Origin of the sequence: Streptomyces sp. DG2A-72 (genome assembly GCF_030499575.1) — a bacterium.
Classification (GTDB): domain Bacteria; phylum Actinomycetota; class Actinomycetes; order Streptomycetales; family Streptomycetaceae; genus Streptomyces.
On sequence record NZ_JASTLC010000001.1, the window covers coordinates 2,298,810 to 2,524,663 of the forward strand.

Below are 225,854 nucleotides of genomic sequence, written 5' to 3' on the forward strand. Positions count from 1 at the left end.
GAGGAACTCCTTGGCGCCGGGCTGGTTGAAGACGTACGCGGCGACCTCCTCGTGGGTGCCGGTGTACGGGCGCAGCTCCGGGACCCAGTGCGGGTTGGGCAGGAAGCGCATGTCCGCGACCAGGTCGGCGTCGACGGGGAGGCCGTACTTGAAGCCGAAGGACATGACGGTGGCCCGCAGCTCCGGCTCCTCCTCGCCGGCGAACTGGGCGTCCATCTTGGCCCGCAGCTCGTGCACGTTGAGGCCGGAGGTGTCGATCACCAGGTCGGCGTCACCGCGCAGCTCGCGCAGCAGTTCACGCTCGGCGGCGATGCCGTCGACGATGCGGCCGTCGCCCTGGAGGGGGTGCGGGCGGCGCACCGACTCGAAGCGGCGGACCAGCGCGTCGTCGGAGGACTCCAGGAAGACGATCCGGCGTGTGACGTGCTTGGCCGCGAGGTCGGCGAGGGACTCGCGGAGGTTGTCGAAGAAGCGCCGGCCGCGGACGTCGACGACGACCGCGATCCGGGCGACATTGCCCTGGGAGCGAGCGCCGAGCTCCACCATGGTGGGGATCAGCGCGGGTGGGAGGTTGTCGACGACGAACCAGCCGAGGTCCTCCAGACACTTGGCGGCTGTCGAGCGGCCGGCCCCGGACATGCCGGAGATGATCACCAGCTCGGGGATGGCCGTCTCGGGGGCCCCGGCGGTGTCGATGCCCGTAGTCACCTGTTCTCCGTCGCTCTGGTCTTCCTGGCCTGTGGCCTGCTGTGCGGGATCCTCGCGTGTTTCCTTGTGCGTCTGATCCCGGTCGGCTGTGGGCTGCTTGTCCTGCTCGCTCATCTCTCCATCCCCCGTCGCTCGTCCGGGGTGCCCGCGGACACGGGCTCCCCCGGGGTGCCCGCCGTCTCGGGCGCCCCGTCTTCCATGTCGTCCATGATCTCTCCGGTCGCCGTGTTCACGGCGGGTGCCGCCGGGGCCGCCTGGGCGAAGGCCACGGCAATGGTCTCGGCCGTCTTGCGACCTATGCCCGGAACCTCACAGATCTGGTCGATTGTCGCGGATCGCAACTTCTTCACCGACCCGAAGTGTTTGATCAGTGCCTGCTTGCGGGTCTCGCCGAGTCCCGGCACATCGTCCAGAGGGCTCGACCGGAAGCGCTTGGCACGCTTGGTGCGCTGATAGGTGATCGCGAAGCGGTGGGCCTCGTCGCGGACCCGCTGGAGCAGATAGAGGCCCTCGCTGGTGCGGGGCAGCACGACGGGGTCGTCCTCGTCCGGCACCCAGACCTCCTCCAGGCGCTTGGCCAGCCCGCACACGGCGATGTCGTCGATGCCCAGCTCCTCCAGGGCCCGCTTGGCGGCAGCGACCTGCGGCCGGCCACCGTCGACGACGACGAGCTGCGGCGGGTAGGCGAAGCGCTTGGGCCGTCCGTTCTCCTCGACGAGGCCGTCCTCCTCGCTCCACTCCCCCGTCTTCTCCTTCTCGGCGAGGTACCGCCTGAAGCGGCGGTTGATCACCTCGTGCATGGAGCGGACGTCGTCCTGGCCCTCGAAGCCCTTGATCTGGAAGCGCCGGTACTCGCTCTTGCGCTGGAGGCCGTCCTCGAAGACGACCATGGAGGCCACGACGTCGTCGCCCTGGAGGTGCGAGATGTCGTAGCACTCGATCCGCAGGGGGGCGCTGTCCAGGTCGAGGGCCTCGGCGATCTCCTCCAGGGCGCGCGAGCGGGTGGTCAGGTCGGAGGCGCGCTTGGTCTTGTGCAGGACGAGTGCCTGCTGGGCGTTGCGCTGCACGGTCTCCATGAGGGCCTTCTTGTCGCCGCGCTGCGGGATGCGCAGGGAGACGATCGAGCCGCGGCGGTCGGTGAGCCACTGCTGGACCGGTTCGACCGGGTCGGGCAGCGCCGGGACAAGGACCTCCTTGGGGACCGCGTCTCCCGTCTCTTCCCCGTAGAGCTGCTGGAGGGCGTGTTCCACCAGGGCGCCGGTGGTGATCTCCTCGACCTTGTCGGTCACCCAGCCGCGCTGGCCGCGCACGCGTCCGCCGCGGACGTGGAAGATCTGCACAGCCGCTTCCAGCTCGTCCTCGGCGACCGCGATGAGGTCGGCGTCGGTCGCGTCGGCGAGCACGACCGCGCTCTTCTCCATGGCCTTCTTCAGAGCCTCGATGTCGTCGCGCAGGCGGGCGGCCCGCTCGTACTCCATCTCCTCGGCCGCCGCCGTCATCTGCTTCTCCAGGCGACGCAGATACGTGCCCGTGCGGCCGGCCATGAAGTCGCTGAACTCCTCGGCGAGTTCGCGGTGCTCCTCGGCGGAGACCCGGCCGACGCAGGGCGCGGAGCACTTGCCGATGTAGCCGAGCAGGCAGGGGCGGCCGGTGCGGGCGGCGTTCTTGAAGACGCCGGCCGAGCAGGTGCGCACGGGGAAGACGCGCAGGAGGAGGTCGACGGTGTCGCGGATCGCCCACGCGTGCCCGTACGGCCCGAAGTAGCGCACGCCCTTCTTCTTGTGGCCGCGCATCACCTGCACGCGCGGGAACTCCTCGTTCATCGTCACGGCGAGGTACGGGTAGCTCTTGTCGTCGCGGTACTTGACGTTGAACCGGGGGTCGTACTCCTTGATCCAGGAGTACTCCAACTGCAGTGCCTCGACCTCCGTGGACACCACGGTCCACTCCACGGACGCGGCCGTGGTGACCATGGTGCGGGTGCGCGGGTGCAGGCCCGCCAGGTCCTGGAAGTAGTTCGCCAGGCGCTGGCGCAGGCTCTTCGCCTTACCGACGTAGATCACCCGGCGGTGCTCGTCACGGAACCTGTACACCCCGGGCGAGTCGGGGATCTGCCCCGGCTTGGGGCGGTAGCTGGAGGGGTCGGCCATGTTTCACACCCTACTGGCGAGGGGTGACAGAGCGACGAGCCTGTGGACAACGCCTACCGGGTCTCGAGAAAGGTCAGGACCGCGAAGACACGGCGGTGGGCGTCGGTGTCCTCCTGGAGGTTCAGCTTGCCCAGGATGCTGCGCACATGCTTCTCGACGGTGCCCTCGGTGACCCACAGATGGCGGCCCGATACCCGCGTTGGAGCGGCCCTCGGCCATGAGGGCGAGCACCTCGCGCTCGTGGGCGCTGAGGTGGGACAGCGGGTCGTCGCGGCGCTGGGCGGAGAACAGCTCGTGCACCAGCAACGGGGCGACGACCGAGCCGCCCCGGTGGATCCGTTCCAGGGCCTCGATGATCAGGCGGCACCGGACGTCGCGCTGGTCGATCTCGATCTCGACGGCGAGAACGGCTTCGACGTGGCCCGGCTGCTGACCGGCAAGGTACCCGCGGTGATCCTGGTCTCGACCCACTTCCGGGAGGACTTCCAGGAGCTCATCGCGGCCAGCCCCGCGCGCGGGTTCCTGCACAAGTCCGCGCTGTCCGCCCACGCGATTCAGGAGGTTCTCGGCAACGACGGCTCCGGCGCGCCGACTTGACGTCGGGGACGGCGGCACGGCCGGGACCGCACCGTCCGTTCCGCGTGAGGTGTTGTCGGGACTTGGTCAACACGCTTCAATGCGGGGGAACTCGGGGCCGTGAACGCAGGCGTACAGATGTGAAGACTTTCCCGGCGCCGACGGGGGTGGCCCCCTGACAGCCTGCGCGAACGGTCTGACCAGCCGTTGGACATTCGACAGAAGGGCCCCTGCATGCCGCACGCCACCCAAGCCGCGGACGTCGCCGCCGCCGAACTGGACACGGCCCTGCGAGGCGGCCCGTTCCACGTCGCGCTGCGCGCCGCGATCGCCGCCCGTGGACTGCCGCTGCAGCGCGTGCAGCACCATCTGTCCCGCTCCGGCGTCAAGGTCGGTGTGACGAGCCTGAGTTACTGGCAGCAGGGGGCACGGCGCCCGCAGCGCCCCGAGTCGCTGCGGGCCGTGCGGGCGCTGGAGGAGATCCTCGGGCTGCCGGAGGAGTCTTTGATCCGGCTGCTCGCCGACCCCGACGAACCCCCCGCCGCGCAGCGGCCCGCCGGCCGCTCCTACCGCTCGTTCGTCGAGGCCTCGGGCGTCCTGGAGCGACTGCTGGCCGACCTCGATTCGCGACCCGAGGGCGGGCTGCATGCCCTCGGGCACCACGAGCGGGTACGGATCGGGGCGCAGCGCGAACTCCAGGGCCGCGAGTCGCACCACATCGTGCGCGCCCACCGGGACGGCGTCGACCGCTTCTTCGCCGTCCACCACGGCGACGAAGGGTGCGCTCCGGAGCGTATGACCGTGCACGCCCTGGAGAACTGCCGCACGGGGCGCGTCCGTTGGGATCACGCTACAGGTGTGCTGGTGGCCGAGCTGCTCTTCGACACCCGGCTGCGGGCCGGCGACACCTTCCTCTTCCGGTACGGCGTCGAGGACGGCACCGCCGGTGTGTCCCGCGAGTACGTCCGCGGGTCCGGGCCGGCGGGCGGCCAGTATGCCCTTCAGGTGCGGTTCGACGAACACGCCCTGCCGGTGCGCTGCCACCGGTTCCATCAGCACTCTCCGGCCGCGCCCCGCAGCGGCCACCAGGAACTGGCGCTCAGCGGACGGCACCACTCGGTGCACATCGTCGAGCCGCGGGTGCGGACGGGGATGGTGGGGATCGGGTGGGGCTGGGAGTGAGGGGGCGGGGCTGACGGTGGGCAGGGCTGAGGGCGGGCAGGGCTGAGGGCGGGCTGTGCTGGGGCCGAGTTTCGGCCGGGTGCTGTTGGTCAGAGTCGCGCGTAAGCGTTTGCGCAAGCGTTTACGTCTGTCGTCGGATGGGATACCTTCCCGGTCGGAGGGCCCGCGCGGGCTCGGGAAGGGGAACGGGAAGTGCCGACCATGGCCGATGTCGCACGGAGCGCCGGCGTGTCCGTGGCGACCGTCTCGCACGTGCTGAACGACACCCGGCCGGTGCTGCCCCACACCCGTCAGGCAGTCATGGACGCCATAGAGGAGCTCGGCTACACGCCGAACACCCTCGCCCGCTCGCTGGTCACGTCCCGCACGCGCTCGATCGGGCTCGCGGTGTCGGCGATCAGCAACCCGTACTTCACGGAGATCCTCCAGGGCGTCGAGGCCGGCGCCCTGGAGCACGGCTACAGCCTGCTCATCGCCGACCCCCACGACGACCCCGGCCACGAGCGCAAGGTCGTCCAACTCCTGCACGAGCGACGCGTGGACGGCATGATCGTCGCCCCCTCCGCGGCCCCGCGTGAACTCCTCGCGTACCTCGACCGGCAGGCCGTACCCACCGTGCTCCTCGACCGGGTGGTCGACGCGGACGGGGCGCCGCGCTTCGACCAGGTCTGCGCCGAGAGTGCGGCACCGACGACGCAGTTGGTCAGTCATCTCGCCGAGCTGGGCCACCGGCGTATCGGTCTGGTCGCGGGCCTGCCCGGGCTCAGCACCACCGCCGAGCGGATCACCGGCTACCGGCACGGCCTCGCTGCCGCCGGGCTCCCGTACGACGAACGCCTCGTCGTGCACGGCGACTCCGAGTCGGCGGGCGCCGAGCGGGCCACCGCTGCCCTGCTGTCCCTCGGCGCACCGCCCAGCGCGCTGGTCACCGCCAACAACACGATGACGCTCGGCGCCCTGCGCGCGCTCCGCGCCCACGGCCGGTCCGTGCCCGACGACATCGCGCTGTGCTGCTTCGACGATTTCGCCTGGGCGGATCTGTTCTCGCCCCGGCTCACCGCGATCGCCCAGCCCAGCAGAGAGATCGGCGCCCAGGCGGTCCGGGTGCTGCTGGACCGCCTCGCCTCGCCGGACCGGCCCGCCCGGACCGTACGGCTCGACTGCACCTTCGTCCACCGCACCTCGTGCGGCTGCGCCGAGCAGCCCGGACAGCCCCGCACGCCCGAGAAAGGAACCGTCTCGTGATCGTCGTCGCCGGTGAGGCCCTGATCGACCTGGTACCGCAGGGCCGGGGCGCCCTCGCGGGCCTGAAGCCGGCGCTCGGCGGCGGCCCCTACAACACGGCGGTCGCCCTCGGCCGCCTCGGCTCCCCCACCGCCTTCTGCTCCCGGACGTCGTACGACGCCTTCGGCGAGGCGCTGCTCGACGGGCTGCGGCAGGCGGGCGTGGACGTGTCGGCCGTGCAGCGCGGCGCCGAGCCGACGACCCTCGCGGTCGCCACGATCGACGGGAACGGGTCGGCCGCCTACTCCTTCTACGTCGAGGGCACCGCCGACCGGCTCTTCGCCGTGCCCGACCGGCTCCCCGAGTCGGCCCGCGCGGTGTCCTTCGGAACCTGCTCGCTCGTCCTGGAGCCGGGCGCGACCGCGTACGAGGAGCTGATGCGCACCGCCTCCGCACAGGGCGTGTTCACCGCGCTCGACCCGAACATCCGCGCCGGACTGATCCCTGATGCGGATGCCTATCGCGCCCGCTTCAAGAGCTGGCTGCCTTCGGTGTCGCTGCTCAAGCTCTCCGAGGAGGACGCCTTGTGGCTGGGCGGCACCCCGCGCGAGTGGCTGGCCGCGGGGCCCTCGGCGGTCGTGATCACGCAGGGCGGCGACGGGCTGACCGCCTTCACCCGGGACGGCGCGGTGCACTCCGTGCCGGGCGAGGTGGTCGACGTCGTCGACACGATCGGCGCCGGCGACACCGTGAACGCGGCCCTGTTGCACGGCCTGTCCGCGTGGGACGCCCTGTCTCCGGAGGCGCTCACGAAGCTGGGCGCCGAGGGCTGGACCCGACTGCTGCGGTTCGCGGCGCGCGCGGCGGCGATCACCTGCTCACAGGCGGGGGCGGAGCCGCCGTACGCCTGTGAGCTGGGTGATCTGTAAGGGCTTCCGGTGCGGTGCCGCCCGGCAGGGAGCCGGGCGGCACCGGTGAGTCCGCTCAGGCCTTGCGGGCCCGGGTCGTCTTCTTCGCGGGCGCGGCCTTCTTGGTGGCGCCGGCCGCCTTCTTGGTCGCCGTGTTGTTGGCGGTCCTGGCCGTGGCCGTCTTCTTGGCGGTCGACTTGGCCGCGACTGTCTTCTGGGCCACCACTCTTCGTGGAGCCGTGACGTCGGCAGCGTCGCTGATGCGGTCGGCGCCGAGGATCTCCTGCAGGAACTTGCCGGTGTGGCTGGTGGGAACTCCGGCGATCTCCTCGGGAGTGCCCTCGGCGACGACGAGACCGCCGCCCGCGCCGCCCTCGGGGCCCATGTCGACAACCCAGTCGGCCGTCTTGATCACGTCGAGGTTGTGCTCGATGACGATGACGGTGTTGCCCTTGTCGACCAGGCCGCCCAGCACTGTCAGCAACTTGCTGATGTCCTCGAAGTGCAGACCCGTCGTCGGCTCGTCCAGGACGTAGACCGTGCGTCCGGTGGAACGCTTCTGGAGCTCGCTGGCAAGCTTCACGCGCTGGGCCTCACCGCCGGACAGGGTGGTCGCGGACTGGCCGAGACGGACGTACCCGAGGCCGACGTCGTGCAGCGTCCTGAGGTGGCGGGCGATCGCGGGGACGGCCTCGAAGAAGTGCAGGGCCTCCTCGATCGGCATGTTGAGGACCTCGGCGATGGACTTGCCCTTGTAGTGGACCTCCAGGGTCTCCCGGTTGTAGCGGGCGCCGTGGCAGACCTCGCACGGGACGTACACGTCCGGGAGGAAGTTCATCTCGATCTTGATCGTGCCGTCGCCCGCGCAGTTCTCGCAGCGACCGCCCTTCACGTTGAACGAGAAGCGGCCGGGCATGTAGCCGCGGACCTTCGCCTCGGTCGTCTCGGCGAACAGCTTGCGGACGTGGTCGAAGACGCCGGTGTACGTCGCCGGGTTCGACCGCGGGGTGCGGCCGATGGGCGACTGGTCGACGTGTACGACCTTGTCGACGAGGTCGTCACCGTCCACGCGCGTGTGCCGCCCCGGAACGCTGCGGGCGCCGTTGAGCTCGCGGGCCAGGTGCGTGTACAGGATGTCGTTGACCAGCGTCGACTTGCCGGAGCCGGACACGCCCGTGACGGCGGTGAACACGCCGAGCGGGAACGAGACGTCGATGTCCTGGAGGTTGTTCTCACGGGCGCCGTGCACCGTGAGCCGGCGCGCCGGGTCGTGCGGACGCCGGATGTCGGGCAGCGGGATGGACTTCTTGCCGGACAGGTACTGCCCGGTCTGCGACTCGGCGTTGTCGAGCAGCTCCTTCAGGGAACCGCTGTGCACGACCTTGCCGCCGTGCTCACCGGCGCCGGGGCCGATGTCGACGATCCAGTCGGCGACCTTGATGGTGTCCTCGTCGTGCTCCACGACGATGAGCGTGTTGCCCATGTCGCGCAGCCGGACGAGGGTCTCGATGAGCCGGTGGTTGTCGCGCTGGTGCAGGCCGATGGACGGCTCGTCGAGGACGTACAGGACACCGACGAGACCGGAGCCGATCTGGGTGGCCAGGCGGATGCGCTGGGCCTCGCCGCCGGAGAGCGTGCCGGCCGCGCGGTTCAGCGAGAGGTAGTCCAGGCCGACGTCGACCAGGAACCGCAGCCGCTCGTTGACCTCCTTCAGCACGCGCTCGGCGATCTTCTTGTCGCGGGCGCTGAGCTTCAGCTCGCCCAGGAAGTCGGCACAGTCACTGATGGACATCGCGGAGACCTCCGCGATCGACTTCTCCATGATCGTGACCGCGAGGACGATCGGCTTCAGGCGCGTGCCCTCACAGGTGGGGCAGGGCACCTCGCGCATATAGCCCTCGAAGCGCTCACGGCTGGCGTCGCTCTCGGCCTCGCTGTGCCTGCGCTTGACGAAGGGGACAGCGCCTTCGAAGGGCGTCGTGTACACGCGCTCGCGGCCGTACCTGTTTCGGTACCGGACCTCGATCTGCGTCTTGTGGCCGTACAGAAGTGCCTTCTTGGCGCGCTGCGGGAGCCCTGCGAAGGGGATGTCCGTCCGGAATCCCAACGCATCCGCGAGAGCGCCGATCAGGCGGCCGAAGTAGTCCTTGGTGTGGCCGTGCGACCAGGGGTGGATGGCGCCCTCGTCGAGGGACTTGTCCTCGTCCGGGACGATCAGCTCGGGGTCGACCTCCATGCGCGTGCCGATGCCGGTGCACTCGGGGCAGGCGCCGAAGGGCGAGTTGAAGGAGAAGGAGCGGGGCTCCAGCTCCTCGAAGGACAGGTCGTCGTACGCGCAGTACAGGTGCTCCGAGTACATGCGCTCGCGCTCGGGGTCGTCCTCGGGGAGGTCGACGAAGTCGAGCACGACCATGCCGCCGGAGAGGGCGAGCGCGGTCTCGACGGAGTCGGTGAGGCGGCGCTTGGCGGAGTCCTTCACCGTGAGGCGGTCGACGACCACCTCGATGGTGTGCTTCTCCTGCTTCTTCAGCGTGGGCGGGTTGGAGAGCTGGATGGTCTCGCCGTCCACCCGCGCGCGGGAGTAGCCCTTGGTCTGGAGATCGGCGAAGAGGTCGACGAACTCGCCCTTGCGCTCGCGCACCAGCGGCGACAGCACCTGGAAGCGGCTCCCCTCCGGCAGCTCCAGGACCTTGTCGACGATGGCCTGCGGCGACTGCCGCGTGATCGGGCGGCCGCACTCGGGGCAGTGCGGCTTGCCGATGCGGGCGAAGAGCAGGCGCAGGTAGTCGTAGACCTCGGTGATGGTGCCGACCGTGGAGCGCGGGTTGCGCGAGGTCGACTTCTGGTCGATCGAGACGGCCGGGGACAGGCCCTCGATGAAGTCGACGTCCGGCTTGTCCATCTGCCCGAGGAACTGGCGGGCGTACGAGGACAGCGACTCCACATACCGCCGCTGGCCCTCCGCGAAGATGGTGTCGAAGGCCAGCGAGGACTTGCCCGACCCCGACAGGCCCGTGAAGACGATGAGCGAGTCGCGTGGCAGGTCGAGCGAGACATTCTTGAGATTGTGCTCGCGCGCGCCACGGACGATGAGACGGTCGGCCACGCCGGTCCGCACCTTTCTTGAGAGAAGTGACAGGGGCGAGGCCCCCGTGCTTTCTCAGACTAGGGGGAGCCACTGACAACGCCGGGTCGGATTCTCGAAGGCATAACAATCCCGGGCCATCCAGCATGCCCGACGCCGCCCCCGACGATATAGCACGGGCTTTCGATTTACGGCACACGTTCACCACCTTCACCCAAAGGTGTGGCGGGGCTAGGGTCAGCACCATGATTGATCACGCTCGTGACCTGGTGTCTGTACGTGACGCGACGGAGCGGCTGCTCAGCGCAGCCGTCAAGCTGGACGACGCGGCGGTGACCGAGCCGTCACGGCTCACCGGTTGGACCCGTGGCCATGTCCTCGCCCACCTCGCCCGCAATGCGGACGCCCTCGTGAACGTACTCCAAGGCCTGCCCATGTACGTCTCCGGCGAGGCCCGGGACGCCGACATCGAGCGGGACGCCCCGCGCCCCCTCGACCTCCAGCTCGCCGACGTGCGGGACAGCGCCGCTCGCTTCCAGGAGGCGGGGGCCGCGCCCGCGGACTGGTCGCGCACGGTGGAGCTGCGGGGCGGAGTGACCGACTCGGCGTCCCGGGTGCCGTTCCGGCGGTGGGTCGAGGTGGAGCTGCACCATGTGGACCTCGGGATCGGGTACGAGCTGGAGGATCTGCCGGAGGAGTTCGTCGAGCGGGAGATCGACTTCCTCGCGGCGCGGTTCACGAGCCACGCCGACGTGCCGCGCACCCGCCTGACGAACGGCACGCGCGCGTGGAGCACGGGCCGGGAGGCCGATGCACCGGCCGTCACCGTCACGGGCAGCAGGCCCGACCTGCTCGGCTGGCTCGCCGGGCGCCGGGACGGCTCCGGGCTGACCGCGGACGGTGGTCCACTGCCTGCGCTGCCCCCGCTGTAGGCCGCGGTCGGTTCTCGGGCACCTCCCCGCTATAGGCTGCCGCCATGACGTACAGCGGAGAGGTGACGGTCGGCGGCCCGGCGGACGTGCACGAGCTGACGGACCTGATGATCACCAAGATCGCGGTCGGTCCGATGAACAACAACTGCTATCTGCTGCGCTGCCGGGCCACGGACGAGCAGCTGCTGATCGACGCCGCCAACGACGCGGAGACGCTGATCGGCATGATCGGTGACGACGGCATCGCGTCCGTCGTCACCACGCATCAGCACGGGGACCACTGGCAGGCGCTCGCCGAGGTCGTCGCGGCCACCGGCGCCCGCACCTACGCCGGCCGGGACGACGCCGACGGCATCCCCGTGCCGACCGACGTCCTGGTCGACGACGGCGACACCATCCGGGTGGGACGCGTGGAACTCACCGCGCGCCACCTGGTCGGGCACACGCCGGGCTCCATCGCCCTGGTCTACGACGACCCGCACGGACATCCCCACGTCTTCACCGGCGACTGCCTCTTCCCTGGAGGTCCTGGGCGGACAACACGTCCCGAGGACTTCAAGTCGTTGATGTCGGGCCTGGAGGCGAAGGTCTTCGCGCTCCCGGACGAGACCTGGATCTACCCGGGCCACGGCAACGACACCACGCTCGGCGCCGAGCGGCCTCACCTAGGCGAGTGGCGCGAGCGGGGCTGGTAGGTCGGCGGCATCGCCACCCCGGTGGCCCCTGGGGAATAGCCGCGTCTCTGGCAGTCGGTCGGGGTCAGCGGCCACCGCACGAAAACGGTCAGCCGAAGAGCCCCGTACCCGCCGCGATGGCCGCCTGGACAGCTGCATCGGCACCCGCCGCCGCAGCTGCGGGCAGGGCGGGCGTGACGATGCGTGCGATTCGACGCATGATCCTGCGGCCCCGAGTCGGCTCGGCTCCTTCGCTCTCAAGGGTGTCGATCTCCTCGGCGAGCCCACGCCTTGGTTGACGGTCTGGGTGTTGCCGCCGCCCGTGGCGAGGTTGTTGCCGGTCTTACGGGCCTCCGGTATGTCGCCCTGTTGCTGTGTACCTGTCGATGGAGCAGCCGCCGGCTCCCATGGCGACTCGGCCGGTTTCTCCACTGGTGTCACGGCGCCGGTCTGATCCGGGTGGCCGGGATCGCCTACCAGTTCCGACACCGAGAATTACAGGACTACCTCGCTCACCACGCCAGGTGACAACGACCGGTTACCACGTACACCAGGGTCGTCCGCGGGGGCGGCAGGGCCGAGCGAAGGCGTGTTCGTCGGGGAAGCCGGAGTCGTAGTCGGCGTACCCCTGGAGCATTTGAGTGTGGGCATGGCCGTACTGGAGGGAGGCGGCGATCAGTCCGCGGGGGCGGCGCCGGATGAACCAGGCGAGGGTGCGGCGGAAGCGGCTGGCCGTGAGCCGTGTTGGGTGCCAAAAGTCCCGCACATGCGTTGAGCTGGGCGTTCGCCAGACTGTCGTGATCTTCGTCAGGCTGTGTCGCGGTACTCGTGGATGAGTCCGTTGAGGACGTCGTGGCGCTGGATGTGTTGGGCGGGGAAGGGGATGACGTCCGGATCGTCGGCTGGTGCGCAAGGTGCAGGGCCCGGTGCGGCCTTCCGGAGTTGTAGTGCGCGGCGTATTCGGCGAGGACACGCCGTGCGTGTTGCTCGTTGTAGATCAGCATCCGGTCGGTGCACTCGGCCCGCACGCTGCGGATGAACCTCTCCACGTGGGCGTTCATCTGCGGTGTCTGTGGCGCGCTCTTCAGGATCTCGATGCCGTCGGCGGTGAAGACGGCGTCGAACGCCTGGGTGTAGCGGCTGTCGCGGTCGCGTAGCAGGTAGCGGAAGCCGGCGGCGCGGTCTGCGAGGTTGGCGAGGAGGTTCCTCGAGAGCTGGGTGGCCCAGGCTGCGGTCGGGTGGGCGGTGACGCCGAGGATGTGCACGGTGCGGGTGCCGACCTCCATGACCACGAAGGCGTACAGCCTGGTCAGCCGGCGGTGTCCACGTGGAAGAAGTCGGCGGCGAGCAGACCGGAGGCCTGGGCGCGTACGAACTCGCGCCAGGTCGGGGCGCCGCGGCTTCGTCTGGGTGCGGGGCCGAGGCCGGCGCTGCGCAGGATGCGTCGGATGGTGGAGGCGCCGACGCGGTGGCCCAGGCGCCGCAGCTCGCCCTGGATACGGGTTGAGCCCCAGGTCGGGTTCTCGCGGGCCAGGCGCAGGATCAGGGCGGTGAGTTCCTCGGAGATCGGCGGGCGGCCGGTCCGTGCGGGTTTCTGCTTCCACTTCCAGCGCAGTAGTCGCCGGTGCCAGGTGAGCAGGGTGCCGGGTGTGAACAGGCGGTGTCGGCGCAGCCGGGAGGGTAGGTGCCGGGCGAGGGCGGCGAGCACTGCGCGGTCCGGCCAGGTGAGGTGTGGCCGGACGCCGAGCTGGCGGCGCAGCACCGCGTTCTCGTGGCGCAGCGCGAGCAGCTCGGCGTCCTTGGTCTGCTGCGAGCGGGAGAGCAGCAGGAGCAGTCCGAGGAGTCGGAGGAAGACCAGGTAGAGCATGCGCAATGCCATGGGGTGCGAGCTTGTCGTGATCGCCCGGAGTCGCAAAGTGCCTGGTCAGATGCTGTACGTCACTTCTGGAACCCTACACGCAGGACGTACGTCCTGCGGCCCGGACAGGAAGCACGTCGACGCTCTTCGGGACAGCCCTCGTGGACCGAACACTGGGCCACGCGGAGCGGCGTGACCGGGCCGGCGCCCGAGCCGACCACCGGCTCCTCACCGCGATGGACGGATTCCAGCAGATCGACGCTGACGAAGTCGGCGAGTCCGGGGACAGCCACCTCTGTCATCTCCCGCGCCGTGCGAGCCACGTCGAGCGTGGTGCCGATGTGTGTGCTCGCCGCGTTCAGCGTGGTCAGCCGCTCCCGGGCCCGGTGCTGCCCGGTGACGTCGAACGTCGCGGTGAGAGCACCCTGCATCTGCCCCGCCGAGTCCTTGAGAGGCGAGATCATGAGGCACTCTCTCAGGCGTCCCGCCGCTTCAGCTGCCACGCTGCCGCACCCAGCAGCACGGCCAGGAAACCGGCGAACACGGCCAGGCCCGCCGCCGGAGAGAGCAGGTCCGAGCCGGGGGACACGGTCATGAAGGCGGAGCCGGCGTTGGAGGGGAAGTACGGGCCGATCGCGTCGTTCCAGCTGTCCGGGAGCGCGACCTGCATCAGGCCGGGCAGCAGCCAGATCGAGGCGAACAGGGTGGTCACCGCGCCCGCGGTGTTGCGCAGCAGGGCGCCAAGCGCCATGCCCAGAAGTCCGATACCGGTCAGGTAGACGACGGTGCCGATGACCGCGCGCAGGACGCCGGGGTCGGTGAGGGACGCGCCGTCGGAGCCGAGGATGGCCTGCCCGCCGAAGAAGGCGCCGAAGACCGCGACCGCGCCGACCGCGAGGACGACCCCGGCGAACACCGCCGCCTTGGCCCAGAGCACCGGCAGCCGGCGGGGCACCGCGGCGAGGGTGGAGCGGATCAGGCCGGTGCTGTACTCGCCGGCGGTGAGCAGGACCCCGAGGGTGCCGATGACGAGCTGGGCCAGCTGCGTACCGGCCAGGCTGATGTCGGTCGGGTCGGTGGCCCCTTCGCCAGGGCCTTCGAAGGTGCCGCCGCCCGAGGTGACCGAGGCGGCGATCAGCCCGAAGGCGACCAGTGCGACCACGGCCCCGAGCAGGGTGTAGGCCGTGGACCGCAGCGACCAGAACTTGATCCACTCGGATCTGAACACCCGTCGCGTGGTGACGCGCAGATCGCGGCGCTCGGGGCGTGCTGTCAGGTCCGGTGCGATGGCGGTGGTCATCAGGCGGCCCTCCCGGCCTCGGCGAGCTCGTCGCCAGGGGTGCCCGGCGAAGCGCTGGCCCTGTTCGTGGGACTGGTCGTGGTGGCGTGGTACTCGACGGCGTCCCGGGTCATCTCCATGAACGCCTCCTCCAGTGACGCCTGCTGCGGGAACAACTCGTGCAGGGTGAAGCCCGATTCCGCGGCGTGGTCACCGATCTGATCGGTCGTCAGCCCGGTGATCTCCAGGGCTCCGGGCTCGAGGCTAGTGATCGTGACATCCGGCCCGGCCAGCTGGTCCCGGAGCTGCGCGGCCTGCGGCGAGCGCACGCGTACGGTGTTGCGGGCCGCCCGCGCGGTGAACTCGGCCACCGACACGTCGGCGATCAGGCGTCCGCGGCCGACCACGATGAGATGTTCGGCGGTGAGTGCCATCTCGCTCATCAGGTGCGAGGAGACGAAGACGGTCCGGCCCTTCTCGGCCAGCCCCTTCAGCAGGTTGCGGATCCAGAGGATGCCCTCCGGGTCGAGGCCGTTGACGGGCTCGTCCAGCATGACCACCCGGGGGTCGGCGAGCAGCGCCGAGGCGATGCCGAGGCGCTGGCCCATGCCGAGGGAGAAACCGCCCGCCCGCTTGCGGGCGACCTCGCTCAGGCCGACGAGGTCGATCACTTCCTCGACCCGTCGGCGCGGGACGCCGGTGGTGGCGGCCATCGCCCACAGGTGGCTGAACGCGGACCGGCCCTGGTGGATGGACTTGGCTTCCAGCAACGCGCCGATCTCGTGCAGCGGCGCCCGGTGTTCGGCGTAGGGGCGTCCGTTCACGGTCGCGGTGCCGGCGGTCGGCCGGTCGAGGCCGAGGATCATGCGCATGGTGGTGGACTTGCCGGCGCCGTTGGGTCCGAGGAAGCCGGTGACGATGCCCGGCCGGACCGAGAAGGTGAGCGAGTCGACGGCGGTCTTGTCGCCGTAGCGCTTCGTCAGGTTCGTTACTTCAATCATGGGGTCCAGACTGCCGACCGTGGATCTCCAGGTCGTCAGCCCGGCGCGGACACTTGGCCCTCCCATGCCCGTGGTACGGAGCTACTCCGGGCGCTGTATGACCACGGGTCGCGGACAGGCCCCCAGGAGGAGCGGCCCCCGCCGCACGTCCGCCCAGGGTCTGGCGCGGTCACTGCGGAGCGCGAGCCAGGCCCGTCTGGTAGGCGATGACGACGAGTTGGGCCCGGTCCCGTGCGCCGAGCTTCGTCATCGCCCGGTTGACGTGGGTCTTGGCGGTGGACGTCGAGACGTACAGCCGCTCGGCGATGTCGTCGTTGGACAGGCCCGTGGCGACCAGGCCCAGCACCTCGCGCTCCCGCCCGGTCAGCGCGTCGAGCTGAGCCGTGGTGGCGGCGGGCCGGTCCTCGGGGGACGCCATGAACCGGGCGATCAGGCCCTGGGTAGCCTTCGGCGACAACAGCGCCTCACCGCCCGCCACGGTCCGGATCGCGGCCAGCAGTTCCACCGGCTCGACGCCCTTGCCCAGGAAACCGCTGGCCCCGGCGCGCAGCGCCTTGAAGACGTACTCGTCGATCTCGAAGGTCGTGAGGATCAGCACCCGAACCCCGGCGAGGTCCTCGTCGGCGGTGATCTCCCGGGTGGCGGCGAGGCCGTCGAGCTCCGGCATCCGGATGTCCATCAGCACGACGTCCGCGCGGGTTCTGCGGGCGAGTTCGACGGCCTCCCGGCCGGTCGCGGCCTCGCCCACCACCTCCAGGTCGGGCGCCGCGTCGATGAGCACCCGGAAACCGGCGCGGATCAGGTTCTGGTCATCGGCCAGCAGGACCCGGATGGTCATCCGTCGTCTCCTTCTCCGGATGTTTCTCCGGGTTGCTTCCCCGGACGCCGTCCGGGAGGTGCTCCATCGCCGGCGGTGGCGGCGGGAGGCAGGGGCATCACAGCCCGTACGGTGAAACCGGTGTCGGGCCCGGGGCCAGCCTCGAAGCTGCCGCCGACGGCGATCGCGCGCTCGCGCATGCCCAGGATGCCGCGCCCGCCGCCGTACGCGTCCGTCCGGGTCGCCGTGCCGCCGCCTCCTTCGTCGCGGATCCGGACGACCAGCCGGTCGGGCGCGTACTCGACACCGACCCGCGCGGAGGAACTCCCGCTGTGCTTGTGCACGTTGGTGAGCGACTCCTGCACGATCCGGTACGCCGCCAGGTCGACCGCTGAGGGCAGCGGGCGCGGACGCCCGGAGAGCGTCCAGGCCACCTGCAGGCCCGCCGCGGCGAACGAGGCGACGAGCTCGTCCAGCCCGTCGAGGCCCCGGGTGGGCTCGACGGGGGCCTCTGGGTCATCGTCCCGGCGCAGTACGCCGAGCAGCGCGCTGAGTTCCTCCAGCACGCTCCGGCTGGCCTGGCGTACCAGGGCGAGCGACTCCTCCGCCACGTCCGGGTCGGTGCGGAGCGTGTGCCCGGCCACCCCGGTCTGGACGCTGATCACGGCGATGTGGTGGGCGGCCACGTCGTGCAGCTCCCGGGCGATCCGAAGCCGCTCCTCGGTGACCCGGCGGGCCGCCTCCTCCTCGCGGCTCTGCTCGGCGCGACGGGCCCGCTCCTCCAGCAGGACGACGTACGCCCGTCTGCTTCGGACCGCGTCTCCGGCGGCCACCGCCATGCCGATCCACACCACCAGGTTCTGGGTCCCGGGGCCGGACCAGGCCCACCCCGAGGTGGCCAGGGAAGTGAAGCCGAAGACGAACGCGGCGGCGGCCCCGGCCGTCCAGGCGGTCCGGCGGTCGGTGCGCACGGCGACGGTGAACGCGGCGATCACCGGAGCGCCGAGGGACGCGCTCTGGGCATCCGAGACGATCATGGAGATGCAGGAGATCCCGGTGGTGACGGCCAGCACCGCCAACGGCCACCGTCGCCGGACGACCAGCGCGCCGCAGGCCAGCGTGGCCAGCACCGCGACGGTGACGGTCAGCGGGACCCGCTGCGGCGGGTCGCCGGGGACGATCGGCGCCAACAGGCTGGCTGTGTACAGCGCCGCGGCGAGCATCCCGTCCACGACGAGCGGATGCGCCCGCGCGGTCTGGCGCCAGGCTGCGGGACCGGTCATGCGGCAACCGTACGTGCAGCCGCCTGACCCGGCGTCCACCGACGGTGGTACGCCTGCCTACCGCATCCGTGGCAGGCGGCCCCCACAAGGGCCCGCCGCCCGGCTTCGCGGCACCCGCACGCCCGCCCCACGCTGACCGGCGGTTCGGTCCCGGCCTGAACCAGCAGCGTGCTCGGCCTTCTCCCCACCCACGATGGCGCGGTGCATGGCGGGCCGGCTCGTGTCACCCTCATCGCGACGTGCCCGCCCTCGCGGCGGTGCACGACGCCGGGCTGCACGGCCAAGTACGGCATTGACGCCATGCTCAGCGCCACCTCCCTCTCGGCACCTGGGCCAGTCACAACCCTGGCTTCCGATCCGGAGAACCTCACGGCGCTGTGCTGTGGGCAGGTGGCCGTGATCAAAGTCTGATCCCACCCATAGAAGAGCTGTCTCGTTCCACCTTCCCATTGTGCACATTTTTTGTGTACATTTACGAGATGGAGACCATCCCGCTTGGAGAGCTGAACCACCATCCGTCGAAAGTCACAGCGAGGGTTCGCGCAGGTGAAACGCTCGTCGTCACTGAGCACGGCAAGCCTGTCATCCGCATGTCCCCCGCCGAACAGCCCACGTCGGCCCTGGACCAGCTGATGGCGACCGGCCAGGTGCGTCGTGCGGTGAATCCGGGCGCGCTGCCCGAGCTGATCAGTGATCTGGACGTGCTGCCTTCGCTGTCGGATGCGCTGATCGCCGAGCGCGAGCGGGAGCGCAGGCGTTGAGTCTCTACTACCTGGACACCTGCGTTCTGCTGAAGTTTGTACAGCAGGAGGCAGAGACGCAGGCCCTTCGCAGCTGGCGGGCAGGGCTGGGCGTCGACGGTCGTCTCGTGACCTCCCAGCTGGCTGGGGTTGAGATCGCACGCACGTTCCGGCGAGCTGGTGTCGATCGGCAGCGAGTGCCGTTCCTGGTCGGCAATACGCTCACCGGGACAGACCAGATCATCCTCAGTGACGACGTCCTGGCCCGCGCCGCCGGCTTCGAGGTGCAAAGACTCGGCACTCCAGACGCCATTCACCTGGCAACAGCCGCCCCACTGCACCGAGAGCTGGACGGTTTCGTCACCTACGACAAAGAGCTGACGGACGCTGTCACAGCACTCGGACTGCCGCCTCTCGCACCCGCATGACGGAGCCGGAGCAACTCGCCCGCCCAACGGACCTGTCAAGCCCACCACGGCAGTAGTCAGCCGAAGGATGACTACTGCCCGTCGAGGCGCGCCGTGGCCCCGCGGACAGGATCCGTCTGTTCGGCGGTACTCCGACATCCGGCACCGTGCGTCCGGAAGAGCTACTCCTCGTCCTGCTGGTCAGACTCGGGCGGCTGGTCGTACGCGCTGAGGAGCCCTTCGATGGGCGCTGTCACGTTGGCTGGCCGGTGGGATGATCTTCTGGTTGAGCAGCCTGGGAAGGGTCGTCCGTGTGGAGCGCGTCGCCGTCGTACAAGGGGCACCGGTACCCGGTCGAGGTGATCTCCCACTGTGTGTGGCTGTACTTCCGCTTCCCGCTGTCGTTCCGCGAGGTCGAGGAGCTGATGCTCGAGCGCGGCGTGACCGTCTCCTACGAGACGATCCGCCGCTGGTGCGGCACGTTCGGGCAGGCCTACGCCAACGCGCTGCGCCGCCGACAGCCCCGGTCCGGTGACAAGTGGCATCTGGACGAGGTCTTCATCAAGATCAACGGCGAGCAGAAGTATTTGTGGCGGGCCGTCGACCAGGACGGCAACGTGCTGGACATCCTGGTGCAGAAGCGCCGGGACAAGGCCGCGGCCAGGCGCTTCTTCCGCCGTCTGATGAAGGAGACCCGCACGGTGCCGAGGGTGGTCGTCACGGACAAGCTCCGCTCCTACGGCGCCGCCCACCGCGAGGTCATGCCCTCGGTGGAACATCGCTCGCACAAGGGCCTGGACAACCGGGCGGAGAACAGCCACCAGCCCACCAGACAGCGCGAACGCGCGATGAAAGGCTTCCGCTCCGCGGGCGGAGCGCAGCGGTTTCTGTCCGCGTTCAGCGGTAGCTCGCCCCACTTCCGCCCCCGCCGCCATCTGATGCTCGCCCACGACTACCGCGCCGAGATGACCGTCCGCTTCGCCATCTGGGAGCAGATCACCGGCGTCGCCAGCCTCGCCACCGCGGCCTGAGCACAGCCCGGAACCAGGCTCCACCACACCACGACGCGCCGTCAGGCAGTCACACAGCCAACAACGTGACAACGCCCTGCTGGCAGCGGAGGGTGCCGCCGGTCATCGCGAAGGCCACTCCCGGTCCGGAGCAGCTCCCGGTGCCGGTGTCGGCGTCGCGGGTCGCGGTGGCGCTGGTCCCGGCGCCGGAGGCGGAGGCGTACGCGGTGAAGCCCTGGCCGGTCACGGTGGCGCCAAGGCTCGCGAATGCCCGGACCACGGCGGCGAGCCGGGCGATGGCGTTGGCCGTGCTGTCGGCGTCCTCGGCCCGCGCGAGGCGAAGCTGTGGCCGCCGGTGGCTGTGAGGAGGCGAAGGCGCGCTTGCTTCATCGCGGCGGTCAGCGGAGTGGCCCTGCACCCGCTGGTGGAGAGCCTCGACGACGACATCCTGCGGGCTGCCGATCGCGCAGCGCTTTCTCAAGGAGAACTGAGGAGGGCCGAGGAGGACCGAGGCCCCGTCAGCTCCCTGGTACGCGATCCAGGTCCATGTCGGTGGCGGTGAGCCAGTCGGGTTCGGCCACGAGCAGGCTCAGCTGCTGGTCCTGGAGATCGACGTCGACGGCGTACCGGAAGCCGACGGCCTCCGCGGCCTGGACGGACGTCCGGTCGCCCTCCGGCACGGCGTGGACCACACGGCGGCAGTCGGGGTCCGCCGCGCGGACAGCGTGCAGGAGGGACCGGAGAACCTCCGGCGTGCCGGAGTCGACGAGAAGTTCCACGTCGCGGGCACCGACCGGGTAGGCCTCACGGAGCCTGCCGACCGCGCAGCGTTCCAGGCCGACGACGGCCTCGGTGCCGTCCGATCCGCGCAGACGCAGACGGCCCGCGAAACGTGTCCACGACTCCACCGTGGTCCGCCAGGGGCCTGGGACATCGAGCGGGGGCAGGGCCGGCACCGTGAGCATCGTCAGTTCCCCTCGTCGGCCAGGCGTCGGATGCTGACCTTGTCCAGCTTTCCGGAGGCGTTCCTCGGGACGGTGGGCACGAGCTTCAGGCTCCGGGGCAGCTTGTAGCGGGCCAGCTTCCCCGCCGCGTACGCGTGTACGGCCTCCAGTGTGATCTCCGTCGTGCCGTCGAGGCTGATGACGGCCGCCACGGTCTCGCCCCACTGCTCGTCGGGCACACCGACGACCGCGACGTCGACCACACCGGGCATGGAGGCCAGCGCGCGCTCGACCTCCGCCGGATACACGTTCTCCCCGCCGCTGATGATCATGTCCTTGAGTCGGTCGACGATGTACAGGCAGCCGTCCTCGTCGAGGTAGCCGATGTCGCCCGAGTGGAACCAGCCCTCCTCGTCGAACGCGGCGCTGTTCGCCTCCGGGTTGTTCCAGTACCCGGCGGTGACGTTGGGGCCTCGGACGACGATCTCTCCCGGTTCACCGGGCTTCAGAGGGGCGTTGCTGGCCGCGTCGACAACCCGGACCTCGGTGAACGGCATGGGGATGCCTGCGGAGCCGATCTTGTCCAGGGTGCGCTCGACGGGCAGGTGCGTGGCAAACGGCGCCGTCTCGGTCAGGCCCCACGCCTGCTGGAGCAGTACGCCGTGCTCGGCGTAGAGCTCGATGAGCGAGGGCGGCACCGGTGCGCCGGCGACCACGATCGACCGCAGGTGGCTCAAGTCCTGTTCGAACAGGCCTGGTTGGCGTGCGAGGGCGGCGAACATCTGGGCCACGCCGAACATGGAGTTGACCTTGTGGGTGACCAGGTCGTCGAGACACGCCTTCGGGTCGAACCCACGTCTGATCACCACCGTGCCGCCGCGCACCAGTGTGCGGAGCACGAAGCTGTTCAGGGCGCCGATGTGGAAGAGGGGTGCGGCGGCATACGTGACGTCGCCGGGGCGGGTGTCGAGGCGGAGTTCGACGTTCACCGCGTTCCAGAAGACGTTGCCGTGGGTCAGGACGACGCCCTTGGGCGTGCCCGTGGTGCCGGAGGTGAACATCAGGATCGCCGGGTCGTCGGCGGACTTGGCGGCGATGGAGGACGAGGGGGCGGCGGCTGTGAGGAGGGCTGCCCAGGGTTCCCAGCCCGCGGTGCCCGTGTCGGCCGGCGCCTCGGGGTCGTCGTCCACCAGGAGGAAGCGGGCGAGCGCGGTCCTTGCGCGCACCTTGTCGACGGCTTCGCGGTGCCCTTCCTCGCAGACGAGAGCGGTGGCGCCGCTGCGGACGAGGACGGCCTCCAACTCGGCTTCGGCCAACCGGAAGTTGACCGGGACGAAGACGACTCCCAGCCGGTGGGCGGCCAGCAGCGTGACGAGGAAGGAGCTGCTGTTGAGGCCGAGGTAGGCGACTCGGTCGCCGTCACCGATGCCGCCGTCGGCCAGGACCGTGGCCAGACGGGCGGCCCTGTCGTCGAGTTCGGCGTAGGTGAGGTCTCCGCCCGGGTAGCTGATGACGACACTGTCGCCCTGGTAGCGGGCGTTGCGCGCGACGGCGGCGGCCAGGTTGAGGTCGACCCGCAGGCCTGAGTTGCGTGGGTGTGGGGTCGTGGCTCTGGCGGCGGAAGGCGGGGTCACGAGCGGCTCCTCGTTGAGCGTCGAATGGTGGGAGTCGGAAGGTGAAAGGGGCGTCAGAGGTGGTCGCCGCCGGCGGCAGTGGCGAACCCGCGTACGCCTATGCCTCCGTCGACATTGATCGCGTGTCCGGTGATCGGACCGCTCTGGGCACGGGAGGCGAGCAGCACGTAGGAGCCGGTGAAGTCGCGTGGATCCGTGCTGGAGTCGTGCAGCGGGATGGGGGGCGGCGGGGTGTCCGGACCCTTCTTCGCGAAGGACGCCGAGATCGACCGGTCGGCCAGGCCCAGTCCCTCGGGCCCGCGCAGGTCGGTGTTCATGCCGCCGCAGGCCACGCCGTTGACGCGGACCTTCGGGGCGAGTTCGTAGGCGAGTTCGCGCATCAGGCCCAGGCAGGCGTGTTTGCTCGCGGTGTAGAGGGGGCCGCCGCCGTTGACGTAGAAGGAGGCGTTGGAGAGCGTCATGACGATGCTTCCGCGCGTCTTGACCAGCTCGCGCCAGGCCGCCTCCGCCGCGAGGACGTAGCCCTTGACGTTGATCGAGAAGATCTCGTCGAAGGCCGTGCCCAGTTCCGCGCCGCTGAGCCGGGTGAGCTGGCGCTGGTAGTCCCACACGCCGGCGTTCGCGACGAGGGTGTCGAGCTTGCCGAAGCGGTCGACGGTCTCGGCGACGGCGGCGTGCAGGCTCTCGGAGTCGCGCACGTCCCCGGCGACGGTGTGGACGCGGGACGGGTGGGAGGCGACGGCCGCGACCTCGTCCAGCTGCTCCTTGCGGCGCCCCATGATGGTGACCGAGGCGCCCTCGGCGAGGAAGCGTTCGGCGACCGCCCGGCCGATGCCGGTACCGCCGCCGGTGATCAGGGCGGCGTTTCCGTCCAGCCAGCCGTCGCTCATGCCCGCTCCCCGAGGAAACCGGTGACCAGCGTGTCGAACTCCCGCTGGCGCTCCAGCTGGACCCAGTGGCCGCACTTGCCGAACACGTGCAGCTGCACGTCGCGGATCTGCTTGAGCATCAGCTGGGCGCCTTCGAGAGTGATCGTCCGGTCATCGCGGCCCCAGAGCAGCAGGGTCGGCGCCTTGATCTTGTGCAGGTCGCGCCAGAGGGGGTCCATGCCGCCGCGCTTGGCGAAGGCCGCGTTGTAGAGGTGGTAGAAGGCGATGTGGCTCTCGTCGAGGGAGGACTTGTAGCGTGCGCGGACGACGTCCTCGCCGAACTGCTTGTGGTCGTAGACCATGGTGCGGATGAAGGCGGCCATCTTCTTCTCGCTGGGTCCGCCGCCGTTGTAGTAGCGGAACATCTCCTTCTGGCCCTCGGTGGGCGTGGGGCCGAAGGGCAGCCAGCCGCCGCCGGGGGCCATCAGCACGAGCCGGGTGACGCGCTCCGGGCGCTGCTGGGCCATGGCGATGGCGGCGGCGCCGCCGAGGCTGTTGCCCAGCAGGTGGAAGGTGTCGATGCCGAGCGCGTCGAGGGCTTGGTAGAGGGCGTCCACGGTGATCTCGGTGATGGAGCGCTCGCCCAGATCCTCGGCCGTGGGTCGGTAACTACCCCCGAAACCCGGCTGGTCGGGCAGGATCACACGGAAGTGCTCGGCCAGCGCGGGGAGGTTCTGGCGGTAGTTGCTGACGCCGGAGGCGCCGGGGCCGCCGCCGTGCAGCATCACCAGCACGGGGCCTTCTCCGACCTCGGCCACGGCGATCTCGCCGAGTGACGTGTTCACTTGATGGTTTTTCAGGTCAACGGTCACAGCGCGTTCCCCTCAGAAAAAGGTCGAGATGTTCTTCGCCAGGAGGATGTTCTGGTCCAGGAGGATCGTCCGGCGGGCCACCCGAAGCTCGCCGTCCTCAAGGCGCCGCAGGACGTCCGTGCGGCCGCCGGCGAAGACGTTCTCCTCCCGCTCCAACCGGTTGCGGTAGACGAGAAACGCCGACCGCACCCACAGGTCGTCCGCGGTGAACCCCTCGTGCTCGGCGGGGTCGACGTGGCTGACCATCACGTTGCTGATCAGATGCCGGGTCCGCGAGGGCGGGTCCTCGGCCCAGGCCATCCCGGAGTCGAACCGGCGGATGCGCCAGGCCAGGCTCTCCTTGCTCTCGTCGTAGAAGGCGGCCTCGCCGCGCACGGCCACGGACAGCGCCTGCTGCCGGCGCAGCCGGTTGGTGCGGGTGGGCATCCAGTAGTCGAGGTCGTCGGCGAGCAGGTCGAGCCAGTCGGCGTAGCGGCCGTCGTCGAGGAGGGCGGCCTCCTCGTAGTAGAACTGCTCGACCTCGAAGTGGATGTCACGGTCGGCGCGGACCCCCGCGCGTGACCGGATCTGCTCGGTCGCTGTGCTCACGGTGTCATTCGATCCCTTCTCGGACCCGGGTGAAACGGACTGTGCCGCCAGGCGGAACAGCGGCCGCACGCCAGGGGTGCACTTCAGTCGCACGCCCGGCCGGTTCAGCCGCGCAGCAGGCCGCGCAGGTTCACCGCCGGGTCTGCCAGGCGGTCCGCCACGACGGGGATGCGGCGGTCGATCAGCCGACGGGCGGCCCTGACGGCGGACGGGTCGTCGACCGAGGCGGCCGCGACGACCAGGCCGTCCTGCAGACCGAAGACGGAGAACGTCGGGTCGTCGAAGGAGCCCCTGATGACGGTGTGCGCGGCCGCTTCCATGTGCCCGACGGCCTCGATGTGGCGACCATGTCGGTCGGTCCAGAACCAGGGCGCGGTGGGAACCGGTGCCGGGGTGCCGAGGATGGTGGCCGCCGCTCTCGCGCCGTCCTGCTGGGCCGCCTCCCAGTGCTCGGTGCGCGGCACTCCGCGCAGACGGGCGGGGTCGCCGACGGCGAGCACGGCCGGGTTCGAGGTGACCTGCCGTTCGTCGACGAGGATCCCGCGGTCCACCTCGAGGCCTGCGGCCTCGGCCAGTTCGGTGGAGGGCACCATGCCGACGCCGAGCACCACCGCGTCGTGGACCCCCGCGACGCCGTCGACGACGGCCTCGATGCCCTCGGGCCGGTTGGTGAAGGACTCCACGGTGGCCCGCACGGTGGTGACCCGGTGCCGGTCGTGCAACGCGTGGAGCCAGGCGGCCAGTTCGAGGCCGAGCGCGGCGGCCAGCGGCACGCCGACCGGGTCGACGAGAACGACCTCGCAGCCCAGGCGTACGGCGGTCGAGGCGACCTCGGCCCCGATGAGACCGGCGCCAACGACCAGCACGCGGGCGCCAGGTGTCAAGGACAGCCGCAGCCGGTCCGCGTCGTCCGCCGTGCGCAGCACATGTACGCGCGGGTCTGCGAGGCCCGGGATCGGCGGGCGGGCGGCGCCACCCCCCGTCGCGAGCACGACACGGTCGGCGGGGAGGAGTTGTCCGCCCGTGAGCTCGACGGCGCCGTCCCGGGGCCTCAGTGCGGTCACTGTGGTCCGGTTGATCAGGCGTACGTGTTGGTCGTCGTACCACTGGGCCGGCTGGAGAGCGATCTGCTTGATGTCCTTGCTGCCGGTCAGGAAGTCCTTCGACAGGGGCGGCCTGTCGTACGGGAACTCCCCGGCGTCGACGAGGATGACTTCGCCGCCGAAGCCCTGGGCACGCAGCGAGGCAGCCGTGCTGACTCCGGCGATGCCGCCGCCCACGATCACCACACGCTCGGTCACGGGCTCTCCCCGGGGAACAGGTAGACCTCGCCGTCGCGCACCTCGACCCGGTGCGGGCAGGCGTTCTTCGTGGCGGGCAGGCCCTGGACCTCGCCGCTCTTCAGGCAGAACCTGCTGGAGTGCAGCGGGCATTCGACGTACCCGTCCTCGACCCAGCCCTCGGCCAGCGAGGCGGTCTCGTGGGTGCAGGTGTCGTCGAGCGCGTAGACAGTGTCGTCGGTGTCGCGCAGCAGGGCGATGTCGTCGGCGGTGCCGGTGACCGCCTTGTCGACGGCGATGCCCTCGCCCTGGGGGATGTCGTCCAGGGCGGCGACACGGATCCCGTTGCTCATGGGTGCTTCTCCTCGTGCCGAGCCTCGTGCCAGGCGGGGGTGTTCATCAGTTCGCGCCAGCGTGCGTAGAAGGCCCGGCCGGCGGCGTCGCTGTAGAGCTCGCTGGTCCTGCCGGGGTAGCGGCCGTCCTCGCGTTCGCTGCCCATGCCCATCTGGTAGTTGAGAGCGACGCCGCCTGTGATGAAGCCGTGCGAGATGGCCTGCACCTCGCTCCAGTTCTCGCCGTCGTCCTGCTCGAAGATGCCGCTGGGCCCGAACGTCCGCAGGTTGTACAGGCGTTGGGCCTCACGGACCTCTTCGGGCATGGACTTGTCGACGATGGTCCAGGCCCACACCTCCATGCGGTCGGGGCCCTTGGGGTGCCAGATCCGGATGGATCCGTTGACCGGCAGGTAGGAGAAGTTGGGGAAGACGGTGGCGTGTCCGTTGGTCAGCGGTCCCTCGACGCGGGCCTCGCCGAGCCGCTCCCGCAGCGCGTCGTAGTCCGTCCACTCGTGCACGGTCTGGGCGTCGAAGCGGTTCTTGGGATGGACCGGGAAGCCGGCGCCGTGCCCGTTCGGGTCCACGTACTGGCGGCCGGTGCGGTGCACGACCTCGTCCTTGGGCTTCCTGCCGGACGGCGAGAGGACCATGAGCGCCGAGGCGTGGCTCATGTTGACGTGGTACCAGTCGGTGGCGAACTGCTCGGCGGCCAGCTTCCAGTTGCCTTCCAGGACCCACTTGTGGACTCCGCCGACGACGACCGTCCCCTGGTCGTCGTGGTCGAGCATCGCGTCCATGTACCAGGCCATGTCGCCGAGCGACTCCCGCAACGGGACGGGGTGCGGATCCCAGGTGCCGAAGACCAGCCCGTGGTATGTCTGCACGTGCGGCACCTCGACGAGACCCCACTGTCCCGTCTCGAAGGACTCCGGGTAGCCGTCCTTGTTGGGCACGCTGACCAGCGAGCCGTCCAGGTTGTACGACCAGCCGTGGTAGGTGCAGGTGAAGTTGCGGGTGGTGCCGAAGTCGGCGCGGCAGACGCGGGCACCCCGGTGCCGGCAGGAGTTGAGGTAGGCGCGGATACGCCGGTCACGGTCCAGCGTCACGATGACCGGGTCCTCGCCCATGTACGTCGTGAAGAAGTCGCCGGGCTTGTGGAACTGGTCGGTGTGCGCGAGGAACAGCCAGCTCGGCGCGAAGACGCGACGCAGCTCCTGGCGGTACAGCTCCTCGTCGGTGAAGATCACCCGGTCCAGCAGTCCGCCCTCGGTGTCCACGAGCCCGGAGACGTCGATGTTCCGCGCCAGGTCCGCCGGGCGCCGCAGCGCCCCGCGCGGGGCCGGGGTGGCCGCTGGCGCGGCCGGGCCCTGGGGTTCGATCGTCGAGGTCATGGGCTCAGGCAACAGCAGCGGCGCGACCGGGTGCCATCCGTCGTTCCGTACGGCGGCACGCGCGCTGTCGGCAGGCGGCGGGCGCGGGGGAGCGTGACCGCATGCTTGCTGCCATCGCCATCTCCCAGAGCGCGACCGAGCCGCTGTCGGGGCTCGTCCTCAGGGACATCCTCGAACCCGAGCCGCGCCCGGGCTGGTCGACCGTCCGTGTGGTCTCGTCGTCGCTCAACATGCACGACCTGTGGACCCTGCGCGGTGTCGGTCATCCGCCCGAGCGGCTGCCCATCGTCCTTGGCTGCGACGCGGCCGGCTACGACGAGCACGGCAACGAGGTGCTCGTCCACCCGGTCATCGCCGACCCGGACGCCGGTCTCGGCGACGAGACGCTGGACCCGGGGCGTGCGCTGCTGTCGGAGCAGCACCACGGGGCGTTCGCCGAGTACCTGTCCGTGCCCACGCGCAACCTGATCCCCAAGCCGTCCTGGCTCAGCTTCGACGAGGCCGCCTGTCTGCCCGTCGCCTGGGGCACGGCGTACCGCATGCTCTTCACCCAGGCGGGAATCCGCGCGGGCAACCGGGTCCTGGTCCAGGGCGCGGGAGGCGGCGTCGCCTCGGCCGCGATCAAGCTGGCCGTGGCCGCGGGCGCCGTCGTGTACGCCACCAGCCGCAGCGAGGACAAGCGGCGGCAGGCCGAGTCGTGGGGAGCGCGCAAGGCCGTACCGACCGGCGAGCGGCTGCCCGAGCGCGTGGACGTGGTGGTGGAGACGGTCGGCGAGGCCACCTGGTCGCACTCCATGAAGGCACTGCGTCCGGGCGGCACGATCGTCATTGCCGGAGCCACCAGCGGCACCAACCCGCCCGCCGACCTCGGCCGGATCTTCTACCTCCAGCAGCGCGTCCTCGGCTCGACCGGCTGCACCCGCTCCGAACTGGTCTCGCTGCTGAAGCTCATGGACGCCACCGGCCTGCGCCCGGTGATCGACCGCACGCTGCCGCTGGACGAGATCCACAAGGGCTTCCAGCTCATGATCGACGGGCGGCTCACCGGCAAGCTCGTCATCCACCCACCGTCTCAGGGAGATCCGTCGTGAACACCGCCGCCGTAGGGCTGTCCCACTCGCCCTTGATCGGCAAGAACGATCCTGCGCCCGAGGTCCTCGCCGCCGCAGAGGAAGCCGTCGAGGGCGCGCGTTCCTTCGTCCGTGCCTTCGACCCGGAACTGGTCGTCCTGTACGCGCCCGACCACTACAACGGCTTCTTCTACAAGGAGATGCCGCCCTTCTGCCTGGCCACCGAGGCGAACGCCGTCGGCGATTTCGGTTCCACGGCGGGCCCGCTGTCCGTCGACACCGACGCCGCCCGCGCTCTCGCGCGCGGGGTCCTGGACCGCGGCGTGGACCTGACCGTCTCGGCCCGGATGACCGTCGACCACGGCTTCGTCCAACCGCTGGAGGTCCTCTTCGGCGGCATCGACAAGGTGCCGGTCGTGCCGGTGTTCGTGAACGGCGTGGCCACCCCACTCGGCCCGGTCGGCCGAATCCGGGCACTCGGGACCGCGATCGGCGAGGCGGCCTCCGCGCTGGACCGCCGGGTGCTTTTCCTCGGCTCCGGCGGGCTCTCCCACGACCCGCCCGTCCCGGTCCTCGACGGCGCCCCGCCCCGGGTCGCCGACGCCCTCATCGAGGGCCACCCGCCCACACCCGAACAGCGCGCCCGGGGTGAGGAGCGCGTGGTCCAGGCGGGCCGCGACTACGCCGCCGGCTCGACCCGCATGATCCCCATCAACCCCGACTGGGACAACCTCGTCCTGGACACCCTGGAGAGCGGCCGCCTCGCGGACGTCGACAGCTGGAGCGTGGAGTGGATGGGTTCCGAAGGCGGCGGCTCGGCCCACGAGGTCCGCACCTGGATCGCGGCCTTCGCATCCCTCGCGGCCACCGGCCCGTACCGCATGACCTCCCGCTTCTACGAGCCGATCCCCGAATGGATCGCCGGCTTCGCCGTGGCGACCGCGGAACAGGAGACGAACCGATGACCACCGAGCGCGAACAGGCGATCGCCGAAGCGGCGGACAGACTGACGACGGCCGCCGTCAAGCGCGAACCGTGCTCCCCGGTCCGTGACCTGCTGGGCACCACCGACATCCGCAGCGCGTACGAGGTCCAGCGCCGCCTCAACGCCCGGCGGACGGACGTCGTCACGGGCCGCAAGATCGGTCTCACCTCACCCGCCGTGCAGAAGCAACTCGGCGTGGACCAGCCCGACTTCGGCGTCCTGTTCTCCGACATGGACGTCTCCGCCCTCGACGAAGTGCCCACTACACGGCTGCTGCAGCCGAAGGTCGAAGCGGAGATCGCCTTCCTCCTCGCCACCGACCTGGACGGCGACGATCTCGACCTGGCCGCCGTCCGCGCCGCGGTCGCCTACGCGGTGCCCGCCCTGGAGATCGTGGACAGCCGCGTCGCCGACTGGGACATCACCATCACCGACACCGTCGCCGACAACGCCTCCAGCGGACTGTACGTCCTCGGCGAGTCCCGTCTTCCCCTCAAGGCGTTCGAGCCGCGCGAGGCGACCATGCGGATGTACGTCGACGATGTCCCCGTCTCCGAGGGCACCGGCGCCGCGTGCCTCGGCGACCCCCTCAACGCCCTGCTGTGGCTGGCCCGTACGGCACGCGAGTACGGCGATCCGCTGCGCGCCGGCCAGGTCGTCCTCTCCGGCGCGCTCGGCCCCATGGTCAGCGTCGCCCCAGGCGTCACCGTCCTCGCGGAGATCTCCACGCTGGGTACGGTCACCGCCACGTTCACCGACAAGGAGCCGTCATGACCCCCGTGCAGAAGACGAAAGTGGCCGTGATCGGCTCCGGCAACATCGGCACCGACCTGATGATCAAGGTGCTCCGTCTCTCCGAGACCCTGGAGATGGCAGCGATGGCCGGCATCGACCCGGACTCCGACGGGCTCGCCCGGGCCCGCCGCCTGAAGGTGCCCACGACCCATGAGGGCGTCGACGGCCTGATCCGCATGGACGGTTTCGACGAGATCGACATCGTCTTCGACGCCACCTCTGCCAAGGCCCACGTCGCCAACGCCGAGAAGCTCGCCCCTTTCGGCAAGCGGCTCGTCGACCTCACCCCCGCGGCGATCGGTCCGTTCGTCGTGCCGCCGGTCAACCTCGACGACAACCTGCACGCCGCCGACGTCAACATGGTCACCTGCGGCGGCCAGGCCACCATCCCGATCGTCCACGCCGTCGCCCGTGCGACGCCCGTCCCGTACGCGGAGATCGTCGCGTCCATCGCGTCGAAGTCGGCCGGGCCCGGTACCCGCGCCAACATCGACGAGTTCACCGAGACCACCGCCGCGGCGATCCGGACCGTCGGCGGCGCGACGCGCGGCAAGGCGATCATCGTCCTCAACCCCGCCGAGCCCCCGCTGATCATGCGGGACACGGTGTTCTGCCTGATCGGTGACGCCGACCACGAAGCGATCCGTGCCTCCGTCGCGGACATGGTGGCCGAGGTCGCCCAGTACGTCCCCGGCTACCGGCTCAAGCAGGACGTCCAGTTCACCTCCGTACCGGCCGACGAACCGGTCCACACCCTGCTGCCCGCCGACGCACCGAAGGTGACGACGCACGTGTCGGTGTTCCTGGAGGTGGAGGGCGCCGCCCACTACCTCCCCGCCTACGCGGGCAACCTCGACATCATGACCTCGGCCGCGCTGCGCACCGCGGAGCGCATCGCCCGGCACGCACGACAGGGGGCATCCGCATGACCACCAGCCTCTACATCCAGGACGTCACCCTGCGGGACGGCATGCACGCCGTACGGCACCGCATCGCCCCCGCCGACGTCCAGCGCATCGTCGCCGCCCTGGACGCGGCCGGCGTGGACGCCATCGAGGTCGCCCACGGCGACGGCCTGGCCGGCGGCTCCCTCAACTACGGCGCCGGCAGCCACACGGACTGGGAATGGATCGAAGCAGCCGCCTCGGTCCTCGAACGGGCCACGCTCACCACGCTCCTGCTCCCCGGCATCGGCACCATCGCCGAACTGAAGCAGGCCTACGCGCTCGGTGTCCGCTCGGTCCGCATCGCCACCCACTGCACCGAGGCCGACGTGGCCGCCCAGCACATCGCCACGGCCCGCGATCTCGGCATGGACGTCTCCGGTTTCCTCATGCTCAGCCACATGGCCCCGGCCTCGGAACTGGCCGAGCAGGCACGGCTGATGGAGTCCTACGGCGCCCACTGCGTCTACGTCACCGACTCGGGCGGCCGCCTGACGATGGACAGTGTGCGGGAGCGGGTCCGTGCCTACCGCGACGTCCTGCTGCCGGAGACCCAGATCGGCATCCACGCCCACCAGAACCTCTCCCTGGCAGTGGCCAACTCGGTCGTCGCCGTCGAGGAGGGGGTCACCAGGGTGGACGCGTCCCTCGCCGGGCACGGCGCGGGGGCGGGCAACTGCCCGATCGAACCGTTCGTCGCCGTCGCCACCCTCAACGAGTGGAAGCACGGCTGCGACCTGTTCGCCCTGCAGGACGCGGCGGACGATCTCGTACGACCGCTGCAGGACCGTCCGGTCCAGGTCGACCGCGAGACGCTCACCCTCGGCTACGCCGGCGTCTACTCCAGCTTCCTCCGGCACGCCGAGGCAGCCTCCCGGCAGTACGGCATCGACGTACGCAGCATCCTGCTGGAGGTGGGCAGGCGGGGGCTGGTCGGCGGGCAGGAGGACATGATCGTCGACATCGCGCTGGATCTGTTGGGTCCGGCCCGGGGCTGACGCGGTACGGGTCCGGCCCCGGCATGAAGTCCTACAGGGCTGGGCCCGGGGCAGAGTTGGTACGGGTTACGGGCGCGGCAGTCGGCCGGCCTGCTGCTGCGCCGCCCGTGCGGCCCATGCCTGCGAGGCCGCGGCGGCGACTCGCCGTGCCTGCGCACTCAGCCGGCGCGTGTCGATCTGGCCGAGCCGGCCGGCGATCGACAGGGCCGCGACCGCCCGGCCTGCGCGGTTCAGCACCGGTGCCGCTACACAGGCCAGCCCCGGCTGGTATTCCTCGTTGTCGAGGGAGACACCGGTGCGGCGGATGCCGTCCAGTTCGGCGGACAGGGCGTCGGGGTCGGTGAGTGTGCTCGGAGTGAAGGGCCGCAGCGGCTCTGACAGCGCCCGTTCCGCGGCCTGGGAGTCGTAGGCGAGCAGGACCTTGCCGACCGCCGTCGCGTAGGCCGGGAGCCGACCGCCGATCCTGGACGGCACGGGCGCGGGCCGGTGGCCGTAGAGCTTGGCCAGGTAGACGACGTGCGGGCCGTCGAGGACCGCCAGGTGCACCGTCTCCCGGGTCGCCTCGTACAGGTCGGCCAGGTAGGGCAGCAGGACGTCACGGACGCTCTCGGAGCCTGGCGCATAGACGGCCTTCCCCAGATGGTGCAGGCGCTCGCCGAGCCGGTAGTCCGTTCCGACGCGCTCCACCACGCCGTTGCGCTCCAGCATGCCGAGCACGCGGTACGCGGTCGACTTGCTCATCTGCGCCCGCCGCGCGAGTTCGCTGACGCCGGTTTCCCCACCGAACCTGTCGCCCAGGGCGACGAGGAGGCTGATGGCCTTGTCGACGGCGGCTCGGTCATCCCTCGCGGGGCCGGCAAGAGTTGCGGTCATGGTTGTTCACCTCGACTCCGAGAGATGGTGTCACTTTCAATAGACCACCCGTTAAGCTTTATGTGACAAGAATGCGAGCCCATCGGGTGTTCGTCAATAATGACGGGATGCACATTAAAAGTGACACCCTGGCCCGGGAGAACGAGCTCGTCGCCCGCAACGTGCGCCGCTTCCGGCTGGAGCGGGCGATGTCTCTCGGCGAGCTGGCCCGCCGGTCCGGCCTCTCGAAGCAGACGCTCTCCAAGATCGAGCAGGGCGTGGGCAACCCCACCGTGGAGACCCTGTCCCTGCTGGGGACCGCGCTCGACGTGCCTGCACGCCGCCTGCTGACGGAGTGGGGCACTCCGGTCTACGTCCAGCGGCAGGGCGAGGGCGAGTGGTCCGAGGCGGCGAACTGGACCGAGCGCCTCCTGGACGAGACGTACGGCTCCGGCTACGTCCGCACCCTCGTCCTGCGCCTGGAACGGGGTCACCGGGACCCCGAGCCGATCCCCGCGCACAGCGCCGGCACCCTGCATCACATCTACGTGATCACCGGAAAGCTCCGTACCGGCCCGCTCACCGAACCGGTGGACCTTGCGGCCGGTGACTTCGTCCGTTTCCCGGGAGACGTACCCCATCGCCACATCTGCCTCAGTGAACGCGTCGTGGCCCATGCGGTCACCACGCTGCCGCAGGTCCGCCAGTTCGGCCCGACCATCACGAAAGGCGGGGTGGGCCGTGGCGCTGACGCGCGGTGACACCACATCGGCCCGGGCCGTGGTCGGCTCTACGGGACTGCCTCCTCAAGGCCGCTGTGGCGCGAGGGCGAGCTGCAGGGTGTCCCAGTAACTGGGGAGCCCCTTGACGTGGACTTCGCCGTCGACGCAGATCGTCTCGCCAGTGATCCAGGCGGCGTCTTCGCCGGCGAGGAACCGGACGACCTTGGCGACGTCGCCGGGCTCTCCGATGCGGCCGAGCGGGGTGCGTTCGAGGACGGCGTCGCCGAACAGGCCGGTGGTCATGTGGTGGGACTCGGTCAGTGTCGTGCGCGTGAGGCCGGGGGCGACGGCGTTGACCCGGATGCCGTGTCTGCCCGGCGCGGCCAACGGAATCGGCGCTCCCGAAGCGGGGATGTGTTCGGCGCCCCTGACGGCGGAGGCCGGCGAACGCCCCACACTGTGCGCCGCCGCCTGCCAGAACGCCGCGCCATTCGCCTTTGGGCCGCCCCAGCGGCCGTGCCCCCGCGTCTCAGCGGAGCAGCGACTTGCCGATGATCTCCTTCATGATCTCGGTCGTGCCGGCGAACAGTGTGCTGGCCCGGGTGTCGACGAAGTCCCTGGCGATCGGATACTCCGTCATGTAGCCGTATCCGCCGTGCAGTTGCAGACAGCGGGAGACGAGGTGCTGCTGGCGTTCGGTCACCCACCACTTGGCCATCGCCGCCTCGGTGTCCGTCAGACGGCCGGAGGCCAGTTCGGCGACGCAGCGGTCCGTGAAGGTCTGCGCGATCTCCGTCTCGGTCGCCAGTTCGGCCAGGGTGAACCGGGTCGCCTGTAGCTCGGACAGCGGGCGCCCAAACACGATCCGGTCCCGGGTGTAGGCGATGGTCTCCTCCAGGACCCGCCGCATGGTGGCGGCGGCGGTCACGGTGACGCTGAGACGCTCCTGCGACAGGTTCCGCTTCAGGTACTCCATGCCCCGCCCTTCCTCGCCGAGCAGATTCGCGGCCGGTACGAGCACGTCGGTGAAGGACAGTTCGGCGGTGTCCTGGGCGGACAGGCCGAGCTTGTCGAGCTTGCGGCCCCGTTCAAACCCGGGCATGCCCCGCTCCACCACCAGCAGGTTGAGCCCCTCCTGCCCGTCGTCGGCCGTCGTGCGGGCCACGACGATCACGAGGTCGGCGAGGATGCCGTTGCTGATGAAGATCTTGGTGCCGTTCAGCAGGTAACCGTCCCGGCGCCGTTCGGCACGCGTCCGTATCCCCCGCAGATCACTGCCGGCGCCGGGCTCGGTCATGGCGATGGCGGCGACCAGGCTTCCGTCGGCAAGCCCAGGCAGCCAGCGCGCCTTCTGTTCCGGGGTGGCAAGTGCGCGGAAGTAGGGGGCGACCAGGTCGGTGAAACCGTTGAGGTTCATGACGACCGAGGTGGCGCCCGCACGGCACAGCTCCTCGTTGAGAACCGCGTTGTAACGGAAGTCGTCCACGCCGCTGCCGCCGTACTCCTCCTCCACACCCAGCCCGAGCAGTCCCACGGCGCCCGCGGCCCGATACAGCACACGGTCGACCTGGCCGGCCGCCTCCCAGGAGGCAAGGTGGGGGGTGACCTCCTTGGCGACGAACGCCCGGACCATGGCCCGGAAGTCCTGTTGGTCGGTGTCGTAGATCTCTCTCTTCACAGGGGTCGCGCCTCCTCTGTCGTCCTGCATCCGGTGCTGTGCGAGGTCAGCACCCCATTGCCGTACAGCCGGCGCGCGAGCCGCGGACCGCTGCAGCCGTTGCTCCTGATGGGCGGCCGGGCCCGGCCGCCCATCAGGAGTGGGTTGAGGGCCTCAGGGAAGAGGGATGGCCACCACCTTGAATTCGGCGGCCGGGTTGCCGACGTTGGAGAAGTTTTCGCCGAAGTTGGCGTCGACTACGTAGAGGCGGCAGCCGAACGTCTTGGCCGCGGTCGGCCATGCGGCGCCCGGCACCTCGGTCGTGCCGAGGACCCACCCGTCGGTCAGCGACCGCGAAAGCTCGATCTTGGCCATGCCCTTGGGGTTGACCGCATACAGGATCCGCCCGATCAGCACAACACCGTCAGCCCCGTCCCGGGTGCCGGTGATCCGCCGGGCGTCGGCCGTCCCGGCGGTGTCGGTCGGCACGAGGTAAAGGGCCCAACCCCCCTCGGCGGTCTGGGACTGGGCCACGATCAGGTGCCTGCCGTCGGGCGTGACCTCGATGCCGTTGGCGTTGATACCGGCACTGGTCTGAGCCCAGTCGCCGCCCAGCGCGGCCTTCTCGGGCGCGCCGATACTGCCGTCGGGCCCGATCGGCACCCGGATGAGGGCCGGGACGCGGCTGACGGTGAACCAGGCCGCGTCGCGGGTCACGGTCACGTCGTTGAGGAACGCGGCATCCGGGACGGTGACGTCGGCCGGCAACGCGCCGGACTCCGTGTCATACACCCGGAAACCGGTGAGGACGCTGTCACCGCCGGCAACCCAGAGCCGGCCGAAGCGGTCGATGTCCATGCCGGCCGCCTTTCCGATATTGACGCTCCACCGACTGGCGGTCCGGCACCGGCGAACCCGGCGCCCTGGACTGTTCAGAGACTGTTGGCCACTGGAGGGCTGTGTCAGCGGGTGCGCTGGAGCTTGTCGAGGATTTGGGTGGTGGTGGCGGTCTCGCCGAGGCGGGGGAAGATGTTGTGGATGCTGTTGTGGTGGGCGTCGGGGTTCATGTCGGTCATTGCGTCGGTGGCGAGGACGACGTGGTAGCCGTGTTCGTGTGCGGCCCGTGCGGAGGATTCCACGCCGATGCTGGTGGCGACGCCCGCCAGTACGACCTGGGTGACGCCGGCCTTTTGCAGGTCGTCGTGGACGGTGGTGCCGCCGAAGGCGCTCCACCGCTGCCTGATGACGCGGATGTCACCGAGCTGTGGGGCGAGTTCGTCGACGGGGTCGGCAAAGTCCGGCTGTGGGATGAAGTCCGCAGGCCCGTTCACCTCGGTGCGTCCGGGGGTATCGCCCAGGATGCTGACCAGCGCGACCGGCAGACCGCGGGAGCGGAAGGCGGCGGCCAGATCGGCGGCGTGCTGGATGACCTGCTTCAGGCCGTCAGTGTCCCCGCCCGGCATGGCGAGGATGCCCTTCTGCAGGTCGACCACGATCAGGGCGGGCTTCGCGTCAACCGTGGAGAGTGTCACTTCGGATTCCGTTCTCGTGCGTGACGGGGCGCGCCCGCCTCTGGTACGCGAAGCCTCAAAGGCTGCACGGGAGTTTCGATACAGCGTATCGATACCTTGTAACGTAACATTGTTGCGTTATGCTGTCAAACATGGGACGCCCACGAGAGCACGACGAACACACCGCCCGAGCCCTCCTTAAGGCGGCGGAGCACGCCATCCAGCGGGATGGGCCGGAGGCCATCTCCATCCGCGGGGTGGCATCGGATGTCGGCACGACCACCCGCGCCGTCTACAGCCTGTTCGGCTCCAAGCAGGGCCTCGTCGCCGCGCTGGCCGCCCACGCCTTCGACCTGCTGCGCACGGGGATGGAGCAACTGCCCGAAACGTCGGCGCCCGACGACGACCTCATCGAGGCCGGCCTGGTGATCCGCCGGTTCGCCCTCGAACACCCCTCCCTCTTCCGCATCGTCTTCCGGAACACGGCGGACCCCTTCATGCGGAGCCAGCTCATGGTCCGCTCCGCATCCGCCCGGGCCCTGGACGTTCTCAAGGCGAAGATGGCGCGGCTCGCAGCCGCGGGACTGCTGGGCACCACCGGCGCCGACGAGGCGACCGTGCACTTCCGCGCGCTCTGCGACGGCCTTGCCGGACTCGAACTCGGTGGCACGTCGGCCATCCCCGCCGACGACGGCGAACGACTGTGGCGCGCAGGACTCCGCGCCCTCGTACGCGGCCTCACCACGCCCTGAACTGCCGACCGGGCGCGCTCTTGCCCACGCCCGGCACCATCCCGCTCAACGCCGGCGGCTGCCGCCCCAGCCTCGCCGAACTGCTCGGCTCCCTGCACCGACCAGGGTGGAGCCTGGCCGATCGTCTTGGCCCCAGCCTGCTCACCGCCCATCTCCACCGTTGACGACGCCAGGCGCGTCGCCTGCACACAACGCTGCGACAGGCCGTCACCACCGTCCGGAAGTGAAGATCACGACCACGACAGGCCCCTACCGACCCACCCGAAGAAGGCAGAGAGAGGACATCCCCCATGCCGCTGCGGGCGGTCCGTATGGTGCCCACGCCGATCCAGGCCCCGATGCCGCCAGGTGGGGCGGCATCGGGACAGCGCACGAAGTCGGCGGATCGGTGCGGCGGCGACTACTTACTGGCGACGTCCAGGGGCAGGATCTTGTGGAAGGTGAAGACCGCGGCAGCTGCCACCACGACGTGCATGACGAGCAGCGCTATCACGCCGACCGCGTCGGCGTGCGGTGTGTAGTCGCTGACGAGCATGGCGAGGTCGGGGATGAAGGAGACAACGACCACGGCGGGGACGAGCTTGCGCAGCAGCGACTCAGGGTCCTTCGAACTTCGCCGGACGATGCTCCAGCCGATGGCGCCGATGACCAGGCCCATCACGGTGAAGAAGATGAACGCGGATGCCTGGAGCGGCTGGAAGTCATCGGAGGCACCGGCGGCGCGAGCGAGGGCGGCGATGGCCGCTTCGACGATCGAGGATGCTGCTGCGGCGGCGAGCAGGCCGCCGATGACGACAGGAGTGCCGGGCCGGCGCAAGGCGGGTGAGGATGGGGCGGAGGTCAGGTTGGACATCAGTGCTCCAGATGGCAGAGTTCTGCGGTGAAGGAGGTAAATCATCAGTCGGGGCGGTGCGTCGGCGGCACGGCATCACGACGTGTGTGGCCGCGCGGTCTCTACCACTGCCATCGCGGACACATTCGACTCCGGTGTCTCCTCCGGCCAGGCCGCAGCGGCGCCGGATCGCGATGCAGGTGAGCACGGATCGAGGCTCAGACGCTGGGGCGCAGGTCCAGGACGTCGTTCACCTGGTCGGCGCGGAGACTCGGTCCAGATACGGGCAAGGTCCGCTGTCCGGGTCACCGGCGCGCATGTCGGCGCCGTCTCCCGCACGATGGCGGTAGACCTGCACACCGCCCGGGGGGGAGATCTGCACGAGAGGGCCGCCTGGGGCCGCCTCGCCGACGGACTCGGTGACGCCATCAGGCGATCCGTGCGGTGATGGCGCCCAGGCGTTCCACGGTGACAGTGACGGTGTCGCCGGAGGCCAGCGGGGGGTGGGCATCACGGCCGTAGCGGCCCCAGAGTTCGGCGAGGCAGCCGCCGCCGCAGGTGCCGGAACCGAGGACGTCGCCGGGTTTGACCCAGGTGCCGCGGGAGGCGTACGCGGCCATCTCGGCGAAGGAGAAGGCCATGGAGGCGAGGCTGTCCTGCCCGATCAGGGTGCCGTTGACGGAGGCGGTCATGGCCAGGTCGAAGGACTTGCCACGGCGGACGGAGGCGAGTTCGTCCGGGGTGACCAGGGCGGGGCCGAGCGTCGTGGCGGTGTCCTTGCCCTTGACGGGGCCGAGGGGCACCTGCATCTCGGCGAACTGGATGTCGCGTGCGGACCAGTCGATCAGGATCGTGTATCCGGCGATGTGGGATTCGGCCTGCTCGGGCGTGAGGTCGGTGCCGGGGCGGCCGATGACGGCGGCCACTTCCAGTTCGAGGTCGAAGGCCCTGCTGCCCGGGGCGATGGGGACCGGCTCGTCGGGGCCGATGATCGCGTAGGGGTTGGTGAAGTAGAAGGCGGGCGCCTCGTACCAGCGCGGAGGGATGGTGGCCTGCGGATCGGCGAGCTTGGCGACGCCCTCGACGTGCTGCTCGAAGACCATGAAGTCGCGGACGGTGGGCGGCTGCGGTAGGGGGGCCAGCAGGGTGGCCTCCTCTTTCTTGCGGACCTGGCGGGGGTCGGTCAGGGCGCGCCGGCCGGCGGCGTCGAGGCGTTCGCCGTCGTCGCCGAGCAGGTCGAGCAGGCGCAGGCCAGGTTCGAGGGCATGGATGACATCCCCGTCGAGGACGCCGACGCGTTCCCCGTCGTCGGGGTGGGTGTAGGTGACGAAACGCATGAGGGGCTCCCGTAGTGGTGGGGGCGCGGAGGTCAGAGTGCGCAGTGCAGGGGGCCGCCGTGGAACGTGACGGCGTCGGTGAACGCGGCAATGACATCGACCGTGTTGGCGTCCGCGTCGGCGTAGGCGCTGTGCAGGTTGAGCACGATGCGTTCCTGATCGGGCCAGTCGGCGAACTCGCCGAGGTCACAGTCGCGGGCGGCCTGAAGGGGTGTCAGGCCGCGGGCGCGGCCGTCGCGGGCGATGCGCTGGACGGCGCGGTAGTAGCGGGCGTGGGCGTCCAGGACGGTGCCGGTCTCCTCCCGGGTGATGAGGGGCCCGTGGCCGGGGACGATGGTCTCGGCCCCGAATGCCGCGAGCCAGTCCAGCGAGCGCAGGGCGCCCTCCAGCGACCCGGTGAGCACCATCGGGGTGACGTGGTGGAAGAGCAGATCGCCGGCGAACAGCACACGCTCGTCGGGGAGCCAGGCGATCAGGTCGCCGGGAGTGTGGGCGGTGTGTCCGGGGTGGTGGACCTCGATCCACCGGCTACCGGTGTGCAGGGTCGTTTCACGGTCGACGGTCACGTTGGGCGGTCGGTGGCGGGCGATGCCCCAGTCCGGTGCGGGCGCCCAGATCGGCGGCAGGGAGGTCAGCACGGTGTCCGCGAGGATCGACTCGCGGGTCTCCGAGTGGGCCAGGATGGGCACGTGCGGGGGCAGCAGGGCGTTGCCGTGACTGTGGTCGCCGTGCGCGTGGGTGGTGACGGCGGCCATGAGCGGCGCGTCGGCCGAGGCCTCGGCGACGGCCGCGAGAAAGGCTCGGGTGCGCTGCGCGGTCGCGCAGGTGTCGATGAGCACGGCGCCGTCCTCGCCCAGGACGGCACCGGCGTTGTTCAGCCACCAGGTGCCGTCGGGCTGGAGCCAGGCGTGCACGCCGGGCACGACCTCCACCAGGCGCGCGTCCTGCTCGCCTGACCGGCTGCGGGGCTTTGGCACGGAGGCGGACACCGCGAAGGGGTAGTGCTGTTCGGGCATGGCTGGTCCTCGTGTCAGGGGGATTCCTGGTGGCGGCCGGGATCAGGCCAGTTGGTCGCGGAGCCACTGCAGGCTCCAGGGGAGGATCTCCCGCGCCTTCTGCAGGGCGCAGTGCGTGGCGTTCGGCACCAGACGCACAATGGTGTTCGGACGGGTTTCCAGCGCCTCGGAGTCTTCGGCCGGGACGTGCTGGTCCTCGGCTCCGTTGACGTACAGCAGCGGCACCGGATCGCTGCCCCAGTCGTCCAGCAGCCCCTGGGCGCGCAGCGAGAACTCGCTCATGGCGGCCTGGAGTTCGGCGGGGCTCGGCTCGGCGTCCAGCCGCAGGGAGTTGCCGAAGATGCCGGGCATGCCGAACCGGAGCCGGGCGACGGCCTCGGGGCTGAAGGCGGTGTCGATGAGCCCGCCGACGCTCACCGCGGCGTCGACCATCCCGAGCAGGGCCAGCTTGATCGTCCAGTGCCCGCCGAAGCTGAAGCCGGTGGCGCCAACCCGGCGTGCCTCGGGGAAGCGGCGCCGCATCCAGTCGATGATCCCGGCGATGTACCGCTCACCGTCGGGCCCATTGGGCACCGGCGACTCGCCGGTGCCGGCCATGTCGAAGGTGACCACCCGCGCGCCGATCATCCGAGCCGTCGCGACAGCGGTGGGATGCACCTCGGTCTTCCAGGTGTCGACGCCGCTGAAGACCAGGACGACGGGGGCGTCCGACGGCAGGTTCCCGGGGAGGTAGAGATGGATGGGGACCTCGACCACCTGTCCGCGGAAGTGCACGCCGATCACGTGTCGCTCAAAGGGCACCTCGAAGCCGGGCGAGGCCTGCAGGAAGGTGCGCAGTTGGTGGTCGTAGGCGCGGGCGTGGGCGGCGTTGCCGAGGACGGGGAACTTGGCGATCCCGTACAGACGGCTGGCCAGCAGGGGATCCCCGTCCTTCTCGGCCCGCTCCGCGAGGAGGGACCACTCGTGCGCCCAGCCCCCGGGACCGTCGGCCCACAGATCGCGGATGCGGCGGGACATCTCGTCAAGAACTGCGGGATCGGTGCCGAACAGGGTCCATTGCGGCGTGCGCTCCTCGATGAGCTCGGCGGGATCGACAGGGAAGGTGTACGGCATGCGGCCCTCCGGGTGCGTGAGAAGGCGGGACCACCGAGTACGGCCTCACCCCGGTAGTATCATGCACCTTTATGCACGCATACATCAAGGTGCATGAATAGAATGGACTCAACCGCACCCGAGCACCCCCCGGCAGCCGCATCGAAGCGAGGAGACATCCGTGACCCGATCACCCGCGACCTCCGCGGCCGGCGCCAGCCCGGCCGGGCAACCGCTCGGCCGCAGGGAGCGGCAACGCCAGAGGATCCGCGCGGCGATCCTGGACGCGGCCCTCGAGCTCTTCGCCGAGCAGGGGTACGCCGCGACGACCATCGACGAGATCGCCGAACGGGCTGACCTGGCCCGGCGCACGGTCTTCAACCACTTCCCCCGCAAGCGGTACATGCTCGACGGCTGGTCGGCCGAGCGCCGCGAACTCGTGGTCGCCCGGCTGGCACAGGAGGACGTGCGCCAGGCCCCCGCCCGCCGTCAGCTCGAACTCCAGATGGACGCCCTGACCGAGGCCAACGAGCAGGACCCCAGGATGGCCCGCGTCATCTCGCTGGGATGGCTGAGCGAACTGGGGACCTTCGAGAGCCCATTCCCGGTCTTCGACACCTTCCGCGACAGCGTCCGTCTCGGCCAGGAGACCGGCGACTTCCGCCCCTCCCCCTCCCCCGAGACCGTCGCGGAAGCCCTCAGCGCCTGCTACACCGACACCCTCCACCGCTGGCTCCAGGCAGGCCAGCACACCGACAAGCCTTTCCCTCTCGCCCCGGCCCTGCGGGCGAAGCTGGACCTGATCCTGGACGGCCTGACGGCATCTCGGGCATGAGCACGAGGGGTGGCATCCGTCGCCATCTGCGCCTCCCGAGGTCCATGCGAGCACTCCCAGGACACACTCAGTCCCGGCCGTGTGTGTCCGGGGCGATTCGGCGCTGCGGCCTGAGAGCGAGCCAACCGGCGCCAGATTGCGTACGTACCATGAAGTGGCGGGACAGCCTCTGTCGGCCGACAGGCATGCAAGGCCCCGCATGTCACCGGCAGGTCTTCTGCCCTGCCACATGCGCCTGCTCCCTCCGTCCAACGACGACGACTGCCCCAGCCCTGACCCGCTGACCGCCCCGAGCCCACTACGAGGTTCGCCACCTGAACTCGCACCCACCATGACCGTGGCCGCGACATACGGCTCTGATCCACTTCTTGTGGGGCGGTGACGCTGCGTCATAAGACGCTGGAAGGATGGCCGTCCGTGTGATTGCGGCGTGTTTTTGACGGTCTTCTCCCCTCTGGACCCGTGGTGGTCGAGCAGGTCACGGTGGACGACGATGTCGTGGCCCTCGCGGCTCGGACGGTGAGCCGGGAGGCGGCCGGCCCCGACTGCGGCGCGGTGTCCGGCCGCGTCCACGGCGGCTACCGGCGGCGCCTGGCCGACTTCGCGGTTGCCGGGCGGAAGGTCGTGATCGACCTGGCGGTGCGGCGGTTCCTATGCCCGGTAGCAGAGTGCAGCCGTCGCACGTTCGTCGAGCAGGTGGACGGCGATCGCGGTGAGGGCGAGTCCGTTGTTGTAACCGTCAGCGAGAGCTCGTTCGGTGAGTGGGGCAAGTTTGGCGCTGAGCGGCCCGAGTTCGGCGGTGTGCAGGGCCATGGGCCCGCCCGCGTCGAGGACGGCTGCGGCGGTGCCGTGTTCGGCGGGCGTGAGTCCCGCGCCGGCCAGGCCGTCCGTCAGTCGGCTGGTTGCCATGCCGAGGGCGACGGCACCGACCACGGCCGGGCCGAGAGTCTGGCCGACGGCGCCGGCCAACCGGCTCCGTGCCACCGAGCTACTCGATCGCCGGGGACAGCGGTTGGGTGATAGTGCTGCGGACTCCTCGCCCGGCAAGCACCGCGCCCTCCTCCGGCTGTACCGGAGCGCGGGCCTCCCGCAAGCGGCTGCGGGGGACCGCTCCGGGTTCGAGGTGGCTCGGCGGAAGCACCCCGGTCAACTCCCGGACACCTCATGCGTGGTGGTGTTCCTTGCCGCAGGCGTGGACGACCTGCGCTGATGCATCAGGACTCCTATGAAGCCCGCGAGGAATCCGCTGATCAGTCCCGTGACCGCGTGGTTGGTCGCGTTGGCGCCGACACCGCTGGGCATGCCGACCACAGCGTAGTTGGCGAGGGCGCTCATCACGGCGCCGAAAACTCCGCCGATGAGGCCGCTGACGGCCGCAGCACGGACGGCGGAGGGTTGGGCGATGGCAGGCCGTGACGCCTTGCCACCACCTGCCGGCCTGGGGTCGGCCGGGGCGCCGCCGCGCTCCAGGCCGATGACACGGTCGACCGCGAGCGGCCCCGGACCGGCGAGCACGACCACCAGCAGGGCCGCGATGACCATGAGAGCAAAATCCACTCCGGAGCCGTAGTCGGAGGCCGGAGCTGACACCGGGCTGAAGAAACCGACGTCCCCGCTCACCAGGGCGATGGCGACGGTGAGATGTAGGGTGAGCAGGGCTGCCATGAGCCGCGAGACCAGGCCGATCAGGAGGAAGGCTCCTCCCACGGTCTCCAGCAGCGCCACGACCCAGGCCATCAGCGCGGGAGCGGGTACACCGAGTTGGTGCTGCAGGAACGCGGCGAAGCCGGAGGATCCGTCGATGATCTTCTGCAGGCCGTGGAGGAGCAGAACGAGCCCGCTCAGCGTTCGGGCCACCAGTGGGGCGATGCCCTGGTGGCGGTGGATTCGGGCGAGCCCGAAAACCGCGCGGAGCGGCCGGTCGACGTGGGATGCGGCGACTTGTGGGTGCGATGCGGTCATGAGCAGGTGCCTTCCGAGGCGGGATGGGGTCGATGAGAGCGCGCGAAGAGCGCGGATGCGGTGCCCATTGCACAGTGGTCGTCTCTGGTCAGGACGCGATGCGTCCGTAATGCGGCGCGCCTGGCTGTTGCGAGTCCAAACGCTGTTCGGAGAGGGCGTTCTGCGCCCCCCGTACGGGCCGGGCCTTGGGATGGTCCGGGGGAACGACCGGCGCGAAGAGGCTGATCAGACCGAGCGAGGCTCGGCGATCAGAAATCGAGGTGGGGGCAGGCGAGTTCGGCCATGCGGCCGAACAGGCCGGGGCCGTCGAGCGGGGGCATGGAGGGGTCGAGTTCCCGGTAGACGGTGTGCACATTGACGGCGAGCCGTTCGCTCTCGTCCAGCTCGGCGAAGCGGCCGAGGCGGATGTCGCGTGCGGCGTCCAGGGCGGGCATTCCGGCGGTGAACCGGGTGGTTGCCTGCGTGTGGACGAATTCGAGGTAGTCGCGGATGTCCCGGACGGTCTTCTTGGTGGTGACCGGTCCGTGCCCGGGCACGATGGTGTCGGCGTCGAGACCGAGGAGCAGGTCGCAGGCGGCGAGCCAGTTGGTGAACGGGCCGTGCCACACGATGGGCGTGGCGCCGGCGAACACGATGTCGCCGGTGTAGACGACTCCGGCCCGTGGTACGTGGACGATCGTGTCGCCAGCGCTGTGCGCCGGTCCCACGTCGATCAGGCGGACCTCCGTACCGCCGACGTCCAGCACCAGCTCGCCCTCGAAGACGCGGCCCGGGAGGACGGGTTCGATGCCGGTGTAGTCGAAGGCGCCGAAGATCCGGCGGGCGAACCGCCCGGTGAGGTCCGGAGCGGCGGTCAGCTGTCGCATCTCGGCCGGACCCACCTGGCGCATGTCGGCCAGTGAGCCTCGGGCCGCGATGATCTCGGTATGGGCTACGAGCTGGTTGCCGAACCAGTGGTCGCCGTTGCCGTGGGTGTTGACCACGGTCGAGATGGGTGCGGTGGCGGTGACCGGAGTCAGGGCCTCGAGCATGGCCCGGGTAAGTCGCAGGTCGTAGAGGGTGTCGACGAGTAGGGACGCGTCCCGCCCGACGACCAGCCCGGCATTACTCATGCCCCAGCCGCCCCGGCCCGGCAGCCAGGCATGACAGCCGCCGCCGACGTCGACACGGCCCACGATGGGGATTGCGGAAGCCACGTTGCCTCCTGTTCGCGTCCTGCGGGGTCGCGAGATAAAAATCCATTGTTGGACTAACGCCCATTAATGGAGGAGAATCTAGAGTCAGCCTGTAAGGGGGTCAAGAGGCGTGCAGTGCCGTGCTGTGCTGTGCTGTACTGGAGGCCATGAAGATCCCGGACGCAGGAGCCGCTCCCCAGCGCGACGCACCCGTCCTCGGGCGCCGCGAGCGGAAGCGGCAGCAGGCGCGCGACCAGCTGTATGAGGCTGCGGTGGGGCTGTTCGTCGCCCAGGGGTACGAGGCGACGACCATGGAGCAGATCGCCGAGTCCGCCGACGTCGCCCGGGCCACCGTCTTCAACCACTTCTCGCAGAAGGTCGGCTTTCTGAAGGAGTGGGGCGCCCGCCGCCGGGCCCGGGTCGCAGCGATCCTCGGCCAGGAGCACGCCGAGAACCTGCCGGTCGGCGACCAGCTGCGCCGCTACCTGCGGGAGATGGCAGACCTCAACGTCGCCACCCGCGCGGAGACCACTGTCCTGATGGACGCCTCCGCACGCTTCGGCCGACTGATGCAGGACCCGTCGCTCGAAACCGAACTTGCGAAGATCGTCGAAGAAGGGCAACGACGCGGCGAGATCCGCCCCGAGGTCGACCCCGGCCAGGCCGGCGCCCTGCTCGCGGCCTGCTACTTCTCCTCCGTGCTGCGCTGGATCCGGGAGGAGCCGCCGCCCTTCGACCTGCCCGGCCGCCTCGTTGGGGCCCTCGACATCATCCTGCTGGGCGCCCTCACCGCTCCGTGATCGGCGCGGAGGGACGGGCGGGCGCAGGCGAAGCGTCGCGCCGCCGAACTCCGCGAGCGCCACGGAAACAGAGGATCTCAGGTCAACTGGGCCTCCGGAACGGCTCCGGACGGTGTGCGGACACCCGGGATCGTGCCCCCCCCGCGCGCCGGGCGCCGGGCATATGGTGCCGGTGTAGACACCACTGACGAAAGGGCCGAATGGCCATCGCGCCCACGCGTGGGGCGCACCGGCTTCCTGAACTGCGTCCCCTTGTCGGCGGCGGCTGAACCGTGGTTCTGGATCACCTTCAGTGCCGGAGCTACGAAGGGTCACCAAAACCGCGATCATGAACCGCCGTGGGTGACGTCTTCCCCGGCGACGGCCCCGCTGTCCCGCAGTCCTCCGTCGGTCACGACCCCGGCCGCGCAGCGCTGGTGGGCGCGCAGGGCGAGGATGTCGCCGAGGGTGCCGGCGGAGGTGTCCCGGCGGGCGTCCATCACCGTGACGTGTCCGGGCCTGAGTTCCGCGATCGCCCGTTTCTGGGCGTTCATGCCGGTGCTGTACCGCTTGAACAGGTCCTCGCGCAGCGGCAGATAGCGCAGAGGCAGACCTGACCGCACCACTGGCCCAGCGCGTCAGCCACTGGACCGTGCACTACACCGCACGCCACCGCAGGACGAACCTCCTGCGCTCCCTGGCCGAGCAATGGTGAACCGCCCCGGTTCGAATGGAGACTCGATTCCGCGTAAGGGCCAGAGTCATGGCACGTCCCTCCTCCTACCCGCCTGAGCTGCGCAAGCGTGCGGTGCGCATGGTTGCCGAGGTCCGCGGTGACTACCCGACCGAGTCCGCCGCGATCAACGCGATCATGGTGAAGCTGGGCATCGGCTCGCGCGAGACGCTGCGCAAGTGGGTCTGCCAGGAGCAGATCGACTCCGGGCAGCGTCCGGGGACGACGACGGAGGAGTCCGAGCAGATCAAGGCGATGAAGAAGGAGATCGCCGAACTGAGGCGGGCCAACGAGATCCTGGCCCGGGCCGACGGGGCGGCACATCGCTGGAGCGTGCCGCGCGAGCCCCATTGAGGCGTGCCCCCGCGGTGGAGGTGTCGATCAGCTCTCCACCGGGCTGCGGAGGTACCCCTGCACGTTGCATGGGCCCAGTGCAGCACAGACGTACACAGGTATTGACCCTCACCGAGTGCATCTTTAGATTGCACCTCATTAGCGGACTCTAGTCTATCAATAGATTCCCATCTCGACTTTGGTGACCTGCGCCTGACCTGGGCCATGCTCGACGGGCCAGCGCCGGTGACCGGCGCCGCGCACGTCTCGACCGTGGCCAATACCCACGGCACCGGCGACCACCAGGAGGCCCCGCGACCATGTCCTTGCGTCAATTGAGCCACCTCACCCCCCGCGACCAGCGTCTCTTCTGGGAGTACGGCCGCGGCCCCACCGTCCCCGTCCCCGACCCGCTCGTCCACCGAGCCGTCGAACGGCAGGCCGCGACCGCCCCGCACACCGTGGCCGCCGAGCACCTGGGCGACCGGACCGACCGGATCACCTACGGCGAGCTCGACCGGCACGCCGACGCCCTCGCCGCCCGGCTGGCCCGCGAGGGCGTACGCCCCGGTGACCACGTCGGCCTCTTCGTGCGCCGCTCGATCCCGATGCTCGTCGGCCTGCTCGGCATCCTCAAGGCGGGCGCCGCCTACGTCCCGCAGGACATCGGCCTGGCGCCCCCGGCCCACCTCGCCCACGTCGTCCGCACCGCCCGCACCCGCGTCGTCCTCACGGTTGCCGAGCACGCCCACCGCGTGCCGCTGCCCGACGGCCACCGGATGATCACGCTGGACGCGCCACAGCCGTACGCCCCGAAACCGCGCACGCCGGTCCGCCCCGACGACGGCTGCTACGTCCTGTTCACCTCCGGCACCACCGGCCGGCCCAACGGTGTGAAGGTCACCCACCGCAACGTCGCCAATATCCTGCTCACCGAACCCGGCGGCCTCGGCATCCGCCCCGGCGACCGGGTCGCCCAGCTCCTCAACGTCGCCTTCGACATGGCCGCCTGGGAGATCCTGGGCTGTCTCACCCACGGCGGCACCCTCGTCATCCGCGGCAAGGACATCGCGGCGGCCGCCCGCACCGCCGACGTCCTCATCGCGACCCCGACCGTGCTGTCCGGCATCGATCCGACGGCCTGCCCGAACGTCCGTACGGTCGCCGTGGCCGGGGAGCCCTGCCCGCGTCCGCTCGCCGACCGGTGGGCCCGCACCGCCGCCTTCCACAACTGCTGCGGCCCGACCGAGACGACCATCGTCAACACCATGCACCGCCATCGCCCGTCCGACCCGCTGCTCAGCATCGGCCGCCCCACCCCCAACAACACGGTCTACGTCCTCGACGCCGACCGCCGCCCGCTGCCCATCGGCGAGGTGGGGGAGATGTGGGCGGGCGGCGACTGCGTGTCGGCCGGCTATCTGGGCAACGACGCCCTCAACGCCGAGCGCTACGCCCCGGACCCGTTCCTGGGCGCCGGCCACCGGATGTTCCGCACCCGCGACCTCGGCCGCTGGACCGCCGACGGCGCACTCGAACACCTCGGCCGCACCGACGACCAGGTCAAGGTGCGCGGCTTCCGGGTCGAGCTCGACTGCGTCTCCTCTGTGCTGGAGCGGGTCGAGGGCTGCCTGCGCGCGGTGACCCTGAAGCGGGACGCCCGCACCCTCGTCTCCTTCGTCTGCCCGGCGGACGTCGACCCCGACACGGCCCGGCGCGCGGTGGCGGACGCGCTGCCGTACTACTGCGTCCCCGAATATGTCATGCCGCTGCCATTCTTACCCGAGACCGACCGCGGCAAGATCGACAAACAGGCACTGCTGCGGATGGTCGAGGAGCGCATGGCGGTGGCCCGATGACCACGTCGCTCCGCCGCGAGGCCGTCGAACTGCCCCCGCTCACCTCGCTCCCGCGCCGCCTGCTCAAGCACCCACGCCTGATGCACCACAACCGCCTGGCGGCGCTCGTCCTGACGGCCAACCTGGCCTTCCTGTGGGCGAGTTGGTCCCCCACCCCGCGGACCATGGGCCACGCGGCCCTCGCCAACCTGGCCCTCGCCGTCCTCGTCCGTCAGCAGTACGTCATCAACCTCTTCTTCCGGCTGGCCACCTGGGCGCCGCCCACCTGGCCGCTGAAGATCCGCTGGACGCTGGGCAAGGTGTACCACTTCGGCGGGCTGCACATCGGCGGGGCGCTCGCGGGCGCCGCCTGGTTCCTGGCGCTGCCCCTCACCGGGGCCGACGGAGCACTGGCGGTGGTGAGCTGGACCCTGGTCGCCCTGCTCGCCGTGATCGTCGCCACCGCCCTCCCGCCGTTCCGCTCCCGCCACCACGACCACTTCGAGAAGATCCACCGCTTCGGCGGCTGGAGCGCCCTCGCCCTCTTCTGGATCCACACGCTGCTGTCCACGCCGGGCCCGGTGGAGGTGGGTGTCCTGGCGGTCGTCACCTTCAGCGTCGCGCTGCCCTGGCTACGGCTGCGCAAGGTCGACGTCCGCCTCGAACGGCCCTCCCCGCACGTCGTCCTGGCCCGCATCGACCACGGCGAGACCCCCTTCGCGGGCTCCTCGACGGCGATCAGCCGCAGCCCGCTGAAGGAGTGGCACTCCTTCGCCAACGTCCCGGCCCCCGGCGAGTCCGGCTTCCGGCTCACCATCTCGCGCGCCGGGGACTGGACGGGCGCCTTCATCGACGACCTGCCCTCCCGGGTATGGGTCAAGGGCATCACCACGGCGGGCGTCGCCAACATCGAGACCCTGTTCAAGAAGGTGGTCTACGTCGCCACCGGCAGCGGCATCGGCCCCTGTCTGCCCCATCTGCTGGCCGCCGAGGTCCCCTCCCGCCTGGTCTGGGCGACCCGGGACCCCCGCACGACCTACGGCGACGCCCTCGTCGACGAGATCCTCGCCGTCCAGCCCGACGCCCTCATCTGGGACACCTCCCGGCACGGCAAGCCCGACATGGTGCGCCTCGCGTACGCCGCGTACCGCGACTTCGGTGCCGAGGCGGTGATCTGCATCTCCAACAAGAAGCTCACCTGGCAGGTCGTACACGGACTGGAGCGGCGCGGGATACCGGCGTACGGCGCGATCTGGGACTCGTAACTCTGCACTCCGCGCATAGGAGCGGAAGATGAACAACCTCAAGATCGAACGCGACGGCGCCGTGGTGACCGTACGCCTGCACCGCCCGCAGGTGCTCAACGCCCTCAGCGGTGGCCTGCTGGCCGAACTCCTGGACACCCTGCGCCCGTTGGACGCCGACCCCGAGGTGGGCTGCTTCGTCGTCACCGGCTCGGAGAAGGCGTTCGCGGCGGGCGCCGACATCAAGGAGATGGCGGGAAAGACGGCCGCGGAGATGGCGGCCGAGGACTGACTTCGGGAACTGGGAGGACTTCACGGCCCTCCGCACCCCGAAGATCGCCGCCGTCAACGGCTATGCCCTCGGCGGCGGTTGCGAGCTGGCGATGATGTGCGATCTGGCCATCGCGGGCGAGTCGGCGGTCTTCGGCCAGCCGGAGATCAAGCTCGGCGTGATCCCCGGCATCGGCGGCACCCAGCGCCTGACCCGTCTCGTCGGCCGGGCGAAGGCGATGGACCTGATCCTCACCGGCCGCACGATGGACGCGCGGGAGGCTGCAAGCTGCGGTCTCGTCTCCCGAGTCGTCCCGGACGACCAGGTCCTGCCCGCGGCCCGGCAAGCAGCCGCAACGATCGCCTCGTACGGCCGCGCAGCCGTCACGGCGGCCCGCGAGTGCGTCGACCGAGCCCTCGAAACCGGCCTGCGCGACGGCCTTCTCTTCGAACGCCGCGTCTTTCACGCCCTGTTCGCGACCGATGACCAGAAGGAGGGCATGACCGCGTTCCTGGAGAAACGGCCGCCCGTCTTCAAGGGGCGCTGAGGGTCCCGCCGTGCGGTGTGGCCGGCGATGCGCCCGATCCGCCGACCACACCTGCGGCCGTCGCCCACGTTCGTTCCGTTCACAATTGTTGACGTCCAAGCGACGCATGACCAGCAGTCCCCCCAGCTTCGCCGACACCGACACCGACACCTGGCACCGCGCCCTGGCCGAGGTACCTGGCCCGGACCGCGCCGAGGCGGTGGCCGAAGAGCTCGCCGGGCTGCTGGACTTCCTCACCGAGCGGGGGCTGGCCGACTGTCGTCAACTGCTCCCTGGTACCGGGCGACGGCACCACCGCCCACTACGCCCGGCTGCGCGGCCCTCGGCCGAGAAGACCGCACACCACCGCGCGCGGGATCAGCACCGGCGCACATGACCGGTTGAACCAGCGACCGGCTCATCGCCGACCGCGCGGGTCACGGGATTCCGCACCATGCCGCAGCCCGAGTCCAAGATCTGCGTCCGCCCTCGGACGGCACGACCCGCGGCACGCCCAGGCGGCGCCCTCCCACAAATGGCACCGACAACGGCTGAACGACAACGTCGACCCGAACTGATGCCCGATTAGGTGGGGTGAAATGCCAAGAACTCGACTTGCTCGCATCGCTCGCAGTCTGTTCCTCATAGCCGCCGGCGCGATGCCGGTCCTGTCCATCCCGCTGGCCGTCAGCGGTTTCCTGCCCATGCACGCCGAGGCGCTGTTCCTGGTGGCCCCCATGTCGTTGCTGGCCGGGGCCCTCATGATGCGGCACTCACCAGAAGCGGCATGGGCTCTGAAGGGCTTGATCGCCGGGCTGGTCGCGGTGACCGCCTATGACGCGATCCGGATCCCCATGCTGCTCGCCGGAGTCTGGCCGGACTTCATCCCCCGCCTTGGTGGATGGGTCCTCGGCAACGACGGAACGCACCTGCTCACCGGATACCTGTGGCGTTACCTGGGTGACGGCGGAGGAATCGGCCTGGCCTTCTTCGTCTTCTGCGGAATGGTGGCATCAGTCCGCCCCGCCCTGATCTCCGCTCACCCGATCCTGCTGTCCATCGGCTACGGAATCTTCATATGGAGCGGGCTCCTTGTCACGGTCGCCGTCATTCCCCATGGCGCAGCCATGCTTTTCCCCCTGAACCCGGTGAGCTTTTCCCTGAGTCTTCTGGGGCATCTCATCTACGGTGGCGTGCTTGGCCTGTTCCTGTCGCGGACGGTGGATCGAACCGCCATGGGAGCGGCTTCGCAACCTCGGTGACACGGCCTCCGCAAGCCGCGGTGACCGTGCGTCGGCCCGTGATGATCCGGTGGACACACGCCTCGCCCGTGAGCGGGAGGGCGCACTCCATGAGGATCTTCGGACTGCAGTCCTTGGCGGTGTGTTCCATGAGGACGATGACACGGCGGGCGCCGTGGACCAGATCCATCGCCCCACCCATGCCCTTGACCATCTTGCCGGGGATCATCCAGTTGGCCAGGTCACCGTGCTGCGACACCTGCATGGCGCCGAGTACGGCGGTGTCGATGTGCCCGCCGCGGATCATGCCGAAGGACAGGGCCGAGTCAAAGAAGGAGGCCCCCGGCAGGACGGTGACGGTCTCCTTGCCGGCGTTGATCAGGTCCGGGTCGACCTGGTCGGCGGTCGGGTAGGGGCCGGTGCCGAGGATGCCGTTCTCGGAGTGCAGGACGACGTGCACGCTGGACGGGAGGTGGCCGGGGATCAGGGTGGGCAGGCCGATGCCGAGGTTGGCGTAGGAGCCGTCGGTGAGTTCGGCGGCGGCGCGGGCGGCCATCTGGTCGCGGGTCCAGCTCATGCGCGTATGGTCCCTCGTGTCGAAGACGCGGAAATGGAAAGGTGTTCGATCTCTTTGTCACCGGCCTGAGCGGCCGTCAGCTTCACCACTCGCTGCACGAAGACGCCCGGAAGGTGCACCTCGTCGGCGCTCAACTCGCCCGGTTCCACGAGTTCTTCGACCTCGGCGACGGTGATGCGGCCGGCCATCGCCGCGAGGGGTTGAAGTTGGCCGACGCCTTGCGGAAGACCAGGTTGCCGTGCCGGTCGCCGCGCCAGGCCCGTACGAGGGCGAAGTCCGTGGTGATGCCGTGCTCCAGGACGTACGGGCGGCCGTGGAGGTCGCGGGTCTCCTTGGGCGGGCAGGCGACGGCGACCGTGCCGTCGGAGGCATACCGCCAGGGCAGACCGCCGCGCGCCACCTGCGTGCCCACGCCCGCCGGTGTGTAGAAGGCGGGGATGCCCGCGCCGCCCGCCCGCAGCCGCTCGGCGAGCGTGCCCTGCGGGACGAGCTCGACCTCCAACTCGCCGGACAGGTACTGGCGGGCGAACTCCTTGTTCTCCCCGTCACACGCGCGATGCGGCCGGAGGCGAGCAGCACGCCCAGGCCGCGCCCGTCGACACCGCAGTTGTTCGAGACGACGGACAGACCCGTGGCGCCCCGCTCGTGCAGGGCTCGGATCAGGGCCTCGGGTACACCGCTGAGGCCGAAGCCACCGACGGCCAGCGACGCGCCGTCGGAAATGACGGCGACCGCTTCGGCGGCGCCGGAACTCACTTTGTCCATAGGGAATCGTCTTTCAGTGCGCGGCGCCCGGGAGCACCGTGGACCAGCCGCCGTCGACGACGAGGTTGGCGCCGGTGATGTACGAGGCCTCGTAGGAGACGAGGAAGAGGTCTTCCAGTCCGGCGTCAACTACCGGCAGCACGTGATCGACCTGGAGGTGGCCCACCGTGCGCCCGACGATCCGCGCACGCTCGAGGATGCGCGGGCGGAGATCGCCGCGGTCATGGACCGGCGGGCGGCCGAGGACCTGCCGTACGTGTTCATCGGCCTGCCGAGCGCGATCACCGGTCCCTACGACGACGTCGTCCTGCTGGCGTGGGCCGAACAGCCGGGCTGGGAGCTGGAGTTGGCGGCTGTGACCGCCAAGTCGGCCTATCGGGTATCCGTGGCGGAGGTACTGGAGTATGTCGCCAGGTACACGATCGCCAACGACCTCACCGACCGCGCCACCGTCTTCCGCCGGGACATGAAGGCCATCGGTACCGACTGGCTGCGCTGCAAGAACGCGCCCGGTTTCACCCCGCTGGGCCCGTGGATCGTGCCGGCCGGGTCGATCGCCGATCCCGGTGATCTGCGGGTCACACTGAAGCTCAACGGCGAGACCATGCAGGACGAGTCGACCAAGGACATGCTCTTCGGCATGGGCACGGCACCGCAGCGGCGCCCGAGACGGCCGCCTGGCCCACCCCCGAACTGGCCGCCATGCTGCGCTCCGACGCGCCCGCCTTAGCCGACTACCAGCCGGGCGGACCCTGGCTGCCGGCCGCCACCGGGATCCCGCGCGAACTGTTCTACGCGCACGACTGGGTGGACCCCGGCCGCTGGGACCTGTGGCTCTGCGAGAACTATCCGGCACACCGGCAGACCATGCGGGAGACGCTGGCCGAGTGGGTCGACTCCGTGGCCGAGTTCGCCTGCCGGCGCGGTGCTCCCGCCGTCTTCGGTGAGGGCGTCGTAGGGTACACCCCGCTCCTGACACGCTTCGAGGAGGACGCCGTCGGCAAGGACATCGCGGAGTTCGTCGTCGACCGCTGCCTCGCCGCCGGGTTCCACGGCGTCGTCCTGACCTCCAACGCGGCCCACCACCACCCCATGTGGCACACCGACCAGGACTGGATGCGGCGGGTCAACTCCCGGATCACCACAGGCTGAACGCGACCCGAAGGCAGCCCGCAGCCGAGGCGACAACGCGGTCGGTCAGAGCGTACACGCGGTCGGGGCGGGCACCGGGGCGTACGGGCACCAGCTCCCGAGAGCGGCCCGAGTGATGCCTCGCCCCGGCTTCTCCCGGAGCTCGCGGCACACCAAGGCCCCCCCTCGCGGCAGCAGTTGCTGCTCGCGTCGCTGCTGCATCGCCCCGCAACGCCCCCGTACGTCGGCGGGTCAGCCGAGGCCGTCGGCTCCCACGGTCACGGCGGATTCGTCGAGCAGGGCGTCGGAGACGGGCTGTGGGCTCCCTTCGAGGTCGAGGACGGGGGTGGCTTCCTTGTACCAGGACTCGATGACCGCGTTGCCCCAGAAGTCGCGGCGGCGGTCGTCGTGGACGTTCCAGCGGTAGGTCTCGTGGTCGGGGTCGCCGGTGTAGTAGTCGGAGGTGTAGATCTCCAGGCGGTGGCCGTCGGGGTCGCGCAGGTAGAGGTAGAAGGCGTTGGAGACGCCGTGCCGTCCCGGGCCGCGTTCGATGTGGTGCTCCTTGTGCAGCGCGCCGAAGATGTCGGCGGTGCGCAGCACCTGGTGGGACTCGTGGGTGGCGACGCCGAGGTGGTGCAGGCGGGGTCCGGCGCCGCCGGTGAAGGCGACGTCGTGGACGGTCTGCTTGCGGTACATCCAGGCGGCGTACAGCTCGTGCTCGTCGCCCTCGATGGTCTCCGAGCAGCCGAAGCCGAGCGACTCGTAGTGGGCGTAGGCGGCGGGGATGTCGGGGGTGCAGATGTTGAAGTGGTCGAGGCGGGCGGCCTCGGCGCCGTGGCGCGGGTCGTAGCGCTGGATGAGGCGCTCGGCGTGCTCGATGTCGTAGAAGAACTCGACGGGGAAGCCGAGCGGGTCGATGACGCGGACGGCGTCGCCGACACCGGGTGTGCCTTCGCCCTTCCGGATACGCCGCACCGGTCGGCCGAGGCCGGTGAAGAACTTCTCCGCCTTGTCGACGTCCTCGGGGGTGCGGACACGGTAGGCGATGTGGTCGAGGGCGGCCACGCCTCCTCGGCGCAGCACGAGGGAGTGATGGGTGAGTTCGTCCGTGCCGCGCAGGCAGAGGGTCCCCGAGTCCTCGTACTGGACGTGGAAACCGAGCATGTCGACCCAGAACCAGCGGGATGCGGCGAGGTCGGTGACGGCGAGCTGGGCGTAGGCGGAACGGATGACGTCGGGGGCGTCCGGGTGTGCGTTGGTCATCGGGCGGCTCCGAAGCGGGGGGTGTGGACGTCGCCGAGGGCGACGTGGACGATCTTCGACTCGGTGTAGAAGTCGATGCTGTGCGCGCCGCCTTCACGGCCGACGCCGGAGGCCTTGACGCCGCCGAAGGGGGTGCGCAGGTCGCGGACGTTGTGGGAGTTGATCCAGACCATGCCGGAATCGACGGCGTGGGCGATGCGGTGGCCGCGCTTGAGGTTCGAGGTCCAGATGTAGGCGGCCAGGCCGAACTGCGTGGCGTTGGCCAGCTCGACCGCCTCGGATTCGTCGTCGAAGGGACCGACGGCGACGACGGGGCCGAAGATTTCCTCCTGAAAGATACGGGCGTCGCGTTCGACATCGGCGAAGACGGTCGGTTGGAGGTAGTTGCCGTCGGGGAGGTGGTCGGGGCGGGTGCCGCCGGCGACGAGGCGGGCCTCCTTCTTGCCGATCTCGACGTAGTCCAGGACGCGTTCGTAGTGTTCGGGGTGCACCAGCGCGCCGACCTCGGTGGCCGGGTCGGAGGGGAGTCCGACGCGTACGTGCGCCGCCCGCTCGGCCAGGCGGCGGGTGAACTCCTCGTACACCGGGCGTTCCACCAGGAACCGTGAACCGGCCGTCCAGCGTTCGCCGTTGAGGGAGAACACGCCGAAGACGACGGAGTCCAGGGCGGCTTCGAGGTCGGCGTCGGCGAAGACGATGGCCGGGGACTTGCCGCCCAGCTCCATCGAGGTGGTCTTCAGGTGCTGGGCACTGGAGCGGATGATGTGGCGGCCCGTGTCGGTGGAGCCGGTGAAGGAGATCAGCGGTACGTCCGGGTGGTCGACCAGCGCCTGACCGGCCTCCTCCCCCAAGCCGTGGACGATGTTGGCCACCCCGGCGGGCACTCCTGCCTCGGCGAAGATCTCCGGCCACAGCGAGGCCGACAGCGGGGTCCACTCGGCGGGCTTGAGGACCAGCGTGCAGCCGGAGGCCAGAGCCGGGGCCAGCTTCCAGCTCTCCAGCATGAAGGGGGTGTTCCAGGGCGTGATCAGCCCGGCCACCCCGACGGGCTTCCGTACGACGTAGCTGAACTGGTCGCCACCTTGCCGGAACGCCTCCTCGCCGAGGGCGACGATGACGTTGGCGAAGTAGCGGAAGTTCTCCGCCGCCCGGCGGGCCTGGCCCCTCGCCTGGGTGATGGGGAGTCCCGTGTCGTACGACTCGAAGGACGCCAGCCGCTCGTGGCGGGCCTCGACGGCGTCCGCGATGCGGTTCAGAACGTTCGCGCGCTCCCGGTTGCCCAGGTACCACCAAGCGGGAAAGGCGGAGTCGGCGGCTGCCACCGCCCGTTCGACGTCGGCCGGGCCGCCGGCCGCGGCCTTGGCGTAGGGCGTGTTGGACACCGGATCCGCCACGGGGAACGTCCGTCCGTCGGCGCTGTCGACCAGTTCGCCGCCGATCCAGTGCTGGATGACGGGCGGCAAGTTCTCGATGCTCATGGTCATGCTCCGATCTGTGCGGTGAGGTCGCCGCCCACGGAGAGCAGTGCGCGGATCTTGGCGAGGCCCGTGTCGGTCGGGCCGGTCAACGGCGGCCGAACGAAGTCCGAGGCGATGCGGCCCTGCTGGGCGAGGACCCACTTGGCGGGCGCCGGGTTGGTCTCGACGAACAGCAGGTCGACCAACGGGTGCAGGCGGTAGTGCAGGTCACGGGCCGCGTCGAACTCGTCGGCCTCCCACAGCTCGTACATCCGTGCCACCGCGCCGGGAGCGAGGTTGGCGACCGCGCTCACGAAGCCCGCCCCGCCGAGTGCCAGCAGTGGCAGGCAGAGCAACTCGATGCCCGACCACACCAGCAGCGACCGCCCACAGGCGTGCAGCACGCGGGAGAAGTGCTCGAAGTCCTTCGTGGTCTCCTTCACCCCGACGAAGTTCTCGAAGTCGGTGAACAGCCGCTTCACCGTCTCCGGTGCGATGTCGACGACGGTACGCGAAGGCACGTTGTACGCGACGATCGGAAGGTCCGGGAACTCCCGGGCCACCCTCGCGTACCACTGGTAGAGGGCCTCCTGCGTGGGGCGGGCGTAGTACGGTGTGATGACAGGGCCGCGTCAGCGCCCAATTCCTGTGCGGCGGCGGTGAGTTCAAGCGTCTCGTGGAGTTTGTGGGAGCCGGTACCGGGCAGGAACGGTACCCGGTCGCCGATCTCCTCGACCGCCGTGCGCATCGCGGCGACGCGCTCCGTGACGCTCGGCTCGCCCGTCGAGCCGCCGAGCGAGATGCCGTGCGAACCGGACTCCAGCTGGAAGCGGATCAGGCCGCGCAGGCTGTCGTGGTCGAGGGCACCGTCCGCGGTGAACGGCGTGACGACGGGGGCGATAGACCCGCTGATCGCCGACGGGTCGCTGCGGAACTTCACTGTGTTTCTCCCTTGCACCAGTTCTCGTAGGCGTCCCGCCAGGCCGGACTCAGCGGATAGAGGCCGTCGACGCTCTCGCCCGCGGTGACCTGCTCGGTGATGAATTGCTCCTGCCGTTCCTGTTCGCGGCAGTCGGCGATCAGCTCATCGACGAGGTCAGGCGGTACGACGATCACGCCGTCGGCGTCGCCGACGATCAGGTCCCCGGGCTGCACCAGGGCCCCGCCGCAGGCGATAGGCACACCGGTGTCCCAGGGGACGTGCCGGCGGCCGAGGACTGAGGGGTGTCTGCCTGCCGCGTAGACCGGCAGGCCCAGCTCCACGATGGCGGCGCTGTCGCGGACGGCCCCGTCGGTGACGACTCCGGCCGCGCCCCGCCTTGCGGCCCGCAGCGCCAGGATGTCGCCGAGCGTGCCCGCGGTCGGGTCGCGGCGGGCGTCCATGACCAAGACGTGTCCGGGACGCAGTTCCTCGATCGCCCGCTTCTGGGCGTTCATGCCGGTGCCGTACCGCTTGAACAGGTCCTCGCGCAGCGGCAGATAGCGCAAGGTGTGGGCCACGCCCACCATCGCCGTGCCGCTGACCGGTTGCACGCCGTCGATCGACATGTGCGGCAGACCGCGCGAGCGCAGCTGGGCGCTCAGCGTCGCCACGGCCACCGAGCGCAGACCGTCGGCAAGGCCTTCGTCCAACAGCGGCTCGGGCACGTACCCGGCCCCGTAGGCCGATTCCTCCTCGGCCCGGTCGGTCCTGGGCTGCGCGCCCCACGGCTCCAGGTCGTGATCGGCGGAGGTGATCGGGTTGCGCAGCACACCGGTGCTCAACCGGCCGTCGCCGACCTCGACTTCGACCACGTCCCCGGGCACGACCACCGAGGCCCCGGCCGGTGTGCCGGTGAGGATCACGTCCCCGGGTTCCAGGGTGACCAGTCTGGACAGGTCCGCGATCAGCTCCCCGAAGGGGAACAGCAGGGTGTCGGTCCTGTCGTCCTGGACCACCTCGCCGTTCACCCACGTCCTCAACCGCAGTCCGGCGGGGTCGAGTTCGGTGGCGTCCAGCAGGCGCGGCCCGATCGGGGTGAACCCGTCCGCGCCTTTGGATCGCAGGTTGGAGCCGCGGTCGGCGTACCGCAGGTCGTACACGCCCGCGTCGTTGGCGGCGGACACCCAGCGCACGTGGCGCCAGCCGTCCTCCGGCCGCACCCGTCGGGCCCGCGTACCGATGACGAGGGCGATCTCGCCCTCGAAGCCCATGAGGTGGCAGCCACGCGGCCGGACGATCGCTTCCTGGGTGCCGGCCAGCGACGACGGCGGCTTGAGGAAGTAGGAGGGACGGTCGGGGGTCCGGCCGCGCTCCTTGGCGCGACTGCGGAAGTTGAGGTGGACAGCGATGATCTTCGATGGAGGTTTCCCCAAGGGGTGTGGCACCGGGGCTCCTTCACCTGGCGGACGACTCACCGTGGCCGCGGACCCGCTCGCGCAGGGCGAGCAGTCCGTGCACCATGTCGAGGGAGGGGGACGGCACACCGGTACGGCGCGCGAGTTCGCGTACGGCGCCGACGATCGCGTCGAGTTCGAGGGGCCGACCCCGGGCCGCGTCCTGCAGCAGGTGCGGAACGCGCCGAGCTTGCGGGCGATGGCGAGCCGGTCGTCGGCCGTCATGGCGCTCTCGATGCCCAGTGCTGTGCCGACGGCCGCTGTCTCGTCGAACATGGCGGCGCAGACCTGCCGTACATCCGGGTCGTCGAGGATGTCGAGGACGGTGGCACCGGTGAGTGCGCTGACGGGGTTGAGGTTGACGTTGCCCAGCAGCTTTTCCCAGATTTCCCGGCGGATGTCCGCGCTGGGTTCCGGGCGGACGGGGCCTACGGAGAGGGCTGCGGCGCACCGGTGGACGCGGTCGGATATTCCGCCTGTCGGGTCGCCGATGATCAGCCTGTCACCGCTGAGGTGCGTCACCCGGCCCGGCCCCTCGACAGCGCTGCTGAAGTGCGCCACACCGGACATCACTCGCTCGGCGGGCAGGAGCCGCAGCAGTTCCCCGTCGGGGTCGACCGATCGCAGCACGGGGTCTTCCCCGGCGCGCTCGACGGTGGACAGCAGCCACCAGGCCACTCCGTTGGCCACGACCAGCACGTCCGTGCCGTGCTCGATCCAGGTCCGGATACCGCGGACGGCCGGAAGCAGGAACTGGCTCTTGACGCAGACGACAGCCAGGTCCGGGACGGTGAGCCGCGCGGCGTCGTATGCCGTGGGGAAGCGGTGACGGACCGCGCCTCCCGTGTCCCGGTTGACTCCCGTTTCCGGGCCGCGCAGCAGGAGCCCCTGTGCGGCGATCGCGTCGAGGCGCGGGCCGGGCCGTCCGAGCAGACAGACCTCGGCGCCCTGCGCGGCGAACGCCCCGGCGAGGGTGGCGCCGACGGCGCCCGGGCCCACGACGGTGATCCGAGGTGGTCGGCGTGCGGTGGGGATGCGGGCGGATGCGACAACGCCGTCGCACCTCCTTTTCGGGTGTGTCCGTGGGCCGGTGTGGCCGTTCACAGCGAGCATGCGTCGCCTCGCGGCTCGCAACAATGTCGGTGCCTACACTCACGGAGCTTGAGTGATGTAGTTTTCGACATCACCTTGAGGCTTCACCTCGATGCTTCGCCTTGAACGGAGGGTCGGCATGACCGCGATGCCCCTCGAGCAGCTCGTCGAGGCCCTGCGAGGCGGTGTCATCAGCCTGCTGTCCGATGGCGGTGCGGCTGAATGGCGCGTCGGCGGCGCTGAGTTGCTGGACTGCCCGGAGGCGCTCGGGACCACCGCACCGGGGCACCTGCTGCTCGGGGTCGGTCTGGACGTCGCCGACCGTGACGCGTTGGACACGGCCCTTCGAACTGCGGCGGACCATTCCTGCGCACTCGCCGTCAAGTGTCCCACTTCCCCGCCGCCGGAGGTGTCGGCGCAGGTCGCCAAGAGCGGCGTCCCCGTTCTGGCCGTCGATCCGCAGGTGCCGTGGACGCATGTGCAGCGCCTGGTCACGACCATCCTGGCCGCACGCGCGGCGGTTGCCGAACCGGGCGGTGGAGCGACGGGCGGCGACCTGTTCTCCCTGGCCAACGCGGTCGCCGGAATCGTCGGCGGCGCTGTCGCGATCATGGACACACAGCAGGTGGTGGTCGCCTACTCGAACCTGCCCGACCAGCCCATCGACGAGACCCGGCGGCGCGGGATCCTGGGCAGGCGGGTACCCGAGGACGCGCTCGGCAACCACCTGGACCGAGAGGTCTGGGTGAGCGACACGGTCGTACGCCGGCACCGGGCCGGGGATCTGCCGCGCACGGCCATGGTCATCAGGGCGGGCGAGGACGTACTTGGTTCCCTGTGGGTCGCGTTTCCCGACGAGGCCGCGGCCTCCGACTGCGGGCCCACCCTGCAGGAGGCGGCCCGGGTCGCGGCATTGCACATGCTGGCGCTGCGCCGCCAGGTTGACGCCGAGCAGGAGAGCCGCGACCGCGCCCTGCGTCACGCGCTGGAGGACCGGTCGGGGCAGGGCGACCGGCCCGGCGGTGTCCGCCTTCCCGCCGTGCTGATCGGGCTGGCCGAGGCCGTGGGCGTGCGCGGAGGCGAGGAGTCGTGGGAAGCCGGCACCGCGGCTCGACGCCGCGCCGCTCTGCTTCGGGCGCTGGACCTGGCCGTCCTCGACGGGCGCTCCCTCGGGTACGAACCAGCGGCGGCCCTGCTCGGGGAGCGCGTCTACGTGTTGCTGCCGACCGCCGGTTCCGGCTCCGTGTCCACCGGTGTCCTGCTGAACCACCTCCTGGACCGGGTCCGGCACAGCCTGCACCGGTCGTTCACGGCGGTCGACTCCCCCACGGTCGGGACGACTTCCGCCCTACTCGCGGCGCGCCGCGACATCGACGCCGCACTCGACCACCTCCGGGAGCGATGCGCCCGCCCTGGCGCATACCACAGCGAGGACCTGCGGCCGGAGCTGGTACTGCGGCGGCTCGTCGGCGCCGTACGCGAGAATGCCGAACTGCGCACCGGCATCGCGGAACTCCTGCGGGCCCACGACGCCGAACACGCCACCGACTACTGCGCCACGCTGCTCACCTATCTGCGGCATTTCGGTGATGTCGCCGCGGCCAGCGGCGAGTTGCACATTCACCAGAACACGTTGCGGCTGCGGCTGCGCCGGGCCGAGCAACTCTTCGACGTATCGCTCGCCGATCCGGCACGGCGCCTTCTGCTGACGTTGGAACTGGCGGCCCTGGCCGGCCCGTCAGAACCAGCACCCAGCGGTTGATGTCGCATCGGACACCACCTGGCCAGACTCACTGTCGATCCCGACATTGGCTCCTGAGCAGTCGCGCCCCCATGCTCCTGCATACCGAGGCCCTCACCCGGTACCGGCGATGCCCACGCAGCAATCAAGGAGCACGGCCATGACCGTTCTGGACACCCCGACGAGCACGGCGAAACCGGCGCACACGAGTGATGCGGAGTGGCAAGCACGGCTCGAACTCGCCGCCTGCTACCGCGTCTTCCACCACCTCGGGTGGGTGGAGATGGTCTTCAACCACATCACCGTCCGGGTGCCCGGAGAGGAGGGACACCTGCTGATCAACCCGTTCGGCCTGATGTACGACGAGGTGACCGCCTCGAACCTCGTGAAGATCGACCTCGACGGCAACGTCCTGTCGGATTCGGACTGGCCCATCAACGAGGCGGGGTTGCTGATCCACTCGATGATCCACGCCAACCGGCCCAGCGCGCACTGCATCATGCACACCCACACCACCGCCGGCACCGGAGTCGCCTGTCTGCGCGGCGGACTGGACCCGGACAACTTCTACGCCGCCCAACTGCACGACATGGTCGCCTACCACGACTTCGAGGGCATCACCGTCGACCCGGAGGAGAAGCCACGGCTGGTGGCCGACCTCGGGGACCGCGACCTGATGATCCTGCGCAACCACGGCCTGCTGGCGGTGGGACCGACCGTCCCCGCCGCCTTCGCCGCCCTGTGGACTCTCCAACGGGCCTGCGAGATCCAGCTCGCCGCCCAGCAGTCCGGGCAGCCGCTGACCCCGGTGAGCCGGGAGGCGGCGATACGCTCGACCAAGGAGTCCTTCCAGATGGGCGACCGTACGGAGGCGGGCCGGACCCTGTTCGACGCACTGCGCCGCAGGATCGACCGCATCGCCCCCGACTACACCGTCTGACACCCCCACCGGTGACACCCCTACCGGACCACGCCGTCTGACACCCTCCCGGTCCCCCGGGCCAACGACGACCCGACGACGATCGGACTCCCCGTGTCCCCATCCGCTCAGACATCCGGCACCCGGAGTCAGCACCGCACCGTCGGCTTCGCCGCCATGGCGGGGCACCACCATCGAGTGGTACGACTTCTTCATCTACGCCTTGTGCACAGGACTGGTGTTCAGCAGCCAGTTCTTCGACGGGCTCGGCGAGGACTCGCTGGTCATCTCCTTCGCCGCCATCGGCATGAGCTGCTTCTTCCGGCCGGTCGGAGCCGCACTCGCCGGCCACCTCGGTGACCGGCTCGGCCGCCGCGCGATGCTGATCGCCACCCTGCTGCTCATGGGCGTCTCCACCACCCTGATAGGCCTCGTGCCGTCGTCCGCCTCCATCGGCATGAGCGCCCCGGTCATCCTCGTCCTCCTGCGGATCCTCCAGGGGCTGTCCGCCGGCGGCGAGTGGGGCGGCGCCGCGCTGATCTCGGTGGAGCACGCACCCGCGGCGCAGGGCGGAAGGTTCGGCTCCTACCCCCAGCTCGGCGCACCGCTCGGCCTGCTGCTGGCCAACGGTGCCCCGGCGGCCGTCACCGCCTCACCGCGGACGACCAGTTCTTCACTGGGGCTGGCGCATCCCCTTTCTGCTCAGTGTCGTCCTCGTCGCCGCCGGTTTCGTCATCCGTCGCAAGGTCGAGGAAAGCCCCGTCTATCAGGAGCTGAAGCACCAGGAGCCGATCGCGCGCCGGGATCGCCGTGCTGTTCAAGAACCACTGGCCGCTCGTCGTGGCCGGTGCCCTGCTCTTCGCCGCCAACAACACAGTCGGCTACATGACCACCGGCGGCTACGTCCAGAGCTACTCCGTGAACCATCTGGGCTTGGACCCGACGCTGATCCTGATCTGTGTGATGGTCGCAGCGCTCGGCTGGCTGGCCAGCACCTTGGCGGGTGGCCGACGCTCTCCGACCGGTTCGGCCGCCTGCACGTCTACCGGACCGGCTTTGTCATCCAACTCGCCTGAATGTTCCTGTTCTTTGCGCTGCTCAACACGGCGAACACCGCCCTCGTCGTGGTGGCGCTCGTCCTCTACAGCATCGGCCTGGGACTCACCTACGGGCCCCAGGCCGCCCTGTTCGCACCGCTGTACCCGACGGCCGTCCGGTACAGCGGTGCGGCACTGTCGTCGCCATCGGAGCCGTTCTCGGCGGCGCCTTCGCCCCCGTGAGCCCGCTGGGTGACGCCGAAGTCGGCGAGAAGGACGAGCAGGCGGTCGTGACCGCCTGAGGAACCTCGGACCGGCGACGCAGCCCATGCCGGTGGCGGGCGGTCGGTCACGCCACCCCTCACCCCCATGCACATCAAGGAGCTCTCCCGTGAACGAGCCGCAAACCGACTACACCCGCCCGGCATCGCCCGAAGGCCGCCCGCACGGAGCCCTGACGCGCCGCCGCTTCTGGCAGCACGGCGCCACCGCAGCGGTCACCGTCGGCGCTGCGTCGCCGCTTCCCGAGCGCGCCTCCGCCGAGGCCCCCCGCTCCCGCGCCACTGCGGATCTTCCACAACGTTGCCGTGCTCAGCGTCGGTTTTGTGTCTGCCACAGCGATCCTCACCCCACGCGGCATCATCCTCATCGACGCCCTCAACACACCGGACGTGGCAGAGCAGTACATCGTCTCCAGATTGCACAGCCTGGGGGCCGACCCGTCGACGATCAGGTAACGTTGTGGTCACGCACGGCAACGGTGACCACTTCGGCGGCGCCCAGTACCTGGCCGACCAGTACGGCGCCCGGGTCGTGATGGCCCGGCCGACTGGGACCTCCTCGTCTCCACCGCCCGCGCCAACGCACCCAGCCGCGACCTGGACATCGCCGACGGCCGGAAGCTGACGCTGGGCGGCACCACCGTGACGCTCCACCACACTCCGGGCCACACACCTAGCACCGTCTCGCCGATCTTCCCGGCCCGCTGGCAGCCACCACGACTGCGACGACGATGGCTGCCACAAGCACGCATACGGCAGGCTGCTGCTGAGCTCCGCGACAACAGGACGGTCACCGACTGCCGACGCAGCGGTGCCCGTCGGCCGCGGACGGGGGAATGATCTGGTCATCTCCTGCCTGAGGATGTCTCCGCTCTTGAGGTCGGCGGCAGAGTTGCAGGGGGAGGCGGACGTAGTGGCCGAGGTTCTTGGAGTCGACCACCAGGCGGGCCTTCGAGATCAGCCGACGCATCGTCCCGGTCCGGGTTCTGGGGCACCGGCCCCCCTCCGAGCACTGACGCCACCGCGCTCAGGAGAACGTGCCGAACTTGCCCTTGAAGAAAACAAGCGGACTCCCCTGGGGCGAAGCCTCGATATCCGTGACTCCGGCGATCACTACGGTGTGATCGCCAGCCTCGTGCTCGGCCAATATCTCACATTGAAGCCAGCCGATGGCGTCGTCCAGCGCAGGCCCCGCCGCGCCCGGGTGCCAGTCGACGCCGGCGAACCGTTCCGTGCCTCTTTGTGCGAATCTGGCGCAGAGCTCCGCGTGATGGCTGGCGAGGAAGTTCACGCAGAACCGACCAGCGTCCCGGATCGAGAGCCATGTGGTGGAGCTCTTGGCCGGACAGACCAGGATCATTGGGGGCTTCAGCGAAACGGAGGTCACTGAGTTCGCGGCCATTCCTGTGGGCGTGCCGTCCGGAAGGAATGCGGTCAAGACCGTGACGCCGGTCGGGAGATGCCCCAGAACGCGGCGGTACTCCGCGTCGCTGATCAGGTTGCGCACGGTGCTCACCTCACACCGCCGCAGGGGGACATGCGTGCGCGCCGTTCGGGCCAAGGCCGATCTGCGCCCCGATCGCGTCCCATCCGCTCCACCTTCGTGCGCGAGGAGCTCTCGTGTACGCGTCCGGCGCTCGTGAGCACGACCGGTTCGGTGGCCTGACCTCCGTGGCCCTCGAGCCTGTGGATCTTCTTAGGATTGTTGGTCAACAACCACTGCGAGGTTAGTCCCCGATCGGCCGGTATCAGGGTACCTGTGCCATTGTCATGTGGCTGCAAGTTCTCATCGACGGTGTCCAAACCTTCCTCCTCCTGCGGTTTCTGTGCGCTGAGCCTCGCCTCCGGCTGCGCCCGTGGTGACGGCGCAGCGAGTGAAGGGCATCGGCGGTTGGTCACTCGAAGTTGGGCCCTTACCGGCGTGTCCCATCCGGCCCTGGAAATCAACGAATGCGCCAGGAATCGAAGAGAGCACTGTCGGACTGATCTCCGGAAGGGGTCGGGCACCCACTGCCTGTCTCGGTGGGCCAATGGTCAACAGCTCGACTCATGGTGGCTGCGCGCAATGGCCGACAGCCTCGCTCACGTTCCCAAGAACCCAGAGTCCGGACTCTGTTCTCTAGTGAGAGTACCCGTGTTCCCAGCCCGTTTCAACCGTCGGTGCCCGGAGCGGTCAGCGCTGTGCATCGGTGTCATATGGGGAGTCGAACAGCGAGGCGGGCGGCAGGGCGTGACCGTCCCGCCAGGGCAGCAATCCGTCCACGTCCCAGTAGTAGTGGTGGACCCAGACCTGGCGCAGGGTCTCCACCCGAGGAAGAAGCCGCAGGCCGGGTGGGGGCGCAGGCGGCGGTAGGGACGTTCTGGCCGCCCCGGGCGAACTCCTCGGCCCGGGCGGTCACGGCTGCCTTCCCGCCCGGCAGCTTGCCGATCTCCACCCGGCGTCCGTACTGCTTGGCCCACTCGGGCTCGATCAGCGGCGCCAGCCGGCCGGGGGCCGCCTCGGCCAACTCCTCCAGCGCCGCCCGCGGCGTCTCCCCGACCAGTTCCAGGCGGCTGAGGGTGCGAACCGGGCCAGCACATGAGTGGCGTCGGTTCGCTGCCGGCCTCCCGGCCTTGAGCAGGCCGACCTCCATCAGGCGCTCAGCATCACCTGCAGCAACTGGTCGGCGGCGCCGTCCTGTTCGGCCAACCGGGCCCTGAACTCGCACAGCACCGAGTGGTCGAAGCCCGGATCGTCCAGCTCAAAGCCGTGAGGGCATACTTCCAGTCGATCCTGGTGCGGACCGCATCAACCGCCGCCCGGTCGGACAGGTTCTCCGCGAACTGCAGCACCGACACCAGGGCCAGCCGGCCGGATGACAGCCCCGGCCTGCCGTCGGAGTGATACAGCCCGACGAACTCGTCGTCCTCGAACAGGACATCGAGCCGGTCCCGCATGAGCATCGCCGGAGTGCCCTTCGGGCAAGCCGCCCGCGCTGTCCGCACCGTCCTCACCGGAATCCGTTGGACACTCCTCGGCCGTAACGGCACTGCCCCACACCCCAAGATCCGAGGCCATCCCGCACTCCTCCAGCAAGCCATCCGAGGTCGGCGCCGACGGCCTGGGCTGGCAGGTTCAACGGGACGGCTGGACCTGCAGGCGTCGTCAGTCGGGGGCCCGTCGTGGCGCGTAGGACAAGCTTCGCGGTCAGGCGGATGTCCCAGTCGCGAGGGGCTGGCGGGCGATGAGGGACATCAGGGCTCGGGTGCCCGCTCGGCCCATCTCGTACGGGTGCTGTTGCACGGTGGTCAGCGGCGGAGTGCTGTGGGCGGCCTGCGACAGGTCGTCGAAGCCGACGATCGACGGTCGTCCGGCACGGACAGTCCGAGCGCTCGGGCGGCGTCGAGGGCACCCAGGGCTATCAGGTCGGCGCCGGCGACGATGGCGGTGGGGTGCTGTGTGGTCAGCAGTTGCGTCGCCGCGTGTACGCCGCCGTGGTGGCGGGCCAGCCAGGCGCAGGGCGTCGGTGTAGCCGCGGTGGCGCAGGTCGGTGCTCTCGTGGTCGTCCTCGCTGCGGATGTAGGCGATACGCCGGTGGCCGAGCTCGATCACGTGCTGGGTGCCGGCCCGTACGCCGTCGTAATTGTCGATCGTCACCCTGGGCAGGTCCAGGTCGAGGCGGCGCGGATCGATGACCACGACCGGCAGATCGCCGGCCTCGATCGCTTGTTCCGTTGCCGGTGAGAGGACGGGGCGATGAGCAGCAGTCCGTCGACAAGGCCGCCGGCAAACAAGGAGATGCGTTCGCGTTCGCGGGCGGCGTCGAGGGAGGCGTTCAGGAGCAGTTCGCGTTGGTCGTCGGCGATTTCCTCGGCGATGCCGCGCACGATTTCGAGGCTGTACTGGCCGGTGAGGTCCAGGGTGAATACGCCGATGAGGCCGGTGCGGCCGTGCCTGCCGTTGCGGGTGGGTGGGGTGTAGCCGAGTCGTCTCGCGACGTCCAGGATGCGCTGCCGAGTCGGCTCCGCCGCTCCGGGGCGGTCGTTGATGACATTGGAGACGGTCATGGCAGACACGCCGGCCTCTGCGGCGACCTGGGCGATTGTGGCTCTCGGGGTGGGCATGACCATCGTTCGGTTGGGGCCTGTTCATGGCGAAGACGTGGTAGTTGGGGGTCAGGACGAGTGCCTCGCCATCGGTGCGCAGCATGGTCTGCACGACGTTGACGGTCTGGGCGATGTTGGCCATGACTAGTGTCCTGAGTCGGGAATTCGCTGCGTAAGTCTCTGTGGCTTCGGCATGATGGGCCGGGTGGCGAGGACGGGACGGCCGAAGGCCGAGCTCGTGCTGACCGATGACGAGCGTTAGACGCTGACGCGTTGGGCGAGACGCCGGACGTCGTCGCAGGCGCTGGCTCTGCGGTGCCGGATCGTGCTGGAGTGCGCAACCGGCGCCTCGAACAGGGATGTTGCGGACCGGCTGGGTGTGGAGGCGCACACGGTGGGCCGGTGACGGGCCCGTTTCGTGCGGGACCGGCTGGAGGGCCTGACCGACGAACCGCGCCCGGGCGGGCCTCGGAAGATCACTGACGGCCAGGTCGAGGAAGTGGTCGTCAGGACGCTGGAGAGCACGCCGAAGGACGCCACGCACTGGTCGACGCGGTCGATGGCCAAGGAGGGGGCCTGTCTCAGTCGGCCATCGCGCGGATCTGGCGGACCTTCGGCCTCAAGCCACACCTGGTGGACACCTTCAAGCTCTCCAAGGATCCGCAGTTCATCGAAAAGGTTCGTGACGTGGTCGGGCTGTATCTCGCTCCGCCCGAGCATGCGCTGGTGCTCTGTGTCGACGAGAAGACGCATATCCAGGCTCTGGACCGGTCGGCGCCGGTGCTGCCGATGATGCCGGGCATGCCAGCGCCGTACCCATGACTACGTGCGCGGCGGCGTCACCACCCTGTTCGCCACGCTGAACACCGCCACCGGCGAGGTGATCGGCCGGATCCACCGCCGGCACCGCGCCGTGGAGTTCAAGAAGTTCCTCATCCGGATCGACAAGGAGGTGCCCGACGGGCTGGACGTGCACCTGGTCTGCGACAAAGCATCCACGCACAACACCCCCGCCATCCAGCGGTGGCTGGCCGCGCATCCCCACTTCCACGTGCACTTCACCCCCACCCGCTCCTCCTGGCTCAACCAGGTCGAGCGGTGGTTCGCGCTGCTGACGACGAAGCAGATACGGCGAGGCGTCCACAAGAACGTCCAGGCACTGAGAAGGACATCCGCACCTGGATCAAGTCCTGGAACGAAGACCCGAAACCCTTCGTCTGGACGAAGACCGCAGACGAGATCCTTGAACGCCTCGCAGGATATCTGAACAGAATTCCTGACTTATGACACTAGGCTGTCGGCGTGCCGGTAGAAGGCGGCGAAGTGCAGGCTCGCCACGAGCGCCTTGCGCAGGGTGTTCTGCTGGAACAGGAAGCCGGGGTGAGTGGCCGACTCGACACCGTATCCGGTGCCCCACTCGTCCAGGACCAGCCCGACGGTCCGCTCCGGGTCGTAGGCGTCCATGATCCGAGTGTGCCCGGCGAGGATCTCCTCGACGCGGGCCGCCTTGGCCATCGTCCAGTAGTACTCCTCGACGTCGAACCCGGTGGCGCTGCCCTTGTGCTCCCTCGTCGACGGCCGTGTCCCGGAGAACGTGTGCGTGAACGCGTGCCTGACGCTGCGGAACGCCTACGACCAGCTCGGGGTGCGGGCCGAACTGCTGCCGGTCGACCTGGCGATCGCAACAGGGACGGAGGCGGGACGCGCTACGGCGACTCTCCCTCGGCGACGCATCGGGTACGTGAACCCGGCCTGGTGTTCCCCACGACAGTGGTGATGACGATCATCGTGGACGCGATCGGACGCCGTGAGCCTCGCGTCATGTCGCACGGGCGCGCCGCGCGGAGGGCCGTCGGCCGCCTGACTTCTCTCGCAGGTCGCCAAGGAGGTCGGCGCGGATCAGATGGGAGAGCCGAGTCACGAGCTCATCCCAGGAGGGATGCGGTGGTAGGTACTGCTCAGGCCAGGTCATTCGAGTGATCAAAGTGTTGAAGACCACGGAGTACGCGAAGGCTACGGCGGCCTCCGAATCCGCGTGTCCGACGGCGCGCAAGCGGGGCGCGAGCAGCGCCTGAAGCGACGCCGCGTGGTGACGCGACACGACTGCTGCCCGGGCGGCCGTCTCCCGATCGCTGCCGCTTCTGAGGACGAAGGCCCGCAGCAGGCAGCGCTCACGGTCGACAGAGTCGGCGGTGTGTCGGACCACTGCTTCGATGAGCTCGTCGAGTTCCATCTGCGCGATGTCCTCGCGAGCATAGAAGGCGTCGATGCCTGCGGTGACACGCGTCAAGAACTGCTCGTGAATAGCCGTGAACAGCGTCTCCTTGCTGTCCACTCGCCAGTACATCCCGCCGTTCGACACGCCCGCTCGGCGGCCCACCTCCGGCAGCGTGAACCCTTCGTACCCGCGCTCGGCGAGCAGCTCGGCGCCAGCCTTCAACAAGCGCTCCCACGTCTCCTGAGACCGCTGACGCCGCGGCACTCGGACACCAGTCGGCACTGCGGGCTGCGCGGCTTCACGACGATTGGTAGGCACCAGGCCGATGATAGCGGTTCGCGTAGTCGTAGACAAGACTCCGGAGTTCGGAGTCGGCGAGTGAGAAGATTCGACACGTCGAATCTGGGGTCTGACGCGTAAATAGGTCCAGGTCAGAGTTAGCGTGGGCAGCACTGGATACCCGAACCGCCGTGGGGTAGCCGGCTGTCTGTGGCTGGTGGTCAGTCGGCGGTTTCGACGGGGTTGAGGGTGACGGTGTAGCCGAGCTGGTTGATCGCCCGGCGGGTGGCGCGTTCGGGGTCGGGCGAAGTAGGTCCCGCCGAGTTCCTCGTAGGGCACGCGGTCGGTGAGCATCGGGGATCTTGTTGCGGAGCTTGCGCTGGGCAAGCTCCGCGAGCCAACGGGCGGGAGCGGCATCCGCATCAGCTGCGACAGGGCACTGCACCGCGACAGCATGACGTTCAGGACCCGCAGCATCCGGGCCCCGCTCCGGCCCGCCAGCAACACCCCCGCCACTTCGACCACACGTTGCAGCAGCGGTGTACGCCGCTGATCACGCACGGCCAAACCCCCTCCCTGCTCAGCGAACGTCACCTTCCCGCAAGCGGCGTTCTCGCAGTACAGACGGCGCACGCTCAGCTCGATCAGCACGGGGCGGCCGCCCAGCGACGCATCGCCGAGCCGTCCGACGTAACGGCTGTGAGACCACCCGCTCGGTGTCCCGCATCCCGTACACGGTGCGGGAGCAAGCGACCGCCTACGCGCACGGACAACCACCACAGGCCCGGAGCCGTCGACCGACGAAACCAATGCGCCCGCCAAGTGCGGTAACAGGTAAGGCAGTTCAAAAGAGCACGCTCAAAGACTCAGCTCTTTCAGCGTTGCGGCACGACAGCCAGCTCAAGGCATCAGGGTCGCTTGACGGGTACCGAAAGAGATGTAACCTCTAATCGAGAGTCCGGACTCTGGAGTCTGTCATGGAGAGTCCAGACGGAGCGAACAGATCTCGCGCAGTCGCATGTCCGCGCGCAACTGTTCCCCAAGACGCTAGAGCGACGAGCACCAGGCGGTGTTGACGGATGGGCGATGACAAATGGAATGGAGCGCGCGTGACAGCGGACGCGGAGACTGAACGCCGGGTGGCGAGTGCCCACGCGCCATTGCTGAGCAGCGACAACCCGTTCAAGCTGGCAATGTTCATGTTCAACTCAGCGCGGGGCTCGACGATGTCGTCGGCCACGGAACGGTTGGTCAAGGTGACCTGGCCCGAGCAGGTGCGCCTGACGAAGGCGGCAGAGGCGGCGGGGTTCGAGGCGGTTATCCCGATCGCCAAGTGGTGCAACACACCGCATATCACACCGGAACTGGCGCGCGTATTCGACAACTTCACCTGGGCCGCCGGCCTGGCTGCGGTGACTGACCGAATCCAGATCCTCGCGACATTTCACGTGCCACTGTACCCGCCGGTGATGGCGGCGAAGATGGCCGCGACCGTGGATCACATCAGCGGCGGCAGATTCGGCATCAACGTCGTGGCCGGGTTCTCCCCCCGGGAGTTCGAGATGTTCGGCATGAAGCTGGACCCCGACGCCGACCGTTACGGCGCCACCGCGGAGTGGCTGGGGTTGCTCAAGCGCATGTGGACCGAGCCCGAGCCGTTCGACCACGAGGGGGAGCACTTTCAAGGGGCCGGGATCGTCTCCGAACCCAAGCCGCTGCAGCAGCCTTGGCCCACGATCATGTGCGCAGGCAACAGCGACGAGGGCGCGGCATTCTCCGCCCGTCACGCAGACATCAACTTCCGGGCCTTCCCCAGCTACGAGCTGATCCCGAAGATGGTCGACCAGAACCGCGCCCTGGCCGCGGAGGCCGGCCGCGAGGTCAAGGTGTTCGGCCACGGCTACGTGATCTGCGCCGACACCGAGAAGGAAGCCCGGCAGCAGCTTGACTATTACACGCGCGAGCACGTGGACGCCGCCACCGCGGAGACCTTCGTCACCGCAGCGCTTGGTAACTCCGGCAACACGCACACGGTGGACTTCACTGAGGAGCTCAAGCGCGAGATGCTCTCGCGCGCGGCGGGCGGCGCGTTCGCGCTCCCCCTTGTGGGCACACCCGAGCAGATCGTGGACGGCATCCAACGAATGGCCGACGGCGGACTCGACGGGATGGCCATCTCGTTCCCCGACTACGACGAAGGAATCCAGGTCTACCAGGAGCGGCTGCGACCACTCCTCCTAGAGGCTGGACTGCGGCGCTCATGACCGACGGCACACGATGAGGGACGAAATGCGCAAATCGATGCGAGCAGTACGGATCCATGAGTTCGGGGAACCCGAGGTGATGGTGGTGGAGGAGGTTCCGGTTCCCGAGCCCGCGCCGTCCGAGGTTCTGATCAAGGTCATGGCCGCAGGGGTCAACTGGGCCGACGCGCACCGGCGCCAAGGCCAGTACTATCCCGAACCCACCGACTTCCCCTTCACGGTCGGAGGCGAGTTCGCCGGCGAGATCGTCAGCACCGGACGCGACGTCACGCGCCACCGGGCAGGCGACGTCGTCTTCGCGCTGCACAACGGCGGCGCGTACGCGCAGTACGCCATCGCGGATCAGGACGCGGTCTTTCGGGTGCCCGACGGGCTGGACCCGATCGCGGGGGTAGCGCTGATCGTGCAAGGGTTGACGGCGGCAGCGATTCTCAAGGACGCCACGCCGGTGCAGCCCGGGGAAGCCGTCCTCGTGCAGGGCGCCTCGGGCGGCGTCGGCATGATCGCGCTTCAACTGGCGCGCATCTACGGAGCATCGAAGGTGTTCGGCCTCGCCAGCTCGCCGCATAAGCGGGATTTCATCCGGACTCACGGCGGCCACGCGCTGGACCCGGCCGACGCAACCTGGCCCGACCAGCTCAGGGCCGCAACCGACCAACAGGGTGCCGACGTGGTCATGGAGATGGCGGGCGGCGAGATGTTCCGCCGATCGCTCGACGTCATGGCCCAGGGGGGCAGGATGACTGTCTACGGCGCCGTAGGTGAGGGGGACCGCACGGTAGACCTCTTGCAGCTCATCCCTCGCAACCTCACGCTGCGATCGTTCTATCTCGGCCCCTACCTCGCGCGTCCTGACTTCGTCGACAGCACCATTGCGGAGCTCGCTGAGTACGTCAAGGACGGCCGGTTGAAGCTCACGTTGGGCGGACGCTATCAGCTCGATCAGGCACCCGAAATGCACCGGCTGATGGAGGCCCGGCAGACAACCGGCAAGCTCGTCGTCCTACCGACCTGAGGCGAGAACGGCGGCGCGAGTCGCACAGGGGGTTCGACGCGCTCGACGAACAGACCGTCGTCGTTCCCGGCAACGGCACCCTCGACGTCGTGGTCCCCTCTCTCGCCGCCGTCCACAGACAACGCCGGGCCCTGGAAGCCCAGATCAACGAACTGCTGGAGGCACACCCTTTCCAAGGTCCTTACCTCGATGCCGGGGTCGCGGTGGGACCGCCGCCTTGGTGCTGGTCACCGTCGGCAACGGCACCAGCTTCCCCACCCACCTCGCCTCCTGCGCCGGACTCGTCCCCGCCCACACATCGTCCGGCACCTTGATCCACGGCGAACACGCACCAAGAGGCGGAAACTGTCACCGACGTGCGCTGAGACTATGCGCTCGAGTTGCGCAGGCCGAGGTCAACCCTTGTCGTGCGGCCCAACTGGTGTCCGCGTCATCCACCGGAAACCACGCCTACGGGGACGCACGTCGGCCGAAGTGCGACTTACCAACAAGGAGACGATCTCACCGATCGGGAGCACGGCACGTGGAAGGTGGGCGGCGATCCGGGTGCCGTCCTGCTGCCACCACTCCTTCACGGAGCGCGCCGCTCTCGCCACAGCGGTCCCCTCATCGCGGATGCCCTCACAACCGTCCAGTCAAATCGGCACTGTCAATCGAAAGGATGGCTAGCAATGAAAGAAGTCACATTCTCCAAATCGGGCACCGAGGTGCCTGCCGACGACATCCTCAAGATGGAGGTACGCCGGGCCAGGCAAATGATGGCTCTTCTAGCCCGAAAGCTGGGGCCAGAGAAGATGGCCGACCTCTTTGCAGAGGAGATCCGGGAGAACGAGGAGCGGGAGCAGGTCTGGCGCGACCGCTCCGGCGACGGCTTCAGGGAGTCCGTGGCATTCGCCCACGTGTCGGAAGGCAGCAGCGCCGAGTTCATCGAATGGTTCCTGGCGGGATACACCGGCGGGAACGCCCCAGGGATGCAGCGGGCCCACCCTGAGCACCTCGGGGCGATGCCGCTTCCGGATGGCAGGATCGGGATACTGGAAACGCCAGGACATTCCGAGACGCCGGCGCTGGGGCATCTGACACCGCTGCAGGACTGGAGCGGCATTCCGATCCCCCTCGACCCCGAAATGCCGCATCGCATCATGGGCCGTGGCGAGTCGACCGACGGCGAGGCGACACTCTACCTGTTGCACCAGTTCCGTGACACCTCGCCTGGATTCGACGCGCGCCTTGCCATCTATTGGCGAGACGGCACGCCCGAGTCGATGGTCCGAGGACACATAGATCACCTGATCGTGGAATTCCACAACTGGTTCGGCATGTACCTGCAGACCCGTCGGCAACCGACGGATCTCATGCCTGTTGCTCTGAGCATCCACACCTGACGCTAGGCCGATGGCGCCGCTGTCCAGCAGTGGAACTGCACCGGCGGCACCAACCAGCGGTTCAAGCTGAGGGCGGTGACCGTACTTCTACATGAGCAAGCCGATCAGCGAGGCGCCGGCCGAGGTTGAAAAGTGTGCCTGGACGGCCCGGTTCTACGCCGAGCATGCCCAGCAGTTCCTCGCAGGCAGGCCGGTCGAGACGACCGGGGGCTGTACGCCGATCCGGTGGAACTGGATGCGGGGAAGCTCACTGAGCCTTTTCCAACCTACTTCAGGAGTATGGCAGTTGGGCTGACAGCATGGCGAAGCCCCTGGTAGATGGGTTTTCGACCAAGAGAACCGTCTCCACCAGAGGCTTCACGTGCTTGTCTACCCCTCGGGCGTCTACGTGTCCAGCTCCGCCCTCCGCTTCCTTACGCAGCAGTTGCTGCGCCACCGCCGCACGATCGGCTCCCGGTGGCGGCGCCTGAGCGCCGGCCGCCAGGCCCTGCTCACCCTCGCCCATCTGCGAGTGGGACACACCTATGCCCAGCTCGCGGCCGGGTTCGGCATCGGCACCACGACGGCCTACCGCTATGTCACCGAAGCGGTCGAGCTCCTGGCCACTCTCGCCCCCAGCCTCGCCGACGCGGTGCGGACCGCATCGGTGAAGGCGTACCTGATCCTGGACGGCACGCTCCTGCCGATCGACCGCATCGCCGCGGACCGGCCGTTCTACTCCGGCAAACACAAGAGGCACGGAACGTGCAGGTCATCGCCGACCCCTGCGGCCGACTGCTGTGGGCGTCACCGGCCCTGCCCGGCGCTGTCCACGACATCCGCGCGGCCCGCGAGCACGGTATCGTTGACGCCCTCGCACAGATCGGCATCCCGTGCTGGGCCGACAAGGGATACCGAGGTGCCGGCGGCACAGTCCGTATCCCGTGCCGGGGACGTTGGGACACCCTCTCCACAGGCCAAAAGGCGATGAATCAGTCCCACGCAAAGATCCGGGCCCTCGCCGAGCAGGCCGTCGCCACCCTCAAGTCCTGGCGACTCCTCCGCAAACTTCGGTGCTCGACCACCCGGATCACCAGTCTCGTCCAGGCCGTCCTCACCCTTCATCTGACCAGCTCAGAGTGAGGGTGGAAAAGGCTCACTGTGACCCAAGGTAGGTGGCGGGACCGACGGGATCCACCACCCCGCGCGGACCGGCCCTCTCGTGGGCAGCACGCCGGCGGCTTGGCCTGCAGGGCCTGTCGAAAGGCGACCGAGTTCAGCGCTCGGCGGTCGTGTGGTCCCATTCCGGATGGAATTCGATGCCGAACTCCTCACCCCCCACCCGGTAGTCCTCCATGACAGGAGCGATCGGCTCCTTGGGAAGCTCAGGCGAATCGGTCGGCATACCCAAGGCATGCACGTAGCGTTCGAACCCGCCGGTGTTGATTCCGGCCATCCGCGCCGTACTGGACCGGATCTGGAAGGTGTGCATGGTTCCGGCCGGAATGAAGAGAAAGTCGTTCCGCTCCAGCGTCTTCGCCATCTTGAGACCTCGCAGGTCATCTGCCCACACCCGAACGGCGCCGTCCAGGACCCAGATGGTGTGGTGGACCCCCGGGTGCAGATGGGCCGGGATCACATCACCGCGAGGACCTTCGATGAGCTGGAGCCCGAACTGGCCGCCGGTCTCATCGCCGCTGACCAGCACCGTGGCCACCTGGTCCACGAGGACCGAGTGCTCTCCTTCGCCGGATCGGAGCACATACGGCTGAGGACGGCCCGGCAGACCCTTCCATCCCTTGTGCGTACGGTTGTCCTTGGTCATCGCATACTCCTTTGCGTTTCACTGCTCATCCCATGTCGTCCACACGTGCGGGCGCACGAGGTACGGCTACGGCGCGGTCAGTCAGCGGCCTGACGGCGACTTGCGGGCCGCGCAGGTACTGCGGGCGCTGTTGGGAATGGTGTGGACGTTGCGGTCGAGGCGACCGCAATAGCAAGGCAGGTAGCCGCCGCCGTGGGAGATGACGATCTTCAGCGTCGGCAAGTGGTCGAGTAGGCCCTCGAAGATGATCGACGCCAGGGCGCGTGCCTCCTCGACTGTCTGTCCGACGGAGTTCCACAGCGCGCAGTCGAGGTATCCAGGGTCCGTGACGCCGTGCGGATGTAGGAAGACAACCAGGCCGCGCTCGGTGATGGCCTCCCACACCAGCCACAGCGACGGGTGGCCGACATAGGTGCCCCGGACGTTGGCGGGCATGTCGACCACGCGCAGCCCAAGCTCGTCGGTGGCCCGCAGGAGCTCACGCAGGGCGAGGTCGGACGCCTGCAGCGGCAGGGTGATGCTGCCGAGCACTCGGCCGGAGTGGGCCTGCCGCGTCTGGGCGTTGGCGTCGTCGAGACGCTGGTCGAGGGCCAGGTCGGTGCGCGGGTCGGCCCACTCACAGCCGACGTACACCGCACTGCTGAGACGCCTCCACATCGATGCCTCGCCTTGTCCACGTCGGCGACGTGCGCGGCCGGGCCAAGCATCTTGGGTTCGGCGTCGGCGATCTGCGGGCGGGGCGCCGTGTCCGTACTTCGCTGACCTGGCCGCACTCGGGTCACGGGGAGAAGTGGGCGGCCAGAGCCGGATCGTACTGACCGTCCATCAGGACGAAGAGCATGCGGGCGGGTGCACCGCTGCGGTTCGCCCACGCGTGGTTCGTTCCGCGCTGGATGACCACGTCTCCCGTCTTGAGGTCTGTCTCGCTGTCGTCGAGGGTCAACGTGATCTCCCCTGAGATCACGACGGCGTAGTCGACCGTCTCCGTCCGGTGCATCCCGGGGTGGCGTGCTTCAGAAGCCTTCGGGGTGACGTCCGTTTCCCCCATCTCCCGGAAAGTCTCACGCATCTCTTCGGCCGACCTCGCGAGGAACGTCTCCGAGTCGGGCGGGTAGTCGATCATGCGGATGACCGTGCCGTTCTGGGACGGTTTGATCTGCAGCGGGGTGTCGGTCGGATCCGGGCCGTTGTCGATGACCACCGGAGTCGACGTGGTGTTCCAGAGCTCGTAGAACACGACGCCAGGAACAGTCTGTATCTCGAAGACGTTGGCCGGCGGGCCCATCGACGTCACGATGGCCGTCCCTCCGTCGTGTCCGGTGATGACCCGGGTGGGGGGTGTGGGCATGACTCTCGCTCCTCTTGATGGGTGGTGCCTCGTCACGTCTGCGGGTCCTCGTCCGAAACGTGCCGCTGGGCTCGCAGGGGTTGGAATGGATCGCCGTTGGTCACGCGGTTGCTCAGCTCGCCCAGGAGCTCGACGGAGAGTGTGACCTCGTCTCCGGCCTGAAGGGGCGGAATGCTGTCGATCCCGTTGCGCCCCCACAGTTCCGCCAGGCAGCCGCTGCCGCAGGTGCCCGAGCCGATGATGTCCCCGGGGAGGACCCTGGTTCCGCGGCTGGCGTACGCCACCAGTTCCTCGAAGGACCAGTACATGTGAGACAAGACGTCGGTGCCGACGACGTTTCCGTTCACCGCGGCGGACATCGTCAAGTCGAAGGAGGTGCCGCTGCGCCGGCTCTCCAGTTCGTCTGCCGTCACGAGTGCGGGTCCCAGGGTCGTCGCGGTGTCCTTCCCCTTCGCCGGTCCCAGATGGAGCTGCATCTCGCGCCACTGCAGGTCACGAGCGGACCAGTCGTTCATCACCAGGTAGCCCACGATGTGGTCTGCGGCAGCCTCTGGTGACAGATTCCGGCCCTCACGGCCGATGACGGCGGCCACTTCGAGTTCGAAGTCGAAGCGTTCGCATCCGGGTGGCAGCGGAACGTCGTCCTTCGCCCCGATGACTGAGTGCGGGTTCGAGAAGTAGAAGGTGGGGATCTCGTACCACAGCGCGGGAACGGTCGCGTTCTCGACGGCGATGGCGGCCGTACCCGACACGTGCTGTTCGAAGGTGACGAAGTCCCGCACAGCGGGGGGTTGCGGAATCGGTGGTGCGAGTGAGACGGCGTCCAGTTGCAGGATCTCGCGCGGGTCCCGCAGGGCGGATTCACCAGTCGCGTAAAGGCGCGTGCCGTCATCACCCAGCAGGTCGATCAGCCGTACTCCCTCGTCGAGTCCGTGGACGACACCGTCCTTGACTACGCCGACTCGTTCGCCCTCACGGCTTCTGTACGTAACGAATTGCATGGTCAACGGGATCCTCTCTGTGTACGGTCACCGGCGCAGCCTGACGATGCCCTCCGCGAGCTCGTCCAGGCGTCCCGCACCGGCGAGTGACATGGTTCTGGAAAGTTCGGTCCTGAAGATGTCGAGCGCGCGCCGCACTCCGGGCCTGCCGCCTGCCATCAGCCCGAAGAGGTAGGACCTGCCGATCAGGCAGGCGCGGGCCCCGAGGCCGACCGCCGCGGCGACATCGGCGCCGGATCGGACACCGCCGTCCATGTACACCTCCGCCTGGGACCCGACGGCCTGAACGACTTCGCCGAGGGCCTCCAACGGCGTGGCGGCACGGTCCAACTGCCGGCCGCCGTGGTTCGACACGATCACCGCGTCGGCTCCGGCCGACACCACGCGGCTCGCCTCCTGAGCGCTCAGCACTCCCTTGACGACCAGCGGGCCGTCCCAGATCCGGCGCAGCCACTGAAGGTCCTCAAGCCTGGCACCGGGGTTGAAGATCCGGTTCACCATGGCCGCCGGCTCACCTTCCGTGCTGGTCAGCGAGGCGAACGTGAGGGGCTCGGTCGTCAGGACGTTCCACCACCATGCCGGGTGGCGCGCCAGGTCGAGCAAGGTACGGGCCGTGAGCGCGGGCGGGATGCTGAAGCCGTTGCGGGCATCGCGGAGCCTGGCTCCGGCGACCGGGGTGTCGACGGTGAGGACGAGCGCCCGGAATCCGCTCTCGGCCGCGCGGTCGACCAATGCGCGCGTCGTCGCACGGTCCTTCCAGAGGTACACCTGGAACCACCGGCCGGACGCCGGCACGGCGATGCGCTCCGGGGGCATGGTGCCCAGAGTCGAGAGCACGTAGGGGATGCCCGCTTCGGCAGCGGCGGCAGCCGCAGCGAGCTCGCCCTCGTGGTGCATCATGCGGGTGAACCCGGTGGGGGCCAGGATCACCGGCAGGGAGGAGGCCGAGCCGAGCAGGCTGGTCGACAGATCGGGGGTCTCCAGGCCACGCAGCACCCGAGGGAGGAACTCCACCCTGGCGAAGGACTCGAGCGCACGGGCGGCGCTCACCTCTGACTCGGCGGCGCCGTCGACGTAGTCGAACACCGCGCGCGGAATCCTCTTCCTGGCCAGTGTCCGGAGATCCTCGATGGTCGCGGCTCGCTCCAGCCGGCTCCGGCGGCTGACGCGGGGCATCTGCAACCTCAGCAGTGGCCGGATCTCACGGAGCCTGGGGACGTGTCTGGAGACATCGGCCGACGTACGGACGACCACTCGAACCTCCTACTGTTGACATGCGACCGGCATGTCCATCAGGTCTGGGGCGCCTGTGCCCGGATGTGCCAAGGATGAGGAGCAGCCCCTCGATAGCCAGTGACAGGATCTGCTACGCCTCCAGTTGCCAGGTTGGTCCGTGATAGATGATCAGCATGCTCAGGACGGGCCCGAAGAGGGTTCCCGCGCCGCCCACAGGCCATGAGGACCGCGTCGAGACTCCAGCAGACGCCGGCCGCGCTGGACCGCGACACGCTCACGAACCGGAGGTGATCGCAGCCCCGGCAGGGCCGATGAGCGCGGCGGAGGTGACCCCGCCGAATCGCCTACTCTCCCTGGACATGACGAGCCGCTCGGACGTGCGGCCGACCGCGGACGGCACAGCACCGGCAGACGACGACGTCTGCACGGTCAGTCGCTGCCGACCGCGGTGTGGAGTGCGACTCCTCACTACGTTGGCCCAGAGGTGCGGGATGTGCGGCGGAACGGCCCCTCGCGGCAGGTGACTCGTCAGCTCGGGATCACCGGCACGAGCAGGTGCGAGGCGTGCTCGCCGCCGGAGTGGACGGTCGCACCGTCCGCGCTCTTCCGGTCGGCCGGGTCGTTGTGGGCGAGCCTCGGGTGGAGGTCGTCGTCGTTCGTGAGGAGCTGCAGCTGAAGCCGCTGCCCCGGCTCGAGCGTGAGCGACGTCGGCCAGACCTCGACCTCCAGCAGCGTCGGCACCCCCGGCTCGAGGGGCTGGAGCTCGTCGTGGGTGTGCCAGGGACGGTAGGGAAGGCTGCGCTCGGGATCGAGCTTGCGGTGGGACGCGCGCAGCCAGCCGATCGCCATCGGCACCGGTGTCGACTTGCCCTGCGGGCCGAGCGCGGGGATGCGTTCGCCGTTCACGTCGTACTGTTCCAGCCGGACGAAGGCGTCGAGGTCGTCCGCCATGTGCGAGACCCAGAGCCGGAGCGCGACCGGACCGGTCACCTCCAGGCGCTCGGTCGCCACGAAGTCGAAGGTGGCCGGATACGGCAGCGACCCCTCCGCTGGCGCCTCCCAGTCCAGCGTCTCCTTGTGGAGGTAGAGCCGGCGCCACTGGGTCCGGGCCAGGGGCCACTCCTGCTCGTCACGCCACTCGGTCTCGTGTCCGCGGCGGATCCCGAGCCGCACGGGCGGGACACCGTCCATCGCCGTCTCGTCGTCCTTCAGGAAGCGGTCCAGGAAGCGCAACTGCAGCTCTTTGCCCCAGTCCGAGTAGTAGGGGTCGATGTGGGAGCCGACGTGGACGACCAGCCACTTGTGCTCCGATGCCGCGCCGAGCCAGCCCTCGATGTTGCCGCGCAGGTGCAGGTGGACGGAACCCCAGTTGCCGGCCGACAGCAGCGGCACGGTCACCTGTGACAGATCGACGGTTCGTTCGCGGTACCAGTCGTCGAGGAGCTCACGCGACCTCACCTCCGCGGGCAGGTCGGAGAAGTCCTCGGAGCTCCGCTGGGGCTCGATCTGCGTCTGCCACCAGCCCTCCATGCCTCCGTTGGTGTAGATACCGCCCTGCCTGCCGGATTCGCGGTACCAGTCGGTGAGCCCCTCCCACGCCACCACCGCGGCGAGGTGCGGCGGCTGCAGCGCTGCGACACGCCAGCCCATCACCGCGTACCACGAGATGCCGCTCGACGCGACCTTCCCCGTCGACCACGGCTGGGTCCCGCACCACTCGATCACATCGTAGAAGTCCTCGATCTCCTTGGGGCTGTCGAGGTCGAGCCGCCCGGGCGACTTCCCGCTACCCCTGGTGTCGGCGCGGACCACCGCGTATCCGCGCGCTGTCCACCACTCGGGGCTGGGTGTCTCCCACACGGCGTGATCACCTTGGTCGGCGACCTCGTAGAGCGGGTAGCGCTCCGGCCAGTGCACGTCCTTCCCGTACGGGCTCATCGAGGCGATCACCGGCACCGGTGTGTCACCGTCGGGACGGAAGACGTTCACGGCGATCGGTGACCCGTCGCGGGTCTCCACCATGACATCCCGTTGTATCTGCATGTCGCTTCGCTCCTTCTGCAAGTCATCGCAAAACGTTGGTCCGTTCGACACGGAACCGGCTGCGGGGCGCATCAGCGCCTCCTCATCCGGCCGCATCCGTCCGTGTCCGGAAGTCGGGGCGCAGGAAGTCGAAATCGCACCCCTGGTCGGCCTGGAGAGCGTGCTGGTGGTGCAACCACGCGTAGCCGCGCGGAGGCTGGGGCGGGGGCACGGCACTGCGGCGGCGGGCGAGTTCCTCCGGGCTGAGCACCACCCCGATGGTGCCCGCCGCCACGTCCAGCTCGATCTCGTCTCCCTCGCGCACCAGTCCGAGCGGGCCGCCGACCGCGGCCTCCGGCGTGACGTGGAGGACGACCGTGCCGGTCGAGGTGCCGCTCATCCGTGCGTCGGAGATGCGCAGCATGTCGCGCACACCGGCCTTGCGCAGCTTGGCCGGTACCGGAATGTGGCCGACCTCGGGCATCCCGGGCGCCCCGATCACTCCCATCCCGCGCAGCACCAGCACGCTGTCGGCGTCGACCGGGAGATCGGGGTCGTCGATGCGCGCGTTGAGATCGGCGAGTCCCTCGAAGACGACCGCGCGCCCGCGATGCCGCTGCAGCCGCTCGTCGTGGGCGCCGGCGACCTTCAGGACAGCGCCACGCGGGGCGAGGTTGCCGTGCAGGACGACGAGGCCGCCACGGGGCGCCAGCGGGACGCTGCCCGCGATCGCGGGGTGGGACGGGAAGTCGCGGCCGTCGAGGTGCTCCTTCCAGGTCCGGCCGGTGATCGTGACCGTGTCCAGGTGCACCTGGTCCCGGATGCGGTTCAGCACCGCGGGTATTCCGCCGGCTGTCTCCAGCGCGGCCAGTGAGTACCGGCCGCTCGGCCGCACGTCGGCGACGTGGGGCGTCGTCGCCGACCACTGAGAGAATCTGCGCATGCCGAGGACGTGGCCCGCTCGGCCCGCTATCGCCTCCAGGTGGATGACGGCGTTCGTCGAACCGCCCAGGGCGTTGACCGCGCGGAACGCGTTCTCCAGTGACTTCATCGACACCAGCTCACCCGGGGTCCGGCCGGCTCGCGTCGCGGCCACGATCGCCTCTCCCGTACGGAAGGCCAGTTCCTCACGGACGTCGCTCGTCGCCGGCGGCAGCGACGAGCCCGGGAGTGAGAACCCGAGCACTTCCGCGACCGCCGCCATGGTGATCGCGGTCCCCATGACGTTGCAGGTGCCCACGCCGCCGATCGCGCAGCGTTCGAGCTGCGCCCACTCCTCGTCACCGACCTCACCGGTACGGCGGGCCTCGCACACCGGCCAGATGTCGTCGATGGTGAAGTTCTCATGCCGGCCGAAGGACGTCGGCATCCGAGGTCCCGCGGTCAGCACGGCGGCCGGCTTTCCCGCGCTCAGCGCTCCCATGATCTGTGCCGGAACCGTCTTGTCGCATCCCCCGACGAGCACCACCCCGTCGACGGGAGAGCCCGCGATCATCTCCTCGACATCCATCGAGAGCAGATTGCGCAGGTAGAGGCTGGTGGGGCGGGTGAAGGGCTCGGAGACGGAGATGGTCGGGAAGGCCAGGGGCAGACCACCCGCGGACCGAACACCCTCCTTGATCCGCTCGACGAGCGCCGTGGTGCCCAGATTGCAGGGGTTCAGGTCACTCGCGGACGTGGCGATCCCGATCACCGGTGACCGCCGGACGTCCTCAGCGCCGAGACCCGTCCCGCGCAGAAACGCCCGGTGGAGCATTCCGTCCTGACCCGGGTCCCTGAAGGCCGCTCCCCCGTCGCGGCTCACTCCGCGTTGCGACATGGCCCGCCTTTCAGGATGAGCACCCCGGTGATATGACGCAGATATCTCAACAGTCTCCGCCCCCTTGAAGCCCGGACAGCCCATGGGGCTGCCTGAGGCCCGCAGCACGGCTCCCTCGTGCAGGCCGGCATCGGTGCCGGTCACGCCTGCCGCCGGCCTGTGCGTGATACGGGCCTATCTGACGCGATGCAGCAGATCCCGGCCGGCCGACCAGCGTTCGAGCTGCTCGACGACCAGCGCGTCCGCCCTCCGCTCCCAGCCGGCCGCCGCGCCGCCCACATGGGGGGTGAGGATGAGGCCGGGCATGCGCCACAGACGGTGATCGGCCGGGAGCGGCTCCGGATCGGTCACGTCGAGGACCGCGCGGACCTGCCCCCGCTCGAGCGCGTCAGCAAGCGCGTCCGTGTCCACGACGGGACCACGCGAGACGTTGACGACGATGGCGCCCTCCGGCAGGCGGGCGAGGAACCCGGCGTCGACCAGCCCTCTGGTCTCCTCGGTCAATGGCGTCGTCAGCACGACGACGTCCTGCCGGGGCAGCAGGGCGCGCAGGCCGGCCTGGCCCAGCACACCGTCCCGGGCCGTGCGGCCCACCAGCGTCACTCGAGCGCCGAAGACCTCCAGGACGGACGCCACCGTACGCCCGATGTCCCCGGGGCCGACGACGACCGCTCGCCATCCCTGGAGGCCGGCCCTCGGCTGCGCACGCCACGTCCCTTCCCACTGCTGCCGGAGCAGTTCGGGGTGCCGGTGCAGCAGCATGAGAATTCCGGCTACGGCGACCTCGGCCGTCGACGATCCGTGCAGGGTCCGGCCCGCGCAGAGCGCCACGCCGGGCGGACAGACCGTTTCCCAGGTCTCGAATCCGGCGGACATGAGCTGGATCGCCTCAAGGCCGGGCATCAGCGCCAACCGGTCGACGCTGAAGGGCTCGATGCGGTACGGCGCCAGGAGGAACGACGTTCTCTCGATTCCCTCGGGTGCCGGCGTGGTGCCGTCCCACACGATCAGATCAGCGTACCGGTCCGCCCCGAGGTCGAGGAGACCGGCGCGGCGTTCGGCGTCAGGGACACAAACGGTGCGCGTGGTCATGCCAGCCCCAGTCCGTCGACGGGAAGGACGGCACCTGTGGTGTAACGCGATCCGACGAGGCCGAGGGCCACATCGGCGACATCGGCCGGAGTGCCGAGCCGTGCTGCCGGGGGGTGCTCGAGGACGTGGTCGCGAAACTCCGTCCAGTCACGGGTGCGGTCCGTCTCGATGTAGCCCGGAGCGACCGCGTTGACCCGGACGGCCGGGCCGAGCGCCACAGCCAGACACCTGGTCAGGCGTTCGAGTGCGGCCTTGCTCACCGCATACGGGATGCCGCTGCCGGAAACTGTCGTTCCCGCGACAGAAGTCACATTGACCACCAATCTCTCCGCCTCGGCCAGCGAGGACTCGGCCGCTCTGATCAGATGCCACGGCGCCGGCAGATTGATCCGCAGCATGCGCTCGAAGAACTCGGGCGTGACCGCCCGCAGGTCACGATGGGGCACCGGAACGCCGAGCCCGCGTTGTTGACCAGCAGGTCCAGCCACCTGAACCCACGCGCGCACAGCGCGACCAGTTCGTCGGCCGCGGCGTGGTCGGCAAGGTCGGCATCCTGGTAGACGGCGGAGGTCAGGCCGACGGCCAGCCAGCGCGCCGGTGAAGCCGACAGCCATGAAACCCCCCTTTGATGCCAGTAATATATTTCAAAGATCTCACTCATGTCCATAGCATGGAAGGAAGAGCTTCCGCAGGCAGCAGAGTTCGCACCCACTAGCATGGATGCCTGCTCGCTACGTGAGATAAGGGGAGGTCACATGAGTGAAGATCCAGGCAACAGACATCGCTCCGCTGGCATATCTCAGGATCGCCGGTCCCAGACCGAGCGGATCCGGGACGAACTGCGACGCCAGATCCTACGAGCGGAGCTTCCTCCCGGCGGGGTCGTCATCGAGACGGGGCTCGCGCAGCAGTACGGCGTGTCCAAGACACCTGTCCGCGAAGCGCTCCAGCTGCTGGCGGTCGAAGGGCTGGTCACAGTCCTGCCCCGCAAGGGGTACATGGTCACCAGCCTGAGCTACCAGGACATCCGCGAGGTCATGGACCTGCGTCTGCTGCTCGAACCGCCGCTGTTCGCCGCTGCCGCGCGCAACGTCAACGCCGACTTGGTGGTCGAGCTGCGCGACCACATGGCCCGGCAGTTCGCCGCGGACGCCGATCTCAGCGTTCGCGTCGAGGCGGCCACCGGATTCCACCTGGCCTGTGTGCGGGCCTCCCGGAACGGACGGGCTGTCGGCATCGTCGAGCGGCTCACCAACGAGGTCTGCCGCCTTCACCATCTCGTGCCCGGGATCGAGGACCACATCCGTTCCGACGTCGAACGGGCGGCTCACGAAGCGGTCTCCGACGCCATCGCCGCGGGAGACGCGAGCCGCGCGGAGACCGCGATCCGTGACCATCTGCTGGAGTCGAACGCCACGATGATCCGCGAGTACTTCACCGGTACACCAATGGGTTCAAGGTGAGACGGTGACCACGGATCGCACGTCATCCGGCCCGCACAGCGCGCCCGGTGCGGCCCGTCCTGGCCGAGCGGCACACCGTCGTCAGGCCAGATCTCCGCTGATGCGGCGGCATCAGGCTCCCGGGCGACGCCGAGCACCTGCGCCACTCCAAGCGGAGCATGGCCGAGGACCGGGTCGCGGTGATGAGATCACTCAGATTCGAACGGTTCGCCGTCGTCGGGCACGATCGCGGTGCCCGGGTGGCCCACCGCGCGCCTTGACCACCCCGAGCAGGTGACACGAGCCGCGGTCATCGACATCGTGCCGACCACCGATGTCCATGCAGCCGCGGACGCGAAGCTCGCGCAGGCGTACTTCCACTGGTTCATCCTCACCCGGGAAGTCGTCTTTCCCGAGCACATGATCGCCGCTACGATTCGGTGCATTGTTAGGGCATTAATGCACTAACAATGCATATGATGGCTGCGCGGGATCGCCAACACGGCTCCGGCGCCGGATGCTCGCCACCGCGCGGCCCGGCACTTCGGGCGAAACTCAACCTCATCCTCGACAGCCGCAGCGATTCAGCCCCGACCCGGAACCCGCCAGCCCGCAGCGCTTCAAAAAGCCGTCCGTGCGGCTGCAACCGAATCGATGAGACACCCCTCACCGGAGACGCGATGACCAACGCCCTTGAACTCACCGGAATATCCCACCGCCGCGTCAACCTCGGCGAGATCGAGATGCATGTCACCGAACTCGGCACCGGCCCTGCCGTGCTCTTCCTGCACGGCCATCCGGCGCTGTGGCTCACCTGGCGGCACCAGATGGCCGCCATAACCGAGGCCGGATACCGGGCCATCGCCCCGGACCAGCGTGGCTACGGCGACACCTCCATCCCGAGCGATGTCCAGGCGTACGACATCGAACACCTGTCAGGCGACGTGGTGCGACTGCTGGACGCGCTCGACCTGGAGCAGGCGGTCGTGGTCGGGCACGACTGGGGTGCGCTGGTCGCCTGGTACACGGCACTCATCCACCCGGACCGGGTCCGGGCCGTCGCCGGGCTGTCGGTCCCCTACGCCCCACGCACTCCCGTACCGCCCACCCAGCACTGGCGCGAGACGATGGGCGAGGACTTCTACATGCTCTGGCTCCAGGAACCCGGAGTCGCCGACGCACTCTTCAACGCCGACGTCGAACGCGCACTCAACGGCCGCTGGATCCTGGACCGCGACGGATGGCGCAACGAGCCGGCCACCAATGCCCTCACCTTCCGCTCCCCCGAGGACCACCAGATGGTGACTGCCGCGCTGAAGCGGAACGGCTGGACCGGGCCGCTGAACTGGTACCGCAACTTCGACCGCAACTGGGAGCTGCTGGCCCGCTACGACGGGCGCACCGTCGACCAGCCCGCCCTGTTCATCGGCGGCGAGAAGGACCAAGTGCTGCGGTTCATGCCACCGTCGCTGATGGACGGCCACGTCACCGACCTGCGCGGCGCCGACATCCTGCCCGGGGTGTCGCACTGGATGCAGGAGGAGGCCCCTGATCAGGTCAACCGACGTCTGCTGGACTTCCTGGCGGGACTCTCGGGCCAAACCCCCGACTGACCGGCGTCGGGCCGCGAGGGGGCACGGCAGGAAAACTCCCAGACAGCCGCGGCTCGAGCCGACCTCGCCGACCAGGCGGCGTCAGCCGTCGCGCAGCGCCTTGCGCGGCGTCTTGCATCGGATGCGGGGGGGCTTCGTCGTCTCCGGCTCCACAGACTGTCCCTATGACGGGGGGGCATACCGGTGTGTGACCACAGACGTTAGTGGTCACACACCGAGGATAGTTGGCACCGGGATTATGTGGGATCAGGGTGACGGCCGAGCCGTGATACGGCAGTTGGCACTTCGCCACGAGCACTGGAAACGCCGTCGACTCCGACTCCGTGGCGAGTGCGGCTCCAACTGGCTGTGCGGATCACCAACGAGGGATGGCAGCGGGGTCGGCCGCGTGTCGGGATCACCTGGTCGGTGTCAGGACGGTGGCCTTCAGCACCCGCAGTTGGCCGTTCGTCAGCTGGAGCGCTGCGTCGCCGACCTCGCTCTCCGCGGCGTGCAGATCGGTACAAGGGCGAGAGAGCGGGAACTGGACCACCAGGCGCCGGCCAGCTTCTGGGCTGCCGCCGAAGAGTTCGGCGCGCTGGTGATCACCCACCCATGGGGGTGCACGCTGAGCGAGCGTCTCACCGCCCACTACCTGACCAATACCGTCGGCATTCCGGTGGAGACCGCCGTCGCTCTTTCGCGCATCGTGTTCTCCGGACTGCTGGACCGCCACCCGGCCCTCGACATCTGCTCGGTGCACAGGGGCGGCTATCTGCCTATCTACCCGGCCGGTCGGACCACGCGTGGCATGTGCACCCAGAGGCGCGCAACTGCGAACACGCGCCCAGTTCCTACCTACGGCGGATCTGGTTCGACTCGCTGGTCTACTCCTCGGCGGGGCTGCGGGCACTGGTCGACGCGGTCGGAGCCGACCGGATCCTGCTCGGCAGCGGCTGCCCTCTCGATATGGGAGTGCTGTTGACCGTGTCGAGAGGGCAGGTCTCAACGCCGCCTCGACGGCCGCGATCATCAGCAGCAACGCCACGCGCGTGTTCCAGCGGGCCGCCGGTTCTCGGCCGCCTGGGGGGCACGGCCGACCGGTGACGGTGCCCCGTGAATTTTCCCACCTGTATCAGGCGGTTCTCCGGATGGTCGAGGAACCGTCCGCCGTGCGACTGATCATCGCTCCCCGACACGGTCCAACTGCGTGGTGGCGCAGTCCAGTTCGCCCGCAGCACCTCAGGGGCGGCGACGGGCAAGGTGGTGAAATCCGTTCCCGAGCGGTGACACGGGACTTGGCCCGTAAGGGTCTACGGTGCCGGATGCGGAGTCAGGTGTGTGGCGAAGAAGGCTTCGATGCGTCGCCATGCGTCGGCGGAGGCTTCGGGGTCCGGGCCGAACCCGGTGACGCGGAACAGTGGTTGCAGCACGCGCGGCCCGAACTGTGCATCGTTGAGGAAGGCGTGGCCCGCCGGCTCGGGGTACTCCTTGACGTCGTGGATGACGCCGAGCCGGTCGAGGGCGGTCTCCAGCTTGGTCGCGGCGCCCTTTCCGACCACGGGGTCGCGACGGCCGTAGCTTCCGACGACGGGGCATGCTCCGGCCAGGACCTTGTCGGGATCCTCGGGCAGCCTGCCGTAGTTGGCGGAGACCGCATCATAGTCTCCGCTGCCTGCTGTCATCAGGGCGAAGGCTCCACCCATGCAGAAGCCGATGATCCCGATCCTGCCGGTGCAGTCCGGATCATCGGCCAGGGCCGCCCGGGCTGCCGCTATGTCCTGGTAGGCAGGTCCCTGGCCGGAGGTCGCGGCCCGCATGGTCGAGACCAGGCAGCGCCGTATTCCTCCGTCGGTGTACAGGTTGGCCATCATGGTCAAGTATCCGGCGTGGGCGAGACGTTCGGCGTGGCGGCGCATATTGGCCTCCACTCCGAGCATCTCGTGTACAACGACGACACCCGGCCACGGGCCCGGTCCGTCGGGGCGGGTGAGGTAGCCGGTCAGACGTCGGGAGCCGCCGGCGGAGGCGCTGCGGGAGCTCAGGTCGATGGGGGTGGTCACGGGCACGGTGTCCTCCAAGACGGAACAATGGGCGAGCGGTGGGCAGGAGGAGACGACAGCCTGCTGAAAGGGGATCCACGACCGGGCTTCAGAACCGGGGAACAGCAGGTGTCGGGAGTCCAGGAACGTTGCCCGGGAACGTGGCACCGGCCCGGGAGACGGGCGTAGTCGAGGAGGCCGGTGAGGCGGGGCGGAGCGAGGCTTCGGTACACATGGTCAGGGGGCGTCAGGTGCCCCGGGAGTACGGGGCGAGCGCCATCCCTTCACGCAGGTCGAGTGGGCAAGAGCCGTGACTTCCCAGGGCGGGGACCAGTATCGGGCTGACGAGGTCCGTAAGGCCTGGGCGGGTCGGGTGGCTTGGGCGATCTATGGGACGGTCCCGCGACTGCGCGGGCGGCACGGCCCCCGCTCAGTGTGCCGCCAGCCCGTCGAGGAGGAGGTCCAGCTTGGCGCGCAGGGCCGGCAACAGCGGGAAGGGCGCGTTGTCTTCCTGGCGGGCCTGCAGCCAGCGGTGAACGGTGTCGGTGTAGCAGGCGGACAAGGCCTCCGCGACGGTCTGCGCCGGGATCGAGCGCCGGAACTCGCCGGTCTCCTGCCCCTGTTGGACAGCATCGCGGAAGGTGTCGATGACAGGAAAGGGGCTCTCGAAGGTGCCCAGTTCGCTCAGCCAGCCTAGCGTGATCACCCGGGCCATCCGCGCGTCCTGCTCGTTCGCCTCCGCCAAGGCCTCCAACTGCAGTTCGAGCCGGTGCCGTGCGGACCTCTGCCGGACATCGTCCTCGGCGAGTCGGGCGGTCACCAGCTCGCGTCGGTCGGCCACCCAGGCTTCCAACATGTCCCGCTTGCGCGGGAAATGATTGAAAACGGTTCGGCGCGCCAGGTCTGCACGCTCGGCGATCTGGTCGACAGAGGTCCCGGTGTAGCCCTGCTCGGTGAACAGCTCCAGGGCCGCGTCCAGAATCCGGGCGCGTATCTGCCGGCGCTGCCGCTCTCTGCGGCCGACCGGTTCCGAAGCGGTCGGCGCCGGGGAGTGCGGAGCAGGTGCGGGCGATCGGGTCACGTGCCTTCCTTACGTCAAGTGTGGTCCTGCGGGTGCGACCAAGGATGTCGCCCCCATCGTATTCGTGCACCAACAATCCCTTGGCGCACTCTTGATGCACCGTTGCATCAAGGTAGCCGTTCGCCGTGCGTGCGGATCGCGCGCAGGTCGCGCGTCACAGGGGCCGTGCCTCTCCAGTCGTGATGCCCAGGAGTGCCTCCGCGGTGCCGTAGGCGATCTGCTCCCGGATCTCGTTTGGCAGGTCGAGCTGCTGGAACCAGTCGGTGGCGCGCTTGTTGTCGGAGAAGGGGTAGTCGACAAAGAGGATGATCCGGTCGTCACCGAACGCCTCCCGGGCCAGCTGGAACGGGCCGTCGAAGAAGTAGCCGCTGGTCGTGACCCAGAAGTTGTGCCGGAAGTACACGCTGACCGGTTTGGCGAGGCGGTCCGCGTGCCGCGCGAACATGTCGTCGATCCGCCCCAGGTGGAAGGGGATGCCCTCGCCGAGGTGGCCGATGATGATCTTGAGTCCTGGCCAGCGATCGAAGACGCCGGCCACGATCAGACGCAGCGCGTGGAGAGACGTCTCGCAGTGCCAGCCATAATCCGGTCTTGAGTACCAGCCCCAACTCCGGGCGCAGGCCCGAGTAGTACACGTCGGCCACCTGTTGAGGGGGCATGCCGGGGTGCAGGTAGAGAGGGACGTCGAGTCGCGCCGCGGCCTCAAGGATCGGATGGAAGTCCGGGTGGTCGAGGAACCGTCCCCCGGTATTGCCGTTGATCATCGCTCCGACAAAGCCCAACTGGCTGACGGTGCGCTCCAGTTCGGCTGCGGCCGCATCCGGAGTGCTGACGGGCAGGGAGGCGAAGGCGGCAAACCTGTCCGGGTGGGCGGCGACGGTTTCGTACAGGGTGTCGTTGAGTGTGCGGGCGACCTCCGGTGGCGCTTCCTGGACCGCCGGCGCCACGAAGGAGAGCACCTGGACGTCGATACCGGCGGCGTCCATCTGCTCCAGCCGGACGTCCGTGTCCACGAGCTTGTCGTACTGCGCAGGTGGCATCCACGAGACGTCCATGCCTGTGGCGGCGAGGAGGTTCGGGGACGCGAAATGCTCTTCGATGGCGACGATACGCATGCTTTCTCCTACGGATGTGATGGGAACAAACGCGACGTAGTGGGCGTGTGGAGTTGACGGTGGCGATGGCGGCGCACGCAGCACCTGTGAGAACAGGCGTCGCGGGCCGCCGTCGAGGACCTGTACCTCAACGTCGTGGGCGCCGATGAGGTAGGTGTCCCGGAGGCGGCGTCCCCGCAGTACGGCGTCGACGTCCGCGGCATCTTGCTGGAGGCGTCAGGCGACTGCCGAGGCGAGTAGTGCAGCGAGGCGGGCCGGCTCGCTGAGCATGGGGTAGTGGCCGGTCGGCAGCGCGATGACGGCCGCGTCGGCCAGCCCGGCGAAGAAGGGGTTCCCCTCCTCGATCATGGCCTGCACCTGCTCCGGAGGAATCGAGCAGGCGATGAGGGTGCACGGCGGCAGCGGCTTGCCGGACAGCCGCAGCGGCTGCGTCATGGTCGCGTACGGATGCGGCGTGGCAAGGCGGCGCAGGCGCGCGAGCTGCGCCTCGTCCAGCCCGGCGAGGTTTACGGGATCCGCGGCCGGATCGAACGGCAGGGGCGGCAGATGCCGGCCGTCGCCGACGAGTGCGGCGGTCCGCTCCCGCTCCTGGGGCGGAAACAGTTCGACGAACGCCGCGCCGCCGGGCGGCGGGCAGCTGTCCACATAGACCACGTGGGCGACCCGGTCGCCCAGCCGGTCGGCCGCCCCGGTGACCGGCGCGCCCGCGTAGCTGTGGGCGACGAGTACCACATCGTGCACTTCCTCGGCCTCGACCAAGGCAGTGATGTCGGTGATGTGGGTCTCCAGGCCGGTGTGGGGGCCGGCGAGGTGCTCCCGCCCGCCACGGTCCAGCACGGGCACGGCGACACGGCCAGACCCGGCTGGTGCTCCTCGTCGTCGAACGCCACGCCCGTAGGCCGAATCCGATCCAACTCGGCGGACAACTCGTCGAGGTCGGTGATCGTGCGGTCGGTGAACCGCCGCAGCTGTCGGCCCATCGCCCGCTCGGCCTGCGGCCCGTACACCGCCTGGCCCAGATGGTGCAGGCGTTCACCGAGCCGGTATCCCGTGCCGTGGCGCTCCACCATGCCGTGCCGTACGTTCCAGGTCTTGTCGGCGGCGGCCCGGTCATCGCGTGCCCTGGCGGCGAGGATGACGGTCATGGGGTTCACCTCAGCTCAAGTGAGTGGGCGTCACTTTCAGTTGACCGCCCCGAAACCTTTACCGGAGCTGGTCGCGGAGCCACTGCAGGCTCCAGGGGACGATCTCCTGGGCCTTCTGCATGGCGCAGTGGGTGGCGTTCGGGACGAGGCGGACGACGGTGTTCGGGCGGGACTCGAGCGGCCTGGAGTCGTCGGCCGGGACGTGCTGGTCCTGGTCTCCGTTGACGTAGAGCAGCGGTACGGGGTCGCTGCCCCAGTCGTCCAGGAGCCCCTGCGTACGCAGTGAGAAGGCGGCCATGGCGGCCTGGAGTTCGGTGAGGCTCGGCTCGGCGTCCAGCCGCAGGGAGTTGCCGAAGATGCCGGGCATGCCGAATCGGAGCCGGGCGGCGGCCCCGGGAGAGAAGGCGGTGTCGATGAGCCCGCCGATGCTCACCGCGGCGTCGACCATCCGGCGCAGCGCCAGCTTGATCGTCCAGTGCCCGCCGAAGCTGAAGCCGACGGTCCCCACCTTGCGCGCCTCGGGAAAGCGGCGGCGCAGCCAGTCCAGGACGTTGCCGACGTACAGCTCTCCGTCGGGTCCGCTGGCTACCGGCGATTCCCCGGTGCCGGCCATGTCGACGGTGGCCACCCGCGCGCCGACCAGGCGAGCCGTCGCGAGCGCGGTGGCGTGCACCTCGACCTTCCAGGTGTCCACGCCGCTGAAGACCAGCACGATCGGGGCGTCCGCGGGCAGGTTCTCGGGGACGTAGAGGTGGGTGGGGACCTGCACGGTTTCTCCGCGGAAGTCCACGTCGATCACGTGGCGCTCGAAGGGCACCTCGAAGTGCGACGAGGCCTCCAGGAAGGTGCGCAGGTGGTTCTCGTATGCCCGGGTGTGCGCCGCGTTGCCGCCCAGGACCGGGAACTTGGCGATCCCGTACAGGTGGCTGGCCTTCAGCAGATCACCGTCCTTCTCGGCCTGCTCGGCGAGGAGGGACCACTCGTGCACCCAGCCCCCGGGGCCCTCGGCCCACAGGTCGCTGATGCGACGGGACATCTCCTCCAGAACAGCGTCCTCGGTACCCCCGAACCGCCACTGGGGCGCGCGCTCCTCGATGAGTTCTGCGGGGTCTACGGCGAAGGTGAACGGCATGGTGCGGCCTCCAGACGGTGAGACGGCGGAGCGGTCATGTGCGCCCCACCTCTAATCATGCACCGTAATGCAATAATGCATCAGTGATGCATTTGCAGAAACGCTCAGTCGCCCGCATCAGGCATCTCGTCGAGTGACACGCGCGCGAATGGCCTTGTTGGGTCGGGGGCGGGACGCCGTGCGTCCTTGCGGGCGTCGGTCTTCCCGTCCCCGCCCGCCGAACCCGCCGTGCGAGTTGGCCCCGCAACGGTGCGCCTGCCGACAAACTCATCCGTCCTGGTGGGGCTGGTGTACGGGCGGTGTCGAGCGCGGGCGCTTGGGCGGGTGCTCTGGGCACCTGGTGAGCGGTCGGGCAGGATGATCTGTCGTGCTGCTTCGACTTGCCTGTCTGCGTGTGACGAACGCGTTCGCGATGCTGCGCCTGCTGCCGATGAGCGACCATGGCAAGGACATCGAGATCCTCGCGCTGCGTCATCAGATCACGGTGCTGGAACGCCAACTCGGCCGGGATCGGGTGCGGTTCGCCCCGAGTGACCGGGCGTTCCTGGCCGCGCTGCTGCACCGGCTCCCGCGCGGTGTGCTGCGCCGGGCACGGCTGCTGGTGCGCCCGGACACCGTGCTGCGCTGGCACCGTGACCTGGTCTCGCGCCGCCACGCGGCCCGTTCCCGGCCGGGGCGTGCGGGTCGGCCGCGTACCGTGCGCTCGATCCGCGTTCTCGTGCTGCGTCCGGCGCGGGAGAATCCCGGGTGGGGCTACCGGCGCATCCACGGCGAGCTGCTCGTTGTGGGCGTGCAGGTGGCCGCCGCCTCCACCGTGTGGGAGATCCTGAAGGAGGCGGGGATCGCCCCGGCACCCGAGCGGGATTCCACCACCTGGACGGACTTTCTGCGCTCCCAGGCCGACGCCGCTGGCGTGTGACTTCTTCGAGACGGTCACCCTGACCGGGGCATGGCTGTACGTGCTCGCGGTGATCAGGCACGCCGGCCGGCGCATCTGCGTCCTGGGCACGACGGCGCACCCGACCGCCTCCTGGGCGGCGCAGGCCGCCAGGAACCTCGTCATGGACCTCGAGGATGCCGGCTGCCGGGCCCGGTTCATGATCCGCGACCGCGATCTGATGGCGCGGAGCCAGGACCTCCACGTTCATGTCCCGATCGCTCATCGGCAGCAGCCGCAACATCGCGAAGACGCTCGCCATGCCCAGGTATGCCAGTCGCAGCAGCATGGCCGGTCATCATGCCTGGGTGATCGCCAGGCGTACCAGCGTGGTCGACGCCGGCGAAGCGGCCGACATCCCGCGAACCGTCGCGCACTGACTCCGAACAGCGCGGATCACGCTATCGGCAAGGGCAGGGTTGCTGGGCCGCGGCGATGGCGGCCTCCATAAGCGCGTCGTACTTCGGGCGCTCGGTCCCTGAGTGGGCGCTGATGTCGTTTTCGACGTACTCGGCGCCGATCTCCCAGACGTTGCCGGCAGCGAAGGCTCGGGGGTCGTCCATCTGTCGGTCGACACCGCACTTCAGGTCGCGGGGGTCCTCGCTGATACGGGCGTACAGAAACGCCACGGTGCGGGCGGGGGCAAGGTTGGCGGTCACATTTGCTGTGTTACCCGGTGAGCTTTGGTGTTCCCGGGCGGCGTGGGCAACACGCGCAAGGACCCGAAGGCGTTCGCCAGCCTGATCCACGATGTCGAGACGAAGATCTTCGACGCCCTCCCGGACGAGACCTGGGTCTACCCGGGGCACGGCAACGACACGACCCTGGGCGCGGAGCGACCGCATCTGCCGGAGTGGCACGCGCGCGGGTGGTGAGGTGGTGAGGACAGGCGTGGAGGGCGCGCGCACCCCGTGTGAACCTTTCACACGCGCCGGAGCCCTGCGCACGCTCCCGGCGTACGTGGTTGCGCAGTCAACTGGAGACAGCCCCGCGCAGGATGACGGCTCCTGCGTGGCACGGGCCGCCGGTCCTTCGATACCCGCCCTCGGCCGGCGGCCCCGGCGTATGCCTCACTCGGGGTGCCGCGATCGTGGAAGGGGGGCGGAGGTAAGTGGCAGGCGCCTGGCTGACGGGACTTACGCCTCGGTCTGCGCCGCGCCGACGAGCGCGGCGACCCGCTCCACGCCGAACACATACCCCTGAACCCCGCAGCCCGCGATGACCCCGTTGGCGCGCAGCGAGACATACGAGTGGTGCCGGAACGACTCGCGCTGGTGGATGTTGGAGATGTGGACCTCCAACACCGGCATGCCGTCACAGGTGTTGAGTGCGTCCAGAATCGCTACCGACGTGTGCGAGTAGGCGCCGGGGTTGATCACGATGCCGCAGTGGTTCAGCCGCGCCTCGTGGATCCAGTCGACCAACTCACCCTCGTGGTTGGACTGCCGGAAGTCCACCGTGCCGCCGTGCGCTGCCGCCGCCTTGGCGCACATCGCCTCGATGTCGGCGAGCGTGTCGGAGCCGTAGATCTCCGGCTGGCGCTGGCCGAGCAGGTTCAGGTTGGGGCCGTTGAGGATCATGATCGGGGCGTTGGCCAGGGTGCGGGGCACGGTTCCTCCGGTCCGTTACGGGTGGGCGATCCGTCGAGGACCGCTGCTCGGACCCGGTTTATCACGGTGCACCGGCAGCGCGACCGGCCCTACCCTCCCTGGATGACGATCTCGTACCCGCCCAAGCCGGCGCCGGGTGACCGTATCGCCGTGATCTCGCCGTCCGCCGGTCTCGCCGGGCTCTTCCCGCGCCCGTACGAACTGGGCCTGGAGCGGCTGCGCAAGGAGTTCGGCCTTGAACCGGTCGAGTATCCGGCGACCCGGAAGATGGGCTCGACGCCCCAGGAGCGCGCCGACGACATCCACGCGGCCTTCTCCGACCCTGACATCAAGGCAGTCATCGCCTCGATCGGCGGCGACGACCAGATCACCGTACTGCCGCTGCTGGACCGGGAGTTGATCCGGGCGAACCCGAAGCCGTTCTTCGGGATGAGCGACAACACGAACCTGCTCGCGTATCTGCACAACACGGGGATCGCCGGCTACCACGGCGCGTCCGTGATGGTCGAGCTGGGCCGTCCCGGCGCCATGCACCCGCAGACCGCCGACTCCCTGCGGGCAGCGCTGTTCACCTCGGGCGAGTATGAACTGCGGCCCGCCGAGCACTGGCGGGACATCGACCGCGACTGGGCCGATCCGGCGACCTTCGAGGCGGAACCGGAGACCCGGCCGGGCACCGGATGGACCTGGCGGAACGCCGACCAGGTGGTCGAGGGCCGCAGTTGGGGCGGCTGCTTGGAGATCCTCGGCTGGCTGCTGATGGCCGACCGGGAGATCTCGCACGACCTCACGGAGTACGACGGCGGAGTGCTGCTGCTGGAGACCTCGGAGGATTTGCCGGGCAGCGACGAGGTCTTCCGCACCCTGCGGAACATGGGCGAGCGCGGGCTGCTCCAGCGGTTCGCCGCGCTCCTGATGGGGCGCCCCAAGACGTGGTCCTTCGCGCGCCCCAACAGCCCGGAGGAGAGCGCGCGTTACGCGGCCGGGCAGCGCGAAGCGGTGGTGCGGGCGCTGGAGGCGTACGCCCCTGATCTTCCGGTGGTCTTCGATGTGGACTTCGGGCACACCGATCCGCAACTCGTCATTCCTTATGGAGGCACGATCCGCGTCGACGGCCCGGCCCGGCGCATCACGGTGACGTACTGAGGCACGTCCCGCGCCACCGCGCGCTCCCGTAACCGTTGATCACCGTGGGTAGTTGACGCGGCATGCACGACGTACGCACCGTAAGGGCACCCTCCATGCTGCGGCTCGCGACCGCCTCACTCGCCGGGACGGCCATCGAGTTCTACGACTTCTTCGTCTACGGGACCGCGGCGGCGCTGGTCCTGGGGCCACTGTTCTTCCCGACGTTCTCACCAGTGGCTGGGACGCTGGCCGCGTTCGGCACGTTCGGCGTGGGGTTCGTCGCCCGGCCGCTCGGCTCGGTGCTGTTCGGGCACATCGGGGACCGGCACGGCAGACGTCCGGTCCTCGTCGCGTCGCTGCTCCTCACCGGCGCTTCCACGGTCGCGGTCGGCTGCGTGCCGACGTACGACACGATCGGTGTGGCCGCTCCCGTGCTGCTCCTCGTTCTGCGGTTTCTGCAGGGGCTCGGGCTCGGCGGGGAGTGGGGCGGGGCCGTGCTGCTGACGGCGGAGCACGCGCCCGCCGAACGGCGCGGGCTGTGGTCGAGCTTTCCGCAGGTCGGGCCGGCGCTGGGGTTCCTGCTCGCCAATGGCGTGATGCTGGCCCTGTCGGCGACGCTGACCGACGCGCAGTTCGCGAGCTGGGGGTGGCGGGTGCCGTTCTGGGCGGCCGGAGTGCTCGCCGTGGCGGGCCTTTGGCTGCGCTCCTCCCTCACCGAGAGCCCCAGCTTCCTCGAAATCGACGACCACGCGCGCGTGCCGCTCGCGGAAGTGGTGCGCGACCACTGGAGGCTCGTCCTGCTGACCGCCGGTGCGCTCGCGGTGGGGTACGCGATCTTCTACGCCGTCACGACCTGGTCGCTCGCCTATGCGACGGAGCGGCTCGGGGTGAGCCGTACCGTCATGCTGACCTGCATCATGGCCGCGGTGGTGGTGAAGGGAGCCCTCACGCCAGTAGCGGCGCTGCTGGGCGACCGCTGCGGCCGACGGCCCCTGTGCCTTGCGGGGTGCGCTGCCGCCGCCCTGTGGATGTTCCCGATGGTCGCGCTGCTCGCCACGGGGGCGCCGCTGCTGATGTTCCTCGGCTTCCTGGGGGCGATGCTGGCGTTCATCACGATGTTCGCCGTGATCGCCGCGTATCTGCCGGAGCTGTACGAGCCGCGGGTGCGTTGCACCGGCGCCGCGGTGGGCTACAACCTCGGCGGGGTCCTCGGCGGCGCGCTGACCCCGATCGTGGCGACCGCGCTGGCCGAGCAGAGCGGCCGTGTGCCGTGGGGCGTGGCCGCGTATCTGACGGGGATCGCGCTGCTCAGCCTGGGGTGCTTCGCGCTGCTGCCGGAGACGCGCCCGGTGCGCGTGGTGGCGAAGGAAGCTGCTGTGGGATGACGGATGGCGCGTAATCGCTTGCGCAAGCGATTACGCGCCATGAGTCGATGAATCGTGTTATGGATTGATCGCCAGCTCCAAGTACGCCGCGAACAGCACCAGATGAACCCCTCCTTGGAGTGGCGTGGCCCGTCCTGGCACGACCGTCAGGGAGCTCACCACCACGGTCAGTGCGAGGAGCACCATGTGGGTGGAGCCGAGGCCGAGGACCAGCGGCCCGGACAGCCAGACCGACGCCAGCGCGACGGAGGGGATGGTCAGGCCGATGCTGGCGATCGCAGAGCCGAGCCCGAGGTTCAGGCTGGTCTGCACCCGGTCGCGGCTGGCGGAGCGCAGCGCGGCGATGGTCTCGGGAAGCAGCACGAGCAGCGCGATGATCACACCCACGACGGCGTGGTGCAGTCCGGCGGCGGCAACGCCGGACTCGATGGTCGGCGACACCCCCTTGGCCAGGCCGACCACGCCGATCAGGGCGAGGCCGAGCAGTCCCAGGCTGATCCCGGCGGCATGGGCGGACGGCGCGTCCGCGTGGTCGTCGGCGGTGATCACCTCGCCCTGCCGGGTGATCGGGAGGAAGTAGTCACGGTGCCGCACGGTCTGGGTGGCGACGAACAGGCCGTACAGGATCAGTGAGGAGAGCGCGGCGAAGGTCAGTTGGACGCCGGAGAACTCGGGGCCGGGCCTGCTCGTGGTGAAGGTCGGCAGGACCAGGCTGAGCGTGGACAGCGTGGCGACCGTCGCGAGAGCGGCGCCGGTGCCCTCGGGGTTGAAGACGGCCGTGCCGTGACGGATCGAGGCGACCAGGAGGCACAGGCCGACGATGCCGTTGCAGGTGATCATCACGGCCGCGAAGACCGTGTCCCGGGCGAGGGTGGAACTCTTGTCGCCGCCGTCCGCCATCAAGGTGACGATCAAGGCAACCTCGATGATCGTGACGGCGACGGCGAGAACGAGGGAGCCGAAGGGCTCCCCGACCCGGTGGGCGACGACTTCGGCATGGTGGACGGCGGCCAGTACGGCGCCGGCGAGCACCAGCGTCACCACGGCGACGACAGCGCCGGGCAGGTCTCGCCCCCAGGTGAGAATCAGCAGGATCGCGGCGAGCACCGGCACGAGGAGCGTCCACTGTGTCGTGAGCGACCTGAGCCGAGCGATCATGCGGTGATCGTTACAGACCAGAACAGGCCACGCATTCCGGTCCTGCCGCCCGTCCGGGCCCCGCGCTCCGACCCTGCGGGGCCCTTCCGGGCCGCCGGGCTACTTGAGCTCGCGCATGTCCAGCACGTCGCAGTCGGTGTAGGTGCGTTCACCGATGCTCAACGCGCCCAGCTGCTCCGCCAACTTGGTCGTCTCCGGGTCTTCGCTGTTGCGCATGGCGTCGTCGTACGAGTCGAACTCGAGCACGGCGAGGTAGCGGCGGGGGTTGTCGCGGTCCTTCAGGAGCATGCGGTGTGTGGGGCCGCCGGCTTTGCCCGCGTTGCGCTGGGCGAACTCCTGGAGCTGTTGCTCCATTTCCTCAAGGCGCTCGGTCTCGAAGCCGATGATCTGCACGAACTTCATGGGTGCCTCCACCCGGACGCGGCGTCCCCGGGGCGGGGAACACGCTCAAGACCCAAACAAGCACCGGGAGCGGTGCCCGGCAATTCGCCGCGCACTGCTCCCGGTGATGGTTGTTTCTACGCCCGAAGCGGTCAGGCTTCGATGTCGGCCTTCGGAGCGCCTTCGGCCTCCTTCTGCGCCTCCTCGGCCGCCGCCTGCTTCTTCGACGCCCGCAGGCTGGTGATCGTGGTGACGATCAGGACGGAGCAGATCACGCCGAGCGAGACCGGGATGCTGATCTCCGGGACGTGGACGCCGGACTCGTGCAGCGCGTGCAGCACCAGCTTGACGCCGATGAAGCCGAGGATGATCGACAGGCCGTAGCTGAGGTGGACCAGCTTCTTCAGCAGGCCGCCGAGAAGGAAGTACAGCTGCCGCAGACCCATCAGCGCGAAGGCGTTGGCCGTGAAGACGATGTACGGGTCCTGGGTCAGGCCGAAGATCGCGGGGATCGAGTCGACCGCGAAGAGCACGTCCGTCATACCGATCGCGAGCATCACGACCAGCATCGGCGTCATGACGCGCTTGCCGTTCTGCTCGACCCACAGTTTGGTGCCGTGGTAGCGGTCGGCCACACCGAAGCGCCTCTCGGCGGCCTTGAGCAGCTTGTTCTCCTCCCAGTCCTCCTCGGGCTCGTCGGCCCTGGCCTCCTGGATCAGCTTCCAGGCGGTGTAGATCAAGAAGGCGCCGAAGACGTAGAAGATCCAGAAGAAGCTGGAGATCATCGCGGCCCCCGCAGCGATGAAGATCGCGCGGAGCGCGAGGGCTACCAGGACGCCGACGAGGAGCACTCGCTGCTGGTACTGCGAGGGCACCGCGAACTTCGCCATGATCAGGACGAAGACAAAGAGGTTGTCGACGCTCAGCGACTTCTCGGTGATGAAGCCCGCGAAGAACTCGCCGGCGGGTTGGCCGCCGCCGAAGACGAGCAGTCCGAGTCCGAAGAGAACGGCCAGGACGATCCAGACGACCGTCCAGATTCCGGCTTCCTTGATCGATACGTCGTGCGGCTTGCGGCCGATGAAGAAGTCGACCGCGATCAGGGCGGCAAGCCCCACGATGGTCAGGACCCACAGGGTCACGGAAACATCCACTGCGCCTCCGGCAGTACGTAACGGCAAATGTCAGCGTCGTCGCTGCCGGAGGTCTCTTCCACCCAAGTGGGCCGACGCCCCGGGATCTGGCCTGATCCGTATTGACGGGTACGCCGCAGTAGACAGGGAGTACTCCCCTCCGCACGAAAAACAGTACCCAATCACCAAGGAAAGGTAAAGCGCTTGGCAAAAGAAAGGCCAAAACACCTGGTCAGATGGCTTTACCTGTGCTTGGTGCGGGCTATGGCGACCTGGGTGAGCACCTGCTGAAGCACCTGGCTGCCGTGCGGTACGAGGCACGGCTCGTATGTCCACGCATGCCCGACCCACGGGTCGGCGAGGTGGTCGTCGGGTACCGGGGTGAGTCGCATCAGCGAACGCCACAGCGGGTCGAGCAACGGGCCGTAGCCGGCGGCCTCCTCGCGATCAGCGACCATCATCAGATGGACGCCGACGGCCGGTCCCTCGTCCGCGAGGTAGCGCAACTGAGTCACGGCCCGGTCGTCGAAGCCGTGCGGGAAGTCATTGACGATGAGCAGTTGCTCGGAGGTGTCGAGGCCGGGCGGGAGCGAGTCGGCCGCGCCGCCGCGCACCGCCATCTGCACCAGGTCGACGCGCTGGGTGAGCCGGGCGAGGACGTCCGACACACCGGCCGCCCCGATGGCGGGCGGCGCGGCGAGCACGCCGGTCTGCACGAGCGGTGCGAGCGCCTGAGCTCCCGAACCGGCGGGGTCGATGGCATGCACGGTGAACTCACCCGCCGGATAGACCGCGAGCAGCCGGGCCGCATGCGCCACCGCCGTCTCCATGGCCAACCGCCGCAGGTCATGGGAGTCGCTGTACACACCCTCGAGCGATCCGGACGGGCCGCTGTCGATCCACAGGCCCCGCTCCAGCGGCAGCCTGACCAGCATGGGTATGCGCAGCTCGGGACACTCGGGCAGATGCAGGTCGCCGAGGCGCAGGGCCATGGGGATCTCCATCGGCACCCGGTAGCCGTGCCAGACCGGATTGTCCCAGCGGGCGAACGCCAAGGGCAGCGCCGGCTCGACGACTTCGATCTCGGCGGTGAGCTGTGCGAGGTCCCGGTCGAGGACCGTCCTGGCCTGGTCGACGAGCTGAGTGTGCTTGGCCCGTGCGGCCTGACGGGCGGCGTCTCCCTGTCCCCCGATCCGGCTGCGCGGGTCGGACAGGACCTGGTCGAGTTCCTTCTCCATCCGCGAGTCGGCGAAGTCGACGGCGCTGCGGTAGGCGGCCGTGGTGCGGGCCAGGTCCTCGAACATGCCCCAGACCTGGTTGTAGAGCCGCTCCTCCATGGACCAGCCGGTCGCGTCACCCGCGACGGGCCGGGCGGGCTGCCCCGGCTGGGCCGGGGGTGCGGCCGGCGGGGGCGGGGGCGGAGCCGCGTTCTGCCGGCCGGGATGGCTGTAGTCAATCGGGCCGCCGACGCCGGACGCGGACGGCTGGGTGGCGGCCGAGGGGTCCACCGATCCGGCGGGGTACCCCTGCCGGGGCTCCTGGGCGCCCTGAGCGCCGTACGGAGAGCCGGTCTGGTCCGGGCCGAGGGCCGGTGCGGCCGCCTGCCGGGAGCGGTCGCCGTCCGAGGTGCGCGGTGCCTGCACCGAGCGGGCCACGCCCTGGGCCACCGCCTCGTTGATGCCACCGGCGAGCTGGTGGGCCTGGGGCAGGCCCTGGTCGGCGAGAAGCTCGGCGAGGCCGCCGGCGTACCCCTGGCCGACGGCACGCACCTTCCAGGCGCCCTGCCTGCGGTACAACTCCAGGGCGACGACGGCCGACTCGGCCTCCAGGCCGGTGATGGTGTAGCTGGCGATCTCGGTGCCGTCGAGGCCGGTGACCGCGACGAAGGGCGCGGCCACGGCGCCGAACTGGACCGGGCCTCCCACACCGGAGGGCAGGGCGAGCAGCACACTGATCCGGTGCACGGCCTCCGGCATGGCGCCGAGGTCCACCGCGAGGCGATGGTCGGCGGCCGCCTGCCGGGAGACCTCCAGGCCCGGCAGGGTGGGTGTGCCCGGGTGGGCCACCCACTCGACGCCCTGCACCTTGCCGCGCTCGTCGCTGAGCGTGGCTCCGGCGACGATCGGCTTGCCGGCCGAGACCCGGATCTCGAGGCGGGCCTGGGAGAGCGGGTGGTTCTGCCCCCGCACCAACTCGGCCGTCATGCCTGCGTCCCCCTGTGCTTCATCGTGTCGTGTGCCGCCCGCCGGGCGCGTTACAGGTGCGGCAGGATCGCCGGCATGAGGTCCTGGAAGGTGCGGCCGTTGGCCTGGGTGCCCAGGGCCGTCATCGTCCAGCCCGGGCCCGTACGGTGCACCTTCGCCATGATCTGGGCCGTGTAGGCGCCGCCACCGGCGAGCGTGTAGCGCGCGAGCTCCTGGCCGTTGGTCTCGTCGACCAGGCGGCAGAACGCGTTCTGCACTTCCTGGAAGGTCTGGCCCGTGAAGGAGTTCACGGTGAAGACGATCTGGTCGATGTGGACCGGGATGCGGGCCAGGTCGACGAGGATCGCCTCGTCGTCGCCGCCCTGGCCGACACCGCCGACCAGGTTGTCACCGGTGTGCCGCACCGAGCCGTCGTCGCTCACCAGGTGGCGGAAGAAGACGACGTCGACCGGCTGCTTGTCCGCGAACAGCACCGCGGAGGCGTCGAGGTCGATCTCTCGCGTGCGCGAGCCGAACAGGCCGCGCCGGGGAGCTGCCTGCCAGCCGAGACCCATGCGCACCGAAGTCAGGCTGCCGCCGTCGTTCTTCTGCAGACTGATGGCCTGACCCTTGGTCATGTTGACGGTCACGCGCTGATTCCCCTCTCGAGCTGTCCCCTGTTGCCGCGGAGTCCGCGGATGACGTGAACCCTACGCAGAGCCACTGACAGTGACGTACCCCGGTCCGCACTTTGTGTCGGTCTTGCAACACAGCGCGTTCGGCGCGAGGTCAGGACAGGCCTGCCTCCCGCATCTGGCGCAGTTCCTTCTTCATCTCGGAGACCTCATCGCGCAAACGGGCCGCGATCTCAAACTGGAGGTCGGCGGCGGCGGCACGCATGCGCTCGGTCATCTCCTCGATCTGCCCGGCGAGTTCGGCCGCCGGACGGTCGGTCGGCACCGTCTCCTTGGCCTTGCCCTTGGCGGACTTGCCGCCCTTGGCCGCCTTGGCGCCGAGCGAGGGCACGGGAGCCTTGGCACCCTGGCCGTCCTTCATCTTGCGGTAGCCCGAGCCGAGGAGCTGCTCCGTGTCGATGTCTTCGCGGGCGATCTGCGCGACGATGTCATTGATCTTCTTGCGGAGCGGCTGGGGGTCGAGGCCCCTCTCCTTGTTGTACGCGACCTGCTTCTCCCGTCGGCGGTTGGTCTCCTCGATGGCCTTCTCCATCGCCGGGGTGATCTTGTCGGCGTACATGTGGACCTGGCCGGAGACGTTGCGCGCCGCGCGGCCGATGGTCTGGATCAGGGACGTCCCCGAGCGCAGGAAGCCCTCCTTGTCGGCGTCGAGGATGGCCACCAGGGACACCTCGGGCAGGTCGAGGCCCTCCCGCAGGAGGTTGATGCCGACGAGGACGTCGAACTCGCCCGAGCGCAGTTCGCGCAGCAGCTCGACGCGGCGCAGGGTGTCGACGTCGCTGTGCAGATAGCGCACCTGGATGCCGAGTTCGAGGAAGTAGTCCGTGAGGTCCTCGGCCATCTTCTTGGTGAGTGTGGTGACCAGGACGCGCTCGTCCTTCTCGGTGCGCTTGCGGATCTCGTGCACCAGGTCGTCGATCTGGCCCTCGGTGGGTTTGACGACGACCTCGGGGTCGACGAGGCCGGTGGGGCGGATGATCTGCTCGACGAAGCCGTCCCCGCGCGAGAGCTCGTACTTGCCCGGAGTCGCGGACAGGTAGACGGCCTGGCCGATGCGCTCCTGGAACTCCTCCCACTTCAGGGGGCGGTTGTCCAGCGCGGAGGGCAGCCGGAAGCCGTGGTCGACGAGGGTGCGCTTGCGGGAGGCGTCGCCCTCGTACATGGCGCCGATCTGCGGGACGGTGACGTGCGACTCGTCGATGACGAGCAGGAAGTCGTCCGGGAAGTAGTCGAGCAGTGTGTTCGGCGGGGAGCCGGGCTCGCGGCCGTCGAAGTGCATCGAGTAGTTCTCCACACCGGAGCAGGAGCCGATCTGGCGGAGCATCTCCAGGTCGTACGTCGTGCGCATCCGCAGCCGCTGGGCCTCCAGGAGCTTGCCCTGCTTCTCCAGTTCCGCCAGGCGCTCCCCGAGTTCCTTCTCGATGTCGTTGACGGCCCGCTCCAGGCGCTCGGGCCCTGCGACGTAGTGGGTGGCCGGGAAGACGTACAGCTGGTCGTCGTCGCTGATGATCTCGCCGGTGACCGGGTGGAGCGTGGACAGGGCCTCGATCTCGTCGCCGAACATCTCGATGCGGACGGCCAGCTCCTCGTAGACCGGGAAGATCTCGATGGTGTCGCCGCGGACGCGGAAGGTGCCGCGGGTGAAGGCCATGTCGTTGCGCGTGTACTGGATGTCCACGAAGCGGCGCAGGAGCTGGTCGCGGTCGAGCTCGTCGCCGACCTTGAGGGGGACCATGCGGTCCACGTACTCCTGTGGAGTACCGAGGCCGTAGATGCAGGAGACGGAGGCGACCACGACGACGTCACGGCGGGTGAGCAGCGAGTTGGTCGCGGAGTGGCGCAGTCGCTCGACCTCCTCGTTGATGGAGGAGTCCTTCTCGATGTAGGTGTCCGACTGCGGGACGTAGGCCTCGGGCTGGTAGTAGTCGTAGTACGAGACGAAGTATTCGACGGCGTTGTTCGGCAGCAGTTCCCGGAACTCGTTGGCCAGCTGGGCGGCCAGTGTCTTGTTCGGGGCCATCACCAGGGTGGGCCGCTGAAGCTTCTCGATCATCCACGCGGTGGTGGCGGACTTGCCGGTGCCGGTCGCGCCGAGGAGGACCACGTCCTTCTCACCGGCCTCGATGCGCCGGGCTAGCTCGGCGATGGCCTGCGGCTGGTCGCCGCTGGGCTGGTAGGGGCTGACGACCTCGAAGGGCGCCACCGTGCGTTCGATGCTGGAAACGGGCCGCATGGAATCCACCGTACGACCCCCCACTGACAACGCGGCCTGATCACCTGTTCTGCGGGGTGCGGGAACTCCGGCCGACCACTCTGCGGCGGGTGCGGATCATCGGGCGCCGGGTGGTGTGCGAGAGGGTGGAGTACGCCGGGATGCCGGGCTTGTTCTCGACGGGGACCCCGGCGGGCTTCCCCATGATCATGAGCGGGTCGAACATCACCACGACGCCCGCGAGGAGGAGAAAGGCCAGCGGGCCGACCATGATGGGCGCGAGGATGCCGGCCGGGGAGTCTCCCGAGGTGGGGGCGGTCGCGGTGTGGACGTGGACCTTGAGGGCGGCCATGCCCGTGTAGTGCATACCGCTGACGGCGAGTCCCATGACAAGGCTCGCCCCCACGCTCCACATGAACCCTCTGACCTGTCCCGCCGCCCACAGGGCGGCGGTGGCCGCGACCATGGCTATGACGACGGACGCGGCCACGGTGAAGGTGTCGTACTCCAGGTTTCCGTTGAGGCGCATTCCGGCCATGCCCAGATAGTGCATGGAGGCGATGCCCAGGCCGGTGATGGTGCCTCCGGTGAACAGAGCCGTTCCCCGCGCACCCTTGTAGCCGACAATGAAGATCCCGATGCCCACCATGACGATCGCGACGCCCAGGCTGGCGAACGTCGTCAGCATGTCGTAGCGGACCGGCGCGCCCACGACGGTGAAGCCCATCATCGCGACGAAGTGCATGGTCCATATGCCGGAGCCGATCGCGGCCGCGCCCAGGGCCAGCCATCCCGGTCTCCAGGACTGGGAGACCAGCATGGACCGTGTGGTGCAGCGCAGACCGAGCGCACCGCCGAGGCAGGCCATCAGGTAGGCCACCAGCGGTGTGACGAGTCCGTAGCTGAATCCGTCGACCGTGCCCTGCATGCGCGGCTGCCCTTCCACCCTCTTACGTCCCGGACCTACGTGAAACAAGCCCCCATCCCAGGACCACCGACGAGCGGTCAAGGTTGTGGCAGAGAGTATGTCTCCACCCGGAACGGTCGAACGATTATCCGGGAAAGAAACACGCCCTTGCCGCACTTGTGCGGCACCAGTGAGCGGAGTCGGGCAACTTCATTCAACCTGTGGCCATTCTGTACCCCTCCGCCGTTGACCCTCCGCTGTCACAGTCGATCTGTCCGTGATCGCCTCGAACGCGAGGAGTACGCATGCACGCGCGCGCAGTTGCCACCGCGAGCACCGCGGTGGTCCTGGGCACCGCCGCCCTCCTGCTTCCCACCTCCGGTGCACAGGCCGACCCCACCGCCGAGCCCCCTACGGTCATCGCCCACCGCGGAGCCTCCGCGTACGCGCCCGAGAACACTCTGGCCGCCATCGACAAGGCGGCCGAGCTGGGCATCGACTGGGTCGAGAACGACGTCCAGCGCACCAAGGACGGCGAGCTGGTCGTCCTGCACGACGACAGCCTGGCGCGCACGACCGACGTCGAGGACGTCTTCCCGGGCCGGGCTCCCTGGAAGGTGAAGGACTTCACCGCGGCGGAGATCGCCCGCCTCGACGCGGGCAGCTGGTTCGGCTCCGCCTACGCGGGCGCGCGCGTGCCGACGCTGCAGCAGTACGTACGGCGCGTGGAGCACCACCACCAGAAGCTGCTCCTGGAGATCAAGAATCCCGGGCTGTATGCCGGCATCGAGCGGGAGACCCTCAAGGTCCTCGGCAACGAGGGCTGGCTGGACCAGCGGCACCTCGCCGGTCGGCTGATCGTGCAGAGCTTCAGCGCCGACAGCATCCGGACCGTCCACGAGGTCAAGCCCGACGTCAAGACCGGCTTTCTCGGCACGCCGTCCGTGGCGGCCCTTCAGGAGTACGCACGCTTCACCGACCAGATCAACCCGTCCTACCTCACCGTTTCGACGGGCTATGTCTCCGCCGTCCACGGGTTCACCGGTCCGCACGGCAAGCCGCTGGAGGTCTTCACCTGGACCGTCGACGACGTGCAGACCGCCCGCCGGGTCGCCGGGTACGGCGTCGACGGCATCATCACCAACAAGCCGGACCTGGTGCGGGACGCGGTCAAGGGGTCCTGAGTTCCGCGCGGCCGGGGCGTTGTCAGTGGCGGGCCGTACGGTGGAGCGCATGGACAGCCATGGGCAGTACGAGCAGCAGGTCGTGTGGACCGTCGTCGGCACCGACATCGGTCCGCTGCTGCTGGCCGCGACCCGCGACGGCCTGGTCAATGTCGTGTTTCACGCCACGGAGGCGGTGCGCGACAAAGCCCTCGACCGGCTCGGGTCCCGGCTGGGCAGCGAGCCCGTCGAGGCCCCGGACTCCCCGCTGCTGGCCGAGGCGATACAGCAGTGCAGGGCGTATTTCGCGGGTGAGCGGCGCGACTTCGAGCTGCCGCTGGACTGGTCGCTGATCTCGGGGTTCAACCGGGAGGTGCTGCGCGAGCTGGCCTCCGGCGTGCCGTACGGCGCGGTCGTCGGCTACGGCGATCTGGCGGGGCGGGTCGGTCAGCCCGGCGCCGCCCAGGCGGTCGGACTGGCGATGGGCGCCAATCCCCTGCCGGTCGTCGTGCCCTGCCACCGGGTCGTGGAGAGCGACGGCGGCATCGGGGGGTTCGGGGGCGGCCTGGAGACCAAGCGGCAGCTGCTGGCGCTGGAGGGGGTGCTGCCCGAGCCGCTGTTCTGAGGGTTCGGGCAGCACGCCTCCAAAGGCGAGCCGACGGTGAGCCCTCTACTCCGGTCCCGCGCGGAGGCTGGCCGGGAGGCGGAGCCGGTAGCAGACTCCGCCATGCGCACAGCCACTGGCATCCGAGGGCTCGGAGCCGAAGGGACGGCGATCACGCATGAGCGCAAACAGGGCAGTCGCGTATCTCAAGCCGGGCGCGGTGGAAGTGACAACCATCGACTACCCGACGCTTGAACTCCAGGACGGGCCGGGGGTCGCACCCGAGAACGTCGGCCGCAAGTGCCGGCACGGAGTGATCCTCAAGGTGCTCGCCAGCAACATCTGCGGAAGCGACCAGCACATGGTGCGCGGGCGGACGACCGCGCCCGAAGGGCTGGTCCTCGGACACGAGATCACCGGCGAGGTCGTCGAACGGGGTCCGGACGTCGAGAACATCGACGTCGGCGACATCGTCTCCGTACCGTTCAACATCGCCTGCGGGCGATGCCGCAACTGCAAGGAACACAAGACCGGCATCTGTCTGAACGTCAACCCGGCCCGCCCAGGGGCGGCTTACGGCTATGTCGACATGGGTGGCTGGGTCGGCGGCCAGGCCGAGTACGCCATGGTCCCGTACGCGGACTTCAACCTGCTGAAGTTCCCGGACCGGGACCAGGCACGCGCGAAACTGCTCGACCTGACCATGCTGTCGGACATCTTCCCGACCGGCTTCCACGGCGCCGTGAGCGCGGGCGCCGGGGTCGGTTCGACGGTGTACGTCGCCGGGGCGGGCCCGGTGGGTCTGGCGGCAGCCGCGTCCGCGCAGCTGCTGGGGGCCGCCGTGGTCATCGTCGGCGACCTCAACGCCGAGCGCCTCGCCCAGGCGCGGAGCTTCGGCTGCGAGACCGTCGACGTGTCGCGCGGCAGCGTGGGCGAACAGATCGCGCAGATCCTCGGGGAACCCGAGGTGGACGTCGCGGTCGACGCGGTCGGCTTTGAAGCCCGGGCCCATGGCCCGGATGCTCCGGAAGCGCCCGCGACAGTCCTCAACTCGCTGATGGGCATCACGCGCGCGGGCGGTGCCCTGGGCATTCCGGGGTTGTATGTCACGGACGACCCGGGCGGGGTCGACGAGGACGCGAAGTCCGGGACGCTGAAGGTGCGGCTCGGCCTGGGCTGGGCCAAGAGCCACCGGTTCACGACCGGGCAGTGCCCGGTGATGCAGTACCACCGGGGTCTGATGATGGCGATCCTGCACGAGCGTGTGCACATCGCCAAGGCGGTCAACGCGACCGTCATCGGTCTTGAGGACGCACCGCGCGGCTACGCCGAGTTCGACCAGGGCGCGAGCCGCAAGTACGTGCTCGATCCGCACGGGGCACTGAAAGGGGTACAGCCGGTCTGAGCGTCCGGCAGAACGAGCAGGGGTGCTCACGCGCGCGTGAGCACCCCTGTCATGGCCTTGCTGCAAGCAGCGGGCCCCTAGTCGTAGTGGCGGGCCTCGAAGACGTTCCCGTCCGGGTCACGGAAGTAGAAGCTGCGCTTCGCCAGGCCGCGGGCGCCGAAGGAGTCGTGCGAGATGTCCGACACGGGAACGGCGCGTTCCTCCAGGCGGCCACGGAGGGCGTCGAAGTCGTCCGCGGCCAGGGCGACGCAGACGTGGTTGACCGGGTGTCCGGCACTGTCCGCGGCGCCGGGGAGCATCGTCATGCGTTCCGCCATGGTCTGCGGCATCAGGTCGAGAATGGTCTCCTCGTTGAGGCGTACGGAGGGGAAGGGGACCTGGCCCGCGGCGAAATCGGTGAGCCTCAGGGGCTCCATGCCGAGGGTCTTCTCGTAGAAGTCGACCGAGCCGATCGGGTCGTTCACCCAGAGAACTACGTGGTCGAGACGTGTGGTGTGGTCCGTCATGCACCCCAGGCTGGTGCTCTCCCCCACAGGCCGCAAGGGTTTGACGTGGCGTGCCGCCCGCCAGAGATGAGGGAAGACCGAACGACAGGAGGCAGGCGCGTGGTGCTGATGGTGTCCGAGGAAGTGCGGGAGGCGGTCGACGCGCGTCGACCGGTGGTGGCGCTGGAGTCCACGATCATCGCGCACGGGCTGCCGCGCCCGCGCAATCTGCAGGTGGCGCTGGAGCTGGAGGCCGTCGTACGGCAACAGGGTGCCGTACCGGCGACGATCGCCGTACTGGACGGGCGTCCCCGTGTCGGCCTCGACAAGGAACAGCTGGAGCGGATCGCCAACGAGGACGGGATCCGCAAGCTGGGCCATCGTGACCTGCCGCTCGCCATGGCGTCGGGCGCGAGCGGGGCGACCACGGTGTCGGCGACGGCACTGCTGGCGGCTTCGGCCGGCGTCCGGGTGTTCGCGACGGGCGGTCTGGGCGGGGTGCACCGGGAGTGGACCGTGACGCAGGACGAGTCGGCGGACCTGGGGCTGCTGGCCCGTACCCGGATCACGGTGGTGTGCGCGGGCGTGAAGTCGATCCTGGACGTGCCGGCCACGCTGCAGCGGCTGGAGACGCTGGGCGTCGCCGTGGCGGGGTACGGCACGGACCGCTTTCCCGGCTTCTATCTGTCCGACTCGGGGCATCCGGTGGACTGGACGTTGCGGACACCGGAGCAGGCTGCGGACGTCATGCGGGCGCAGGACGCGCTCGACGGGCCCGAGTCGGCGCTGATCGTCGCCAATCCGGTGCCCGAGGACGAGCAGCTGGATCCCGAGTTGCACGCGCGCGTGCTGGCCGACGCGCTGCGCGCGTGCGAGGAAGAAGGCGTCAGCGGACAGGCGGTCACACCGTTCCTGCTCGACTACCTGGTACGGCACACCGAGGGTGCCTCACTGAGCGCCAATCTGGCGGCGGTGCGCGGCAACGTACGGCTGGCGGCGCAGATCGCGGCGGCCTGGGCCGGGGCGTGACCGCGGGGCCGCGGGGGGCGCTGCTGGTCGTCGGGGACGTCGTCACGGACGTCGTCGCCCGACACCGGCGGCCGCTCGCCTCAGGGACCGACACGGCCGCGACGATCCGCACGGTACCGGGCGGCGCGGGCGCCAATGTGGCCTGCTGGGCGGCTCATTGGGGCTGTCCCGAGGTGCGGCTGCTCGGCCGGGTGGGCGCGGACGCGAGCGCGTGGCACGACCAGGAGCTGGTCGACTGCGGAGTACGGCCCCACCTCGTGGTGGACCCGCAGGCCCCGACCGGAACGGTGATCTGCCTCGTCGACGCGGATGCCGCGGCCCAGAGGACGTTCCTCACCGACAGTGGGGCGGCGTTGCGGCTCGAGCCCGGCGACTGGTCGGCGGCACTGCTGGACGGGGTCGCATGGCTGCATCTGTCGGGCTACCTGCTGTTCTCCGAACCGAGCCGGGCGCTGGTGGCTGTGGCCCTGGAGTCGGCACGCGCGCGTGGCGTGCCGGTGAGCATGGATCCGGCGTCCGCCGGTTTTCTTGCGGAGCTGGGCGTCGACCGCTTCCTGGCGCTGGTGGAGGGTGTGGACGTCCTGCTGCCCAGCCGTGACGAGGCATGTCTGCTGACCGGGCTGCCCGATGCGGCGGACGCGGCGGCCAAGCTGAGTCGCCATGTCCCGCTGGTGATTGCCAAGCAGGGCGACCGGGGCGCGCTCGTGGCCCGGTCCGGCACCGTGTCCGCCCATGTCCCCGCAACGCCGGCGACACCGACGGACACGACGGGAGCGGGCGACGCCTTCACGGGCGCCTTCCTCGCGACGCTGCTGGCGGGTGCCGGGCCCGAGGACGCGGCGGCGGAAGGATGCCGGGCGGGTGCGCTGGCGGTCGAACGGGTGGGTGGCAGACCGCCGGCACGCGATGCCGACGAGGCGAGGGCCAGAGCACCGGTGCATGACTGACGACGGGCTGCCTCGCACACGGTGTCTCCCGCCGACCGACACCCCGCTGCCGGCCCTACGCCCTGCGCCCCCACGCCGAGATCAACGGGGCGGTGGCCAGATCCATGGTGCCGGAGGCGACATTCGTCAGGTGACGGTCGATGTCGGCGTCCGTGGCGAGGCCCGCGGCGACGAGCTGGTCGCGGACCTGACGGATCGTCGCGGATTCCAGGGCGGCACAGGCGGGTGAGGCGACCGGGAAGTACGCGTTGGCCTCCACACCGCGCAGTCCGGCCTCACGCAGCAGGCGCGGGAGCGTGCGGCCGTACGCGAGGTCGGCGCCGCGGTCGGCGAGCAGTTGGCGGAAGCCGGTCCGTAGCCGGTTCGCCAGCTGCTGGTCGGGGCCGTACTCGTCGGGGCAGGTCAAGGGCTGCAGGGCAGGGTCGGCGTCCTCGATCAGGAGCCGTCCGCCGGGACGCAGGGCCTTGAGCATGGAGCGCAACGCCCGTTCCCGGTCCGGCACATGGACGAGGACGAGCCGGGCGTGCACCAGGTCGAACCCCTCCCCCGGCGGCTCGTGGGCACCCACGTCATGGACGCGGACCTCGACGGGGGGCCGGGCGGCCGGGGCGAGGTGCGAGATGTCGATGTCGGTCGCGACGACCTTTCCGGTCGGACCGACCTTCTTGGCCAGCCAGGACACCACGGAGGTGCCACCGGCGCCGACCTCCCAGCAGCGCCAGCCGGGTCCGATGCCGAACCCTTCGAGGTGCCGGAACGTCGTGGGGTCGAAGAGGGCGGCGAAGGCGTCGAAGCGCTCGGCCGCCTCGGTCTGCCGGTTGTCGAGAAGGTATCCATCGCTTCGCGTCATGCCGTGATCATCCCATTCACTCCACTTGTCCGTTCCGCCGACGCTCCGGTAGGACGATCCGATCGGAGGCGACCCTGCCCCGTCTTCGTCACCACGTCGTGGGCGCCGTCAAACGTTGTCCACAGCCGGGAACAAAGCGGAATCGACTGTTCCCACAGGCCCGCCCAACAGTCCGGCGGAGCTGGCAAACTGGCACGCCAGGGCGCAGAAATGCGGCGCGGAGATCCACGCGAGGAGATCCAGATGGCGATGGCAGGGAATCTGCGGAGGGTGACGGGCCTCGGCAGGGTCGGTGGCCTGCGCAGAGTGGCGCGGCTGGCGCGGCGGCGCCCGCGCGTCGACCTGAGCCATCCCGCCCGGTCCCCGCTGGGTTCCTCGGTGGTGAACTGCGTGACCTACCGGGACGGCGCCCGGGACCTCGCAGGCGGCGATCTGGTCGATGCCGTGCAGCGGGTGCGCAAGCACGGCGACGGCTTCGTCTGGCTCGGCCTCCACGAACCGACGGACCAGGAGTTCGCGGGTATCGCCGAACTCTTCGACCTGCATCCGCTGGCGGTCGAGGACGCGATCGAGGCCCATCAGCGCCCAAAACTGGAGCGCTACGACGAGACGCTGTTCGCGGTGTTCAAGACGGTCTGCTACGTCGAGCACGAGGAACTCACGGCGACAAGCGAGGTGGTGAACACCGGCGAGATCATGGTGTTCGTCGGCCGCGAGTTCGTGATCACCGTACGGCACGGACGGCACGGCTCGCTGGGTCCGCTCCGTGAGGAGCTGGAGTCCGATCCCCAGCAACTCGCGCAGGGTCCCGCGGCGGTGCTGCACGCGATCGCGGACCATGTGGTCGACGACTATCTGAGCGTCACCGACTCGGTGCAGGGGGACATCGATGAGGTCGAGACGGCGGTGTTCGCGGAGAACGGCGCGCGGGTCGACCCGGGGCGTATCTACCAGCTCAAGCGCGAACTCCTCGAACTGAAGCGGGCCGTGGTTCCGCTCGGCCGCCCGCTCGAGGATCTCGCCACGCGGCCGATACGGGTGGTCGATCCGGACATACAGGCCTATTTCCGCGACGTCTCCGACCACTTGCTGCGCGCAAAGGAGCAGATAGCCGCCTTCGACGAGCTGCTCAACTCGATCCTGCAGGCGCATCTGGCGCAGGTCACGGTCGCGCAGAACGAGGACATGCGGAAGATCACGGCGTGGGCCGCGATCATCGCCGTACCGACCATGGTCTGCGGGGTGTACGGCATGAACTTCGACCACATGCCGGAGCTGCACTGGCAGTTCGGCTATCCCTTGGTCATGGCCGTGATATCCGTCGCCTGTCTGACGCTGTACCGCGGCTTCCGGCGCAGCGGCTGGCTCTGAGTGAGCGGCGTGAGCCGGCCGATCGAGGTGATCGAGCGGGTCAGCGTGCGGGGGTCCTCGCATAGACGGACTCGGCCCAGGTGGCGATCTGGTCCTCCGTCAGATGCTGGGCCAGATCGGCCTCGCTGATCATGCCGACCAGGCGCTTGTTCTCGATGACGGGGAGCCGGCGGATCTGGTGCTCCTGCATCTCGTGGAGTACGTCGCTGACATCGGCGTCCGCCGCGATCCAGCGAGGGGTGCCCTGGGCCATCTCGCCGGCGGTGACCTTGGCCGGGTCGCGGCCCATGGCCACGCAGCCGACGACGATGTCGCGGTCGGTGAGGATGCCGCAGAGCCGGTCGTTCGAGTCGCCGATGGGCAGGGCTCCGACGTTGAGCTCACGCATCAGCTGGGCGGCGCGGTCGAGGGTCTCGTGGGCGGGGATCCACTGGGCGCCACGGTGCATGATGTCTCCGGCGGTGGTCATGGGCGTACCTCCCGATGCCGGACGGCCGGCGCGGCGCGGAACGCACCGCTAGTCCCGGCGCCCCTCATTCTCGCCGTGTCGCCGGGCGGATGCACCCGGAACGTCGGGATGACGTTCGAGCACCGGGGGGCGGGCGTCGGACCGAGGGCCTCGCGCATACAAGAGAGCGGTGCGCCCAGTCAGCCGCTCCAGGCCGGATGCCGAGGGTCGTCGGCGCGCACCAGGACGTCGGCCGTGCCGGCGGGGTCGGTCTCGTCGTCGTAGCGCTCGAAGGCGGGGAGGGTCCACTGCTCGGCTTCGGGAGTGCGGCGGAGGAGGGCGCCGGACGTAAGGCGGACGTGGACGGACAGGTCAAAGGGGAACCAGTGGCGCAGCAGGAGGGGACCGTGGAGCAACAGGACGCCGCCGGGCGGGAGTCGGACGTAGGGGCTGCGGGTGGCGCGGTCGGTGGCCGGGTCCCACAGGTCGGGCAGGACGCGGCCGTCGCCGGAGGGTTCGAGGGGGCCGAAGACCTCGCGCCATACGGCAGCGATGTCGAACCAGCCGTTGTAATAGGCCTCGACGTCCCGGTGGCCAGACTCCAGACGCACCGAGGCGGGGCGCAGAAAGCCCTCCATGCCCACGACGAGTGAGGGGCGGCCACGTATGCGCAGCGCTTCGGAGACGCGTTCGGCGAGGTCTCCCGGGCGGGCGGCCGGGGCGCCGTCGAAGGCGATGCGGGGCCACGGGCTGTCGTCGGCCGGCTTCAGATCGAGCAGCCGCTCGGCCAGGAGATCGCCGAGCCGCTCCCAGGTGATCGCTTCGAGTCGCACACGGCCATGATGCGCCCGTTCCCGGTCAGCGGTGACGCGGGGCGGGAATCCGGCGTGGATCGCGGTTCACCGGCGGGAAGGAAGCGCATATGGCACCCCTGGCAACTTCCGTGCACCGCGCCGGACTTCTGGTCTTCCAGCCGATCAAGAGACGGAACTGCTCCGCATGCCATCGCGGGCCGCTGCCGCTGCTCGTGATGGAGGAGGGCGCGCCGCGGTGTCTCGACTGTGCCGACCTCGGGCATCTGGTCTTTCTGCCGCGGGGCGACACGGCGTTGACGCGCAGGTCACGGGAGGAGAGTGGGCTGTCGGCGGTGGTCGTGCGGTTCAACCGGCGCCAGAGTCGGTATGAGCGGCAGGGCGTTCTGGTGGAGGAGGCGGCGCTCGCGCGGGCGGAGCGGCGATGTCTGGTGGACGCGGAGGCACGGCGGCGGCGCCGGGTGCGGGACGCCGCGCGGCGGGCGGCGGAGGATCTGCGGTTCACCGAGGCGTTCGCGGGCGAGATACGGCGGCTGTTTCCCGGCTGCCCACAGGAGCGGGCGTGGGAGATCGCGGCGCATGCGTCCGTGCGGGGCAGTGGGCGCGTGGGGCGGAGTGCGGCGGGGCGGGCGCTGTCCGAGGGGGCGGTGACGTCGGCGGTCGTGGCGTCCGTGCGGCATGTGGACACGCCGTACGACCAACTGCTGATGAGCGGGGTTCCGCGGCATGAGGCGCGGCGGCGGATCGCGGCGGATGTGGAGGCGCGGCTGGGGGCTTGGCGAGCGGTGGGGGTGGTCTGAGGTCGGCCGGCCGCTCCGAGTGAGTGTCCGGCTCTGGACTCTCGCGTATGTCATCGCGCGGATGGGCCATGGTCACTGATCTCGTACGGGATTTCACTTGTGGTGACGGAAGGTGCCGGGCAGGTCTCGGCCGACGTGGGAGTGGGTGTTGAGATGACGATCGACGGGCCGTACTTCGTGCTGACGGTGCTGGGCGTGGTGGGCACCGGGCTGGTGGCCGGGGCCTTCTGCGCGTTCTCGACCTTTGTGATGCAGGGGCTGGCCGCGCTGCCGCCCGCGCAGGGAGTCGCCGCGATGAAGGCGATCAACGTGACCGCGCTGCGCCCGGCCTTCATGCTGGTGTTCGTCGGCTCCGCTGTGCTGTGCGCGGTGATCGCGGTGGTGACGTTCGTGCTGTGGCCGGACGAGGGCACCGTGGAGTTGCTGGTCGGCAGTGCGCTGTATCTGTTCGGATCGTTCGGGCTGACGATGATCGCGAACGTGCCGCGCAACGAGGCGTTGATGAAGTTGGACGCCGGCACTCCGGAGGCGGCCGCGTACTGGCCGGCGTATGTGCGCGAGTGGACGGCCTGGAATCACGTCCGCATGGTCGCCTCGGCCGGCGCGGCGGTGGCGTATGTGCTGGCCATCGCTTGAGGGAGCCCGTGCCTCATCGCGGGAAACCTCACGAGAAAGCGCTGTCCGGCACTCTGCGGGCGTGGCCGGAGGGACGTATCGTGGCCGAAAGAGTGCCGCCCGATGACGCACAGCCTGTCACACGCGTATCTGAGGAAGACGGCCATGGCCGATCCCAAGGGTTTCCTGACCACGCCTCGCGAGGACTGGCCCCGCAGGCCCGTCGAGGAGCGGGTCCGGGACTGGGACGAGGTGTATGTCCCCGGGGCGTTGCTGCCCATTATCAGCAAGCAGGCCGACCGCTGTATGGACTGCGGGATCCCGTTCTGCCACGAGGCGTGTCCGCTCGGCAATCTGATCCCGGAGTGGAACGACCTCGTCTCCCGGGAGGACTGGCGGGCGGCCGCCGACCGGCTGCACGCCACCAACAACTTCCCCGAGTTCACCGGCCGGTTGTGTCCGGCGCCCTGCGAGGCGGGCTGTGTGCTGGCCATCAACCAGCCCGCGGTCACCATCAAGAACGTCGAGTGCGCCATCGCCGACCGGGCCTGGGAGGAGGGGTTCGCGCCGCCGCAGCCGCCGGACCGGCTCTCCGGGCGGACGGTCGCGGTGATCGGGTCGGGGCCCACCGGGCTCGCCGCCGCGCAGCAGTTGACCCGGGCGGGCCATACGGTCGTCGTGTACGAGAAGGACGACCGGCTGGGCGGGCTGATGCGGTACGGCATCCCCGAGTTCAAGATGGAGAAACGGCATCTGGAGCGGCGGCTGGAGCAGATGCGGGCCGAGGGCACGAAGTTCCGTACCTCGACGGCGGTGGGGCGGGACGTCGGCGCCGCGGAACTGCGGACGCGGTACGACGCCGTCGTGATCGCCACGGGAGCGACCGCGTGGCGTGAACTTCCCGTGCCGGGGCGGGAGTTGGCCGGAATACAGCAGGCCATGGAGTATCTGCCGCTGGCCAACCGGGTGTGCGAGGGGGATCTGGAGTCCTCGCCGATGTCGGCGGCCGGGAAGCATGTCGTCATCGTCGGTGGCGGGGACACCGGGGCGGACTGTCTGGGCACGGCGGTGCGGGAAGGCGCCGCGTCCGTCACGCAGTTGGACATCTACACCCAGCCGGGCGTGGAACGGGACGACGATGTCGAGCCCTGGCCCACGTATCCGAAGATCTACCGGCTGTCGGCCGCGCACGAGGAGGCCGGGGAGCTGCGGACGGCGCCGGCGGCGGATGCGGATGCGCGGCTGTTCGCGGCGTCCACGCTCCACTTCACCGGCGACGAGAGTGGGCATGTGCGGTCATTGCATCTGGTCGAGGTGGATGCGGAGCGGCGGCCGGTGCCGGGCACCGGGCGGATGCTGCCCGCCGACCTCGTGCTACTGGCCCTCGGGTTCTCCGGGCCCGATCGGGGGGACGGGCTCGTCGACCAGTTGGGGCTGGCGATGGAGGCCCGGGGCACGGTCGCGCGGGATGCCGACTTCGCCACGAACGTCCCCGGCGTGTTCGTCGCCGGGGACGCCGCGCGGGGGCAGTCACTGATCGTGTGGGCGATCGCGGAGGGGCGGGCGGTGGCGGCGGCCGTCGACCGTCATCTCACGGGGAGTTCGCGGCTGCCGGCGCCGATCGGGCCGTATGACCGGCCGATGGTGGTGTAGGGGCCGGCCACAAGGGCCATGGGTGCGGTTCAGCGTTCGTCCGTGCCCGCCACCTTCCCCGTCGACAGGGCCACCCGGTTCCACGTGTTGATCGTGAAGATCAGGGCGAGTACGTGGGCGATTTCCTCGTCGTCGAAGTGGGCGGCTGCCTCCGCGTAGACGTCGTCCGGGACGCCTCCGTCGGCGATCAGGGTGACCGCTTCTGTGAGGGCGAGGGCGGCTTGTTCCTGTGGGGTGAAGAAGTGCCGGGCCTCGCGCCAGACCGGGACCATGTGGAGCCGGTCCTCGCTCTCGCCGGCCTTGCGGGCGTCGTTGGTGTGCATGTGGAGGCAGTAGGCACAGTGGTTGAGGTGCGAGGCGCGGATCTGGATGAGTTCGACGAGGGCCGGGTCGAGGCCCTCGCGGGCGGCGGCGTCGAAGCCGATGAGGGCGCGGAACACCTTCGGGGCGGTCCTGGCGAAGTTGATGCGGGTCTTTTCGGCCGTGGGGACCATGGCCGGCATGGTCGCAGCGGAGGCGGTTGTCGTCGTGTTCGTCGTCATGTGCATCAATCTATGGAGCCGAAAGACCGACTGTAGGGTGCATTTCCATGATGGAATCGTGGGTCAATTCCGCGGAGCGCATCGGTGCCGACCTGCATCTGGAGCTGTCGGGGCCGGGTGGGCGGCGGGCCGCGCTGATGGGGGCGCTGCGCGATGCCGTACGCAGCGGGCGGCTCGCTCCGGGCACCCGGCTGCCGCCGTACCGTTCGCTCGCCGCCGATCTCGGCGTGGCCCGCAACACGGTGGCCGACGCGTACGCGGAACTCGTCGCGGAGGGCTGGCTCACCGCCCGTCAGGGCTCGGGCACACGGGTCGCCGACCGGGCCGAGCCCCTGCGACACGCCGAGCGGGTGCCCAAAAAGGCGCCTCCACGCGCGCGTGGGCCACGGCACGACCTCAGACAGGGCACCCCGGACGCGTCGGCGTTCCCGCGCGCGGCCTGGCTGGCCTCTTACCGGCGGGCCCTCCAGCAGGCGCCGAACGAGGTGTTCGGTCCCGGTGATCCGGCCGGGCGGCGCGAGTTGCGGGAGGCGCTCACCGAATATCTGGCACGCGCGCGTGGCGTACGCACCGAGCCGGGCCGGATCGTCATCTGCTCCGGTTTCGCGCACGCCCTCCGGCTGCTCTTCGGAGGCGGCGTGCTGCGCGGACCGGTGGCGGTGGAGGCGTACGGACTGGCATTCCACCGGGAACTGCTGCAGGCGGCGGGGGTCCGGACCGTGCCGCTCCCCCTGGACGACGACGGCGCCCACGTCGACCTGCTGGCGCGCGAGCGCGCGGTCCTGCTGACGCCCGCCCATCAGTTCCCCACCGGCGGGCCGCTGCACCCCGAGCGACGGGCCTTCGCCGTCGACTGGGCACGCGCGCGTGGCGGGGTGGTTCTGGAGGACGACTACGACGGGGAGTTCCGCTACGACCGCAAGCCCGTCGGCGCCGTCCAGGGCCTCGACCCCGAGCGGGTGATCCACATCGGCTCGGTCAGCAAGAGCCTGTCACCCGCGCTGCGGCTGGGCTGGATGGTGCTTCCGGAGCGGTACGTGGGCGCCGTACTCGAGGCCAAGGGCGAGCGCGAGGGGTGGGCGAGCGTTCTCGACCAGCTGAGCCTGGCCGACTTCATCGTCTCCGGGTCGTACGACCGTCATGTGCGGCGTATGCGGCAGCGGTACCGGAACCGCCGTGACCGGCTCGTCGCGGCGCTCGCCGAGCACGCGCCGCACATCGAGGTCACCGGTGTGGCGGCCGGACTGCACGCCGTGCTCAGACTGCCGCCCGGCACCGAGCGGTCTGCCGTCAAGGCCGCCGCCTGGCAAGGCGTCGCGCTGGACGGACTCGCCGAGTTCCGGCACCCGGCCACGGACATGCCGGCCGTCGACGGACTCGTCGTGGGCTACGCGACGCCCTCGGAGCACGCGTACGGGGCGGCGCTGGACGCGCTGTGCGGCGTAGTGCCGTCGGCAGGCTGAGCCGGTGGCTGCCGTGGGCGAACTGAGCCGGTGGCTGCCCCGGCCGAGCCCCGAGCCGGAATGAAGCCGGAATGAATTCGCATATGGCCGGAATATGGCCCAGGCCTGTCATGTTGGACAACAGAAGTGGGATCCTTGATCCCAGGAGGCGCGTCGTTGCCGTCACCGGACCTCGGCCCGGTCCCGACAGCGACCCGCCCCATCCTTCGTTCCGCCGTCAGGCGCAGGGCCACCCCAGCGCGTCCCCCCTGTTGGCGGCCGGTCCTGGAGGGTGTTCGATGACGACGATCGACGAACGTCACGGAGATGGTGCGCGGGACAGGGAAGAGCCCCGGGGGGAGGTGGCCCTGGGCCCCGTCGAGGCCTACGGTCCGGCCGTGATCGCCCTGGAGCAGCCCACCGCCGCACTCCCCCGACTCACGGGTTCCAAGGCTGCGAACCTGGCCCGCGCGGCCCGCGCCGGCCTGCCGGTACTCCCCGGCTTCGTGATTCCCAGCAGAGCGGGCGACGACCCGGCAGCCCTGCGAGAGGCCTGGCAGGACCTCTCGTACGGCGGCACGCGCCCACTGGTCGTACGGTCCTCCTCGCCGCAGGAGGACACGGAGGAGTCGTCCCAGGCGGGCCAGTTCGACTCCGTACTCGACGTACGCGGCTGGCGGGACTTCCGTACGGCCGTACAGACCGTGCTCGATTCGGCGCACCGGCCCGACGGGTCCACGGCGCCCATGGCGGTGCTGGTGCAACCCATGCTGACGGCTCGGGTCGGCGGGGTGGTGTTCGGTGCCGACCCGGTCGAGGGGCGGGCCGACCGCATGCTGGTGAGCGCGGTGCGCGGCGGCCCGGACAGCCTGGTCAGCGGTGCGCAGACGGGCACCGATCACTGGCTGAGCAGGAGCGGACGGGTACGGCGCGCGGAGGCACCGGAGGCCGGTTCACCGCTCACCCGCACCGAGTTGTTCCGGCTGGCGCGTCTTGCGCGGCAGGCACGGCAGGTGTTCGGCGGGCCGCAGGACATCGAGTTCGGGTTCGACGAGGACGGGCGGCTGTGGCTGTTCCAGAGCCGCCCGATCACGGCGATGGCGGCACGGCCCGCGCGCGGGGCACGGCTGCTCGGGCCCGGGCCGGTAGCGGAGACGTTGCCCGGCCAGTTGGAGCCGCTGGAGGAGGATCTGTGGGTCGCGCCCATGGCCCGCGGGCTCGCCGCCGCGCTCGACATCGCGGGCAGCGCGCCGCGCCGGCTGCTGCGGACGACACCGGTGGTCACCACGGCGGGCGGACGGGCCGCCGCCGACCTGCGGCTGCTCGGCGCGATTCCGCCGAGGCACCGGTGGCTCACGCTCCTCAACCCGGCACCGGGGGCGCGCAGGCTCGGCGCCGCCTGGCGGGTGGGCCGCCTCACCTCGGCGCTGCCCGACCTGGCGACGGACCTGACGGCCGACGTCGACCGTCATCTCACCCAGCTGCCGCCACCAACCGCGCTGCCCACGCCCGACCTCACGGCCGAGCTCCGCTGGACCCGCGCGGTCCTGGTCTCCCTGCACGCTCAGGAGGCCCTCTCGGGCGCCCTCCTGCCCGAACAGGCCAAGGCCCGCACGGCAGCGAGCGCGGCCCTGACCGCCCTCGCGGCGGCCCGCGCGCGAGGAGTGCCGGACGACCGCGTCGCCGCGACGGATCCGGTGGTGCTGGCGCTGACGGCGCCGAGCCTGCGGGGGAACGTCCGGCTTCCGGGTCAGCAGGGCATGGCGGCGGGCTCGGGGACCGACGGCTACGCGAACGCCGACGGCCGCACACACGGCAATGGCTACGGGAAAACCGACGGCCGCACGGCCGCCTCCCCACGCCCCCACCTCCCACCCCGCGAAGCCCTCCGTCTCCGTATTCGTTGGGTACAGGAGCTCCAGGTCCGCCTGGTCCGCGAAGCGGCCCGGCGACTCGCCCTGGATGTGGAGCGCGTCGGGCTGCTCCGCTGGCCGGAGCTGACCGCCGGCCTCGACGGAGCCGCGCTCCCGGCCGATCTGCACGACCGGGTGCCGCAGGCAGAGTCGCCCCCGCTGCCGGACGCGTTCCGGCTCGCGGACGGCGGGGTGGTCGTCGCCGAGCGGAGTGGCCGTCGCCGAGGCGAGGACGGCGCGCGGGGCGTGTCCGCCGGGCGCGCGATCGGGACGGTCTGGGACGGGACCGGCACCCGCCCTCCGGACGCGGTGCTCGTCGTACGGACCCTGGACCCCGCGCTCGCCCCGCTGCTGCCCCGCCTCACCGGACTGGTCGCGCAGACCGGCAGCCCGCTGTCGCATCTCGCGGTGCTGGCCCGTGAACTGGGGCTGCCCGCGGTGGTCGGCGCCACCGACGCCGTACGCCGCTTCCCTCCCGGCACCCGCCTCACCGTCGACGGGACGACCGGAGGCGTAGACACATGGGAGGGGCCATGAGGCGGATCGCGTTCGTCTTCGGTGCCCTGGCCGCCGCGGGAGCCGGGACCTACCTGGTCGTGTACCTGTACCGGTGGCAGTGGCAGCGCGCCATCCTGTGCGGGGTGCTGCTGCTGATCGTCGAGGTCATGCTGCTCGGCATCGTGATGCTGGGGCGGCTGGCCCGGATCGAGGAGCGGGTACGTGACACCGACCGGCGGCAGCGGGAGCTGACCGCGCGGCAGGAGGACGTACTGACCCGGCTGCGCACCAGCGCGCCCGAGCCGGAGAGCAACGGCCGGTTCCGCTGGCTGGACGACCCCGCAGAGCGGACGTACGTCTTCGTGCCGGTCCTCATGATCGCCGGTGTCGCGCTGTCCGGGCTCGCCTGGGTGGTGCAGCGGGTGGCGACGGCGACGTCCCGTCCGGCGGAGCGGCGGCTCGCGGGGCGGGCGGCCGTCCTGAGCGCGCCCGGCCCGGACATCGGCGACGACCTGGAGGATCTGCCGCCGCCGGGCACGAGGCGCTCACAGGCGGGCACGGCGCGTGTCGCCACTGTCATCGTAGTCGGCGTCGCACTGCTCGCCGCGCTCGTCGTCGGGCTGGCCGACCTCACTCAGACCCGGGCGGAGCCGGAGAACACCGGCAGGGCGACCTCCGTGCTCTTCCAGGTCGACACCCGCGACGCAAGCATGACGACAGAGCGCCGGTCTCTCGCCGCCCAGCAGCTCTGGGAGCGGTGCCGGGACTCGACCTCCATACCCCTGCACCATGCGACCCTCGGCGACCTGGGCGACGGACTGTTCGCCGGAGCCGTACGGCCCGCGCTCAGCGAGCACGACCGTATGCGGCTGCGCGGCTGCCTGGAGGACACGACGCTCGACCGAGCGCACCTCACGGTGGTCGGCATCGGCGACGCCGATATGCGCGATGATTGAGACATACAGCACAATAACGGACACATCGAACAGATGATCACAGGCCCCAGGTTACGATGCCAAAGCGCCCTCGTCCCCTAGTCCCCCAGGTTGCCCATGGCTGTCATCACCGCAACTCTGCCCCGCCCTGCCCCCCGCAAGCGCCCGCTGTCGCGGCGTGCACTGCGGATCCTTCTCGGCGTCGTCATCGGCTACCTCGTCCTGTGGGCCGCCGGCGCGGGAGGCATCCTGGGTCTGTCGTACTGGGCGAAGGCCGAGACCCCGGCGCCTGCGGGAACCCGCACCGTCCAGGGCGTCCACAACTTCCAGCCGGTCGACCCCGACGGCAAGCTGTGGCGGGGCGCAGCCCCCTCCCCCGCCGGATACCGGGCGCTGGCGAACATGGGCTTCACCACGGTCGTCGACCTGCGCGCCGAGAAGCTGAGCGCGGCCCAGCTCTCCGAACCCGGCGAGGCCGGACTGAAGGCCGTACACCTGCCCATCCGGGACGGGCAGACGCCGACGCCCAAGCAGGTGCAGCACCTGTTCAGCATCGTCTCGAACGCGTCCGGGCCGGTGTTCGTGCACTGCGGTGCCGGAGTCGGCCGTACGGGCACGATGGCGGCGGCCTACCTCGTGCAGACCGGTGAGGAGTCGTCGGCGCAGGCGGTCCGGCGCAACCTCGCGGTCGGACCGCCGTCGATCGAGCAGATCTACTACGGCCTGAACCTCAGCCCCAACAAGGCGGAGCAGCCGCCGCTGCCGGTCGTGGCCCTCAGCCGCGTGGTTGACGCACCGCGCCGCATCGCGTCCTGGTTCTGAACCCGCCCGCCGCCCTTACGGCTTGCGCCCCACCGCCCCGTACCCGGGAATGACCCCGTCGTCCTGGCCGGGCACCGGCTCGCCCAGCTCGGGGTGCCACTGGTGGGGCAACTCGACACCGGGCTCGACCAGTTCGAGGCCGGCGAAGAAGCGGGCGAACTCCTCGCGGGAGCGCAGGGCCAGGGTCACGCCCGCGGCCTTCAGCTTCCCCACCGCCGCCTTCGACTCCTCCGGAGTGAAGTCGGCGGTGGCGTGAGTGACCGTCAGGAAGCTGCCGGACGGCAGTTCGGACAGCAGCCGGCCGACCAGTTCGTGCGCGCCGTCCTCGTCGGAGACGAAGTGCAGCAGGGCGACGAGGGAGAGCGCCACGGGCCGGGTGAAGTCGAGGACCTTCCTGGCGCCTTCGATGATCGTGTCCGGGGCGCGGACGTCGGCCTGGAGGTACTCGGTCACCCCCTCGTCCGTGCCGCGCAGCAGGGCCTCGGCGTGGGCGAGCACGATCGGGTCGTTGTCGCAGTAGACGATGCGGGCGTCGGGCGCGATGCCCTGCGCGACCCGATGGAGGTTCGGCTCGGTCGGGATACCGGTGCCGACGTCCAGGAACTGCCGTACACCGTGCTGGGCCAGCCTGGGGGTCCCCCCAGGCGTTTAGCACTGGGGGAGGTGGTCCGGTGCATGAAGGCGCGGTTGACGCGCGCCATCACCGGGACCCTCGGGTCGAGGGCGAGCATCTGGCGGCCCATGGCCTCGTCGACCGGGTAGTTGTCCTTGCCGCCGAGATACCAGTCGTACATCCGCGCGGGATGCGGCTTGCCGGTGTCGATCTCGACGGCGTTGCGTCCGGTGTCCTGCCCGGTCATGCGGCACCCCGTAAGCGTGTGAGACGTAAAGTGATCAAGTCAGCACCAAAGTCAGGGAAGTTGATGAAGCAATAACATGTGACATTCAAGACAGCAGGAAGTCCGCCTCCCCCGCCTTCGCTCCCTCGATGAAGGCCGTCATCTCGTCAGTGGTGTAGATCAGCGCCGGCCCGTCGGGATCGGTCGACTGGCGTACGGCGATCCGGCCGTCGGCCAGCTTCATCGCCTCCAGGCAGTTGCCTCCGTTACCGCCGCTCCACGGCTTGTGCCAGCCTTCGCTGCCCAAGTCCCGCGCGGGCATGCCGTTGTAGACGCGAGGGCGCGGCTTGATGCGATCCATTCACAGCTCCTTGCGGAGATCCCGGAGGATCTCCTTCGTGCGATGTGCTGTAGCGGCCTGCGCCGCCATGCGGTCCATGACCTCGAGGTGGGTCACCACCTCTTCACGCGCGTCGAGATAGACGGCGCCGGTCAGGTACTCGCTGTAGACCATGTCCGGGAGTTCGGGCATGGCAAATCGGAACAGCACGAAGGGCCCGTACGTGCCGGGGTGCGGCCCGCTGGAGAACGGGGCGACCTGCAGCGTCACGTTGGGCAGCTTCGTGACCTCGAGCAGTTTGTCGATCTGAGCACGCATCACCTCCGGGCCCACTACGGGGCGACGCAGGGCGGTCTCGTCCATCACCGCCCAGAAACGGGGCGCATCGGGACGGGTGAGCAGATCCTGGCGCTGCATACGCAGCGCGACATGGCGCTCTAGGTCCTCGGGCCGGGTCTGGCCGATGGCGCCCGACTTCAGAACTCCGAGGGCGTATTCCTCGGTCTGGAGCAGACCGGGGACGAAATGCGGTTCGTAGCTGCGAATCAGGGCGGCCGCGCCCTCCAGGCTGACGTACATGGAGAACCAGCCGGGCAGGATGTCGTGGAAGCGCTGCCACCAGCCGGGTTTGTTGGCCTCCTCGGCCAACTGCACAAAGGCGTCGGCCTCTTCCTCACAGACGCCGTAGGACTTCAACAGCAGCTGGAGATACGGGATTTTGAGCCCGACCTCGGCCATCTCCATACGGCGGACGGTGGCGGGGGCGACGCGGAGGACACGGGCGGCTTCCTCACGCTTGAGGCCGGCGCGTTCGCGCAGGTCGAGCAGGCGCCGGCCGAGGACGACCTGACCGACCGTCGGCGCGGACCGCGGCTCGCTCACCCTCCACCTCCACAAAAGAATCCTGACAGCCCGGCGGCGCCATTCGAAGACCTATTCGAAAATCTGGCTCAACCTTCGAGGTCTCAACTGGCGCCGCTCGACATGCTGTTGCGAGCAGTGTGCCACGGCATTCCACCGCGTCACACAGCACTCTGCATTTTTCAGAGTGGCACTTGCCAAGTGTTCACGGCGGGGCGATAGTGGCAAGCGTGATTCCGTCCGCGCCCTTAGGAACAGACGCCGCCGCAGGCCCCTTCGGCCTCGGTGCGGCCCCGGTAGGAGGCCCTGATGGGGCCGCCGCCGAGCGCCGGTTCCACTTCGAGCTGGCCGCACATCCGGGCTCGCCCGCCCAGGCGAGACGCCTGACGCGCGCCCGGCTGACCGGCTGGTCGGTGGGCGAGGACACCTGCGACTCGGCGGCGCTGGTCGTCTCCGAGCTGGTCACCAACGCGATACTGCACACCGCGAGCACCCACATCGTGTGCGAGCTGCACGACGGTGCCGATCTGGTGCGCATAGCCGTCCGCGACGAGGGCTGCGCTCCGGGTGAGCCCCACCCGGCCGGCCCGCGGTCCGAGGAGGAGCACGGGAGGGGATTGTTCCTCGTCGACGCGCTGTGCCGGGCCTGGGGCGCCCAGGAACACGGTCCCGGCCTGCTGGTCTGGGCGGAGCTGGCGCGCGAGACCGCCGAGGCCGTCCCCGGGCCGCGGGGCGACCTCGGCTGGGGCGCCCGCCCGAAGCCGGGCCCGTCCGGCCGCTCGACCGGCGGCACGGGCACGGCGGGCGAACACGACAGGGATGCGTACGGCGGGTACGGGCACGGGGCCGACGCACGTGGCGCGAACGGGCACGGGATCGACCCACACGGCGCGTACGGACACGTGCCCTTCGGATACGACACGCATGCACAGGACACGCGCGCACACGACACGTACGCGCACGACAAGTACGACGGACACGGTCAGTACGACGCCCACCAAGCGCCGCGGCACCACGGCCACGCGGCGCGCCCCCACGACGGTCACGGGGCGGGGGCCGAATGGCTGTAGGCGCTGGTCACAGCGGCGGCCGGGTGCTGACCCTGGACACGGTGGTCCGCCTTCGCCGCGGACTGCACACCCCCACAGCACCCCTGCGGCTCCCCGTCCCCGAGGGCATGACCGCCCCCCTCGGCTGTGACGCGGTGGCGGTGCCGGCCCGCCTCGGCGCGCTGGTGCTGCCCCGGCTGCCCCGCGTGGGCTGCGTCTACGCCGACGATGCGCACTGGTGGTGGATCGTCCCGTCCGACTCCGACTGCGCCCTGGAGTGGCCGGCCCCTGTGCGCTATGCCACCGGCGCCCTGATCCCGGACGCCCCGCAGGCCCCGGGCCTGATCCACCGGCCGGACGGCAAAGTGCCGTACACCCCGCCGATCCCGCTGTACCTGGCCCTGTGCCGGGTCACGGGCACGACCCCCGTCTGGTCACGGCCGGTGAGCGCGTAAGCACAGGGCGTACGCCCGCGTGCTTCGACCTCTGCCTTCTGCGCTCTCCCCCAGGGGCATATGTCCCGCGATAGTGGCCGTCGTCCACGATCGGGGGAGGTCCACGGTGGTCGGTAGGAAACGGGACGCGGAGAAACCCGAGGTCTCCGAATCCGAGCAGCTGCTCTTCGGCGGCCCGTTGCGCTACGACATGGGCTGGAACCAGCATCGTGACGCATTCCTGGAGCTGAACTTCCGGGCCATGGTGGCGCGGCTGCCCGGCATGCTGGCCTCCAGTTTCCGGCTGGCCTGGCAGGCCGACCGGCGGGCGGCGCGGACCGTGCTGGCCGCCGAGGTGGGCCGGGGTATGGCGCAGGCGGTGAGTCTGCTCGCGGTCAACAGCGTGCTGGGCCGGCTGCTGGCGGGCGGCGCCATCGAGGACCGGCTGCGCGGAGCGGTCCCCGCGCTGATCACGGTGGCCGCCGTGATGTTCGTATCGGCGCTGCTGCGGGCTGCGTCGACGTACGCCACCGGCCGGCTGGAGCCGAAGGTGGAGCGCGTTGCCACCGAGCGGTATCTGGAGCGGGCGGCGGCCGTGGAGCTGGCGGCGATCGAGGACCACACCTTCCACAAGCTGCTGGACACCGCGCAGTACGGCGCCCAGTCGGCCCGGCGCATGATCTCGTACAGCACCCGCGTGGTGAACGCGATGATCTCGCTGATCGCGGCGGCCGGTGTGCTGACCGTCCTGCATCCGGCGCTGCTTCCGCTCCTGGCGACGATGACGCTGCCGAGTGCGTGGAGCGCCCTGACGAACGCGCGGCGGCGGTACGAGTCCTTCCACACCTGGGTGCAGCATGCCCGCGCCGGGCACCTGATCAGCAGTCTGCTCACCGAACCGGCGGCGGCGCCGGAGATCCGGCTGCACGGCGTGGGCCCGTTCCTGCTGCGTCACTTCCGGGCGATGTCGGAGACGGCGGAGGCGGAACAGGCCCGGCTGGCGCGGCTGGCGGCCCGTACGGGACTGTTCGCGGCGGCGTGGACAGGCATCGCGACGGTGGCGACGTATGCCACGCTCGGTGGGCTGCTGCTCGCCGGGGCGATGGCCCTGTCCGTCGCGGGCACGGCCGTGATCGCGATCCGCACCGGCTCCTCCAGCCTCGACACCCTCGTCCTGGAGGTCAACGCGCTCCACGAGGAGGCGCTGTTCGTGGGCGATCTGCAACGGCTGTGCGTCGAGGCGGCCGAACGGGCGATCCCGGTCGGCGGCGACGCGCTCCCGGAGGCGCCCCGCGAGATCCACTTCGAGAACGTGTCGTTCAGCTACCCGGGTGAGTCCACCCACCCGGCCCTGGACGACGTCACGCTCACCATCCCGCTCGGCCGGATCGTGGCGCTCGTCGGCGAGAACGGCTCCGGCAAGACGACGCTGGTGAAGCTGCTCTCGGGCCTGTACACGCCGGACCGGGGCCGGATCCTGTGGGACGGTGTCGACGCGGCGGGCGCGGACCGCCATCAACTCGCCGAGCGCATCGCGATGGTGGCGCAGGATTTCAAGCGCTGGCCGTTCACGGCTCGCGTGAATGTGGCCGTCGGCCGCTCCTCAGCGCCCCTCACCGAGGAACGCCTGGCCGCATCGGTGGCCGAGGCGGGCGCCGAGGACGTGGTCGCCGATCTGCCGCGGGGTCTGGACACCCTGCTGGCCCGGCACTTCAGCGGCGGTCACGAGCTGTCCGGCGGCCAGTGGCAGCGGCTCGGCATCGCGCGGGCGGCATACCGGCGCGGCAGCATCCTGATCGTCGACGAGCCGACGGCGGCCCTGGACGCGCGGGCCGAGCTGGAGGTCTTCGAGAAGATCCGCGCCCTGGCCTCCACCGGCCAGACGGTCATCCTCATCACCCACCGACTGGCGTCCGTCCGCCACGCGGACCTGGTGCACGTCCTCGACCAGGGCCGCCTCGTCGAGTCCGGCACCCCCGACGAACTCCTCGCCACCGGCGGCGTCTACGCGGAGCTGTACTCGCTCCAGGCGGATCAGTTCACGACACCCGTACCGAAGGCGAGCTGGCGCTGACCATCACGCCGCGATGTCCGTGACGGCGTCACCGCCCCGAAGGATCACCAGGAACGAGTCCGTGGCGAGGTCCATCACGACTTCCGCGGGCAGGCCCTTCAGACGCTGCGCCTGCGCGAACTCCTCCGCCGGCCAGGAACCTCGCGGCCCGCCTGCGGGAAAGCTCTCGAGCACCGTTCGCCCGTTCACCCTGCACCTCCATGTAGCGCTGACTCATAGAGTTAAACGCCAAAGTCGGGGTGAACGCCTCGCGAAGTGACGGTACTGAGACGTAGTTGACACTCGTCCACCACAGGGTGTGAGGACTCTCTCAGCATTTCGGGCAAATAATCACTCTGTGCGTCAGTCTTCGTACTCATCGTGATACCGAATGCGCTCACTGCCCGCAGGCGCACCGAGAGCCGACGCGCGCCCCTTGGGCTCCTCCCACTCCTCCTGCCGCCCCAGCGCGGTCAGATCCAGCAGGCTGGTGGTCGATCCGAGTCCGTCGAGGCCGCGTTCGTACGTCGAGTAGGTGTGGAAGACGCGATCGCGGTCCCGCAGGAAGCAGCTGACGCCGGGCCGCTCGGACAGCTCCCCCTCGTGCTCCAGCGTCACCTCGAAGTCGTGGTTGAAGTCGCTGCCGTACGACGAGTACCAGGGCAGCGTCCAGCCCATCCGCGCCTTGAACGGCAGGATCTTCGTGTACGGCGCCCTGGACACCGCCGCGAACGTCGTCCCGCGCGCGTGCAGATGCGCGAGATGCCCGATCTGGTCCAGGAATGCGGAGCAGCTGCGGCAGCCGGCGTCCCATTCGGGCGCGAACATGAAGTGGTACACGACGAGTTGGTGGCGTCCCGCGAAGAGGTCCAGCAGCGTGGCCTTGCCGTCGCCGCCCTCGAACACGTACTCCGTGCCGACCTCGACCATCGGCAGCCCGCGCCGCTCGGCGTTCAGCACATCCCTCGCGCGCGTGGCCGCCTTCTCCTTGAGAAGCAGTTCGGCACGTGCCGCACGCCATGCGTCACGCGTCACGATCTCCGGAAGCGACATGACCCCTCCAGTGCAACGGTCCGTTCTGGATGGTGACCGGAGGCGACGGCGGAACTCATCGCTGCTTCAGGAATTTTCTTGGGAAGGCGTGGAGTGAAGGCACGACCGACCAGGCGGGGCTGCCGTCGGGGCTGGCGGCAAGTTGAGCGCCCCAAAGGGGCGCGGGGCTGTGTCGATATGCGGCTCCGCCGCGTGGGCGCGACCAGCCACAACGGAGCCGCAGACGATCGACGGCCCATCACGGCACCCCCAGCGGAGCGCTACGTGTCGTACTCCTGGATCCGCTTGCCATGGCTCCGGTCCAGCAGTCCAGGCAGCCGCTCCCCCAACTCCCCCACGATCGCGGCCACATCCAGCGTCAACAGCTCACGGTCACGCATCAGGATCCGCCCATCGACGATCGTCGTACGGACGTCGGCGGACCTGGCGCTGTGCACCAGGGTCGCGGCGAGGTCGTGCACGGGCTGGGTGTGCGGGCCGGTGAGGTCGACGAGGATGATGTCGGCGCGGCGGCCCGGTGCGATGCTGCCCAGCTCATCCCCCAGCCCGACGGCCCGTGCGCTCTGCAGGGTCGCGTGGTGCAGGGCTTGACGGGACGTCAGCCAGCGCGGGTCGCCCTGGGTCGACTTCTGGATGAGGGCGGTGAGCGCCATCGACTCCCATACGTCGAGGGAGTTGTTGGAGGCGGCGCCGTCCGTGGCGAGTCCGACGGGGATACCGATGTCGTACAGCGCGCGCACGGGTGTGGTGTCGGGCCAGGCGAACTTGAGATAGCCGCGCGGTGCGGAGGCGACGGCGATGCGTCCGGTGGCGCGTTCCAGGACGGGCAGGTCGCGGTCGAGGATGCCGGTGCCGTGGGCGATGAGGAGGTCGGTGTCGAGGAGCCCGGTGGCGGCGAGGACGTCGATGGGGGTGCGGCCGTGGCGGGCGAGGCTGGTGTCGGCCTGGTCGCGGTTCTCGGAGGCGTGGATGTGGACGGGGAGGCCGTGTTCGCGGGCGAGCGCGGCGGTGGCGGCGAGGTCGGCGTCGTCGACGGTGTAGGGGGCGTGCGGGGCGAGGGTGGTGGTGATACGGCCGCCTGCGCCTCCCCGGTGCCGTAGCGCGAACTCCAGGGACTTCTCCCGCCCTTGAGGACCCTGGGAGGAGAAGAAGGCCTCGCCGAGATGCGCACGCATCCCGCATTCGTCGACCACGGCGGCGACCGCGTCCATGGCGAAGTCGTGATCGGCGAAGCAGGTGACACCGCCGCGGATCATCTCGGCACAGGCGAGCCGCGCCCCCAACTCCACGTCCCTTTCGGTGAGGTTGGACTCGATGGGCCAGACGACGTCGTTGAACCACTCCTCGGTCGGCAGGTCCTCGGCGACACCGCGCAGCGCGACCATCGGGGCGTGTGTGTGGCAGTTGACGAGCCCGGGCATGGCGACCTGTCCGCGGGCGTCGATCCGTTCCCGCGCCGCCGGCCCTCCGACGTCGGCGGCGCTGGTGACCGCCTCGACGAGACCGTCCCGTACAACGATGGCGGCGTCTTCCTCGAACCCGATCCGCTCGTGATCGTCGTGCACGAGGACGGTGCATCCGGTGATGATGAGATCAGCTTCCACGGGAGAAGGCGTCATCGGGCCAACGTACGACGGTGTAGTGCCGCGACGTGAGCCGAACCGCGCATCCCGTCGCGGCCCTGTCGCGGGGCGGCCCGTGCGGTCACCCTGGCCTCACCACAGCCCGCACCGATGGCTTCTGGAAAGGAGCCCGGCATGTTCATCGGCACCTGGAACCTGGAGAACCTCTTTCTGCCCGGCGGCCCGTCAGGCCCGAAGGACAAGGCCGCGTACGAGACGAAGCTGGCCGCCCTCGCGAACGTGATCAAGGAACTCGACCCGGCGCTGCTCGGTGTGCAGGAGGTCGGCGAGGACACGGCGTTGCGGGACCTGATCGCGATGGTGGGCGGCACCTGGCACACCGCGCTCTCCCAGCACGGCGACAGCCGGGGCATACGGGTCGGCTTCCTCAGCCGGACGCCGCTCGAGGTGCTGGCCGACACGACGGCGTTCCCGCCGAAGCTGCGCCCGGTGCAGGTGGACGACGACGGCACGGCGGTGTCGGCGGCGGGCCGGGGCTTCCTGGCGGTGGAGACGGCGACGCAGGCGGGGCCGTTGCGGGTGGCGGTCTGCCATCTGAAGTCGAAGCTGCTGACCTTCCCCGGAGGACGCTTCCACGCGCGCGACGAGGGCGAGCGGGCGCGGTTCGGGGCGTACGCGCTGTACCGGCGGGCGGCCGAGGCGACGGCGCTGCGGGCGCTCGCGGACGAGTTGCTGGCGGGCGACGGCCGCGAACGGGACGTGGTCGTGCTGGGCGACCTGAACGACGAGGTGCAGGCGGCCACCACGCAGATCCTGCTCGGCCCGCCCGGCTCGGAGATCGGCACGCCCGGCTTCGAGGCCGCGGACAAGGGAGACGCGGCCCGCCTGTGGGACGTCGCCCCGCTCATACCGGCCGAGCGGCGCTTCTCGCGTATCAACTCCGGGCGGCGTGAGCTGATCGACCACGTGCTGGTCAGTCACCGTCTGGTCCGGCGGGTGTCGGAGGCGGGGACGGGGCTGCCGGGGTCGGACACGCCGCGGTTGCCGTCCGTGGGGCCGGACCCTGCGGCTCGACGCGGGGAGCCGGGGTCGGACCACGCGCCGGTGTGGGTGCGGGTCGGAGACTGAGCTCCTGTGTCCGTTCCGGAGCGGCTGACGTGGACCGTCGACATCCTGGACCCCGATCCCGGAGACCGGGTGCTGGAGATCGGGTGCGGCCGGGGTGTCGCGGTCGCGTTGCTCTGCGAACGGCTCACGACAGGCACCGTCACCGCCGTCGACCGGTCTCGGACAGCGGTGGAGGCGGCGCGGCGGCGCAACGGCGAGTGCGTCGCCGCGGGCAGGGCGATGCTCCGGGTGGCAGCGGTGGAGGAGGCTGATTTCCCGGACGGATCGTTCGACAAGGTCTTCGCGGTGAACGTGAACCTCTTCTGGGTCCGGTCGCCGGAGAAGGAGCTGACGGCAGTGAGGCGGTGGCTGGCGCCGGGCGGAATCCTGTGCCTGTCGTGGGAACCGCCGGATGCGCGACGGGCGACGGAGATCGCGGAGACGGTGACGGCCGCCGTCACCGCCCACGGCTTCGAGGCGGAGGTACTCACGGCGACCACGGCAAAGGGGGCCTGGCTGGTGTGTGTGCGTGCAACGAAGCTGCCCTCAGTCTTCGAGCAGCTGCCATGTGGTCAGGGCGAGCCTGGCCCGTAGCAGTCCGGTGGGTTCGGTGAGCTCGATGTCCAGGGCCTTTCCGAGCTGCTCGAGTCGGCGGGCGACGCTGCTGTGGTGCAGATGGAGCCGGTCGGCGGCCCGGCGCAGGGAGCCGGTGGCGCAGTAGGCGTCCAGGGTCTCCAGATCCTCCGGGCAGTCGGCGATACGGGCGATCGCGGCCACGTCGACGTTGTCTCGCGCGGCGTCCTCGGGCACCTGGGCGAGCAGGGCCAGCGCCCCCAGGCCTTCGTAGGTGACGACCGGCTGGCGCGAGGTGGTGAAGCGGAGCGCGGTGCGGGCCTGTTGCCAGGACCGGTCGGGCGTTTCGGCGGCGCCGATGCCGGCGCGTGCGCCCGCCGGGAGCCGCGTCCGGTCCATGGTCGTGGTGAGGATGACGCCCACGTCGGCGAGCGGTGCCGCCTTCACCGGGCCGGCCGGGCAGAACAGGCCGGCGACCTTGTCGAGGGGCAGCCGCGACCGTACGGCGACGACCCGGACCGGCAGGTCGGCGGTGAACCCCAGCAGCCGTAGCGCCCGGGCCCGGGCCGCCTCGTCGCTGTCCGCGCTGATCACCAGCTCGACGAGGGCGGGGTCGGCCATGGTGGTACGGGCCGGACCGTACCGCTCGACGACGGCCGCCGCGGCGATGGCGAGCCGGTCGAGCAGCATGTCGTCGAGCGGGCCGGGCGGTCCGGGCCGCTCCAGCCACACCGTGCCGATCTCCTCCTCGTCGAGGGTGATCGGCATCGCGCTGGACGCGGGTGACGGCGGGGCGGACGCCTCCCTGCCGTCGGACGAGACACGGATCGCGCGTCCCGTGCCGTGCAGCCGGATCCCGGCCACGCACTCGGCCAGTACCGCGGAGGCCCGGGCGAGCGCCGGGAGATCCACGCGGCGGCGCATCAGCGTGTCGTAGAACATGACGACCCGGATCGCGCCCTCGGCTTGGGAATCCAGGTGCGACAGCCGTGCGGCCAGTGCCTCCATGTCATGCCTCCGTCTCAGGAGGATAGGTCCTCAACGCCGGGAAGGGGGGCGCCAATTGGCGCGCGAACGGGGCCCGATGCCCGACGGACGGCGGATGACCCGCGACGTGGCGGCGCTGAAGATGGCTGACATGGATCCCGAACTCGAAGCATTCATCCCGTTGTTCCCCCGGGCCGACCTGACCGACCCGGTCATCGAACGCAAGAGCTTCGCCGAACTGGCGACCGCCGTGCCCGCCCCGGACACCACCGGAATGGAGGTCGAGGACCGTACGGTGCCCGCCGATCCGGAGGTGCCGGTGCGGATCTACCGACCGCACCAGGCGCAGGGAGCCCTCGTCTGGCTGCACGGCGGCGGATTCGTCATGGGTGACCTCGACACCGAGCACCCGTGGGCCGCCCGGCTGGCGGACGCCTGCGGCGCGGTGGTGATGTCGGTGGGCTACCGCCTGGCCCCCGAACATCCGTTCCCGGCCGCCCTGGACGACGCCTACGCCGTACTGACCTGGGCCTGCGAGTACGCCGCCGAACTCGGCATCGACCCGGAGCGGATCGCGGTCGGAGGCCACAGCGCCGGCGGAGGGCTCGCGGCCGGAACGGCGTTGCGGGCACGCGACCAGCAGGGGCCGCCGATCTGTTTCCAGCTGCTCAACCAGCCCGGACTCGACGACCGCCAGGAGACCTGGTCGCAGCGGAACTTCACCGATACGCCCTGGATGAACCGCGACAAGGTCGCCGCGTCATGGAGGCACTACCTGGGCTCCGTGCCCGCCACGCCCTACGCCGCCCCCGCACGGGCCACCGACCTGTCCGGCCTGCCGCCCGCCTACATCGCCACCGCGGAGCTGTGCCCGAACCGCGACGAGGACATCACGTACGCGCTGCGACTGCTGGAGTCAGGCGTGTCGGTCGAACTGCACCAGTGGCCCGGGACGTTCCACGGGTCGCAGGCGATCCTGTCCGCCGACGTCTCCCAGCGCCAGATCGCCGAACTCGGCGCGGCTCTGCGCCGGGCGCTGGCCAAGTGACACATGGAAGATCACCGCAGAAAGGACGTCTCGCCATGACCACCGCCCCGATCGATCTCTTCTCCTCCTTCTTCCACCTCCGCCAGGACGGCCAAGTCCACGCCGAACAGCCCGTGTTCGATCCCGACCGGGAGGGCTGGCAGGTGATGACCTTCCATGTGGAGACCGAAGCCGACGTGCACGGTGACCACTGGGAGATCCACACCAACGCGGACGAAGTCGTCTCCTGCCTCACCGGAGGAATCCGCCTCTGCTTCCGCCCCGAGCAGCCGGGAGATGAGGAGACGCAGGTCAAGCTGGCCGCCGGCACCGCGGTCATCGTGCCGCGCGGCCGCTGGCACCGCATCGAACTGGACGCACCCAGCGACATCATGTCCGTCACCCTGCCGCGGGGGAGCCGGCTGCTGAAGCGGACGGAAGTCTGATACGACCAAGGGCTATACGGCGAGCGGCAGTTCAGGCATCCGCAGCCCCACACGCTCGCGGCCCTCGGCGAGTTCGTCGAGAAGGGCGGCCAGGCGGTCGGTGTGCCGGGTGGTGAGCCGGCCGGAGTCGTCGAGGTGCACGGCGCACGCGGTGGTCGTGTCGACGATCCGTTCGAGTACGACGACGATCTCGGCGGCGCCTTCCGAGTGCCGGGCGAGGGCGGGGAGTTCGGCGGCGGCGAGGGCGATGGCGGTACGGGCTTCGGCGAGCGTGCGGTAGGCCTCACGGCGGAGGGTCCAGCGGAGGGGGCGGGGGTCGGACGGGCGGGGGGACGGGGCGCCGGGCTTGCCCGGGATGTGCGTTGCGTCGCTGGTCGCTGGGGCAGCGGACTCGTTCAGGACGTGGTTCAGATAGGCCTGCGCCGCATCGCCCGCCGCCGCGAGCCGGGCCCGCACTCCTCCACCCCGCTGCCCCGGCATCGGCAGATGTCCCACGACCAGCACGATGGCGCAGGCCAGCAGCGTCTCGCCGATGCGGCTCCAGGAGGCCGGGGGCTCACCGCCGACCATCACCAGGGCAAGGACGAGAACGGTGACGACGGCGGTCTGGGCGGCGAAGTGCCGCGTGGCGACAGGTATGAGGGCACCGCTGAGAGCCACGAGCGCGATGAGGCCTCCGGGCTGGGGCAACGCCGCGGCGAACCCGGCGAAGACGACAGCCCCGAGGACCGTCCCCGCGGCCCGGCACAGAACGCGTGAGAGAAGCGGCCCGAGGTCAGGCTTGACGAGGAAGACGGCGGTCGCGGGCAGCCAGTACCAGTGCTCGTGCTGCCCGTACCACTGGGCGTGATGCAGCGCCTGGGCGATGGCGGCGCTGGCCCCGAAGCACAGGGCGACGCGCAAGCCGTACTCCCGCCCGCCGGCCCCGAAGACGCTGCGGAGGAGCGCCCGCGGGGATCGCCGACGGGTGTGCAGGTCGCGGCCCTCGCCCTGGTCGAACACCTCGGCAGCGTGCAGGAGGGCGTCATCGAGAGCACGCAGCGCGGGCGCGGACCGGTTGGGCGCGGGCAACGGCCCGGTATGCGTGTTCCCGCGCACGGCGGCAGCGAGCCGACGCGGACCTTCGGAGGCACGCGCCGACACACCCTCCCCGCCCCAGGCCAACGCGGTCGCCGCCTCCGCGAGAGGCAACGCGGCAGCGTACTGCGCCCGCAGCCGCCGCTCGGCCGCGGAACTGGCGTACCGGCGCAGCCGTGGCCCGGCGAGAGCGTCCTGCGCATGATCGAGGGCGGCGGTGAGGGAGACGCGACGGGCGATCGCCGCGGAGGACCCGACGGCATCGAGAAGTTCGGCAACGGCGTCGTACACAGCGGCGACGGCCTTCCGCTCCCCGTCGAACCGATAGTCCCCGACGATCGCACCGGGCGTGGGAAGGAGCAGCCGCAGCGCGAGCAGCCACCCCGCTCCGGCGACGAAGGCAAGGGCCCGCACCCAGCCCGGCTCGGGCAACGGCATCCCGGCCCCGATGGCGGTCGCGACAAGCAGTTGCGTACCGGCGGCGGAGGCGACGGGGCCGATGGCACTGATGCCTCCGGCGACGAGCCCCAGGCCGGTGAGGATCAAGGTCAGCACGAGGACGCCCGTGCTGTGACCGGCGTACGTCCCGACGAGCATCCCGCCCGCCCCCGCAACCGCGGGCACCCCGAGCCGCCTGACAGACGCCCGCCGACTCCCCGGCCGGTCATTGATCCCGGCGAGCATGGCGGCGATGGCGGCGACGACACCGAGGGAGGCACGGTCGAACAGGACGGCCAGGAGCAGGAGCGGCCCGGCGGCAAGCGCCCCACGCGTCACCGCCATCCAGGGCACCGGGCCGCGCTGGGCGCGGAGGGCATGGGCGAGCCAGGGCGGGAGGACGAACGAAGCGAACGCGGGGCGTGACACAGGGCTCCTGTCGGGACGAGGGCGCGGGGTTTGCCTTCGGGCGACGGTGGCCGGGCTTTCGGTGTGTGGCTTCTACGGTAGATCGGCTTCCTGGAGGGGATGGAACGGTCGTATTTCGGGAGTGTGACGACCCGTGGCAGAGGCATGTTCTTTATGAACGCAACGGGGTGCCGGCAACGATCACCCCGTCCACACGAGGTCTCTCGGGTCGCCTGTCTCCCGGTTGTCCGGCCGGCGGAACCCTCCGAGACACGTCCGTCGGAAGTGAGGACGCGATGGGCGCCATGGATCCCGGGTTTGCCGGCCAGGTGCTGGCCGACGGCTACGGCGTGCGTACCGACGAGGGCACCTACATCACCGTAGGTCGTCCATGTCCCGGCCGGCATCGCGAGCAGGGCGGCCCGCAGGTCCTTCCACCCCGGCCACTCGTCCGCCTGTCGCATTCCGTCGATCGGCCCCGGCCACAACGTGACCGCTCGCTCCGCCAGTTCGTCGGCGCGGGCAAGGATCTGCGCCTTGCCCCAGCGTTCCTGGTCAGCGATCCACTGGTTCATGCGCAGCGCACTCGAGTCGAGGATCTCCTGCTTGCGGCGGAACGGATGATTCGAGAGACGGGCGTTGTCGACGGACAGAGTGAGATTGCCGAGGGTGTGCACCAGTTGGGTGTGGAGTTCCTCCGCGCTCTGCCCGTCGTCGGCCTCTTCCGCGAGCAACTCGTACCACTTCTGGTTCGGTCGCTGTGGCAGCACATGCTCAACGGTGGCTTGGTGCGGATCGCCTGACGGACATCGTCGTCGGTCGGCCAAACGCGCACGCCGCCTCTCCGCTTGGGGAGGTAGCGCAGCGTGGCCTCGGCCACGGAACGGTCCTTCTCCAACTCCTTGGGCATCTCCATGAAGACCCTGTTGAGGCCGGTCGTCGACACCTGACACAGCAGCCTGCGCACCATGTAGCTCTCGGCATACCCCAGCGCCTGGGCAGCCTCGCGTGCCGTGGCCCGACCGCTGTCGACACTGTCGAGCAGATAGAGCGCGAGGGGGTAGTGGGTCTGGCCGCCCCACTGGGCCAGCCTCTCCAGGGCCGTACGCAGTTCCGCATCGCGTTCCCGCTCGGGTTCGAGGATCCGCATCAGCCGCTCGGCGCGCTGCGCGAGGGCGGCGATCTCCGACTGCAGGGCTTCCTCGTCACCGCTGAAGGGCTCCAGCCGGCGCTGTTGCTCGCGGTAGATCTCGGTCTGCCTGGCCCTGCTGCTGCCGGTCACCACGAGGTCGAGCCGGACGAGCAACTCCAGGTTCTGCGGCCCGAGTTGCTCCTGCATGGGCAGCCACAGGCTCCGATACACGTTCTCGCCCCGGTTGGGCAGGCACATGAAGACGTAGTTGCGCAGCAGGTCGCTCTGGCTGAGCCCGACACCGGTGTTGTTGATCGACTCGAGGATGCGGTAGACGTTGTCGCCCTTCTCCTCGGTGATCGCGACGATGGACAGAAGGTTGTTCAGGACCGTCTCGACCGCGTCGGTCCACCCGTCCTCGTTGCCTTCCTCGCTTTCCGTGAGCACGCCCAGGAAGAACCGGTAGGCCTGCGTCGAGGGCTCACCGAAGGCGGGCGGTCGTGATCGGCCTTCATCCGCTCGCCGCGCTCCCGGTAGCTGTCTCGGAGCGCGGTGAAGGCGAGCCTGAGCGTGGTGAGCCGCTGCTGGCCGTCGACCACCAGCCAGCGCTGCAGCCCGCCCGGGACCACCCGTTCCGGCGCCAGGACGACGGAGTCGAGGAAGTGCAACGGCGTGGAGCCGTCTTCGAGGTACTGCTCCACCAGTTCCAGTACGTCGTCCCAGAGCCGCCGCGACGGCGTTCCAGGTGGGGGAGAAGCAGTTCCAGGTTCCGCTCTACCAGCGCACCTACAGCTGGCAGCAGGACGAACTGCGCTGGCGTCACCAGCGCAGGGGCTGCCGGGCCGTCAGGATCCCCGCAGTCCAGCGTGCCCTGCCGCCGCCGCTGCGAACAGTGACTCCGCGCTCGCCACCGCCAGGGACAAGGCGTCCGAGCCGGGTCCGAGGCCGGCGACGACGGCATCGACCTCGCGGAGACCGGCCCGCTCCAACAACCGCTTCTCATTCGTCACCCACTCCCTGCGCGCCGCCAGCACCCCGTGCCCGGTCTGCACGGCGGCCGTGGCGATGGCACCGGCGACCTCCGTGAGGCGGCCCGCGGGGGCGTGGTTGGCCTTGGCGTACGTCAAGGTGGCCTGGGCCGTGCCGTACCAGCGCTCGCTCGCCGTACGTGCCAGCTTCTCCGGATACGCGGCCGGTCGGGGCAGCTCACCCCGAAGCACGTGGTTGACGGCAAGCTCCGCCACCACCAAGTAGCTGGGGATCCCCGCGAGATGGAACATCAGCGGCTCCACTCGGAACCGCCCCTCCTGCGCCTCCGCCAACTCGTGCTCAACGACGTCGAGATCGCGATAGTGCACATCGACTCGCCGCCCGTCGATCGTCAGCCACGCACCCCCGTTGAACACCCCGCCACCCCAACCGCCCACCTCCGAGACCTCGCCCTCCCAGCCGACGGCGCGGAGGTCTGCGGGGTCGAAGGAGCCGCGGTAATAGACGGCCAGATCCCAGTCACTCTCCGACGTGTGCGTGCCCTGGGCGCGGGAGCCGCCGAGGGCCACGGCCCGGACTGTGGGCAGGGAGGCCAGGCGGTCGGCGGTGGTGTCGAGGAACGCGGCGTCGGTGAGAACGGGCACGTCGGGGCTCCATCGGGTGGGGGGCGTGGTCGGACAGCAGCCGCAGGGTAGGCACATCGTCCTCCCCTCCGCGATGCAAATACGGCCGCCGTGGGGCGGGGGGCGACGCACCGCGGTCGTGCCGGTGTCGACGTCCAGGCCGATTGTCAGTGGCGTGCGCTCTAATTGATCTCGTCGTCACAGAGCGTGATGGACGAGAGCGCTACGGGGGTGCGCGATGACGATGCTGGAGAGGGACGAGGGCGGTCGCGAACACGGCGCGGAGGATGGCGGCGACCTGCGGTCGACGCGCGCGCACATCTCGGCGGCCGGGCTGCGTGCCCGCGGCTGGACGCCGGGAATGGTGCGCCGACTGCTCGGTGAGCCCGATCTGTTGTGGGTCAATCCGCACTTCCGAGCGGCTCCGCAGACTCGGCTCTACCTCGTCGAGCGGGTGGAATCCGCTGAGCGGAGCGAGAAGTTCCGGGCGGTGGCGGCGGCAGCCGCGCGACGGTCCGCGTCGGCGAAAGCGGCCGCCCTGCGCCGTCGGCAGGAGGTGCTGGCCCGGATCGCGGCGGAGCCGGTCGACGTGCCGCGTCTGGCCGAGCCGAAGCTGGCGGCCATGGCGGTCGATCACCACAACTGCCAGGACGGGGAAAAGAGTTACGAGAGGTGGGGGCACAGCGCGGACCCCGCCACAGTCGACGGTGCCGATCCTCCCGCCCTCGACCGATGGAAGGTCGACTACCTCCGCCATCGGCTCACCCGCTACGACGAGCTCCTGAGCGGACTGCGCGGCAGCACCGGACGCGCGGCAGCCGAGGACCTGCTCAGGCGACGCGTCTACACCGCCATCGCCGAGGCGTACCCAGACCTTGCACAGGAGTGCGAACGACAGCTGCGTGAACGGGAGTGGGGTCCACCGCCGGAATGACATCTCCGGGCGAGGATGCGGCAGCGCCTGCGCCGTCGGCCGCGGCGAACCCAGCCTCCGAGCCCATGAAGGATGATCAAGCTCTCCGCGTGCACGACCGTCTGGCGGCCTCCCCCTGGCTGCGCCCCGTCACTCCGGCGAGGGCCGCCGGTTCGGTCTCTGGGATCTCGCCTCACTCACCGAGGGCGCACTCGGCACCTGCGTCGACCCGGGCTCGCTCACGGTGTCGGGCGAGAAGCGCTTACGTGTCCGACTGGGCTCGTCGGGGCGCGAGTACACGTACGACGAGGACTTCGGAAGGAGGTACTGGATTCGGACACCCGGTGGCGGGTGCGGCACGGCGGGGACCGTCGCCGTGGACACCTGGCCCATGGGCGCGGGCGCGTTGCGGCTCTCCTCGCTCTACGTCCATCCCGTGGCCGGCGGCGCGGAATCGCGTCGGCCGTCCTGGGCATGGTGTACGACGCCTGCCGCGCCGAAGGGCTGAACGGGTTCCGTCTGGACACGCACTGGACCTGGCAACGGACCGTCCGCTACTACCTCGGCCGGGGGTTGTGGGTCACGTCCTGAAAGCATGCGCTGGGGTTCGCCAGGCTTTCGTATCTGCCCCGGTATGAAGTGCTGGAGAGCGGTGGCGAGTTGACATTCCTGGTGGCCGACTCGGAAGGGCCGGGCGAAGGGTCCGCGGATGGCGGATCCACGGCGATGGTCCCGCTCCTCGTGGCCGGGAACGCCGGCGGGCGGCTCCGCCTGCGAGAGACCGAGCGGTATCGGCGTATGCGGGATGAGCGGGACGTCGTACGCCTGTATGCGCGCTCGACACTGGCGCTGCACCTCGCGGTGGGGGGTTGGCCGTTGGTGCGAGGGGAGGAGGAGTGGTCCGAGGCCGCATGGTCGTGTGACATCGGTGAGCCGGAGGGGCTCGCCTGCAAGATCGGCGTCTTCGAGCGGGTTGCCCGGGAGGAGGGCTGGCGGGTGGAGAGCCCGTATGCCGACCGCTGGGTTCCGCCGTTCGGGGCGCGAGAAAATTCGGATGCCGTACCCGGGTGACAGCACGGATGATCGGCAGGTTGGCCGTTCACCGCCCGAGGAGCCGCCGTGATCCAGCGCGTCACCGTGCCGAGTCTCTTTCCTCCGCCGACCTACTCCCACGCCTCCGTCGTCGAGGCCGGCACGAAGCTCGCGTTCCTTGCCGGGGCCGTGCCGCTCGACGCCGAGGGGAAGCTGGTCGGGGAGGGGGATCCCGTGCGGCAGGCCGAGCAGGTGATCGCCAATCTGCGGGAGCAACTGCGGGCGGTCGGGAGCGACTTGGCCCATGTCGTGTCGACCGACGTGTATGTCGTGAGCGGTGAGACTGCGGTGCTGTCCGCCGTGTGGGACGTCGTCGAGGCATCAGGGCTCAGTACGGGACCGCACTCGTCCACGCTCCTCGGCGTCGCCTGCCTCGGCTACACCGGGCAACTGGTCGAGATCACGGCGACGGCCGTCGTCCCCGAGCCGGAAGAGACGGGCTCATGACGTCCGTCGTCCCGGAACCGGAAGGGGGGCTCATGATGTCCGTCGTTCTTCGTCGGGCCTCCGCCCCGGATGCCCCCGCGGTGGCGGATGTCTGGCTGCGCTCCTACAGCGCCGCACTGCCCACCGTCCGGCGGGCCCACTCCGACGACGAGGTCCGCGCGCACATCCGGGACGTGGTGATACCGCGGGGCGCGACCTGGGTGGCGGAGGCCACGGTCGAGAGCGAGGGCGCAGGTGTGGTCGTCGGCATGATGACCCTGGACGGCGAGGAAGTGAACGCGCTGTATCTCGACCCCGATTGGCGCGGGCGGGGCATCGGGGACAGTTTCGTCGCGCTGGCCAAGGAGCTCAGCCCCAACGGCCTCACTCTGTGGGCCTTCCAGGTCAATCACCCCGCCCAGCGCTTCTACGAACGGCACGGCTTCGCGGAGGTCCACCGCACCGACGGCAGCGGCAACGAGGAGCGCGAGCCCGATATTCGGTATGCCTGGCGGCCCTGAGCGGGTCACGGGTCATCGCTCCGATGACGGTCCCGCGCACCCGTCACTCCGACGGCGGTCCCCACACCCTCCTCTTCGGCACCGGCTTCGCATAACTCCCCGCCCTGCTCGTCATCAGCCCCAATGCCACCAGCGACTCGGCCAGCTTCACCGCGGCCCCGACTCCGTCGACAACGGGAATGCCCAGCTTCTCCCCCACCGCCCGCTGCAGCCCCGTCATTCCGGCGCACCCCAGCACAAGAACCTCCGCTCCGGCAGCGCACGCCCGCTCGGCCGCCGTCAGGAACGCCGCCTCCGTGCGCGCGGGGTCACCCAGGTCGAGAACGCTCAGCCCCGTGCCCACGACGGCCGCGCAATTGCGCCCCACGCCCGCCGTCTCCAGACTGTCCTCGATCTGCCCGCTCGACCGCTCCAGCGTGGTCACCACTCCGTACCGCCGACCGAGCAGACACGCCAGATGCGCCGCCGCCTCCGTGATGTCGACGACCGGTACGTCCACCAACTCCCGGACGCCCTCTCGCCCGTGTTCCCCGAAACCGGCCATGACCACGGCGTCGTACGCAGGACCCTCGTACGTCCGCAACAGGTCGATGACCGCCGCGGCCGACAGATAGCTGTCCAGCCAGCCCTCCGCCGACTCGGGTCCCCACGCGGGGGTCAGCCCGGTCACGGTGGTGCCCGGGCCTGCGGCGGCCCGGGCACCTCGTACGATCTCCGCAGTCATCTCCTGCGTGGTGTTGCAGTTGGTGACGACGATCCGCACGTTCCTCAGACCTCCACGGGCTTCTCGGAAACGGATGCGGGGGTAGCCGCCCGCTCGCTGCGGCAGAGCAGCACATAGAGCCCCGCCGCCAACGCGGTGCCGATGAACCACGAGTACGGCGCCACATCGCTGAACGTCTTCACCAGGGCCAGCACCGCCGCGACTCCCGCCGCCGGCAGGAACGCCCACAGGGCCTTGGGGTTGACACCCTTCCTGTAGTAATAGCGTGAGCCGGGCGTGGCGTCGAACAACTCGTTGACATCGACCCGGCCGCGCTTGACCCAGTAGTAGTCGACCATGATCACGCCGAAGAGGGGTCCCAGGAAGGCGCCCAGGCCGCCGAGGAAGTATTGGACGACCGTCGGGTTCGAGAAGAGGTTCCACGGCGTCACCACCAGCGCGGCCACCGTGCTGATCATGCCGCCGATCTTGAAGGTGATCTTCTGGGGCCAGACGTTGGCGAGGTCGTACGCCGGTGAGACGAAGTTGGCGACGATGTTGACGCCCATGGTGGCGATGGCGAAGGTCAGGGCCGCCAGTACCAGTACCCAGGTGTTGCCGACCTTGGCGACCAGCTCCGCCGGGTCGGTGATGGCCTCGCCGAAGACCTCCAGCGAGCCGGCCGTGACGATCACGGACACGACCACGAAGGCGGTCGAGTTGATCGGCAGGCCCCAGAAGTTGCCGCGGCGCACGGTGCGATAGTCCGGCGCGAAGCGGGAGAAGTCGCAGAAGTTGAGCATCAGGGTGCCGTACGTGGCGAGGATCAGGCCGATCGCGCCGAACCACTGCCGCCACTGCTCGCCGACGGAGACCGGGTGCGGGGTCGAGGTGAGCGAGATGGTCCAGCCGGCCTTGGCCAGGACCCAGACCGCCAGCGCGATCATCACCACCCAGATCGCCGGTCCGCAGAAGTCCTGGAACTTCCGCACCGACTCCATGCCCCGGCTGATGATCGCCGCCTGGATCAGCCAGAGCGACAGGAAGGACACCCAGCCGAGCGCGTCCAGGCCGAGGAAGGAGCTGTGGGTCCAGGACTCCAGTCCCGGCCAGGCGGCGAGCAGCATCACGTTGACCGCGACGGAGGCCAGGTAGGTCTGGATGCCGTACCACATGATGGCGATCACGGCCCTGATCAGCGCGGGGATATTCGCACCCCAGACGCCGAAGCTGATGCGGCTGACGACCGGGAAGGGCACGCCGTGGCGCTGGCCGATGCTGCCCATCCAGTTCATGCCGATGTAGATGAGCACGAAGCCGACGAGCAGGGACGTGAAGACCTGCCACACGTTCATGCCGAGGACGAGCAGGCCGGCGGCGAAGGTGTAGTTGCCCAGGTTGTGGACGTCGGACATCCACATGGCGAAGAGGTCGAAGACCTTCCAGTTGCGCTTGCCCGCGGGGGCGAGGTCTTCGTTGGTGAGCCGGGGATCGGGGACGAACGCTGCTGTGCCGGTGGCTTCGGCACGGTCGGCGAGGGACACGGGGCCTCCATGGACAGGGGACGGAGGAGGAAGGCTTTACGGTGGCTTGTTTTCGCTCACTTGGCAACACGTTTGGTATACCAAACTGCCGACATGGTCCTCCCGTCAACCGTTCCGACCGATGTCATTGCTGTTAACGCTCCGTAAAACACGCCCTGAGTCGGCGAAGATGGCTCCATGAGCTCCGTGACGAAGATCGAACCCCTCGGTGCGGTTCGCGAGCGCGTCCTGGTGAACCTGCGGCAGGAGATCATCGCGGGCCGCCTCCGCCCGGGCGACCGGCTCGTGGAGCGGGATCTCGCCGAGCGTTTCGGCGTCTCCCGCGTGCCGGTCCGCGAGGCGATCCGCGCGCTGGTCGCGGAGGGGTTCGTCCACTTCGAGACGCCACGCCGTACGGTCGTCCGACGGCTGACCCCGAACGACGTCAAGGAACTCTTCGAGCTGCGCGAGGCGCTCGAGGTGTACGCGGCGGGACTGGCCGCCGCGCGCGCGACCCCGCAGGACCTGGCCGAGGTCGAGGAACTGCTCGAGCGCGCCGCCACCGCGACCGAGGCCGGGGACGCGGAGGCGATCACCGACATCAACAGCCGCCTGCACGACCGCATCGTGGCCATGGCCGACAACAGCCTGCTGCTTCAGGCCCTCGAACCGGTCGCCGGCCGCCTGCGCTGGATGACCCGGCGGAACGAGGAATGGCCCCAACTCCTCGTCGAACACCGCGAGTTGTACGAGGCGATCGCCTCCGGCGACCCGGAGCGAGCCCGCGCTCACGCACTCGCCCACGTGCGGACCAACTACCGCTCGACGGTACGGCAGCTGTTCGGCGAGGCCGAACTTTCCTAGCGGGCGGCGTACTTGTCCGTGGCCGCCACCAGCGCCTCGGCCACCCCCGGCGCCCCGGCGTCGTGCCCGACCTCGTCGACGACGACCAACTCGCTGCCGGGCCAGGCGTGGTGGAGGCGCCAGACGGTGCCGAGGAGGTTGCCGAAGTCGAGGCTGCCCTGGACGAGGGTGCCGGGGATGTCCTTGAGCAGGGGCGCGTCGCGCAGGACCACGCCTTCGTCGTTGCCCTCGCCCAGGAAGCAGTCGTTGCCCCAGTAGTGCGTGACCGTCCGGGCGAAGCCCATGCGGAAATACGAGTCCTCGAACCGCTGGACCGAGCGGGGCGGCGCGGGAATGATCGCCGTCTCCCAATCGGTCCAGGCACGTGCCGCCCGCTTCCGCGCAGCGGGGTCGGGGGACTCCAGGAGACGGTTGTACGCGGCAGCGAGGTTGCCGTCCCGCTCGTGGGCGGGCAGTTCGGCCACGAACCGCTCGTATGCCTCCGGGAAAATCTTGCCAAGTCCCCTGGTCATCAGGGCGTGCTCCGCGTCGGCGCCGGTGGCGACCAGGGTCAGCACCAGCTCGGACACCGCCGCGGGATGCGTCTGCGCGTACCGCAGACCCAGCACCGACCCCCATGACCCGCCCCACACCAGCCACCGCCCGATCCCCAGATGCCGCCGAAGCAGCTCCAAGTCGGCGATGAGGTGAGCGGTCGTATTGACGCTCATGTCGGTGTCGTACGCGCTCGCAGAAGGCGTGGACCGCCCGCAACCGCGCTGGTCGAGCAGCACGATCCGGTAGGCCGCCGGGTCGAAGTAGCGCCGGAAGAAGGGGCCGCAGCCGGACCCCGGCCCGCCGTGCAGCACCACCGCGGGCTTGCCCTGCGGGTTCCCGCAGGTCTCCCAGTACACGTGGTTGCCGTCGCCGACATCGAGCATCCCGTAGTCGTACGGTGCCATCTCGGGGTAGAGGGGCATCCCGCGACCCTAACCGTCGTACGGCGCTGTCGGCAGCCCATTTACCTGCAGCCCAGCCGCCTGCCCCGCCGTGCGCAGCACCTCCCGCAGCATCGCGGGCGTGAGCCGGCCGGTGAAGGTGTTGCGCTGGCTGACGTGAAAGCAACCGAAGAGGTCGAGCCCGTCCAGCGGGACCCTCACCCCGTGCGCGAAGACGGGGCGCGGCCTCGGCACGCTCCACCCGGCCTCGGCGAGCGCGGGCAGCGTGGCCTGCCAGCCGAAGGCACCGAGCACCACCACCGCCCGCACCGTCGGCCGCAGCAGCGTCAGCTCCTGAACGAACCAGGGGCGGCACGCGTCCCGCTCGCCGGGCGTGGGCTTGTTCGCGGGCGGGGCGCAGTGCACGGGCGAGGTGACGCGGACGCCGTACAGCTCGAGCCCGTCGTCCGCCGACACAGAGCTGGGCTGCGACGCCAGCCCGACGTCGTACAGCGCCTGATACAGCACGTCTCCGGAACGGTCACCCGTGAACATCCGCCCGGTGCGGTTCCCGCCGTGCGCGGCAGGCGCCAGTCCCACGACCAGCAACCGCGCATCCCCCGGCCCGAACCCCGGAACCGGCCGCCCCCAGTACGTCCAGTCGGCGAAGGCGGCACGCTTGGTACGGGCCACCTCCTCACGCCAGGCGACCAGCCGCGGGCAGGCCCTACAGCCCGCGACCCGCTGGTCGAGATCGGCGAGGACGTCCATGGGGCAACGGTAGCCCTACGCCCGGGCCGCCCTCCCGGTCCTCCCCCTCCCCCCATCCTCCCCGTCCTCCGGCAGTGGCTTCGCCCTTGGAAATCCCGGCCGATTCATCCGGTGCGGAGGACTAAGGTCGAGACATGGCTTCGGAAGCTATGGACTACGACGAGACGAGCGGCTGGACGAACGGCGAAGGGGGCACGCCCCAGGGACCCGACGTCCAGACACGCGACGTCTCTGGCAGGACCACGGCCGGGCACACGCCGGAGGGGCAGGAGGGGCAGGAGGGGCAGGAGGGGCAGGAGGGGCAGAAGGGGCAGAAGGGATACGAGGGGCACGAGGGACCCGCTACCGTCGACGCCCCCGCACCCGCCACCGCCGCCCCGGCCGACGCCAAGACCGCCGCCGCGAACGCCGCCGCCGAAGCCGCCCGCCCGCAGAACGGCGAGACCGTCCGCATCGACAGCTGGATCTGGTCCGTACGCCTGGTCAAGACCCGCTCGATGGGCGCCGCCGCCTGCAAGGGCGGCCACGTGCGGGTGAACGGCGAGCGCGTCAAGCCCGCCCACTCCGTCCGCGTCGGCGACGAGGTCCGCCTGCGGCACGAAGGCCGGGAGCGGATCGTCGTCGTCAAGCGCCTGATCAGGAAGCGGGTCGGCGCCCCGGTTGCCGTCCAGTGTTACGTCGACAACAGCCCGCCACCCCCGCCCCGCGAGGCCGTCGCCCCCGCCGGCATCCGCGACCGCGGCACGGGCCGCCCGACCAAACGAGACCGCCGCGAACTGGAACGCCTGCGGGCGCTGCGCGGACTGAGCGGCCGCCCCACGGGAGACCGCCCCACGGGAGGCCGATCCGAAGGCCGCTGATCGCAGGTCCCGGACTCACCCGCCGCTGCCGGTCCGCTGGAGCACGACGCGCAGACCGCTGGTGCACGACGCGCGGACCGCCGCTCGAAGGCCGGTGCCCCTTGCACAAGGCAGCGGCCTCTGCGGCCGATCCTCGCTCACGCCCGTCGTCGCTCCAACCGCAGAAGCCGCAGAAGCTCCACGAACTCACTCTCCCCAGGCAACCCCGGCGGCCCCGACGGGCACCGCCCGCACCCATATCCGCTCGTCCGTCAGGTACTTGTCCACCCTCAGCCCCGCCTCCGCCAACGCCTCCTCGAACTGCTCCTTCGTCAGCGGTCTCGCCAGGAACGTCTGGGTCCAGACCGCGTCCGGGAACTCATACTCCGCGCGCACCGAGTTCACCCCGTCGCCGACCGGCTCCGAGGACGCGATCCGGACGGTGAAGCCGCTGGGATCGACACGCTCGCGCGGCAGGCCCGTGTGGTAGTCCTCTCCCTCCCGCTGGATCAACACGCAGCCACCGTCGGCGAGATGCCGGACGCAGGTCCGCAGCAGCCCTCGCCGCACCTCGACGTCACCGGCGTGCACGAGGAACGACGCGAGCAGCACCACGTCGAATCTCTCGCCGAGGTCGAGATCCTCGATCGCGCTGCGTATGGTGCGGGCCCCGCGGACGCGTTCGAGCATCTCCGCGGATTCGTCCACCGCCGTGACCCTGAAGCCGCGTTCCAGCAGCGGGTGGGTCATTCGCCCCACGCCGCAGCCCAGCTCCAGGATGTGCGCGCCCGCCGGGACGGCCCCGGCGATGATGTCCGGCTCTCCCCCGGCAGGCAGGCGTGAGTAGAGCTCGACCGCACAGCCGTCCGGGGTGATCGCCCCGGGTCCCGTCCCCTGATGTCCGCTTCGCATGTTCAGCCCCATGCCCGCACAACGGCCCACATCCACACGGCCGTTCCCACCGCGCCGGGGTTCACCCGTTCGAGCTACGTACCCCTCAATGAGCCCCGCTCACAACGGAAACCACCCATGCCCGATGTACCAATGCCCGCCCGCCCGCAGATGATCCCCGACCGCCCGCTCCACCGACGTACGCCGCGGCAGACTGTCCACGGGCAGGTCCGGATTTCCGAAGACGAACTGCACCGGCTCCGTGTCCGCGCGCTCCGGATCCTCCCGGGCTATGCGAAAGCGCTCCTGGAACCGGATGACGTTGGAGTCCGCCGGCAGATACTGCTTCAACTGCGGGTCGAGCAGCCAGGAATGGCAGACCGCGACCTGCCGCCGCTCCTCCGGATAGTGCCGGGCGAAGAACTCGCGGGCCAGGACCAGCGAGCGGTCACAGGCCGCCGGCGACAACGGTCCGTGGAAGTCGCAGATGTGCAGGCTCAGACAGGGCACGCCAGGGGTCACGGCCGGCCCGGCCGCGGTGAGGGCGGTTCCCATACGCTTCCCCAGCCGCGCCCGCTCGAACTGCAGCCGCCCCAGCTGGTACAGCTCCCCGCGGAAGTGGCGGCTGAGCCAGTCCACCGCGTGCACCCCTCCCTGGCCGTATCTCCGCCGGTGCACCGCCATGTTCCGCCCGAGGTCGGCGAGGGTGCGCCGGGACACGTCGGCCGGGATGCCGCGTTCACGGTGGTACGCGCGCGTGTGCGGCAGCGCCGCGACGAACACGTACACGGCGAAGTAGCCGCCCAGCGCCGTCGGGGCCTGGGCGACGCGCTCATCGAACCGCGGTCCCTTCCTCTCCTGCCCCGTGTCCCTCACCTCCCCGATGTCGCGCACCAGCTCCTGGACGCACTCCTCCAGGAGCCGCATCGCCCCGACGTCGGCGGTCAGTGTCCGCCGCAGGCGGATCAGTTCGTTGATGTCCTCGTGGGGTACCGCAAGGTCGAGCAGGATCTCGGGCAACGCGTCGGTGTCCGGCAGCACGGTGTGGTCTCCCCCTCCTCGGGCAGCTGATGAGCTCTTTGGTGAACGTCCGTACCGAGGAGTACGTTGCACTTAGGAGTTGTGATCCCGATGCGTACGGGCAGTGAACCGGCGACCGCGCGCAGTGCACTGCGGGCGCGCTTCTGGTTGAGCGTGTGGGGCCTGGTCTGGGCGGTCTTCGGCACGGTCGCTTTCGCGCTCGCCGGACGCCCGGGGTGGGCGATCGCCTGTGGGGTGCTGTGGCTGGTGATCACCGTCGACATGGCGCTGATCCTCCGGCACATCCGCCAGGGCCCGCACTACCAGCCGGGCCGCGACATTCCGCCGTACCGACCGCCGGACCAGCCGTATCCCACCCGACCGCATCAGCGGCGCCCGCCGGGCCGGCAGCCCCCGTGACCGGCTGCCGGACGCTCACCCGTCGAAGCGTGCCGCCTTGATGTACTCCGGGTTCGGGTCCAGGGCGGCCGCGAGCCGGAAGTGGCGCTTGGCCTCGTCGTGCCGCGCCTGGCGCTCATAGGTGCGGGCCAGGGCGAAGTGCGCGAACGCGTTGTCCGGCTCGCGCTCCAGGACGATGGTGAACTCCAACTCGGCAGGTCGCAGTTGAGCCGCCGCGAAGAAGGCACGCGCGCGTAGCAGCCGTGCGGCGGTGTTCTCCGGGTGCGCCGCGATCACTCCGTCGAGCAGTTTCACCGCACCCCGCGGGTCCCGTGCGGCGAGCAGGTGCTCGGCGGCACGGAAGTCGATGACATGGGTCTCCGGAGTACGTCCGGCCGATCCGCTGGTCTCGGGCACGGCACAGTCCTTCCCTCACTCAACGGGTTCAACGCCCGCAACAGGGCCGCGATTCCGCGGTCGTCACCGAGCAGCGCCCTGTCGCGACGATCGCCGGAACGTCCTGCGCAGGCCCGCCAGGTCACCCGCCGGTCGAGTAGTGGGTCACGGGCTCCTCGACGGCGACCCCCGGCCCCCTCGGGCGGCTATCGCGACGCGCGCGCCCGTCCGACGAGATCCGCCCAGACCTCGCGCACGCGTGCCTGAAGCTCCTCCAACGGTACGTCGTTGTCGATGACGATGTCCGCGATCTCCAGGCGCTTGTCTCGGGTGGCCTGCGCGGCCATACGCGCGCGTGCGTCCTGCTCTGTCATGCCGCGCAGCCGGACCAGCCGGTCGAGCTGGGTCTCGGGGCTCGCGTCGACGACGACCACGACGTCGTACAGCGGCGCGAGGCCGTTCTCCGCGAGGAGCGGGACGTCATGGACGACCACGGCGCCCTCGGCGGCGGCGCTTTCGAGTTCACGGGAGCGCGCGCCCACCAGGGGGTGCACGATCCCGTTCAGCACGGCCAGCTTGTCGGAGTCGGCGAAGACGATGGAGCCCAGCCTGGGCCGGTCCAGGCTGCCGTCCGCGGCGAGCACATCCGTACCGAAGGCCTCGACGACCGCCGCGAGTCCGGGAGTTCCCGGTGCGACGACCTCGCGCGCGATACGGTCCGCGTCGATGAGGACGGCACCCTGCTCCACGAGCAGCCGTGACACCTCGCTCTTGCCGGCGCCGATGCCACCGGTCAGGCCCACTTTCAGCATGAACGGCAGCTTAGGGCCTGCCACTGGCAGGGCACCCGGTCAGGTGTCGCCCTCCCGCTCCGCCAGGAAGCGCTCGAACTCCCGCCCGAGCTCGTCCGCCGACGGAATGTCCATGGGCTCGGCGAGCATGTTGCCCCGCGTCTCGGCGCCCGCGGCGGCGTCGTACTGGTGCTCCAGGCCCTGGACGAGCGCGACCAGTTCCTCGTCGCCCTCCTGGATCTGCCGGTCGATCTCCGTCTGCGTACGGTAGGCGTCCGTGCGCAGGGAGTGGGCGATGCTGGGGAGGACCAGTCCGGTCGCCCCCGTGATGGCCTCCAGGACGGTCAGCGCGGCGTCCGGGTACGGGGAACGCGCGATGTAGTGCGGCACGTGCGCGGCGACGCCCAGGACCTCGTGTCCGGCTTCCATGAGGCGGTACTCCAGCAGGGCCTCGGCACTGCCCGGCACCTGTGCCTCCTCGAACGGGCTGGTGTGGCCGGGGACCAGGTCGGTGCGGCTGCCGTGCGGGGTGAGGCCGACGGGGCGGGTGTGCGGGACGCCCATGGGGATGCCGTGGAAGTTCACGGCCAGTCGCACGCCGAGGCGCTCCACGATCTGCTGCACGGCCGCGGCGAAGCGCTCCCACTCCACGTCGGGCTCAGGGCCGGACAGCAGCAGGAAGGGCGCGCCCGTCGCGTCCTGGACGAGCCGCACCTCGATGCCGGGCACGTCGTAGTCGGTCCACCGGTCGCGCTGGAAGGTCAGCAGCGGCCGGCGGGCGCGGTAGTCCACGAGCCGGTCGTGGTCGAAGCGGGCGACGACCTGGTGGGGCAGCGAGTCGAGGAGCCGGTCGACGATCTGGTCGCCGGTTTCGCCCGCGTCGATGTAACCGTCGAAGTGGTAGAGCATGACAAGGCCGGCCGACTCCTGTGCCAGCGCCATGTCGACGACGGCCAGGCCCTTCGGCTCCCATGCGTACAAACCCTGCGGATCAAGCACTGTGACCGCTCCTCCTCGTGTTCGTACTGCACAACACAGCCCAGGACACGGGCATTCCCACCCGCGTCCCTGATCAGGCCTCTCTTATCGCGTTTTCATGCGGCACTGCTGGGCGTGGTCGAGCGCCGTCCCAGTGGTTCACGAGGACAGCACGCGCGCGTGGAGGGCTGTTACGGCTTTCCGAGCAGAGGTGAACGCGCCGTGCTGCCAGGCGTCGGTGTAGCTGAGCCAGTCGCCGGCGAAGTAGACGCGGCCAGTGGGCTCGTTGAGCGGCTTGTAGCGGACGTCGTCGGGTCCCCCCGGGCGTGTCGTGCCAGGCGGCCTCCACGTGGGGTGTCTGCCGCCAGTGTTGCGAGAAGGAGGAGGCGAGTTCGGTGCGGTGCCGAGTTCGTACGCGGCCGCCAGCCCGGCAGTCCCACCACCGACGATGACGACCTTCGCGGCGCCCGATGTTGTGGAGGAAGGTGCGACGACTGGTTCCGGAGGCCCGCAGAGTCTGTGCCATGTACCGGCTCCCCTTGTCCGATCACGATTGACCGGGGAAGCCTCCCAACGACCGGTTACGGCCCATCAGTTGCTCGTGTATCCCGCACGTTTCCGGAAGGGCGAGCGCAACGCCCTAAAGGGGCGCGGGGCTGCATCAATATGCGGCTCCGCCGCGTGGGCGCGACCAGCCACAGCGAACCCGCAGCCGAACGACGACCGCACAAGACTGAGGGACCGCACCTCGAAAGGTACGGCCCCTCAAACTAACCGCTATGCCTCAGTGGGCCAGCGTTCAGCTCTGACCACCCGCCAGCTTCTCCCGCAGCGCGGCAAGCGCCTCGTCCGAGGCCAGCGCGCCGGAGTTGTCCGGGCCCTCGGAGGAGTACGAACCGCCACCACCGGACGCGGCCGGAGCCGCACCCGCCGTGTCGCCGCCCTCGGCCGCGGCAGCGGCGTCGGCCTCGCGGGACTTGATGACCTGCTGCTGGTGCTGCTCGAAGCGCTGCTGCGCCTCGGCGTACTGGCGCTCCCACTCCTCGCGCTGCTTCTCGTAGCCCTCGAGCCAGTCGTTGGTCTCGGGGTCGAAGCCCTCGGGGTAGATGTAGTTGCCCTGGTCGTCGTACGACGCGGCCATGCCGTACAGCGTCGGGTCGAACTCGACGGAGGCCGGGTCGGCACCGAAGGACTCGTTGGCCTGCTTCAGCGAGAGGCTGATGCGACGGCGCTCGAGGTCGATGTCGATGACCTTGACGAAGATCTCGTCGTTGACCTGGACGACCTGCTCCGGGATCTCCACGTGGCGCTCGGCCAGCTCGGAGATGTGGACCAGACCCTCGATGCCCTCGTCCACGCGGACGAACGCACCGAACGGAACCAGCTTCGTGACCTTGCCGGGCACGACCTGGCCGATCTGGTGGGTGCGGGCGAACTGCTGCCACGGGTCTTCCTGGGTCGCCTTCAGCGACAGGGAGACACGCTCGCGGTCCATGTCGACGTCGAGGACCTCGACGGTGACTTCCTGGCCGACCTCGACGACCTCGGAGGGGTGGTCGATGTGCTTCCAGGACAGCTCGGAGACGTGGACCAGACCGTCGACGCCACCCAGGTCCACGAAGGCACCGAAGTTGACGATCGAGGAGACCACGCCGGAGCGGACCTGCCCCTTCTGGAGGGTCGTGAGGAACGTCTGGCGGACCTCGGACTGGGTCTGCTCCAGCCAGGCACGGCGGGACAGGACCACGTTGTTGCGGTTCTTGTCCAGCTCGATGATCTTGGCCTCGAGCTCCTTGCCCACGTAGGGCTGGAGGTCGCGAACGCGGCGCATCTCGACCAGGGAGGCCGGGAGGAAGCCACGGAGGCCGATGTCGAGGATGAGACCACCCTTGACGACCTCGATGACGGTACCGGTGACGATCCCGTCCTCTTCCTTGATCTTCTCGATGGTGCCCCAGGCACGCTCGTACTGGGCGCGCTTCTTCGAGAGGATCAGGCGGCCTTCCTTGTCCTCCTTCTGAAGAACAAGGGCTTCGATCTCGTCACCGACGGCGACGACCTCGTTCGGGTCGACGTCGTGCTTGATCGAGAGCTCGCGGCTCGGGATAACGCCTTCGGTCTTGTAACCGATGTCGAGCAGGACCTCGTCCCGGTCGACCTTCACGATGACGCCGTCGACGATGTCGCCGTCGTTGAAGTACTTGATCGTCTCGTCGATCGCGGCGAGGAAGGCTTCCTCGTTACCGATGTCGTTGACCGCTACCTGCGGGGTGGTTGCGGTGGTCTCGGTGCTGCTCGTCATGTGGGAAAGGGCTCCGGTACGGACATTGAAGTCGTAGGTACTGCTTGCGCCGGGAGCCCGTTTCGCTCTGCAGAAGCCGGACAGCCTAGGAAGCGCCACCGAAAACACTGGTGGCGCCTCGACAACCGAGGGGACATACAACAGATGCGAGCGCAGCCTGCTACGTCTGAGGAGCGCAGGCCCGCAGCGCAACTTGTAGCATACGGGGGCAGCCGGACAGGGTCAATGCGCGAAGGCGCACACCCGGGGCGGATCGCCGCAATCCCGGCACAATACGTGTCCCTTGAGGCCACGCATGGCCCAAGGCACCCCTCGCGTGACACCACCGCGACGGGGTTGGACGGAAGAGTACGACGAGGGAGCCGATCATCCAAGAGCCCGAAGCGTTCGAGCCGGAAGCCACCCGACGTGACGCCGGTGTCACGGAGAGCGCCCGGGCAAACCGGGGCTGGTGGGACCGCAACGCGGACGAATATCAGACCGAGCACGGCACGTTTCTCGGGGACGACCGATTCGTGTGGTGCCCCGAGGGCCTCGACGAGGTGGAGGCGGAGCTGCTCGGCCCGCCGGAGGAGCTGAAGGGCAAGGACGTCCTGGAGATCGGCGCCGGTGCGGCCCAGTGCGCGCGCTGGCTGGCCGCCCAGGGTGCCCGCCCGGTGGCCCTGGACCTCTCCCACCGCCAGCTCCAGCACGCGCTGCGCATCGGCACCGCGTTCCCGCTGGTGCAGGCGGACGCGGGCGCCCTGCCCTTCGCCGACGCCTCCTTCGACCTGGCGTGCTCGGCGTACGGGGCGCTGCCCTTCGTCGCCGACCCGGTCCTGGTCCTGCGGGAGGTCCGCCGGGTACTGCGCCCCGGCGGCCGTTTCGTCTTCTCCGTCACGCACCCGATCCGCTGGGCGTTCCCGGACGAGCCCGGCCCCGAGGGGCTGACCGTCTCGGCCTCCTACTTCGACCGCACTCCCTACGTCGAGCAGGACGACGACGGCCGCGCGGTCTACGTCGAACACCACCGGACCCTCGGCGACCGCGTCCGGGACGTCGTCGCGGCGGGCTTGCGGCTGGTGGATCTGGTCGAGCCGGAGTGGCCGGACTGGAACACCTCGGAGTGGGGCGGCTGGTCGCCGTTGCGGGGGAACCTGATCCCGGGGACGGCGATCTTCGTGTGCGTACGAGACTGAGCGCGTGATCCGTTACGACGCCCTGGACGCCCTGCCCGTACGCGGCGCCCTGCCCGCACTGGACGGCGCCCTGGACGCGCACGGCACCGCGGTCCTCGTGGCACCGCCCGGCACGGGCAAGACGACCCTCGTGCCACTCGCGCTGTCCGGACTGCTCGGGGAGGGTCCCGTGCGCCGTGTGATCGTCGCCGAGCCGCGGCGGATCGCGGCGCGGGCGGCGGCCCGGCGGATGGCGTGGCTGCTGGGCGAGAAGGTCGGGGAGAGCGTCGGCTACACCGTGCGCGGGGAGCGGGTCGTGGGGCGGCACGCGCGCGTGGAGGTCGTCACGACCGGCGTGCTGTTGCAGCGGCTGCAGCGCGACCAGGAGCTGGCGGCCGTGGACGTGGTGGTGCTCGACGAGTGCCATGAGCGGCATCTGGACGCGGACACGGTGGCGGCGTTCCTGTGGGACGTAAGGGAGACCCTGCGGCCGGAGCTGCGGCTGGTGGCCGCGTCCGCGACGACCGACGCGGAGGGGTGGGCGCGGCTGCTGGGCGGGGCGCCGGTGGTCGAGGCCGAGGGGGTCTCGTATCCGGTGGAGGTGGTCTGGGCGCCGCCGGTGCGTCCGGTACGGCCGCCGCACGGTATGCGGGTCGACCCGGCGCTGCTCGCGCATGTGGCGTCGGTGGTGCGGCGGGCGCTGGCCGAGCGGTCCGGGGACGTGCTGTGTTTCCTGCCGGGGGTCGGGGAGATCGCGCGGGTGGCCGGGCAGCTGGGCGGCCTGGGCGATGTCGAGGTGCTTCAGGTGCACGGGCGGGCGCCGGCGGCGGTGCAGGATGCGGTGCTGTCCTCCGGTGTGCGGCGCCGGGTGGTGCTGACGACGTCCGTGGCCGAGTCCTCTCTGACGGTTCCCGGCGTGCGGGTGGTCGTCGACTCGGGGCTGGCGCGCGAGCCGCGGGTCGATCACGCGCGCGGGCTGAGCGCGCTGACGACGGTTCGGGCCTCGCAGGCGGCCGGCCGGCAGCGGGCGGGGCGTGCCGGGCGTGAGGCGCCGGGGGCGGTGTACCGGTGCTGGGCGGAGGCCGAGGACGCTCGTCTGCCGCGTTTCCCGTCACCGGAGATCAAGGTGGCCGACCTGACGGCGTTCGCCCTGCAGGCGGCGTGCTGGGGCGATCCTGAGGCCTCCGGACTGGCGCTGCTGGATCCTCCGCCGGGTGGGGCGATGGCGGCGGCGCGGACCGTGCTGTCGGCGGTCGGGGCGGTGGACTCCCACGGGCGGGCCACGGAGCGTGGCAGGCGGATGGCGCGGCTGGGGTTGCATCCGCGGCTGGGGCGGGCCCTGCTGGACGCCCCTGGCGGGAGCGCAGAGGTCGTGGCGCTGCTCTCCGAAGAGGTGCCACGGGATTACGGGGACGATCTGGTGGCTGCGCTGCGCACGGCCCGGCGTGGCGGTGACGCCTACGCGGGGCGGTGGCGGGCGGAGGTGCGGCGACTGCGGGCCGCTTCGGAGGGCGTTTCCCATCCGTCCGCCGGTGACTGCGACGACCGTCTTGTCGGGCTGGTCACCGCCCTCGCGTTCCCCGAGCGCCTCGCCAAGGCCGACGGGGCCTCCTATCTCATGGCGTCCGGGACGCGTGCCGAGCTCGGGGAGGGGAGTGCGCTGCGGGGTGCGGCCTGGATCGCCGTTGCCGCGGCGGATCGGCCCGTGGGCAAAGGGCACGCGCGCGTGCAGCTTGCCGCCGTGGTGGACGAGGACAGGGCACGGTCGGCCGCCGCCTCGCTGTATTCCGAGAGCCAGGAGGTCCACTGGGCCGACGGGGACGTCGTCGCCCGGAGCGTCGAGCGGCTCGGGGCGATCGAGCTGGCGGTACGCCCGCTCAAGAGCCCCGACCCCGTCCTCGTACGCGATGCCCTTCTCGAAGGGCTGCGGCAGGAAGGGTTCGGCCTGCTGCGCTGGTCCCCCGACGCCGACGTACTGCGGCAGCGGCTCGCCTTTCTGCAGCTGCACCTCGGTGAGCCGTGGCCCGATGTCTGCGACGACGCGCTGCACGCGCGCGTGGAGGAGTGGTTGGAGCCGGAGCTGGGCCGTGCGCGGCGCCGTGCGGATCTCGCTCGTATCGACGCCGGAGCTGCGCTCACCCGGCTACTGCCCTGGGCCTGCGGTGACGCCGCACGGCTCGACGAGCTCGCGCCCGAGCGGATCACCGTACCCAGTGGGTCCAGAATCCGGATCGACTACGCCAATCCCGAACAGCCAGTGCTCGCGGTGAAGTTGCAGGAGATGTTCGGGCTCCAGGAGTCGCCGAGCCTCGCCGGCGTGCCGGTCCTCGTGCATCTGCTCTCCCCCGCCGGCCGGCCCGCCGCCGTCACCGCCGACCTCGCGTCCTTCTGGAGGGACGGCTACAAGGGCGTACGGGCGGAGCTGCGCGGCCGGTATCCGAGGCATCCGTGGCCCGAGGACCCCGCCACCGCCGAGCCGACCCGGCACACCAACGCCCGGCTCAGGCGCTGACCGGCTCCGGTGCCGCCTTCTCCACGCCCGCGGGGGCGGCGGGGCGGCGGCTGCGGGCCTCCAGGTAGAGGGAGAGGGACAGCAGCAGGGCGCCCAGGAAGAGGAAGCCCCACGGCAGGTACGACGTCATCAGCAGGACCAGGGTGCGGTTGGAGTTGACCAGGTCGACGGTGGACTTGATGTAGTCCTCGCGCATCTTCACGTGCCCGGCGAACGCCGTCACCTTGTCGCGGTCGCCGAGCAGGGAGCCGCCGCGGAGCTCCTCCTTGTGGATCTCCTCGCCGTAGACGGGAGCGCCGGTGAGGGGTTCGACCCAGAACTTGCGGACGGTGGTGTACCAGCGGGTGGTGCCGGTCTTGGCGACCGATTCCGGTGTGATGCCCTGGACGGGCATGGTCTTGGGCATCGGCACCTTCGTCCACGGGATGGTCTGCTCGAAGTAGTAGACCTCGACGCCGCGGAAGTCCTGTGTGCCCTTGTAGTGGATCGGCGCCGTCACGCGCGCCTGCGCGTCGAAGTACTCGTAGTCCCGTTTCTCCGTCATGAACGGCCATTTGAACTCGATGCCGTCCCGGCGCACCGGTTCGCCGTCGACCATCTCGCCCGTGGCGTGGACGGGTTCCTGGGTGTGGGCGTCGAAGATGTAGCGCTCGGGGATCTTGGAGACCATCTTGCCGTCGGGGCCGACGACGTACGACAGCCCGTCCCAGACGACGACGTCCTTGCCCGCGGTCTTCTCGATCTTCTCGGACTCCTCCACGTTGCCCTTGAGGGTCTGCACGATGGTGACCTTGGGGACCTTGCGCGCCTGCATGGTGCCGTAGTCGAGGAGGGTCGCGTCCTTCGCCTCGAGGACCATGTCCTGGTACTGGCCCGCCGGGATCTTGGCCAGGCGCGGGAAGGCGTACCAGCGCAGCAGTGGGGACAGCGCCGCGAAGAACACGGCGAGGGCGAGCAGGATCAGGCTGGCCTTGCGGCGCATCTCGGCCTCCCTCCCGGGTGGTCAGGGGTGTGCGGGCACCGTTGTCAGGAGCGGCTTCGGGGAGGTCTCGCCGGTGGGTGAACCCAGCGCCGTGATGGTGAGCACGAGGGCGAACGCGACGGCGAGACCGGTCGCGGCGGCGATCAGGGCGCGCATAGGGACGCCTCCCGACGGGCGGAACTGATACATCGTCAGGTCCGGCACCGTAGCAACGGGCGGGTGAGATGAGAACACGTTGCACACACAACGACGGCGCCCCCTCGGTGAAGGGGCGCCGTCGTCGTAGAAAGCTGTGTGAAGTTGTGAGAGGGAGTACGAGGGGCTACGCGCTGGGGCTCGCCGACGGGCTCGGCGAGGACGGGCTCGCCGACGGGCTCGCCGACGGGCTCGGCGAGGAGGTCGCCGCGGCCTTCTCCACGGTCAGCATGACCGTGAGCGTCGCCCCGCCCGCGGTGTCGATGCGGAGCAGGAACGTGCCGGTGGTGTCGTCCGCGTACAGCTTGGGCAGCTTCAGCAGCCCCTTCTCGTCGGTCTCGAGACCGGTCAGGGTGCGTACGGTCTTGCCGTTCGCGTCCTTGAAGTAGGGGCCCTTGTCGTTCTCGGACGGATCCAGCACCGACTTGATCAGTGTGGCGGTGGCGGCGACCTTGTCCGCGACCTCGCCCCGGTATGTCGCCTTCACCTCGACCTGCTCGGTGAACTCGCCGCCCGCGGGGCAGGTCAGCGCGGTGCCGCTGGTGCGGGTGAGGGCGCTGGCGACACGTTCGGTGACGGTGGCCGTGTAGTTGACGGCGCTGACGGTGCGGCCGACGACGGTGGCGCGGACGGTGAAGTCGCCCGTCTTCTCGCCGGCCTTCATGGCGGGTGCGACAGCGACACCGGAGGCGTTGGTGACGACCGTGGCCACGCTCTCGCCACCGGTGAAGGTGGCATCGGAGTCGCCGGTGATCGTGAAGCGGATCCTGACCTTGCCGACGGCCTCGCCGTCCTCGGTCTCGGCACGGGTGCTGATCTTCTGGGTGAACGCGTCGCCGGCCATCGCGGTGAGGTCTGCGGTGCCCGCGTCTTCCAGGTGGTCCACCGTGTCGGTGGGGGTCGGGTCCGGGGTGTTCGGGTTGCTCGGGGAGTCCGACGGCGGCTCGGGGGTCGGGCTCTGGGAGCCGCCGCCATTGTTCGCGGGGGGCGTAGGGCTCGGCTTGGGCGTGCCCGGCGTCTTGGGCGAGGGGTTGGCGCTCGCCCCGCCGTTGTCGGTGGCGCTGCGGTCCCTCGGCAGCGTGCCCGTGCCGTCCGGGACCTCGTGCGTGCCCTTGCGGTAGTACTCCAGCCACGACAGGACCAGGTTCAGATAGTCCTGCGAGTTGTTGTAGCTGAGGATCGCGCTGCTCAGGTCGGACTCGGTGGACAGGTCCCAGCCGTAGCGGCACAGGTAGTGGCCGGCGGCGAGCGCGGCGTCGTAGATGTTGTTCGGGTCCTTCTCGCCGTCGCCGTTGCCGTCGCGACCCGCCCACGACCAGGTGGACGGGATGAACTGCATGGGTCCGACGGCACGGTCGTACGAGCTGTCACCGTCGAACACGCCGCCGTCGGTGTCGCTGATGTTCGCGAAGCCGTTGCCGTTGAGCTGCGGGCCGAGGATCGGGGTGAGGGTGTTGCCGGCGGAGTCGACGCGGCCGCCCTGGGCCTGGCCCGACTCGACCTTGCCGATGGCGGCGAGGAGTTCCCAGGGCAGGTTGCAGCCGGGCTTGGACGCCTGGAGCGACGCCGCGGCCTGCTTGTAGGCGTCGAGGACGGTGGCGGGTATACCCGCCTCCGCCGGGCCTCGGGAGACAGGGGTGCCGATGGTCGGCGTGGGGCTGGGGGTGTTGAGCGGCGGCAGGTCCGTGTAGTACGGCGAGTTGCCGGTCGCGCTCTGCGCAGGCGGGTCCGCGTCGGGGGTGGACTGGGCGTCGCCGGCGGTCCGCCTGCCGGAGTCGTCGACCGTGACGCCCGGCGCCTGGGACGCGGACAGCGCTGCGACCGCCAACGCGGCCGCGGCCGTCGTTGCCGCACCTGCGCGCAGCCTCCTGCCGAATTGCGCCGCCATAAAGTGAACCCCTCCCGTGGGCGCCCTGCGCCCTTTTCCGACTGCTGTGCTCGCCCTGAGGGACGATCGGCCCGCCGCCGCGGTTGCCCTCACGGGGCCCCGCCGGTGTTCTGTTGATGGGGTCGGTCACGCCCCTGGGTATGCCGACTCAGGTGACCCTACGACAACTTACTTTCCACGGGCACCCGTTCGAGCCGGGTCTTAACCGGTTGGCCATATGTCGTTGGGCCACTACGGCCGCGCCGGTCATCCCGCATACTGGACGTCGATGATCAACGGGACCGGCAGGTCCGCCAACGTCCGCCGCGGGGGATGCAGTTGCCGTTCACGCTGAGCCATGCGGCGGCCGTGCTGCCCGCCGTACGCACCGACGGAACCGGCCGCGGCCCGCTTGTGCCGGCCGTGCTCGTGGCCGGTTCCTTCGCGCCCGACATGACCTATTACGTCGCGAGTGTCCTGTCCGAGGCGATGGAATTCGGCGATGTCACCCACTCGTTCGGCGGCGTCTTCACCGTCGATGTGGTCGTCGCCTGGACCCTCGTGGGGCTGTGGCTGCTGATGCGTGAGCCTCTGGTGGCGCTGCTGCCGCGGAAACGGCAGGGCAGGGTGGCCTTCCTGGTGCGCTGCGGGGCGCCACGCGCGCGTGTCCGGCCGTCCCTGGTGCTGTGGTGGTACGTCTCCGCCGCGCTCGGTGCGCTGACCCATGTCGTGTGGGACGCGTTCACGCATCTCGACCGGTGGGGGATGCGGCTGTTTCCCGTCCTGGGCGAGGACGTGGCCGGCTCGCCGTTGTACTGGTACCTGCAGTACGGCGGCTCGGCGGTCGCCGCGGCCGTGATCGCCGTGTTCGTGGCGTACGCGCTGCGGCGGACTCCGTCGGCCGAGCCGGTCGGGGTGCCTGCTCTGTCGGTGCGGGACCGGTGGGTGGCGGGTGCGGTGATCGGCGGGTGTGCGGTGGTGGCTGCGGTGGAGCGGGCTGTGGGCTGGTGGGCTTACTGGGGGTCCGTGGCGAAGCCGTGGGAACTGATTCCGACCCTGTGCTTCGGGGCCGGCGCCGGGCTGGTCCTGGGGCTGCTGCTGTACGCCGTCGGCGTCAGGGTGTGGCGCGGGTCCCCGGCGGTTGCGGAGCGGAGCCGGAGCCGTCCGGCCGCCCGCTGACGGTGGACGCGGTCGCGATGAACACGGTGACGGTCTGCACGGGGCGTGAGCGTGGTAGCCGGGAGAGGACCAGGGCCAGGTAGCTGCGGGCCAGGTCGGTCCACAGGCGCAAGTCGGACGTATGCCGTGGCCGTACGGCGGGCCGCTCGCTGTCGCTGAAACGGTGCCGGAGCCTTGCGGCCGCCCCGCGCAGGGCCGCCGGGAGGTCGGTGGGGATGCGGGCGGTGCTTGCGGCGGCCGAGAAGACCGGGACCAGTGGGGGCGGCGGGGGCGGGGTCGCGTCGGCGTTCGCCTGCGCCAGTGCCCATGCCGTCCGGCGGTTGAGCATGCGTATACCCATGCGGGCATCTTTACGGGCGGTGGGGGCGGGGGCGTTTTCGCGGGGGCCACGTGGGTGACGGGCCCTCCGGGGGTGGGGCGGGGTCCCTGAGCGTCTGCCGGGTTGCGGTTGTGTGGGGGCTGCGGGTGGTTTGTGGCTGGTCGCGCAGTTCCCCGCGCCCCTAGGGGGTTGCAGTCCCGCCTGCCTGGCAGCACTGCCGGCGGGCTGAGGCCGGGTCAGTCATGACCCGCCCGGCACTCGGCCCAACCGTCGGAGGCTAGTGCGCTGCCGACTCCCAGTCCGGGCCCGCGCCCACGGAGACGCCCAGGGGGACGTTGAGGTGGACGGCGTCGGCCATTTCGCGGCGGACCAGTTCTTCTGTGGCGGCGCGCTCGCCGGGGGCGATCTCCAGGACGATTTCGTCGTGGACCTGGAGGAGCATGCGGGAGGTGAGGTTGGCTTCGCGCAGGGCCCGGTCCACGTTGAGCATGGCGATCTTGACGATGTCGGCGGCGGTGCCCTGGATGGGTGCGTTGAGGGCCATCCGCTCGGCTGCCTCACGGCGCTGGCGGTTGTCGCTGTTGAGGTCGGGGAGGTAGCGGCGGCGCCCGAAGAGGGTCGCCGTGTAGCCCGTCGCCCGTGCCTCGTCGACCGCGCGGCGCAGATAGTCCCGTACGCCGCCGAAGCGCTCGAAGTACGCGTCCATCAGGGCACGCGCCTCGGCCGCCTCGATGTTCAGCTGCTGGGAGAGGCCGAAGGCCGACAGGCCGTACGCCAGGCCGTACGACATCGCCTTGATCTTGCGGCGCATCTCCGCGTCGACCGCGGTGGGCTCGACGGCGAACACCTGCGAGGCGGCCGTGGTGTGCAGGTCCTCGCCGGAGGTGAACGCCTCGATCAGGCCCTCGTCCTCGGAGAGGTGGGCCATCACGCGCAGCTCGATCTGGCTGTAGTCCGCGGTCATCAGGGACTCGAAGCCCTCGCCGACGACGAAGCCCCTGCGGATGGCCCGGCCCTCGTCCGTGCGGACCGGGATGTTCTGGAGGTTCGGGTCGGTCGAGGACAGGCGTCCTGTCGCCGCGACGGTCTGGTTGAAGGTGGTGTGGATACGGCCGTCCGCCGCGACCGTCTTGATCAGGCCCTCCACGGTGACGCGCAGCTTGGCCTGCTCACGGTGGCGGAGCATGATCACCGGCAGTTCGTTGTCCGTCTGGCCGGCGAGCCATGCCAGTGCGTCGGCGTCGGTGGTGTAGCCGGTCTTGGTGCGTTTGGTCTTGGGCAGGGCCAGCTCGCCGAAGAGGACTTCCTGGAGCTGCTTGGGCGAGCCCAGGTTGAACTCGTGCCCGGCCGCCGCGTGCGCCTCCTTCACGGCCTGCTGCACGGCGCCGGCGAACATCTGCTCCATGGCCTCCAGGTGGGCCCGGTCGGCGGCGATGCCGTGCCGCTCCATGCGGGCCAGCAGCGCGGACGTCGGCAGTTCCACGTCCCGCAGGAGGTCCGCGGCGCCGACTTCCTGGAGCCGCTCGCCGAAGGCCTCGCCGAGGTCGAGGATCGCGCGGGCCTGGACCATCAGGGCGTCTGCTTCGGCGCCGTCGTCCGTGCCGAAGGCGAGCTGGCCGTCGGCCGCGGCGGCCGGAGCCAGCTCGCGGTGGAGGTACTCCAGGGACAGCGCGTCCAGGTCGAAGGAGCGGCGGCCCGGCTTGACCAGGTAGGCGGCGAGCGCGGCGTCCATGGTGACGCCGTCCACGGTCCAGCCGTGCTCGGCGAAGACACGCATCGCGCCCTTGGCGTTGTGGAAGACCTTGGGGCGGCCCGCGTCGGCCAGCCAGGCGGCGAACGCCGTCTCGTCGGCCTCGTCCAGCTGCGAGGGGTCGAACCAGGCGGCCGCTCCCCCGGGCGCCGCCAGGGCCACCTCGGCGACCGAGCCGGTGCCCAGCGCCCAGGTGTCGACGGTGGCGACACCGAGCGTGTCGGTGCCGTGCTCCGTCAGCCAGGGGGCGAGCTCGCCGGTGGAGAGCACCTTGCCGTCCAGCTGGACGCCGTCCGTGGTGACCGGGGTCGTCTCGGCCTCCTCTGCGCCGGGGTCGACGGCGAAGAGGCGCTCGCGCAGCGACGGGTTGCGGATCTCCAGGGTGTCCAGCACCATCGCGACCGCCTTGCGGTCGTACGGCGCCCGCTCAAGGTCCGTGACCGTCTTCGGCAGCTCCACCTGCCGCTCCAGCTCGGTGAGCCGGCGGTTGAGCTTGACCGCCTCCAGATGATCGCGCAGGTTCTGCCCGGCCTTGCCCTTGACCTCCTCGACGCGCTCGACCAGGTCCGCGAAGGAACCGAACTGGTTGATCCACTTCGCGGCGGTCTTCTCACCGACTCCCGGGATGCCCGGCAGGTTGTCGGAGGGGTCGCCGCGCAGGGCCGCGAAGTCGGGGTACTGCGCCGGCGTCAAGCCGTACTTCTCGAAGACCTTCTCCGGCGTGAACCGGGTCAGCTCAGAGACGCCCTTCGTCGGATACAGCACCGTGGTGTGCTCGGAGACCAGCTGGAAGGAGTCCCGGTCGCCGGTGACGATCAGCACGTCGAAGCCGTCGGCCTCGGCCTGGGTCGCGAGGGTGGCGATGACGTCGTCCGCCTCGAAGCCGTCCACCGCGAAGCGCTGCGCGTGCATCGCGTCGAGCAGCTCGCCGATCAGCTCGACCTGGCCCTTGAACTCGTCCGGGGTCTTGGAGCGGTTGGCCTTGTACTCCGTGAACTCCTCGGAGCGCCACGTCTTGCGGGAGACGTCGAAGGCCACCGCGAAGTGGGTGGGCGCTTCGTCGCGCAGTGTGTTGGCGAGCATCGACGCGAAGCCGTAGATCGCGTTCGTCGGCTGGCCCGTCGCGGTCGTGAAGTTCTCGGCGGGCAGCGCGAAGAACGCGCGGTAGGCCAGCGAGTGCCCGTCCATGAGCATCAGCCGCGGGCGGTCGCCGCCGGGGGTGCTGTCGGTCTTCTTCGATGCTGTTTCTGCCACGCCCCCGATCCTGCCACGCCCCACTGACAGTCGGGACCGCGGTGACTTCGGCACCGTGGAAACCCCCGCCGCCGTGGCTGATCGCCGGTGCGGCCGAGGACGGTTGCGCAAGCTGTGGTGGTGATCTCCGCAAGCCCGACCGCACGCGTTGTCACCGGCGCGTGCGAGGATCGGATAGGTACCTCACACACGCAGTGGCAGCAGTCGTATAGGAGAGCGCGCGATGGCAACGAAGCCGCCCCAGGGCGATCCGGTTCAGGACGCGCCGCAGGTCGCCGAGCCGCAGCACGCGGCGGCGGGGCTCCCAGCCATCGGGCACACCCTGCGTGTCGCCCAGCAGCAGATGGGTGTGAAGCGGACCGCGCTGACCCTGCTGCGCGTCAATCAGAAGGACGGCTTCGACTGCCCGGGCTGCGCCTGGCCGGAGCCGGACCACCGGCACAAGGCGGAGTTCTGTGAGAACGGCGCGAAGGCGGTGGCCGAGGAGGCCACCCTGCGCCGGGTCACCCCGGAGTTCTTCGCCGCGCACACGGTCGCCGACCTCGCCACCCGCTCCGGCTACTGGCTGGGCCAGCAGGGGCGGCTGACGCACCCCATGTATCTCCCCGAAGGGGGAGATCGCTACGAGCCGGTCACCTGGGACCGCGCCTTCGACATCATCGCCGACGAGCTGAAGAACCTCGGCTCCCCCGACGAGGCCCTCTTCTACACCTCCGGCCGGACAAGCAACGAGGCCGCCTTCCTCTACCAGCTGTTCGCCCGCGAGTTCGGCACGAACAACCTGCCGGACTGCTCCAACATGTGCCACGAGTCGTCCGGCTCGGCGCTGTCCGAGACGATCGGCGTCGGCAAGGGCAGCGTCCTGCTCGAAGACCTCTACCAGGCGGACCTGATCATCGTCGCCGGCCAGAACCCCGGCACCAACCATCCGCGCATGCTCTCCGCCCTGGAGAAGGCCAAGGCCAACGGCGCGAAGATCATCAGCGTGAATCCGCTGCCCGAGGCGGGCCTGGAGCGCTTCAAGAACCCGCAGACCCCCCAGGGCATGCTCAAGGGCGCCGCGCTCACCGATCTGTTCCTGCAGATCCGCATCGGCGGCGACCAGGCACTCTTCCGCCTGCTCAACAAGCTGATCCTCGACACTGGCGGCGCGGTCGACGAGGACTTCGTACGCGAACACACGCACGGCTTCGAGGAGTTCGCCGAGGCCGCCCGCGCCGCAGACTGGGACGAGACACTCACCGCGACCGGTCTCGAACAGCGGCAGATCGACGAAGCCCTCCGGATGATCCTCGCCTCCGAGCGCACCATCGTCTGCTGGGCCATGGGCCTCACCCAGCACAAGCACGCCGTGCCGACCATCCGCGAGGTGGTCAACTTCCTGCTCCTGCGCGGCAACATCGGCCGCCCCGGCGCGGGCGTGTGCCCGGTGCGCGGCCACTCCAACGTGCAGGGCGACCGCACCATGGGCATCTTCGAGCGCCCCGCCCCCGCCTTCCTGGACGCCCTGGAGAAGGAGTTCGGCTTCGCACCCCCGCGCGAGCACGGCTACGACGTCGTACGGGCCATCCGCGCGATGCGCGACGGCTTGGCGAAGGTCTTCTTCGCCATGGGCGGCAACTTCGTGTCCGCCTCCCCCGACACCGAAGTCACCGAGGCGGCGATGCGGCGCGCCCGGCTGACCGTGCACGTCTCCACGAAGCTCAACCGCTCACACGCCGTCACGGGCGCCCGGGCGCTCATCCTGCCCACCCTGGGACGCACCGAGCGTGATCTCCAGGGCAGCGGCGAGCAGGTCGTGACCGTCGAGGACTCGATGGGCATGGTGCACGCCTCCCGCGGCCGGCTGGAGCCCGCGAGCACGCATCTGCTGTCCGAGCCGGCGATCGTGTGCCGCCTGGCCCGCCGCGTCCTCGGCGACGCGTCCCGCACGCCCTGGGAGGAGTTCGAGAAGGACTACGCCACGATCCGCGACCGCATCGCGCGCGTGGTGCCCGGCTTCGAGGACTTCAACGCGCGCGTGGCGCACCCCGGAGGCTTCACGCTGCCGCACGCCCCGCGCGACGAGCGCCGCTTCCCCACGGCCACCGGCAAGGCCAACTTCACCGCCGCGCCGGTCGAGTACCCGCGGCTGCCCGAAGGACGGCTGCTGCTGCAGACGCTGCGCTCGCACGACCAGTACAACACCACGATCTACGGCCTCGACGACCGCTACCGGGGCATCAAGAACGGCCGCCGCGTCGTCCTCGTCCACCCCGAGGACGCCCACGCACTCCGCATCCCGGACGGCTCGTACGTCGATCTCGTCAGCGAGTGGCAGGACGGCGTCGAGCGCCGCGCGCCCGGCTTCCGCGTCGTGCACTACCCGACCGCCCGGGGCTGCGCGGCCGCCTACTACCCCGAGACCAACGTCCTGGTCCCCCTCGACGCCACCGCGGACACCAGCAACACCCCGGCCAGCAAGTCCGTCGTCGTACGTCTGGAACAATCGGCGACCGACTGAGCGTTTGCTCAGTCGGATGCGACCGACGACGAAACGGAGCCGGGCCCCATGGGCGAACAGCAGCACGTGAAGTTCCCGCAAGAGGTCATCGACGAGTACGCCGCGCTCGGCGTCGACCTCGTCGCCATGTTCTCGGCCGGGCACCTGGGCACGCGCATGGGGGTGGAGATCGTCGAGGCCTCCGCGGACCGCGTCGTCGGCACCATGCCCGTCGAGGGCAACACCCAGCCGTACGGACTGCTGCACGGCGGCGCGTCCGCCGTGCTCGCCGAGACCCTGGGCTCCGTCGGCTCCATGCTCCACGCCGGCAGCTCCAAGATCGCCGTCGGCGTCGACCTCAACTGCACGCACCACCGCGGCGCACGCTCGGGACTCGTGACCGGCGTGGCCACCCCCCTGCACCGGGGGCGCTCCACAGCGACGTACGAGATCGCCATCAGTGACGAAGAGGGACGGCGGGTCTGCACCGCCCGGCTGACCTGTCTGCTGCGGGATGTCCCAACGCCCGCAGCCTGACCGGGCATTCGGCTGGGCAACCGCCCCCGGCTCCCCTACCGTTTCCCCATGAGGCAGCCCTCATGACCGGAATCGGCCCCGTCGAGCCCGTCGACTCGCCGGGGTCCGAGGAGAGTTGCCCCACCAACGGCTCCGACCGGACACGAGTGGCGGACCGTTGGAGCGCGCGCTGGGCCCGGCTGTCGCCGAAAACCCGCAAAGCCGCCCTCGGCACAGCGGCGATCGCCCTGGTCGCGGCGGGAATTCTGGTGCCGCCCGCCCTGCCGTCCGAGGACCGCGCCGAGCCGCAGGACACCCCCGTCCCCTGGCCCGCCAACGGCACGGCCTGGCGCTACCTGGGCCTCGCCGAACCCGCCAACTCGTGCCTCCAGCGGCCGTTTCCGCTTCGCAGTCGCCGTCGACAGCGGCCCGCCCGTGACCGTCCGCGTCACCGGCGCCGCGTTCCCCGGACTCACCGCCCACGCCACCCCCGAACCCCTCACCGTGCACGCCGGAACGACCCGCCGGATCACAGTCGACATATCAGTTTCCGACCGTTCGGACCTGCCCCTGAATGCCGACCTCCCCTTTCTCGACGTAACACTGCGTAACCCACGCGCAATACAGCACCACAGTTTCATCTTCGGAGGCGCGTACTCCCACGATCTTTCCCGGCTCCTCCAGGGCGCCTGCGCCCCGGTACCGGCAGCGCCGCCCGCACGGCCAACCGGAAGTGCGAGTTCTCAAAATGTGGACTGTGAAGGATGTCCCCCAAAAGGGTTAACAGTGCCCTTCACCGAACCGCACACACCTGCACGTCATAACAAGAAAGTCACAAGCCAGCGCACGGCGATGCCGCTGCCCGCAAACCGGGCTTAGAGTCACGGCCAGTCACCGCTCCATCGGGAGTTCGGTACCAGCGCGGCACCCGCCGCCCCACCCGGGCGGACGTGACTGCGGAAAGGACTGATTGTGCGACGTTCCTTGGTGATACTTACCTCCGTCCTCGCGACTGGAGCTCTGACGCTCACCGCTTGCGGCTCCCGTGACGACAGCGGCGACAGTGGCGACAACGGAGACGCCACCACCCTGACGATCGGCGTGGACGCCCCGCTCTCCGGCGAGAACTCCACCACCGGCCTCGGCATCCAGTACGGCGCCCAGATCGCCGTCGACGACGCCAACAAGAACAAGCTCGTCCCCGGCGTGACGTTCAAGCTCAAGGCCCTGGACGACAAGGCGCAGCCCGCCACCGGCCAGTCGAACGCCACCAACATCACCGGCGACAAGACCGCCGTCGGCGCCGTCGGCCCCCTGAACTCCGGCGTCGCCCAGACCATGCAGCAGGTCTTCGCCTCGGCCAACATGGTCCAGATCTCCCCCGCGAACACCGCCCCCGAGCTGACCCAGGGCAAGAACTGGCAGACCGCCAAGAAGCGGCCGTTCAAGACCTACTTCCGCACCGCCACCACCGACGAACTGCAGGGCAGCTTCGCCGCCCAGTACGCCTTCAACAAGCTCAAGAAGAAGAAGGCCTTCGTCGTCGACGACAAGCAGACCTACGGCGCCGGCCTCGCGAAAATCTTCAACGAGCAGTTCAAGAAGCTCGGCGGCCAGGTCGTCCAGACCGACCACGTCAACACCGGCGACAAGGACTTCGGCTCCCTCGTCACCAAGATCAAGAACTCCGGTGCCGACCTCCTTTACTACGGCGGCCAGTACGACGAGTCCGCGCTGATCACCAAGCAGCTCAAGGACGCCGGCGTCAAGATCCCGCTGTTCGGCGGCGACGGCATGTACGCCTCCACCTACATCGAGGCCGCCGGCGCCTCCTCCGAAGGCGACCTCGTCACCGCGATCGGCGTCCCCGCGGACACCCTGCCCGCCGCCAAGACGTTCATCGAGACCTACAAGGCCAAGGGCTACAAGGGCGACTACGGCGCCTACGGCGCCTACGCCTACGACGCCACCACCGCCATCATCAAGGCCGTGAAGGCCGCCGCGGACGCCAACAACGGCAAGGTGCCCACCGACATCAACGCCCTGCGCTCCACCGTCGTCGACGAGGTCCAGAAGTCCGACTTCGAAGGCATCACCGGCAAGGTCTCCTTCGACGAGTACGGCGACACCACGAACAAGCAGCTCACGGTTTACCAGGTCGAAAAGGGCGCCTGGAAGGCTGTCGAGACCGGCACCGCCGACCTCGGCTGACCCAGGCCCCCAGCAGCAACAGCAACACACCACGGGCCGCGCGGAAGGGGACCCCGACCGCGCGGCCCTCGCCACACCCACCCCTGCACACGACCAGTGCATACGACCACCAGCGACATGGAGGCCATGCGGTGAACACCCTGCCGCAGCAGCTGGCCAACGGGCTGCTCCTCGGCTCGATGTACGGGCTGATCGCCATCGGCTACACGATGGTGTACGGCATCGTCCAGCTCATCAACTTCGCGCACGGCGAGATCTTCATGACCGGGGCCTTCGGCGCCTTCACGGTCTACTTCTACATCCTCCCCGACGGCACCGCGATGGCCATCGCGGTGCCCCTGATGCTGATCGGCGGCGGAATCGTCGCCATCCTCATCGCCGTCGGAGCGGAACGGTTCGCCTACCGACCCCTGCGCGGAGCACCACGACTGGCACCGCTCATCACTGCGATCGGTCTCTCCCTGGCCCTCCAGGAAGTCGTCCGCAACTTCTACCCCGGCGCCGACCGCGCCATCGCCTTCCCCGGCCTCGACACCTCCCACGACATCGGCTCCGTCACCATCAAGGACGCCGACATCTTCCTGATCGTCGCCGCCATCGTGTGCATGTCCGCCCTGGCCTTCTTCGTCCGCAAGAGCCGCACCGGCCGCGCCATGCAGGCCACCGCCCAGGACCCGGACACCGCACAGCTCATGGGCATCGACACCAACCGCATCATCGTCATCGCCTTCGCCATCGGCGGTTTCTTCGCCGCGGTCGCCGCCGTCGCCTACGGCCTCAAGTACGGCAACATCGACTACCGCATGGGCTTCCTCATGGGCCTCAAGGCCTTCACCGCAGCCGTCCTCGGCGGCATCGGCAACATCTACGGCGCCATGCTCGGAGGCCTCGTCCTCGGCGTCGCCGAAACCCTCGCCTCCGCCTACATCGACGGCATCCCCGGCATGGACAAGCTCGGCGGCCAGAGCTGGGCCAACGTCTGGGCCTTCGCCCTCCTCATCATCGTCCTCCTCGTCAGACCACAAGGCCTGCTCGGCGAACGCGTCGCGGACAGGGCGTGATCACGATGACCGACATCACCAAGACCACCCCCGCCACCCGCGGACTCATCCCCCTGCCCCTCGCGGCAGCCCGCGCGCTCCTCCTCCTCGGAGGCATCGCCACCGCCGCCTCCGCCTTCCTCGCCTGGACCTGGACCAGCGAATTCCCCGGCGACCTCACCATCACCGGCTACCCCGGCGGCCTCCAGTGGCTCACCCTCACCGCCGGCGTCCTCACCGCCCTCTTCACCCTCGCCGCCTACGGCACCCCCGGCCTCGGCTGGCTCATACCCGGCCGCAACAACGCGCCGCTCGCCCTGCTCGCCCTCGGCGGCCTCGGCGTCACCTGGTACGCGGTCATCTCGATCAGCGTCGAACTCGGCGGCGTCGTCAACCTCGAACCCGGCGGCTGGATCGCGGCCATCGCCTCCCTCCTGCCCGTCATCGGCGCCTTCGCCCTCCCCGAGCGGCGCACCGACGACACCAAGGAAAACTTCAAGGCGTACCTCGCCAAGCCCGACGGCATCCCCGCCCCCCAGCCGCTCGGCGGATGGGCAGAACGAGCCGTCATCACCGTCGTCACCGCCCTCGGCCTCTTCATCTTCACCTACGGCATCGACACCGAGTACGGCGAACTCTTCGTCGGCTACCTCATCGTCGTCATCTTCGCCATCTGGGCCCTGCACACCGCAGGCCTCATCGACCGCTTCTCCCGCATCGTCGCCCACAACCGCAGCTTCACGCTCGCCATGGGCTTCGTCGCCGCGATCGCCTTCCCCTTCACCCAGACCGACGACCACTACGCCAACATCGGCGTCAACATCCTGATCTTCGGGACCGTCGCCCTCGGCCTGAACATCGTCGTCGGCCTCGCCGGACTCCTCGACCTCGGATACGTCGCCTTCCTCGGCGTCGGCGCCTACACCGCCGCCCTCGTCTCCGGCTCCGAGTTCTCCACCTTCTCCGGCGTCCAATTCCCCTTCTGGGCCGCCGCCCTCACCGGCGCCGCCGCATCACTGGTCTTCGGCGTCCTCATCGGCGCCCCCACCCTGCGACTGCGCGGCGACTACCTCGCCATCGTCACCCTCGGCTTCGGAGAAATCTTCCGCATCGCCGTCAACAACATGGACGGCGACTCCGGACCCGACATCACCAACGGACCCAACGGCATCCCGTCCATCCCGGACCTCAGCCTCTTCGGGTTCAACCTCGGCGAATCCCACGACATCGGCGGCTTCACCCTCGGCCGCTTCGCCAACTACTACCTGCTGATGGTCCTCATCATGGCCATCGTCGTCCTCGTATACACCCGCGCCGCCGACTCCCGCATCGGCCGCTCCTGGATCGCCATCCGCGAAGACGAAACCGCCGCCACCGCCATGGGCATCAACGGCTTCCGCGTCAAACTCATCGCCTTCGCCCTCGGCGCCGCCCTCGCCGGCCTCGCCGGCACCGTCAGCGCCCACGTCACCTACAGCGTCGTACCGACGCCCTACCAGTTCGCCGGCTCCACGCCCCCGAACTCGGCATTCCTCCTCGCAGCAGTCGTCCTCGGCGGCATGGGCACAGTCGCAGGCCCCATCCTCGGCGCCGCCCTCCTCTACCTGCTCCCCGAGAAGCTCGTCTTCCTCCAGGACAAGTCACTGCTCGCCTTCGGCGTCGCCCTCATCCTCCTGATGCGCTTCCGCCCCGAAGGCATCATCGCCAACCGCCGCCGCCAGCTCGAATTCCACGACACCGGCCAACTCGACATACCAGAAACAACAACACTGACCGGCGAACCAGCCGCCGTCACCAAGGCGGGGGCGTGAGCACCATGACTACATCAGTACTCGAAGCCCGCGGCGTCACCATGCGCTTCGGCGGCCTCACCGCCGTCCGCTCCGTCGACTTCACCGTCAACACCGGCGAAATCGTCGGCCTCATCGGCCCCAACGGCGCCGGCAAGACAACCTTCTTCAACTGCCTGACCGGCCTGTACATCCCGACCGAGGGCACCGTCTCCTACAAGGGCACCGTCCTGCCGCCGAAGCCACACCTGGTGACACAGGCCGGCATCGCCCGCACCTTCCAGAACATCCGCCTCTTCGCCAACATGACGGTCCTCGAGAACGTCCTCGTCGGCCGCCACACACGGACGAAAGAAGGCCTCTGGTCCGCGCTGCTTCGCGGCCCCGGCTTCAAAAAAGCGGAAAAAGCCAGCGAAGAACGCGCCATGGAACTCCTCGAGTTCATCGGCCTCGCCCACAAACGCGACCACCTCGCACGCAACCTCCCCTACGGCGAACAGCGCAAGCTCGAAATCGCACGAGCACTCGCGTCCGAACCGGGACTGCTGCTCCTCGACGAGCCGACCGCAGGCATGAACCCCCAGGAGACGCGAGCCACAGAGGAGTTGGTCTTCGCCATCCGCGACATGGGCATCGCCGTTCTCCTCATCGAGCACGACATGCGCTTCGTCTTCAACCTGTGCGACCGAGTCGCCGTCCTCGTCCAGGGCGAAAAACTCGTCGAAGGCACCTCCGAGGTCGTCCAGGCTGACGAGCGAGTCATCGCCGCCTACCTCGGCGAACCCTTCGAAGGCGCCCCCGGCGACGCGGAAGCCGCCGAGGTCGCGGCCGCCGAAGCGCAGAGCAGCACCAGCACCAAGGGAGAAGCCCAGTGACCGCACTCCTCGAAGTCGAGGACCTCCGGGTCTCCTACGGCAAAATCGAAGCCGTCAAAGGCATCTCCTTCAGCGTCCAAGCCGGCGAAGTCGTCACCCTCATCGGCACCAACGGCGCCGGCAAGACGACAACCCTGCGCACCCTCTCGGGCCTCCTGAAGCCGAGCAGCGGAAAGATCCTGTTCGACGGCAAACCCCTCACCGGCGTCGCCGCCCACAAGATCGTCTCCCTCGGCCTCGCCCACTCCCCCGAAGGCCGACGCATCTTCCCCCGCCTCACCATCTTCGAAAACCTCCAACTCGGCGCGTTCCTCAGGAACGACAAGGAGGGCATCGAAAAGGACATCCAGCGGGCCTACGACCTGTTCCCCATCCTCGGCGAACGCCGAAACCAGGCAGCAGGCACATTGTCCGGCGGCGAACAGCAAATGCTCGCCATGGGCCGCGCCCTCATGTCCCAGCCCAAACTGCTCATGCTCGACGAACCCTCCATGGGCCTCTCACCGATCATGATGCAGAAGATCATGGCGACGATCGCCGAACTCAAGTCCCAGGGCACGACGATTCTGCTCGTCGAGCAGAACGCCCAGGCCGCGCTGTCCCTGGCCGACCACGGGCACGTCATGGAAGTCGGCAACATCGTGCTGTCGGGCAGCGGGCAGGACCTGCTGCACGACGAGTCGGTACGGAAGGCATACCTCGGCGAGGACTGAAGTCCATTTGCCGGTACGACAAGGCCCGCGCCCCCAATCCTGGGAGCGCGGGCCTCGTGCATGCTCGCGGGGCGTCAGCCCTTGTTGTTGCTGTTGCCCTTCTTCTCCTCGGCGTCCTGAATGACCGCCTCGGCAACCTGCTGCATCGACATCCGACGGTCCATCGACGTCTTCTGAATCCACCGGAAGGCGGCCGGCTCGGTCAACCCGTACTCGGTCTGGAGGATCGACTTCGCCCGGTCGACGAGCTTCCGAGTCTCAAGCCGCAGAGAGAGATCCGCGACCTCCTTCTCCAGCTCCTTGAGTTCCGTGAACCGGGAGACGGCCATCTCGATCGCCGGAACGACGTCACTCTTACTGAACGGCTTCACGAGATAAGCCATCGCACCCGCATCGCGGGCACGCTCGACGAGGTCGCGCTGCGAGAAGGCGGTCAGCATGAGGACGGGGGCGATGCGCTCCTCGGCGATCTTCTCGGCAGCGGAGATGCCATCCAACTTCGGCATCTTCACATCGAGGATCACGAGGTCGGGCTTGTGCTCCCGGGCCAGCTCCACGGCCTCTTCCCCGTCACCGGCCTCACCGACGACGGAGTAGCCCTCCTCCTCCAGCATCTCTTTCAGATCGAGCCGGATCAGTGCCTCGTCCTCGGCAATGACGACACGGGTCGTCACCGGAGGCACGTGCGACTTGTCGTCGTCGGGCGCGTCTACGGGCTGGGGCGACTCGGGGGCGGTCACGGGGGCTCCTCGTTCGGGGCAGGGGTGCTGCTGACAAGAGACTACCTAGCTGCGGTAAGGTGGGTGCGCGGAGGGTCAAGGGAAACCTTGGATTCTGCGAGCCCCGGTAGCCCAATTGGCAGCAGGCAATGGATTCAAAACCCATACAGTGTCGGTTCGAGTCCGACCCGGGGCACTTTTCCTTCGGTTCCAAGGTCGGCACCTAGAAGCGGATGTCCACGTTCTCGTGAACATCCGCTTTTTGCTGCGTGTCGTAGCGATCACCCTCCCAGAGTGGCCGCATGTACGACATCAGCACACGCAAGCGGGCGCTCAGGCTGGTTTCACATGGCCGCAGCCTGAACTCGGTGAGCCGAGAGACGGGCATCTCACGTGCCGCAATCCGCTCCTGGCAGGTCCGACTTGAACCCCTGCCACGCATGGCTGCTCCGCCTCCCGGGCCGCCGACCGACGAAGTCTCGTACTCCTACCTGCTGGGCCTCTATCTCGGCGACGGCTGTATCAGCGCGCCCACCCCCGCGGCACCGGCCACTACCTCCGTATCGCGTGCGCAGACGCATGGCCAGGGCTGATTGACGCCTGTGAGGCCGCTATGCGTTCGGTCAACCCTGCGCTCAACGCATACCGAGTGCAGGCACAAGGCTACGTATCAGTGGTTGGCTACTACCCACATTGGCCCTGTCTCTTCCCTCAGCACAGCCCCGGCAAGAAGCACGAACGCAGGATCGCTCTAGAACCCTGGCAGCAGGCCATCGTCGAGGCTCACCCCTGGGAATTCATCCGCGGCCTCATCCACTCGGACGGCTGCCGGATCACCAACTGGGCCACCCGTCTCGTAGGCGGCGAGCGGAAGCGCTACGAATACCCCCGGTACTTCTTCACCAACCTGTCGGGCGACATCATCGGGCTCTTCACTGCGGCACTGGACCGTGTCGGCGTCGAGTGGCGACAGGCCAACGCTCGCAACATCTCCATCGCCCGCAAAACCTCCGTAGCCCTAATGGACACCCACGTAGGCCCCAAGCACTGAACCCCGCCTACTTGTCGTCCTCCCCGATGTGATGCACCCGGACGAGGTTCGTCGACCCCGAGACGCCGGGTGGCGAACCCGCCGTGATGACCACGATGTCGCCCTGCTGACAGCGGCCGTACTTCAAGAGCAGTTCGTCCACCTGGTCGACCATCGCGTCAGTGGAGTCGACGTGCGGACCGAGGAACGTCTCCACACCCCACGTCAAATTCAACTGCGACCGCGTGGCCGGCTCCGGCGTGAAGGCGAGGAGCGGAATCGGGGAGCGGTAGCGGGACAGGCGGCGGGCCGTGTCTCCCGACTGGGTGAAGGCGACCAGGAACTTCGCGCCCAAGAAGTCGCCCATCTCCGCCGCCGCCCTCGCGACTGCCCCGCCCTGCGTACGGGGCTTGTTGCGTTCGGTCAGTGGCGGGAGGCCCTTCGCGAGGATGTCCTCCTCCGCCGCCTCGACGATCTTCGCCATCGTCTTGACGACTCCGATGGGGTACTTGCCGACGCTGGTCTCGCCGGACAGCATCACCGCGTCCGTGCCGTCGATGACCGCGTTGGCGACGTCGCTCGCCTCTGCCCTCGTGGGGCGGGAGTTGTCGATCATCGAGTCGAGCATCTGGGTCGCGACGATGACCGGCTTGGCGTTGCGCTTGGCGAGTTTGATCGCGCGCTTCTGGACGATGGGGACCTGTTCCAGCGGCATTTCGACGCCGAGGTCTCCGCGGGCGACCATGATGCCGTCGAACGCGGCGACGATGTCGTCGATCGCGTCGACCGCTTGGGGCTTCTCGACCTTGGCGATCACCGGGAGGCGACGGCCTTCCTCGTCCATGATCCTGTGCACGTCGTCGATGTCGCGTCCGCTGCGGACGAAGGAGAGGGCGATGACGTCGCAGCCCATGCGCAGGGCCCAGCGGAGGTCTGCCTCGTCCTTGTCGGAGAGGGCGGGGACCGACACCGCGACGCCGGGCAGGTTGAGGCCCTTGTTGTCGGAGATCATGCCGCCTTCGACGACCGCGGTGTGGACGCGGGGGCCGTCGACCTGGGTGACCTCCAGGCAGACCTTGCCGTCGTCGACGAGGATGCGTTCGCCGGCGGTGACGTCGGCGGCCAGGCCGGCGTACGTGGTTCCGCACTGCTCGCGGTTACCCTCTGCGCTCTCTTCGACGGTGATGGTGAAGGTGTCGCCGCGTTCAAGGAGTACGGGGCCTTCGGTGAAGCGGCCGAGTCGGATCTTCGGGCCTTGAAGGTCGGCGAGGATGCCGACGCTGCGGCCGGTCTCGTCGGAGGCCTTGCGGACGTGCTGGTAGCGCTCCTCGTGGTCGGCGTAGCTGCCGTGGCTGAGGTTGAATCGGGCGACGTCCATTCCGGCTTCGACCAGTGCCTTGATCTGGTCGTATGAGTCGGTGGCGGGGCCCAGGGTGCAGACGATCTTTGCTCGGCGCATGTTTTGAGCCTAGGGCTTACCGGTGGGTAGAGAATTGGCCGCGCATGACTACTCAACAACCTTTGCGTGAAGGGTTATTGACAAGTGTTGAATTGTGCGGCGGGGTGCTCCGATGAGCATTCCACAGGCTGTCGCGTATTCACAGGCGGGGCGGTGCCATCGTAAAGCGGGCGTTGACCTGGGCGTAGACGCGTTGGCGTTGGGGTTCGAGGTCGAGGGGGGCGGCGGCGTCTTCTGCGGCGAAGGCTGCGGAGCGCATGCGGGCGTTGCCGGCGACTGCATACGGTTCGTGGTTCTCGGCGCCGATGTCGGCGAGTTCTACCAGCGCGGCCAGTGACGTGCCGAGGGCTTCGGCGTACTCCCTCGCCCGCTGGACGGCTTCCTTGACGGCCTGCTGGCGGGCTTGGCGGTGGGCGGGTGAGTCGGGGCGGAGGGCCCATGCGGGGCCGTCGACGCGGGTGAGTTCTTGGTCGGCGAGGCGCGTGGTGAGTTCGCCGAGGGCGGTGAAGTCGGTGAGTTCGGCGGTGATGTGGACGCGGCCGTGGTAGGCGTGGATGCGTTCGCCGCGGCCTTTTTCCTTGAGTTCGGGGCTGATGGAGAAGGCGCCGGTTTCGAGGCGTTCGACTGCGTCGCCGTAGGTTTTGATGAGGTCGAGGGTGGTGGTGTTGCGGCGGGTGAGGTCGTCGAGGGCGGTGCGGCGGTCTTTGCCGCGGGTGGTGACGGTGACGACGATGCGGGCGATTTCGGGGTCGACTTCGAGGCGGGCTTCGCCGCGGACGGCGATGCGGGGGGCTTCGGGGGTGCCGTAGGGGACGGCGGGGTGGGGGTCGTTTGTGGGTGGTGTGGTCATACGCCCCACTCTGTCACGCCTTACTCGCTTACGGAGTGGGCGAGTTCGTGGGCTGGGTCATCAGATCGAAACCTGTAGGGCCTGTTGCTGCTGGGCATGTCCGGGTCAGAATCTACGCGCGTTGTGGGCCGTGTCAGGTCTACGCGCGTCATTGACCGTGGCCCGAGGAGTGTCCAGAGATGCCGTTGAACCGTCGGAAGTTCCTGCAGAAGTCCGCCGTGACCGGGGCGGGGGTGGCGATCGCCGGTGCGGCGGCGGCTCCGGCGGCCGAGGCTGCGGAGGCTTCGGAGGCGAAGAAGGGGGCGAGGCCGGTGAAGCGGTACGCGTTCACGGTGATGGGCACGACGGATCTGCACGGGCACATCTTCAACTGGGACTATTTCAAGAACGCGGAGTACACGGACGCCAAGGGCAATGCGCAGGGTCTGGCGCGGATTTCGACGTTGGTGAATCAGGTCCGGGAGGAGAAGGGCCGCCGCAACACGCTGTTGTTGGATGCGGGTGACACGATCCAGGGCACTCCGCTGACGTATTACTTCGCGAAGGTGGACCCGATCACCGCCGAGGGCGGGCCGGTCCATCCGATGGCGGCGGCGATGAACGCGATCGGGTATGACGCGGTGGCGCTGGGCAATCACGAGTTCAATTACGGCATCGAGACGCTGCGGAAGTTCGAGGAGCAGTGCGATTTCCCGCTGCTGGGTGCGAACGCGCTGGACGCGAAGACGCTCAGGCCCGCTTTCCCGCCGTATTTCATCAAGAAGTTCCGGGTGCCGGGCGCTCCGCCGGTGAAGGTGGCCGTGCTGGGGCTGACCAATCCGGGTATCGCGATCTGGGACAAGGCGTATGTCGAGGGCAAGCTGACGTTCCCGGGTCTGGAGGAGCAGGCGGCGAAGTGGGTGCCGAGGCTGCGGTCGATGGGCGCGGATGTGGTGGTGGTGTCGGCGCACTCGGGTTCGTCGGGTACGTCGTCGTACGGTGATCAGCTGCCGTACATCGAGAACTCGTCGGCGCTGGTGGCTCAGCAGGTGCCGGGGATCGACGCGATCCTGGTTGGTCATGCGCACACGGAGATCGCGGAGCTGCTGGTCACGAATGAGAAGACCGGCGGGACGGTCGTGTTGTCGGAGCCGTTGTGCTTTGCGGAGCGGTTGTCGCTGTTCGACTTCGAGTTGGTCTTCGAGAAGGGCCGCTGGAGGGTGGAGTCGGTGAAGGCGACGGTGCGCGATGCGAAGACGGTCGCCGATGACCCGAGGATCACCAAGCTGCTGAAGGACGATCACGACATCGTGGTCGAGTACGTCAACCAGGTCGTCGGTACGGCCACGGCGACGTTGACGACGGTGGAGGCCCGGTACAAGGACGCCCCGATCATCGATCTGATCACGAAGGTGCAGGAGGACGTGGTCAGGGCGGCGCTGGCGGGTTCGGAGTATGCGTCGCTGCCGGTGATCGCGCAGGCGTCGCCGTTCTCGCGGACGTCGGAGATTCCGGCGGGGGATGTGACGATCCGGGATCTGTCGAGTCTGTATGTGTACGACAACACGCTGGTCGCGAAGTTGATGACGGGTGCGCAGCTCAAGGCGTACCTGGAGTATTCGGCGGAGTATTTCGTGCAGACGGCGCCGGATGCCGCGGTCGACGTGGAGAAGCTGACGAACGCGGGTGGCCGTCCGGATTACAACTACGACTACGTGTCGGGGCTGTCGTACGAGATCGATATCGCGCAGGCGGCGGGTTCGCGGATCAAGAATCTGACGTACGACGGTGCGGCGCTGGATGAGGCCCAGAAGTTCGTGTTCGCGGTGAACAACTACCGGGCGAATGGCGGGGGTGCGTTCCCGCATGTGGCGTCGGCGCAGGAGTTGTGGGCGGAGTCGACGGAGATCCGTACGCGGATCGCGGAGTGGGTGACGGCGAAGGGTGTGCTGGATCCGAAGGACTTCGCGTCGGTGGCCTGGAACTTGACGCGGGGCGGTACGCCCGTGTTCTAGGCGCGGGAGTTCGGGGCAACGGCGTCGGGGCGTTCGCGCTCCGGCGCCGTTGTCGCTGTCGCTGTCGTTGTCGTTGTCGTTGTCGTTGTCGTTGTCGTTGTCGTGTCAGCGTCCGTCGAGGAGGGGGGTGAGGGGGCGGGGCTGGCGGGTGGGTGGGATGTGGGGTTGGGGTTCGAGGCCGAAGGTGGTGAAGGCGGTGCGGCGTGGGAGGGGGTAGGTCTCCTGGCCGGTGAGGGAGTTGAGGATGGTGGCGCTGCGCCAGGCGGCGAGGCCGAGGTCGGGGGTGCCTACGCCGTGGGTGTGGTGTTCGGCGTTCTGGACGTAGAGGTGGCAGCCGGAGGCGGTGACGGTGGGGTCGAGGACGAGGCGGAAGTGTTCGTCGATGCGGGGGCGTTCGCGGCTGTCGCGGCGCATGTAGGGGTCGAGGCCGGCGAGGAGGCGGTCGAGGGGGCGTTCGCGGTAGCCGGTGGCGAGGATGACGGCGTCGGTGGTGAGGCGGGAGCGGGTGTTCTGCTGGATGTGTTCGAGGTGGAGTTCGATTTTGGTGGTGGCGACGCGTCCTGCGGTGCGGATGCGGACGCCGGGGGTGAGGACGGCGTCGGGCCAGCCGCCGTGCAGGGTGCGGCGGTAGAGCTCGTCGTGGATGGCGGCGATGGTGTCGGTGTCGATGCCTTTGTGGAGCTGCCATTGGGAGGTGACGAGGCGGTCGCGGACAGGTTCGGCGAGGGCGTGGAAGTAGCGGGTGTAGTCGGGGGTGAAGTGTTCGAGGCCGAGCTTGGAGTACTCCATGGGTGCGAAGGCTTCGGTGCGGCCGAGCCAGTGGAGTTGTTCGCGGCCGGCGGGGCGGTGGCGGAGCAGGTCGAGGAAGATTTCGGCGCCGGACTGTCCTGAGCCGATGACGGTGACGTGTTCGGCGGCGAGCAGGGTGTCGCGGTGGTCGGTGTAGTCGGCGGCGTGGATGACGGGGACGGCGGGTGCGTCGACGAGGGGTTTGAGTGGTTCGGGGATGTGGGGTTCGGTGCCGATGCCGAGGACGATGTTGCGTGTGTAGGTGCGGCCGAGGGAGTCGGCTTGGCCGTCGGTGTCGAGCCTGGTGAAGTCGACTTCGAAGACGTCGCGTTCGGGGTTGAAGCGGACGGCGTCGACTTGGTGGCCGAAGTGGAGTGCGGGGAGGTTTTCGGCGACCCAGCGGCAGTAGGCGTCGTATTCGGCGCGCTGGATGTGGAAGCGCTCGGCGAAGTAGAAGGGGAAGAGCCTGTCGCGGGCCTTGAGGTAGTTGAGGAAGGTCCAGGGGCTGGCGGGGTCGGCGAGGGTCACCAGGTCGGCGAGGAAGGGGACTTGGATGGTGGCGCCGTCGATGAGCAGGCCGGGGTGCCAGGCGAAGGTGGGGCGCTGGTCGTAGAAGACGGTGTCGAGTTCGGCGAGGGGGTGGGTGAGGGCGGCGAGGGAGAGGTTGAAGGGGCCGATGCCGATGCCGACGAGGTCGCGGGGAGTGTCGGGCTCGTGGCGTGGGGGGTTGGTCATCGGGGGGTGGTTCCTTCCACGAGTTTCAGGAGCCCGGCGAGGTCGCCTGGCCGGGTGGCGGGGTTGAGGAGCGTTGCTTTGAGCCACAGCCGGCCGTCGAGGCGTGCCCGGCCGAGGACGGCGCGGCCGTCGGTGAGGAGTTGTCGGCGTACGGCGGCGACGGCGTCGTCGGTGGCTGTGGTGGGCCGGAACAGGACGGTGCTGATGGTGGGTGTGTCGTAGAGCTCGTAGCCGGGGTGTTCCTGGACGAGTGCGGCGAACTCGCGGGCGCGGTCGCAGATTTGGTCGATGAGTGTGCCGAGTCCGGTGCGGCCGAGGGTTTTGAGGGTGACGGCGATTTTGAGGGCGTCGGGGCGGCGGGTGGTGCGCAGGGAGCGGCCGAGCAGGTCGGGGAGGCCGGCTTCGGTGTCGTCGTCGGCGTTGAGGTAGTCGGCGTGGTGGTGCAGGGCGGCGAGGTCGCGGGCGTCCTTGACGGCGAGGATTCCGGCGGGGACGGGTTGCCAGCCGAGTTTGTGCAGGTCGAGGGTGACGGTGTCGGCGGCTGCCAGTCCGGTGAGCTTGGCGCTGTGCCGGTGGCTGAACAGGAGGGGGCCACCGTAGGCCGCGTCGATGTGGAGTCGTGCCCCGTGGGTCCGGCAGAGGGCGGCGATGTCGGGGAGCGGGTCGATGAGTCCGGCGTCGGTGGTGCCTGCGGTGGCTGCTACGAGGGTCGGGCCGGGGAGTGCGGTGAGGGCTTGGTCGAGGGCTGCGGGGTCGAGGGTGCCGGCGGGGGCGGGTACGACGACGGGGTCGGGCAGGCCGAGCAGCCAGGCGGCGCGGGGCAGCGTGTGGTGGGCGTTGGCGCCGACGACCAGCCGCACGCTCGGGCCGTGTGCTTCGCGGGCGAGGAGGAGGGCGAGTTGGTTGGATTCGGTGCCGCCGGTGGTGATCAGGGCGTCGGGGTGGTTCTGTGCGTTGTTGGCTGCGGGCCGGTGAGGGCCGATCGCTCCCCCACTTTCGAATACGCTCGAGCGGGGGGACCCCCATCGCGGCGGAGCCGCATATCGATACAGCCCCGCGCCCCTGGGTACCTCTGCGTAGACCTCGTTCGCGAGTGCTCGTGTCACCAGTTCCTCCAGCTCCGACGCCGCCGGTGCCTGGTCCCAGGAGTCCATCGACGGATTCAGGGCAGACACGGCGAGGTCGGCGGCGGTGGCGACGGCGAGGGGTGGGCAGTGGAGGTGGGCGGCGCACAGTGGGTGTGCGGGGTCGGCGGCTCCTTCGGCGACGGCTTGCACGAGGACGCGCAGGGCGTCCGGGTCGCCCTCGTCGGGCAGTACGTCACCCACCGCGTCCCGCACGCGCGCGGCGACCACCTCTGGGCCTCCCGCGGGCAGCGGTCCGCCTCGGGCGCGCTCGCCGGTGTGGAGCGCGTCGAGGACGGTGTCGAGCAGCCGCCGCAGGGCGTGGGGGCCCTCGGGGTCGCCTTGGGCCTGCAGCGTGCTCATGGGTGTCCTCCGGGCGCCGGGCAGAGGGGGTTCCAGCTTGTACGCGGTTGCGTGGTGGCGCCCGAAAAGCCCAACGATCGGAACCCGAATGGGGGTACTTCCGTGCGGGGAAAACGTGTTGGGGGTGTCGGAGTTGCGGGCGGGTCCGGGTTCGGTTCCGGAATTCCTCCGCGTGGTCCTCGACCTCGGGAGGGAGGACCAGCGGTGCCCTGCGTCTTCGGCCTTATGCCTCCCGGACCCGCAATGCCCGTGCCAGGTCGTCGAGTTGGTCGACCATTTTGCGGCGCAGGGCGGGGATGGGGTCGCCGTCGCGCAGGCAGGTCTCGCCCAGGTGGAGCGTGTCGGCGTCGACGGCGTGGACGGGGAAGGCCCAGCGGCCGGCGGCTTCGGCGATGGCGGGGCCGCGGCGGGCGGCCACGGCGACGGCGTCCGCGTAGTAGCGCGGCACGTACTCCCGTACGAGGTCGGCCTGTTCGGGCTGCCAGAAGCCCTGGGCGGTTGCTTTGAAGAGGTAGTTGGAGAGGTCGTCGGTGGCGAACATCGCCTCCCAGGCCGCGCGCTTGGCGTCCGGGTCGGGCAGGGCGGCCCGGCAGCGGGCGGCGCCTTCCTGGCCGGTGGCGCTGGGGTCGCGTTCCAGTTCGGCGGCGATGGCCGACTCGTCGGTGGCGCCGAGGACGGCGAGGCGGGCCAGGACGCGCCAGCGCAGCTCGGGGTCGAGTTCGGGGCCGCCGGGCACGGTGCCGTCGGCGAGCCAGGCGGCGATGGTGTCGGGGTGGGCGGCGACGTCGATGAAGTGGCGTACGGCGATCAGGCGCAGGCCGGGGTGGTCGCCGTCCTCGGTGCGGCGCATCAGGTCGCGGCAGAGGGCGCAGAGGGTGGCCAGCGCGGCGGGCCGCTGCTCGGGGGTGAGGTAGCGGTCGGCGATCTGGCCGGCGGCGAAGGCGAGGACGCCCTGGACGATGGCGAGGTCGGTTTCGTGCGGGAGGTGGGCGCGGGCCGCTTCGAGGTAGGCGGTGGCGGGCATCGCGGGTTCGGCGGTCGTCGCCCGGGCGCTGCCGGAGTCGCGTACGGCGTCCCTGAGCGCGTTCCAGACGACGGCTCGGGTGAGGGGGTCGGGCAGGCCGGACAGGCCGGCGTGCACGGCCTGGAAGGAGTCGGTGTCGAAGCGGATCTTGGCGTAGCTGAGGTCGCCGTCGTTGAGCAGGAGCAGTGCGGGGCGTTTGCCGAGGGGCCGGGTGTCGGTCTGCGGGATGTCGAGGTCGAGGCGTTCGCGCAGGGTGAGGCGGCCTTTGTCGGTGAGGTCGAGGTCGTAGAGGCCGACGGCGATGCGGTGGGGGCGGCTGCCGGCGTGGTCGACGGTGAGAGTGCAGGTGCCGTCGTCGCCGGGGGTGATGTGGGGGGTGAGGGTGTCGACGCCGGTGGTGCGCAGCCAGGTGTCGGCCCAGGCGTGGACGTCGCGGTCGGTGGTGGCGGCGAGGGAGTCGATGAAGTCGGCGAGTGCGGCGTTGGCGAACTTGTGGCGGGCGAAGTGGGTGTTGATGCCGGCGAGGAAGTCCTTCTCGCCGAGCCAGGCGACGAGTTGGCGTAGCGCGGAGGCGCCCTTGGCGTAGGAGATGCCGTCGAAGTTGAGGAGGGCGGAGGCGGTGTCGTCGACGGCTTCGGGGGCGACGGGGTGGGTGGAGGGGCGCTGGTCGGCGTCGTAGCCCCAGGCCTTGCGGGTGACGCCGAACTCCACCCAGGTGTCATTGAATCGGGTTGCTTCGGTGAGGGTCTGGTAGCCCATGTACTCGGCGAAGGACTCGTTGAGCCAGATGTCGTCCCACCAGCGGAGGGTGACGAGGTCGCCGAACCACATGTGGGCCATTTCGTGGGCGATGACCATGGCGCGGGTCTGCCGCTCGGTGTCGGTGACGGCGGAGCGGTAGACGAACTCGTCGCGGAAGGTGACCAGTCCGGGGTTCTCCATGGCGCCGGCGTTGAACTCGGGGACGAACGCCTGGTCGTAGGAGTCGAAGGGGTAGGGCTCGGCGAACTTCTCGTGGTAGCGGTCGTAGCACGCGCGTGTGACCTCGAAGAGTTCCTCGGCGTCGGTGTCGAGGTGGGGGGCGAGGGAGCGGCGGCAGTGCAGGCCGAAGGGCAGGCCGCGGTGTTCGGTGCGCACGGAGTGCCAAGGGCCGGCGGCGACGGCGACGAGGTAGGTGGAGATCAGCGGGGTGGGCGCGGCCTGCCAGCGGCCTTCGCCGAGGTGTTCGGTGATGCCGTTGGCGAGGACGGTCCAGCCTTCGGGGGCGGTGACGGTCAGGTCGAAGACGGCCTTGAGGTCGGGCTGGTCGAAGGCGGCGAAGACGCGTTGGACGTCGTCCATGAACAGCTGGGTGTAGACGTAGGTCTCGCCGTCGGTGGGGTCGGTGAAGCGGTGCATGCCCTCGCCGGTGCGCGAGTAGCGCATGACGGCGTCGATGTGCAGTTCGTGCTCGCCCGGAGTGAGGTCCTTGAGGGGCAGCCGGTTCTCGTCCAGGGTGTCCAGGTCGAGGTGGCGTCCGTCGAGGCGGGCATTGCGCAGCTCGGCGGGCTTGAGCTCGACGAAGGTGTCCGAGGCCTCGAGATCGCTCCGTACCGTGAAGTGGATGACGGTGACGGAGTCGAAGAACTCGTCGCCTCGCGTCAGATCGAGTTCGATCTGGTAGCGGTGGACGTCGAGAAGCCGGGCACGGGTCTGCGCTTCGTCGCGCATGAGTACGGACATGCAGGCCATGCTGCCTGATGCCACTGACAACGCACAGGCTCGGATCGGTAACGCGGCCTATGTCCGATCCTGTTCGAGTTTTCCGGTTTGGGTTCCCGGGGGCCGCTGGTTCGGTACGCGGGCGTCGGGGTGGGGCAGTGCGGGCCGTGGGGTGTGGTCCTGGACGAGGGCGCGTAGTTCGCGGACCTCGCGTTCGAGGGCGAGGTGGCGCTGGTGGGTGTCGTACAGGTAGCGGACCTTGGTGCGCAGGGCCCAGGGGTCGATGGGTTTCATGACGAGGTCGGCGACGCCGAGTCCGAAGGCGGTGGAGGTCAGTTCTTGGTCGGCGCCGAAGCCGGTGAGCAGGATGACGGGGATGTGCTGGGTCTGTTCCACGCGCCGCATGTAGCGGACCACGTCGAGGCCGCTGACGCCGGGCATGCGCACATCGAGCAGGAGGAGGCCGACCCGGCCGCGGAGCACCTGCTTGAGTGCCTCGTCGCCGCTGGTGGCGCGGGCCAGCAGATAGCCCAGCGGCGCCAGGGCGCTCTCCAGTGCGTAGAGCGTGTCCTTGTGATCGTCAACGATGAGGATCTTGGATTCCGACGGCATGGCCCGGCGTCCCTCCCGCGTGGACAACCAGCTTATGTCCGGGCACTGACGGGGCGTGCTCGTCAGCTGACAAGGAGTGCACAGCGCAGCATGCCGCGCGCGGGCCCGCATGTCACGCCCCGGGGAGCATAGGACGCGGTCAATTGGCCGCCGGTGTAGAGCCGTTCACCGTGTCCTCGGCGATGATCTCGTGGTGCCTGATCACTTCGGCGATGATGAAATTGAGGAACTTCTCAGCAAAGGCGGGATCCAGTTTGGCGCTCTCGGCGAGTGCGCGCAGCCGGGCGATCTGCCGGGCCTCGCGGCCGGGATCGGCGGGCGGCAGCTGGTGGGCGGCTTTGAGGTGGCCGACCTGCTGGGTGCATTTGAAGCGTTCGGCGAGCATGTGGACGACGGCCGCGTCGATGTTGTCGATGCTGTCGCGCAGCCGGGCGAGTTCCTCGCGGACGGCGGGGTCGACGTCACCGGTTGAGGTGTTGCTGGTGGTCATGGGCGAAACCCTACGGGGCACCCGGGCCGCCGATCATCGGGTGCGGCGAAGACGGTCGGGTTGTCGCTGAGCGGGCCCGGCGAAGTCCGCTGCGGTTCGGCAGCGCCCCGAAGGGGCGCGGGGCTGTATTTGTATGCGGCTCCGCCGCGTGGGCGCGACCAGCCACGACGGTGCCGCAGGCGACCGACGGCATAGCGCGGCACTTCCAGCGGAGCGCTCAGGGCGTGCGCGGGCGTTCGATGACGGGTGGGTCGTCGGGGTCGGGGATGCGGTCGCTCCAGCCGCCGGGGACGGTGCGGCCCTCCTGGGCGCGGAAGCGGATGGGGGCCATGCCGACGCGGCGGGTGAACAGGCGGGAGAAGTAGGCGGGGTCGTCGTAGCCGACGCGGCGGGCGACGGCGGCGACGGGCAGTTCGGTGGCGGCGAGGAGTTCCTTGGCGCGGCCCAGGCGGATGCCGAGCAGGTAGTCCTTGGGGCTGCAGCCGGCCACGCGGCGGACGGCGGCGCGCAGTTCGGCGGTGGTCATGCCGTGCCGGGCGGCGTGGTCGGCGACCGACATCGGCAGACAGGCGTCGCGGGCGAGCGCCTTGAGGACCTGGTTCCCGGCGGGGGTCAGGTCGGCGCGGGCGCGGCGCAGGGCGACGAGGAGTTCGTGGACGGCGGCGCCGGTCTCCACTTCCAGGAGCGGGTTGTCGCGGCGGGCGGCGCGCACGATGCGGGCTATGACGGCACGCGGGCCGGTGGCGTCCGCGAGGGGCACCACGGGGCGGCCGGGTTCGATGTAGCCGAGTTCGGCGTAGGTGGCGGTGGCGGGCCCGGCGAAACCGACGAAGCCCTCGTCCCAGCCGGTGTCGGGGTCGGGCCCGTAGTGGTGCGGGACGCCGGGTGTGAGCCACAGCAGGGCGGGCGCGGTGACGGTGGTACGGCGGCCGTCGGGGCCGGCGTACCAGCCGCCGCCGGTGCTGATCACGACGGCGACGTGGCTGTCGAGGGTGCGCGGTCCGACGGTGGGCAGGGCGCCGTACTGGAGGCCGACGCCGAGGCAGACCAGGCCGAGCCGGTGGTGGGCGGGGCCGGGCGTGAAGAACCGCATCCAGGTGTGGTACATCCGCGGCCGACTCCGCTCCGTGTCGTTTTGCGTCCCGGTCGTTTCCGTCCAGGTCGTTTCCGTCCAACCAGCGCCGATCTTTGTCCATGGACGTGATCGCCGCCAGGGGTGAGGGTGACGGCATGAGCGACTTCACGGTGGGGGACACGGATTTCCTGTTGGACGGGCGGCCGGTGCGGTTGCTGTCCGGTGCGCTGCACTACTTCCGCGTGCACGAGGAGCAGTGGGGGCACCGGCTGGCGATGCTGCGGGCGATGGGCCTGAACTGTGTGGAGACGTACGTCCCGTGGAATCTGCACGAGCCCGGCCCCGGCAGGTTCCGGGACGTGGGTGCGCTGGGACGCTTCCTGGACGCGGCACGGGAGGCGGGCCTGTGGGCGATCGTGCGGCCGGGGCCGTACATCTGCGCCGAGTGGGAGAACGGTGGGCTGCCGCACTGGGTACCGGGGCATGCACGCACGCGTGACGAGCGTTTTCTGCGTCCCGTGGAGCGCTGGTTCGGCCGGCTGCTGGAGGAGGTCGTGCCCCGGCAGATCGACCGCGGCGGCCCGGTGATCATGGTGCAGGTGGAGAACGAGTACGGCAGCTACGGCTCGGACGCGGAGTATCTGCGCCGGCTCGCCGAGCTGCTGCGGGACCAGGGTGTCACGGTGCCGTTGTTCACCTCGGACGGCCCGGAGGACCACATGCTCTCCGGCGGATCCGTCCCCGGTGTTCTCGCCACGGTGAATTTCGGCTCCCACGCACGCGTGGCGTTCGAGACGCTGCGCGGGCACCGCCCCGAGGGTCCGCTGATGTGCATGGAGTTCTGGTGCGGCTGGTTCGACCACTGGGGCGGGCAGCACACCGTGCGCGACGCCCAGGATGTGGCCGAATCCCTGCGGGAGATCCTGGAGTGCGGTGCCTCGGTCAACATCTACATGGCACACGGCGGCACCAGCTTCGCCGGCTGGGCGGGCTCCAACCGGGGCGGCGGCGACATGCACGACGGGCCGCTGGAGCCGGACGTCACCTCCTACGACTACGACGCGCCGATCGACGAGTACGGCCGCCCCACGGAGAAGTTCTGGCGCCTGCGCGAGGTGCTCGCCGAGTACGCCGACGGTCCGCTGCCCGAACCGCCGCCGACACCTGAGCCGTTGGGCGCCCCGGCCGACGTGGACCTCGCGGGCTGGGCGCCCCTGAGTGCCGTACTGGAGACGCTCGGCGGCCCGGAGACCACCTCTCCTCTCCCGCCGTCCTTCGAGGAGCTGGACGTCGACCGGGGGGTCGTACGGTACGAGATCACCGTGCCGGGGCCGCGGCGGCCGTACCCGCTGATCGCGCGCGGGCTGCGGGATGTGGCGGTGGTGTACGTCGACGGGGAGCGGGCCGGGGTGCTCACCGAGGGCGACGAGCAGCTGAAGGAGCCGGTTGGCGGGCACGCGCGCGTGGAGCTGTGGGTGGAGTCCCTGGGGAGGGTCAATTACGGGCCGCGATCCGGGGAGTCCAAAGGCATCACGGGGGGCATCCTGCACGAGCGGCAGTTTCTGCACGGGGTACGCGCGCGTGCACTGCGGCTGGACGCCTTCGACGCGGGGGTGGACGGCGTGCCGTTCGAGCCGTCGTCCGGGGAGGGTGCTCCCGGCCTGTACCGGGGTACCGTCATGGTCCGTGGCGCCGGGGATGCCTGCCTGGAGCTGCCGGGCTGGACGCGCGGGTTCGTGTGGATCAACGGCTTCAACCTCGGGCGTTACTGGTCGGCGGGCCCACAGCGCACGCTGTACGTCCCCGGGCCGGTGCTGCGGGAGGGCGGCAACGAGGTGTGGGTGCTGGAGTTCGAGGGGCCGTCGGCACAAGCCGGGCTCCGCCTGATGTCCGACCCGCGAAACCCGCTCATACCCTCGTAGAGTGGAATCGGGTCAGGGCGTCTTGGGGGTACGGGCGTGGCGAACGACGGACCGGTCGAGCACGGCTACCCACACCTGGAGACGGTGCGGGAGTCGATCACCGCGCTCTACAAGCGGCTGTCGTACGACACCATCCAGGCGTTCGCGACCAGTGTGCCCCCCGTCGACGTGGCGTTCTGCGACACCGACGACCTGTATCTGGGCGCCCAGCGGGTGGCCCGCGAGCTGGTGCGGCACTACCGGCTCCCGGACGCCCGGGTGATCGTCAGCTTCCGCGAGATGAATCACGCCGCGAACGTCGAACTCGCCGCGGGCCCGGAGTACTTCGTCGAGTTGAACGACCGCTTCCGCACCCACCGGCGGGACATCGGGGCGGCCCTCGCCCACGAGATCATGCACGTCTATCTGCACCGCCTCGACCTGTCGTTTCCCGGCACCCGCGACAACGAGATCCTCACCGACACCGCGACGACGTATCTGGGCGCCGGCTGGCTGCTCCTCGACGCCTACCGGGAGGACGCGGCGTCGTCGCAGAAGCTCGGCTATCTGACACCGGAGGAGTTCGGGTACGTCCTGGCCAAGCGCGCCCTGGTGTTCGGCGAGGACCCGTCCGTGTGGTTCACCAGTCCGCAGGCCTATACGGCGTACACGAAGGGCATGGCCCAGGCCCGCCGCGACGAGCAGCAGCCCCCGCTGACGGCGGCCGGCTGGGCGGGCCGCCGCCGCTACGCCCGCGACCGCCGCCACGTCCACGGCCCTCAGCCCGGCGTCCCGTACACCTTCAGCCCCGACGGCGGCGGCCACCTCCGTGTCACGTTCCCCTGCCCGACCTGCCACCAGCGGATCAGGGTGCCGGTGCGGGGTCGGATGCGGGCGCGGTGTTCCTTGTGCCGGACGGTGCTGGAGTGCGACACGTAGGCGGCTGTTCTTTGTGCCGGACGAGTGCGAGACGCAGGCCGTCCTCACGTCCCGTACACCTCTCCGGGCACCTCCGCTTCCTCCAACAGCTTCAGCACCGTCTCCCCCACCTCCCCCGCACCCCACCGCGCCCCCTTGTCGGCGGTCGGCCCCGCGCGCCAGCCCTCCATGACGGTGATCCGGCCGCCCTCCGCCTCGAAGACCCGCCCGGTCACCCCCGCGCTCCCCGCCGAGCCCAGCCAGACCACCAGCGGCGAGACGTTCTCCGGGGCCATCGCGTCGAAGCCTGCGCCCGGCGCCGCCATGGTCTCGGCGAAGGTGTGTTCCGTCATCCGGGTCCGGGCCGCCGGGGCGATCGCGTTGACCTGGACGCCGTACCGAGCGAGCTCGGCGGCGGCGACCAGCGTCAGCCCGACGATCCCGGCCTTCGCCGCGCTGTAGTTGCCCTGCCCGACCGAGCCGAGCAGCCCCGCACCGCTGCTGGTGTTGACGATCCGCGCATCGGGCAGACGGCCCGCCTTGGCCTCGGCACGCCAGTGCGCGGCGGCGTGTTTCAGCGGCAGGAAGTGGCCCTTGAGGTGGACGCGTACGACGGCGTCCCAGTCGTCCTCGTCCAGGTTGACCAGCATCCGGTCGCGCAGGTAGCCCGCGTTGTTGACGAGCGTGTCGAGCCGGCCGTAGGTCTCCAGGGCGGTCCGGATCAGTGCGGCGGCGCCGTCGGTCGTGGCGATGTCGCCGCCGTGCGCGACCGCCTCGCCGCCCGCCGCGCGGATCTCCTCGACGACCTGGCCGGCCGGGCTGCCGGGGCCCGGTGTGCCGTCCAGGCCGACGCCGAGGTCGTTGACGACGACCCGCGCGCCCTCGGCGGCGAACGCCAGCGCGTGGGCACGGCCGAGGCCACGGCCGGCGCCGGTGACGATCACGACGCGTCCGTCGCAGATTCCGGTCATGGTGCCTCTCCTTGTCGACTCATCGCTCTTGTCTCCCCCGGCGCTCATCTCACGTCTCTTTGTTGGCGGTTGCGGCATCCAGGAACGCGGGCAGCTCCCCTCCCCCGTGCACCAGCAGGCTCGCCCCGCTGATGTAGGCGGCCGCGTCGGAGGCGAGGAAGACCGCGGCGGCGCCGACGTCGGCGGGATCGGCGAGGCGGCCGAGCGGGACGGTGCGGCCGACCGCCTCGATGCCGTCGTCGCCGCCGTAGTGCAGGTGGGACAGCTCTGTGCGGACCATGCCGACGACGAGGGTGTTGACACGGACCTCCGGCGCCCACTCCACGGCCATCGACCGGGCGAGGCTCTCCAGGCCCGCCTTGGCCGCGCCGTACGCCGCCGTGCCGGGTGAGGGGCGGTCGCCGCTGACGCTGCCGATCATGACGACGGCGCCGCGGGACCGCTTGAGGTGCTCGTAGGCGGCGAGGGAGGCGGTCAGTGGAGCGATCAGGTTCAGCTCGACGACCCGTGCGTGCCGCTCGACGCCCGCGTCGGCCAGCCGCCGGAAGGGGCTGCCGCCCGCGTTGTTGACCAGCACGTCGAGCCGGGTCAGTCCGCCGAAGAAGGCGCGCACGGCGTCCGGGTCCCGCAGGTCCACGGGCACGAACTCGGTTCCCTCGACGGGGTCTTCGGGCGGTCGGCGTGCGCAGACGACGACCTCCGCGCCCGCCTCGACGAACGCCTTCGCGATGCCCGCGCCGACACCACGGGTGCCGCCGGTGACGACGGCGACGCGGCCACCGAGAGGCCGGTCGCGGGGATGGCCGGGGTTTTCCACAGGGTCTGGCGCTTGGTTTTCCACAGGGCCTCCCGCCGCGATCCGCCTGCTGCTAGCTTCGAAGCCTCACACCTAACAAATGTTTGGTGGAAAGGTAGCTGAGTGCGAAGGTAGCTGATGCGCCCATGGGTGTCTCCACCTCGTCCCCGGAAAAGGGGCCCGAAAAGAACGGAATCGCCGTTGTCACCATCGACTTCCCGCCGGTGAACGCCCTACCGGTGGACGGCTGGTTCGCGCTGGCCGACGCGGTGCGCACGGCCGGCCGCGACCCGGAGGTGCGGTGTGTGGTGCTGGCCGCCGAGGGGCGGGGGTTCAACGCGGGCGTGGACATCAAGGAGATACAGGCGCGCGGGCAGAGCGCGCTGGTCGGCGCCAACCGGGGCTGCTTCGCGGCGTTTTCGGCGGTGTACGAGTGCGAGGTGCCCGTGGTGGCGGCGGTGCAGGGCTTCTGCCTGGGTGGGGGCATCGGTCTTGTGGGGAACGCGGATGTGATCGTGGCGAGCGAGGACGCCGCTTTCGGGCTGCCCGAGCTGGACCGTGGAGCGCTGGGCGCCGCCACTCACCTGGCCCGGCTGGTCCCGCAGCACCTGATGCGCGCCCTGTACTACACCTCGCGGACGGCGACCGCGGCCGAGCTGCACACGCACGGCTCGGTGTGGCGGGTGGTGCCGCGCGAGGAACTCCCTTCGGCCGCCCTGGAGTTGGCTCGCGAGATAGCCGCGAAGGACGGGGAGCTGCTCCGGCTGGCCAAGGCCGCGATCAACGGCATCGACCCGGTGGACGTGCGCCGCAGCTACCGCTTCGAGCAGGGCTTCACCTACGAGGCGAGCGTGAGCGGCGTGGGCGACCGGGTCCGCGACGCCTTTGGAAAGGACGGTGCCTGAGTGGGCGAAAGGACGATGACCCCCGTGGGTGACAAGACGATGACTGCCGACGAGGCTGTCTCCGGGCTGGAGAGCGGCATGACCCTCGGCATCGGCGGCTGGGGCTCGCGCCGCAAACCGATGGCCCTGGTGAGTGCAGTGCTCCGGTCCGGCATCACCGACCTCACGGTGGTGTCGTACGGCGGCCCGGACGTCGGCATGCTCGCCGCCGCCGGCCGGATCCGCAAACTGGTCGCCCCCTTCGTCACCCTCGACTCGATCACCCTGGAACCGCACTACCGGGCGGCCCGCGAGCGGGGGGAGCTGGAGCTGATGGAGATCGACGAGGCGATGTTCATGTGGGGGCTGCACGCGGCGGCGAACCGGCTGCCCTTCCTGCCGGTGCGGGCCGGGATCGGTTCCGATGTGATGCGGGTCAACCCCGGTCTGCGGACGGTGACGTCGCCGTACGACGACGGGGAGACGTTCGTGGCCATGCCCGCCCTGCGCCTGGACACGGCCCTGGTCCATGTCAACCGCGCCGACCGGCGGGGCAACGGCCAGTATCTGGGGCCCGACCCGTACTTCGACGACCTGTTCTGCGAGGCGGCGGACGCGGCGTTCGTCTCCTGCGAGCGGATCGTGGACACCGCCGAGCTGACGAAGGAGGCCGCACCCCAGACCCTGCTGATCAAACGTCATGCGGTGACGGGCGTGGTGGAGGCGCCGGGCGGCGCGCACTTCACGTCCTGCGCGCCCGACTACGGGCGGGACGAGGCCAGGCAGAAGGAGTACGCGACCACACCCTGGGCCGAGTTCGCCGAGCGGTTCCTCAACGGGCCCGAGGAGGAGAGGACATGACCGTGATGCGGAGTGAGTTCTGTGTGATCGCCTGCGCCGAGGCCTGGCGCGGCGGCGGTGAGATCCTGGCGAGCCCCATGGGCCAGATCCCCTCCGTCGGCGCGCGCCTCGCCCGGCTCACCTTCGCACCGGACCTGTTGCTGACCGACGGTGAGGCGATGCTGGTCGACGTGGACGGCACCGTCGAGGGCTGGCTGCCGTACCGGCAGCATCTGACCCTCGTCACCGGAGGCCGGCGGCACGTGATGATGGGCGCGAGTCAGATCGATCGCTTCGGCAACCAGAACATCTCCTGCATCGGCGACTGGGAGAAGCCGAAGCGGCAGCTTCTGGGTGTGCGGGGCGCGCCGGTCAACACCCTCAACAATCCGACCAGTTACTGGATCCCGAAGCACTCCCGGCGGGTGTTCGTGGAGAAGGTCGACATGGTGTGCGGGGTGGGGTACGACCATGCGGGCGGTGCCCGCCATCACCGCATCCCCCGGGTCGTCTCCGACCTCGGCGTCTTCGACTTCGACACCCCGGACCGCTCGATGCGGCTGGCCTCGCTGCATCCGGGCGTGACCGTCGAGGAGGTGAAGGATGCGACGGGGTTCGCGCTGACGATCCCGGACGAGGTGCCGTACACCCGCGAGCCGACGCCCACCGAACTGCGGCTGATCCGCGAGGTGATCGACCCGGACAACCGGCGCGCGCGTGAGGTCCCCGAGGAGGCGAGGGCCTGATGGACACCGCGCTCACCCACCTGGTCGGGGTCCGCCACCCGATCGTGCAGACGGGCATGGGCTGGGTGGCAGGCCCGCGTCTGGTCTCGGCGACGGCGAACGCGGGCGGGCTGGGCATCCTCGCCTCGGCGACGATGACGACCGACCGGCTGCGTGAGGCGATACGCGAGGTCACGTCCCGTACGACGGCGCCCTTCGGCGTCAACCTCCGCGCCGACGCCTCCGATGCCGGGGACAGGGCGCGGATCCTGATCGAGGAGGGCGTCCGGGTCGCCTCCTTCGCGCTGGCGCCCTCCGCCGAGCTGATCGGCACGCTCAAGGACGCGGGCGTGGTCGTGATCCCGACGGTCGGCGCCCGGCGGCATGCCGAGAAGGTCGCGGCCTGGGGCGCGGACGCGGTGATCGTGCAGGGCGGAGAGGGCGGCGGGCACACCGGCGAGGTGGCGACGACGGTTCTGCTGCCGCAGGTCGTGGACGCGGTGCGGATACCCGTGGTGGCGGCGGGCGGCTTCTTCGACGGCCGGGGCCTGGTCGCGGCGCTGGCCTACGGGGCGGCGGGCGTCGCCATGGGCACCCGGTTCCTGCTCACCTCGGACTCGACGGTGCCGGACGCGGTCAAGGCGCGGTACCTGACGGCGAGCGTCCGGGACATCACGGTCACCAGGGCGGTCGACGGCCTGCCCCACCGCATGCTCCGCACGGAACTGGTCGACTCGCTGGAGAACTCCGGCCGCGCCAGAACCCTGCTGCGGGCCATGGGTCACGCGGCCCGCTTCCGGAAGCTGTCCGGCATCGGCTGGCCGGCGATGCTCCGCGACGGTCTCGCCCTCAAGCACGGCAAGGACCTGTCCTGGAGCCAGGTCCTGCTCGCCGCGAACACTCCGATGCTGCTCAGAGCGTCGATGGTGAACGGACGTACGGACCTCGGGGTGATGGCGTCGGGACAGGTCGCCGGGGTCATCGACGACCTGCCGTCCTGCGCGGAGCTGGTGGAACGGATCATGAAGGAGGCCGAGAAGACACGGGACCGACTGGCGTCCCCCTAGCAGCGCCCCCGAAGGGGCGCGGGGAACTGCGCGACCAGCCACAACGCAGCCGCAGACGACCGACGGCCATCGCGGCTATCCCAGCGGAGCTCTTGTCACAGCCTCTCAATGATCGTCACGTTCGCCTGCCCCCCGCCCTCACACATGGTCTGCAGCCCGAAGCGCCCGCCCGTGCGCTCCAGTTCGTGCAGCAGGGTCGTCATCAGCTTTGCGCCGGTCGCGCCGAGCGGGTGGCCGAGGGCTATCGCGCCGCCGTTGACGTTGACCTTCTCCGGATCGGCGCCCGTCTCCTTCAGCCAGGCCAGGACGACGGGGGCGAAGGCCTCGTTGATCTCGACGAGGTCGATGGCGTCGATGGAGAGGCCGGTCTTCTTCAGGGCGTGGGCGGTGGCGGGTATCGGAGCGGTCAGCATCCGGATCGGGTCCTCGCCGCGCACCGAGAGGTGGTGGACTCGGGCGCGCGGCGTCAGTCCGTGCTCGCGCACTGCCCGCTCGGAGGCCAGCAGCATGGCGGCCGCGCCGTCGGAGACCTGCGAGGAGCAGGCGGCCGTGATCGTGCCGCCGTCGATGACCGGCTTGAGCGCGGCCATCTTCTCCAGGGAGGTGTCCCGACGCGGCCCCTCGTCGACGGTCACCTGGCCGTACGGGACGGTCTCGCGCTGGAAGCGGCCCTCGTCGATCGCCCGCAGCGCCCTCCGGTGTGAGCGCAGCGCGAACTCCTCCTGGTCCTGCCTGCTGATTCCCCACTTGCCGGCGATCATCTCGGCGCCGACGAACTGGTTGACCGCCCGGTCCCCGTACCGCGCCCGCCAGCCCTCGCTGCCCGCGAAGGGGCCCTGGGTGAAGCCCAGCGGCTCGGCGGCCTGCCGGGTCGCATAGGCGATCGGGATCTGCGACATGTTCTGCACCCCGCCCGCGACGACCAGGTCCTGTGTCCCGGAGAGCACGCCCTGCGCCGCGAAGTGCACGGCCTGCTGCGAGGATCCGCACTGCCGGTCCACCGTCACGCCCGGCACCTCCTCCGGCAGCCCGGCGGCCAGCCAGCAGGTGCGGGCGATGTCGCCGGCCTGCGGCCCGACCGCGTCCAGGCAGCCGAAGACGACGTCCTCGACGGCGGCGGGATCGACGCCTGACCGCGCGATCAGCTCCTTCAGCACATGCGCACCCAGATCGGCCGGATGGACCCCGCTCAGTCCTCCCCCGCGCCGCCCCACGGGCGTACGGACCGCTTCGACGATGTAGGCCTCGGCCATGGCAACTCCCCAGACTTCCGGACTCCAGCAGTGGGTCAGGTACGTACGGCGATCCCGTCCAGCACCATCGACAGGTACTGCCGGGCGATCTCCTCGGGGCTGTGGTGTCCGCCGGGCCGGTACCAGGACGCGGCGACCCACACCGTGTCCCGCACGAACCGGTAGGTGAGCCGGACGTCGAGGTCGGACCGGAAGACCTCGGCCGCGACCCCGCGCTCCAGCGTGGACAGCCACGCCTTCTCGAACTTGCGCTGCGATGCGGCGAGGAACGCGAACCGCTCCTGCGCCACGAGGTGCTTGGACTCCTTCTGGTAGATCGCGACGGCGGCACGGTGCCGGTCGATCTCCCGGAACGACTCGGTGACCAGGGCCTCCAGCGTCTCGCGCGGGCCCAGCTCGGCGGCGCCCAGGACGGCGTCGTACCCGTCCCACAGCTCGTCGAGGAACGTCCGCAGGATCTCCTCCAGCATCGATTCCTTGGAGTCGAAGTGGTAGTAGAGGCTGCCGGCCAGCATCCCCGCGTGGTCCGCGATCTTGCGGACGGTGGTGGCGTTGTAGCCCTGCTCGGCGAAGACCTCGGCAGCGGTGTCGAGGAGCTCGCGCCGACGCTCGGGGGCGGCGGTCACCTGGGGCTTCTTCTTCGTAGGCACAAGCACATTGTGGGCCGCTCCGTGGTCAGGGATGCCGGCTGCTGACGGAGACGACCTCTCCGGTCATGTACGAGGAGTAGTCCGACGCCAGGAACACGATCACGTTGGCCACCTCCCAGGGCTCGGCGTACCGCCCGAAGGCCTCCCGCGCGGTCAGCTCGGCCAGCAGGTCGGGGCTGGTCACCTTCACCAGGTGCGGATGCATGGCGAGGCTCGGCGAGACCGCGTTGACCCGCACCCCGAACTCGGCGGCCTCCAGCGCCGCACACCGGGTCAGCGCCATCACTCCCGCCTTCGCGGCGGCGTAATGCGCCTGCCCGGCCTGGGCGCGCCAGCCGACGACGGACGCGTTGTTGACGATCACTCCGCCGTCGCCGCCGCTCCGGAACAGCCGTAGCGCCGCCCGGGTACACCGGAAGGTCCCGTTCAGCGTCACATCGAGCACCTTCGACCACTGCTCGTCGGTCATGTCGACGAGGTCCGAAGTCCCGCCCAGCCCGGCGTTGTTGACGACGACATCCAGACGGCCGTGCTGCTCGACCGCCGCCTCGAACAGCACGCTCACCTGCGTCTCGTCGGTGACATCGCACGGCAGCGCGGCAACGGCCGTCCCGAACTCCCCGGCCAGCTCGGCCTCGTACTCCTTGAGCCGCCGCACATGGGCGTCGCTGATCAGCACGCGCGCGCCCTCCTCCAGGAAGCGCCGCGCTGTCGCCCCGCCGATCCCCGCCCCGGCCGCCGCGGTGATGACGGCGGTGCGGCCCTTCAGCAACCCGTGCCCGGGCACGTAGGCCGGACTCTCGACGCCTGTCATAGGGACACGCTAACCTACCAAACACTTGTTAGGGAAGACCGCTGAGGAGTTCACGGCCAAGGGGGACGCCACCGATGGATCTCGCCTTCACACATGAAGAGGACGCCTTCCGGGCCGAGGCCCGCACCTGGCTGCACGCGCACGTGCCGTCCACCCCGCTGCCCTCGCTGGAGACGGAGGAGGGCTTCCGGGCTCACCGCGCATGGGAGACGGAACTGGCCGCGGACCGCTGGTCGGTGGTGGACTGGCCGAGCGCGTACGGCGGCCGGGATGCGGGCCTGATCAGATGGCTGATCTTCGAGGAGGAGTACTACACGGCGGGCGCGCCCGGCCGCGTCAGCCAGAACGGCATCAGCCTGCTCGCCCCCACCCTCTTCGACCACGGCACGGAGCGACAACGCGCGCGCGTGCTGCCGCCGATGGCCTCCGGCGAGGTGATCTGGGCCCAGGCGTGGTCGGAGCCCGAGGCCGGTTCGGACCTCGCATCCCTGAAGGCCAGGGCCGTCCGCACGGACGGCGGCTGGCTGCTCACCGGGCAGAAGACCTGGTCGTCACGTGCCGCATTCGCCGACCGCGCGTTCGGCCTGTTCCGCACCGAGCCGGACACCCCGAAGCCCCACCAGGGCCTGACCTACCTGATGTTCGACCTGCGCGCACCGGGCGTCACCGTCCGCCCGATCGGTCGCCTCGACGCAAAGCCCGCCTTCGCCGAACTGTTCCTGGACGAGGTGTTCGTGCCGGACGAGGACGTGATCGGCGAACCCGGGCAGGGCTGGCGGATCGCCATGTCGACAGCGGGCAACGAACGCGGGCTGAAGCTGCGCTCCCCGGGCCGTTTCCTCGCGAGCGCCGACCGCCTGCTGACGCTCTGGCAGGCACAAGGAGAACCGGAATCCACGAAACGCCGTGTCGCCGACGCCCTGATCGGCGCTCGCGCCTACCAGCTCTTCACCTACGCCGCCGCCTCCCGCTTCCTCGACGGCCAGGAAATCGGCCCGGAGTCCAGCCTGAACAAGGTCTTCTGGTCCGAGTACGACATCGCGCTGCACGAGACGGCCCTCGATCTCCTGGCCGAGGAGGGCGAGTTCGCGGACACGGACTGGTCGGAGCGGTACGTCTTCGCACTCGCCGGCCCGATCTACGCCGGCACGAACGAGATCCAGCGGGACATCATCGCCGAACGCCTGCTCGGCCTTCCGAAAGGACGCCGCTGATGCGCGAGGGCTCCGCCGACGCCGAAGAAAGCGCGACGCACATGAAGGAGGCCGCGTTGATGCCCGAAGGAACGCCCTCGATGCCGAAAGGTCGCCGCTGATGCGCTTCCTCCTCGACGCCGAGCAGCGCGCGTTCGCCGCCTCGCTGGATGCGATGCTGACCTCCGCGGACACGCCCTCGGTGGTACGGGACTGGAGCCGCGGCGAGCACGGCAGCGGGCGCGCGCTGTGGGGCCGTATCGCCGACGCGGGCGTGTTCGCACTGGCGGTACCGGAGGAGTACGACGGACTGGGTCCCCGGCCCGTCGAACTCGCCCTCGCCTTTGTCGAGTTGGGGCGACACGCGGTACCCGGCCCGCTGGTGGAGACCGCGACAGCGGCGGTACTGCTCGACAAAACCGAACGCCTCCTCCCGCCCCTCGCCTCCGGCGAGACCATGGCCACCGTGGCGTACGACAGCCCGTACGCCCTCGACGGCGACGCGGCCACGATCCGTCTCGCCCTCAGCCCCGACGCCCTCCACCTGTCCCCCGGCCACGGCCCCGTCCGCCCCTCCCTCGACCCCGCCCGCCGCCTCACCCCCCTCGCTCCGGGCGGCGAACTCCTCACCCCCACCCCACCCGTCGAGCAAGCCCTCACCTGGGCCCGCCTCACCACTGCCGCCCAGGCGCTGGGCGTAGGACTCGCCCTCCTCGACAAGACCGTCGCCTACGTCAAGCAACGCACCCAATTCGGCGCACCCATAGGCTCGTTCCAAGCCGTCAAGCACCGACTGGCCGACGCGAAGACCGCCCTGGAGTTCGCCCGCCCCCTGCTCTTCGGCGCCGCGCTGACGATGGAGCCCGCTGATGTCGCCGCAGCCAAGGTCACGGCCTGCGAGGCGGCGTATGCGACGGCGCGGACCGCGCTGCAGCTGCATGGCGCGATCGGGTACACCTCGGAGTACGACCTGTCGCTGTGGCTGACCAAGGCCCGTGCCCTGCGCACCGCCTGGGGCACTCCGGACGAGTGCCGGGCCTTGGTCGTCAGGGGTGGTGGTCGCCGCTGGTGACCTCCCGGTACTCCTCCACCGTCGGCTTCTCGATCCGCTTGTCGGGCCCGAACATGGCCTGCGCCAGCCGGGCCCGCAGCCGCTGGGACGGCTTGACCCGACGGCGGACACCGCCCGCGTCGACGAGCGGACCGAGCTCGTACGGTGCGTTCTGCTCGTGCTGGGTCAGGGTGAACAGCTGCTCCTGCGAGACGGGTTCATGGACCTCGATGTACTCGCCGTTCGGCAGCCTCTTGATGGTGCCCGTCTCCCTGCCGTGCAGCACCTTGTTCCGGTCCCGGCGCTGGAGGCCGAGACAGATCCGCTTGGTGATGCTGTAGGCGAGGACCGGCACCACGAAGACCGCGATCCGCACGAACCAGGTGATGTCGTTGATGGACAGATGCAGATGGGTGGCCACGATGTCGTTGCCGCCGCCGATCAGCAGCACCGCGTACAGGCTGATCCAGGCCACGCCGAGCCCGGTGCGCACGGGCGCATTGCGCGGCCGGTCCAGGATGTGGTGCTCGCGTTTGTCGCCGGTGACCCATGCCTCGACGAAGGGATACACGCCGATCGCGAGCATGACCAGCGGGAACAGCGCGAAGGGGATGAACACGCCCAGCGCGAGGGTGTGGCCCCAGAGGTCGATCTCCCATCCCGGCATCACCCGGATCAGCCCCTCGGAGAACCCGAGATACCAGTCGGGCTGGGCGCCGGTCGTGACCAGATCGGGGCGGTAGGGCCCGAAGGCCCACACGGGGTTGATGCTGGCGATGCCCCCCATCATCGTCAGCACGCCGAAGACGAGGAAGAAGAAGCCGCCCGCCTTCGCCATGTAGACCGGCAGGAAGGGCATGCCGACCACCGACCTGTTGTCGCGGCCGGGGCCGGGATACTGCGTGTGCTTGTGGTAGAAGACCAGGATCAGATGGGCGGCCACCAGCCCCAGCATGATCCCGGGCAGCAGCAGCACATGGATCGGGAACAGGCGCGAGATGATGTCGTGCCCGGGGAACTCCCCGCCGAAGAGGAAGAACGACAGATACGTCCCGACGATCGGGACGGACAGGATCGCGCCCTGGGCGAAGCGGATACCGGTGCCGGAGAGCAGGTCGTCGGGGAGCGAGTAGCCGGTCAGGCCGGTGATGATGCCGAGCATCAGCAGGGTCCAGCCGAAGAGCCAGTTGAGCTCGCGCGGCTTGCGGAACGCCCCGGTGAAGAAGATCCGCATCATGTGCACGAGCATGGCGCTGACGAAGACCAGCGCCGCCCAGTGGTGGATCTGCCGCATCAGCAGCCCGCCGCGCACATCGAAGCTGATCTCGAGCGTGGACTCGAACGCCCTGGTCATCAGGACGCCGTTGAGCGGTTCGTACGAGCCGTGGTACTCGACCTCGACCATGCTCGGCTCGAAGAACAGGGTGAGGTAGACACCCGTGAGGATCAGGACGATGAAGCTGTAGAGCGCGACCTCGCCCAGCAGGAAGGACGGGTGGTCGGGGAAGACCTTGCGCATCTGCGCCTTGGCCAGCCCGTAGATCCCGAGCCGCCCGTCGGCCCAGTCCGCGAGTTTCTCGCCCCTGCCGGGAGCCTGCCTGCGCGAGCGGGCGGACCCGCCGGCCTGGTCCACCGATCGTGCGCCGTCCATACGTCGTCGCCTCCCCGTCGGATCTCACTCAGGGTGGCACGGCGGTCACGGCTCAGCCAACGGTGCGAGCAGACGGGTGGCGGGCGCTCCGCGGGCTGGGCTGGGAACGCTGTGCCGCGGGGGGGCCGTCTGTCGTCTGCGGGCCCGCTGTGGCTGGTCGCGCAGTTCCCCGCGCCCCTTTGGGGCGCGCTGCTGAACCCCGTTCAGCTATGCAGGTCCCACGATCCCCGCCGCCCGCGCCGCCACCAGCCACTTCGGGAACTCGCCCACCAGCCGGTCGTACAGCTCGCCGTCGGACACCTTCCGCGGATCCGGGCCGGCGTGGAAGAACCCGGCGTTGTCGACGGCCCGCTTCTCCGGCACCGCCAGTTCGTCGAGCTTGCGCAGATACTCGAACTGACGGCTCTTCGGATCGCCGAAGCCGATGAACTGCCAGAACATCGGCAGCCTGGCCGCCTTGCACAGATGGCGTTCCGCGGCGAGCTTGTTGATCGGGCCGCCGTCGGTCTGGAAGACCACCAGGGCCGGGTCCTTGGAGCCGCTGTCGAGGTAGTGGTCGATGACCGCGTCCATGGCGAGGTGATAGCTGGTCTTGCCCATGTGCCCGAGTCCGGCCACGATCTGGTCGATCCGGCCGCGATGGCCGGCGAGGGCGATGTCGGTGACCGCGTCGACGTCCGTGGAGAAGAACACCACGGGCACGGTTCCGTCGTCGTCGAGGTGCGCGGACAGCCCCAGCACGCGGTCGGCGAGCGCCTGCACACTGCCGTCCTTGTAGTACGGCTTCATCGACCCGGAGTAGTCGACGACCAGATAGACCGCCGCCCGCTGCCCGTCCAGGCCGTGCTTCGTGAGCGACACCCCGGCGCTCTTGTAGAGGCTGACCAGCGCGGGCGCGGTCTCCGCCACCTTGCTGAGACTGATCGCGGCCATGCCGGCTCCCCCTTCGCTCACCAGAACTGACGCCGAGGCTACGGCACTGCTGCCCCACCTCTCCCTCCGTCCACAGGTGTTCGCTATTTTGTTCGCCGCCGTCCCCACCGGCTCGCCGCCCGTCGTCATCGCCATGAGTCCCCACGAGTCCCCACGAGGAGCCGGTTCCGTGGAACCCGAGTCCGCCGTCACCACCTGCTACCGCCATCCCAAGGTGGAGTCCCACGTCCGCTGCACACGCTGCGAGCGCTACATCTGCCCGGACTGCATGCGGGAGGCGGCCGTCGGCCACCAGTGCCCCGAGTGCGTGAAGGAGGGGGCGCGGACGGTACGGCAGGCCCGGACCGTCGTCGGCGGGCGGGTCTCGGCGACGCCTGTCGTGACGTACGCACTCATCGCGCTCAACGTGCTCGCTTATCTGGGCGAGTTGGTGCGTCCGGCGATCGTGGAACGGTTCGAGATGCTGGGCGCCGGGCTGGCCGGTCCGGACGGCGGGCACTACGTGTGGCAGGACACGTATCCGGCGGGGTTCCAGCCGGAGGGGGTCGTGGACGGGGAGTGGTACCGGCTGCTGACCGGCGCCTTTCTCCATCTTCCGCCCACCGAGGGCACGTTCGGGATCCTGCACATCGTGATGAACATGGCGTCGCTGTGGAGCGTGGGCCGGGTCGTCGAGGCCCAGCTCGGCCGCGTCCGCTACCTCGCCCTCTATCTGCTCTCCGCGCTCGGCGGCTCGGTGGTGGTGCTGCTGCTCGCGCCCGGGACGCCGACGGTCGGCGCGTCCGGCGCGATCTTCGGGCTCGGTGCCGCCTACTACGTGATGGCCCGGCGTCTCGGGGCGAACATGGACGCCGTCAACCGTTTCATGGCGGGCCTGCTGCTGTGGCTGCTGATCTCCGCGGGGCTCACGTCCTGGCAGGGGCACTTGGGCGGGCTGCTCGCGGGTGCGGTGGTGACGGTGGCCTTCGCGTACGCGCCTCGGAATCGGCGCTCAGTGGTCCAGGCGGGCGTCTGCCTGGCGCTCCTCGCCCTGCTCGCCGTACTGGCCGTCGGCAAGGTCAGCGCGCTGACGTGAGAGAAACAGCTTCGTGAGAAAAGCGGCGGCGCCTGCCCAATCGTCCGGTCGGGGACTAGGGGGCAGGCGCCGTCGGGTGTTCCGCACGCCTTTGTGCGGGACGTTTCTTGGGGCCGATCAGACCGTCAGCGAACGGTCCGTCGGGCGGATCGGTGCCGGCAGGTCGCTCACGCCCGTCAGGAAGCGGTCGCACCCGCGGGCGGCCGAGCGGCCCTCCGCGATCGCCCAGACGATCAACGACTGACCGCGGCCCGCGTCACCGGCGACGAAGACACCGGGGACGTTGGTCTGGAAGTCGCCGTCACGGGCGATGTTGCCGCGCTCGTCGAGGTCCAGGCCGAACTGCTCGACCAGGCCGTTCTCCCGGTCGGTGCCGGTGAAGCCCATCGCCAGCGTGACCAGCTGGGCGGGGATCTTGCGCTCCGTGCCCGGCTTCGGCGTCAGCTTGCCGTCGATGAACTCGACCTCGGTGAGGTGCAGCCACTGGACGTTGCCGTCCTCGTCGCCCTCGAAGTAGGTGGTGGAGACGGAGTAGACCCGCTCACCGCCCTCCTCGTGCGCGGACGTGACCTTGTAGAGCATCGGGAAGGTCGGCCACGGCTGGTGCGGTGCCCGGTCCTCGCCCGGCCTGGGCATGATCTCCAGCTGCGTCACCGAGGCCGCGCCCTGCCGGTGGGCGGTGCCCACACAGTCCGCGCCGGTGTCGCCGCCGCCGATGACGACGACGTGCTTGCCCTCGGCCGTGATGGGGGGCGTCACGAAGTCGCCCTCCTGCACCTTGTTGGCCAGCGGCAGGTACTCCATGGCCTGGTGGATGCCCTTGAGCTCGCGGCCGGGGACCGGGAGGTCACGGGCGGTCGTCGCACCGGCGGCGATGACGATCGCGTCGTACCGCTTCTTCAGGTCGGTCGCCTTGAGGTCGCGGCCGATCTCGATGCCGGTACGGAAGCGGGTGCCCTCCGCGCGCATCTGCTCGATACGGCGGTTGATGTGCCGCTTCTCCATCTTGAACTCGGGGATGCCGTAGCGCAGGAGGCCGCCGATACGGTCCGCGCGCTCGTAGACGGCGACGGTGTGGCCCGCCCGGGTGAGCTGCTGGGCGGCGGCGAGACCGGCGGGGCCGGACCCGATGACCGCGACCGTCTTGCCGGACAGGCGCTCCGGCACCTGCGGGGCGACGTCACCGGTCTCCCATGCCTTGTCGATGATCGAGACTTCGACGTTCTTGATGGTGACGGCGGGCTGGTTGATGGCGAGCACACACGCCGACTCGCACGGGGCCGGGCACAGGCGGCCGGTGAACTCCGGGAAGTTGTTCGTGGCGTGCAGGCGCTCGGACGCGGCGGCCCAGTCCTCGCGGTAGGCGTAGTCGTTCCACTCGGGGATCAGGTTCCCCAGCGGACAGCCGTTGTGGCAGAACGGGATGCCGCAGTCCATGCAGCGGCTGGCCTGCTTGCTGATGATCGGCAGCAGCGAGCCGGGGACGTAGACCTCGTTCCAGTCCTTGAGGCGTACGTCGACGGGGCGGGACTTGGCGACCTCGCGGCCGTGGTTGAGAAAGCCCTTGGGATCAGCCATTGGTCGCCGCCTCCATCATCTTCTCGGTGATCTCGGTCTCGGAGAGACCGGCTCGCTCGGCGGCGTCCTTGGCGGCGAGCACTGCCTTGTACGTGCTGGGGATGATCTTGCTGAAGCGGTCCACCGACTCGGACCACTCGGCGAGGAGCTTCCCGGCGACCGTGGAGCCGGTCTCCTCCGCGTGCCGGCGCACCACGTCGTGCAGCCACTGCTTGTCGGTGTCGTCCAGCTTCTCGATGGCGCCGACGTTGCCGACGTTCACGTTGTCGCGGTTCAGGTCGATCACGTAGGCGATACCGCCGGACATACCGGCCGCGAAGTTACGGCCCGTCTCGCCCAGCACCACCGCGTGACCGCCGGTCATGTACTCGCAGCCGTGGTCACCCACGCCCTCGGAGACGACCGTCGCGCCGGAGTTGCGGACGCAGAAGCGCTCGCCCGAACGACCGCGCAGGAACAGCTCCCCGCCGGTCGCGCCGTACGCGATGGTGTTGCCCGCGATCGTCGAGAACTCGGCGAGGTGGTCGGCGCCCCGGTCGGGACGCACGATCACACGGCCGCCCGACAGCCCCTTGCCGACGTAGTCGTTGGCGTCGCCCTCCAGGCGCAGCGTGATGCCGCGCGGCAGGAAGGCACCGAAGGACTGGCCGGCCGAGCCGGTGAAGGTGATGTCGATGGTGTCGTCGGGCAGGCCCGCGCCACCGAACTTCTTGGTCACCTCGTGGCCGAGCATGGTGCCGACCGTGCGGTTGATGTTGCGGATGGCGACCTGGGCGCGCACCGGCTGGGCGTCGGTGGCCGAGTCGGCGGCCAGGGCGTCGGCGGCGAGCTTGATCAGCTCGTTGTCGAGCGCCTTCTCCAGGCCGTGGTCCTGCTGGATCAGCTGGTGGCGCACCGCGCCGTCGGGCAGGTCGGGCACGTGGAACAGCGGCTCCAGGTCCAGGCCCTGCGCCTTCCAGTGGTCGACGGCACGCGTGACGTCCAGCGTCTCGGCGTGGCCGACGGCCTCCTCGAGGGAGCGGAAGCCCAGCTCGGCGAGGATCTCGCGGACCTCCTCGGCGATGAACTGGAAGAAGTTCACGACGTATTCGGCCTTGCCCGCGAACCGGTCGCGCAGAACCGGGTTCTGGGTGGCGATGCCGACCGGGCAGGTGTCCAGGTGGCACACGCGCATCATGACGCAGCCGGAGACGACGAGCGGCGCGGTCGCGAAACCGAACTCCTCGGCGCCCAGCAGCGCGGCGATGACCACGTCACGGCCGGTCTTCAGCTGGCCGTCGGTCTGTACGACGATGCGGTCGCGCAGGCCGTTGAGCAGCAGGGTCTGCTGGGTCTCGGCGAGGCCGAGCTCCCAGGGACCACCTGCGTGCTTCAAAGACGTGAGGGGAGAAGCGCCCGTGCCACCGTCGTGACCCGAGATGAGCACGACGTCCGCGTGCGCCTTCGACACGCCGGCCGCGACCGTGCCGACGCCGACCTCCGACACCAGCTTCACGTGAATCCGCGCCTGCGGGTTCGCGTTCTTCAGGTCGTGGATCAGCTGGGCCAGGTCCTCGATGGAGTAGATGTCGTGGTGCGGCGGCGGGGAGATGAGCCCCACGCCCGGCGTCGAGTGCCGGGTCTTCGCCACCCACGGGTACACCTTGTGGCCGGGCAGCTGGCCGCCCTCGCCGGGCTTGGCGCCCTGGGCCATCTTGATCTGGATGTCGTCCGCGTTGACCAGGTACTCCGACGTCACGCCGAAGCGGCCGGAGGCGACCTGCTTGATCGACGAACGGCGGGCCGGGTCGTACAGCCGGTCCGCGTCCTCGCCGCCCTCACCGGTGTTGGACTTGCCGCCCAGCTGGTTCATGGCGATGGCGAGGGTCTCGTGCGCCTCCTTGGAGATGGAGCCGTACGACATGGCGCCCGTCGAGAAGCGCTTGACGATCTCGGAGACCGGCTCGACCTCGTCGATGGAGATCGGCTCGCGGCCCGACTTGAAGCCGAACAGGCCGCGCAGGGTCATCAGCCGCTCGGACTGCTCGTTCACGCGGTCCGTGTACTTCTTGAAGATGTCGTAGCGCGCGGTGCGGGTGGAGTGCTGGAGGCGGAAGACCGTCTCCGGGTCGAACAGGTGCGGCTCGCCCTCGCGGCGCCACTGGTACTCGCCGCCTATGTCGAGCGCGCGGTGCGCGGGCGCGATGCCGCTCGCCGGGTAGGCCTTGGCGTGGCGGGCGGCGACCTCCTTGGCGATGACGTCGATGCCGACGCCGCCGATCTTGGTGGCGGTGCCGTTGAAGTACTTCTGGACGAAGGTCTCGTCGAGACCGACGGCCTCGAAGACCTGGGCTCCGCGGTAGGAGGCGACGGTCGAGATGCCCATCTTGGACATGACCTTCAGGACGCCCTTGCCGAGCGCGTAGATCAGGTTGCGGATGGCGTGCTCGGCCTCGATGCCGGGAAGGAACGTGCCCGCGCGGACCAGGTCCTCGACGGACTCCATCGCCAGGTACGGGTTGACCGCGGCGGCGCCGAAGCCGATGAGCAGGGCGACGTGGTGGACCTCGCGGACGTCACCGGCCTCGACCAGCAGGCCCACGTGGGTGCGCTGCTTGGTGCGGATGAGGTGGTGGTGGACGGCCGCGGTGAGCAGCAGCGACGGGATCGGCGCGTGCTCGGCGTCCGAGTGGCGGTCCGAGAGGACGATCAGCCGGGCGCCGTTGTCGATGGCGGCGTCGGCCTCGGCGCAGATCTCGTCGATGCGTGCGGCGAGGGAGTCACCGCCGCCGGAGACCCGGTACAGGCCGGACAGGGTCGCGGCCTTCATGCCGGGCATGTCGCCGTCGGCGTTGATGTGTATGAGCTTGGCCAGCTCGTCGTTGTCGATCACCGGGAAGGGCAGGGTGACGCTGCGACACGAGGCGGCCGTCGGCTCCAGCAGGTTGCCCTGCGGGCCGAGGGAACTCCTCAGCGAAGTGACCAGCTCTTCGCGGATGGCGTCCAGCGGCGGGTTGGTGACCTGTGCGAACAGCTGGGTGAAGTAGTCGAAGAGCAGGCGCGGGCGGTCGCTCAGCGCGGCGATCGGCGAGTCGGTGCCCATCGAACCGATCGGCTCGGCACCGGCCTTGGCCATCGGCGCGAGGATGACGCGCAGCTCCTCCTCGGTGTAGCCGAAGGTCTGCTGGCGGCGAGTGACCGAGGCGTGCGTGTGCACGATGTGCTCGCGCTCGGGCAGGTCGGACAGTTCGATCTCGCCGGCTTCGAGCCACTCGGCGTACGGGGCCTCGGTGGCGAGCTGGGCCTTGATCTCGTCGTCCTCGATGATGCGGTGCTCGGCGGTGTCGACGAGGAACATCCGGCCGGGCTGCAGCCGGCCCTTGCGGACGACCTTGGCGGGGTCGATGTCGAGGACGCCGACCTCGGAGCCGAGGACGACGAGGCCGTCGTCGGTGACCCAGTAGCGGCCGGGGCGCAGGCCGTTGCGGTCGAGCACGGCACCGACCTGGGTGCCGTCGGTGAAGGTGACACAGGCCGGGCCGTCCCAGGGCTCCATCGTCGTGGCGTGGAACTGGTAGAAGGCGCGCCGGGCCGGGTCCATGGAGTCGTGGTTCTCCCACGCCTCCGGGATCATCATCAGCACGGAGTGCGGCAGCGAACGGCCGCCCAGGTGCAGCAGTTCGAGGACCTCGTCGAAGGAGGCGGAGTCGGACGCCTCGGGCGTACAGATCGGGAAGATCCGGTCGATCTTGTCCTGCTCGCCGAACAGGTCGGAGACGATCTGGGACTCACGGGCCGCCATCCAGTTGCGGTTGCCCTTGACCGTGTTGATCTCGCCGTTGTGCGCGACGAAGCGGTACGGGTGGGCGAGCGGCCAGCTCGGGAAGGTGTTGGTGGAGAACCGGGAGTGCACGAGCGCGATCGCGGAGGCGAAGCGGCGGTCGGACAGGTCCGGGAAGAAGGGCTCCAGCTGGCCGGTGGTCAGCATGCCCTTGTAGACGATGGTCCGCGCGGACAGCGACGGGAAGTAGACGTCGGCCTCACGCTCGGCGCGCTTGCGCAGCACAAAGGCCTTGCGGTCGAGGTCGATTCCCGTAGCAGGCACAGCGGCGCCGTCGGTGACGAAGATCTGCCGGAAGGCGGGCATCGTCGAGCGGGCGGTGGCACCGAGGAGTTCGGGTGCGACCGGCACCTCGCGCCAGCCGAGGACCGTCAGCCCCTCGTCGGCCGCGATCGTCTCGATCCGTGAGACAGCCTCGTCCGCGCCGGCTTCGGGCAGGAAGGCGATACCGACGGCGTACCCACCGGCCTGCGGCAGCTCAAATCCGGCCACCTCACGGAAGAAGGCGTCGGGAACCTGGGAGAGGATGCCGGCGCCGTCACCCGAGTCGGGCTCGGAGCCGGTGGCGCCGCGATGCTCCAGGTTGCGCAGAACCGTGAGCGCCTGTTCGACCAGCGCATGGCTCGCCTCACCGGTGAGGGTGGCCACAAAACCGACGCCACAGGCGTCGTGCTCATTGCGGGGGTCGTACATACCCTGCGCAGCAGGGCGAGCATCCATGAACGACCGGTTCTGGCCATTCGCGGAGTGCTGGGACGGCTGGCGCGGCGTACGCATCGGCTCTCCCGTCGTCGTCAACTTGGCATATGCAGGTGCCGAGGGACGACGCTGGCCCTCTGCGTGAGTGCAAAATTTCGTGCAGGTTACATGATGGGGCGGTTCTCGGGAACCGGATACCGCGTTCCAACATGCGGACGCCGCGGTCGCGGCGGGGGTACCGCGCACGGCGGCGGAGGTAATGGGGACCGAAGCGGACAGATCGATGTCCGTCAGCCCGAGGGCCGGGGAGGCGTCGTCGTCGACCCCGAGGGTGCGCGGCAGGCCTCATTGCCCACAGCGCTTACGGCTCATGCCCGGTGGTTAAGCAATCGAAACCAGCGAGTAACGGCTACTTATGCGGCCCAACGCATAAGTGCGAGTCACCTATCCTACGGCGGTTCCCAGCAGGCTGCCCAGGACGTACGTCACACCGGCCGCCGCGCCACCGAGCGCCAGCTGCCTGAATCCGCTGAACCACCAGGTCCGCGCCGTCACCTTGGCCACCACGGCACCACACGCGAACAGCCCCACCAGCGCAAGCAGCACGGCCGGCCACAGAGCACTGGCGCCCAGCAGATACGGCAGCACGGGAAGCAGGGCGCCCAGCGCGAAGGAGCCGAACGACGAGACGGCGGCGACCAGCGGCGACGGCAGATCACCGGGGTCGATGCCGAGTTCCTCGCGGGCGTGTATCTCCAGGGCCTGCTCGGGATCGCGCGAGAGCTGCCCCGCCACTTCCCGCGCCAGCCAGGGCTCGACCCCGCGCGCCTCATAGAGCGCCGCCAGCTCGGCCTCCTCGTCCTTGGGGTGCTTGCGCAGCTCCCGCCGCTCCACGTCCAGTTCCGCCTCGATGAGCTCGCGCTGCGAGGCGACGGACGTGTACTCACCGGCGGCCATGGAGAAGGCCCCGGCGGCGAGACCCGCGAGCCCGGCGATCACAATGGTCCGCGGACCGGCCGCGCCGCCCGCGACACCGGTCATCAGGGCGAGGTTGGAGACCAGGCCGTCCATCGCGCCGAAGACGGCGGGGCGCAGCCAGCCGCCGTTCACATCCCGGTGGGTGTGGTTGTCGCGGTGCGCCTCGTGGAGCGTCGCTTCGGTTTCGATGATGGCCATGCCGGAGATCCCCCAGAGCTAAGGTGAAGCTAAGTTTAGACTGATTCCACTCTTTGACAAGGCCAAACTTACGCCCCTGATTCCTCTCCCGCCAGCAAGGAAAGGCTGAGCTAACCTGCGCTTTTACCATCGAGCGCTCATTCGACAGAGAGCATGCACAGATGTCGACCGGGTGACACTGAGGCCCCCGACGCTCTCCCGGACCCCTCCGGTGGGACACATCCGCAAAGGGCTCCGCGCCCTGGGAGGAGCCCCCGGAGGAGAGGCCCCCTATGGCATCGATCGCCTGCGTTCCCTCGGCCCCGGCGCCCGGGCACGCCGCCGAACTACGCGACCGGGCACGCGGCGCACTGCTCGGCCTCGCCGTCGGCGACGCCCTCGGAGCCCCCGCCGAGAACATGAAGCCCTCCGAGATCCGCGCCCGCTGGGGCCGTATCACCGGTTACGTCGCCGAGAAGCCGGCCGGCACGGACGACACGGAGTACGCGATCTTCTCCGGCCTGCTGCTCGCCCGCCACGGCAGCGCCCTCACCCCCTCCCATGTGGAGACGGCCTGGCACAAGTGGATCGCCGACCGCGACGAGGGCCCCTTCCGCGGCGCCGGCTTCAGTGAACGCGGCACCCTGGAGAACCTCCGCCGCGGTCTCGCCGCCCCCATCTCCGCCCAGCACCGCCACGCCTGGAGCGACGGCCTCGCCATGCGCGCGGCGCCCTTCGGCGTCTTCGCCTCCGGACGCCCGGCCGAAGCGGCCCGTCTCGTGGCGATCGACGGCTCGGTCAGCCATGACGGCGAGGGCATCTACGGCGGCCAGGCGGTGGCGGCCGGAGTCGCCGCGGCGATGGCAGGCGCCCCGACGATCGCCGTGGTCGCATCCGCCCTCGCCGTCGTCCCGGACGACTCCTGGACGGCCCGCTCCCTGCGCCGCGCCGTCGCCGTCGCCCACCGCGGCGAACGCGCGGTCCGCTCCGCGGTCGTCATCGGCGGCTACCCCTGGACCGACCTCGCCCCCGAAGCCGTCGCCCTCGCCTTCGGCGCCTACGCGGCAGCCGACGGCGACTTCGTCCAGGCCGTACTGACCGCCGTGAACATGGGCCGCGACGCCGACACCACGGCAGCGGTCGCGGGCGCACTCGCCGGCGCGACCCAGGGCGCGTCCGCCATCCCGTCCGACTGGGCCGCCGCCATCGGCCCGGCCCGCGGCAGCTGCCTGCCGTCGATGAGGGGCCACCATGTGCTGGATGTGGCGGACCTGCTGACGGGAGAAGAGGACGCGGAGGCAGAGGAACGGCAGGACGATCTCGTACGACCGGATGGCCTCGTACGACATGAGGGGCGGGCGGAGTCCGACCCCGTGGCCCTCTATGTCCTCGCCGCCGACGAGGACGAGGTGCGGCCGTGACCCGGCGGGTGGAGGGGCTGTTGCTGGGGCTGGCCGCCGGGGACGCCGCCGGCTGGCCGGCCGCCCGGCACCGGGCGGCCCGGATGCCGGAGTGGACGCGGCGCCTGACGCGCGAACTGGACACGTTCGCGGAGCAGAACGCGACGACCACGCTCCCCGTGCCGATCGCGCTGAACCAGCCCCCGGAACCCCTCCGCCTCGGCCCGTCCGACGACGCGGAGTGGGCGGTGTTCGCGGCGGAGGCCGTGCTGCGGGCCGGGGACGACAGCGCGCTGGGCGATCTGAGCCGGGAGCGCCGTACGCGGGCCGCCATCGATCTGACCTGGAACGCGGTCGCGAGCGAAGTCGCGGCGGCGGCCGAACGCGCCCCGGAGATCGAGTCGGCGGTGCTCCCGCTGCGCGCCCGTATCTCGGTCCGGGCGGGTCTCGGCAACCTGGCCACCGGACTGCGCCCACCCGCGACCGGCCACGACAACCCGCACTACTTCGACGACGCGGCGTGCGTACGGGCCTGTGTGCTGGCCGTGGCCCACCCCGGCGACCCCGAACTCGCCGCCTCCCTCGCCGAGTTCGACGCCCGCTACACCCAGGACGGCGACGGAGTGCACGGTGCGCGTGCGATGGCGGCGGCAGTTTCGCTGGCGCTGGTCGGAGCGGAGGTCGAGGCCTGCGCGCGGGCGGCCCTCGCGGAACTCCCCGAGTCCACCGAGGTCGGCCGCAACGCCCGCCACGCGCTGAAGCTGGCGGCCGACACAGACAGCGCCTTCGCGCTGATCCCGCTCCTGGAGCACCAGATCGTCGACCACGTCTACAGCTACGGCATCGCCGCCGCCGAAACGGTCCCGGTCGCCCTGGCCCTGGCGACCGCGGCGCACGGCAGGATCGCCGAGGCGGTCCCCGCGGCGGCCTGTCTGTCCCGGCTCGCGGACTCGGCCCCGGCGCTCGTGGGCGCCCTGACCGGCGCACTCGGCGGTGGCGCGGCGATCCCGGCGACCTGGCGGGACACCTGCCGCACCCTCTCCGGCTGCGTCCTCCCCCGCCTGACCGGCACCGACCTGGTGGAACTCGCCGAACTCCTGGAAGCCGTACAACCGGCCCCACCGGGAGGATGATTCGGGGCATGACACCCAAAGGAGAAGAAACCTCAGCGATCACTCTGCCGGACCGGATCACCGGCGCCCTGGTCGGAGCGGCCGTCGGCGACGCACTCGGCGGCCCCGTCGAGGGCTACTCCCCCGCCCAGATCCTCGAACGCCACGGCGGCCGCGTCCACGGCATCGTCGGCCCCTGGCACGGCGACGCCTGGCGCACCGCCCGCCCCATCGCCCCGTACCACAAGGGCGACGGCCACATCACCGACGACACCTTGCTGACCCATGCCCTGGTACGGGTGTACGCCCACGTCCGCGACCACCTGGACGCATACGCGATCGCCGAGCACCTGGTGCCGGACCTGATGACGAACCCGCGCTGGATCCCGGAGCTGGAGACGGAGACCCTGCCGCTGCACCGGGTCTTCCTGGCGGAGAAGTGGCTGGTCGCGAGGTTGCACTACGGCCATGTCGACCCGCGAGAGGCAGGCGTCGGCAACATCGTCAACTGCGGTGCGGCGATGTACATGGCCCCGGTCGGCCTGGTCAACGCGGCCAACCCGACGGCCGCGTACACCGAGGCCCTCGACATCGCGGGCGCCCACCAGTCCTCGTACGGCCGCGAGGCGGCGGGCGTCTTCGCGGCGGCGGTCTCCGCGGCCTGCATGCCCGGCGCAACGGCGAACTCGGTCGTCACGACCTGCCTGTCCCTGGCGAAGGACGGCACGCGGGCCGCGATCGAGAAGGTCTGCGAAGTGGCCTGCGCCCACTCGGACTTCGAGTCGGCCCTGACGCCACTACGGGAAGCGGTCGCCCCGTACGACACGGTGGGCCCCGACTACCGCTCCCCCTCCCTGGCGGCCCGCCGCCCGTCCCGCCTGCACGGCATCGAGGAACTCCCCGTAGCCCTGGGCATGTTGCTCGTCGCCGACGGCGACTTCCGCCACACGGTCCTCGGCTCGGTGAACTACGGCCGCGACTGCGACTCCATCGCCACGATGGCGGGCGCGCTCTCGGGCGCCCTGGGTTCCCCGGTCCCGGAGGACTGGTCGAAGACGGTCTCGGAAGCCAGCCGCCTGGACCTCTGGGAACCGGCGACGACTCTGACCCAGGTCACGCGAGAGATCTTCGAACGGGACGTACGACGACGCCGGGCACACGAGCAGGCACTGACCGAGCTGGGAGTCCCGGCATGCTCCGACTGACGTGGGTCCAGCCGGAGGACCTCCTCGGCCACGAACTGCGCCAGGCGACCCTGGACGGCCGCGAGCCTTCGGCGATTGCGGCGCGGTGGCGAGCGGCGGGTGGTCAGGAGGCTCCGCTACGGGCGGGGGCATCTCCGGATCGGGCATCGCGGTACCTGCGACAACTGGCAGAGGACTTGCTGGACGAACTGGCGGACCTGCCAAGCACGTTGGAGGACCAAGAGCCGACAGAACTGGACGAGATCAAGACCCTGTGCCCAAAGCTGCGGGCATGCGTGCCGCCTGGGGCGGCACGGGTGGGCGCAGGCGGCACCCCGTCAGCGCCGGGCTGCGCGACCCACCCCGCCCCAGCCCCCACGCAGGCACGCTTGGAAGCAGCCTGGCTCGGCCGAGCAGCAGGGTGCCTCCTGGGCAAACCGGTGGAGAAGCTGCCCCTCCACGCCATCCGCCAACTGGCCAAAGCCACCGGCAACTGGCCCCTCACCACCTGGTTCACAGCCCAAGGCGTCCCAGAAGAACTCACCCGCGCATACCCCTGGAACCGCCGCTCGGCCACCACCTCCCTCGCCGAGAACATCGACGGCATGCCAGAGGACGACGACCTCAACTACCCCCTCCTCAACCTCCTCCTGCTCCAACGCCACGGCAACAACTTCACCACCGAAGACGTAGCCGCCCTCTGGCTCGACGAACTCCCCGCAGGCCGCACCTTCACCGCAGAACGCATCGCCTACCGCAACCTCCTCACCGGCATCGACCCCCCACACACGGCCCGCCACCGCAACCCCTTCCGCGAATGGATCGGCGCCCTGATCCGCGCCGACGTCCACGGCTGGACCAACCCCGGCAACCCAGCCGCCGCAGCGGAACAGGCCCACCGGGACGCCACCCTCACCCACACGGCCAACGGCGTCTACGCGGCGATGTTCACCGCGGCCGTCATCGCCACGGCCGCCACCGGCACGCAGGACATCCACACCTGCCTACGCACAGGCCTCACGGTCATCCCCCCGCACTCCCGCCTCACCAAGGCCATCCATCACGCCATCCAACTGGCCGAAGACCACAGCGACTTCGAAACCGTCGTGGATGAACTCCACACCACTTACGCCGACCACCACTGGGTCCACGCCATCCCCAACACCGCCCTGATCACCGCCGCCCTCACCCACGCGAACGGCGACTTCACCACCTCCATCTGCCGTGCCGTCTCCGGCGGCTGGGACACCGACTCCACCGGCGCGACGACCGGCAGCATCGCCGCCCTCCTCGCCGGCTCCCCCACCGCACTCCCCGACCGCTGGACGACCCCCCTGAAGAACCGACTGGCCACCTCCGTCGGCGACTTCAACGGCACCGGCTTCGACACCCTCGCCCACCTCACCCGAGCCCTCACCCACCTGGAGGCTTCTCGCCCATGACCCACATCGCCGTACTCGGCAGCACGAACATGGACCTGGTGGCCTACGTCGAGAAGGCTCCACAGCGCGGCGAAACAGTCACCGGCCGCGCATTCCGTACGATCCCCGGCGGCAAGGGCGCCAACCAAGCGATCGCCGCGGCCCGCGCGGGCGCCACCGTCTCGATGATCGGCGCGGTCGGCAACGACGGCTTCGGCAGCCGGCTGCGCTCCACGCTGGAGCACTCCGGCGTGGACACCGACCATCTGCGCACCACGGAGGGCCCGTCCGGCACCGCCCACATCGTGGTGGACGACGAGGGCAGCAACGCGATCGTCGTGATCCCCGGTGCAAATGGCACCATCGACCACCTCGCCCCAGGCGACGAGGGCCTGATCGCCTCCGCCGACGCGCTGCTCCTCCAACTGGAGATCCCGCTCGCCGCGGTCCTCGCGGGCGCCCGGGCGGCACGGGCCCATGGCGTCCGTACGATCCTCACGCCCGCCCCGGCTCAGCCCCTGCC

Annotated in this window: 209 protein-coding genes, 1 tRNA gene and 22 pseudogenes (2 of these 232 cut by a window edge); 104 read left to right on the plus strand and 128 right to left on the minus strand. The window is 69.8% G+C overall.

Annotated features, from left to right (window positions below):
* The 3 genes and pseudogenes from rapZ to QQY66_RS50285 form a co-directional block, all read right to left on the minus strand.
* Positions 1–822: the 5' portion of an RNase adapter RapZ gene (rapZ, locus tag QQY66_RS10970; RefSeq protein WP_301978962.1), read on the minus strand. It extends 192 nt beyond the left edge of the window; 822 of the gene's 1,014 nt are visible here — the first part of the coding sequence; the start codon lies at positions 820–822; the stop codon falls past the left edge of the window.
* A complete protein-coding gene (uvrC, locus tag QQY66_RS10975) occupies positions 819–2,858 on the minus strand; it encodes an excinuclease ABC subunit UvrC (protein WP_301978963.1) in 2,040 nt (679 codons plus the stop codon). Before uvrC ends, rapZ begins: the two co-directional genes overlap by 4 nt.
* A 53-nt stretch (positions 2,859–2,911) precedes the next feature.
* Positions 2,912–3,212, minus strand: a pseudogene (locus tag QQY66_RS50285) (response regulator transcription factor); the annotation flags it as partial.
* On the opposite strand from QQY66_RS50285, the gene QQY66_RS10980 reads away from it, so the two are divergent.
* The 4 genes from QQY66_RS10980 to QQY66_RS10995 all read left to right on the plus strand — a co-directional run bounded on the left by QQY66_RS10980 (position 3,111) and on the right by QQY66_RS10995 (position 6,769).
* A complete protein-coding gene (locus QQY66_RS10980) occupies positions 3,111–3,455 on the plus strand; it encodes a hypothetical protein (protein WP_367667077.1) in 345 nt (114 codons plus the stop codon). The pseudogene QQY66_RS50285 and the gene QQY66_RS10980 sit on opposite strands and share 102 nt — an antisense overlap.
* Positions 3,456–3,668: 213 nt before the next feature.
* A complete protein-coding gene (locus tag QQY66_RS10985) occupies positions 3,669–4,616 on the plus strand; it encodes a hypothetical protein (RefSeq protein ID WP_301978966.1) in 948 nt (315 codons plus the stop codon).
* Positions 4,617–4,808: 192 nt separating this feature from the next.
* A complete protein-coding gene (locus QQY66_RS10990; protein WP_301978967.1) occupies positions 4,809–5,861 on the plus strand; it encodes a LacI family DNA-binding transcriptional regulator in 1,053 nt (350 codons plus the stop codon).
* Positions 5,858–6,769 (plus strand): carbohydrate kinase, encoded by a 912-nt coding sequence (locus QQY66_RS10995; protein WP_301978969.1) that lies wholly within the window; start codon positions 5,858–5,860, stop codon positions 6,767–6,769. Before QQY66_RS10990 ends, QQY66_RS10995 begins: the two co-directional genes overlap by 4 nt.
* A gap of 55 nt (positions 6,770–6,824) precedes the next feature.
* Here QQY66_RS10995 and uvrA read toward each other — a convergent pair whose 3' ends face one another.
* On the minus strand, positions 6,825–9,854 hold the full coding sequence (gene uvrA, locus QQY66_RS11000) for an excinuclease ABC subunit UvrA (protein WP_301978970.1): 3,030 nt from the start codon (positions 9,852–9,854) through the stop codon (positions 6,825–6,827).
* Between the two features lie 224 nt (positions 9,855–10,078).
* On the opposite strand from uvrA, the gene QQY66_RS11005 reads away from it, so the two are divergent.
* Positions 10,079–10,765 (plus strand): maleylpyruvate isomerase family mycothiol-dependent enzyme, encoded by a 687-nt coding sequence (locus QQY66_RS11005; RefSeq protein ID WP_301978972.1) that lies wholly within the window; start codon positions 10,079–10,081, stop codon positions 10,763–10,765.
* 44 nt (positions 10,766–10,809) lie between these two features.
* Positions 10,810–11,460 (plus strand): MBL fold metallo-hydrolase, encoded by a 651-nt coding sequence (locus QQY66_RS11010; RefSeq protein ID WP_301978973.1) that lies wholly within the window; start codon positions 10,810–10,812, stop codon positions 11,458–11,460.
* A 491-nt stretch (positions 11,461–11,951) separates the two neighbouring features.
* Here QQY66_RS11010 and QQY66_RS50290 read toward each other — a convergent pair whose 3' ends face one another.
* The gene (locus tag QQY66_RS50290; protein WP_367667078.1) at positions 11,952–12,500 is read right to left on the minus strand and encodes an integrase core domain-containing protein; all 549 of its coding nucleotides are present in this window, start codon (positions 12,498–12,500) and stop codon (positions 11,952–11,954) included.
* On the opposite strand from QQY66_RS50290, the gene QQY66_RS50295 reads away from it, so the two are divergent.
* Entirely contained in the window at positions 12,451–12,576 is a 126-nt protein-coding gene (locus QQY66_RS50295) for a hypothetical protein (RefSeq protein ID WP_367667104.1), read from the plus strand. The two genes, QQY66_RS50290 and QQY66_RS50295, sit on opposite strands and share 50 nt — an antisense overlap.
* 172 nt (positions 12,577–12,748) lie before the next feature.
* Here QQY66_RS50295 and QQY66_RS50300 read toward each other — a convergent pair whose 3' ends face one another.
* From QQY66_RS50300 to QQY66_RS11040, 6 genes are all read right to left on the minus strand, one after another.
* Positions 12,749–13,318 carry an IS3 family transposase gene (locus QQY66_RS50300; protein ID WP_367666966.1) on the minus strand — a complete coding sequence of 190 codons (570 nt, stop codon included), beginning with the start codon at positions 13,316–13,318 and terminating at the stop codon, positions 12,749–12,751.
* Positions 13,319–13,377: 59 nt separating this feature from the next.
* Positions 13,378–13,761, minus strand: a complete 384-nt coding sequence (locus tag QQY66_RS11020; RefSeq protein ID WP_301978974.1) for a hypothetical protein — start codon at positions 13,759–13,761, stop codon at positions 13,378–13,380.
* An 11-nt stretch (positions 13,762–13,772) separates the two neighbouring features.
* The gene (locus QQY66_RS11025) at positions 13,773–14,597 is read right to left on the minus strand and encodes an ABC transporter permease (protein ID WP_301978976.1); all 825 of its coding nucleotides are present in this window, start codon (positions 14,595–14,597) and stop codon (positions 13,773–13,775) included.
* Entirely contained in the window at positions 14,597–15,577 is a 981-nt protein-coding gene (locus QQY66_RS11030) for an ABC transporter ATP-binding protein (protein WP_301978977.1), read from the minus strand. Before QQY66_RS11030 ends, QQY66_RS11025 begins: the two co-directional genes overlap by 1 nt.
* Positions 15,578–15,746: 169 nt before the next feature.
* Positions 15,747–16,415, minus strand: coding sequence for a response regulator transcription factor (locus QQY66_RS11035; protein ID WP_301978979.1), 669 nt, complete (start codon positions 16,413–16,415; stop codon positions 15,747–15,749).
* Positions 16,412–17,677, minus strand: a complete 1,266-nt coding sequence (locus tag QQY66_RS11040) for a sensor histidine kinase (protein WP_301978981.1) — start codon at positions 17,675–17,677, stop codon at positions 16,412–16,414. Before QQY66_RS11040 ends, QQY66_RS11035 begins: the two co-directional genes overlap by 4 nt.
* A 479-nt stretch (positions 17,678–18,156) precedes the next feature.
* Between QQY66_RS11040 and QQY66_RS11045 the strand changes: the two genes are divergently transcribed.
* The 3 genes from QQY66_RS11045 to QQY66_RS11055 all read left to right on the plus strand — a co-directional run bounded on the left by QQY66_RS11045 (position 18,157) and on the right by QQY66_RS11055 (position 19,855).
* Positions 18,157–18,438, plus strand: coding sequence for a type II toxin-antitoxin system Phd/YefM family antitoxin (locus tag QQY66_RS11045; protein WP_301978982.1), 282 nt, complete (start codon positions 18,157–18,159; stop codon positions 18,436–18,438).
* Positions 18,435–18,845: a type II toxin-antitoxin system VapC family toxin gene (locus QQY66_RS11050; protein ID WP_301978984.1), complete on the plus strand. Its 411-nt coding sequence runs from the start codon at positions 18,435–18,437 to the stop codon at positions 18,843–18,845. Before QQY66_RS11045 ends, QQY66_RS11050 begins: the two co-directional genes overlap by 4 nt.
* A 290-nt stretch (positions 18,846–19,135) precedes the next feature.
* Positions 19,136–19,855: an IS6 family transposase gene (locus tag QQY66_RS11055; RefSeq protein WP_301978985.1), complete on the plus strand. Its 720-nt coding sequence runs from the start codon at positions 19,136–19,138 to the stop codon at positions 19,853–19,855.
* 49 nt (positions 19,856–19,904) lie between these two features.
* On the opposite strand, the gene QQY66_RS11060 is transcribed toward QQY66_RS11055, so the two are convergent.
* From QQY66_RS11060 to QQY66_RS11100, 9 genes are all read right to left on the minus strand, one after another.
* Positions 19,905–20,315: a hypothetical protein gene (locus QQY66_RS11060; protein WP_301978986.1), complete on the minus strand. Its 411-nt coding sequence runs from the start codon at positions 20,313–20,315 to the stop codon at positions 19,905–19,907.
* A 37-nt stretch (positions 20,316–20,352) separates the two neighbouring features.
* Complete coding sequence (locus tag QQY66_RS11065) at positions 20,353–20,799, minus strand: hypothetical protein (RefSeq protein ID WP_301978988.1); 447 nt, start codon at positions 20,797–20,799, stop codon at positions 20,353–20,355.
* 2 nt (positions 20,800–20,801) lie between these two features.
* Entirely contained in the window at positions 20,802–22,412 is a 1,611-nt protein-coding gene (locus QQY66_RS11070; RefSeq protein WP_301978989.1) for a long-chain-fatty-acid--CoA ligase, read from the minus strand.
* Positions 22,413–22,465: 53 nt separating this feature from the next.
* Entirely contained in the window at positions 22,466–23,302 is an 837-nt protein-coding gene (gene hcaB, locus QQY66_RS11075; RefSeq protein WP_301978991.1) for a 3-(cis-5,6-dihydroxycyclohexa-1,3-dien-1-yl)propanoate dehydrogenase, read from the minus strand.
* Positions 23,299–24,126, minus strand: a complete 828-nt coding sequence (locus tag QQY66_RS11080; RefSeq protein ID WP_301978992.1) for an alpha/beta fold hydrolase — start codon at positions 24,124–24,126, stop codon at positions 23,299–23,301. Before QQY66_RS11080 ends, hcaB begins: the two co-directional genes overlap by 4 nt.
* A gap of 39 nt (positions 24,127–24,165) precedes the next feature.
* Positions 24,166–24,741 (minus strand): 3-phenylpropionate/cinnamic acid dioxygenase subunit beta, encoded by a 576-nt coding sequence (locus QQY66_RS11085; protein ID WP_301978993.1) that lies wholly within the window; start codon positions 24,739–24,741, stop codon positions 24,166–24,168.
* Between the two features lie 104 nt (positions 24,742–24,845).
* Complete coding sequence (locus QQY66_RS11090) at positions 24,846–26,042, minus strand: NAD(P)/FAD-dependent oxidoreductase (RefSeq protein ID WP_301978995.1); 1,197 nt, start codon at positions 26,040–26,042, stop codon at positions 24,846–24,848.
* Positions 26,039–26,374 (minus strand): non-heme iron oxygenase ferredoxin subunit, encoded by a 336-nt coding sequence (locus QQY66_RS11095; protein ID WP_301978996.1) that lies wholly within the window; start codon positions 26,372–26,374, stop codon positions 26,039–26,041. The genes QQY66_RS11090 and QQY66_RS11095 overlap by 4 nt, the downstream gene beginning before the upstream one ends.
* A complete protein-coding gene (locus tag QQY66_RS11100; protein WP_301978998.1) occupies positions 26,371–27,747 on the minus strand; it encodes an aromatic ring-hydroxylating dioxygenase subunit alpha in 1,377 nt (458 codons plus the stop codon). The genes QQY66_RS11095 and QQY66_RS11100 overlap by 4 nt, the downstream gene beginning before the upstream one ends.
* Positions 27,748–27,848: 101 nt before the next feature.
* Between QQY66_RS11100 and QQY66_RS11105 the strand changes: the two genes are divergently transcribed.
* Genes QQY66_RS11105 through dmpG form a run of 5 tightly spaced genes read left to right on the plus strand, consistent with a single transcriptional unit; the run spans position 27,849 to position 32,539 of the window.
* Positions 27,849–28,838, plus strand: a complete 990-nt coding sequence (locus QQY66_RS11105; RefSeq protein WP_301978999.1) for a zinc-binding dehydrogenase — start codon at positions 27,849–27,851, stop codon at positions 28,836–28,838.
* Entirely contained in the window at positions 28,835–29,782 is a 948-nt protein-coding gene (locus tag QQY66_RS11110; protein WP_301979000.1) for a 3-carboxyethylcatechol 2,3-dioxygenase, read from the plus strand. Before QQY66_RS11105 ends, QQY66_RS11110 begins: the two co-directional genes overlap by 4 nt.
* On the plus strand, positions 29,779–30,576 hold the full coding sequence (locus QQY66_RS11115) for a 2-keto-4-pentenoate hydratase (protein WP_301979002.1): 798 nt from the start codon (positions 29,779–29,781) through the stop codon (positions 30,574–30,576). Before QQY66_RS11110 ends, QQY66_RS11115 begins: the two co-directional genes overlap by 4 nt.
* Entirely contained in the window at positions 30,573–31,526 is a 954-nt protein-coding gene (locus tag QQY66_RS11120) for an acetaldehyde dehydrogenase (acetylating) (RefSeq protein WP_301979003.1), read from the plus strand. Before QQY66_RS11115 ends, QQY66_RS11120 begins: the two co-directional genes overlap by 4 nt.
* On the plus strand, positions 31,523–32,539 hold the full coding sequence (gene dmpG / locus QQY66_RS11125; RefSeq protein ID WP_301979004.1) for a 4-hydroxy-2-oxovalerate aldolase: 1,017 nt from the start codon (positions 31,523–31,525) through the stop codon (positions 32,537–32,539). The genes QQY66_RS11120 and dmpG overlap by 4 nt, the downstream gene beginning before the upstream one ends.
* 66 nt (positions 32,540–32,605) lie before the next feature.
* Here dmpG and QQY66_RS11130 read toward each other — a convergent pair whose 3' ends face one another.
* Positions 32,606–33,412: an IclR family transcriptional regulator gene (locus QQY66_RS11130; RefSeq protein WP_301979006.1), complete on the minus strand. Its 807-nt coding sequence runs from the start codon at positions 33,410–33,412 to the stop codon at positions 32,606–32,608.
* 107 nt (positions 33,413–33,519) lie between these two features.
* Between QQY66_RS11130 and QQY66_RS11135 the strand changes: the two genes are divergently transcribed.
* Positions 33,520–34,152, plus strand: a complete 633-nt coding sequence (locus tag QQY66_RS11135; RefSeq protein WP_301979008.1) for a helix-turn-helix domain-containing protein — start codon at positions 33,520–33,522, stop codon at positions 34,150–34,152.
* A 45-nt stretch (positions 34,153–34,197) separates the two neighbouring features.
* Here QQY66_RS11135 and QQY66_RS11140 read toward each other — a convergent pair whose 3' ends face one another.
* From QQY66_RS11140 to QQY66_RS11155, 4 genes are all read right to left on the minus strand, one after another.
* A complete protein-coding gene (locus QQY66_RS11140) occupies positions 34,198–34,500 on the minus strand; it encodes an SDR family NAD(P)-dependent oxidoreductase (protein ID WP_301979010.1) in 303 nt (100 codons plus the stop codon).
* 142 nt (positions 34,501–34,642) lie between these two features.
* Positions 34,643–35,791: an acyl-CoA dehydrogenase family protein gene (locus tag QQY66_RS11145; protein WP_301979011.1), complete on the minus strand. Its 1,149-nt coding sequence runs from the start codon at positions 35,789–35,791 to the stop codon at positions 34,643–34,645.
* A gap of 153 nt (positions 35,792–35,944) precedes the next feature.
* On the minus strand, positions 35,945–36,628 hold the full coding sequence (locus QQY66_RS11150) for a hypothetical protein (protein ID WP_301979012.1): 684 nt from the start codon (positions 36,626–36,628) through the stop codon (positions 35,945–35,947).
* A gap of 104 nt (positions 36,629–36,732) precedes the next feature.
* On the minus strand, positions 36,733–37,302 hold the full coding sequence (locus QQY66_RS11155; RefSeq protein WP_301979013.1) for an isochorismatase family cysteine hydrolase: 570 nt from the start codon (positions 37,300–37,302) through the stop codon (positions 36,733–36,735).
* A 131-nt stretch (positions 37,303–37,433) separates the two neighbouring features.
* On the opposite strand from QQY66_RS11155, the gene QQY66_RS11160 reads away from it, so the two are divergent.
* Entirely contained in the window at positions 37,434–38,033 is a 600-nt protein-coding gene (locus QQY66_RS11160) for a TetR/AcrR family transcriptional regulator (protein ID WP_301979014.1), read from the plus strand.
* A gap of 400 nt (positions 38,034–38,433) precedes the next feature.
* Here QQY66_RS11160 and QQY66_RS11165 read toward each other — a convergent pair whose 3' ends face one another.
* From QQY66_RS11165 to QQY66_RS11180, 4 genes are all read right to left on the minus strand, one after another.
* The gene (locus QQY66_RS11165; protein WP_301979016.1) at positions 38,434–38,886 is read right to left on the minus strand and encodes a DUF6069 family protein; all 453 of its coding nucleotides are present in this window, start codon (positions 38,884–38,886) and stop codon (positions 38,434–38,436) included.
* Positions 38,887–39,293: 407 nt separating this feature from the next.
* The gene (locus QQY66_RS11170) at positions 39,294–40,202 is read right to left on the minus strand and encodes a fumarylacetoacetate hydrolase family protein (protein WP_301979017.1); all 909 of its coding nucleotides are present in this window, start codon (positions 40,200–40,202) and stop codon (positions 39,294–39,296) included.
* A gap of 32 nt (positions 40,203–40,234) precedes the next feature.
* Positions 40,235–41,218: an MBL fold metallo-hydrolase gene (locus QQY66_RS11175; protein ID WP_301979019.1), complete on the minus strand. Its 984-nt coding sequence runs from the start codon at positions 41,216–41,218 to the stop codon at positions 40,235–40,237.
* Positions 41,219–41,260: 42 nt separating this feature from the next.
* Positions 41,261–42,331, minus strand: coding sequence for a S9 family peptidase (locus QQY66_RS11180; protein ID WP_301979020.1), 1,071 nt, complete (start codon positions 42,329–42,331; stop codon positions 41,261–41,263).
* Between the two features lie 160 nt (positions 42,332–42,491).
* On the opposite strand from QQY66_RS11180, the gene QQY66_RS11185 reads away from it, so the two are divergent.
* Together QQY66_RS11185 and QQY66_RS50305 are read left to right on the plus strand one after the other, a co-directional pair.
* The gene (locus QQY66_RS11185; RefSeq protein WP_301979022.1) at positions 42,492–43,145 is read left to right on the plus strand and encodes a TetR/AcrR family transcriptional regulator; all 654 of its coding nucleotides are present in this window, start codon (positions 42,492–42,494) and stop codon (positions 43,143–43,145) included.
* Positions 43,146–43,700: 555 nt separating this feature from the next.
* Positions 43,701–43,748: pseudogene (locus QQY66_RS50305) on the plus strand (hypothetical protein); the annotation flags it as partial.
* Between the two features lie 48 nt (positions 43,749–43,796).
* Here the strand turns inward: QQY66_RS50305 and QQY66_RS11190 are convergent.
* The 3 genes from QQY66_RS11190 to QQY66_RS11200 all read right to left on the minus strand — a co-directional run bounded on the left by QQY66_RS11190 (position 43,797) and on the right by QQY66_RS11200 (position 46,303).
* On the minus strand, positions 43,797–44,129 hold the full coding sequence (locus QQY66_RS11190) for a hypothetical protein (RefSeq protein WP_301979023.1): 333 nt from the start codon (positions 44,127–44,129) through the stop codon (positions 43,797–43,799).
* A 162-nt stretch (positions 44,130–44,291) separates the two neighbouring features.
* Entirely contained in the window at positions 44,292–45,107 is an 816-nt protein-coding gene (locus QQY66_RS11195) for a DoxX family protein (protein WP_301979025.1), read from the minus strand.
* 248 nt (positions 45,108–45,355) lie between these two features.
* Positions 45,356–46,303, minus strand: coding sequence for an MBL fold metallo-hydrolase (locus QQY66_RS11200; RefSeq protein WP_301979026.1), 948 nt, complete (start codon positions 46,301–46,303; stop codon positions 45,356–45,358).
* Positions 46,304–46,449: 146 nt separating this feature from the next.
* On the opposite strand from QQY66_RS11200, the gene QQY66_RS11205 reads away from it, so the two are divergent.
* Positions 46,450–47,082, plus strand: a complete 633-nt coding sequence (locus QQY66_RS11205; RefSeq protein WP_301979028.1) for a TetR/AcrR family transcriptional regulator — start codon at positions 46,450–46,452, stop codon at positions 47,080–47,082.
* A 326-nt stretch (positions 47,083–47,408) separates the two neighbouring features.
* On the opposite strand, the gene QQY66_RS11210 is transcribed toward QQY66_RS11205, so the two are convergent.
* Entirely contained in the window at positions 47,409–47,687 is a 279-nt protein-coding gene (locus QQY66_RS11210) for a hypothetical protein (RefSeq protein WP_301979029.1), read from the minus strand.
* 137 nt (positions 47,688–47,824) lie between these two features.
* Between QQY66_RS11210 and QQY66_RS11215 the strand changes: the two are divergent.
* The 6 genes and pseudogenes from QQY66_RS11215 to QQY66_RS11240 all read left to right on the plus strand — a co-directional run.
* Positions 47,825–48,094, plus strand: a pseudogene (locus QQY66_RS11215) (transposase); the annotation flags it as partial.
* Positions 48,095–48,447: 353 nt separating this feature from the next.
* Positions 48,448–49,986, plus strand: a complete 1,539-nt coding sequence (locus tag QQY66_RS11220; protein WP_301979031.1) for an amino acid adenylation domain-containing protein — start codon at positions 48,448–48,450, stop codon at positions 49,984–49,986.
* Positions 49,983–51,230: a hypothetical protein gene (locus tag QQY66_RS11225; RefSeq protein ID WP_301979032.1), complete on the plus strand. Its 1,248-nt coding sequence runs from the start codon at positions 49,983–49,985 to the stop codon at positions 51,228–51,230. The genes QQY66_RS11220 and QQY66_RS11225 overlap by 4 nt, the downstream gene beginning before the upstream one ends.
* A gap of 28 nt (positions 51,231–51,258) precedes the next feature.
* A pseudogene (locus QQY66_RS11230) lies at positions 51,259–52,027 on the plus strand (enoyl-CoA hydratase-related protein).
* A 106-nt stretch (positions 52,028–52,133) separates the two neighbouring features.
* The gene (locus tag QQY66_RS11235) at positions 52,134–52,403 is read left to right on the plus strand and encodes a hypothetical protein (RefSeq protein WP_301979033.1); all 270 of its coding nucleotides are present in this window, start codon (positions 52,134–52,136) and stop codon (positions 52,401–52,403) included.
* A 262-nt stretch (positions 52,404–52,665) separates the two neighbouring features.
* On the plus strand, positions 52,666–53,268 hold the full coding sequence (locus tag QQY66_RS11240) for a hypothetical protein (protein WP_301979034.1): 603 nt from the start codon (positions 52,666–52,668) through the stop codon (positions 53,266–53,268).
* Here the strand turns inward: QQY66_RS11240 and QQY66_RS11245 are convergent.
* From QQY66_RS11245 to QQY66_RS11255, 3 genes and pseudogenes are all read right to left on the minus strand, one after another.
* The gene (locus QQY66_RS11245; protein WP_301979035.1) at positions 53,186–53,824 is read right to left on the minus strand and encodes a 3-oxoacid CoA-transferase subunit B; all 639 of its coding nucleotides are present in this window, start codon (positions 53,822–53,824) and stop codon (positions 53,186–53,188) included. The genes QQY66_RS11240 and QQY66_RS11245 overlap by 83 nt on opposite strands.
* Positions 53,821–54,589: pseudogene (locus QQY66_RS11250) on the minus strand (CoA transferase subunit A). The gene QQY66_RS11245 and the pseudogene QQY66_RS11250 overlap by 4 nt, the downstream one beginning before the upstream one ends.
* 13 nt (positions 54,590–54,602) lie before the next feature.
* The gene (locus tag QQY66_RS11255) at positions 54,603–54,731 is read right to left on the minus strand and encodes a hypothetical protein (protein WP_301987762.1); all 129 of its coding nucleotides are present in this window, start codon (positions 54,729–54,731) and stop codon (positions 54,603–54,605) included.
* Here QQY66_RS11255 and QQY66_RS11260 point away from each other — a divergent pair.
* Both QQY66_RS11260 and QQY66_RS11265 read left to right on the plus strand, forming a co-directional pair.
* A pseudogene (locus QQY66_RS11260) lies at positions 54,696–55,229 on the plus strand (fumarylacetoacetate hydrolase family protein); the annotation flags it as partial. The gene QQY66_RS11255 and the pseudogene QQY66_RS11260 overlap by 36 nt on opposite strands.
* A 62-nt stretch (positions 55,230–55,291) precedes the next feature.
* A complete protein-coding gene (locus QQY66_RS11265) occupies positions 55,292–55,741 on the plus strand; it encodes a hypothetical protein (protein WP_301979036.1) in 450 nt (149 codons plus the stop codon).
* Between the two features lie 231 nt (positions 55,742–55,972).
* On the opposite strand, the gene hpaD is transcribed toward QQY66_RS11265, so the two are convergent.
* The 5 genes and pseudogenes from hpaD to QQY66_RS11295 all read right to left on the minus strand — a co-directional run bounded on the left by hpaD (position 55,973) and on the right by QQY66_RS11295 (position 61,929).
* Positions 55,973–56,983 (minus strand): 3,4-dihydroxyphenylacetate 2,3-dioxygenase, encoded by a 1,011-nt coding sequence (gene hpaD, locus QQY66_RS11270; protein ID WP_301979037.1) that lies wholly within the window; start codon positions 56,981–56,983, stop codon positions 55,973–55,975.
* Positions 56,980–58,461 (minus strand): 5-carboxymethyl-2-hydroxymuconate semialdehyde dehydrogenase, encoded by a 1,482-nt coding sequence (hpaE, locus tag QQY66_RS11275; protein ID WP_301979039.1) that lies wholly within the window; start codon positions 58,459–58,461, stop codon positions 56,980–56,982. The genes hpaD and hpaE overlap by 4 nt, the downstream gene beginning before the upstream one ends.
* Positions 58,462–58,463: 2 nt before the next feature.
* Positions 58,464–59,398 (minus strand): annotated as a pseudogene (gene dapA / locus QQY66_RS11280) (4-hydroxy-tetrahydrodipicolinate synthase).
* Entirely contained in the window at positions 59,377–60,906 is a 1,530-nt protein-coding gene (locus QQY66_RS11285; RefSeq protein WP_301987268.1) for a fumarylacetoacetate hydrolase family protein, read from the minus strand. Before QQY66_RS11285 ends, dapA begins: the two are co-directional and overlap by 22 nt.
* Positions 60,818–61,929 (minus strand): annotated as a pseudogene (locus QQY66_RS11295) (ketopantoate reductase family protein). Before QQY66_RS11295 ends, QQY66_RS11285 begins: the two are co-directional and overlap by 89 nt.
* A 118-nt stretch (positions 61,930–62,047) precedes the next feature.
* On the opposite strand from QQY66_RS11295, the gene QQY66_RS11300 reads away from it, so the two are divergent.
* From QQY66_RS11300 to QQY66_RS50310, 6 genes are all read left to right on the plus strand, one after another.
* Positions 62,048–63,670 carry a CdaR family transcriptional regulator gene (locus QQY66_RS11300; RefSeq protein ID WP_301979040.1) on the plus strand — a complete coding sequence of 541 codons (1,623 nt, stop codon included), beginning with the start codon at positions 62,048–62,050 and terminating at the stop codon, positions 63,668–63,670.
* A 139-nt stretch (positions 63,671–63,809) separates the two neighbouring features.
* Positions 63,810–64,589 carry a class II aldolase/adducin family protein gene (locus tag QQY66_RS11305; RefSeq protein WP_301979041.1) on the plus strand — a complete coding sequence of 260 codons (780 nt, stop codon included), beginning with the start codon at positions 63,810–63,812 and terminating at the stop codon, positions 64,587–64,589.
* A gap of 217 nt (positions 64,590–64,806) precedes the next feature.
* Entirely contained in the window at positions 64,807–65,457 is a 651-nt protein-coding gene (locus tag QQY66_RS11310) for an MFS transporter (protein ID WP_301979042.1), read from the plus strand.
* A gap of 187 nt (positions 65,458–65,644) precedes the next feature.
* Positions 65,645–65,848, plus strand: coding sequence for a hypothetical protein (locus QQY66_RS11315; RefSeq protein WP_301979044.1), 204 nt, complete (start codon positions 65,645–65,647; stop codon positions 65,846–65,848).
* 362 nt (positions 65,849–66,210) lie between these two features.
* Positions 66,211–66,342 carry a hypothetical protein gene (locus tag QQY66_RS11320; protein ID WP_301979045.1) on the plus strand — a complete coding sequence of 44 codons (132 nt, stop codon included), beginning with the start codon at positions 66,211–66,213 and terminating at the stop codon, positions 66,340–66,342.
* A 4-nt stretch (positions 66,343–66,346) separates the two neighbouring features.
* Positions 66,347–66,511 carry an MBL fold metallo-hydrolase gene (locus QQY66_RS50310; RefSeq protein WP_367666967.1) on the plus strand — a complete coding sequence of 55 codons (165 nt, stop codon included), beginning with the start codon at positions 66,347–66,349 and terminating at the stop codon, positions 66,509–66,511.
* Between the two features lie 402 nt (positions 66,512–66,913).
* On the opposite strand, the gene QQY66_RS11325 is transcribed toward QQY66_RS50310, so the two are convergent.
* From QQY66_RS11325 to QQY66_RS50330, 9 genes and pseudogenes are all read right to left on the minus strand, one after another.
* The gene (locus QQY66_RS11325; protein WP_301979047.1) at positions 66,914–67,393 is read right to left on the minus strand and encodes a flavin reductase family protein; all 480 of its coding nucleotides are present in this window, start codon (positions 67,391–67,393) and stop codon (positions 66,914–66,916) included.
* A 5-nt stretch (positions 67,394–67,398) separates the two neighbouring features.
* A complete protein-coding gene (locus QQY66_RS50315) occupies positions 67,399–67,893 on the minus strand; it encodes a hypothetical protein (RefSeq protein ID WP_367666968.1) in 495 nt (164 codons plus the stop codon).
* A 166-nt stretch (positions 67,894–68,059) separates the two neighbouring features.
* On the minus strand, positions 68,060–68,194 hold the full coding sequence (locus tag QQY66_RS11330) for a hypothetical protein (RefSeq protein WP_301979048.1): 135 nt from the start codon (positions 68,192–68,194) through the stop codon (positions 68,060–68,062).
* A gap of 324 nt (positions 68,195–68,518) precedes the next feature.
* Positions 68,519–68,599: a hypothetical protein gene (locus QQY66_RS50320; protein WP_367667079.1), complete on the minus strand. Its 81-nt coding sequence runs from the start codon at positions 68,597–68,599 to the stop codon at positions 68,519–68,521.
* Between the two features lie 50 nt (positions 68,600–68,649).
* Positions 68,650–68,967: pseudogene (locus tag QQY66_RS11335) on the minus strand (transposase); the annotation flags it as partial.
* A 106-nt stretch (positions 68,968–69,073) separates the two neighbouring features.
* The gene (locus QQY66_RS11340) at positions 69,074–69,169 is read right to left on the minus strand and encodes a hypothetical protein (protein ID WP_301987270.1); all 96 of its coding nucleotides are present in this window, start codon (positions 69,167–69,169) and stop codon (positions 69,074–69,076) included.
* 5 nt (positions 69,170–69,174) lie between these two features.
* A pseudogene (locus QQY66_RS50325) lies at positions 69,175–69,565 on the minus strand (substrate-binding domain-containing protein).
* Entirely contained in the window at positions 69,520–69,933 is a 414-nt protein-coding gene (locus tag QQY66_RS11355) for a LacI family DNA-binding transcriptional regulator (RefSeq protein ID WP_301979050.1), read from the minus strand. The pseudogene QQY66_RS50325 and the gene QQY66_RS11355 overlap by 46 nt, the downstream one beginning before the upstream one ends.
* A 91-nt stretch (positions 69,934–70,024) precedes the next feature.
* Positions 70,025–70,114, minus strand: a pseudogene (locus tag QQY66_RS50330) (alpha-L-arabinofuranosidase C-terminal domain-containing protein); the annotation flags it as partial.
* Between the two features lie 123 nt (positions 70,115–70,237).
* On the opposite strand from QQY66_RS50330, the pseudogene QQY66_RS11360 reads away from it, so the two are divergent.
* A pseudogene (locus tag QQY66_RS11360) lies at positions 70,238–71,259 on the plus strand (IS630 family transposase).
* Here the strand turns inward: QQY66_RS11360 and QQY66_RS11365 are convergent.
* Positions 71,254–71,487, minus strand: a complete 234-nt coding sequence (locus QQY66_RS11365; protein WP_301979051.1) for an alpha-L-arabinofuranosidase C-terminal domain-containing protein — start codon at positions 71,485–71,487, stop codon at positions 71,254–71,256. The pseudogene QQY66_RS11360 and the gene QQY66_RS11365 overlap by 6 nt on opposite strands.
* Positions 71,488–71,518: 31 nt before the next feature.
* Here QQY66_RS11365 and QQY66_RS11370 point away from each other — a divergent pair, with 31 nt between their 5' ends.
* Positions 71,519–71,749 (plus strand): hypothetical protein, encoded by a 231-nt coding sequence (locus QQY66_RS11370; RefSeq protein WP_301979052.1) that lies wholly within the window; start codon positions 71,519–71,521, stop codon positions 71,747–71,749.
* A gap of 42 nt (positions 71,750–71,791) precedes the next feature.
* On the opposite strand, the gene QQY66_RS11375 is transcribed toward QQY66_RS11370, so the two are convergent.
* On the minus strand, positions 71,792–72,412 hold the full coding sequence (locus tag QQY66_RS11375) for a TetR/AcrR family transcriptional regulator (RefSeq protein ID WP_301979053.1): 621 nt from the start codon (positions 72,410–72,412) through the stop codon (positions 71,792–71,794).
* A gap of 1,166 nt (positions 72,413–73,578) precedes the next feature.
* On the opposite strand from QQY66_RS11375, the gene QQY66_RS11380 reads away from it, so the two are divergent.
* From QQY66_RS11380 to QQY66_RS11405, 6 genes and pseudogenes are all read left to right on the plus strand, one after another.
* A complete protein-coding gene (locus QQY66_RS11380) occupies positions 73,579–74,733 on the plus strand; it encodes an LLM class flavin-dependent oxidoreductase (protein ID WP_301979054.1) in 1,155 nt (384 codons plus the stop codon).
* Between the two features lie 79 nt (positions 74,734–74,812).
* Positions 74,813–75,748: a zinc-binding dehydrogenase gene (locus QQY66_RS11385; protein WP_301987272.1), complete on the plus strand. Its 936-nt coding sequence runs from the start codon at positions 74,813–74,815 to the stop codon at positions 75,746–75,748.
* A pseudogene (locus QQY66_RS11390) lies at positions 75,703–76,118 on the plus strand (transposase); the annotation flags it as partial. The gene QQY66_RS11385 and the pseudogene QQY66_RS11390, both read left to right, overlap by 46 nt.
* 301 nt (positions 76,119–76,419) lie before the next feature.
* Complete coding sequence (locus QQY66_RS11395; protein ID WP_301979055.1) at positions 76,420–77,133, plus strand: hypothetical protein; 714 nt, start codon at positions 76,420–76,422, stop codon at positions 77,131–77,133.
* A gap of 511 nt (positions 77,134–77,644) precedes the next feature.
* Positions 77,645–77,689, plus strand: a pseudogene (locus tag QQY66_RS11400) (hypothetical protein); the annotation flags it as partial.
* A gap of 86 nt (positions 77,690–77,775) precedes the next feature.
* On the plus strand, positions 77,776–78,255 hold the full coding sequence (locus QQY66_RS11405) for a transposase family protein (protein ID WP_301987273.1): 480 nt from the start codon (positions 77,776–77,778) through the stop codon (positions 78,253–78,255).
* Positions 78,256–78,388: 133 nt separating this feature from the next.
* On the opposite strand, the gene QQY66_RS11410 is transcribed toward QQY66_RS11405, so the two are convergent.
* From QQY66_RS11410 to QQY66_RS11450, 9 genes are all read right to left on the minus strand, one after another.
* On the minus strand, positions 78,389–78,838 hold the full coding sequence (locus QQY66_RS11410) for a quercetin 2,3-dioxygenase (RefSeq protein WP_301979056.1): 450 nt from the start codon (positions 78,836–78,838) through the stop codon (positions 78,389–78,391).
* A 180-nt stretch (positions 78,839–79,018) separates the two neighbouring features.
* On the minus strand, positions 79,019–79,594 hold the full coding sequence (locus QQY66_RS11415; protein ID WP_301979057.1) for an amidohydrolase family protein: 576 nt from the start codon (positions 79,592–79,594) through the stop codon (positions 79,019–79,021).
* 121 nt (positions 79,595–79,715) lie between these two features.
* Positions 79,716–80,285, minus strand: coding sequence for a cupin domain-containing protein (locus tag QQY66_RS11420; protein WP_301979058.1), 570 nt, complete (start codon positions 80,283–80,285; stop codon positions 79,716–79,718).
* Between the two features lie 32 nt (positions 80,286–80,317).
* Positions 80,318–81,286: a fumarylacetoacetate hydrolase family protein gene (locus QQY66_RS11425; RefSeq protein ID WP_301979059.1), complete on the minus strand. Its 969-nt coding sequence runs from the start codon at positions 81,284–81,286 to the stop codon at positions 80,318–80,320.
* Between the two features lie 27 nt (positions 81,287–81,313).
* Positions 81,314–82,540 (minus strand): alpha-hydroxy acid oxidase, encoded by a 1,227-nt coding sequence (locus QQY66_RS11430; RefSeq protein ID WP_301979060.1) that lies wholly within the window; start codon positions 82,538–82,540, stop codon positions 81,314–81,316.
* A gap of 510 nt (positions 82,541–83,050) precedes the next feature.
* Positions 83,051–84,565, minus strand: coding sequence for a CocE/NonD family hydrolase (locus QQY66_RS11435; RefSeq protein ID WP_301979061.1), 1,515 nt, complete (start codon positions 84,563–84,565; stop codon positions 83,051–83,053).
* Between the two features lie 82 nt (positions 84,566–84,647).
* Positions 84,648–86,363, minus strand: coding sequence for a dihydroxy-acid dehydratase (locus QQY66_RS11440; RefSeq protein WP_301979062.1), 1,716 nt, complete (start codon positions 86,361–86,363; stop codon positions 84,648–84,650).
* 174 nt (positions 86,364–86,537) lie between these two features.
* The gene (locus tag QQY66_RS11445; protein WP_301979063.1) at positions 86,538–87,455 is read right to left on the minus strand and encodes an NAD(P)-dependent oxidoreductase; all 918 of its coding nucleotides are present in this window, start codon (positions 87,453–87,455) and stop codon (positions 86,538–86,540) included.
* Positions 87,452–87,901 (minus strand): SDR family NAD(P)-dependent oxidoreductase, encoded by a 450-nt coding sequence (locus QQY66_RS11450; protein ID WP_301979064.1) that lies wholly within the window; start codon positions 87,899–87,901, stop codon positions 87,452–87,454. The genes QQY66_RS11445 and QQY66_RS11450 overlap by 4 nt, the downstream gene beginning before the upstream one ends.
* Before the next feature lie 309 nt (positions 87,902–88,210).
* On the opposite strand from QQY66_RS11450, the gene QQY66_RS11455 reads away from it, so the two are divergent.
* The 3 genes from QQY66_RS11455 to QQY66_RS50335 all read left to right on the plus strand — a co-directional run bounded on the left by QQY66_RS11455 (position 88,211) and on the right by QQY66_RS50335 (position 91,474).
* Positions 88,211–88,918: a GntR family transcriptional regulator gene (locus tag QQY66_RS11455; protein ID WP_301979065.1), complete on the plus strand. Its 708-nt coding sequence runs from the start codon at positions 88,211–88,213 to the stop codon at positions 88,916–88,918.
* 659 nt (positions 88,919–89,577) lie between these two features.
* Positions 89,578–90,510 carry an alpha/beta fold hydrolase gene (locus QQY66_RS11460; RefSeq protein ID WP_301979066.1) on the plus strand — a complete coding sequence of 311 codons (933 nt, stop codon included), beginning with the start codon at positions 89,578–89,580 and terminating at the stop codon, positions 90,508–90,510.
* 238 nt (positions 90,511–90,748) lie between these two features.
* Positions 90,749–91,474 carry an amidohydrolase family protein gene (locus tag QQY66_RS50335; protein WP_367666969.1) on the plus strand — a complete coding sequence of 242 codons (726 nt, stop codon included), beginning with the start codon at positions 90,749–90,751 and terminating at the stop codon, positions 91,472–91,474.
* 328 nt (positions 91,475–91,802) lie between these two features.
* Here QQY66_RS50335 and QQY66_RS11470 read toward each other — a convergent pair whose 3' ends face one another.
* The 7 genes and pseudogenes from QQY66_RS11470 to QQY66_RS11495 all read right to left on the minus strand — a co-directional run bounded on the left by QQY66_RS11470 (position 91,803) and on the right by QQY66_RS11495 (position 97,004).
* Entirely contained in the window at positions 91,803–92,552 is a 750-nt protein-coding gene (locus QQY66_RS11470) for a dienelactone hydrolase family protein (RefSeq protein WP_301979068.1), read from the minus strand.
* Positions 92,553–92,961: 409 nt separating this feature from the next.
* A complete protein-coding gene (locus QQY66_RS11475) occupies positions 92,962–93,612 on the minus strand; it encodes a TetR/AcrR family transcriptional regulator (RefSeq protein WP_301979069.1) in 651 nt (216 codons plus the stop codon).
* 154 nt (positions 93,613–93,766) lie between these two features.
* The gene (locus tag QQY66_RS11480; protein ID WP_301979070.1) at positions 93,767–94,318 is read right to left on the minus strand and encodes an amidohydrolase family protein; all 552 of its coding nucleotides are present in this window, start codon (positions 94,316–94,318) and stop codon (positions 93,767–93,769) included.
* Positions 94,314–94,727, minus strand: a pseudogene (locus QQY66_RS50340) (amidohydrolase family protein); the annotation flags it as partial. The gene QQY66_RS11480 and the pseudogene QQY66_RS50340, both read right to left, overlap by 5 nt.
* A gap of 216 nt (positions 94,728–94,943) precedes the next feature.
* Entirely contained in the window at positions 94,944–95,570 is a 627-nt protein-coding gene (locus tag QQY66_RS11490) for an alpha/beta fold hydrolase (protein ID WP_301979071.1), read from the minus strand.
* Positions 95,571–95,623: 53 nt separating this feature from the next.
* Positions 95,624–95,872 (minus strand): annotated as a pseudogene (locus QQY66_RS50345) (hypothetical protein); the annotation flags it as partial.
* Between the two features lie 58 nt (positions 95,873–95,930).
* Complete coding sequence (locus QQY66_RS11495) at positions 95,931–97,004, minus strand: alpha/beta fold hydrolase (protein WP_301979072.1); 1,074 nt, start codon at positions 97,002–97,004, stop codon at positions 95,931–95,933.
* Between the two features lie 367 nt (positions 97,005–97,371).
* On the opposite strand from QQY66_RS11495, the pseudogene QQY66_RS11500 reads away from it, so the two are divergent.
* Together QQY66_RS11500 and QQY66_RS11505 are read left to right on the plus strand one after the other, a co-directional pair.
* Positions 97,372–98,119 (plus strand): annotated as a pseudogene (locus QQY66_RS11500) (integrase); the annotation flags it as partial.
* 31 nt (positions 98,120–98,150) lie between these two features.
* Complete coding sequence (locus QQY66_RS11505) at positions 98,151–98,321, plus strand: hypothetical protein (protein ID WP_301987764.1); 171 nt, start codon at positions 98,151–98,153, stop codon at positions 98,319–98,321.
* 21 nt (positions 98,322–98,342) lie between these two features.
* Here QQY66_RS11505 and QQY66_RS11510 read toward each other — a convergent pair whose 3' ends face one another.
* Positions 98,343–98,600 (minus strand): recombinase family protein, encoded by a 258-nt coding sequence (locus tag QQY66_RS11510; RefSeq protein ID WP_301979073.1) that lies wholly within the window; start codon positions 98,598–98,600, stop codon positions 98,343–98,345.
* Between the two features lie 30 nt (positions 98,601–98,630).
* Between QQY66_RS11510 and QQY66_RS11515 the strand changes: the two are divergent.
* Positions 98,631–98,816, plus strand: a pseudogene (locus QQY66_RS11515) (MBL fold metallo-hydrolase); the annotation flags it as partial.
* A 261-nt stretch (positions 98,817–99,077) separates the two neighbouring features.
* Here QQY66_RS11515 and aroQ read toward each other — a convergent pair.
* A complete protein-coding gene (aroQ, locus tag QQY66_RS11520; RefSeq protein ID WP_301979074.1) occupies positions 99,078–99,551 on the minus strand; it encodes a type II 3-dehydroquinate dehydratase in 474 nt (157 codons plus the stop codon).
* A gap of 102 nt (positions 99,552–99,653) precedes the next feature.
* Between aroQ and QQY66_RS11525 the strand changes: the two genes are divergently transcribed.
* Both QQY66_RS11525 and QQY66_RS11530 read left to right on the plus strand, forming a co-directional pair.
* Positions 99,654–100,697, plus strand: a complete 1,044-nt coding sequence (locus QQY66_RS11525; protein WP_301979075.1) for a S66 peptidase family protein — start codon at positions 99,654–99,656, stop codon at positions 100,695–100,697.
* A 62-nt stretch (positions 100,698–100,759) separates the two neighbouring features.
* Positions 100,760–102,064 carry an MFS transporter gene (locus QQY66_RS11530; protein ID WP_301979076.1) on the plus strand — a complete coding sequence of 435 codons (1,305 nt, stop codon included), beginning with the start codon at positions 100,760–100,762 and terminating at the stop codon, positions 102,062–102,064.
* Positions 102,065–102,121: 57 nt separating this feature from the next.
* Here the strand turns inward: QQY66_RS11530 and QQY66_RS11535 are convergent, their stop codons facing one another.
* From QQY66_RS11535 to QQY66_RS11565, 7 genes are all read right to left on the minus strand, one after another.
* Positions 102,122–103,222: a calcium:proton antiporter gene (locus QQY66_RS11535; RefSeq protein WP_301979077.1), complete on the minus strand. Its 1,101-nt coding sequence runs from the start codon at positions 103,220–103,222 to the stop codon at positions 102,122–102,124.
* Between the two features lie 99 nt (positions 103,223–103,321).
* The gene (locus QQY66_RS11540) at positions 103,322–103,624 is read right to left on the minus strand and encodes a hypothetical protein (protein WP_301979078.1); all 303 of its coding nucleotides are present in this window, start codon (positions 103,622–103,624) and stop codon (positions 103,322–103,324) included.
* Between the two features lie 131 nt (positions 103,625–103,755).
* A complete protein-coding gene (locus tag QQY66_RS11545) occupies positions 103,756–104,757 on the minus strand; it encodes a TerC/Alx family metal homeostasis membrane protein (protein ID WP_301979079.1) in 1,002 nt (333 codons plus the stop codon).
* A gap of 221 nt (positions 104,758–104,978) precedes the next feature.
* Positions 104,979–106,940: a TerD family protein gene (locus QQY66_RS11550; protein ID WP_301979080.1), complete on the minus strand. Its 1,962-nt coding sequence runs from the start codon at positions 106,938–106,940 to the stop codon at positions 104,979–104,981.
* 50 nt (positions 106,941–106,990) lie between these two features.
* On the minus strand, positions 106,991–107,569 hold the full coding sequence (locus tag QQY66_RS11555) for a TerD family protein (RefSeq protein WP_301979081.1): 579 nt from the start codon (positions 107,567–107,569) through the stop codon (positions 106,991–106,993).
* Positions 107,570–107,708: 139 nt separating this feature from the next.
* On the minus strand, positions 107,709–109,847 hold the full coding sequence (gene uvrB, locus QQY66_RS11560; protein WP_301979082.1) for an excinuclease ABC subunit UvrB: 2,139 nt from the start codon (positions 109,845–109,847) through the stop codon (positions 107,709–107,711).
* 40 nt (positions 109,848–109,887) lie between these two features.
* A complete protein-coding gene (locus QQY66_RS11565) occupies positions 109,888–110,754 on the minus strand; it encodes an MHYT domain-containing protein (RefSeq protein WP_301979083.1) in 867 nt (288 codons plus the stop codon).
* Between the two features lie 284 nt (positions 110,755–111,038).
* On the opposite strand from QQY66_RS11565, the gene QQY66_RS11570 reads away from it, so the two are divergent.
* The 3 genes from QQY66_RS11570 to fdhA all read left to right on the plus strand — a co-directional run bounded on the left by QQY66_RS11570 (position 111,039) and on the right by fdhA (position 113,905).
* Positions 111,039–111,917: a glycerophosphodiester phosphodiesterase family protein gene (locus tag QQY66_RS11570; RefSeq protein WP_301979084.1), complete on the plus strand. Its 879-nt coding sequence runs from the start codon at positions 111,039–111,041 to the stop codon at positions 111,915–111,917.
* 49 nt (positions 111,918–111,966) lie between these two features.
* Positions 111,967–112,521: a methylated-DNA--[protein]-cysteine S-methyltransferase gene (locus QQY66_RS11575; RefSeq protein WP_301979085.1), complete on the plus strand. Its 555-nt coding sequence runs from the start codon at positions 111,967–111,969 to the stop codon at positions 112,519–112,521.
* 157 nt (positions 112,522–112,678) lie between these two features.
* A complete protein-coding gene (gene fdhA / locus QQY66_RS11580; RefSeq protein WP_301979086.1) occupies positions 112,679–113,905 on the plus strand; it encodes a formaldehyde dehydrogenase, glutathione-independent in 1,227 nt (408 codons plus the stop codon).
* 77 nt (positions 113,906–113,982) lie between these two features.
* On the opposite strand, the gene QQY66_RS11585 is transcribed toward fdhA, so the two are convergent.
* Positions 113,983–114,411 carry a VOC family protein gene (locus QQY66_RS11585; RefSeq protein ID WP_301979087.1) on the minus strand — a complete coding sequence of 143 codons (429 nt, stop codon included), beginning with the start codon at positions 114,409–114,411 and terminating at the stop codon, positions 113,983–113,985.
* A 99-nt stretch (positions 114,412–114,510) separates the two neighbouring features.
* On the opposite strand from QQY66_RS11585, the gene QQY66_RS11590 reads away from it, so the two are divergent.
* The gene (locus tag QQY66_RS11590) at positions 114,511–115,419 is read left to right on the plus strand and encodes a pseudouridine-5'-phosphate glycosidase (protein ID WP_301979088.1); all 909 of its coding nucleotides are present in this window, start codon (positions 114,511–114,513) and stop codon (positions 115,417–115,419) included.
* The gene (locus tag QQY66_RS11595; RefSeq protein WP_301979089.1) at positions 115,416–116,366 is read left to right on the plus strand and encodes a carbohydrate kinase family protein; all 951 of its coding nucleotides are present in this window, start codon (positions 115,416–115,418) and stop codon (positions 116,364–116,366) included. The genes QQY66_RS11590 and QQY66_RS11595 overlap by 4 nt, the downstream gene beginning before the upstream one ends.
* Before the next feature lie 55 nt (positions 116,367–116,421).
* Here the strand turns inward: QQY66_RS11595 and QQY66_RS11600 are convergent, their stop codons facing one another.
* Entirely contained in the window at positions 116,422–117,216 is a 795-nt protein-coding gene (locus QQY66_RS11600) for a class I SAM-dependent methyltransferase (protein ID WP_301979090.1), read from the minus strand.
* 243 nt (positions 117,217–117,459) lie between these two features.
* On the opposite strand from QQY66_RS11600, the gene QQY66_RS11605 reads away from it, so the two are divergent.
* Positions 117,460–118,587, plus strand: a complete 1,128-nt coding sequence (locus tag QQY66_RS11605; RefSeq protein ID WP_301979091.1) for a magnesium and cobalt transport protein CorA — start codon at positions 117,460–117,462, stop codon at positions 118,585–118,587.
* Between the two features lie 40 nt (positions 118,588–118,627).
* On the opposite strand, the gene QQY66_RS11610 is transcribed toward QQY66_RS11605, so the two are convergent.
* The gene (locus tag QQY66_RS11610) at positions 118,628–119,056 is read right to left on the minus strand and encodes a CBS domain-containing protein (RefSeq protein WP_301979092.1); all 429 of its coding nucleotides are present in this window, start codon (positions 119,054–119,056) and stop codon (positions 118,628–118,630) included.
* A gap of 179 nt (positions 119,057–119,235) precedes the next feature.
* Positions 119,236–119,868: a uridine kinase gene (locus tag QQY66_RS11615; protein WP_301979093.1), complete on the minus strand. Its 633-nt coding sequence runs from the start codon at positions 119,866–119,868 to the stop codon at positions 119,236–119,238.
* Between the two features lie 89 nt (positions 119,869–119,957).
* Here QQY66_RS11615 and QQY66_RS11620 point away from each other — a divergent pair, with 89 nt between their 5' ends.
* The 3 genes from QQY66_RS11620 (at position 119,958) to QQY66_RS11630 (ending at position 122,915) form a co-directional block, all read left to right on the plus strand.
* Complete coding sequence (locus tag QQY66_RS11620; protein ID WP_301979094.1) at positions 119,958–120,647, plus strand: DUF2293 domain-containing protein; 690 nt, start codon at positions 119,958–119,960, stop codon at positions 120,645–120,647.
* A 153-nt stretch (positions 120,648–120,800) separates the two neighbouring features.
* Positions 120,801–121,283, plus strand: a complete 483-nt coding sequence (locus QQY66_RS11625; RefSeq protein WP_301979095.1) for a DUF1772 domain-containing protein — start codon at positions 120,801–120,803, stop codon at positions 121,281–121,283.
* A 144-nt stretch (positions 121,284–121,427) separates the two neighbouring features.
* The gene (locus QQY66_RS11630) at positions 121,428–122,915 is read left to right on the plus strand and encodes a glutamate synthase subunit beta (protein WP_301979096.1); all 1,488 of its coding nucleotides are present in this window, start codon (positions 121,428–121,430) and stop codon (positions 122,913–122,915) included.
* Positions 122,916–122,944: 29 nt separating this feature from the next.
* On the opposite strand, the gene QQY66_RS11635 is transcribed toward QQY66_RS11630, so the two are convergent.
* The gene (locus QQY66_RS11635) at positions 122,945–123,418 is read right to left on the minus strand and encodes a carboxymuconolactone decarboxylase family protein (RefSeq protein WP_301987274.1); all 474 of its coding nucleotides are present in this window, start codon (positions 123,416–123,418) and stop codon (positions 122,945–122,947) included.
* 86 nt (positions 123,419–123,504) lie between these two features.
* Between QQY66_RS11635 and QQY66_RS11640 the strand changes: the two genes are divergently transcribed.
* The 4 genes from QQY66_RS11640 to QQY66_RS11655 all read left to right on the plus strand — a co-directional run bounded on the left by QQY66_RS11640 (position 123,505) and on the right by QQY66_RS11655 (position 129,067).
* Positions 123,505–124,920, plus strand: a complete 1,416-nt coding sequence (locus tag QQY66_RS11640; protein ID WP_301979097.1) for a PLP-dependent aminotransferase family protein — start codon at positions 123,505–123,507, stop codon at positions 124,918–124,920.
* 278 nt (positions 124,921–125,198) lie between these two features.
* On the plus strand, positions 125,199–127,349 hold the full coding sequence (locus QQY66_RS11645) for a PEP/pyruvate-binding domain-containing protein (RefSeq protein ID WP_301979098.1): 2,151 nt from the start codon (positions 125,199–125,201) through the stop codon (positions 127,347–127,349).
* Positions 127,346–128,266 (plus strand): hypothetical protein, encoded by a 921-nt coding sequence (locus QQY66_RS11650; protein WP_301979099.1) that lies wholly within the window; start codon positions 127,346–127,348, stop codon positions 128,264–128,266. Before QQY66_RS11645 ends, QQY66_RS11650 begins: the two co-directional genes overlap by 4 nt.
* Positions 128,267–128,362: 96 nt before the next feature.
* Positions 128,363–129,067 (plus strand): dual specificity protein phosphatase family protein, encoded by a 705-nt coding sequence (locus QQY66_RS11655; protein ID WP_301979100.1) that lies wholly within the window; start codon positions 128,363–128,365, stop codon positions 129,065–129,067.
* A gap of 15 nt (positions 129,068–129,082) precedes the next feature.
* Here the strand turns inward: QQY66_RS11655 and QQY66_RS11660 are convergent.
* The 3 genes and pseudogenes from QQY66_RS11660 to QQY66_RS11670 form a co-directional block, all read right to left on the minus strand.
* Positions 129,083–129,927: pseudogene (locus tag QQY66_RS11660) on the minus strand (SAM-dependent methyltransferase).
* Between the two features lie 85 nt (positions 129,928–130,012).
* Positions 130,013–130,267: a DUF397 domain-containing protein gene (locus QQY66_RS11665; RefSeq protein ID WP_301979101.1), complete on the minus strand. Its 255-nt coding sequence runs from the start codon at positions 130,265–130,267 to the stop codon at positions 130,013–130,015.
* Entirely contained in the window at positions 130,268–131,128 is an 861-nt protein-coding gene (locus tag QQY66_RS11670; RefSeq protein WP_301979102.1) for a helix-turn-helix transcriptional regulator, read from the minus strand.
* A gap of 200 nt (positions 131,129–131,328) precedes the next feature.
* On the opposite strand from QQY66_RS11670, the pseudogene QQY66_RS11675 reads away from it, so the two are divergent.
* The 3 genes and pseudogenes from QQY66_RS11675 to QQY66_RS11685 all read left to right on the plus strand — a co-directional run.
* Positions 131,329–131,883: pseudogene (locus QQY66_RS11675) on the plus strand (ATP-binding protein); the annotation flags it as partial.
* A gap of 284 nt (positions 131,884–132,167) precedes the next feature.
* Entirely contained in the window at positions 132,168–132,611 is a 444-nt protein-coding gene (locus QQY66_RS11680; protein WP_301979103.1) for a hypothetical protein, read from the plus strand.
* 190 nt (positions 132,612–132,801) lie between these two features.
* A complete protein-coding gene (locus QQY66_RS11685) occupies positions 132,802–134,664 on the plus strand; it encodes an ABC transporter ATP-binding protein (RefSeq protein WP_301987275.1) in 1,863 nt (620 codons plus the stop codon).
* A 3-nt stretch (positions 134,665–134,667) separates the two neighbouring features.
* On the opposite strand, the gene QQY66_RS11690 is transcribed toward QQY66_RS11685, so the two are convergent.
* From QQY66_RS11690 to QQY66_RS11700, 3 genes are all read right to left on the minus strand, one after another.
* Positions 134,668–134,853: a hypothetical protein gene (locus tag QQY66_RS11690; RefSeq protein WP_210575910.1), complete on the minus strand. Its 186-nt coding sequence runs from the start codon at positions 134,851–134,853 to the stop codon at positions 134,668–134,670.
* A 153-nt stretch (positions 134,854–135,006) separates the two neighbouring features.
* Positions 135,007–135,696, minus strand: coding sequence for a DUF899 domain-containing protein (locus tag QQY66_RS11695; protein ID WP_301979104.1), 690 nt, complete (start codon positions 135,694–135,696; stop codon positions 135,007–135,009).
* A 260-nt stretch (positions 135,697–135,956) separates the two neighbouring features.
* Positions 135,957–137,315 carry an amidohydrolase gene (locus QQY66_RS11700; protein ID WP_301979105.1) on the minus strand — a complete coding sequence of 453 codons (1,359 nt, stop codon included), beginning with the start codon at positions 137,313–137,315 and terminating at the stop codon, positions 135,957–135,959.
* 138 nt (positions 137,316–137,453) lie between these two features.
* Here QQY66_RS11700 and QQY66_RS11705 point away from each other — a divergent pair, with 138 nt between their 5' ends.
* Complete coding sequence (locus tag QQY66_RS11705; protein ID WP_301979106.1) at positions 137,454–138,407, plus strand: endonuclease/exonuclease/phosphatase family protein; 954 nt, start codon at positions 137,454–137,456, stop codon at positions 138,405–138,407.
* Between the two features lie 6 nt (positions 138,408–138,413).
* A complete protein-coding gene (locus QQY66_RS11710) occupies positions 138,414–138,980 on the plus strand; it encodes a class I SAM-dependent methyltransferase (RefSeq protein ID WP_301979107.1) in 567 nt (188 codons plus the stop codon).
* Here QQY66_RS11710 and QQY66_RS11715 read toward each other — a convergent pair.
* The gene (locus QQY66_RS11715; protein ID WP_301979108.1) at positions 138,933–139,967 is read right to left on the minus strand and encodes a helix-turn-helix domain-containing protein; all 1,035 of its coding nucleotides are present in this window, start codon (positions 139,965–139,967) and stop codon (positions 138,933–138,935) included. The two genes, QQY66_RS11710 and QQY66_RS11715, sit on opposite strands and share 48 nt — an antisense overlap.
* Positions 139,968–140,097: 130 nt before the next feature.
* Here QQY66_RS11715 and QQY66_RS11720 point away from each other — a divergent pair, with 130 nt between their 5' ends.
* A complete protein-coding gene (locus tag QQY66_RS11720; RefSeq protein WP_301987276.1) occupies positions 140,098–140,994 on the plus strand; it encodes an alpha/beta hydrolase in 897 nt (298 codons plus the stop codon).
* Positions 140,995–141,029: 35 nt separating this feature from the next.
* Complete coding sequence (locus tag QQY66_RS11725) at positions 141,030–141,419, plus strand: cupin domain-containing protein (protein ID WP_301979109.1); 390 nt, start codon at positions 141,030–141,032, stop codon at positions 141,417–141,419.
* A gap of 12 nt (positions 141,420–141,431) precedes the next feature.
* On the opposite strand, the gene QQY66_RS11730 is transcribed toward QQY66_RS11725, so the two are convergent.
* The 4 genes from QQY66_RS11730 to QQY66_RS11745 form a co-directional block, all read right to left on the minus strand.
* Positions 141,432–143,363 (minus strand): FUSC family protein, encoded by a 1,932-nt coding sequence (locus QQY66_RS11730; protein WP_301979110.1) that lies wholly within the window; start codon positions 143,361–143,363, stop codon positions 141,432–141,434.
* The gene (locus tag QQY66_RS11735) at positions 143,270–144,424 is read right to left on the minus strand and encodes a DUF1524 domain-containing protein (protein ID WP_367667080.1); all 1,155 of its coding nucleotides are present in this window, start codon (positions 144,422–144,424) and stop codon (positions 143,270–143,272) included. The genes QQY66_RS11730 and QQY66_RS11735 overlap by 94 nt, the downstream gene beginning before the upstream one ends.
* 433 nt (positions 144,425–144,857) lie before the next feature.
* Complete coding sequence (locus QQY66_RS11740; RefSeq protein WP_301979112.1) at positions 144,858–145,175, minus strand: DUF262 domain-containing protein; 318 nt, start codon at positions 145,173–145,175, stop codon at positions 144,858–144,860.
* Positions 145,176–145,319: 144 nt separating this feature from the next.
* Positions 145,320–146,108 (minus strand): nucleotidyltransferase domain-containing protein, encoded by a 789-nt coding sequence (locus QQY66_RS11745; protein ID WP_301979113.1) that lies wholly within the window; start codon positions 146,106–146,108, stop codon positions 145,320–145,322.
* Between the two features lie 217 nt (positions 146,109–146,325).
* Between QQY66_RS11745 and QQY66_RS11750 the strand changes: the two genes are divergently transcribed.
* From QQY66_RS11750 to QQY66_RS11765, 4 genes are all read left to right on the plus strand, one after another.
* A complete protein-coding gene (locus QQY66_RS11750; RefSeq protein WP_301979114.1) occupies positions 146,326–147,021 on the plus strand; it encodes a hypothetical protein in 696 nt (231 codons plus the stop codon).
* Positions 147,022–147,726: 705 nt separating this feature from the next.
* Positions 147,727–148,071 carry a hypothetical protein gene (locus QQY66_RS11755; RefSeq protein ID WP_301979115.1) on the plus strand — a complete coding sequence of 115 codons (345 nt, stop codon included), beginning with the start codon at positions 147,727–147,729 and terminating at the stop codon, positions 148,069–148,071.
* A gap of 48 nt (positions 148,072–148,119) precedes the next feature.
* Positions 148,120–148,539, plus strand: coding sequence for a RidA family protein (locus QQY66_RS11760; RefSeq protein ID WP_301979116.1), 420 nt, complete (start codon positions 148,120–148,122; stop codon positions 148,537–148,539).
* A gap of 32 nt (positions 148,540–148,571) precedes the next feature.
* The gene (locus QQY66_RS11765) at positions 148,572–149,039 is read left to right on the plus strand and encodes a GNAT family N-acetyltransferase (protein ID WP_301979117.1); all 468 of its coding nucleotides are present in this window, start codon (positions 148,572–148,574) and stop codon (positions 149,037–149,039) included.
* 43 nt (positions 149,040–149,082) lie between these two features.
* On the opposite strand, the gene QQY66_RS11770 is transcribed toward QQY66_RS11765, so the two are convergent.
* Together QQY66_RS11770 and QQY66_RS11775 are read right to left on the minus strand one after the other, a co-directional pair.
* Positions 149,083–149,802 carry an aspartate/glutamate racemase family protein gene (locus tag QQY66_RS11770; protein WP_301979118.1) on the minus strand — a complete coding sequence of 240 codons (720 nt, stop codon included), beginning with the start codon at positions 149,800–149,802 and terminating at the stop codon, positions 149,083–149,085.
* A gap of 5 nt (positions 149,803–149,807) precedes the next feature.
* Positions 149,808–151,286, minus strand: a complete 1,479-nt coding sequence (locus QQY66_RS11775; protein WP_301979119.1) for an NCS1 family nucleobase:cation symporter-1 — start codon at positions 151,284–151,286, stop codon at positions 149,808–149,810.
* Between the two features lie 177 nt (positions 151,287–151,463).
* Here QQY66_RS11775 and QQY66_RS11780 point away from each other — a divergent pair, with 177 nt between their 5' ends.
* The gene (locus QQY66_RS11780) at positions 151,464–152,129 is read left to right on the plus strand and encodes a GntR family transcriptional regulator (RefSeq protein ID WP_301979120.1); all 666 of its coding nucleotides are present in this window, start codon (positions 151,464–151,466) and stop codon (positions 152,127–152,129) included.
* Here the strand turns inward: QQY66_RS11780 and pip are convergent.
* Both pip and QQY66_RS11790 read right to left on the minus strand, forming a co-directional pair.
* Positions 152,126–153,088, minus strand: a complete 963-nt coding sequence (pip, locus tag QQY66_RS11785) for a prolyl aminopeptidase (protein ID WP_301979121.1) — start codon at positions 153,086–153,088, stop codon at positions 152,126–152,128. The two genes, QQY66_RS11780 and pip, sit on opposite strands and share 4 nt — an antisense overlap.
* Positions 153,089–153,097: 9 nt before the next feature.
* Entirely contained in the window at positions 153,098–153,817 is a 720-nt protein-coding gene (locus QQY66_RS11790) for a uracil-DNA glycosylase (protein ID WP_301979122.1), read from the minus strand.
* A gap of 134 nt (positions 153,818–153,951) precedes the next feature.
* On the opposite strand from QQY66_RS11790, the gene QQY66_RS11795 reads away from it, so the two are divergent.
* The gene (locus tag QQY66_RS11795; RefSeq protein WP_301979123.1) at positions 153,952–154,677 is read left to right on the plus strand and encodes an RNA-binding S4 domain-containing protein; all 726 of its coding nucleotides are present in this window, start codon (positions 153,952–153,954) and stop codon (positions 154,675–154,677) included.
* A 186-nt stretch (positions 154,678–154,863) separates the two neighbouring features.
* On the opposite strand, the gene QQY66_RS11800 is transcribed toward QQY66_RS11795, so the two are convergent.
* Positions 154,864–155,568 (minus strand): bifunctional 2-polyprenyl-6-hydroxyphenol methylase/3-demethylubiquinol 3-O-methyltransferase UbiG, encoded by a 705-nt coding sequence (locus QQY66_RS11800; RefSeq protein WP_301979124.1) that lies wholly within the window; start codon positions 155,566–155,568, stop codon positions 154,864–154,866.
* Positions 155,569–155,667: 99 nt separating this feature from the next.
* Positions 155,668–156,588 (minus strand): acyltransferase domain-containing protein, encoded by a 921-nt coding sequence (locus QQY66_RS11805; RefSeq protein WP_301979125.1) that lies wholly within the window; start codon positions 156,586–156,588, stop codon positions 155,668–155,670.
* Positions 156,589–156,678: 90 nt separating this feature from the next.
* Between QQY66_RS11805 and QQY66_RS11810 the strand changes: the two genes are divergently transcribed.
* On the plus strand, positions 156,679–156,987 hold the full coding sequence (locus tag QQY66_RS11810; protein ID WP_301979126.1) for a DUF6343 family protein: 309 nt from the start codon (positions 156,679–156,681) through the stop codon (positions 156,985–156,987).
* Between the two features lie 15 nt (positions 156,988–157,002).
* On the opposite strand, the gene QQY66_RS11815 is transcribed toward QQY66_RS11810, so the two are convergent.
* The 5 genes and pseudogenes from QQY66_RS11815 to rpsA form a co-directional block, all read right to left on the minus strand.
* Entirely contained in the window at positions 157,003–157,383 is a 381-nt protein-coding gene (locus tag QQY66_RS11815) for a tetratricopeptide repeat protein (protein ID WP_301979127.1), read from the minus strand.
* A gap of 185 nt (positions 157,384–157,568) precedes the next feature.
* Positions 157,569–158,174, minus strand: coding sequence for a dephospho-CoA kinase (gene coaE / locus QQY66_RS11820; protein ID WP_301979128.1), 606 nt, complete (start codon positions 158,172–158,174; stop codon positions 157,569–157,571).
* A gap of 39 nt (positions 158,175–158,213) precedes the next feature.
* Complete coding sequence (locus tag QQY66_RS11825; protein WP_301979129.1) at positions 158,214–159,152, minus strand: PAC2 family protein; 939 nt, start codon at positions 159,150–159,152, stop codon at positions 158,214–158,216.
* A gap of 138 nt (positions 159,153–159,290) precedes the next feature.
* A pseudogene (locus QQY66_RS11830) lies at positions 159,291–159,537 on the minus strand (FAD-dependent oxidoreductase); the annotation flags it as partial.
* A gap of 393 nt (positions 159,538–159,930) precedes the next feature.
* Positions 159,931–161,433: a 30S ribosomal protein S1 gene (gene rpsA / locus QQY66_RS11835; protein WP_301979130.1), complete on the minus strand. Its 1,503-nt coding sequence runs from the start codon at positions 161,431–161,433 to the stop codon at positions 159,931–159,933.
* A 365-nt stretch (positions 161,434–161,798) separates the two neighbouring features.
* On the opposite strand from rpsA, the gene QQY66_RS11840 reads away from it, so the two are divergent.
* Positions 161,799–162,611, plus strand: a complete 813-nt coding sequence (locus tag QQY66_RS11840) for a class I SAM-dependent methyltransferase (RefSeq protein WP_301987277.1) — start codon at positions 161,799–161,801, stop codon at positions 162,609–162,611.
* Positions 162,612–162,615: 4 nt separating this feature from the next.
* A complete protein-coding gene (gene hrpB / locus QQY66_RS11845; RefSeq protein WP_301979131.1) occupies positions 162,616–165,102 on the plus strand; it encodes an ATP-dependent helicase HrpB in 2,487 nt (828 codons plus the stop codon).
* On the opposite strand, the gene QQY66_RS11850 is transcribed toward hrpB, so the two are convergent.
* From QQY66_RS11850 to QQY66_RS11860, 3 genes are all read right to left on the minus strand, one after another.
* On the minus strand, positions 165,092–166,084 hold the full coding sequence (locus QQY66_RS11850) for a DUF3068 domain-containing protein (RefSeq protein ID WP_301979132.1): 993 nt from the start codon (positions 166,082–166,084) through the stop codon (positions 165,092–165,094). The genes hrpB and QQY66_RS11850 overlap by 11 nt on opposite strands.
* A gap of 21 nt (positions 166,085–166,105) precedes the next feature.
* Entirely contained in the window at positions 166,106–166,240 is a 135-nt protein-coding gene (locus QQY66_RS11855) for an SPW_0924 family protein (RefSeq protein WP_301979133.1), read from the minus strand.
* Positions 166,241–166,406: 166 nt separating this feature from the next.
* Positions 166,407–168,167 (minus strand): lytic transglycosylase domain-containing protein, encoded by a 1,761-nt coding sequence (locus QQY66_RS11860; protein WP_301979134.1) that lies wholly within the window; start codon positions 168,165–168,167, stop codon positions 166,407–166,409.
* A gap of 318 nt (positions 168,168–168,485) precedes the next feature.
* Here QQY66_RS11860 and QQY66_RS11865 point away from each other — a divergent pair, with 318 nt between their 5' ends.
* Positions 168,486–169,325 (plus strand): DUF4184 family protein, encoded by an 840-nt coding sequence (locus QQY66_RS11865; RefSeq protein WP_301987278.1) that lies wholly within the window; start codon positions 168,486–168,488, stop codon positions 169,323–169,325.
* On the opposite strand, the gene QQY66_RS11870 is transcribed toward QQY66_RS11865, so the two are convergent.
* Together QQY66_RS11870 and polA are read right to left on the minus strand one after the other, a co-directional pair.
* Entirely contained in the window at positions 169,261–169,665 is a 405-nt protein-coding gene (locus QQY66_RS11870) for a hypothetical protein (protein ID WP_301979135.1), read from the minus strand. The two genes, QQY66_RS11865 and QQY66_RS11870, sit on opposite strands and share 65 nt — an antisense overlap.
* A 256-nt stretch (positions 169,666–169,921) precedes the next feature.
* On the minus strand, positions 169,922–172,648 hold the full coding sequence (gene polA / locus QQY66_RS11875) for a DNA polymerase I (RefSeq protein ID WP_301979136.1): 2,727 nt from the start codon (positions 172,646–172,648) through the stop codon (positions 169,922–169,924).
* 223 nt (positions 172,649–172,871) lie between these two features.
* On the opposite strand from polA, the gene QQY66_RS11880 reads away from it, so the two are divergent.
* From QQY66_RS11880 to QQY66_RS11910, 7 genes are all read left to right on the plus strand, one after another.
* Positions 172,872–175,151 (plus strand): FdhF/YdeP family oxidoreductase, encoded by a 2,280-nt coding sequence (locus tag QQY66_RS11880; protein WP_301979137.1) that lies wholly within the window; start codon positions 172,872–172,874, stop codon positions 175,149–175,151.
* Positions 175,152–175,199: 48 nt separating this feature from the next.
* The gene (locus QQY66_RS11885) at positions 175,200–175,667 is read left to right on the plus strand and encodes a PaaI family thioesterase (protein WP_301979138.1); all 468 of its coding nucleotides are present in this window, start codon (positions 175,200–175,202) and stop codon (positions 175,665–175,667) included.
* Positions 175,668–176,630: 963 nt separating this feature from the next.
* Positions 176,631–177,857: a branched-chain amino acid ABC transporter substrate-binding protein gene (locus QQY66_RS11890; RefSeq protein ID WP_301979139.1), complete on the plus strand. Its 1,227-nt coding sequence runs from the start codon at positions 176,631–176,633 to the stop codon at positions 177,855–177,857.
* A 131-nt stretch (positions 177,858–177,988) separates the two neighbouring features.
* On the plus strand, positions 177,989–178,918 hold the full coding sequence (locus QQY66_RS11895; RefSeq protein WP_301979140.1) for a branched-chain amino acid ABC transporter permease: 930 nt from the start codon (positions 177,989–177,991) through the stop codon (positions 178,916–178,918).
* A gap of 5 nt (positions 178,919–178,923) precedes the next feature.
* Positions 178,924–180,708, plus strand: a complete 1,785-nt coding sequence (locus QQY66_RS11900) for a branched-chain amino acid ABC transporter permease (RefSeq protein ID WP_301987279.1) — start codon at positions 178,924–178,926, stop codon at positions 180,706–180,708.
* Between the two features lie 5 nt (positions 180,709–180,713).
* Positions 180,714–181,562 (plus strand): ABC transporter ATP-binding protein, encoded by an 849-nt coding sequence (locus tag QQY66_RS11905; protein WP_301979141.1) that lies wholly within the window; start codon positions 180,714–180,716, stop codon positions 181,560–181,562.
* Positions 181,559–182,275, plus strand: a complete 717-nt coding sequence (locus QQY66_RS11910; protein ID WP_301979142.1) for an ABC transporter ATP-binding protein — start codon at positions 181,559–181,561, stop codon at positions 182,273–182,275. The genes QQY66_RS11905 and QQY66_RS11910 overlap by 4 nt, the downstream gene beginning before the upstream one ends.
* A gap of 74 nt (positions 182,276–182,349) precedes the next feature.
* Here the strand turns inward: QQY66_RS11910 and QQY66_RS11915 are convergent, their stop codons facing one another.
* Positions 182,350–183,015, minus strand: coding sequence for an ANTAR domain-containing response regulator (locus QQY66_RS11915; protein ID WP_301979143.1), 666 nt, complete (start codon positions 183,013–183,015; stop codon positions 182,350–182,352).
* Positions 183,016–183,115: 100 nt separating this feature from the next.
* On the opposite strand from QQY66_RS11915, the gene QQY66_RS11920 reads away from it, so the two are divergent.
* Together QQY66_RS11920 and QQY66_RS11925 are read left to right on the plus strand one after the other, a co-directional pair.
* A tRNA-Leu gene (locus QQY66_RS11920) sits at positions 183,116–183,190 on the plus strand.
* 106 nt (positions 183,191–183,296) lie between these two features.
* Positions 183,297–184,045: pseudogene (locus QQY66_RS11925) on the plus strand (helix-turn-helix domain-containing protein).
* A 7-nt stretch (positions 184,046–184,052) separates the two neighbouring features.
* Here the strand turns inward: QQY66_RS11925 and pyk are convergent.
* A complete protein-coding gene (gene pyk, locus QQY66_RS11930) occupies positions 184,053–185,483 on the minus strand; it encodes a pyruvate kinase (RefSeq protein ID WP_301979144.1) in 1,431 nt (476 codons plus the stop codon).
* A gap of 139 nt (positions 185,484–185,622) precedes the next feature.
* Entirely contained in the window at positions 185,623–186,333 is a 711-nt protein-coding gene (locus QQY66_RS11935) for an SIMPL domain-containing protein (RefSeq protein ID WP_301979145.1), read from the minus strand.
* A gap of 179 nt (positions 186,334–186,512) precedes the next feature.
* On the opposite strand from QQY66_RS11935, the gene QQY66_RS11940 reads away from it, so the two are divergent.
* Positions 186,513–188,327 carry a bifunctional UDP-sugar hydrolase/5'-nucleotidase gene (locus tag QQY66_RS11940; RefSeq protein WP_301979146.1) on the plus strand — a complete coding sequence of 605 codons (1,815 nt, stop codon included), beginning with the start codon at positions 186,513–186,515 and terminating at the stop codon, positions 188,325–188,327.
* A gap of 105 nt (positions 188,328–188,432) precedes the next feature.
* Here QQY66_RS11940 and QQY66_RS11945 read toward each other — a convergent pair whose 3' ends face one another.
* The 6 genes from QQY66_RS11945 to QQY66_RS11970 form a co-directional block, all read right to left on the minus strand.
* A complete protein-coding gene (locus tag QQY66_RS11945) occupies positions 188,433–189,851 on the minus strand; it encodes a lysine N(6)-hydroxylase/L-ornithine N(5)-oxygenase family protein (protein ID WP_301979147.1) in 1,419 nt (472 codons plus the stop codon).
* On the minus strand, positions 189,848–191,338 hold the full coding sequence (locus QQY66_RS11950) for an aminotransferase class V-fold PLP-dependent enzyme (protein WP_301979148.1): 1,491 nt from the start codon (positions 191,336–191,338) through the stop codon (positions 189,848–189,850). Before QQY66_RS11950 ends, QQY66_RS11945 begins: the two co-directional genes overlap by 4 nt.
* A gap of 223 nt (positions 191,339–191,561) precedes the next feature.
* Positions 191,562–194,084, minus strand: coding sequence for an aminopeptidase N (gene pepN / locus QQY66_RS11955; protein WP_301979149.1), 2,523 nt, complete (start codon positions 194,082–194,084; stop codon positions 191,562–191,564).
* Between the two features lie 57 nt (positions 194,085–194,141).
* A complete protein-coding gene (locus QQY66_RS11960; RefSeq protein WP_301979150.1) occupies positions 194,142–194,675 on the minus strand; it encodes a two-component system response regulator in 534 nt (177 codons plus the stop codon).
* 139 nt (positions 194,676–194,814) lie between these two features.
* On the minus strand, positions 194,815–195,165 hold the full coding sequence (locus QQY66_RS11965) for a chorismate mutase (protein ID WP_301979151.1): 351 nt from the start codon (positions 195,163–195,165) through the stop codon (positions 194,815–194,817).
* A gap of 217 nt (positions 195,166–195,382) precedes the next feature.
* Complete coding sequence (locus QQY66_RS11970) at positions 195,383–196,273, minus strand: AraC family transcriptional regulator (protein WP_301979152.1); 891 nt, start codon at positions 196,271–196,273, stop codon at positions 195,383–195,385.
* A 122-nt stretch (positions 196,274–196,395) separates the two neighbouring features.
* Between QQY66_RS11970 and QQY66_RS11975 the strand changes: the two genes are divergently transcribed.
* A complete protein-coding gene (locus QQY66_RS11975; protein WP_301979153.1) occupies positions 196,396–198,162 on the plus strand; it encodes a beta-galactosidase family protein in 1,767 nt (588 codons plus the stop codon).
* 36 nt (positions 198,163–198,198) lie between these two features.
* Positions 198,199–199,080: a hypothetical protein gene (locus QQY66_RS11980; protein WP_301979154.1), complete on the plus strand. Its 882-nt coding sequence runs from the start codon at positions 198,199–198,201 to the stop codon at positions 199,078–199,080.
* A gap of 44 nt (positions 199,081–199,124) precedes the next feature.
* Here the strand turns inward: QQY66_RS11980 and QQY66_RS11985 are convergent, their stop codons facing one another.
* Both QQY66_RS11985 and QQY66_RS11990 read right to left on the minus strand, forming a co-directional pair.
* Positions 199,125–200,030 (minus strand): SDR family oxidoreductase, encoded by a 906-nt coding sequence (locus QQY66_RS11985; RefSeq protein ID WP_301979155.1) that lies wholly within the window; start codon positions 200,028–200,030, stop codon positions 199,125–199,127.
* A 49-nt stretch (positions 200,031–200,079) separates the two neighbouring features.
* Complete coding sequence (locus tag QQY66_RS11990; RefSeq protein ID WP_301987280.1) at positions 200,080–200,847, minus strand: SDR family oxidoreductase; 768 nt, start codon at positions 200,845–200,847, stop codon at positions 200,080–200,082.
* Positions 200,848–200,972: 125 nt separating this feature from the next.
* On the opposite strand from QQY66_RS11990, the gene QQY66_RS11995 reads away from it, so the two are divergent.
* Genes QQY66_RS11995 through QQY66_RS12010 form a run of 4 tightly spaced genes read left to right on the plus strand, consistent with a single transcriptional unit; the run spans position 200,973 to position 204,342 of the window.
* Positions 200,973–201,731: an enoyl-CoA hydratase family protein gene (locus tag QQY66_RS11995; RefSeq protein WP_301979156.1), complete on the plus strand. Its 759-nt coding sequence runs from the start codon at positions 200,973–200,975 to the stop codon at positions 201,729–201,731.
* Between the two features lie 24 nt (positions 201,732–201,755).
* A complete protein-coding gene (locus tag QQY66_RS12000) occupies positions 201,756–202,571 on the plus strand; it encodes a CoA transferase subunit A (protein ID WP_301979157.1) in 816 nt (271 codons plus the stop codon).
* Positions 202,568–203,296 (plus strand): CoA-transferase subunit beta, encoded by a 729-nt coding sequence (locus tag QQY66_RS12005; protein WP_301979158.1) that lies wholly within the window; start codon positions 202,568–202,570, stop codon positions 203,294–203,296. The genes QQY66_RS12000 and QQY66_RS12005 overlap by 4 nt, the downstream gene beginning before the upstream one ends.
* Positions 203,296–204,342: a nitronate monooxygenase family protein gene (locus QQY66_RS12010; RefSeq protein WP_301979159.1), complete on the plus strand. Its 1,047-nt coding sequence runs from the start codon at positions 203,296–203,298 to the stop codon at positions 204,340–204,342. Before QQY66_RS12005 ends, QQY66_RS12010 begins: the two co-directional genes overlap by 1 nt.
* A gap of 95 nt (positions 204,343–204,437) precedes the next feature.
* On the opposite strand, the gene QQY66_RS12015 is transcribed toward QQY66_RS12010, so the two are convergent.
* The 3 genes from QQY66_RS12015 to QQY66_RS12025 are packed head-to-tail and all read right to left on the minus strand — an operon-like array spanning position 204,438 to position 207,059.
* On the minus strand, positions 204,438–205,595 hold the full coding sequence (locus tag QQY66_RS12015; protein ID WP_301979160.1) for an acetyl-CoA C-acetyltransferase: 1,158 nt from the start codon (positions 205,593–205,595) through the stop codon (positions 204,438–204,440).
* A gap of 35 nt (positions 205,596–205,630) precedes the next feature.
* Positions 205,631–206,245, minus strand: coding sequence for a TetR/AcrR family transcriptional regulator (locus QQY66_RS12020; RefSeq protein ID WP_301979161.1), 615 nt, complete (start codon positions 206,243–206,245; stop codon positions 205,631–205,633).
* A gap of 25 nt (positions 206,246–206,270) precedes the next feature.
* Positions 206,271–207,059, minus strand: coding sequence for an SDR family oxidoreductase (locus tag QQY66_RS12025; protein ID WP_301979162.1), 789 nt, complete (start codon positions 207,057–207,059; stop codon positions 206,271–206,273).
* Positions 207,060–207,133: 74 nt separating this feature from the next.
* On the opposite strand from QQY66_RS12025, the gene QQY66_RS12030 reads away from it, so the two are divergent.
* Together QQY66_RS12030 and QQY66_RS12035 are read left to right on the plus strand one after the other, a co-directional pair.
* A complete protein-coding gene (locus QQY66_RS12030; protein ID WP_301979163.1) occupies positions 207,134–208,273 on the plus strand; it encodes an acyl-CoA dehydrogenase family protein in 1,140 nt (379 codons plus the stop codon).
* A 100-nt stretch (positions 208,274–208,373) separates the two neighbouring features.
* Positions 208,374–209,324, plus strand: a complete 951-nt coding sequence (locus QQY66_RS12035; protein ID WP_301979164.1) for an acyl-CoA dehydrogenase family protein — start codon at positions 208,374–208,376, stop codon at positions 209,322–209,324.
* Here the strand turns inward: QQY66_RS12035 and QQY66_RS12040 are convergent.
* The gene (locus tag QQY66_RS12040) at positions 209,299–210,954 is read right to left on the minus strand and encodes a cytochrome bc complex cytochrome b subunit (protein ID WP_301979165.1); all 1,656 of its coding nucleotides are present in this window, start codon (positions 210,952–210,954) and stop codon (positions 209,299–209,301) included. The two genes, QQY66_RS12035 and QQY66_RS12040, sit on opposite strands and share 26 nt — an antisense overlap.
* 207 nt (positions 210,955–211,161) lie before the next feature.
* Entirely contained in the window at positions 211,162–211,887 is a 726-nt protein-coding gene (locus QQY66_RS12045; protein WP_301979166.1) for a VWA domain-containing protein, read from the minus strand.
* Between the two features lie 169 nt (positions 211,888–212,056).
* Here QQY66_RS12045 and QQY66_RS12050 point away from each other — a divergent pair, with 169 nt between their 5' ends.
* Complete coding sequence (locus QQY66_RS12050) at positions 212,057–212,962, plus strand: rhomboid family intramembrane serine protease (protein WP_301979167.1); 906 nt, start codon at positions 212,057–212,059, stop codon at positions 212,960–212,962.
* Between the two features lie 117 nt (positions 212,963–213,079).
* Here QQY66_RS12050 and QQY66_RS12055 read toward each other — a convergent pair whose 3' ends face one another.
* The 3 genes from QQY66_RS12055 to QQY66_RS12065 form a co-directional block, all read right to left on the minus strand.
* Entirely contained in the window at positions 213,080–214,540 is a 1,461-nt protein-coding gene (locus QQY66_RS12055; protein ID WP_301979168.1) for a glutamate synthase subunit beta, read from the minus strand.
* Positions 214,533–219,137, minus strand: coding sequence for a glutamate synthase large subunit (gene gltB / locus QQY66_RS12060; RefSeq protein ID WP_301979169.1), 4,605 nt, complete (start codon positions 219,135–219,137; stop codon positions 214,533–214,535). Before gltB ends, QQY66_RS12055 begins: the two co-directional genes overlap by 8 nt.
* Positions 219,138–219,503: 366 nt before the next feature.
* The gene (locus QQY66_RS12065) at positions 219,504–220,235 is read right to left on the minus strand and encodes a VIT1/CCC1 transporter family protein (RefSeq protein WP_301979170.1); all 732 of its coding nucleotides are present in this window, start codon (positions 220,233–220,235) and stop codon (positions 219,504–219,506) included.
* Between the two features lie 272 nt (positions 220,236–220,507).
* On the opposite strand from QQY66_RS12065, the gene QQY66_RS12070 reads away from it, so the two are divergent.
* The 5 genes in view from QQY66_RS12070 to rbsK are tightly spaced (at most 8 nt apart) and all read left to right on the plus strand, a layout consistent with a single transcriptional unit that may run on beyond the window.
* The gene (locus QQY66_RS12070) at positions 220,508–221,635 is read left to right on the plus strand and encodes an ADP-ribosylglycohydrolase family protein (RefSeq protein WP_301979171.1); all 1,128 of its coding nucleotides are present in this window, start codon (positions 220,508–220,510) and stop codon (positions 221,633–221,635) included.
* Positions 221,632–222,747, plus strand: coding sequence for an ADP-ribosylglycohydrolase family protein (locus QQY66_RS12075; RefSeq protein ID WP_301979172.1), 1,116 nt, complete (start codon positions 221,632–221,634; stop codon positions 222,745–222,747). Before QQY66_RS12070 ends, QQY66_RS12075 begins: the two co-directional genes overlap by 4 nt.
* 8 nt (positions 222,748–222,755) lie before the next feature.
* Positions 222,756–223,931 carry an ADP-ribosylglycohydrolase family protein gene (locus QQY66_RS12080; protein ID WP_301979173.1) on the plus strand — a complete coding sequence of 392 codons (1,176 nt, stop codon included), beginning with the start codon at positions 222,756–222,758 and terminating at the stop codon, positions 223,929–223,931.
* Entirely contained in the window at positions 223,919–225,352 is a 1,434-nt protein-coding gene (locus QQY66_RS12085) for an ADP-ribosylglycohydrolase family protein (protein ID WP_301979174.1), read from the plus strand. Before QQY66_RS12080 ends, QQY66_RS12085 begins: the two co-directional genes overlap by 13 nt.
* On the plus strand, positions 225,349–225,854 hold the 5' portion of the coding sequence (rbsK, locus tag QQY66_RS12090) for a ribokinase (RefSeq protein WP_301979175.1). The gene runs 388 nt beyond the window's last position; 506 of the gene's 894 nt are visible here — the first part of the coding sequence; the start codon lies at positions 225,349–225,351; its stop codon lies beyond the right edge, outside the window. Before QQY66_RS12085 ends, rbsK begins: the two co-directional genes overlap by 4 nt.

Bases quoted from the DNA above. Each gene is read 5' to 3' on its own strand.
- uvrC (WP_301978963.1), bottom strand. From the start codon at position 2,858: ATGGCCGACCCCTCCAGCTACCGCCCCAAGCCGGGGCAGATCCCCGAC.
- QQY66_RS10985 (WP_301978966.1), top strand. From the start codon at position 3,669: ATGCCGCACGCCACCCAAGCCGCGGACGTCGCCGCCGCCGAACTGGAC.
- QQY66_RS11005 (WP_301978972.1), top strand. From the start codon at position 10,079: ATGATTGATCACGCTCGTGACCTGGTGTCTGTACGTGACGCGACGGAG.
- QQY66_RS11010 (WP_301978973.1), top strand. From the start codon at position 10,810: ATGACGTACAGCGGAGAGGTGACGGTCGGCGGCCCGGCGGACGTGCAC.
- QQY66_RS50290 (WP_367667078.1), bottom strand. From the start codon at position 12,500: ATGAACGCCCACGTGGAGAGGTTCATCCGCAGCGTGCGGGCCGAGTGC.
- QQY66_RS50300 (WP_367666966.1), bottom strand. From the start codon at position 13,318: ATGGCATTGCGCATGCTCTACCTGGTCTTCCTCCGACTCCTCGGACTG.
- QQY66_RS11020 (WP_301978974.1), bottom strand. From the start codon at position 13,761: ATGATCTCGCCTCTCAAGGACTCGGCGGGGCAGATGCAGGGTGCTCTC.
- QQY66_RS11025 (WP_301978976.1), bottom strand. From the start codon at position 14,597: ATGACCACCGCCATCGCACCGGACCTGACAGCACGCCCCGAGCGCCGC.
- QQY66_RS11030 (WP_301978977.1), bottom strand. From the start codon at position 15,577: ATGATTGAAGTAACGAACCTGACGAAGCGCTACGGCGACAAGACCGCC.
- QQY66_RS11035 (WP_301978979.1), bottom strand. From the start codon at position 16,415: ATGACCATCCGGGTCCTGCTGGCCGATGACCAGAACCTGATCCGCGCC.
- QQY66_RS11040 (WP_301978981.1), bottom strand. From the start codon at position 17,677: ATGACCGGTCCCGCAGCCTGGCGCCAGACCGCGCGGGCGCATCCGCTC.
- QQY66_RS11045 (WP_301978982.1), top strand. From the start codon at position 18,157: ATGGAGACCATCCCGCTTGGAGAGCTGAACCACCATCCGTCGAAAGTC.
- QQY66_RS11065 (WP_301978988.1), bottom strand. From the start codon at position 20,799: ATGCTCACGGTGCCGGCCCTGCCCCCGCTCGATGTCCCAGGCCCCTGG.
- hcaB (WP_301978991.1), bottom strand. From the start codon at position 23,302: ATGAGCGACGGCTGGCTGGACGGAAACGCCGCCCTGATCACCGGCGGC.
- QQY66_RS11095 (WP_301978996.1), bottom strand. From the start codon at position 26,374: ATGAGCAACGGGATCCGTGTCGCCGCCCTGGACGACATCCCCCAGGGC.
- QQY66_RS11100 (WP_301978998.1), bottom strand. From the start codon at position 27,747: ATGACCTCGACGATCGAACCCCAGGGCCCGGCCGCGCCAGCGGCCACC.
- QQY66_RS11105 (WP_301978999.1), top strand. From the start codon at position 27,849: ATGCTTGCTGCCATCGCCATCTCCCAGAGCGCGACCGAGCCGCTGTCG.
- QQY66_RS11115 (WP_301979002.1), top strand. From the start codon at position 29,779: ATGACCACCGAGCGCGAACAGGCGATCGCCGAAGCGGCGGACAGACTG.
- QQY66_RS11120 (WP_301979003.1), top strand. From the start codon at position 30,573: ATGACCCCCGTGCAGAAGACGAAAGTGGCCGTGATCGGCTCCGGCAAC.
- dmpG (WP_301979004.1), top strand. From the start codon at position 31,523: ATGACCACCAGCCTCTACATCCAGGACGTCACCCTGCGGGACGGCATG.
- QQY66_RS11130 (WP_301979006.1), bottom strand. From the start codon at position 33,412: ATGACCGCAACTCTTGCCGGCCCCGCGAGGGATGACCGAGCCGCCGTC.
- QQY66_RS11135 (WP_301979008.1), top strand. From the start codon at position 33,520: ATGCACATTAAAAGTGACACCCTGGCCCGGGAGAACGAGCTCGTCGCC.
- QQY66_RS11150 (WP_301979012.1), bottom strand. From the start codon at position 36,628: ATGGACATCGACCGCTTCGGCCGGCTCTGGGTTGCCGGCGGTGACAGC.
- QQY66_RS11160 (WP_301979014.1), top strand. From the start codon at position 37,434: ATGGGACGCCCACGAGAGCACGACGAACACACCGCCCGAGCCCTCCTT.
- QQY66_RS11165 (WP_301979016.1), bottom strand. From the start codon at position 38,886: ATGTCCAACCTGACCTCCGCCCCATCCTCACCCGCCTTGCGCCGGCCC.
- QQY66_RS11170 (WP_301979017.1), bottom strand. From the start codon at position 40,202: ATGCGTTTCGTCACCTACACCCACCCCGACGACGGGGAACGCGTCGGC.
- QQY66_RS11175 (WP_301979019.1), bottom strand. From the start codon at position 41,218: ATGCCCGAACAGCACTACCCCTTCGCGGTGTCCGCCTCCGTGCCAAAG.
- QQY66_RS11180 (WP_301979020.1), bottom strand. From the start codon at position 42,331: ATGCCGTACACCTTCCCTGTCGATCCCGCCGAGCTCATCGAGGAGCGC.
- QQY66_RS11195 (WP_301979025.1), bottom strand. From the start codon at position 45,107: ATGACCGCATCGCACCCACAAGTCGCCGCATCCCACGTCGACCGGCCG.
- QQY66_RS11205 (WP_301979028.1), top strand. From the start codon at position 46,450: ATGAAGATCCCGGACGCAGGAGCCGCTCCCCAGCGCGACGCACCCGTC.
- QQY66_RS11220 (WP_301979031.1), top strand. From the start codon at position 48,448: ATGTCCTTGCGTCAATTGAGCCACCTCACCCCCCGCGACCAGCGTCTC.
- QQY66_RS11225 (WP_301979032.1), top strand. From the start codon at position 49,983: ATGACCACGTCGCTCCGCCGCGAGGCCGTCGAACTGCCCCCGCTCACC.
- QQY66_RS11235 (WP_301979033.1), top strand. From the start codon at position 52,134: ATGACCAGCAGTCCCCCCAGCTTCGCCGACACCGACACCGACACCTGG.
- QQY66_RS11240 (WP_301979034.1), top strand. From the start codon at position 52,666: ATGCCGGTCCTGTCCATCCCGCTGGCCGTCAGCGGTTTCCTGCCCATG.
- QQY66_RS11245 (WP_301979035.1), bottom strand. From the start codon at position 53,824: ATGAGCTGGACCCGCGACCAGATGGCCGCCCGCGCCGCCGCCGAACTC.
- QQY66_RS11265 (WP_301979036.1), top strand. From the start codon at position 55,292: ATGCTGCGCTCCGACGCGCCCGCCTTAGCCGACTACCAGCCGGGCGGA.
- hpaD (WP_301979037.1), bottom strand. From the start codon at position 56,983: ATGACCAACGCACACCCGGACGCCCCCGACGTCATCCGTTCCGCCTAC.
- hpaE (WP_301979039.1), bottom strand. From the start codon at position 58,461: ATGAGCATCGAGAACTTGCCGCCCGTCATCCAGCACTGGATCGGCGGC.
- QQY66_RS11300 (WP_301979040.1), top strand. From the start codon at position 62,048: ATGACCGCGATGCCCCTCGAGCAGCTCGTCGAGGCCCTGCGAGGCGGT.
- QQY66_RS11305 (WP_301979041.1), top strand. From the start codon at position 63,810: ATGACCGTTCTGGACACCCCGACGAGCACGGCGAAACCGGCGCACACG.
- QQY66_RS11315 (WP_301979044.1), top strand. From the start codon at position 65,645: ATGTTCCTGTTCTTTGCGCTGCTCAACACGGCGAACACCGCCCTCGTC.
- QQY66_RS11355 (WP_301979050.1), bottom strand. From the start codon at position 69,933: ATGACCGTCTCCAATGTCATCAACGACCGCCCCGGAGCGGCGGAGCCG.
- QQY66_RS11365 (WP_301979051.1), bottom strand. From the start codon at position 71,487: ATGGCCAAGGCGGCCCGCGTCGAGGAGATCCTCGCCGGGCACACTCGG.
- QQY66_RS11385 (WP_301987272.1), top strand. From the start codon at position 74,813: ATGGTGGTGGAGGAGGTTCCGGTTCCCGAGCCCGCGCCGTCCGAGGTT.
- QQY66_RS11395 (WP_301979055.1), top strand. From the start codon at position 76,420: ATGAAAGAAGTCACATTCTCCAAATCGGGCACCGAGGTGCCTGCCGAC.
- QQY66_RS11415 (WP_301979057.1), bottom strand. From the start codon at position 79,594: ATGTGGAGGCGTCTCAGCAGTGCGGTGTACGTCGGCTGTGAGTGGGCC.
- QQY66_RS11420 (WP_301979058.1), bottom strand. From the start codon at position 80,285: ATGCCCACACCCCCCACCCGGGTCATCACCGGACACGACGGAGGGACG.
- QQY66_RS11425 (WP_301979059.1), bottom strand. From the start codon at position 81,286: ATGCAATTCGTTACGTACAGAAGCCGTGAGGGCGAACGAGTCGGCGTA.
- QQY66_RS11435 (WP_301979061.1), bottom strand. From the start codon at position 84,565: ATGCAGATACAACGGGATGTCATGGTGGAGACCCGCGACGGGTCACCG.
- QQY66_RS11440 (WP_301979062.1), bottom strand. From the start codon at position 86,363: ATGTCGCAACGCGGAGTGAGCCGCGACGGGGGAGCGGCCTTCAGGGAC.
- QQY66_RS11445 (WP_301979063.1), bottom strand. From the start codon at position 87,455: ATGACCACGCGCACCGTTTGTGTCCCTGACGCCGAACGCCGCGCCGGT.
- QQY66_RS11455 (WP_301979065.1), top strand. From the start codon at position 88,211: ATGAGTGAAGATCCAGGCAACAGACATCGCTCCGCTGGCATATCTCAG.
- QQY66_RS11460 (WP_301979066.1), top strand. From the start codon at position 89,578: ATGACCAACGCCCTTGAACTCACCGGAATATCCCACCGCCGCGTCAAC.
- QQY66_RS50335 (WP_367666969.1), top strand. From the start codon at position 90,749: ATGTGGGATCAGGGTGACGGCCGAGCCGTGATACGGCAGTTGGCACTT.
- QQY66_RS11495 (WP_301979072.1), bottom strand. From the start codon at position 97,004: ATGCCGTTCACCTTCGCCGTAGACCCCGCAGAACTCATCGAGGAGCGC.
- QQY66_RS11505 (WP_301987764.1), top strand. From the start codon at position 98,151: ATGTCCCGATCGCTCATCGGCAGCAGCCGCAACATCGCGAAGACGCTC.
- QQY66_RS11525 (WP_301979075.1), top strand. From the start codon at position 99,654: ATGACGATCTCGTACCCGCCCAAGCCGGCGCCGGGTGACCGTATCGCC.
- QQY66_RS11530 (WP_301979076.1), top strand. From the start codon at position 100,760: ATGCACGACGTACGCACCGTAAGGGCACCCTCCATGCTGCGGCTCGCG.
- QQY66_RS11535 (WP_301979077.1), bottom strand. From the start codon at position 103,222: ATGATCGCTCGGCTCAGGTCGCTCACGACACAGTGGACGCTCCTCGTG.
- QQY66_RS11540 (WP_301979078.1), bottom strand. From the start codon at position 103,624: ATGAAGTTCGTGCAGATCATCGGCTTCGAGACCGAGCGCCTTGAGGAA.
- QQY66_RS11550 (WP_301979080.1), bottom strand. From the start codon at position 106,940: ATGACGGCCGAGTTGGTGCGGGGGCAGAACCACCCGCTCTCCCAGGCC.
- uvrB (WP_301979082.1), bottom strand. From the start codon at position 109,847: ATGCGGCCCGTTTCCAGCATCGAACGCACGGTGGCGCCCTTCGAGGTC.
- QQY66_RS11565 (WP_301979083.1), bottom strand. From the start codon at position 110,754: ATGCAGGGCACGGTCGACGGATTCAGCTACGGACTCGTCACACCGCTG.
- QQY66_RS11570 (WP_301979084.1), top strand. From the start codon at position 111,039: ATGCACGCGCGCGCAGTTGCCACCGCGAGCACCGCGGTGGTCCTGGGC.
- QQY66_RS11575 (WP_301979085.1), top strand. From the start codon at position 111,967: ATGGACAGCCATGGGCAGTACGAGCAGCAGGTCGTGTGGACCGTCGTC.
- fdhA (WP_301979086.1), top strand. From the start codon at position 112,679: ATGAGCGCAAACAGGGCAGTCGCGTATCTCAAGCCGGGCGCGGTGGAA.
- QQY66_RS11585 (WP_301979087.1), bottom strand. From the start codon at position 114,411: ATGACGGACCACACCACACGTCTCGACCACGTAGTTCTCTGGGTGAAC.
- QQY66_RS11600 (WP_301979090.1), bottom strand. From the start codon at position 117,216: ATGACGCGAAGCGATGGATACCTTCTCGACAACCGGCAGACCGAGGCG.
- QQY66_RS11605 (WP_301979091.1), top strand. From the start codon at position 117,460: ATGGCGATGGCAGGGAATCTGCGGAGGGTGACGGGCCTCGGCAGGGTC.
- QQY66_RS11610 (WP_301979092.1), bottom strand. From the start codon at position 119,056: ATGACCACCGCCGGAGACATCATGCACCGTGGCGCCCAGTGGATCCCC.
- QQY66_RS11620 (WP_301979094.1), top strand. From the start codon at position 119,958: ATGGCACCCCTGGCAACTTCCGTGCACCGCGCCGGACTTCTGGTCTTC.
- QQY66_RS11625 (WP_301979095.1), top strand. From the start codon at position 120,801: ATGACGATCGACGGGCCGTACTTCGTGCTGACGGTGCTGGGCGTGGTG.
- QQY66_RS11630 (WP_301979096.1), top strand. From the start codon at position 121,428: ATGGCCGATCCCAAGGGTTTCCTGACCACGCCTCGCGAGGACTGGCCC.
- QQY66_RS11635 (WP_301987274.1), bottom strand. From the start codon at position 123,418: ATGCCGGCCATGGTCCCCACGGCCGAAAAGACCCGCATCAACTTCGCC.
- QQY66_RS11640 (WP_301979097.1), top strand. From the start codon at position 123,505: ATGATGGAATCGTGGGTCAATTCCGCGGAGCGCATCGGTGCCGACCTG.
- QQY66_RS11645 (WP_301979098.1), top strand. From the start codon at position 125,199: ATGACGACGATCGACGAACGTCACGGAGATGGTGCGCGGGACAGGGAA.
- QQY66_RS11650 (WP_301979099.1), top strand. From the start codon at position 127,346: ATGAGGCGGATCGCGTTCGTCTTCGGTGCCCTGGCCGCCGCGGGAGCC.
- QQY66_RS11655 (WP_301979100.1), top strand. From the start codon at position 128,363: ATGGCTGTCATCACCGCAACTCTGCCCCGCCCTGCCCCCCGCAAGCGC.
- QQY66_RS11665 (WP_301979101.1), bottom strand. From the start codon at position 130,267: ATGGATCGCATCAAGCCGCGCCCTCGCGTCTACAACGGCATGCCCGCG.
- QQY66_RS11680 (WP_301979103.1), top strand. From the start codon at position 132,168: ATGGCTGTAGGCGCTGGTCACAGCGGCGGCCGGGTGCTGACCCTGGAC.
- QQY66_RS11685 (WP_301987275.1), top strand. From the start codon at position 132,802: ATGGGCTGGAACCAGCATCGTGACGCATTCCTGGAGCTGAACTTCCGG.
- QQY66_RS11695 (WP_301979104.1), bottom strand. From the start codon at position 135,696: ATGTCGCTTCCGGAGATCGTGACGCGTGACGCATGGCGTGCGGCACGT.
- QQY66_RS11700 (WP_301979105.1), bottom strand. From the start codon at position 137,315: ATGACGCCTTCTCCCGTGGAAGCTGATCTCATCATCACCGGATGCACC.
- QQY66_RS11705 (WP_301979106.1), top strand. From the start codon at position 137,454: ATGTTCATCGGCACCTGGAACCTGGAGAACCTCTTTCTGCCCGGCGGC.
- QQY66_RS11715 (WP_301979108.1), bottom strand. From the start codon at position 139,967: ATGGAGGCACTGGCCGCACGGCTGTCGCACCTGGATTCCCAAGCCGAG.
- QQY66_RS11720 (WP_301987276.1), top strand. From the start codon at position 140,098: ATGGATCCCGAACTCGAAGCATTCATCCCGTTGTTCCCCCGGGCCGAC.
- QQY66_RS11725 (WP_301979109.1), top strand. From the start codon at position 141,030: ATGACCACCGCCCCGATCGATCTCTTCTCCTCCTTCTTCCACCTCCGC.
- QQY66_RS11750 (WP_301979114.1), top strand. From the start codon at position 146,326: ATGACGATGCTGGAGAGGGACGAGGGCGGTCGCGAACACGGCGCGGAG.
- QQY66_RS11755 (WP_301979115.1), top strand. From the start codon at position 147,727: ATGGTCCCGCTCCTCGTGGCCGGGAACGCCGGCGGGCGGCTCCGCCTG.
- QQY66_RS11765 (WP_301979117.1), top strand. From the start codon at position 148,572: ATGATGTCCGTCGTTCTTCGTCGGGCCTCCGCCCCGGATGCCCCCGCG.
- QQY66_RS11780 (WP_301979120.1), top strand. From the start codon at position 151,464: ATGAGCTCCGTGACGAAGATCGAACCCCTCGGTGCGGTTCGCGAGCGC.
- pip (WP_301979121.1), bottom strand. From the start codon at position 153,088: ATGCCCCTCTACCCCGAGATGGCACCGTACGACTACGGGATGCTCGAT.
- QQY66_RS11790 (WP_301979122.1), bottom strand. From the start codon at position 153,817: ATGGACGTCCTCGCCGATCTCGACCAGCGGGTCGCGGGCTGTAGGGCC.
- QQY66_RS11795 (WP_301979123.1), top strand. From the start codon at position 153,952: ATGGCTTCGGAAGCTATGGACTACGACGAGACGAGCGGCTGGACGAAC.
- QQY66_RS11800 (WP_301979124.1), bottom strand. From the start codon at position 155,568: ATGCGAAGCGGACATCAGGGGACGGGACCCGGGGCGATCACCCCGGAC.
- QQY66_RS11810 (WP_301979126.1), top strand. From the start codon at position 156,679: ATGCGTACGGGCAGTGAACCGGCGACCGCGCGCAGTGCACTGCGGGCG.
- coaE (WP_301979128.1), bottom strand. From the start codon at position 158,174: ATGCTGAAAGTGGGCCTGACCGGTGGCATCGGCGCCGGCAAGAGCGAG.
- rpsA (WP_301979130.1), bottom strand. From the start codon at position 161,433: ATGACGAGCAGCACCGAGACCACCGCAACCACCCCGCAGGTAGCGGTC.
- QQY66_RS11850 (WP_301979132.1), bottom strand. From the start codon at position 166,084: ATGCGCCGCAAGGCCAGCCTGATCCTGCTCGCCCTCGCCGTGTTCTTC.
- QQY66_RS11855 (WP_301979133.1), bottom strand. From the start codon at position 166,240: ATGCGCGCCCTGATCGCCGCCGCGACCGGTCTCGCCGTCGCGTTCGCC.
- QQY66_RS11860 (WP_301979134.1), bottom strand. From the start codon at position 168,167: ATGGCGGCGCAATTCGGCAGGAGGCTGCGCGCAGGTGCGGCAACGACG.
- QQY66_RS11870 (WP_301979135.1), bottom strand. From the start codon at position 169,665: ATGGGTATACGCATGCTCAACCGCCGGACGGCATGGGCACTGGCGCAG.
- QQY66_RS11880 (WP_301979137.1), top strand. From the start codon at position 172,872: ATGGCAACGAAGCCGCCCCAGGGCGATCCGGTTCAGGACGCGCCGCAG.
- QQY66_RS11885 (WP_301979138.1), top strand. From the start codon at position 175,200: ATGGGCGAACAGCAGCACGTGAAGTTCCCGCAAGAGGTCATCGACGAG.
- QQY66_RS11900 (WP_301987279.1), top strand. From the start codon at position 178,924: ATGACCGACATCACCAAGACCACCCCCGCCACCCGCGGACTCATCCCC.
- QQY66_RS11905 (WP_301979141.1), top strand. From the start codon at position 180,714: ATGACTACATCAGTACTCGAAGCCCGCGGCGTCACCATGCGCTTCGGC.
- pyk (WP_301979144.1), bottom strand. From the start codon at position 185,483: ATGCGCCGAGCAAAGATCGTCTGCACCCTGGGCCCCGCCACCGACTCA.
- QQY66_RS11935 (WP_301979145.1), bottom strand. From the start codon at position 186,333: ATGACCACACCACCCACAAACGACCCCCACCCCGCCGTCCCCTACGGC.
- QQY66_RS11940 (WP_301979146.1), top strand. From the start codon at position 186,513: ATGCCGTTGAACCGTCGGAAGTTCCTGCAGAAGTCCGCCGTGACCGGG.
- QQY66_RS11945 (WP_301979147.1), bottom strand. From the start codon at position 189,851: ATGACCAACCCCCCACGCCACGAGCCCGACACTCCCCGCGACCTCGTC.
- QQY66_RS11950 (WP_301979148.1), bottom strand. From the start codon at position 191,338: ATGAGCACGCTGCAGGCCCAAGGCGACCCCGAGGGCCCCCACGCCCTG.
- pepN (WP_301979149.1), bottom strand. From the start codon at position 194,084: ATGTCCGTACTCATGCGCGACGAAGCGCAGACCCGTGCCCGGCTTCTC.
- QQY66_RS11960 (WP_301979150.1), bottom strand. From the start codon at position 194,675: ATGCCGTCGGAATCCAAGATCCTCATCGTTGACGATCACAAGGACACG.
- QQY66_RS11965 (WP_301979151.1), bottom strand. From the start codon at position 195,165: ATGACCACCAGCAACACCTCAACCGGTGACGTCGACCCCGCCGTCCGC.
- QQY66_RS11970 (WP_301979152.1), bottom strand. From the start codon at position 196,273: ATGTACCACACCTGGATGCGGTTCTTCACGCCCGGCCCCGCCCACCAC.
- QQY66_RS11975 (WP_301979153.1), top strand. From the start codon at position 196,396: ATGAGCGACTTCACGGTGGGGGACACGGATTTCCTGTTGGACGGGCGG.
- QQY66_RS11985 (WP_301979155.1), bottom strand. From the start codon at position 200,030: ATGACCGGAATCTGCGACGGACGCGTCGTGATCGTCACCGGCGCCGGC.
- QQY66_RS11995 (WP_301979156.1), top strand. From the start codon at position 200,973: ATGGGTGTCTCCACCTCGTCCCCGGAAAAGGGGCCCGAAAAGAACGGA.
- QQY66_RS12005 (WP_301979158.1), top strand. From the start codon at position 202,568: ATGACCGTGATGCGGAGTGAGTTCTGTGTGATCGCCTGCGCCGAGGCC.
- QQY66_RS12010 (WP_301979159.1), top strand. From the start codon at position 203,296: ATGGACACCGCGCTCACCCACCTGGTCGGGGTCCGCCACCCGATCGTG.
- QQY66_RS12015 (WP_301979160.1), bottom strand. From the start codon at position 205,595: ATGGCCGAGGCCTACATCGTCGAAGCGGTCCGTACGCCCGTGGGGCGG.
- QQY66_RS12025 (WP_301979162.1), bottom strand. From the start codon at position 207,059: ATGACAGGCGTCGAGAGTCCGGCCTACGTGCCCGGGCACGGGTTGCTG.
- QQY66_RS12030 (WP_301979163.1), top strand. From the start codon at position 207,134: ATGGATCTCGCCTTCACACATGAAGAGGACGCCTTCCGGGCCGAGGCC.
- QQY66_RS12035 (WP_301979164.1), top strand. From the start codon at position 208,374: ATGCGCTTCCTCCTCGACGCCGAGCAGCGCGCGTTCGCCGCCTCGCTG.
- QQY66_RS12040 (WP_301979165.1), bottom strand. From the start codon at position 210,954: ATGGACGGCGCACGATCGGTGGACCAGGCCGGCGGGTCCGCCCGCTCG.
- QQY66_RS12045 (WP_301979166.1), bottom strand. From the start codon at position 211,887: ATGGCCGCGATCAGTCTCAGCAAGGTGGCGGAGACCGCGCCCGCGCTG.
- QQY66_RS12055 (WP_301979168.1), bottom strand. From the start codon at position 214,540: ATGGCTGATCCCAAGGGCTTTCTCAACCACGGCCGCGAGGTCGCCAAG.
- gltB (WP_301979169.1), bottom strand. From the start codon at position 219,137: ATGCGTACGCCGCGCCAGCCGTCCCAGCACTCCGCGAATGGCCAGAAC.
- QQY66_RS12065 (WP_301979170.1), bottom strand. From the start codon at position 220,235: ATGGCCATCATCGAAACCGAAGCGACGCTCCACGAGGCGCACCGCGAC.
- QQY66_RS12070 (WP_301979171.1), top strand. From the start codon at position 220,508: ATGGCATCGATCGCCTGCGTTCCCTCGGCCCCGGCGCCCGGGCACGCC.
- QQY66_RS12080 (WP_301979173.1), top strand. From the start codon at position 222,756: ATGACACCCAAAGGAGAAGAAACCTCAGCGATCACTCTGCCGGACCGG.
- QQY66_RS12085 (WP_301979174.1), top strand. From the start codon at position 223,919: ATGCTCCGACTGACGTGGGTCCAGCCGGAGGACCTCCTCGGCCACGAA.